197 protein-coding genes, 1 tRNA gene, 1 pseudogene and 1 riboswitch (2 of these 200 running past the window's edge) are annotated in these 230,686 nt (G+C 62.1%); of the genes and pseudogenes, 103 read left to right on the top strand and 96 right to left on the bottom strand.

Annotated elements, in window-relative coordinates; genetic code table 11:
• Positions 1 to 494: the 3' portion of a tetratricopeptide repeat protein gene (locus PY254_RS16355; RefSeq protein WP_281013113.1), read on the top strand. It extends 367 nt beyond the left edge of the window; the window shows 494 of its 861 coding nt (coding positions 368-861); its start codon lies beyond the left edge, outside the window; it ends in the stop codon at positions 492 to 494.
• A 204-nt stretch (positions 495 to 698) separates the two neighbouring features.
• On the opposite strand, the gene PY254_RS16360 is transcribed toward PY254_RS16355, so the two are convergent.
• The 8 genes from PY254_RS16360 to PY254_RS16395 form a co-directional block, all read right to left on the bottom strand.
• Positions 699 to 2,006, bottom strand: a complete 1,308-nt coding sequence (locus PY254_RS16360; RefSeq protein WP_281015254.1) for a DUF58 domain-containing protein — start codon at positions 2,004 to 2,006, stop codon at positions 699 to 701.
• On the bottom strand, positions 2,006 to 3,010 hold the full coding sequence (locus PY254_RS16365; RefSeq protein ID WP_281013114.1) for an AAA family ATPase: 1,005 nt from the start codon (positions 3,008 to 3,010) through the stop codon (positions 2,006 to 2,008). Before PY254_RS16365 ends, PY254_RS16360 begins: the two co-directional genes overlap by 1 nt.
• Positions 3,007 to 4,137: a DUF4350 domain-containing protein gene (locus PY254_RS16370; RefSeq protein ID WP_281013115.1), complete on the bottom strand. Its 1,131-nt coding sequence runs from the start codon at positions 4,135 to 4,137 to the stop codon at positions 3,007 to 3,009. The genes PY254_RS16365 and PY254_RS16370 overlap by 4 nt, the downstream gene beginning before the upstream one ends.
• Positions 4,134 to 5,654 (bottom strand): DUF4129 domain-containing protein, encoded by a 1,521-nt coding sequence (locus PY254_RS16375; protein WP_281013116.1) that lies wholly within the window; start codon positions 5,652 to 5,654, stop codon positions 4,134 to 4,136. Before PY254_RS16375 ends, PY254_RS16370 begins: the two co-directional genes overlap by 4 nt.
• Positions 5,644 to 6,621 (bottom strand): stage II sporulation protein M, encoded by a 978-nt coding sequence (locus PY254_RS16380; protein ID WP_281013117.1) that lies wholly within the window; start codon positions 6,619 to 6,621, stop codon positions 5,644 to 5,646. Before PY254_RS16380 ends, PY254_RS16375 begins: the two co-directional genes overlap by 11 nt.
• Positions 6,618 to 7,298, bottom strand: coding sequence for an RDD family protein (locus PY254_RS16385; RefSeq protein WP_281013118.1), 681 nt, complete (start codon positions 7,296 to 7,298; stop codon positions 6,618 to 6,620). The genes PY254_RS16380 and PY254_RS16385 overlap by 4 nt, the downstream gene beginning before the upstream one ends.
• A complete protein-coding gene (locus PY254_RS16390) occupies positions 7,298 to 7,816 on the bottom strand; it encodes an RDD family protein (protein WP_281013119.1) in 519 nt (172 codons plus the stop codon). Before PY254_RS16390 ends, PY254_RS16385 begins: the two co-directional genes overlap by 1 nt.
• Positions 7,817 to 7,904: 88 nt before the next feature.
• Positions 7,905 to 8,372: an SET domain-containing protein gene (locus tag PY254_RS16395; RefSeq protein WP_281013120.1), complete on the bottom strand. Its 468-nt coding sequence runs from the start codon at positions 8,370 to 8,372 to the stop codon at positions 7,905 to 7,907.
• A 224-nt stretch (positions 8,373 to 8,596) separates the two neighbouring features.
• Between PY254_RS16395 and PY254_RS16400 the strand changes: the two genes are divergently transcribed.
• Together PY254_RS16400 and PY254_RS16405 are read left to right on the top strand one after the other, a co-directional pair.
• Positions 8,597 to 9,073 (top strand): hypothetical protein, encoded by a 477-nt coding sequence (locus PY254_RS16400; RefSeq protein ID WP_281013121.1) that lies wholly within the window; start codon positions 8,597 to 8,599, stop codon positions 9,071 to 9,073.
• Positions 9,074 to 9,098: 25 nt separating this feature from the next.
• Positions 9,099 to 10,889: an acyl-CoA dehydrogenase C-terminal domain-containing protein gene (locus PY254_RS16405; protein ID WP_281013122.1), complete on the top strand. Its 1,791-nt coding sequence runs from the start codon at positions 9,099 to 9,101 to the stop codon at positions 10,887 to 10,889.
• A 129-nt stretch (positions 10,890 to 11,018) separates the two neighbouring features.
• Here the strand turns inward: PY254_RS16405 and PY254_RS16410 are convergent, their stop codons facing one another.
• Complete coding sequence (locus PY254_RS16410; protein WP_281013123.1) at positions 11,019 to 11,249, bottom strand: hypothetical protein; 231 nt, start codon at positions 11,247 to 11,249, stop codon at positions 11,019 to 11,021.
• A gap of 106 nt (positions 11,250 to 11,355) precedes the next feature.
• On the opposite strand from PY254_RS16410, the gene PY254_RS16415 reads away from it, so the two are divergent.
• Both PY254_RS16415 and PY254_RS16420 read left to right on the top strand, forming a co-directional pair.
• Positions 11,356 to 13,317, top strand: coding sequence for a CocE/NonD family hydrolase (locus tag PY254_RS16415; RefSeq protein WP_281013124.1), 1,962 nt, complete (start codon positions 11,356 to 11,358; stop codon positions 13,315 to 13,317).
• A 300-nt stretch (positions 13,318 to 13,617) separates the two neighbouring features.
• Positions 13,618 to 14,628, top strand: coding sequence for an Lnb N-terminal periplasmic domain-containing protein (locus PY254_RS16420; RefSeq protein WP_281013125.1), 1,011 nt, complete (start codon positions 13,618 to 13,620; stop codon positions 14,626 to 14,628).
• Here the strand turns inward: PY254_RS16420 and PY254_RS16425 are convergent.
• Positions 14,625 to 16,064: an RNB domain-containing ribonuclease gene (locus PY254_RS16425; protein WP_281013126.1), complete on the bottom strand. Its 1,440-nt coding sequence runs from the start codon at positions 16,062 to 16,064 to the stop codon at positions 14,625 to 14,627. The genes PY254_RS16420 and PY254_RS16425 overlap by 4 nt on opposite strands.
• Positions 16,065 to 16,223: 159 nt before the next feature.
• Here PY254_RS16425 and PY254_RS16430 point away from each other — a divergent pair, with 159 nt between their 5' ends.
• Entirely contained in the window at positions 16,224 to 16,700 is a 477-nt protein-coding gene (locus PY254_RS16430; protein WP_281013127.1) for a GNAT family N-acetyltransferase, read from the top strand.
• Positions 16,701 to 16,763: 63 nt separating this feature from the next.
• Here PY254_RS16430 and PY254_RS16435 read toward each other — a convergent pair whose 3' ends face one another.
• Positions 16,764 to 17,546: a SapC family protein gene (locus tag PY254_RS16435; RefSeq protein WP_281013128.1), complete on the bottom strand. Its 783-nt coding sequence runs from the start codon at positions 17,544 to 17,546 to the stop codon at positions 16,764 to 16,766.
• Between the two features lie 240 nt (positions 17,547 to 17,786).
• Here PY254_RS16435 and PY254_RS16440 point away from each other — a divergent pair, with 240 nt between their 5' ends.
• A complete protein-coding gene (locus PY254_RS16440; protein ID WP_281013130.1) occupies positions 17,787 to 18,392 on the top strand; it encodes an HNH endonuclease in 606 nt (201 codons plus the stop codon).
• A gap of 4 nt (positions 18,393 to 18,396) precedes the next feature.
• On the opposite strand, the gene PY254_RS16445 is transcribed toward PY254_RS16440, so the two are convergent.
• Complete coding sequence (locus tag PY254_RS16445) at positions 18,397 to 18,906, bottom strand: low affinity iron permease family protein (RefSeq protein ID WP_281015255.1); 510 nt, start codon at positions 18,904 to 18,906, stop codon at positions 18,397 to 18,399.
• Positions 18,907 to 19,044: 138 nt separating this feature from the next.
• Here PY254_RS16445 and dxs point away from each other — a divergent pair, with 138 nt between their 5' ends.
• From dxs to PY254_RS16460, 3 genes are all read left to right on the top strand, one after another.
• Complete coding sequence (gene dxs, locus PY254_RS16450) at positions 19,045 to 20,937, top strand: 1-deoxy-D-xylulose-5-phosphate synthase (RefSeq protein ID WP_281013131.1); 1,893 nt, start codon at positions 19,045 to 19,047, stop codon at positions 20,935 to 20,937.
• A gap of 139 nt (positions 20,938 to 21,076) precedes the next feature.
• A complete protein-coding gene (locus PY254_RS16455; protein ID WP_281013132.1) occupies positions 21,077 to 22,411 on the top strand; it encodes an RES family NAD+ phosphorylase in 1,335 nt (444 codons plus the stop codon).
• Positions 22,408 to 22,881 (top strand): hypothetical protein, encoded by a 474-nt coding sequence (locus tag PY254_RS16460; protein WP_281013133.1) that lies wholly within the window; start codon positions 22,408 to 22,410, stop codon positions 22,879 to 22,881. Before PY254_RS16455 ends, PY254_RS16460 begins: the two co-directional genes overlap by 4 nt.
• Positions 22,882 to 23,198: 317 nt before the next feature.
• On the opposite strand, the gene PY254_RS16465 is transcribed toward PY254_RS16460, so the two are convergent.
• Positions 23,199 to 24,179, bottom strand: a complete 981-nt coding sequence (locus PY254_RS16465; protein ID WP_281013134.1) for an IS5 family transposase — start codon at positions 24,177 to 24,179, stop codon at positions 23,199 to 23,201.
• A gap of 82 nt (positions 24,180 to 24,261) precedes the next feature.
• On the opposite strand from PY254_RS16465, the gene PY254_RS16470 reads away from it, so the two are divergent.
• The 6 genes from PY254_RS16470 (at position 24,262) to PY254_RS16495 (ending at position 26,641) form a co-directional block, all read left to right on the top strand.
• Complete coding sequence (locus PY254_RS16470) at positions 24,262 to 24,516, top strand: hypothetical protein (protein ID WP_281013135.1); 255 nt, start codon at positions 24,262 to 24,264, stop codon at positions 24,514 to 24,516.
• Positions 24,517 to 24,630: 114 nt separating this feature from the next.
• Positions 24,631 to 25,038, top strand: a complete 408-nt coding sequence (locus PY254_RS16475) for a hypothetical protein (protein WP_281013136.1) — start codon at positions 24,631 to 24,633, stop codon at positions 25,036 to 25,038.
• A gap of 18 nt (positions 25,039 to 25,056) precedes the next feature.
• Positions 25,057 to 25,563 carry a hypothetical protein gene (locus tag PY254_RS16480; RefSeq protein ID WP_281013137.1) on the top strand — a complete coding sequence of 169 codons (507 nt, stop codon included), beginning with the start codon at positions 25,057 to 25,059 and terminating at the stop codon, positions 25,561 to 25,563.
• Positions 25,560 to 25,898 (top strand): hypothetical protein, encoded by a 339-nt coding sequence (locus tag PY254_RS16485; RefSeq protein WP_281013138.1) that lies wholly within the window; start codon positions 25,560 to 25,562, stop codon positions 25,896 to 25,898. The genes PY254_RS16480 and PY254_RS16485 overlap by 4 nt, the downstream gene beginning before the upstream one ends.
• 10 nt (positions 25,899 to 25,908) lie before the next feature.
• Positions 25,909 to 26,214 (top strand): immunity protein Tsi6 family protein, encoded by a 306-nt coding sequence (locus PY254_RS16490; protein ID WP_281013139.1) that lies wholly within the window; start codon positions 25,909 to 25,911, stop codon positions 26,212 to 26,214.
• A complete protein-coding gene (locus PY254_RS16495; protein WP_281013140.1) occupies positions 26,201 to 26,641 on the top strand; it encodes a hypothetical protein in 441 nt (146 codons plus the stop codon). The genes PY254_RS16490 and PY254_RS16495 overlap by 14 nt, the downstream gene beginning before the upstream one ends.
• A 393-nt stretch (positions 26,642 to 27,034) precedes the next feature.
• Here PY254_RS16495 and PY254_RS16500 read toward each other — a convergent pair whose 3' ends face one another.
• The 5 genes from PY254_RS16500 to PY254_RS16520 form a co-directional block, all read right to left on the bottom strand.
• Complete coding sequence (locus tag PY254_RS16500) at positions 27,035 to 28,189, bottom strand: hypothetical protein (protein WP_281013141.1); 1,155 nt, start codon at positions 28,187 to 28,189, stop codon at positions 27,035 to 27,037.
• Complete coding sequence (locus PY254_RS16505; RefSeq protein ID WP_281013142.1) at positions 28,186 to 29,316, bottom strand: carboxylate-amine ligase; 1,131 nt, start codon at positions 29,314 to 29,316, stop codon at positions 28,186 to 28,188. The genes PY254_RS16500 and PY254_RS16505 overlap by 4 nt, the downstream gene beginning before the upstream one ends.
• Before the next feature lie 117 nt (positions 29,317 to 29,433).
• Positions 29,434 to 30,255 (bottom strand): peptide chain release factor N(5)-glutamine methyltransferase, encoded by an 822-nt coding sequence (gene prmC / locus PY254_RS16510; RefSeq protein ID WP_281013143.1) that lies wholly within the window; start codon positions 30,253 to 30,255, stop codon positions 29,434 to 29,436.
• On the bottom strand, positions 30,248 to 34,393 hold the full coding sequence (locus tag PY254_RS16515) for a hypothetical protein (RefSeq protein WP_281013144.1): 4,146 nt from the start codon (positions 34,391 to 34,393) through the stop codon (positions 30,248 to 30,250). Before PY254_RS16515 ends, prmC begins: the two co-directional genes overlap by 8 nt.
• A gap of 412 nt (positions 34,394 to 34,805) precedes the next feature.
• Positions 34,806 to 35,798: a hypothetical protein gene (locus PY254_RS16520; protein WP_281013145.1), complete on the bottom strand. Its 993-nt coding sequence runs from the start codon at positions 35,796 to 35,798 to the stop codon at positions 34,806 to 34,808.
• A gap of 222 nt (positions 35,799 to 36,020) precedes the next feature.
• Here PY254_RS16520 and PY254_RS16525 point away from each other — a divergent pair, with 222 nt between their 5' ends.
• Positions 36,021 to 36,494, top strand: a complete 474-nt coding sequence (locus PY254_RS16525) for a hypothetical protein (RefSeq protein ID WP_281013146.1) — start codon at positions 36,021 to 36,023, stop codon at positions 36,492 to 36,494.
• A gap of 50 nt (positions 36,495 to 36,544) precedes the next feature.
• On the opposite strand, the gene PY254_RS16530 is transcribed toward PY254_RS16525, so the two are convergent.
• Positions 36,545 to 39,247 (bottom strand): M1 family metallopeptidase, encoded by a 2,703-nt coding sequence (locus PY254_RS16530; protein WP_281013147.1) that lies wholly within the window; start codon positions 39,245 to 39,247, stop codon positions 36,545 to 36,547.
• A gap of 317 nt (positions 39,248 to 39,564) precedes the next feature.
• Between PY254_RS16530 and PY254_RS16535 the strand changes: the two genes are divergently transcribed.
• Both PY254_RS16535 and PY254_RS16540 read left to right on the top strand, forming a co-directional pair.
• A complete protein-coding gene (locus tag PY254_RS16535; protein WP_281013148.1) occupies positions 39,565 to 40,518 on the top strand; it encodes a LysR substrate-binding domain-containing protein in 954 nt (317 codons plus the stop codon).
• Between the two features lie 85 nt (positions 40,519 to 40,603).
• Positions 40,604 to 41,203, top strand: coding sequence for a hypothetical protein (locus tag PY254_RS16540; protein ID WP_281015257.1), 600 nt, complete (start codon positions 40,604 to 40,606; stop codon positions 41,201 to 41,203).
• Between the two features lie 4 nt (positions 41,204 to 41,207).
• Here the strand turns inward: PY254_RS16540 and PY254_RS16545 are convergent, their stop codons facing one another.
• Positions 41,208 to 41,726, bottom strand: coding sequence for an adenine phosphoribosyltransferase (locus PY254_RS16545; RefSeq protein WP_281013149.1), 519 nt, complete (start codon positions 41,724 to 41,726; stop codon positions 41,208 to 41,210).
• A 35-nt stretch (positions 41,727 to 41,761) separates the two neighbouring features.
• Positions 41,762 to 42,031, bottom strand: coding sequence for a putative signal transducing protein (locus PY254_RS16550; protein WP_281013150.1), 270 nt, complete (start codon positions 42,029 to 42,031; stop codon positions 41,762 to 41,764).
• A 113-nt stretch (positions 42,032 to 42,144) separates the two neighbouring features.
• Here PY254_RS16550 and PY254_RS16555 point away from each other — a divergent pair, with 113 nt between their 5' ends.
• Genes PY254_RS16555 through PY254_RS16565 form a run of 3 tightly spaced genes read left to right on the top strand, consistent with a single transcriptional unit; the run spans position 42,145 to position 45,190 of the window.
• Positions 42,145 to 43,905 (top strand): glutamine--tRNA ligase/YqeY domain fusion protein, encoded by a 1,761-nt coding sequence (locus PY254_RS16555; protein ID WP_281013151.1) that lies wholly within the window; start codon positions 42,145 to 42,147, stop codon positions 43,903 to 43,905.
• Between the two features lie 11 nt (positions 43,906 to 43,916).
• The gene (locus PY254_RS16560; RefSeq protein ID WP_281013152.1) at positions 43,917 to 44,477 is read left to right on the top strand and encodes a nucleoside deaminase; all 561 of its coding nucleotides are present in this window, start codon (positions 43,917 to 43,919) and stop codon (positions 44,475 to 44,477) included.
• Positions 44,474 to 45,190, top strand: a complete 717-nt coding sequence (locus tag PY254_RS16565; RefSeq protein WP_281013153.1) for a TVP38/TMEM64 family protein — start codon at positions 44,474 to 44,476, stop codon at positions 45,188 to 45,190. The genes PY254_RS16560 and PY254_RS16565 overlap by 4 nt, the downstream gene beginning before the upstream one ends.
• A 99-nt stretch (positions 45,191 to 45,289) precedes the next feature.
• On the opposite strand, the gene PY254_RS16570 is transcribed toward PY254_RS16565, so the two are convergent.
• The 18 genes from PY254_RS16570 to PY254_RS16655 form a co-directional block, all read right to left on the bottom strand.
• Positions 45,290 to 45,365, bottom strand: a tRNA-Lys gene (locus PY254_RS16570).
• A gap of 62 nt (positions 45,366 to 45,427) precedes the next feature.
• On the bottom strand, positions 45,428 to 46,114 hold the full coding sequence (queC, locus tag PY254_RS16575) for a 7-cyano-7-deazaguanine synthase QueC (protein ID WP_281013155.1): 687 nt from the start codon (positions 46,112 to 46,114) through the stop codon (positions 45,428 to 45,430).
• Between the two features lie 158 nt (positions 46,115 to 46,272).
• On the bottom strand, positions 46,273 to 46,965 hold the full coding sequence (queE, locus tag PY254_RS16580; protein ID WP_281013156.1) for a 7-carboxy-7-deazaguanine synthase QueE: 693 nt from the start codon (positions 46,963 to 46,965) through the stop codon (positions 46,273 to 46,275).
• A 10-nt stretch (positions 46,966 to 46,975) separates the two neighbouring features.
• Positions 46,976 to 47,848, bottom strand: coding sequence for a tol-pal system protein YbgF (ybgF, locus tag PY254_RS16585; RefSeq protein WP_281013157.1), 873 nt, complete (start codon positions 47,846 to 47,848; stop codon positions 46,976 to 46,978).
• The gene (gene pal / locus PY254_RS16590) at positions 47,848 to 48,354 is read right to left on the bottom strand and encodes a peptidoglycan-associated lipoprotein Pal (RefSeq protein ID WP_281013158.1); all 507 of its coding nucleotides are present in this window, start codon (positions 48,352 to 48,354) and stop codon (positions 47,848 to 47,850) included. Before pal ends, ybgF begins: the two co-directional genes overlap by 1 nt.
• Positions 48,355 to 48,603: 249 nt before the next feature.
• Entirely contained in the window at positions 48,604 to 49,935 is a 1,332-nt protein-coding gene (tolB, locus tag PY254_RS16595; protein WP_281013159.1) for a Tol-Pal system beta propeller repeat protein TolB, read from the bottom strand.
• Positions 49,932 to 50,876 (bottom strand): cell envelope integrity protein TolA, encoded by a 945-nt coding sequence (tolA, locus tag PY254_RS16600; protein ID WP_281013160.1) that lies wholly within the window; start codon positions 50,874 to 50,876, stop codon positions 49,932 to 49,934. The genes tolB and tolA overlap by 4 nt, the downstream gene beginning before the upstream one ends.
• Positions 50,863 to 51,315, bottom strand: a complete 453-nt coding sequence (tolR, locus tag PY254_RS16605; protein WP_281013161.1) for a protein TolR — start codon at positions 51,313 to 51,315, stop codon at positions 50,863 to 50,865. Before tolR ends, tolA begins: the two co-directional genes overlap by 14 nt.
• 13 nt (positions 51,316 to 51,328) lie before the next feature.
• Positions 51,329 to 52,015, bottom strand: coding sequence for a protein TolQ (tolQ, locus tag PY254_RS16610; protein WP_281013162.1), 687 nt, complete (start codon positions 52,013 to 52,015; stop codon positions 51,329 to 51,331).
• A gap of 48 nt (positions 52,016 to 52,063) precedes the next feature.
• Positions 52,064 to 52,486 carry a tol-pal system-associated acyl-CoA thioesterase gene (ybgC, locus tag PY254_RS16615; protein WP_281013163.1) on the bottom strand — a complete coding sequence of 141 codons (423 nt, stop codon included), beginning with the start codon at positions 52,484 to 52,486 and terminating at the stop codon, positions 52,064 to 52,066.
• Positions 52,479 to 53,528: a Holliday junction branch migration DNA helicase RuvB gene (gene ruvB, locus PY254_RS16620; protein WP_281013164.1), complete on the bottom strand. Its 1,050-nt coding sequence runs from the start codon at positions 53,526 to 53,528 to the stop codon at positions 52,479 to 52,481. Before ruvB ends, ybgC begins: the two co-directional genes overlap by 8 nt.
• A gap of 213 nt (positions 53,529 to 53,741) precedes the next feature.
• On the bottom strand, positions 53,742 to 55,673 hold the full coding sequence (locus PY254_RS16625) for a potassium transporter Kup (protein WP_281013165.1): 1,932 nt from the start codon (positions 55,671 to 55,673) through the stop codon (positions 53,742 to 53,744).
• A gap of 15 nt (positions 55,674 to 55,688) precedes the next feature.
• On the bottom strand, positions 55,689 to 56,285 hold the full coding sequence (gene ruvA / locus PY254_RS16630; protein ID WP_281013166.1) for a Holliday junction branch migration protein RuvA: 597 nt from the start codon (positions 56,283 to 56,285) through the stop codon (positions 55,689 to 55,691).
• On the bottom strand, positions 56,282 to 56,803 hold the full coding sequence (gene ruvC / locus PY254_RS16635; protein ID WP_281013167.1) for a crossover junction endodeoxyribonuclease RuvC: 522 nt from the start codon (positions 56,801 to 56,803) through the stop codon (positions 56,282 to 56,284). The genes ruvA and ruvC overlap by 4 nt, the downstream gene beginning before the upstream one ends.
• Before the next feature lie 35 nt (positions 56,804 to 56,838).
• The gene (locus PY254_RS16640) at positions 56,839 to 57,573 is read right to left on the bottom strand and encodes a YebC/PmpR family DNA-binding transcriptional regulator (protein ID WP_281013168.1); all 735 of its coding nucleotides are present in this window, start codon (positions 57,571 to 57,573) and stop codon (positions 56,839 to 56,841) included.
• 84 nt (positions 57,574 to 57,657) lie between these two features.
• Positions 57,658 to 58,302 carry an esterase/lipase family protein gene (locus PY254_RS16645; protein ID WP_281013169.1) on the bottom strand — a complete coding sequence of 215 codons (645 nt, stop codon included), beginning with the start codon at positions 58,300 to 58,302 and terminating at the stop codon, positions 57,658 to 57,660.
• A 118-nt stretch (positions 58,303 to 58,420) separates the two neighbouring features.
• The gene (aspS, locus tag PY254_RS16650) at positions 58,421 to 60,190 is read right to left on the bottom strand and encodes an aspartate--tRNA ligase (protein WP_281013171.1); all 1,770 of its coding nucleotides are present in this window, start codon (positions 60,188 to 60,190) and stop codon (positions 58,421 to 58,423) included.
• Positions 60,191 to 60,369: 179 nt separating this feature from the next.
• On the bottom strand, positions 60,370 to 60,696 hold the full coding sequence (locus tag PY254_RS16655; RefSeq protein WP_281013172.1) for an FmdB family zinc ribbon protein: 327 nt from the start codon (positions 60,694 to 60,696) through the stop codon (positions 60,370 to 60,372).
• Between the two features lie 310 nt (positions 60,697 to 61,006).
• Here PY254_RS16655 and PY254_RS16660 point away from each other — a divergent pair, with 310 nt between their 5' ends.
• The gene (locus PY254_RS16660; protein WP_281013173.1) at positions 61,007 to 63,448 is read left to right on the top strand and encodes a TonB-dependent receptor plug domain-containing protein; all 2,442 of its coding nucleotides are present in this window, start codon (positions 61,007 to 61,009) and stop codon (positions 63,446 to 63,448) included.
• A gap of 366 nt (positions 63,449 to 63,814) precedes the next feature.
• The gene (locus tag PY254_RS16665) at positions 63,815 to 64,546 is read left to right on the top strand and encodes a CsgG/HfaB family protein (protein WP_281013174.1); all 732 of its coding nucleotides are present in this window, start codon (positions 63,815 to 63,817) and stop codon (positions 64,544 to 64,546) included.
• A gap of 72 nt (positions 64,547 to 64,618) precedes the next feature.
• Here the strand turns inward: PY254_RS16665 and clpB are convergent, their stop codons facing one another.
• The 3 genes from clpB to rluD all read right to left on the bottom strand — a co-directional run bounded on the left by clpB (position 64,619) and on the right by rluD (position 69,140).
• A complete protein-coding gene (gene clpB / locus PY254_RS16670) occupies positions 64,619 to 67,216 on the bottom strand; it encodes an ATP-dependent chaperone ClpB (RefSeq protein WP_281013175.1) in 2,598 nt (865 codons plus the stop codon).
• Between the two features lie 125 nt (positions 67,217 to 67,341).
• A complete protein-coding gene (pgeF, locus tag PY254_RS16675; protein ID WP_281013176.1) occupies positions 67,342 to 68,097 on the bottom strand; it encodes a peptidoglycan editing factor PgeF in 756 nt (251 codons plus the stop codon).
• A 68-nt stretch (positions 68,098 to 68,165) separates the two neighbouring features.
• Positions 68,166 to 69,140, bottom strand: coding sequence for a 23S rRNA pseudouridine(1911/1915/1917) synthase RluD (rluD, locus tag PY254_RS16680; protein WP_281013177.1), 975 nt, complete (start codon positions 69,138 to 69,140; stop codon positions 68,166 to 68,168).
• 104 nt (positions 69,141 to 69,244) lie between these two features.
• Here rluD and PY254_RS16685 point away from each other — a divergent pair, with 104 nt between their 5' ends.
• Positions 69,245 to 70,075, top strand: a complete 831-nt coding sequence (locus PY254_RS16685) for an outer membrane protein assembly factor BamD (protein WP_281013178.1) — start codon at positions 69,245 to 69,247, stop codon at positions 70,073 to 70,075.
• 170 nt (positions 70,076 to 70,245) lie between these two features.
• Here the strand turns inward: PY254_RS16685 and PY254_RS16690 are convergent, their stop codons facing one another.
• The 3 genes from PY254_RS16690 to sucC form a co-directional block, all read right to left on the bottom strand.
• Complete coding sequence (locus tag PY254_RS16690) at positions 70,246 to 71,877, bottom strand: NAD+ synthase (protein WP_281013179.1); 1,632 nt, start codon at positions 71,875 to 71,877, stop codon at positions 70,246 to 70,248.
• A gap of 87 nt (positions 71,878 to 71,964) precedes the next feature.
• Positions 71,965 to 72,837 (bottom strand): succinate--CoA ligase subunit alpha, encoded by an 873-nt coding sequence (gene sucD / locus PY254_RS16695; RefSeq protein ID WP_281013180.1) that lies wholly within the window; start codon positions 72,835 to 72,837, stop codon positions 71,965 to 71,967.
• Positions 72,838 to 72,848: 11 nt separating this feature from the next.
• Complete coding sequence (gene sucC, locus PY254_RS16700; RefSeq protein WP_281013181.1) at positions 72,849 to 74,138, bottom strand: ADP-forming succinate--CoA ligase subunit beta; 1,290 nt, start codon at positions 74,136 to 74,138, stop codon at positions 72,849 to 72,851.
• A 173-nt stretch (positions 74,139 to 74,311) separates the two neighbouring features.
• On the opposite strand from sucC, the gene PY254_RS16705 reads away from it, so the two are divergent.
• Positions 74,312 to 75,961 carry a sensor histidine kinase gene (locus PY254_RS16705; protein ID WP_281013182.1) on the top strand — a complete coding sequence of 550 codons (1,650 nt, stop codon included), beginning with the start codon at positions 74,312 to 74,314 and terminating at the stop codon, positions 75,959 to 75,961.
• Positions 75,962 to 76,018: 57 nt separating this feature from the next.
• Positions 76,019 to 77,419 carry a sigma-54-dependent transcriptional regulator gene (locus PY254_RS16710; protein ID WP_281013183.1) on the top strand — a complete coding sequence of 467 codons (1,401 nt, stop codon included), beginning with the start codon at positions 76,019 to 76,021 and terminating at the stop codon, positions 77,417 to 77,419.
• Between the two features lie 24 nt (positions 77,420 to 77,443).
• On the opposite strand, the gene PY254_RS16715 is transcribed toward PY254_RS16710, so the two are convergent.
• The 4 genes from PY254_RS16715 to PY254_RS16730 all read right to left on the bottom strand — a co-directional run bounded on the left by PY254_RS16715 (position 77,444) and on the right by PY254_RS16730 (position 81,464).
• Positions 77,444 to 78,985 carry a response regulator gene (locus PY254_RS16715; protein WP_281013184.1) on the bottom strand — a complete coding sequence of 514 codons (1,542 nt, stop codon included), beginning with the start codon at positions 78,983 to 78,985 and terminating at the stop codon, positions 77,444 to 77,446.
• A gap of 108 nt (positions 78,986 to 79,093) precedes the next feature.
• Positions 79,094 to 79,540: a response regulator gene (locus PY254_RS16720; RefSeq protein WP_281013185.1), complete on the bottom strand. Its 447-nt coding sequence runs from the start codon at positions 79,538 to 79,540 to the stop codon at positions 79,094 to 79,096.
• Positions 79,537 to 81,330 (bottom strand): sensor histidine kinase, encoded by a 1,794-nt coding sequence (locus PY254_RS16725; RefSeq protein ID WP_281013186.1) that lies wholly within the window; start codon positions 81,328 to 81,330, stop codon positions 79,537 to 79,539. Before PY254_RS16725 ends, PY254_RS16720 begins: the two co-directional genes overlap by 4 nt.
• Entirely contained in the window at positions 81,327 to 81,464 is a 138-nt protein-coding gene (locus PY254_RS16730; protein WP_281013187.1) for a hypothetical protein, read from the bottom strand. Before PY254_RS16730 ends, PY254_RS16725 begins: the two co-directional genes overlap by 4 nt.
• A gap of 650 nt (positions 81,465 to 82,114) precedes the next feature.
• On the opposite strand from PY254_RS16730, the gene PY254_RS16735 reads away from it, so the two are divergent.
• The 13 genes from PY254_RS16735 to PY254_RS16795 all read left to right on the top strand — a co-directional run bounded on the left by PY254_RS16735 (position 82,115) and on the right by PY254_RS16795 (position 93,777).
• Positions 82,115 to 83,170, top strand: coding sequence for a LacI family DNA-binding transcriptional regulator (locus PY254_RS16735; protein ID WP_281013188.1), 1,056 nt, complete (start codon positions 82,115 to 82,117; stop codon positions 83,168 to 83,170).
• 25 nt (positions 83,171 to 83,195) lie between these two features.
• Positions 83,196 to 84,527, top strand: a complete 1,332-nt coding sequence (locus tag PY254_RS16740; RefSeq protein ID WP_281013189.1) for a sugar MFS transporter — start codon at positions 83,196 to 83,198, stop codon at positions 84,525 to 84,527.
• Positions 84,528 to 84,548: 21 nt separating this feature from the next.
• Positions 84,549 to 84,950: a PfkB family carbohydrate kinase gene (locus tag PY254_RS16745; RefSeq protein WP_281013190.1), complete on the top strand. Its 402-nt coding sequence runs from the start codon at positions 84,549 to 84,551 to the stop codon at positions 84,948 to 84,950.
• 73 nt (positions 84,951 to 85,023) lie between these two features.
• Positions 85,024 to 85,422 carry a hypothetical protein gene (locus PY254_RS16750; protein ID WP_281013191.1) on the top strand — a complete coding sequence of 133 codons (399 nt, stop codon included), beginning with the start codon at positions 85,024 to 85,026 and terminating at the stop codon, positions 85,420 to 85,422.
• Positions 85,423 to 85,470: 48 nt separating this feature from the next.
• Positions 85,471 to 85,698 carry an AGE family epimerase/isomerase gene (locus PY254_RS16755; protein ID WP_281015258.1) on the top strand — a complete coding sequence of 76 codons (228 nt, stop codon included), beginning with the start codon at positions 85,471 to 85,473 and terminating at the stop codon, positions 85,696 to 85,698.
• Between the two features lie 82 nt (positions 85,699 to 85,780).
• Positions 85,781 to 87,751: a M1 family metallopeptidase gene (locus PY254_RS16760; RefSeq protein WP_281013192.1), complete on the top strand. Its 1,971-nt coding sequence runs from the start codon at positions 85,781 to 85,783 to the stop codon at positions 87,749 to 87,751.
• 398 nt (positions 87,752 to 88,149) lie between these two features.
• Complete coding sequence (locus PY254_RS16765; RefSeq protein WP_281013193.1) at positions 88,150 to 88,623, top strand: PA2171 family ribosome-binding persister protein; 474 nt, start codon at positions 88,150 to 88,152, stop codon at positions 88,621 to 88,623.
• A 160-nt stretch (positions 88,624 to 88,783) separates the two neighbouring features.
• Positions 88,784 to 89,548, top strand: a complete 765-nt coding sequence (locus tag PY254_RS16770; protein ID WP_281013194.1) for a DUF72 domain-containing protein — start codon at positions 88,784 to 88,786, stop codon at positions 89,546 to 89,548.
• A gap of 60 nt (positions 89,549 to 89,608) precedes the next feature.
• A complete protein-coding gene (locus PY254_RS16775) occupies positions 89,609 to 90,352 on the top strand; it encodes a DNA-formamidopyrimidine glycosylase family protein (RefSeq protein WP_281013195.1) in 744 nt (247 codons plus the stop codon).
• Positions 90,352 to 91,314 carry a cation diffusion facilitator family transporter gene (locus tag PY254_RS16780; protein ID WP_281013196.1) on the top strand — a complete coding sequence of 321 codons (963 nt, stop codon included), beginning with the start codon at positions 90,352 to 90,354 and terminating at the stop codon, positions 91,312 to 91,314. Before PY254_RS16775 ends, PY254_RS16780 begins: the two co-directional genes overlap by 1 nt.
• 49 nt (positions 91,315 to 91,363) lie before the next feature.
• Positions 91,364 to 91,951 (top strand): alpha-ketoglutarate-dependent dioxygenase AlkB, encoded by a 588-nt coding sequence (locus PY254_RS16785; protein WP_281013197.1) that lies wholly within the window; start codon positions 91,364 to 91,366, stop codon positions 91,949 to 91,951.
• A gap of 88 nt (positions 91,952 to 92,039) precedes the next feature.
• A complete protein-coding gene (locus PY254_RS16790) occupies positions 92,040 to 93,416 on the top strand; it encodes a cation:proton antiporter (protein WP_281013198.1) in 1,377 nt (458 codons plus the stop codon).
• Positions 93,417 to 93,486: 70 nt separating this feature from the next.
• On the top strand, positions 93,487 to 93,777 hold the full coding sequence (locus tag PY254_RS16795; RefSeq protein WP_281013199.1) for a hypothetical protein: 291 nt from the start codon (positions 93,487 to 93,489) through the stop codon (positions 93,775 to 93,777).
• 966 nt (positions 93,778 to 94,743) lie between these two features.
• On the opposite strand, the gene PY254_RS16800 is transcribed toward PY254_RS16795, so the two are convergent.
• Together PY254_RS16800 and PY254_RS16805 are read right to left on the bottom strand one after the other, a co-directional pair.
• Complete coding sequence (locus PY254_RS16800; protein ID WP_281013200.1) at positions 94,744 to 95,403, bottom strand: Ku family protein; 660 nt, start codon at positions 95,401 to 95,403, stop codon at positions 94,744 to 94,746.
• 200 nt (positions 95,404 to 95,603) lie between these two features.
• Complete coding sequence (locus PY254_RS16805) at positions 95,604 to 95,981, bottom strand: response regulator (RefSeq protein ID WP_281013201.1); 378 nt, start codon at positions 95,979 to 95,981, stop codon at positions 95,604 to 95,606.
• A gap of 102 nt (positions 95,982 to 96,083) precedes the next feature.
• Here PY254_RS16805 and PY254_RS16810 point away from each other — a divergent pair, with 102 nt between their 5' ends.
• Positions 96,084 to 97,391 (top strand): PAS domain-containing hybrid sensor histidine kinase/response regulator family protein, encoded by a 1,308-nt coding sequence (locus PY254_RS16810; protein WP_281013202.1) that lies wholly within the window; start codon positions 96,084 to 96,086, stop codon positions 97,389 to 97,391.
• Positions 97,392 to 97,520: 129 nt separating this feature from the next.
• Here PY254_RS16810 and ssb read toward each other — a convergent pair whose 3' ends face one another.
• The 3 genes from ssb to PY254_RS16825 all read right to left on the bottom strand — a co-directional run bounded on the left by ssb (position 97,521) and on the right by PY254_RS16825 (position 100,565).
• On the bottom strand, positions 97,521 to 98,057 hold the full coding sequence (gene ssb / locus PY254_RS16815) for a single-stranded DNA-binding protein (RefSeq protein WP_281013203.1): 537 nt from the start codon (positions 98,055 to 98,057) through the stop codon (positions 97,521 to 97,523).
• 163 nt (positions 98,058 to 98,220) lie between these two features.
• Positions 98,221 to 99,198, bottom strand: a complete 978-nt coding sequence (locus tag PY254_RS16820; protein ID WP_281013204.1) for a DedA family protein/thiosulfate sulfurtransferase GlpE — start codon at positions 99,196 to 99,198, stop codon at positions 98,221 to 98,223.
• Between the two features lie 164 nt (positions 99,199 to 99,362).
• Positions 99,363 to 100,565, bottom strand: coding sequence for an MFS transporter (locus PY254_RS16825; protein ID WP_281013205.1), 1,203 nt, complete (start codon positions 100,563 to 100,565; stop codon positions 99,363 to 99,365).
• 131 nt (positions 100,566 to 100,696) lie between these two features.
• On the opposite strand from PY254_RS16825, the gene PY254_RS16830 reads away from it, so the two are divergent.
• The 5 genes from PY254_RS16830 (at position 100,697) to PY254_RS16850 (ending at position 104,988) form a co-directional block, all read left to right on the top strand.
• Complete coding sequence (locus PY254_RS16830) at positions 100,697 to 101,698, top strand: polyprenyl synthetase family protein (RefSeq protein ID WP_281013206.1); 1,002 nt, start codon at positions 100,697 to 100,699, stop codon at positions 101,696 to 101,698.
• Between the two features lie 174 nt (positions 101,699 to 101,872).
• Positions 101,873 to 102,493, top strand: a complete 621-nt coding sequence (locus tag PY254_RS16835) for a YceI family protein (protein WP_281013207.1) — start codon at positions 101,873 to 101,875, stop codon at positions 102,491 to 102,493.
• Positions 102,490 to 103,041, top strand: coding sequence for a cytochrome b (locus PY254_RS16840; protein WP_281013208.1), 552 nt, complete (start codon positions 102,490 to 102,492; stop codon positions 103,039 to 103,041). The genes PY254_RS16835 and PY254_RS16840 overlap by 4 nt, the downstream gene beginning before the upstream one ends.
• Before the next feature lie 27 nt (positions 103,042 to 103,068).
• On the top strand, positions 103,069 to 103,614 hold the full coding sequence (locus tag PY254_RS16845) for a YceI family protein (protein WP_281013209.1): 546 nt from the start codon (positions 103,069 to 103,071) through the stop codon (positions 103,612 to 103,614).
• A 9-nt stretch (positions 103,615 to 103,623) separates the two neighbouring features.
• The gene (locus PY254_RS16850; RefSeq protein WP_281013210.1) at positions 103,624 to 104,988 is read left to right on the top strand and encodes a GTP-binding protein; all 1,365 of its coding nucleotides are present in this window, start codon (positions 103,624 to 103,626) and stop codon (positions 104,986 to 104,988) included.
• A gap of 104 nt (positions 104,989 to 105,092) precedes the next feature.
• Here the strand turns inward: PY254_RS16850 and PY254_RS16855 are convergent, their stop codons facing one another.
• Positions 105,093 to 105,329 carry a glutaredoxin family protein gene (locus PY254_RS16855; protein ID WP_281013211.1) on the bottom strand — a complete coding sequence of 79 codons (237 nt, stop codon included), beginning with the start codon at positions 105,327 to 105,329 and terminating at the stop codon, positions 105,093 to 105,095.
• A 65-nt stretch (positions 105,330 to 105,394) separates the two neighbouring features.
• Between PY254_RS16855 and PY254_RS16860 the strand changes: the two genes are divergently transcribed.
• The 3 genes from PY254_RS16860 to PY254_RS16870 all read left to right on the top strand — a co-directional run bounded on the left by PY254_RS16860 (position 105,395) and on the right by PY254_RS16870 (position 108,914).
• Entirely contained in the window at positions 105,395 to 106,777 is a 1,383-nt protein-coding gene (locus PY254_RS16860; protein WP_281013212.1) for an L-serine ammonia-lyase, read from the top strand.
• 121 nt (positions 106,778 to 106,898) lie between these two features.
• Complete coding sequence (locus PY254_RS16865) at positions 106,899 to 107,627, top strand: hypothetical protein (RefSeq protein WP_281013213.1); 729 nt, start codon at positions 106,899 to 106,901, stop codon at positions 107,625 to 107,627.
• Between the two features lie 156 nt (positions 107,628 to 107,783).
• On the top strand, positions 107,784 to 108,914 hold the full coding sequence (locus PY254_RS16870; protein ID WP_281013214.1) for a helix-turn-helix domain-containing protein: 1,131 nt from the start codon (positions 107,784 to 107,786) through the stop codon (positions 108,912 to 108,914).
• Here the strand turns inward: PY254_RS16870 and PY254_RS16875 are convergent.
• On the bottom strand, positions 108,909 to 109,157 hold the full coding sequence (locus tag PY254_RS16875) for a hypothetical protein (protein WP_281013215.1): 249 nt from the start codon (positions 109,155 to 109,157) through the stop codon (positions 108,909 to 108,911). The two genes, PY254_RS16870 and PY254_RS16875, sit on opposite strands and share 6 nt — an antisense overlap.
• A gap of 174 nt (positions 109,158 to 109,331) precedes the next feature.
• On the opposite strand from PY254_RS16875, the gene PY254_RS16880 reads away from it, so the two are divergent.
• The 4 genes from PY254_RS16880 (at position 109,332) to PY254_RS16895 (ending at position 113,868) form a co-directional block, all read left to right on the top strand.
• Positions 109,332 to 110,501, top strand: a complete 1,170-nt coding sequence (locus PY254_RS16880) for a S41 family peptidase (protein ID WP_281013216.1) — start codon at positions 109,332 to 109,334, stop codon at positions 110,499 to 110,501.
• 297 nt (positions 110,502 to 110,798) lie between these two features.
• Positions 110,799 to 112,463, top strand: a complete 1,665-nt coding sequence (locus tag PY254_RS16885) for an APC family permease (protein WP_281013217.1) — start codon at positions 110,799 to 110,801, stop codon at positions 112,461 to 112,463.
• A gap of 133 nt (positions 112,464 to 112,596) precedes the next feature.
• Entirely contained in the window at positions 112,597 to 113,193 is a 597-nt protein-coding gene (locus PY254_RS16890; RefSeq protein WP_281013218.1) for an HAD family hydrolase, read from the top strand.
• A 78-nt stretch (positions 113,194 to 113,271) separates the two neighbouring features.
• Positions 113,272 to 113,868, top strand: a complete 597-nt coding sequence (locus PY254_RS16895; protein ID WP_281015259.1) for a YceI family protein — start codon at positions 113,272 to 113,274, stop codon at positions 113,866 to 113,868.
• 6 nt (positions 113,869 to 113,874) lie between these two features.
• Here PY254_RS16895 and PY254_RS16900 read toward each other — a convergent pair whose 3' ends face one another.
• From PY254_RS16900 to PY254_RS16910, 3 genes are all read right to left on the bottom strand, one after another.
• Complete coding sequence (locus PY254_RS16900) at positions 113,875 to 114,957, bottom strand: homoserine dehydrogenase family protein (RefSeq protein ID WP_281013219.1); 1,083 nt, start codon at positions 114,955 to 114,957, stop codon at positions 113,875 to 113,877.
• Positions 114,954 to 116,141, bottom strand: coding sequence for a cystathionine gamma-synthase (metB, locus tag PY254_RS16905; RefSeq protein WP_281013220.1), 1,188 nt, complete (start codon positions 116,139 to 116,141; stop codon positions 114,954 to 114,956). Before metB ends, PY254_RS16900 begins: the two co-directional genes overlap by 4 nt.
• Positions 116,142 to 116,281: 140 nt before the next feature.
• Positions 116,282 to 117,319 carry a homoserine O-succinyltransferase MetX gene (locus PY254_RS16910; RefSeq protein WP_281013221.1) on the bottom strand — a complete coding sequence of 346 codons (1,038 nt, stop codon included), beginning with the start codon at positions 117,317 to 117,319 and terminating at the stop codon, positions 116,282 to 116,284.
• An 86-nt stretch (positions 117,320 to 117,405) separates the two neighbouring features.
• Positions 117,406 to 117,521: riboswitch (SAM riboswitch) on the bottom strand.
• Between the two features lie 329 nt (positions 117,522 to 117,850).
• On the opposite strand from PY254_RS16910, the gene PY254_RS16915 reads away from it, so the two are divergent.
• The 14 genes from PY254_RS16915 (at position 117,851) to PY254_RS16980 (ending at position 137,147) form a co-directional block, all read left to right on the top strand.
• Positions 117,851 to 118,585 carry a 2OG-Fe dioxygenase family protein gene (locus PY254_RS16915; RefSeq protein ID WP_281013222.1) on the top strand — a complete coding sequence of 245 codons (735 nt, stop codon included), beginning with the start codon at positions 117,851 to 117,853 and terminating at the stop codon, positions 118,583 to 118,585.
• A 90-nt stretch (positions 118,586 to 118,675) separates the two neighbouring features.
• Positions 118,676 to 119,038, top strand: a complete 363-nt coding sequence (locus tag PY254_RS16920) for a DUF1304 domain-containing protein (protein WP_281013223.1) — start codon at positions 118,676 to 118,678, stop codon at positions 119,036 to 119,038.
• A gap of 13 nt (positions 119,039 to 119,051) precedes the next feature.
• On the top strand, positions 119,052 to 119,714 hold the full coding sequence (locus PY254_RS16925) for a M24 family metallopeptidase (RefSeq protein WP_281013224.1): 663 nt from the start codon (positions 119,052 to 119,054) through the stop codon (positions 119,712 to 119,714).
• A gap of 121 nt (positions 119,715 to 119,835) precedes the next feature.
• Positions 119,836 to 121,965: an elongation factor G gene (gene fusA, locus PY254_RS16930; RefSeq protein WP_281013225.1), complete on the top strand. Its 2,130-nt coding sequence runs from the start codon at positions 119,836 to 119,838 to the stop codon at positions 121,963 to 121,965.
• A 423-nt stretch (positions 121,966 to 122,388) separates the two neighbouring features.
• Positions 122,389 to 123,441 carry a DMT family transporter gene (locus tag PY254_RS16935; protein WP_281013226.1) on the top strand — a complete coding sequence of 351 codons (1,053 nt, stop codon included), beginning with the start codon at positions 122,389 to 122,391 and terminating at the stop codon, positions 123,439 to 123,441.
• Between the two features lie 51 nt (positions 123,442 to 123,492).
• Positions 123,493 to 123,885, top strand: a complete 393-nt coding sequence (locus PY254_RS16940) for a hypothetical protein (RefSeq protein ID WP_281013227.1) — start codon at positions 123,493 to 123,495, stop codon at positions 123,883 to 123,885.
• A gap of 66 nt (positions 123,886 to 123,951) precedes the next feature.
• Entirely contained in the window at positions 123,952 to 125,196 is a 1,245-nt protein-coding gene (locus PY254_RS16945; RefSeq protein ID WP_281013228.1) for a TolC family protein, read from the top strand.
• A complete protein-coding gene (locus PY254_RS16950; protein WP_281013229.1) occupies positions 125,193 to 126,440 on the top strand; it encodes an efflux RND transporter periplasmic adaptor subunit in 1,248 nt (415 codons plus the stop codon). The genes PY254_RS16945 and PY254_RS16950 overlap by 4 nt, the downstream gene beginning before the upstream one ends.
• Before the next feature lie 11 nt (positions 126,441 to 126,451).
• Positions 126,452 to 129,619: an efflux RND transporter permease subunit gene (locus PY254_RS16955; protein WP_281013230.1), complete on the top strand. Its 3,168-nt coding sequence runs from the start codon at positions 126,452 to 126,454 to the stop codon at positions 129,617 to 129,619.
• A gap of 645 nt (positions 129,620 to 130,264) precedes the next feature.
• Entirely contained in the window at positions 130,265 to 132,142 is a 1,878-nt protein-coding gene (locus tag PY254_RS16960) for a potassium transporter Kup (protein WP_281013231.1), read from the top strand.
• A gap of 54 nt (positions 132,143 to 132,196) precedes the next feature.
• A complete protein-coding gene (locus PY254_RS16965) occupies positions 132,197 to 133,642 on the top strand; it encodes a sensor histidine kinase (RefSeq protein ID WP_281013233.1) in 1,446 nt (481 codons plus the stop codon).
• Positions 133,639 to 134,361 carry a response regulator gene (locus PY254_RS16970; RefSeq protein WP_281013234.1) on the top strand — a complete coding sequence of 241 codons (723 nt, stop codon included), beginning with the start codon at positions 133,639 to 133,641 and terminating at the stop codon, positions 134,359 to 134,361. Before PY254_RS16965 ends, PY254_RS16970 begins: the two co-directional genes overlap by 4 nt.
• 359 nt (positions 134,362 to 134,720) lie before the next feature.
• Positions 134,721 to 135,617, top strand: a complete 897-nt coding sequence (locus tag PY254_RS16975; RefSeq protein WP_281013235.1) for a class I SAM-dependent methyltransferase — start codon at positions 134,721 to 134,723, stop codon at positions 135,615 to 135,617.
• 141 nt (positions 135,618 to 135,758) lie between these two features.
• Entirely contained in the window at positions 135,759 to 137,147 is a 1,389-nt protein-coding gene (locus tag PY254_RS16980) for a M20/M25/M40 family metallo-hydrolase (RefSeq protein WP_281013236.1), read from the top strand.
• Between the two features lie 121 nt (positions 137,148 to 137,268).
• Here the strand turns inward: PY254_RS16980 and PY254_RS16985 are convergent, their stop codons facing one another.
• Positions 137,269 to 137,802, bottom strand: coding sequence for a hypothetical protein (locus tag PY254_RS16985; protein ID WP_281013237.1), 534 nt, complete (start codon positions 137,800 to 137,802; stop codon positions 137,269 to 137,271).
• Between the two features lie 174 nt (positions 137,803 to 137,976).
• Positions 137,977 to 138,543: a manganese efflux pump MntP gene (locus PY254_RS16990; protein WP_281013238.1), complete on the bottom strand. Its 567-nt coding sequence runs from the start codon at positions 138,541 to 138,543 to the stop codon at positions 137,977 to 137,979.
• Between the two features lie 118 nt (positions 138,544 to 138,661).
• Between PY254_RS16990 and PY254_RS16995 the strand changes: the two genes are divergently transcribed.
• The 4 genes from PY254_RS16995 (at position 138,662) to PY254_RS17010 (ending at position 146,171) form a co-directional block, all read left to right on the top strand.
• Positions 138,662 to 140,263 (top strand): peptide chain release factor 3, encoded by a 1,602-nt coding sequence (locus PY254_RS16995; protein ID WP_281013239.1) that lies wholly within the window; start codon positions 138,662 to 138,664, stop codon positions 140,261 to 140,263.
• 88 nt (positions 140,264 to 140,351) lie between these two features.
• Complete coding sequence (locus PY254_RS17000) at positions 140,352 to 141,248, top strand: CPBP family intramembrane glutamic endopeptidase (protein ID WP_281013240.1); 897 nt, start codon at positions 140,352 to 140,354, stop codon at positions 141,246 to 141,248.
• 174 nt (positions 141,249 to 141,422) lie between these two features.
• Entirely contained in the window at positions 141,423 to 145,064 is a 3,642-nt protein-coding gene (locus tag PY254_RS17005; RefSeq protein ID WP_281013242.1) for a response regulator, read from the top strand.
• A gap of 111 nt (positions 145,065 to 145,175) precedes the next feature.
• Positions 145,176 to 146,171: a diguanylate cyclase domain-containing protein gene (locus PY254_RS17010; RefSeq protein ID WP_281013243.1), complete on the top strand. Its 996-nt coding sequence runs from the start codon at positions 145,176 to 145,178 to the stop codon at positions 146,169 to 146,171.
• Between the two features lie 45 nt (positions 146,172 to 146,216).
• On the opposite strand, the gene PY254_RS17015 is transcribed toward PY254_RS17010, so the two are convergent.
• Both PY254_RS17015 and PY254_RS17020 read right to left on the bottom strand, forming a co-directional pair.
• A complete protein-coding gene (locus tag PY254_RS17015) occupies positions 146,217 to 148,676 on the bottom strand; it encodes an acyl-CoA dehydrogenase (protein ID WP_281013244.1) in 2,460 nt (819 codons plus the stop codon).
• 9 nt (positions 148,677 to 148,685) lie between these two features.
• Positions 148,686 to 149,591, bottom strand: a complete 906-nt coding sequence (locus PY254_RS17020) for an alpha/beta fold hydrolase (protein ID WP_281013245.1) — start codon at positions 149,589 to 149,591, stop codon at positions 148,686 to 148,688.
• A 139-nt stretch (positions 149,592 to 149,730) separates the two neighbouring features.
• Between PY254_RS17020 and PY254_RS17025 the strand changes: the two genes are divergently transcribed.
• The 5 genes and pseudogenes from PY254_RS17025 to PY254_RS17045 all read left to right on the top strand — a co-directional run bounded on the left by PY254_RS17025 (position 149,731) and on the right by PY254_RS17045 (position 154,240).
• Positions 149,731 to 150,309 (top strand): TetR/AcrR family transcriptional regulator, encoded by a 579-nt coding sequence (locus PY254_RS17025; protein ID WP_281013246.1) that lies wholly within the window; start codon positions 149,731 to 149,733, stop codon positions 150,307 to 150,309.
• 119 nt (positions 150,310 to 150,428) lie between these two features.
• A pseudogene (locus tag PY254_RS17030) lies at positions 150,429 to 152,219 on the top strand (phosphoenolpyruvate carboxykinase (GTP)); the annotation flags it as partial.
• A 115-nt stretch (positions 152,220 to 152,334) separates the two neighbouring features.
• Positions 152,335 to 152,880: an RNA polymerase sigma factor gene (locus PY254_RS17035; protein WP_281013247.1), complete on the top strand. Its 546-nt coding sequence runs from the start codon at positions 152,335 to 152,337 to the stop codon at positions 152,878 to 152,880.
• Positions 152,877 to 153,320 carry a hypothetical protein gene (locus PY254_RS17040; RefSeq protein WP_281013248.1) on the top strand — a complete coding sequence of 148 codons (444 nt, stop codon included), beginning with the start codon at positions 152,877 to 152,879 and terminating at the stop codon, positions 153,318 to 153,320. The genes PY254_RS17035 and PY254_RS17040 overlap by 4 nt, the downstream gene beginning before the upstream one ends.
• A gap of 17 nt (positions 153,321 to 153,337) precedes the next feature.
• Positions 153,338 to 154,240 carry a DUF4097 family beta strand repeat-containing protein gene (locus tag PY254_RS17045; protein WP_281013249.1) on the top strand — a complete coding sequence of 301 codons (903 nt, stop codon included), beginning with the start codon at positions 153,338 to 153,340 and terminating at the stop codon, positions 154,238 to 154,240.
• 105 nt (positions 154,241 to 154,345) lie between these two features.
• Here PY254_RS17045 and PY254_RS17050 read toward each other — a convergent pair whose 3' ends face one another.
• The gene (locus PY254_RS17050; protein WP_281013250.1) at positions 154,346 to 155,257 is read right to left on the bottom strand and encodes a hypothetical protein; all 912 of its coding nucleotides are present in this window, start codon (positions 155,255 to 155,257) and stop codon (positions 154,346 to 154,348) included.
• Between the two features lie 236 nt (positions 155,258 to 155,493).
• On the opposite strand from PY254_RS17050, the gene PY254_RS17055 reads away from it, so the two are divergent.
• Positions 155,494 to 158,394, top strand: a complete 2,901-nt coding sequence (locus PY254_RS17055; RefSeq protein WP_281013251.1) for a bifunctional diguanylate cyclase/phosphodiesterase — start codon at positions 155,494 to 155,496, stop codon at positions 158,392 to 158,394.
• Between the two features lie 6 nt (positions 158,395 to 158,400).
• On the opposite strand, the gene PY254_RS17060 is transcribed toward PY254_RS17055, so the two are convergent.
• The gene (locus PY254_RS17060) at positions 158,401 to 159,300 is read right to left on the bottom strand and encodes an Hsp33 family molecular chaperone HslO (protein WP_281013252.1); all 900 of its coding nucleotides are present in this window, start codon (positions 159,298 to 159,300) and stop codon (positions 158,401 to 158,403) included.
• 80 nt (positions 159,301 to 159,380) lie between these two features.
• Between PY254_RS17060 and mtgA the strand changes: the two genes are divergently transcribed.
• Complete coding sequence (mtgA, locus tag PY254_RS17065; RefSeq protein ID WP_281013253.1) at positions 159,381 to 160,130, top strand: monofunctional biosynthetic peptidoglycan transglycosylase; 750 nt, start codon at positions 159,381 to 159,383, stop codon at positions 160,128 to 160,130.
• Positions 160,131 to 160,243: 113 nt separating this feature from the next.
• The gene (locus PY254_RS17070) at positions 160,244 to 160,672 is read left to right on the top strand and encodes a CBS domain-containing protein (protein WP_281013254.1); all 429 of its coding nucleotides are present in this window, start codon (positions 160,244 to 160,246) and stop codon (positions 160,670 to 160,672) included.
• A 50-nt stretch (positions 160,673 to 160,722) separates the two neighbouring features.
• Here PY254_RS17070 and PY254_RS17075 read toward each other — a convergent pair whose 3' ends face one another.
• Positions 160,723 to 161,988, bottom strand: coding sequence for an NTP/NDP exchange transporter (locus PY254_RS17075; RefSeq protein WP_281015260.1), 1,266 nt, complete (start codon positions 161,986 to 161,988; stop codon positions 160,723 to 160,725).
• A 116-nt stretch (positions 161,989 to 162,104) separates the two neighbouring features.
• Here PY254_RS17075 and PY254_RS17080 point away from each other — a divergent pair, with 116 nt between their 5' ends.
• The gene (locus PY254_RS17080) at positions 162,105 to 163,715 is read left to right on the top strand and encodes a GMC family oxidoreductase (protein WP_281013255.1); all 1,611 of its coding nucleotides are present in this window, start codon (positions 162,105 to 162,107) and stop codon (positions 163,713 to 163,715) included.
• A 4-nt stretch (positions 163,716 to 163,719) separates the two neighbouring features.
• On the opposite strand, the gene PY254_RS17085 is transcribed toward PY254_RS17080, so the two are convergent.
• Both PY254_RS17085 and PY254_RS17090 read right to left on the bottom strand, forming a co-directional pair.
• Complete coding sequence (locus tag PY254_RS17085; protein ID WP_281013256.1) at positions 163,720 to 165,657, bottom strand: M48 family metallopeptidase; 1,938 nt, start codon at positions 165,655 to 165,657, stop codon at positions 163,720 to 163,722.
• A gap of 49 nt (positions 165,658 to 165,706) precedes the next feature.
• A complete protein-coding gene (locus tag PY254_RS17090; RefSeq protein ID WP_281013257.1) occupies positions 165,707 to 166,294 on the bottom strand; it encodes a LemA family protein in 588 nt (195 codons plus the stop codon).
• 55 nt (positions 166,295 to 166,349) lie between these two features.
• Here PY254_RS17090 and PY254_RS17095 point away from each other — a divergent pair, with 55 nt between their 5' ends.
• Positions 166,350 to 167,663, top strand: coding sequence for a serine hydrolase domain-containing protein (locus PY254_RS17095; RefSeq protein ID WP_281013258.1), 1,314 nt, complete (start codon positions 166,350 to 166,352; stop codon positions 167,661 to 167,663).
• Positions 167,664 to 167,731: 68 nt separating this feature from the next.
• On the opposite strand, the gene PY254_RS17100 is transcribed toward PY254_RS17095, so the two are convergent.
• Together PY254_RS17100 and metJ are read right to left on the bottom strand one after the other, a co-directional pair.
• Complete coding sequence (locus PY254_RS17100) at positions 167,732 to 168,757, bottom strand: energy transducer TonB (RefSeq protein ID WP_281013259.1); 1,026 nt, start codon at positions 168,755 to 168,757, stop codon at positions 167,732 to 167,734.
• Between the two features lie 341 nt (positions 168,758 to 169,098).
• The gene (gene metJ / locus PY254_RS17105; RefSeq protein ID WP_345781818.1) at positions 169,099 to 169,734 is read right to left on the bottom strand and encodes a met regulon transcriptional regulator MetJ; all 636 of its coding nucleotides are present in this window, start codon (positions 169,732 to 169,734) and stop codon (positions 169,099 to 169,101) included.
• A 223-nt stretch (positions 169,735 to 169,957) separates the two neighbouring features.
• On the opposite strand from metJ, the gene PY254_RS17110 reads away from it, so the two are divergent.
• Positions 169,958 to 170,272, top strand: coding sequence for a hypothetical protein (locus PY254_RS17110; protein WP_281013260.1), 315 nt, complete (start codon positions 169,958 to 169,960; stop codon positions 170,270 to 170,272).
• A gap of 127 nt (positions 170,273 to 170,399) precedes the next feature.
• Here PY254_RS17110 and gcvH read toward each other — a convergent pair whose 3' ends face one another.
• From gcvH to PY254_RS17135, 5 genes are all read right to left on the bottom strand, one after another.
• Complete coding sequence (gene gcvH, locus PY254_RS17115; RefSeq protein WP_281013261.1) at positions 170,400 to 170,795, bottom strand: glycine cleavage system protein GcvH; 396 nt, start codon at positions 170,793 to 170,795, stop codon at positions 170,400 to 170,402.
• A 100-nt stretch (positions 170,796 to 170,895) separates the two neighbouring features.
• Positions 170,896 to 171,996, bottom strand: a complete 1,101-nt coding sequence (gene gcvT, locus PY254_RS17120; RefSeq protein ID WP_281013262.1) for a glycine cleavage system aminomethyltransferase GcvT — start codon at positions 171,994 to 171,996, stop codon at positions 170,896 to 170,898.
• An 82-nt stretch (positions 171,997 to 172,078) separates the two neighbouring features.
• Positions 172,079 to 173,926 carry a sulfate adenylyltransferase subunit CysN gene (gene cysN, locus PY254_RS17125; RefSeq protein WP_281013263.1) on the bottom strand — a complete coding sequence of 616 codons (1,848 nt, stop codon included), beginning with the start codon at positions 173,924 to 173,926 and terminating at the stop codon, positions 172,079 to 172,081.
• Positions 173,926 to 174,843, bottom strand: coding sequence for a sulfate adenylyltransferase subunit CysD (gene cysD, locus PY254_RS17130; RefSeq protein ID WP_281013264.1), 918 nt, complete (start codon positions 174,841 to 174,843; stop codon positions 173,926 to 173,928). Before cysD ends, cysN begins: the two co-directional genes overlap by 1 nt.
• A 174-nt stretch (positions 174,844 to 175,017) precedes the next feature.
• Positions 175,018 to 176,415, bottom strand: coding sequence for an amidase (locus tag PY254_RS17135; RefSeq protein WP_281013265.1), 1,398 nt, complete (start codon positions 176,413 to 176,415; stop codon positions 175,018 to 175,020).
• 170 nt (positions 176,416 to 176,585) lie between these two features.
• Between PY254_RS17135 and PY254_RS17140 the strand changes: the two genes are divergently transcribed.
• On the top strand, positions 176,586 to 178,196 hold the full coding sequence (locus PY254_RS17140; RefSeq protein WP_281013266.1) for an electron transfer flavoprotein-ubiquinone oxidoreductase: 1,611 nt from the start codon (positions 176,586 to 176,588) through the stop codon (positions 178,194 to 178,196).
• 13 nt (positions 178,197 to 178,209) lie between these two features.
• On the opposite strand, the gene PY254_RS17145 is transcribed toward PY254_RS17140, so the two are convergent.
• Positions 178,210 to 179,142: a glycosyltransferase family 2 protein gene (locus tag PY254_RS17145; RefSeq protein ID WP_281013267.1), complete on the bottom strand. Its 933-nt coding sequence runs from the start codon at positions 179,140 to 179,142 to the stop codon at positions 178,210 to 178,212.
• A complete protein-coding gene (locus PY254_RS17150; protein WP_281015262.1) occupies positions 179,135 to 180,121 on the bottom strand; it encodes a glycosyltransferase family 2 protein in 987 nt (328 codons plus the stop codon). Before PY254_RS17150 ends, PY254_RS17145 begins: the two co-directional genes overlap by 8 nt.
• A gap of 299 nt (positions 180,122 to 180,420) precedes the next feature.
• Here PY254_RS17150 and PY254_RS17155 point away from each other — a divergent pair, with 299 nt between their 5' ends.
• The 11 genes from PY254_RS17155 (at position 180,421) to PY254_RS17205 (ending at position 191,822) form a co-directional block, all read left to right on the top strand.
• Positions 180,421 to 181,167: an electron transfer flavoprotein subunit beta/FixA family protein gene (locus tag PY254_RS17155; RefSeq protein WP_281013268.1), complete on the top strand. Its 747-nt coding sequence runs from the start codon at positions 180,421 to 180,423 to the stop codon at positions 181,165 to 181,167.
• Between the two features lie 117 nt (positions 181,168 to 181,284).
• Positions 181,285 to 182,229: an electron transfer flavoprotein subunit alpha/FixB family protein gene (locus tag PY254_RS17160; protein WP_281013269.1), complete on the top strand. Its 945-nt coding sequence runs from the start codon at positions 181,285 to 181,287 to the stop codon at positions 182,227 to 182,229.
• 61 nt (positions 182,230 to 182,290) lie between these two features.
• A complete protein-coding gene (locus PY254_RS17165; RefSeq protein WP_281013270.1) occupies positions 182,291 to 183,694 on the top strand; it encodes a UDP-glucose dehydrogenase family protein in 1,404 nt (467 codons plus the stop codon).
• A gap of 465 nt (positions 183,695 to 184,159) precedes the next feature.
• Positions 184,160 to 185,392 carry a glycosyltransferase gene (locus PY254_RS17170; protein WP_281013271.1) on the top strand — a complete coding sequence of 411 codons (1,233 nt, stop codon included), beginning with the start codon at positions 184,160 to 184,162 and terminating at the stop codon, positions 185,390 to 185,392.
• 28 nt (positions 185,393 to 185,420) lie between these two features.
• Positions 185,421 to 185,786, top strand: a complete 366-nt coding sequence (locus tag PY254_RS17175; protein WP_281013272.1) for a sugar 3,4-ketoisomerase — start codon at positions 185,421 to 185,423, stop codon at positions 185,784 to 185,786.
• Complete coding sequence (locus tag PY254_RS17180) at positions 185,783 to 186,874, top strand: DegT/DnrJ/EryC1/StrS family aminotransferase (protein WP_281013273.1); 1,092 nt, start codon at positions 185,783 to 185,785, stop codon at positions 186,872 to 186,874. The genes PY254_RS17175 and PY254_RS17180 overlap by 4 nt, the downstream gene beginning before the upstream one ends.
• A 1-nt stretch (position 186,875) precedes the next feature.
• Positions 186,876 to 187,556, top strand: coding sequence for a class I SAM-dependent methyltransferase (locus PY254_RS17185; protein WP_281013274.1), 681 nt, complete (start codon positions 186,876 to 186,878; stop codon positions 187,554 to 187,556).
• Positions 187,553 to 188,521 (top strand): lysylphosphatidylglycerol synthase domain-containing protein, encoded by a 969-nt coding sequence (locus tag PY254_RS17190; RefSeq protein WP_281013275.1) that lies wholly within the window; start codon positions 187,553 to 187,555, stop codon positions 188,519 to 188,521. Before PY254_RS17185 ends, PY254_RS17190 begins: the two co-directional genes overlap by 4 nt.
• Before the next feature lie 326 nt (positions 188,522 to 188,847).
• Positions 188,848 to 189,801 (top strand): glycosyltransferase family 2 protein, encoded by a 954-nt coding sequence (locus PY254_RS17195; protein WP_281013276.1) that lies wholly within the window; start codon positions 188,848 to 188,850, stop codon positions 189,799 to 189,801.
• Between the two features lie 282 nt (positions 189,802 to 190,083).
• Entirely contained in the window at positions 190,084 to 190,662 is a 579-nt protein-coding gene (locus PY254_RS17200; RefSeq protein ID WP_281013277.1) for a COG1361 family protein, read from the top strand.
• 221 nt (positions 190,663 to 190,883) lie between these two features.
• On the top strand, positions 190,884 to 191,822 hold the full coding sequence (locus tag PY254_RS17205; protein ID WP_281013278.1) for a class I SAM-dependent methyltransferase: 939 nt from the start codon (positions 190,884 to 190,886) through the stop codon (positions 191,820 to 191,822).
• Between the two features lie 65 nt (positions 191,823 to 191,887).
• On the opposite strand, the gene PY254_RS17210 is transcribed toward PY254_RS17205, so the two are convergent.
• The 10 genes from PY254_RS17210 to PY254_RS17255 form a co-directional block, all read right to left on the bottom strand.
• The gene (locus PY254_RS17210; RefSeq protein WP_281013279.1) at positions 191,888 to 193,228 is read right to left on the bottom strand and encodes a phosphohexomutase domain-containing protein; all 1,341 of its coding nucleotides are present in this window, start codon (positions 193,226 to 193,228) and stop codon (positions 191,888 to 191,890) included.
• 10 nt (positions 193,229 to 193,238) lie between these two features.
• Positions 193,239 to 195,815 carry a hypothetical protein gene (locus PY254_RS17215; RefSeq protein ID WP_281013280.1) on the bottom strand — a complete coding sequence of 859 codons (2,577 nt, stop codon included), beginning with the start codon at positions 195,813 to 195,815 and terminating at the stop codon, positions 193,239 to 193,241.
• 78 nt (positions 195,816 to 195,893) lie between these two features.
• Positions 195,894 to 196,766: an NAD-dependent epimerase/dehydratase family protein gene (locus PY254_RS17220; protein ID WP_281013281.1), complete on the bottom strand. Its 873-nt coding sequence runs from the start codon at positions 196,764 to 196,766 to the stop codon at positions 195,894 to 195,896.
• Positions 196,767 to 196,788: 22 nt separating this feature from the next.
• Complete coding sequence (gene gmd / locus PY254_RS17225) at positions 196,789 to 197,823, bottom strand: GDP-mannose 4,6-dehydratase (protein ID WP_281013282.1); 1,035 nt, start codon at positions 197,821 to 197,823, stop codon at positions 196,789 to 196,791.
• Positions 197,824 to 197,896: 73 nt separating this feature from the next.
• Positions 197,897 to 201,346, bottom strand: a complete 3,450-nt coding sequence (locus PY254_RS17230; RefSeq protein ID WP_281013283.1) for a glycosyltransferase family 4 protein — start codon at positions 201,344 to 201,346, stop codon at positions 197,897 to 197,899.
• 4 nt (positions 201,347 to 201,350) lie between these two features.
• Positions 201,351 to 203,387: an FkbM family methyltransferase gene (locus PY254_RS17235; RefSeq protein ID WP_281013284.1), complete on the bottom strand. Its 2,037-nt coding sequence runs from the start codon at positions 203,385 to 203,387 to the stop codon at positions 201,351 to 201,353.
• Positions 203,384 to 204,610: an ABC transporter ATP-binding protein gene (locus PY254_RS17240; protein ID WP_281013285.1), complete on the bottom strand. Its 1,227-nt coding sequence runs from the start codon at positions 204,608 to 204,610 to the stop codon at positions 203,384 to 203,386. Before PY254_RS17240 ends, PY254_RS17235 begins: the two co-directional genes overlap by 4 nt.
• Positions 204,607 to 205,401 (bottom strand): ABC transporter permease, encoded by a 795-nt coding sequence (locus tag PY254_RS17245; protein WP_281013286.1) that lies wholly within the window; start codon positions 205,399 to 205,401, stop codon positions 204,607 to 204,609. The genes PY254_RS17240 and PY254_RS17245 overlap by 4 nt, the downstream gene beginning before the upstream one ends.
• 13 nt (positions 205,402 to 205,414) lie before the next feature.
• Positions 205,415 to 206,812, bottom strand: a complete 1,398-nt coding sequence (locus PY254_RS17250; RefSeq protein WP_345781819.1) for a glycosyltransferase family 4 protein — start codon at positions 206,810 to 206,812, stop codon at positions 205,415 to 205,417.
• 74 nt (positions 206,813 to 206,886) lie between these two features.
• Positions 206,887 to 208,056, bottom strand: a complete 1,170-nt coding sequence (locus tag PY254_RS17255) for a cystathionine gamma-synthase (protein ID WP_281013287.1) — start codon at positions 208,054 to 208,056, stop codon at positions 206,887 to 206,889.
• Between the two features lie 272 nt (positions 208,057 to 208,328).
• Between PY254_RS17255 and rfbB the strand changes: the two genes are divergently transcribed.
• Genes rfbB through PY254_RS17280 form a run of 5 tightly spaced genes read left to right on the top strand, consistent with a single transcriptional unit; the run spans position 208,329 to position 213,203 of the window.
• Positions 208,329 to 209,399 (top strand): dTDP-glucose 4,6-dehydratase, encoded by a 1,071-nt coding sequence (rfbB, locus tag PY254_RS17260; protein ID WP_281013288.1) that lies wholly within the window; start codon positions 208,329 to 208,331, stop codon positions 209,397 to 209,399.
• Positions 209,396 to 210,286, top strand: coding sequence for a glucose-1-phosphate thymidylyltransferase RfbA (gene rfbA / locus PY254_RS17265; RefSeq protein ID WP_281013289.1), 891 nt, complete (start codon positions 209,396 to 209,398; stop codon positions 210,284 to 210,286). Before rfbB ends, rfbA begins: the two co-directional genes overlap by 4 nt.
• Positions 210,283 to 210,843, top strand: a complete 561-nt coding sequence (gene rfbC, locus PY254_RS17270) for a dTDP-4-dehydrorhamnose 3,5-epimerase (protein WP_281013290.1) — start codon at positions 210,283 to 210,285, stop codon at positions 210,841 to 210,843. Before rfbA ends, rfbC begins: the two co-directional genes overlap by 4 nt.
• Entirely contained in the window at positions 210,840 to 211,772 is a 933-nt protein-coding gene (gene rfbD, locus PY254_RS17275; RefSeq protein ID WP_281013291.1) for a dTDP-4-dehydrorhamnose reductase, read from the top strand. Before rfbC ends, rfbD begins: the two co-directional genes overlap by 4 nt.
• 18 nt (positions 211,773 to 211,790) lie before the next feature.
• On the top strand, positions 211,791 to 213,203 hold the full coding sequence (locus PY254_RS17280) for a mannose-1-phosphate guanylyltransferase/mannose-6-phosphate isomerase (protein ID WP_281013292.1): 1,413 nt from the start codon (positions 211,791 to 211,793) through the stop codon (positions 213,201 to 213,203).
• Between the two features lie 95 nt (positions 213,204 to 213,298).
• Here PY254_RS17280 and PY254_RS17285 read toward each other — a convergent pair whose 3' ends face one another.
• The 3 genes from PY254_RS17285 to PY254_RS17295 are packed head-to-tail and all read right to left on the bottom strand — an operon-like array spanning position 213,299 to position 217,793.
• Entirely contained in the window at positions 213,299 to 215,353 is a 2,055-nt protein-coding gene (locus PY254_RS17285) for an oxidoreductase (RefSeq protein ID WP_281013293.1), read from the bottom strand.
• Positions 215,354 to 215,358: 5 nt separating this feature from the next.
• Positions 215,359 to 216,672, bottom strand: a complete 1,314-nt coding sequence (locus PY254_RS17290; RefSeq protein ID WP_281013294.1) for an amino acid permease — start codon at positions 216,670 to 216,672, stop codon at positions 215,359 to 215,361.
• Between the two features lie 50 nt (positions 216,673 to 216,722).
• Positions 216,723 to 217,793 carry an aromatic ring-hydroxylating oxygenase subunit alpha gene (locus PY254_RS17295; RefSeq protein ID WP_281013295.1) on the bottom strand — a complete coding sequence of 357 codons (1,071 nt, stop codon included), beginning with the start codon at positions 217,791 to 217,793 and terminating at the stop codon, positions 216,723 to 216,725.
• Between the two features lie 294 nt (positions 217,794 to 218,087).
• Here PY254_RS17295 and PY254_RS17300 point away from each other — a divergent pair, with 294 nt between their 5' ends.
• Both PY254_RS17300 and PY254_RS17305 read left to right on the top strand, forming a co-directional pair.
• Entirely contained in the window at positions 218,088 to 220,106 is a 2,019-nt protein-coding gene (locus PY254_RS17300) for a tetratricopeptide repeat-containing sulfotransferase family protein (protein ID WP_281013296.1), read from the top strand.
• Between the two features lie 49 nt (positions 220,107 to 220,155).
• Positions 220,156 to 222,690, top strand: coding sequence for a TonB-dependent receptor (locus PY254_RS17305; RefSeq protein ID WP_281013297.1), 2,535 nt, complete (start codon positions 220,156 to 220,158; stop codon positions 222,688 to 222,690).
• An 89-nt stretch (positions 222,691 to 222,779) separates the two neighbouring features.
• On the opposite strand, the gene glmS is transcribed toward PY254_RS17305, so the two are convergent.
• The 5 genes from glmS to PY254_RS17330 form a co-directional block, all read right to left on the bottom strand.
• A complete protein-coding gene (glmS, locus tag PY254_RS17310) occupies positions 222,780 to 224,609 on the bottom strand; it encodes a glutamine--fructose-6-phosphate transaminase (isomerizing) (protein WP_281013298.1) in 1,830 nt (609 codons plus the stop codon).
• Positions 224,610 to 224,722: 113 nt separating this feature from the next.
• Positions 224,723 to 226,093: a pyridoxal-phosphate dependent enzyme gene (locus PY254_RS17315; RefSeq protein ID WP_281013299.1), complete on the bottom strand. Its 1,371-nt coding sequence runs from the start codon at positions 226,091 to 226,093 to the stop codon at positions 224,723 to 224,725.
• A 213-nt stretch (positions 226,094 to 226,306) separates the two neighbouring features.
• The gene (locus PY254_RS17320; RefSeq protein WP_281013300.1) at positions 226,307 to 226,534 is read right to left on the bottom strand and encodes an HP1242/YdcH family protein; all 228 of its coding nucleotides are present in this window, start codon (positions 226,532 to 226,534) and stop codon (positions 226,307 to 226,309) included.
• Positions 226,535 to 226,873: 339 nt separating this feature from the next.
• Positions 226,874 to 227,515, bottom strand: coding sequence for a hypothetical protein (locus PY254_RS17325; RefSeq protein WP_281013301.1), 642 nt, complete (start codon positions 227,513 to 227,515; stop codon positions 226,874 to 226,876).
• Complete coding sequence (locus PY254_RS17330; protein WP_281013302.1) at positions 227,512 to 227,970, bottom strand: DUF4398 domain-containing protein; 459 nt, start codon at positions 227,968 to 227,970, stop codon at positions 227,512 to 227,514. Before PY254_RS17330 ends, PY254_RS17325 begins: the two co-directional genes overlap by 4 nt.
• Positions 227,971 to 228,171: 201 nt before the next feature.
• Here PY254_RS17330 and PY254_RS17335 point away from each other — a divergent pair, with 201 nt between their 5' ends.
• Positions 228,172 to 229,284 carry a PilT/PilU family type 4a pilus ATPase gene (locus PY254_RS17335; RefSeq protein ID WP_281013303.1) on the top strand — a complete coding sequence of 371 codons (1,113 nt, stop codon included), beginning with the start codon at positions 228,172 to 228,174 and terminating at the stop codon, positions 229,282 to 229,284.
• 70 nt (positions 229,285 to 229,354) lie between these two features.
• On the opposite strand, the gene maiA is transcribed toward PY254_RS17335, so the two are convergent.
• Complete coding sequence (maiA, locus tag PY254_RS17340) at positions 229,355 to 230,023, bottom strand: maleylacetoacetate isomerase (RefSeq protein WP_281013304.1); 669 nt, start codon at positions 230,021 to 230,023, stop codon at positions 229,355 to 229,357.
• Between the two features lie 170 nt (positions 230,024 to 230,193).
• On the opposite strand from maiA, the gene PY254_RS17345 reads away from it, so the two are divergent.
• Positions 230,194 to 230,686, top strand: the start of a protein-coding gene (locus PY254_RS17345) for a phosphoglycerate kinase (protein ID WP_281013305.1). The gene runs 692 nt beyond the window's last position; 493 of the gene's 1,185 nt are visible here — the first part of the coding sequence; its start codon is at positions 230,194 to 230,196; its stop codon lies beyond the right edge, outside the window.

Here is a 230,686-nt window from a genome sequence, read left to right on the forward strand (position 1 = left end):
GCAAGGACCCGGCAATCGCCTGTGCGTGGATTACCCTGGCCGCTGAGCGCGGCTACCCGACTTACGTCACGGCTCGCAACAAGATTTGCGCGGCGCTGAATCCTGCGCAGCACGATCTGGCCGAGACCACGCTGAAAACATTGCGCCCTGAATACGGCGACGTGGTGGCCAAACAGCGCATGAAGCTGGCCTTGACCACCGCGCGAAACGCACTGACTGGCTCACACCTGGGACACGACTCTGGCGTGCTGACCATGGCTTCGGACTCCAGCCCGGTCAATTGCGGCGGCTACACGCTCTACCTGGGCGGCGTCGAAGTGCCACGGCGTGGCTGCGGTCGCTACGACCCGAACCTGCTGCAGCCGAAAAATTATTTTTCCGCGCGCGATGCGCAGTGGTTTGGCACCGTGACGGTCGGCGCGTTGAGCACCCCGGTCATGCCGGAAAACCCGAATACCCCGGCCAGCAATGTCCCTCATCGAGGCAAGGATTGATTCGACACCGCGTGCGGGGGGTGCAGCGTCTGCTTTCGGCACAGTGAAGTTCGCCACGGCAGCCGCAGGGCGCCTGTCCGCGATGACGGCACCCCGCGTACGCTGCGAAAAAATCAGTGCGTTGTCAGCGAGATTCAGGATACCTGCGTTGCCTTGCATGCACAGGCAGTGACGCCACACAGGGCCACTGCTTGCGCCACATCGCTACAAGCGATTGCCGCGCTTGATCGCCAGATAGCGCTCGATCAAGGCACCCGACAGTTCACTGCAACTCACATCAAGCAGGTTGACGCCTTCGCGCCGAAGCGCTTCGTGCGTGCGCTCGCGCTCGGCCAGGTAATGCATGGCCGCCGCACTGCGGATGCTGCCTTCCAGTTCCACGCCGGGCTCGCTGGCGGCACGATCCAGCGCCAGTTCGCGCAGGCTCACCAGCATCACCAAATGACGCTTGGACAGCATGCTGACTGCCGCGCGCAACTCCACGTCGTCTTCATCACGCACGTTGGTAATCAGTACCACCAGCGCGCGCCGCTGCTGATGCGCCTGCAGCGCGCTGGCGGCGGCCAGGTAATCGGTGGCTTGCGGCATCGCCTGCAAGTCGTAGCCGGCGCCGAGCAGCATGTCCATGCCGAGACTGCCTTGTTGCGGCGGCAGCCAGCGCTGCTGCTGACCGGTACAGGCCAGCATGCCAACTGCGTCACCCTGGCGCAGCGCAATGCTGGCCAGTGCCAGCGAGGCATTCAACACATGATCGAAGTGCACCAACTGGTCGTCCTGCGCCAGCATGCGCCGGCCGCAGTCCAGCATCAGCACCACTTGCTGATTGCGCTCGTCGCGATACTCGCGCGAGATCAACCGGCCGCTGCGCGCGGTGGCCTTCCAGTCGATCTTGCGCAAGCTGTCGCCGACGCGGTAATCGCGCAACTCCTGAAATTCGGTGCCTTCACCGCGACGCCGTTGCAGGCGTGCACCCACGCTGCGCGAGGCGAGTTCCACGCTAAGTCCGGCCAACTCGGCCAGCGCGGCAAAGTTCGGGTAAATGCGCACGGTCGATACACCGCCGATGACGCGGCGCGTGGTCCATGTGCGCCAGGGCGAGTGCAACTGCACGTGGCAACCATTGAAGCTGAATTGGCCACGCGCATCGGGAATGACGCTGTAGTCGAGCAGCAGATCCGTGCCCGGCGGCAGACGCACGTCACGCGGCATGCCATGCACAACCCAGCCACCCGGGTGCATGTCATGCAGGCGCAAACTCTGCGTGCGTCGACCGTTGCCTTGCAGTCGCAGATTCACGGTGGCCGGCGGACCCAGCGGCATCACCTGCGCAACTTCGCGTTGCAGTTCGGGCGACGGCATGCGGCGCAGTCGCCACGCATCGACAAGCGCGACCAACGCAATCACCGCGCCGGCAGCCAGCCACGTGGACAGCGGCAAACGGTCGAGACTGGTCAATACGCCGAGCACGGTCCAGCCCAGCAGCAACCACAGCAGTAGCGGTGCGGGTCGCATCATTGGCGCGGCGCAGGCACCTTGTGCAACAACGCGGCAAGCACGTCGTCCGGTCGCTGGCGTTCGATCAGTGCTTCGGGCGCCAACAGCAGGCGATGACGCAATGCCGGCAGCGCCACCGCGCGCACATCATCCGGGGTGACAAAGTCGCGGCCGTCGATGGCAGCCTGTGCGCGCGCCAATCGCGCCAGCGCCAGGCCGCCACGCGGGCCGGCACCGCCAATCACGCCGGGCCATTCGCGTGTAGTGCGCGCGATGCGCACAGCGTAATCGGTGACCGCCTCGTCCATGCGAATGGCTGCTACCGCCTTCTGCACGGCCAGCAGCTGGGCCTGGCTCATCACCGGCTTGACTTGCGACACATCGAGATCGGCGGCGATCTTGCCGTTGACCACGCTGGCCACCATGCGCCGCTCATCCTCAAGGCTGGGATAACCGATCACCACCTTGATCAGGAAACGATCCAGCTGCGCTTCCGGCAACGGGTAGGTGCCTTCCTGTTCGATCGGGTTTTGCGTGGCCACCACCATGAACGGTTCGGGCAAGGCGAAGCGGCGGCCTTCAATGGTCACCTGCCCTTCCTGCATCGATTCCAGCAACGCCGCCTGGGTCTTCGCCGGCGCGCGGTTGATCTCATCGGCCAGCAACAGGTTCGCGAATACCGGACCGCGACGGATCTGGAAGCGCTCGGCCTTCGGATCGTAGATGGCGTGGCCGGTGACGTCGGCCGGCATCAGATCGGGCGTGAATTGCACGCGGCCAAAACTGCAGCCGACCGACCCGGCCAGCGCGCGCACCAGCAGCGTCTTGCCCAGGCCCGGCACGCCCTCGATCAGCACATGGCCGGCTGCCAGCAGCGCCAGCAACACCTGATCGAATACTTCGGTCTGGCCGATGAAGGCGCGGGTCACCTGACTGCGCAAGGCGCGCGTGTGCTCGCCCAGTTCGGCGATCGACAGCGGGGCCGGCGGTGTCGCCGGGGCAGCAAGGGTTTCGGTGGTCATGGGCGGCTCCTGAGTCGGGCCAGGGTGATGATGGAAGTGCGGAACGCATGCGCGTTCGCCGGAGACTGGAACGCTTGCGCGATGTGCGCGGGATCGAGTGCACTGCGTTCGGCCAGACGCGCGTAAAGCGCATCGCCGTTGAGCATGGCGCAGGCCGGATCGCGGCGGCGCAGACGCGCCAGCACGGTGTCGCTGGCCAGCCGATGCAGGCTGCGCCCGCCGTCGCGGCGATAGAAAAATTCGCCAGCGGCCTGCACGTGTTCGAGCAGCGCCCGTCGATGCAGCGTCGGCGCCGGCATCAACGGACCCAGCCGTGCGCTGCGCATCGCCATCCACGCGGCCAGCAGCACGGCTAGCGCCAACAGCGCCGGCCACGCAGTCAGGCCCAGGAATTTCAGGAAGGACGGGCCATCCAGCGCGTAGATCAGATAAATCGTGCCGCGCCCGCGATTGGGCTGCAGTAAACGCCACGCAAACTGCTGCGCCGCCGGCAACTTCAACTGGTTACGCACCAGCGGCGAAAAATCAGCCAACAGACTGACCGTGCCTTTGCCCAGTCGGGTCCGTGCGAACAGGTAACCCTGCTTCGCGTCACCGATGGAGGCATCGACTGCCGCGTCTGCTGCGCCGACAAGCCGGAAGCGCAAACCGCACACGCCCGCCCCCGGTTCATCGTCTTTGACACGCGCCGAGTGAGCCTGCGTCACCAGCGTGCTGCAGCCGAATTCGGCCGGGTGCGGGTCGAGCAGGCCCAAGGCATCGAACAACGGCGTGTGCAAGCTCACCGCGGCGCCGGGCGACAGCAGCAGGTGGCCGCCATCACGCACCCATGCCGCCAGGCGCTTTGCGTTGTCGACATCGACGCGGCTGGCGTCGTCACCCAGCAGCAAGGTGTCGTCGGTGGTCAGTCGAAGATGCGACGGTGCCAGCGAAGTCAGCGACTTCACCGAAAGGTTCTGCCGCAACAGCATTTGCTGCAGGGCGAAGAAGCGGTTGTAACGCGCCTCGCCATGCGAAGGCTGGCTTTCGGTCACGTCCTTGCGTTCGAAGGTGGCGAAGAAGCCGATCACCAGCACCAGGGCGACGCCGAGCAAGACCAGGCCCACGGTAAGCGTTCGGCGATTCATGCGATCGCCCCCGGCTGTGCCGGCCAGCCTTGCAGCAATTGTTCGATGGTGGCGTCATCCGGATAACGCCCGGCATACGCGGCAAACTGCCATGTACGCACGATGGCTATCACGCGTTGCGCGCGTACCGTGTCGGCCATGCCGTCCGCGCGACGCAGCCAGTCCGCCTCGGTGGCGTCTTTCGACGGCGGTAGTTGCAACAGTTGCGTGGTGTGTTCCACGCACCCGCGGTAAAGCAGGGCCAGCGCTTCGCGCCGATGCTGCGATTGCCACAATGCGCGGGTGGCTTGGGCCAGATCATCCGGCAAGGGCAATTCGTCCGACTCGCTCGGCAGCAGGCTGGACGATGACGCCACCGCCGGCGCTTCCGGCTCACCCAGCCAGCGGCCACGCCAACGCCAGGCAAACCAGCCAAGGGTGACCAGCACGCCTGCCAGCAACAGCCACAACAAGCCCTTGAAGATCGCCGAAAGCCACAGCCCCAGGGCGGGGAACTGCGGACTGGTCTGCTGCGGCCCGGATTTCCACGGGTGCTTGAGTTGCCAGCTGCGCACGGTGTGCTCGCCACCAAAGCGGGGATCGCGATAGACCGGCGCTGCGCTATCGGCAAAGCGCTGCTCGCTCGCGGACGCTGGCGCGCCAAATATTTTGTCGACGCTGCTGGTGACGACTTTTCCGGTCGGAGGCGCTGGCGTCTGCGCATGCAGCGCAGGCAACAGGCCTGCACACAACAGCACCACGCCAAGCAGCTTGCCCAGTGCCTCGATGCGGGTTCGCATACGACGGAAGGCCAGATCAATATCCCAGGCTTCCAGCTGGGTACGGCGATTGAGATACAACGCAAAACCGCAGGCCACGTAGAGCGGCTCGATCGCACTCATCGCCAGATACGCCACACCTGCACCCAACACGATCCAGAGCGGACGAATACCCGGCATGTCGCCACGTATCACTTGCGCCAGCGACTCCGGCTGCCATTCGTGCGGAATCAGCAGCAGCGCGAACAGCCAGAAGCTGAGAAACACGACCAACTCGAACTGCAGGCAGCCGTAGGTCAGCAGGCTGACGTCGCCAACGATGCGTCGGCGCAACACTTTCCAGCGTGCCGAACGTTGCTGGCGTGTGGCGCCCTCAAGCAGATCCAGCGGCAGGCGCAACGCGCGGTTGCTGTCGATGCGCAGCCAGGTCAAACCGGCGATGGTGCTGCGCCAACTCCACTGCGCCTGGCCGCGCAGGGTTTCGCGCCACCGCGGCGGACGATCAAATACGGCACGCGACAATACGTACAGCGGCACCCGGTCGAACAGCGGCTTCAACCACCACACCAACACCCAGCCCAGCCACGGCAGATCCAGCAGCAGGCCGACCGCATTGCACAACACAAACACCGGCAGGGTGAAGGCAAACCATGCCGACCACACCGCGCGGGCATTCGCGCGCAGCATGGCGGCGCCCAGATCGATCGCTTCGCGGGTCACCCGCGGGCGCAGCACCACGCTGATCCGTTCAAGCTCCATGCTTGACCGCCCTGCCGCCGCGCCACAACCAGCCGAGCACCAGCACCCACAGCAAGGCGGCACTGCCGAACTTCACCACGTCGGGCAAGGCGGCGATCGATGACCAATACGCTTCGACAAAAGCCGCCATTACCAGCATGGCGAACGCACCCAACGCCAGTTGCGCGCCGACCCAGCCGGCTGCCACCAGTGCCGGCCCGCGCCGCTGGCGACCCGGTGCCAGCAGGGTCAGACCAAGCTTCAGGCCGGCGCCACCGGCGATCACCAGTGCAGTCAGTTCGAGCGCCGAATGCGCTGCCACAAAGCGCCAGAACGGGCCGCCGTAGCCGATCGCGGTGAGGTGCCCGGCAACGCCGCCGATCAACAGGCCGTTGGCGCCCAGGACGTAAATGGCGCCAACGCCGAACACCAACCCGGAAGCAAACGTGCGAAACGCGATGCTGACGTTGTTCATCACGTAGTAGCCGAACATCTGCAGGTCGGTGCCGCTGCTGCGGCCGATGTGCGTATTGGCCGGGTCGTACATCTTTTCGAACTGGGCCAGTTGCGCACTGCTGAAAACCGTATGCGCAAACTCCGGCCGCAGCTGCATGACGACCAGGGTGACCAGCGCCGGCACATAGAACAGCACGCTCGCCGCCAGCATGCAGCGCCATTGCGCGCGCACCAGCCGCGGGAAGCCCGCCACCAGAAACGCAATAACACGGTGCCAGCGCGGCGCCGGCGGTTGATACAGCACCTGATGGCCTTGTTGTACGAGTCGCTGCAGACGCTCGGTGACTTCATGGCTGTAACCGCGGCCACGCGCCAGCGCCAGGTGGTGGCAAACGCGCCGGTAGGACGCCGGAAAATCCAGCGCCTGGTCCTGCTGCAACAATCGTTTGGCCTGCCTGTCCAGCGCCTTCAGCCACGCCTCCAGACTGTCCCACTCGCGACGGTGCAAGGCGACAAAGCGTTCCTGCTTCATGCCCGACCCAACAACCAGTTGGCATGCCCGACCAGTTGGCGGATGGCAGCGGTATCGCGCTGCCCGGTCAACGGTGTCAGCAAGTTGGCCAGCTCTTCCTGGCGTTGCGCGGTGAGCTGCCCGGCGCGTTCGGCAAACTCGATCAGCGCAGCCTGTTCATCGCTGGCCAGCACCAGTGGCAGCGGCAGCGCTGCCAGTGCGGGAATCTCCTGACCGGCAGGGAGATCCGCCGCATGGATCACCATGGTGCCCGCAACGATATCGCCAAGACGGCGGGCATACGGGTCCATCAGCGTGCAGGCCAGACCCACGCCATAAACGCCGGGCAATGCGTCGACCACGCGCAGCAGGTTGCGTACCACCGACGGCAGCCAGGTGACCGGCGTACCGTCCGCATTGACGACGCGCAAACCAAGCGCGCGCTTGCCCAGTGTCTGTCCGCCCAGCCACACCTCGCAAACCACCGAGTAGCCCCACAGCAAGGCAAACATAAGCAGCAGGGCCAGCCCCTTGCCGCCCTGGCCAAACAAGCCCAGCGGAATCATCGCCATGATCAGGAAGGCAAAGCGCAGCAGCAGATCGATCATCCATGCCTGCGCGCGCGGCAAGGCGCCCGCGGCACGCAGGCGCAGACAGACGCCTTCCGGCGTCTCGATCTCGCGCACGGTGTCAATCATCAAGCGTCGACGACGATGGTGTCAGCGAAAATATCGTGCAGGCAGCGCTTGTCCTTGCCGAAGATCAGCAAGGCATCAACCAGACCGGTGAACTTGCCCACGAAGGGAATCATGCCCAGACCCATCATCGGCAAAACCCGCAGCAGGATGTAGCGCGACAAACCGATCCGGCTGCCGTCGGCGCGCACCACCGCGATGTCCAGCGCGCGCTTGCCGATGGTTTGGCCCGTGCGATGCAACATCACGCAATTCACCACGATGATGGTGACCATCAGCGCAAGGCCCAGCAGCATCAGCGCAAACATGGGGCCGGCCGGCTTGGTGCCATGCCTGACATCCAGAAACATGTAGCCGGCCCACGCCACCGGCGCCAGCCAGATCAGGCTGAGCAGTCCATCCAGCAAGGCCGCACCCAGACGCTTGGCACGTCCAGCCTTGCGGTTTTCCAGGTCATAAGCGTCCCACGCGCGCACATCATCGACCACGGCTTGCGGTGCCGCATACGGATTATTTTCCATCGAGTCCTTCCCCCTGTTGCTGTCCCTGACTTGCCCACCAATGTGGTGGGCAACGTTTGCAAGTATAAAAGCGAAATTCCGCGATTGCCTACCGCTTCGGCTTGAGCAAGGTGCCGCTGCACTTGGGCGAACCGCACAGGCATTTCCACAGCTTTTTCAGGCGCGCGGTGTACGGCACATCAAGCACGATGCCGTAGTCGTAGGTGAGTTCTTCGCCGGGCTTGATGTTGCGGATGGCCTCGATCACCACCTTGTCGCGACGCGGATTGCCGCTGGCACTTTCCTCGACCAGTGCGCGGCAGTTCGGCGCACAGCTGTGGTTGATCCACCGCGCAGCGTTGCCTTTCTGGTTCGCATCAATGATGTAGTCATCGTTGAGCGTGAACAAGAACGTGTGGCCGGTCTCGCCGCCATCGCCGTACAAATCATCCGCCTCGTCGTGGCTGAGCAACTTGCCCTTGTACTCGATCAGTTCCTCACCCTTGCTGATCGGCGCGGTGGCGAAGACGCCGTTGCCGTGGATGGGCGAGCGGCGGGCAACAAAACGTCGTGACATGCGATGGAACCCTGCAATGGAAACAAGCCGTCGATGATGCCTGTTTGCGGATGCGCGCGAAACCGTTTGCTGGCCGCGTGCGTACAAGCCGCTGGAAATCCTCCACGCAGCCGTTCTACCCGAAGCGTGGCCGGGTTCTGATGGCAAGGTTTTTTCGGCACTGGCCTGTTACCCCCCAAACGCGGTTAGAATCAACTTTCAAACGATCGTTTGGAGACTCTGCAATGCGTCTGCTTCGCTGGATCATCCCCGTCCTGCTGCTCGGCCTGGCTGCCTGCGGCCCGACCAAGAAGAGCGTGTTCCCGCCCGCGGTGAACATCCAGCAACTGGTGGTGCTGCCGAACGGCCAGTGGCAACTGACGATGCGTATCCAGAACAACAGTTACGCCAGCATGAAGTTCACCGCGCTGGATGGCCAGTTGCAGATCGCCGAACTGGTGCCGGTACGGTTGCACAAGAACTTCGAGCTCGACATCCCGGAACTGGCCGGGGATGTCGTTCGCATCGACGTGCTGCCCACCACCCCGATGCGCCAGGCGCTGCAGGCCATTGCCGACAAGGGCAGCGCCGGCTCCCTGGCGTATCACGTCAGCGGCAGCGCCACCGCCAAACCAGAGCAGGAAAGCAAGCCACGCTCGTTCGACTTCAACGGCAATGACTGGATCTCCGCTGTGCCGGGCATTGCCAACACGTATCGCTGATCACCCATTCAACGAAGGAATAACCATGACCGCTTACAAGGCTCCCCTCGACGACCTGCGCTTCGCCCTGTTCGATGTGCTTGACGCGGAACCCACGCTGACCTCGTTGAAAGGTGGCGAAGCCCATACCCGCGACCTGTTCGATGCCGTGCTGGAAGAAGCCGGCCGCCTCAGCGAGCAGTTGCTGGCACCCACCAACTGGCCGGCTGATCTGGAAGGCTGCAAGTACGACAAGGCCACCCAGACGGTGACCACGCCGAAGTCGTTCAAGGAGGCGTTCAAGGCCTTCGCTGAAGGCGGCTGGACCGGCCTGACCAATCCCGAAGCTTACGGCGGCCAGGCGCTTCCCGGCGTGCTCGGTACCGCGACCACCGAAATTTTCCAGTCCGGCAACCTGGCCTGGAGCCTGTATCCGTTGCTGTCTGAAGGCGCCACCCACGCGATGGAAATGCATGGCGAGGAATGGCAACGCGAGCGCTACATGAAGCCGATCGTGGAAGGTCGCTGGACCGGCACCATGTGCCTGACCGAACCGCAGGCCGGCTCCGACCTGGGCCTGCTGAAAACGCGTGCCGAGCCAGCCGCGGCCGATGCGGACGGTCATGCCGTGTACAAGCTCAGCGGCACCAAGATCTTCATCAGCGCGGGCGAACACGATCTCACCGAAAACATTGTTCACCTGGTGTTGGCTCGCCTGCCCGACGCCCCGGAAGGCAGTCGCGGCATCTCCATGTTCATCGTGCCGAAGTTCAAGTTGAATGCCGACGGCACGCCGGGTCAGCGCAACACCGTCGCCGCAGGTGCGATCGAACACAAGATGGGCATCCACGCCTGCTCCACCTGCGTGATGAACTTCGACGGCGCCGAAGGCTATCTGATCGGCAAGCCGCACAAGGGACTGGCCGCAATGTTCACCATGATGAATGCCGCGCGGCTTTCGGTCGGCGTGCAGGGTCTGGCGCTGGCCGAGCGCGCGCTGCAGAACAGCCTCAACTATGCGCGCGAACGCCTGCAATCACGTTCGCTGTCAGGCGCGAAGTTCCCCGACAAGCCGGCCGACAACCTGCTGGTGCAACCGGATGTGCGGCGCATGCTGCTGACCCAGCGCGCCTTCGTCGAAGGCTCGCGTGCACTGGTGCTGTATACCGCGTTGCAAACCGACATCGAGCATCGCGCGACCGACGAAGCGGCACGCCAGAAGGCCGGCGAGCTGGTCGCCTTCCTGATCCCGATCGCCAAAGGCCTGGTCACCGAACTGGCGCAGGAATGCACCAAGGAGGCCTTGCAGATCTACGGCGGCCACGGCTACATCGCCGAGAACGGGATGGAGCAGTTTGTCCGCGACGCCCGCATCATCACCTTGTACGAAGGCACCACCGGCATTCAGGCGGCCGACTTGCTAGGCCGCAAGATTCTCCAGCTGCAGGGCGTGGGCGCGAAGCACTTCCTGCAGGAGATCAGCGCGTTCTGTCAGCAGCACAGCACCAACGCCGCTGTGCGCCATCTGATCGGCCCGCTGGCTGTCGCCACCAAGGAATGGAGCGACCTCACCGTGAGCCTCGCCCAGCGCGTGCAAGCCAACCCGGAAGAACTGGGCGCCGCCGCTACCGATTACCTGTACTACTCCGGCTACGTCACGCTCGCCTACCTGTGGGCACGCAGCGTGGTTGCCGCCGAAGCCGGTTCGCAGTCCGCCGCGTTCAAGCAGGCCAAGCGCGACACTGCCGCGTTCTACTTCGCCCGCCTACTGCCGCGCACGCTGATGCACAAGGCGGCGATCGATGCTGGCGTGCAGAGCTTGCCCGACATCGCCTGATCCCAGGCCGTCAGGCGGGAACGACAAAAGCCCGGCATGGTTGCCGGGCTTTTGTTTGTCTGGTGGCTTTCTCAGCAGGGGCCGGATGTGCCCAATCGGGTCAACTTTTGCTCTGAAGCGCCACGGTGCTCAGAAGCTGACGCAGTTAGCGCCCAACATGCGCTCGTACTGACTGATCCAGTTGTCATGAAATTCTGCAAGTTGCAGCAACTCGCGGGCCAGCGCCTCCTGTGCGGCGGCAATGCCGCAAGGGGCCGGCGACGCCACCGGCGTCAGCTTGGCGACGCGCCGCATGGGCGCTTCCACGAGGGCGGCATCGCTCTCGAGCAGATAATTGATGTCGTAGGCATGTTCGCTCATGCCTGTACTCAAGCAATAGGCTTGCCAAACAACCCCGCTCCCCGTTTCCACAAAACCGGTCTACTCTCGTGGTGTTGCAAGTACGGCCAACCGAAGGGGATTCAGCATGAACTCGAACCGATTCACCGCAGGTATCCGACCTGCGTTGCTTGCCTTGTTGCTCGGGGCAACCGGCCTGTTGCAGGCCACTGACGTGCCGCCAGCCCACTATCCGAACTATCCGAGCGAAACCCCGGCGAAGTTCACCCCTACCACCGCCAGCTTCGATTACGAACGGCGCGACGTGATGGTGCCGATGCGCGACGGGGTCAAGCTGCATACGGTCATCCTGATCCCCAAGGGCGCCCATCACGCGGGCATTCTGTTCACCCGCACGCCGTACGACGCGAATGCGCTGACTCGCGTCAGCATGAGCGGCCAGCTGGAAGTAGCACTGGCCGGCTATGACAACGTCGCCGACATCATCGTCGAGGACGGCTACATCCGCGTGGTGCAGGACGTGCGTGGCAAGTACGGCTCCGAAGGCGATTACGTGATGAATCGGCCGCCGCACGGCCCGCTGAATCCCACCCCGGTCGACGATGCCACCGACACCTATGACAGCATCGACTGGCTGGTGAAGAACATTCCCGAGACCAACGGCAAGGTCGCCACGCTGGGCATTTCCTATGACGGCTTCGAGCCGCTGATGGCGCTGATCCATCCGCATCCGGCACTGAAAGTGTCGGTGCCGATGAATCCGATGGTCGACGGCTGGATGGGTGACGACTGGTTCCACAACGGGGCCTTTCGCCAGCAGAACCTGGCCTATATCTACGAGCAGACCGCCAGCCGCGACAACTCGATCAAATGGTGGACCAACTTCCACGACGAGTACGACCTGTTCATGCACTACGGCTCGGCCGGCGCACTGGCCGATGCCTATGGCATGCGCCAGCTCGGCTTCTGGAACAAGCTGCTGGCGCACCCGGCCTACGACAGCTTCTGGAGCGATCAGGCAGTCGACAAGCTGCTCGCCAAAGAACCGTTGACCGTTCCGGTGATGCTGGTGCACAGCCTGTGGGACCAGGAAGACAGCTACGGCGCGCAGGCCGTCTACCGTGCGATCAAGCCGAAGGACACCAGCGGCAACATGGTCAAGCTGGTGATGGGACCGTGGAACCACGGCCAGGAAATCGGGGAAGGCAGTTCGCTGGGCGCACTCCGTTTCGGCAGCGACACCGCGAAATACTTCCGCGAGAAAATCCTGCGTCCGTACCTGGCGCAATACCTGAAGGACGGCGCACCGAAAGCCGATATCGCCGCCGTCACCGCCTACCAGACCGGCAGCAACCAATGGCAGCGTCTGGATCGCTGGCCACTCGCCTGCAGCGAAGGCTGCCCGACCAAGAGCCGCGCGCTGTATTTGGAAGCCGACAACAAGCTCGGCTTCAACGCTCCTGCCAGCGGCTCCGGCTACGACGAATATGTTTCCGATCCGGCCCATCCGGTACCGTTCCGCGCCCGGCCGATTCAGCCGATCGGCTACGGCACCTTCACATGGCCGCAGTGGCTGGTCGATGACCAGCGCGAAGCGTCCGGTCGCACCGACGTTGTCAGCTACGTCAGCGACGTGCTCACCGCGCCGCTGACCATCAGCGGCGTACCGGAAATGCACCTGGTTGCATCAACCAGCGGCACCGACAGCGACTGGGTGGTCAAGCTGATCGACGTCTATCCCGATCAGGTCGCCTATCAACCCGAAATGGGCGGCTATCAACTCGCCATCGGCATGGACATTTTCCGCGGGCGTTATCGCGAGGGTTTCACCGCGGCCAAGCCGATCGCCGCCAACCAGGCGTTGCCCTATCACTTCGCGCTGCCGTCGGCCAACCATGTATTTCTGCCCGGTCACCGCATCATGGTGCAGGTGCAATCAAGCTGGTTCCCGCTGTATGACCGCAATCCGCAGACCTTCGTACCGAACATCTTGCTGGCCAAGCCGGCGGACTACGTGAAAGCGACCCAGCGTATTTATCACGCAGCGAATGAAGCCAGCTTCATCGCCTTGCCGGTCGCAGGCGGCTGAGCGATACCAGGTATCGCAAGGTTCCCACCTGCTGCCCCAGGCAGCGGCCATCAGTGACTCGTGTGATCCCGCGCACGCAGATCATGCGAGTCACTGTTCCATGCAAGCCGCAGCGCTGCGTCAAAAAGCCATACAAGGCAGCGAGGTTTCAGAGGACACGCAGAAACGCCGGCGACGGAGGCACTCCACGAAGAGACGCTGTAGCAGGCGCACCCGTGCCTGAAAGATCAGGCAACGCCCGATTGCCTTGCCTCGCTCAAAGTCCCACGCTGGCCAGATGACTCCTGTCCCACACGTACGATGAGCAAGCACGCCAGCATGATTGGCCAGATGATCCTGATCGGGCTGGCCGGCATGGTGACGCTGTGCTCGGGTGCGTGGGGTGCGCTGGCGCTGTGGTACCAGTTGCCTGGCGGCAAGGTCGTGAAGAATCTCGGCAGCGTAAGTTGGTCGCTGCTGGTCATCGCACTCGTCGGCATCGCGATCTACCGGCACAGCTGGCTACCGCTGGGCATCTACCTGCTGCTCTACGCGTTGCTACTGCTTTGGTGGGGCCGCATTGCACCTACCAACCGGCGTGATTGGGCCGATGATGTTTCGCGGCCACTCACTGGTCGGGTCGAGGGCAACCAGATCGTTCTCGACAATGTGCGCAACTTCACCTGGCGCAGCAACGTCGACTACGACGCCCACTGGGAAACCCGCCGCTACGACCTCGACCACATCGCCAGCGCCGACGCGGTGTTGTCGTACTGGAGCAGCAAGGCGATTGCCCACGCGATGATCTCGTTCGGCTTCGACGACGGCAGCCATGTGGTTTTCTCGGTGGAAATTCGTCGGAAACGCGATCAGCAATACTCGCCGATCGGCGGCTTCTTCAAGCAGTTCGAGACCACCCTGGTGGCCGCCGACGAGAACGACATCATTCGGGTGCGCACCAATGTGCGCGGCGAGGATGACTACCTGTATCCGTTGCGCATGCAGCTGCCTGCAATGCGCGCGCTGTTCCTGTCGTACGTGCGTGCGGCCAACCAGTTGGCGGCAACACCGGCGTTCTACAACACGATTAGCTCCAACTGCACCACCCTCGTCTATCACATGGCCCGCCAGATCGAGCCGGGCATGCGCTGGGATATCCGCCTGCTGCTCACCGGCTACCTGCCGGAGTACCTGCACAAACTGGGCGCCGTGGACCGCAGCGTGCCACTGGCCCTGCTGCGCAAACGCTGCCGGATCACCGAACAGGCCAGACGTACGCAGCCGACTGAAAACTTCTCGCAGGCGATCCGCCAACCGCCGCCAGCGAGCTAGCCGACCCACTCGAAGCGAACCAGCCGACGCGACGGATCGGCCTCGACCAGCCTCACCGTGACGTCCGCACCCAGCGGCAACGCCGTGCTGGAGGAAACGCTGGCATCGATCGCCGGATCACGCACGATCACCGTGCCCTTGTGTGGATCGTCGTGGGACACTTCGACGATCGCAGCGGCAAACACCTCACCCACGCGCGGCGCCAGCACCACCGCCTCGGCCAGGTTGAGTACGGCACTTTCGTACTGACCGGAACGGTGACTGGATGCCTGCATGGTGACCGGCAAGCCCGGCAACGCGGCCAGCGCCCAATCCGGCACCGCTTGTTTCGCGCACAGCGCCACGCAGACCTCGCCTGAGTAGCGGTCGACCAACCGACGCAGCGGTGCGGTGGCATGGGTGTATTGCGCGGCCAGCGCCGAATGCATCGACTGTTCCGGCACGGCGCCGTTGAACGCCGCATAACCCGCCCCGCGCAGCACGCTGGTGCAGGCCGTAAGCATCGCCACGTGCAGGTCTTTGGACGGGTCCAGCGAGCGGATGAAACCGGGATAATCCAGTTCGGCTGGCCAGACAATGCCCAGCGCCCGCGCGGTGACACGCAACCGTTCGATCGCGTGCGGGTCGGGTGGCGGCAGCGTGCGCAAGATGCCGACCTTCGCCTGCACCATCAGATACGCCGCCGCCATGCCGGTGAGCAACGAGATCTGTTCGTTCCAGTCCTCCAGCGGCAAGCGCGCGCGGAACGCCAGCTTCCACTGACCGTCCAGCACGCTGACCTCCTGTTCCGGCAGCGGCAGGCTCACGCCACCGCGGGCGAACTCGCGCTTGCGCCGCAGCTCGCCGATCTCGCGCAATACCGCAAACATCGGATCGGCGGTGCCCGCATCGATCAGCTTCTGCACGCCTTCGTAGTCGAGCTTTGCACGACTGCGCACCTTGGCACGCCGGACGTCGACGGCAATGCCTTCGCCGGTGGCGTCCAGCTCGATCGTCCACAACAGCGCCGGACGCAGCTGATCGGGCAGCAGCGAGGCGGCGTTTTCGGAGAGCACTTTGGGATGCAACGGAATTTTCGTCTCGGCGCCATACAGCGTCTCGCCACGGCGGTGCGCTTCAAGGTCGACCGGATCGCCCGCGCTGACAAACGCAGCGACGTCGGCGATGGCGTAGTAAACGCGATAGCCGCCCTCCGTGCGTTCCACGTACATCGCCTGATCCAGATCCATCGAACTGGCTGGATCGATCGTCACGAGCGCGATTTCGCTGCGATCCAGCTCCGGCCAACGGGGGTTCGCCGCCGCCGCTGCGGCAGCCGCCTCGACCTCCGCTGGAAATGCCGACGGCAGTTTCAGGTCGTTCTGGATATCAAGCATGCCCTGCGCAAGCGCCGCGTTGGCATCGGGCTGTACAAGAATGCGACGGGTAGTCGACATGAAAAATTTCCCTGTTTGGCTGAACTTCGATGGGACACAGGCTACCGCCAGATTGGCGACAGCGCGGTGTTGCCAAGATATACCCACGCCACACGGGACTACCATGAGCGCGTTGCAAGGTGTAGAAACGGCGGAGTCCGTTCTGCGTGATCGAAACCGATGACCGACTCAAGCTGGCTGCTCCGTCTGGCCGAAGAAGAAGACGATGACTTCATCATCGAACAGATACCGCGATTCGTGAATTTCACGCTGCCGCCCTGGCGACGGCGGCACGAATGCATTGAGGGTATCCGCGACGATCTGCTGCGGCATCTGGAAGATCAGCCACCCAACAGTTATTTGTTCGTGGCAGAAGGCGTGAACGGTGAACGCGCCGGTTTCATCCACCTGCAACGCACCACCGATTTCTTCACCGGGCACAGCAATTGCCACATCTCGGACATCGCCGTTGCGCCGTCGCACGAGGGGCAAGGCGTGGGCAAAGCCTTGCTGGCGCACGCCGAGGCATGGGCAAGCGAGCATCACTGCCAGCTGGTGACGCTGGCCGTGTTTCCAGGCAACGAACGGGCACGCGCGTTGTACGAATCGGCAGGCTATGCCACCGACCTGTTGCGGCTGGCCAAGCCGGTGCGCTGAATGCGCACGCAAAGAAGCCGCCCGAGGGCGGCTTCTTGCTGTTTCCCAACCTGATCGAAACGCTCAGTTGGTGGACTTGCTACCGGCTTCCTCGGCCTGCTCGCGCACATCGAGACGATGGGCAAGACGGTCGATATTGGTCAGAGACAGCAGGTGTGCATAGACCCAACCGAGCACGCCTTCGCGCAGGAACTCGTGGGTGGTCTTCTCGTCCAGCGCACGCAGCTTCTCCTCGTTGACCACGAACAGACCATTGAGGTTGATCGACTTGCCCTGTGCGCCGTCCTTGCCCGGCTTCTGCAACTGCACGTTACGCGGCTCAAGCAGGTCGTGCTTGCGCAGCTGCTCCATGAACCAGCGCGTGCGCGCCACGTTCTGCTGGAAGTCGCCGAGGAAACCCACGGCGTTGGTCAGCATTTCGGTGTCGGTACCGTCTTCCTTGAACAGACGCTCGCCTTCAGTGGTGTTGAAACCCTCGTACTTCTCGTCGAGGAACACGGTGAAGTCGTCGCCTTCCTGACCGGCCGGCTTTTCGGCCAGCACAAACGGGTAACGCCGAACGAACGCAGGGATATAGGCATTTTCCGCCCACTGGCCTTCGGCATTCACATACAGGTTTTCATTCTGGCGCAGGCCAAGCAAAGCCACGGGGCCCGCATCGTCCATGCTGTTGCCGGCAAACACGATCAGCAGATCGCGTGCGGCAATGCCGAATTCCACGCCGGTCAGCGGCACAGAGTGAGCGTTCATCGCGAACTTCACGTTCGGCACGCCCTTCATGCGCAGGTCTTTGTGTTCGGTACGGTTCAGCGGTACCGGATTCTCGTAGAAAAGGACTTCAGCCACGTTGTTCACCTCTGCCCTCGCCGTGCCGGGTCACACCAAGCGCCCCTACCAAACCCGGCGTCGGGTCTCTGTTGACTGGTGATCATAACAGCGCCACGGCGGCGCGGCGACTGCCCTCCGGAGCCATCCAAAACACGGCAAGCATGCGAATTGAAACGAATTTGTTCTATGCTGACCAAAGACAAGCACCATGCATTGCCTGAACGATCTTTCGACGCCCCTGGCTGAAGGATGATTTACATGCTGATGGAAGTGCCAAGTTGCGCCGATATCAACGCGACCCGCGTACTGTCGCTGGACGCGGCCGGCCGCATCCTCGACTGGATCAGCTGGCAGGAAGCGGTTTGTCTTTATGTTCGCAACGCCGTGGCCTGGACGCTGGGCGACCCCTGTCTTACCGTGCACGGCGGCCACAATCGCTTGCTCGGCGTACAAAGCCAGCTGCAACTGCATCCGATCATTGCCAGCACCGGCCGCTGCCGTGAACACGCCATTGATCCCGCACCGGCGTTGACCAACACCGCGCTGTTCGCCCGCGATCGGCACCTTTGCCTGTACTGCGGCGAGCACTTCAGCCGCGCCGACCTTACCCGCGACCACGTCATGCCGATTTCAAAACACGGTCAGGACGAATGGGAGAACGTGGTCAGCGCCTGCCTCGCCTGCAACCTGAAGAAGAGCAACCGCACGCCGCAGCAGGCCAACATGCCGCTGTTGGCCGTACCGTACCGGCCAAGCTGGGTCGAGCACCTGATCCTGTCCAACCGCAATATCCTGGCCGACCAGATGGAGTTCCTGGTCAGCCGGCTACCGCGCGACCGGCGCGCGTTAGCGGAAGTGATGTGACTTTTCAGTCGGAACGCGGCTCGTTTTTGCGATCGTCACGGCTTTTCTGGAGTTGGCGATCAATCTCGTCCACTTCCTTGCACGCCTCTTCGGCTTCCTGTTTCTTTTCGCTCCTCACCCTGGCTGGCTGGTTATCGTTTTTCGCCTGCCGCGCGCGTTGATCCGCCAATTTGCGATAGTTGTCGCGGATCCGCTCCAGTGTTTCCTCATCAACGTCCTCGATGTCGAGCAGACTATTGTGAGCTGCCGTGGCACGAATCAATTCGTCGAGCTTGATTTGCAACGCGGCGCTGTCGCGGTTCTGGCTGTTCTGGATAAGAAACACCATCAAAAACGTGATAATCGTGGTACCCGTATTTATCACCAACTGCCAGGTATCACCAAAGTCGAACAGCGGCCCGGTGGCTGCCCAGATCACGACGATCAGAGCGGCAGCGAGAAAGGTGAAAGGACGCCCGGAGTAACGGGCGGTAGCTTCGGCGAATCGGCGAAAAGACTGTGATAACGACGCCATGAGTTGAGATCCTGTGGAAAAACCGACGCCAGCATGGGGCGCAATTTGTGTGCCGGATGTGCAGACACGCACGCTGTATTGGCGAATGTTCACAAGCCCGCCCTTGCTCCGCCCCTTCTCTGGGCCAACAATACGCAGATGAACGATCTTTCCCACTACCCCCATCTGGCTGTCATCGAGGCGCCCGCCGACCTGCGCCGCCTGCCGGATGACCAGCTGCCTGCTGTTGCCGACGAACTGCGCCAGTACCTGATCGAAGCGGTTGCCAGTTCCGGCGGGCACTTCGGTGCCGGCCTGGGCGTGGTGGAGCTGACCGTGGCCTTGCACCACGTGTTCGACACCCCGAAAGACCGCCTGGTCTGGGACGTCGGCCACCAGTGTTACCCGCACAAGATCCTCACCGGTCGTCGCGACCGCATCACCACGATCAAGAAAAAGGACGGCCTCGCCCCGTTCCCGCGGCGTGAGGAAAGCGAATTCGACACCTTCGGCGTCGGCCATTCGTCGACCTCGATTTCGGCCGCCCTGGGCATGGCAATCGCCGCCCAGCACGCGGGCGACCATCGCAAGGTGGTGGCGGTGATCGGTGACGGCGCGATGACCGCCGGCATGGCGTTCGAGGCACTGAACCACGGCGGCGATGTCGAGCCGGACATGCTGGTGGTGTTCAACGACAACGGCATGTCGATCAGCGAAAACGTTGGCGCGATGACCAAGATGATGGCGCGCGCGATGGCCAGCCGCCGGCTCAACCAGCTGCGCGAGCGAGCCAAGCGGGCGATCCCGAAGCAGTCGTTCATCGGTCGCTTCTTCAAGCGCTGGGAAGAACATGCCAAGGGTATGTTCGTGCCATCGACGCTGTTCGAGGAACTGGGCTTCCACTACACCGGCCCGATCGACGGCCACAACATTCCACAGCTGTTGCAGGCGCTGCGCACGGTCAAGGACCTGCCCGGCCCGCAACTGCTGCACGTGATCACCACCAAGGGCAAGGGTTACGCCCCGGCCGAAGAAGCGCAGATCGAATACCACGCGGTAGCTCCGTTCGATCCGCAAGCCGGTCTGGTGAAGAAGAAGGCACCCGCCAAGCCGACCTATACCGATATCTTCGGCAACTGGCTGTGCGATCAGGCCGCCGCCGACCCACGCCTGCTGGCGATCACCCCGGCGATGCGCGAAGGCTCCGGCCTGGTGCGTTTCTCCAAGGAATATCCCAAGCGCTACTTCGACGTGGCGATTGCCGAACAGCATGCAGTGACGCTCGCTGCCGGGATGGCCTGCGAAGGCGCCAAGCCGGTGGTGGCGATCTACTCGACCTTCCTGCAGCGCGCCTACGATCAGGCCATCCACGACGTCGCGCTGCAAAACTTGGACGTGACTTTCGCGATCGACCGCGCCGGCGTGGTCGGCCCCGATGGTGCCACGCATTCGGGCAGCTTCGATCTCTCATTTCTGCGCTGCCTGCCGAACTTCGTCATCATGGCACCCGCCAACGAGAACGAGTGCCGCGCGATGCTTTGCACCGGCTTCCAGCACAACGGCCCCGCGGCCATCCGCTACCCGCGTGGTACCGGCCCGGGTATCGCCATCAGCGAGCAGCTCGAGACCCTTCCGATCGGCAAAGCCGACCTGCGCCGTCGTGGTCACGGCCTCGCCCTGCTCAGCTTCGGCGCGATGCTGCCCGCCGCCAGCACGATCGCCGCCGAACTCGATGCCACCCTGGTCAACATGCGCTTCGTGAAGCCGCTCGATGAGGCGATGATCGTGGAGCTGGCAAAAACCCACGACGCGTTCGTCACCCTCGAAGACAACGCCATCGCTGGCGGCGCCGGCTCCGCCGTGGCCGAGTGCCTTGCTGCGCATGGCATCACCCTGCCGATCCTGCACCTGGGCCTGCCTGACCACTATCTGGAACACGGCAGCCGCGAGGAAGTGCTGACGATGGCCGGCCTCGACCTGCCCGGCATTCGTCACGAAATCCATGCGCGGTTTCCGCATTTGTGCGCTGTGCACGTAGCCAGCGCCGGCTGACGCAACACCGGGTGCATTACCGAACGTGATCGGGCGCACATCACTGTCGATCACGGGCGTCAGCGTACAAAGAGTGGGGCAGGACGGACCTTCGTTGCGCTAAGCTCTTCCAACACGCGAAATCTCCACGGAAGGAGTGATGATGACCTTGACGGCATCGATGCAGGACTCATGGCATCAGCTGGAGTGCTGGGCAGGCCGACACGCCGCCAGTGCTCGCGGCGAGGCGAAACTGGTATCGGCCCGCGCCGAATGCCTGCAGCAGGCCATCCAGCTTTCCGAGGGCCTCGCGGTTTACCGCATCCTGCGCGACTTCCACGAACTCGACCTCAACGAAGTCGTCAACGACATCGTCGCCGTGCTGCGCCAGTGCCTCATCGTGATGCTGACCACTACCGGCGGCGGCGCCCTCATCGGCGGCATTGCCGGCGGCGTCTTCGGGGTTGGCGTCGGTGCAATCCCGGGCGTCGCGATCGGTGCCGGGGCCGGCGCCCAGATGGGCGAATGGATACTCATCTTCATGGGACTGAAGGCGCTCAGCGAATACATCGTCAAGGACATGCCCGACATCGCCCGCCGCTACTGGGACGGCATTCGCATGGCCGCATCCGCCGCCACCCGCCCACAACTACCCCAGCAACCCGTCATCATCGACCGTTTCACTCTGCAGATCGCCGCCGACACCTTGGCTCGCGCCCACGTCTCCCTGTTCGTCCTGCTGCTGATGGGCATCCTCGCCTATCTGGCCAAAGGCCGCGGCAACATGGGCGAACTGGCCGCCAGTGTCCGCGGCAGCAAGATGGGGCCGAAGTTTGCGGACTGGATGGCGCGGAATGAGGGGAAGCTGAAGGCAGACAATCGATTGCGGCCCGCTGTAAAAGCAGACAACGCGCGTGAGTTTCCGACCATGGGAAGCGGGTCGGGCACCAATGGCAGTCCTAAACGCAGATACCCTAGAGCAGCATCAAGCGAAGCAAAGATACCCCCCCAACTCCTACCTGGAGAAAGTAAGGTCAGCGCCCCCTCCGCGACTGATCACCCTATTGCTGCCGAAGCCTTCCACGTTACGAGCAATCCCAGAGCCACTCAGGGCGTGCTCGACGGGATCGACCCGGCTTTTTTGAACCCCAATAGTAGATTCGGCGCTGCGTTCTATTTGGCAGAAGATCCTGAAACTGCAATGTCAGAACTCGCCTTTCATGGCGCACAACCATCCACAGCCATCCGATTTAGCATGAATCGTAATACAGCCAACGTCTTGGACCTGACTGATACGAACATTTCCAGCGCATGGAGCTACGCGGGTGGCCCGATTACTGCGCAAACGCAAGCAATTGGACGCGACGCCATCAATAATGGATTTAATGTTATCCGCTTCTATTCGGAACGATCGCCCGGAGCGGTGAACTACGCGGTCCTAGACGACTTCGAAGAAATCCTGACACCAACCGCAGTCTCCCCGGCAAAGCCATGAAACTCCAAATCTTCGTTTACCAATGCGAACCTTACGGGCACGCGTTCCAAGCACCAGAACTGCCCCTCCATGGATACGGAGAATTCCTTCTTCGCACCGGATCAGCAGCGACGATGTCGTATTTGGATGCGCTAGCTGACCCCACCTACAAGGAAGTAGACGCACTCTTGGCCCGGCGATCCGGCATGCGCGAAATGAAAGCGACAAAACGCGCCGAGATTTTACGAAACATCTACGGTCAAGTGGCCTGTGATCCGGACGGAGACGGCACGCCTTTCCGGATTGGCCAGCACCCACGCTGCCCGGTCTGTTCGTCATCCGTGATGCGCGCATGGCAAGAAGCTGTCCCCACCCAGTTCGTCGAACTCGACATTCCCGCCGTGACTCATGCGTTGTGGACTTCGCTATCCGATGATCAGAAAGTCTCACGTATCAATCAGTTTTTGCCGGAACTGCAAAGCGCTACCTGACATGCAAAACCAATGAGCACGCTTATCTAGGTCAAAGCCGCAGACCTTGGCATTGAAGCCGCGCTGATTCAGCACATCGAAATGCATGGCCTCGTCTACTTCACATGGGCAAGCTCCCTGACGGTGGGTGCACAATGCGGGGAGTGCAACACCATCGTGTGGACGGCCCCTAGGGATGCTCTGATCAATTAAGTTCAAAATGGCCGTCCAGACGGCCGTGCTAAAAATATGGATTGACTACGACCAAAAGGCAGATTGTGAGGCATATCGCCGCCATCGCCGTGCTGGGTTACCTCCAATCGCCTCGATTTCCCGCCTCACAGGCGCACCTCCCCTGCGGACGCTAGCAACGTTCGTCGCACCATCCACAGATTGGATAGCGCGAACAGCGTGAGTATCTGAGCGGTGTTCTTGAGCAAGCCCTTGAAGCGCACCTTCTGATAGCCGAACTGCCGCTTCACCACCCGGAACGGATGCTCCACCTTGGCTCGAACCGCGGCCTTCATGTGCTCGGTGTGCTTGACCGCATCCTTCAAATCGCCCTCGGGCATCGCCTTCACGCTGCCGCGTTTGGCCGCGATATGCCACGTGCGGCCGCGCTTGGGTGCCCGTTTCTCGGCGCCTTGGTAGCCGGCATCGGCATGCACCGTCTTCTCTTGGCCGTGCAGCAACTTGTCCACTTCCGTTACGTCGCCCACGTTGGCAGGTGTCGTGGTTACCGTATGCACCAGCCCCGATTCCACGTCCACCCCGATGTGCGCTTTCATGCCGAAGTACCACTGCTGGCCCTTCTTCGTCTGGCGCATGTCCGGGTCACGCTGTTTGTCCGCATTCTTGGTCGAGGACGGCGCCTGAATGATCGTGGCATCCACGATCGTGCCCTGGCGTAGCAACAGGCCCTGGCCGCTCAGGTGCGCATTGACCGCTTCGAAGATCTTCACCGCCAGGCCGTGCTGCTCCATGAAGCGACGGAACTTCAGAATCGTCGACTCGTCCGGAATCGCGTCCTCGTTTAGCTCCAGCCCGGCAAACCGGCGCATGGACTCGATCTCGTACAACGCATCTTCCATCGCTGGATCGCTCAGTGCGTACCACTGCTGCATGAAGTGGATCCGCAGCATCGTCGATGCCGCCATCGGCGGGCGACCGCGACGACCGGAGGTCGGATAGCTCGGTTCGATCAGCGCCAGCAGGTCGGCCCACGGCACGACTTTGTCCATCTCACCCAGAAACCGCTCACGACGTGTCGGCTTCTTCTTGACTTCAAAACTCAACGAGGCGAACGAACGCTGCTTCATCGGCGATGGGCTTCCTGGGGACTGCTGGCTATGATGCCGCAGACGGGGAATAAATCAGAGCATCCCTAGGTAGGAGCCGGTTTTGAGTGAAGCGAAGCCTGAAGACGTCCCCAACCACGGCCTTGGTTGTCAGGCCTACCAAGAGAAAAGCCTGCGAAGATTTCCTGCGAAACTTCCACCACGCCCCCAATGTGGTGCGGCCCATGAAAACCACTTCATCAATAACGTTCGTTGGTGCAGGGTTGCCGATGGCACCGAACTTCCAGAAGGAACTTCACCTGAGCAATTGATCGCGCAGGGCGCCAACTTCATGCTGGTCTGGATTTGCGTGCATTGAAACCGCAAGGCTGCGGGGCGCAAGCTTCAAGGATGAATCACAGAAAAATTTCAAACTGCTTTGCAATACAGCGATTGAATCAACAGCGACAAGCGCCCTCTCGGAAATAGCTTCATGCATGGAAAGTGGGTCAAACTGGACAAGGCAAATGCTTGGCGCTTCCGTGAGGTGGACACCTGTCGACTGCTACGCGAAGCCAGGCACGTATGTCATCTCATCGAGCGGGGTGTGCCGCCTAATGATACGTTCGGTATCCACGACGAGCTGCTGCCGTTGCTTGTGCGCGTCATCGCCGGCGACCAGGGTCTGCCGCTCGATAGCCAATTTGAACCCGGTGCCCTGCGCTGGGCCACGCATGAGGGCACTTTGCCCGACAGCTATCGCGAGTTCCTGCGCGCACAGGCAAACTTCTTTGTTACGGCGACAGGGTCTCACCGCGAAGAACCTGTCGAAGAGTGGATCGACGGTGAACGTCATGCATGGATGGAGTTCGAGGATGCCGATGATGGAGAACCCAGCTGATCCCGCCAGCATCAACGCATGAACATGATCAAGAACTTTGTCTTCATTCTGCACAACGGCATCCGGACCCCGCCAGGTGTGTTCCTCACTGACGTGCCGTTGCTTCAGCAGATCAACGATCCTGACTTTCATCCGAAGACGTATGAGTGGGAGAGCGACGGGAAGATTTTTACGCGACCTATCGATGGTTGCGAAACATTGACGGCCCATCTTCTTCCAGATGGAAGCCGTATCGCCGTCCTCCAGAACGAGAACACCTACGGCCCCGACAATGTGGCGATTCTGGATGCCACGAATGGGCTATGTCAGCGCATCACAAACCCTTACCGGAACTCCCGCTTCTTCGTGGCTGGCGACAGGTTCTGGTTTGACTCGATCAGCATCAACCAGGGTGAGATCATCTTGCATATTCAAGTGCACCGCGAACTACCCGGAAAGCCATATGACTTCACGCCGTCCTATATGGCCACCTATAAGCCTGCACTCCTGAAACTGATACAACTGGAATGGAGGCCGCAGACTTGACGATGTCACTCGATGATGAGAGCCGCGTCGACAAGGCCGCTATGGATTTGATTGAATCTGCCGCGATTCTTCGTGCCACGATCATTGCAATGGAAGAAGGCAGTGCATTGGCAGAGCTGTCCGAAGGATGGGGCCATGCCCGCCAGGTCGTGGACATGAGAGCGACACTGTCCGCATCCGCCCAAGAGCGCATCGAATCGGAGTTGCCATCGCTGCGATACTGGACTGCACCAGCAACGCCACACAGTCCGGCAACACACGGCTTCATCTGCGATATCGACAAGACAGGAATCTCATTTCCTGATTGTCTGTCACCGGGCAGTGCAACGACATGAAAACTGGTCCATGATCGACCGCGACGCAGTTTTGGCCTCAGTCAGATATGCGCGGAGCTTGCTTGCGGATCGCATGCACAGCAATCCCGGATATGAAATCTATATCCATGCCAACGAGCAACTGACGCGCATGCTGCTGGAACTTGAGCTTCCGAGCATGCCCTTGGCCGCAGAGCGCGAATGGGTTGATCTAGGCCTTATGGCAGTCAAGGAACTCAATGACATCGACCGCGAGTTCGCGAGCGCACTCATGGACGCTGACTACGACTTCAAGCATGCCGACCAGCAGATAGAAGATAGCCATGACGAAGTTTGAGGAAGTCTCGCGCTCACTACACCGTTGCCTTGGATTCCTGAGTCGCTGGGGATACACGCCGTGCACGGATGAAGTAGGCCACTCAGCCCTTCATGGCCATCAGTTGGTCGTTCAGTACCAGTCGACCGTAGCCGATAGGGAATTGCGTATCCATTTTTCACTGGCGACGACGACTCATGCGGAATGCTTCTCCGTGTTTGTCGGTACACGCGACGGGCAAGCGTTCTTCGTGAACGACTATCTGGCTCAACGCAGCGGCTGTGACGCCGCGCCGCCCTTGGTCAACTCGACGCCCGAGCAGACTACCTCCGCATTCTGTTGCGCGGTCGCTACATGCCTGCAGCGGGAATTCGAAACGAGATTGGCTGATCTCTTGCAGGGCAGCACGTGGAACTTTGCCCCATTCGATTGGGTGTCCTACAAATAAGTGTGATGCCCAACGGCGTAGTCGCGGCGCTCGACCTTGCCCGCCATCTGGCGACACTGGCCTGTCAGAACCTGACGATCGACCTGCGTTGCGTGCGTCTGGATTTACGACGGCTTCCTCGCGAATGGAGACACCCATCTCCCACCAAGCCGACAGGAAGCAGCATGTCGAAAGACTGACCAGCCCGAATGCCGGCTGCAGTATCTCAATCAACAAGTGGTAGTCAGGGTCCTTCGGACAATGTACTTATGGCCATCACGCGATGCGCTCACATACGCGCAATAGCCCCGAACAAAGCGCACGGCAATCCCCCTCGCCCAGGAAGATTGCCACGCGTGCATTACGCAGCACACGCCGCGCAGCAAACCTGCGCGGCGTGCTTCGCTGGTGACGTCAGCCGTTGCCTTGCTCGAAATACAGCATCGTCATGCCTTCACCGGGAACAGTCTTCCGCCCGGTGAGCGTAGCGATGCCGTCGGTCGACAGGCGCAAGATCCACGCCATCACCCACGGTGGCCCGTTGCCATCGAGCCCAAGCATGCAGCGCAATTCGCCATACAACGGTTGGCCGGTATCAGCGTGGTGTCCGATCGGTCGCTGACGAAAGCGTCGTTGCACGATCCAGCGTCGTGGTCGCGGCAGCTCCATCAGCTCGGCCGTGGTTGGCGCCAGCAGCAGGCCGCTACCGGAATGGCCGTCAGCCGCCTTGGCTACCCAGCGTTCGGGTTCGGGCCAGCCACGTGCGTCATCCGCACAGTCTTCGACCCAGTGACAAGCCTCGTGTGCCTGCAGCGCCTGCCCGGCAAGACTGCCCTTGGATATTCGCTCGTACCATGCCGGATGACTGTGCCAGGTCATCTGGTCGGCAGCCATCAAGGTTGCCTCGGCACGCAGGCGGTCAATGGGCGCCAGATCAGACAGGATCAGCCGGTTCCACACATGCCGGTATTCACGCGCACTGCCCGGATGACGCAACCGGCGGTTTGCGGAAAGTAGGTCACGCCAGTCGTGCACATCCACTTGCCACCAATGCCTTGCTGCATTCAGATCAGGCCAGGTCGAGCGTTCGCGCGGACGATCCTCGACCAGCACGGTGTCTGCATGCGACGCCACCCATGGACGTAGTTGCTCTACCCAGTTGCTGCCGTGTGGCAACGGGTCGTGCGGCAACCAGTTCGGTGGGAGCCGGTGGATCTGGCGCTGCGCAAGATGCAAGGTGTGGAACGTGGGCAACATCGAGGTAAACGCCTGAATTTCCACCCACGCCAGATCGAATGGCTGGCTGGCACTTTCCACAAAGGCCATGTCCAGCGCCAGCACATCGGCAGGAATCTTCGGCCAGCTACCTCCACGATGGCGCAGCTGCGGCTGGAGCCCTGCCAGCAGGCTGGTCAGCTTGAGCTGCAAGGCCTGCCGCAATGCCTCGTTGCCAACCGCGTAGTGATCGGAGAGTTGCTGCAACGGAAGGTGTGGCGCCCCGGTGTGGGCCAGCGACTGAGCCAAGGCACTACCCAGCGAATGCAGTTGCAATGACGGCACGGCGTTCATCGCCAGCCTCCCGCTTGCGGCAACGCAGGCAGACAGTCCGCGCTGGATTCCATCATCCAGCGCAAGGTGGTCGGCCAATCAGCATCGCTGGCGGCGCGTGCACGCAACCGATCGGCAAAGCTGCCCTCGTCCAGCGCATCAGCAAGCTCGCGTGCCCAGTAGTTGCATTCGGCGGCGTGGGCAGACTGCGGTGCCAGACGGGCCCACCAGCGCGCGAATCGCGTCGGCGTATCGCAGGCTTCGTCGCGATCCCAGTCGATCCACTGCGCACGCAACCCGTGGCGTCTGGCCCGCCACTTGTTCTCGTCAATGCACGCGCGTGACCACACGGCACCGGCGCGGCCGTTCTGAAGGTCCTGCAGAATCGCTTGAGTCTCCCACGCGAGCAAGGTGGCGATCAAACCGATACGTCGTAACTGCGGATGCGTATCCATGATGCGCACTTCCAGCGTGCCGTAGCGATGATGCAGGCGCAGGTCCTGCCATAACGCCTGCTCCGGCCCGATGCAACCAACACCGCGCAGCCGCTGCACATGCTCCGTGTAAGCGTCGTCGCTGTCCCATGCATCGGGCGTCCCCATGCGCGGATAGCGATCCAGCAAACTGTGTCGCCATGACTGCAGTCCGGTATCGTTGCCGTCAAGAAATGGCGAGCTGGCCGACAGCGCCAACACTTCCGGCAATACGTGCCGCAAGCGATTCATCACCGCCATGCGCGGCGCACCCACCGGCAAACCCAGATGCAGATGCATGCCGAAGCTGAAGGCACTGCGGGCGACGTCCTGGTACTCCTGCACCAGCGCGGCGTAGTGCGGAAAAGCCGCACCCAGATGCATCGGCTGTGCTTGCCACTTTGCCGTGGGATGCAGACCGGCCACGATGATCGACTGTCCCTGCGCTGCCGCTCGACGCCGCGCCTGCATGCGTAGCGCATCCAGCGCCGACAGCAGATCCGGAACGCTGCGGCAGACCCGGGTTTTCAACTCGATCACGCAGCGGTGGATCTCCCGATCCAGTTCGCCCTCGGGCAAGGCAAGCTGCACCGCATCCCGCGTAAGATCGTGCGCCACCAACTCGCCACGACTGTCAACAATCTGTACTTCTTCTTCAATACCAAGCGTAAGCATGAACCCTCTCCTTCCGTTGTAGGAGGGGCCATGAAACACTGGCGTGGTCGCAGCGTACGAGGATGGCTTCGCAGGGCCATCAACCGACAACGACAAATGCGAACTACTGCCGCTTGCTCAGCGGCAAGCACCGCTGACGCGGTCGCGTGACTCCAGATCTTGTGCGGTGAAAACCTGCGCATAACCGGCTTGTTCGAGCAGCGCACGAACCGACGCCCCCTGGTCCCAGCCATGCTCGAACAGCAACCAGCCAGCGGGGCGAAGATGGCTGCATGCGGCGGCGATGATGCGACGGATATCGTCCAGGCCGTCCGCGCCCGAAGCCAGCGCACTGGCTGGCTCAAAGCGCAAATCCCCTAGCTCCAGGTGCGGATCATCCGCTTCGATATACGGCGGGTTGGACGCAATCAGATCGAACTGCCGGCCAGCCAGCGGCACCAGCCAGTCACCGTGCAGGAAGCTCACGTTGCCGATGCGGTGTCGCTGCGCATTGCGTTGGGCCACCGCCAATGCAGCCGCACTGGCGTCCGTGGCAACCACCTTTGCCAGCGGACGCTCGCGAGCGATAGCCAGTGCGATCGCTCCACTGCCCGTACCCAGATCGACCACGTCACAGAGGGCATCAAGCGGCAACCGCTGCAGCGCAAGTTCGACCAGCAGCTCGGTTTCCGGGCGCGGGATCAGGGTCGCTGGCGTGACTTCCAGATCCAGCGTCCAGAAGCCACGGCGACCGATGATGTAAGCGACCGGCTCGCCGGCGGCGCGACGCGCGACCAGCGAAGCAAAGGCCGTCTGGACGTCCATCGAAAGCTCGTCGCTGGCATGCGTGAACAGCCAGCTTCGCGGCTGCTGCAAAACATACAGCAACAGCAGCTCGGCATCCACGCGTTCGCCGAGCTGTTCGGTGGCTGCAACCAGCGCACCACGCACATCAGGCATGTGGCGGCTCCGGATTGGAGGGCGGCAATTGCGGCGGTGTCACGCCCACCTTCGGCACCGGCTTGCGCCAGTAGCCGCCATGCGTCCACGACTGGAACGCCCATTGCAGCCAGCCGATCAGTGCATTGGCCAACCACAACGCCCACGCCAGCATCGCCAGTTTGTAGTACCACAGCGAAACACTGAGCACGCCGCAGCTGGGCAGCAAGCCGGTGCTCTGATCAGCAAACCAGCGCAGGCTGGATGCCATGGAGCCATTGCCGGCGACATGCATGTCCGGCAACCCGAGCAAGCCCGTCGGCACGGCTCCGATCAGCACCAACAAGGCCAACACGGTGAGTGCGGCCAGCCCGGCTTGTTGCAGATTGAAGAGCGTCACACTGCCCTGTTCCGCTGGCAGACGGCGCGCGCGTAAACCCAGCAGGATCAGCCAGAACACCACCAGCGCATAGGCACTCCAGGCAAACGCGGAGAAACCCAGGCCGAGCAGCAGCCAATGTCGGAACCGCAGCGGCGTGGGCGCGAAGCGACCGAGCAACCAGGCAGCGAGCAACAACACCACCAGCTGCGACCAGTACAGCACGGCCGGGCCGGTCGTCGGTCCCCACGTCCACAGCACCCAGCGATCCTGCGGCAACTGCAGGTCGAGATCGATGTTCGCCACCGGAGCGTGCAGCGCGAATATTGGCGTGCGCGTTTGCCACGTGATGCCATGCGGTTCCCGCAGATGCACGGTGTAGACATGCGCAGCGGGCAGCAGCGGCAGACTGAGTTTGCCGTCGCGTATCGCCAGGTTGATCGCCTCGCCGTCGCGGTCCGCACCCAGCAACTCGGCACCGGCGGGAAGATCGATTACGTGTTCGCCACCACGGGTACTACGCGCACGCAACGTCAGCGTGGTTTCGCTGGCGCGCTCGCCGACGGCGCTGGTCATCTGCACACCATCGAAGGCCAGACTGTCGCCGGCGATCGCCTGCGGTTGAGTGAAGGCCATTTGCAAGGTTTCACCGGGCAACGGCTGATACAGCAAGCCATCGTCGTTGGCACTCGTCGGCACACCCTTCGCATCCACATGCCACATCGACGCGGCCTGAATCTGCCACACCTCGGCACGATCACCCAGTGATGGCGCGTTGAGTGCCAGCTGGGCGACGTGATCCAGCCGACTTGTCCAGGTGACCGCTGCGCTGTTGGCATTGAAGGTGATGTTGATGCGGCCATCCTTGACCAGTACATCCTCGCCCAACGGATGCTCCCCGGGCAGCAGCGGCAGGCTGATGCTGAAACCACCATCGCGCGGAGCGATACGCTCAACCTTGTTCAGTACGGTCCAGTCCAGACCCAGTTGCAGGGTTCGGGTCAGCCGCACGTAGGGCGGAAAATTCTGCACCACGGCGAGGCTGTTGTTGTCATTGCTGGCACGCACGCGGTGCAGCGCAATGCTGTCGCCCAGCGACCGACCGTCATCGACGCCACTCAGCGACCAGCCCGCTGCGTTGAAGTTGATGCGTAGCGGACGAAGCCCAAAACTCAGGCTTGCCGTGTCCGTGCTGCCGAGGCGGTAACGCAAGGCAATCTTGTGCACGCCTCGGTCCAGCCGCACCAGCAACTGCTCGCCACGCCGTGCAAGTGCTGGATTGGCATGGCCATCCACGGCGACATCGATAAGCTGCAGCGTGTCGTCCGCCTGCGGCATCGGCACCGCCACCGGAACACCGACATGGGCTTCCAGATCTACCGCAAGCACATCCCCGGTTACCTGCAGTTGCGCCTCAGCCAGCTCGGCACAAGCGGGCACGCACTTGGGCATCTCGGTGAGCCGGTTGCGCAACTGTCCGAGAAGTTGTGGGTCCGGCAAGCTCTGCGCCTGCGCACCATGCGGCAGCAGCAGCGCGAGCAACAACGCCGTGCCCGCCACACTTTTACTGCCACGCAAGTTTCGCCAGTGCATGCGTGCTGTCGGCAACAGCATCGACGCCAGACGAGCGAGCAGGACGGCAAGCAAGCCAACCATGACCAGGCGAAGCAGGCGTACCAGCCATGCGGGCGCAATCAGCAAGCGCGTGGCCTGCTCCGTAACGACCGGACCGGACCAACCCAGCTGATAGTTGTTGCCCTGATCCCACGACGGCATGCCGGCACCGGCCTGAACCACGTTGCGCGTATCGACGTCACGGCGAACATCGGCAGCTTTGCCACCGAGATTCTGCACCGCCGAAACAGATGCCGTGAGGCCACCCAGGATGGCGCCGGAGTCATCACGGGATGACATGGCCGGCGCGGCAGTCACGCTATCGAGCATCGGTGCGGGCGGAGCAGGTGGCGCCGGTGGTGGGGCTGGCATTCCTTCCTGCTCTTTCTGCAACACAGGCTCATTGAAGTTCGCTTGTACCACGCGCTCGTGGCTGCCGTTTTCGAGTTGCGGATGCAAGGCGTATTGCAGCTCAGCCGCTGCAAATGGCAAGGTCCACAGCACCGCCAGCGCAAAGCCGGCCAGCGCGCCGAAGCGTGCCGCGCTGCGCAACCGGCCATCAGGCAACGCCCGCAGCAGCAACCCAAGTGCCAACGCGGTGGCCACGGTCCACAGCGGCACGCCGCTCTCGTGCTTGGCGAGGGCAAGAAATCCTGCCGCCAACAGTGCCCACGGCCATCCCAGCAAACGACCCGCCAGCAGCGCAATCACGGCGACCACGAACAGGTCGAGCAGATTCCATTGCGCCACCCACGAGTCGGGTGAGTGGTCCGCGCCGATCGCACCGAGCAAACGGTAGCCGAATGGCAAGTGCAAGGTCGCGTCGATGCTTTCCAGCGGCACCTGCCAGCCCGCACTGGGAAGGCTGCCGGCATGCGTGGGCAGACTCAGCCCGGCACTGAGATTGATGTTTTGTTCGCGCACTTCGACGCCACTACGGCCCTGCCCGCCCTTGCTGATCAGCAAGGGTTGCCCATCCTGGCTGACCCGCTGCAATTGCCACGGCGAGGCAACGTCCAGCCGTTGGCGATGACGCAATTCGCCGGTGAGGTGGTCGGCAACACTGAGTCCACCGCCATCAAAATTCAGCCACAGCTGGCGCTGCAAATGCAATTGGTCACCCTTGCCACCTTCATCGCCACGCGTGCCCTGCTCGATCGCCAGCCCGGCGTGGTCATCCAGCGCGAATGCGGGCAGCTGACTCCACACGGCGGGCACGCCCGCTTGCGCCGCATCGGTGGCGTTGCCTTCGACGCGCGTGCTGCGCAATGAGGCATCGTCGTCGTAGCTCCACACTTCCTGCCGCGGCCACGGCGCCGCCGGCAGTTTCAACGCCACCCTGGACAGTGGCGCGATGCTGCGTGCGGCCAGCGTGATCGTCCATTGCCCCGGACGCAGTTGCACACGCAACTGCCCGTCGTTATCCAGTCGGGCCGGCAGTTCGCCGGCCAATGACGTAGCAACAAAACCTTCAGGCAACACCGGGCCAAGTACCTGCTCGCGTGCGCTGCCGGTGACGTTGAACTGCAACTGGGTCTGCAAGGTTGCCGGCAAGCCATCTTGCAAGCGGCGATAGACACGCAGCGACAACGCATCGGCGGCGCGCTGCGCGGCGGCAGCTTCACCCAGGGTCAGTTGCTCGCCATTGCGCTCGATCCGCGTCACTGCCGCGCCGTCCACCATCAGCGTGACCAGACCGATTGCCGCCGGCACGCGCAGGCGCGCGGGGCGCGCGGTCCACGGCAGGTCGCCGCTCAATTCGTAGTCGCCCGGGTTCAGCCACAACATCGGTTGACCATTGCGTTGCAGCACCGTAGCCAGCTGCTTGTTCGCCATGACTTGCTGTGGCCAGTTCCTCGCATCACCGGGCAACGCCACCCAGCCGGCGGCATCCACGTGCACATCGAGAGCGAAGCGGGCGCCATCCTTGCCGGCATCGAGGGTCAAGCGACCCGGCCACGCACATTGCCAACTGCCAGACCCAGGCGCCTGGTTGGCCAGGAACGGACAGTCGTGCTGCGGCATGTCGTGCAGCACCCAGCCCTGCCAATCGCGCAATGCCGGTGGAATGTCCTGTGCAGGCAGGGGCGCTGCCAACAACAGCCACAACCCGACCAAGCCCACCAAGCCCACCAAGCCTGACCACTTCGGCAATCGACCACGCATGCGCTTTCTCCCTGTGTGCCCACTGGCCGGCACAGTGTAGGTGGAACACGGCAGGCTCACATCGACGCCCACCAATCATGGCCGCCACGCCGACCCCACGCAGCAGCCTTCACCCAGGTAGAACGCAGCAGCAAGCGCAACGGGGTTGATCGCCAGCGTACAAGTGATGCGACCCAGTGGCACACGGAGGAAGCAGCGGCGACGAATGGGATCGACGAACCACCGGCATCCAACCTGTTCGGGTAACTTCGATGACGGCGCTGGCCGAGGTGCCATGGCGCAACGGGATGCAACACGGGCCACCTGCTGATCGCCAGCCGAAGCGTATCCATGCCAGCCAACGCAGCTTGGCTAAGCTAACGTGAGCCGGCACAGCCGCTTTGCGCGGGTGCGCGCGCGCTTTCTGCAGTGATCAGTCGGAGAATGCCAGCACGCACTCGTCCGCGCCGTAGCTGCGGCAGCACACCGGGAAAATCGACAGCCTGGCTGGCGCCGTGAGCGGAGCCAGCAAGCCATCGAGGAAGCCACTGAAGAAGCTGCAGCCCGAGTGACCACCTTCGCTGCACAGCGGGCTGGCCAGGATGTGCAGCTGCGTGCCTTGCAGGTCGACCTCCACCAGTGCCCGCAATGCCGGCGCGGCGATGCGCTCAAGCGCATCGTGCAACGACAGCCTGCTATCCAGCGAGTACTCCCGTGCATACAGCCAACTGCCGGCACGCTGACCGGCCAGCGTCAGCGATGCGTCGCGTGCGCCTTCAGCCACCGTGCCCTGCAGCGCCAGCAGTTTCGGCATGATCTTCGGATAGTCATGTTCCAGCGACTGCAGCATTTGACCGACTGCCGCCTCATCGGGGCCGAGCGCCACCACGTCGACGAACGGAGCAACGTCCTCCAGTGCAGCGGGCGCCGCTGCGGGTGCTCGCGACGTGGGCAGGATGAATTCGAAGTCCGGTTCCGGCGGGGCCGCCGGCACCGTCTGCAGTGCCTCGCGCGGTAGCGGTTTTGCCCTGACCGGTGCGGTGACGAAAGGTTCGAGCACGACGGAAGTTGCCGGTGCTGCAACCGGTGCCGGCTTGCTCGGGGCAGGTTCCGGTGGCGGCAGCGGGGCGGGTGGTGGCAAGTAGGTTGCCCGCTTTACCGTCGCCCCGAAATGCGGCTTCACCTCGCCTTCGACAAACGGCGAGATGTGGAAGCTGACGAGCCGATCGTAGTTCTCCAGCAAGGCCTCCAGCGCACGCTGCTTGCGCGCGGGCCCGCGCACCACCATGGTCAGCAGCATGCCGTGCGGGTCTTGCAGCAGACGCTGGCTGCGCAATGTAAAGCCACTGGCAAGAACGAAACGACCCACTTCAATGAGCAGGCCCTCCCGACTTTGCGAGAGGCCCTGAATTTCCAGCTCGATCATCAAGCCCCCTGTAGGCGATGCCGATGGAACATGGTGTAAAACGATGCCGCAGATGAAACCTTGCTGCAACCCGGAATAGCAAAAAATCGCCCGGCAATTTTATCGTTAAACCGTCAGCCAGCGTGTGAACAGAAGCGGGCCACTGCACTGCACACGCTCATCCGCGCGTATCCTCACACGCGCCGACGCCTGTCGGCCTTTCTTCCCCACTGCAGGATCACCATGGCTGCGCCCACACCGTTTCCCCACGCAAGCTTCCTGCACCAACTGGAACTGTTCCTGGCAGATGGCATCCAGCCGACGTCGTGGTCATCCGCCCTGAGCGGCATGCTGCTGACTCAGTCGCAACCGTCGTCGGCGGCGCGCCAACTGCTGCCGTTGCTGCTTGCACGCAAGGCGGTACTGCAGGCGGCGTTCCACACCGCGCGCGTCGCCGATGAACTGCGTCGCTATCAGAAGTTCGTCAAACCCGACCGGCCGTCACCCCATATCGTGCAGTTACGCCAGCAGCAGGCGGCGGCGCGGCAGGCCTCCAGTCAATCGCGACAAGCGCTGATCAAGGCGGCAGCGGCTTTCGTGCGCGAGGCGGGGATCGAAACGCCAGCACGCCTCGGGCTGGATGCCTTCATCAACCGATGGATGGAGTTGCAGCTACCGAAAGACCTTGCTGCGTCCAGCGGAAGCGTCGACGGATAAAATTTGCCGCCGGCACGATAACGTGCCGGCGGCATTCGGCGTAGCGACAATCAGCGCAGGATGCTTGCCGAATCCTGCTTCGCCTGCAACGCGCTGCACAGACGAATGCTTTCGCTGGTCTGAGCCAGGCCGCGGGCAATGCCGGCGGCATCGTCGGCGCGGTCCTTGAAAAACGCCTGCAGGCGATCGCCTTCGGCCGGACTGCAACCGCCCGCTCCGGCCAGTCCCGGCAAGCGACCACCGGCGAAGCTGCCAGTGCGACCCAGGATCTGCGCGTAGTGCGCGGTGAACCAGGTCCACATCGCATCACGCTCGGCGACGGTATCGCGACCGCCCATTAACAGCATGCCCATTTCGCCCACCTTGACTGGCTTGGTCAGGGCAAAGTCGCGCACCTGTTCGGTCAGCGCGGGATCGTCCACGTTGGACAAACCGCCCAGAATGCCGTTGCGCAGCGACGGATCGCTGGTCTTGGGCAGTTCGGCGATCAGTGCATCGACCGCACTCTTGCCGTGTTCCTGCACCGCCACACCAAGCGCTTCGCCGAGCAGGTCTGGATCGGCAGCGCCCAGGTCCAAACTTCCATCAGACTTCGGTTTCAGCGCCGCCTCACCCTGCTTGAGCAGCGCTGCGCGGACTTCAGGCACCTTGTAGTCGAAGGCCAAGGCACTGGCGAGGGTGCTGCGCATCAAGGCTGCATCCTCGGTTTCGCCGGCCTTGCGCTGGTAGCCAAGCTGTTCGAGTTGCGGCAGGTAAGCCGCCTTGACCCAGTCAGCCACGCGCGCACGCTGCGCGTCCGTGCTGGCCACATAGCGATAGATCCAGTCCAGCTGACCCAGCGGCGCCGTAGCTACTTCGCGAATCTTCGAGGAGGTCAGCGGGCGCAGCGCCATCATCACGTCACCGGCATCGAGGTCGCCATGACGGAAGCTGGCACCCACCGCATCGGCGTAGGCCAATTGCTCGGCGTCGCTGAGCTTGCCGATCTGCTTGACCAGGCTGGCCAGCGCACTCTTGTCGAGACTGAAGCGGTAGTAGCCACTGGCGTTCGCATTCGGCATCACCCAGGTCGGCGTGCTGGCGTCGGCCAGGGTCATCGATCCACTCGCCTTGTCGAGCATGTCGCAAGCGACCTTGCTGGACGGCGCTCCCGCTTTGCCGCTGGCGGTGGTGCCGTAGCGCACGCAGACCGGCACGCCCCAGATGCGCTGCGCGTCCCCGCTGCTGCCAACCGGCAGGTAGCGGCTCTGGCTGAGCTGCAGCACGGTCTTGCCGTCCTTCTGCTCCAGTTTGGTGGCCACGTAGGGCACGCCCGACTGATTGAGGAAACTCTTGAACGCCTCTTTGAACGGGTCACCCTTGTCTGCAGCGGTGGCGATGGAATTGACCAGATCGATGGCCGTGGCATTGCCGAACTTGTGCTGCTGGATATACGCGCGCATGCCTTTCTGGAAGGTCTTCTCGCCCACATAGCTCTCGAACATGCCGAGTACGCTGGCACCCTTCTGATAGGTGATGCCGTCGAACGCGGTCATGATGTCGCCGTTGCCGGTGATCGGCTGACGGATACTGCGTGCGCTGACCAGGCTGTCGTTGTTCATCGCGCCCTGCGCGCCACGCACGCGATCCAGATCGGCGCGGTATTCCGGGTGCACTTCCATGGTGACTTTCTGCTGCATCCAGGTCGCGAACGCTTCGTTCAACCAGATGTCGTTCCACCATTCGGTGGTCACCGTGTCGCCGGTCCACTGATGCGCCAGTTCGTGCGCGTTGACGTTGAACGAACCCTGCACGTTGCGCGCCGGGGAATCCTTGTCGATCAGCAGCAGCCAGTCACGGAACGTCACCAGCCCGGCGTTTTCCATCGCACCAGCGGAGAAGTCCGGCGCGGCCAGCAGGTCAAGCTTGTCGAACGGGTAGCCGAAGCCGTAGTAGTTCTCCAGCGCGTGAATGATGCTCGGCGTTTCGCCCAGCACGTGTTCCATGCGATGGCCTTCACCCTTGGCTGCGATGCCGCGCAATTTCAGCGGCGTGCTGCGGTACGCGTCGGGCGAGATGTCCGGGCCAGCAACGATGTCCCACGGACCGACCGCGAACGCCACCAGATAGGTCGGCAGCGGCAGCGTCTGCGCGAAGGTCACGGTCTTCCAGCCTTTGCCCGCTGGCGCCTGCTTTACCTGCTGCGTGTTGGCCACCACGTTTTCGCTGTTCGGCACGGTGATGCTGATGTCGAACGGGGTCTTGAAGCCGGGTTCGTCGAAGCTCGGGAACGCGAAGCGTGCGCTGATCGGCTCCATCTGCGTCATCGCGTACGGCTGGCCTTTCGCGGTGACCTTGTACAGGCCCTGCAACTGCGCGTTCAGCGGCGCGGTGTATTCAAGCCTCACGGTGAGGTCTTGTGGCTGCAGCGTGCTGCCAAAGTCCACCCGCACCACGCCAGCCTTGGGGTCCACGCTGACGTACTTGCCCACATGCAGCTTGCCGGCGGCGTCGGTGATGCTCACCTTCGACACTTTCAGTTCCGCGCCGTCCAGCCACAAATGGTCGGACGCCTGGCTCAGCTTCACCCTGATCGTGGTGGTGCCGGAGAAATCCTGCTGTGCAGGGTCAACCTTGAATGCCAACTGGTACGACTGCGGCACGGCCCAGCCCGGCAATCGGCCCTGCGGTGCCTGTTCAGCCGTGGCGGCAAACGCCGCGCCACAACAGGTGGCGAGCGCAGTGAGCATGAGGGGGCGAATGAGTCGACGCATGGCGGGCTGCTCAGGTTGGGGGAATTCCCCAAGCTAGAGCGGGCATGACGTATGACCCAGTGCCATAAGGCATGGCCGGGGCACGGGCGAACCCCTTGCCGCCACGTCGGCACCGACATAAAAAAAACCGGCGATGAAGGTGACTTCATCGCCGGTCGGGGAAGCCCGCGCGCCTGCGGGGAGAGGGAGGGAACTCCGACGCGCGGGGTTGACGCAAGAAAAGTGAGTAAAGCTTAGCCGCTACATTTGCATTGCTCCAATTGATTGTTACCATCTCAAATCATAGTTTTTGTCTATTGCCACATCGGAACACCGCCATGAATCTGCGTGATCTTCAATACCTGGTCGCCTTGGCCGAACATCGCCACTTTGGTCACGCAGCGAACGCCTGTTTTGTCAGCCAGCCCACCCTGTCGACACAGATCAAAAAGCTGGAAGACGAACTCGGCGTGCCGCTGGTCGAGCGCACGCCACGCAAGGTGCTGCTGACCGAGGTCGGTCGCGACATTGCCGCCCGCGCGCGCAGTGTGCTCAACGAAATTGAGCAGATTCGCGGCGTGGCCCGGCGCACGCTCGATCCCGAATCCGGCACGGTGCGGCTGGGCATCTTCCCGACGCTTGGCCCATATCTACTGCCGCATGTGTTGCCGCTGGTGCGCAAGGCATTCCCGCGACTGGAGTTGCTGCTGGTCGAGGAAAAAAGCGAGACCGTGCTGCGCCTGTTGCACGAAGGCAAGCTGGACGCCGGCATCCTCGCGCTGCCGTTGCACGAAGACAGCCTGCATCATGAATTTCTGTTCGAAGAACCCTTTCTGCTGGCCGTGTCCGAAGCGCACCCGCTGGCGCACAAGCAGAGCCAGTTGAAGTTGTCTGATCTGTCCAACCAGAACCTGCTGTTGCTGGAAGACGGTCATTGCCTGCGCGATCAGGCGCTGGAGGTCTGCCACCTGGCCGGCGCGGGCGAACATTCGGGCTTTCGCGCCACCAGCCTGGAGACCTTGCGCCAGATGGTGGCGGCGAACGTCGGCATCACGCTGCTGCCAGTGACCGCCGTGAAGCCACCGGTAGCCGCGGTGGAGAACTTGCACCTGATCGAATTCAAGGGCACACCGCCAAGTCGGCGCATTGCGATGGTCTGGCGCAAGAGTTCGGCGATGCATGCTTTCCTGAAACGTCTTGCCGAGGTACTTCGCGAACTGCCCCCCGACGTACTCGATGCGCATACTGCCGCTACGCCGATGGCATCAGCGAAGAAGTCAGCCAAGCGCTGACCATGCGCATGCTGGACAGCACCATGAGGCGCGCTGATCATCAACAACAGCCCCAGTTTCGCTGCCCCGGAGAGCCAACGTGACGATGCGCAAACTGCTGATCGCTGCCGCGCTGTTGCTGACGCTGGTGTTGGTCTTTTCGCATCGGCAACACAGCGCCGTGCAGACCGGTCCAGGGGTGCTCGCCGCAGACGTTCCCGAACAGGTCAACCTGAGCCATGGCTCGCTGCTGCAACGGGGCGACGTCACCCTGACCACACGCGCCCATTTCGACATCACCGCGCGCGTGCTTTCGCGCAAGGACTATTCAAGTTCCAGCTATGGCGACGTGGTACCCGTTGACCTTGCGATGGGCTGGGGACGCATGTCCGACAGTGACGTGCTGGCAAGCATCGACATCAGCCAGTCCGGTCGTTTCTATTATTGGCACGTCAAGGATTTCCCGATACCGCGCCGCGAAATCGAAACCTCAAGCGCCAACATGCACATGATTCCCGCCGATGACAATGTGAAGCGCCAACTGGAAGATGTGCGCCAGGGACAGGTCGTGCACATCGAGGGCTTCCTGGTCGACGCGACGCGTCCCGACGGCTGGCACTGGAACACATCGATGACCCGCGACGACACCGGTGGCGGCGCCTGCGAACTGATTTATGTGGAAGGTGTCACCATCGTGCCGAACTGAGCTGTCAGTAGCGCAACAGGCTTTGCAACGGCGTTTCGGAAGGCCAGCGATCACGCCCTCCCAGGCCGACCAATTCGATCACCACACTGGCTCCCAGCAACTCGGCCTCCAGTTGCTTGACCAACGCCCGCGCCGCGCCGAGGGTGCCGCCGGTAGCCAGCACATCATCGACCAGCAGCACACGCTCGCCCGCACGGATGGCATCGCGCTGAATCTCCAGCCGATCCACACCGTATTCAAGTTGATAGTCCGCCGCGATCACCGGTGGCGGCAACTTGCCAGGCTTGCGCAACGGCACGAAGCCGGCATGAAGTTTCTGCGCCAGCGCGGCGCCAAAAATGAAACCGCGCGCCTCGATGCCACACACGGCCTGCACGCCTTGGCCCTGCCAGGGCTCTGCCAAGGCGTCGATGCAGCGGGCAAAGCCGGTTGCATCGGCCAGCAACGGAGTCACGTCGCGGAACACCACGCCGGCACGCGGAAAATCGGCGACAGCGCGGATCAACGCAGCGAGTTCATGCATACAGCGACCTCAGCAAGCCATACCGAACCGATGGATCAGCATGGCACCGGCTCGCCAGGCAACTCGTCGTCCCGCATCACCTGGCGCGCTTCGGCCAGCTGCGCCTCGAGCTCGGCCACGATGGCATGGGCGTCGACCAAGGCCGCCTCCGGCACCATCACCGCGATGTAGTCCATCGCCGGCAGTTGGCCGATCGCGCCGGTCAGGTACTCACCGGCAATGAACGCCGGGATGCCACCAGCCTCCAACGCATCCTTGACCAGATGGGCATCAAACAGGTTTTCAGCGCGATAAGCGGTATGCATGGCTTGCACGCTAACCCGCATGGCAGCGCGGGGCAAGTCGGCCCGGCCTGCTCCCGATGCCGGTGACAAGGTAAACTTGCGTGTTTCCACCCTTCTGCATGAGCCACCGTCCGATGTCGAACGATCAGCCAGCCGCCGCACCCGCCCAGCCGCCGGCCACGGTGCCCCAGGATTTCATCCGGCAGATCGTGCGTGACGACCTCGCCTCGGGCAAGCACACGGCGATCCACACCCGGTTCCCGCCCGAGCCAAACGGCTACCTGCACATCGGTCACGCCAAGGCGATCTGCCTGAGCTTCGGCATCGCAAGGGAATTCGGCGGCTGGTGCAACCTGCGCCTGGACGACACCAATCCGGGCAAGGAAAACCCCGAGTTCGCCGAGGGTATCAAGGACGACGTGCGCTGGCTCGGCTTCGAATGGCACGAGCTGCGCCATGCCTCGGATTATTTCGAAGTGTTCTATCGTTCCGCCTGCAAGTTGATCAGCGATGGCGTGGCCTACGTTGACGATCTCGACGCCGAACAGATGCGCGCCTATCGCGGCACGCTGACCGAAGCCGGTCGCCACTCGCCATATCGCGAGCGCTCGGTGGAGGAGAATCTCGACCTGTTCGCGCGCATGCGCGCCGGCGAGTTCGCCGATGGCAGCAAGACGCTGCGCGCGAAGATCGACATGAGCGCGGGCAATATCAACATGCGCGACCCGGCGATCTACCGGGTGCGCAAGATCGCCCACCAGAACACCGGCGATGCCTGGCCGATCTATCCGATGTACGACTACGCGCATTGCCTTTCCGATGCGCTGGAAGGCATCACCCATTCGCTGTGCACGCTGGAGTTCGAGGACCACCGGCCGCTGTATGACTGGTTCGTCGACAAGGTCGACCTGCCGAACCATCCGGAACTGTGGCAGTCGCTGCTCGACGCCGGGCTGCCCACGCAGCCGGCCAAGCCGCGCCAGATCGAATTCTCGCGCTTGAACCTCAGCTATTGCATCACCAGCAAGCGCAAGCTGGCCCAGCTGGTCAGCGAAAACTACGTGGACGGCTGGGACGACCCGCGCATGAACACGCTGCGCGGACTGCGGCGACGTGGCTTTACGCCCGCCGGATTGCGCCTGTTGATCGAGCGTCTGGGCGTGAGCAAGCAGAACAGCGTGATCGACTACGCCGTGCTGGAAGGCTGCATCCGCGAAGACCTGGATGCCACCGCCGCGCGGCGCATGGCGGTGCTCGATCCGCTCAAGCTGGTGCTGACCAACCTGCCTGAAGATCACGACGAAACGCTGAGCTTCCCCAATCACCCGAAAGACGAAAGCTTTGGCACGCGCGACGTACCGTTCGCTCGCGAAGTGTGGATCGAGCGCGACGATTTCGCCGAAGTGCCGCCAAAAGGCTTCCATCGCCTGAAACCCGAGGGCGAAGTACGCTTGCGCGGCGTCGGCATCGTGAAGTGCACCGACATCATCAAGGATGCCGACGGCAACGTGACCGAGCTGCACGCCACGCTTGATCCGGAAACCCGTCACGGTTTGCCCGGCGCCGATCGCAAGGTGAAGGGCACGATCCATTGGGTCAGCGCAAAACATGCGATAGCCACCGAAGTGCGCCTCTACGATCGTCAGTTCAGCGTGCCCGCGCCGGACCACGAGGAAGACGGCAAAACTTGGCTCGACTATATCAACCCCGATGCGAAGCGCGTGGTGCGGGCGTGGCTGGAGCCAGCCGCCGCGCACGTCGAACCCGAGCAGCGTTTCCAGTTCGAGCGGCTGGGCTACTTCGTCGCCGACCGCGTCGACCATCGCGCCGAAGCCCCGGTTTTCAACCGCACCGTGACCTTGCGTGACGTGTGGGCCAAGGCCGCCGGCCAGTAACGGAGGACACCATGCTGCCCCTGCAAATTCATTTGACCCTGCCGCCGTGGATCGGTGACGTGGCCGATACCAACAAGCGTTACCAGAGCGACGAGGAACGCGTCGGCCTGGCCGTCGAGTTGTCGAAGCAGAACGTGGAACGTGGTGGTGGCGGACCTTTCGGTGCGGCCGTGTTCAACAGCCACAGTGGGCGGCTGGTCGCCGTGGGCGTCAATCGCGTGGTGCCACAGAGCTGTTCGGTGGCGCATGCGGAAATGATGGTCATCATGATCGCGCAGCAACGGCTGAGCCGGCATCGCTTGAACGAGGACGGCGGCCATTACGTATTGGCGACCAGTTCGCAGCCCTGCTGCCAGTGCTATGGCGCCAGCGTGTGGGCGGGCATTGATGAATTGCTGATCGGCGCCCGCGCAGAGGATGTCGAGGAATTGACCGATTTCGACGAAGGCCCGCTGCCGGCAGACTGGATCGGCGAACTCAACCGCCGCAACATCGTCGTGCGCCGTGACATCCTGCGCGACCAGGCCCGCGAAGTACTCGCCACCTACGGCGCCAGTGGCACATCGTATTGAGTCGTTGGCGCGCCACGTTACCGCTGGCGCTGCTGGTGCTTGCCGGCATCGTGCTGTTTGCTTCCGGTTCCTTGGACCAGCTCACTCCGCACCAGCTGCTGGCTAACCAGGCCAGTCTGCACGCGCAGATCGGCGAGCATCCGTGGTTGAGTCGACTCGCGTTCATGGGCCTGCTGACACTCACCGTGGCTACCGGCATCCCCGGCACCTTCATGGTGATCATGGCGGGCGGCTTTGCCTTCGGCGTCTTCGATGCCACGCTGTACTCGTCGATCGGCCTGACCTTGGGATCGCTGATCCTGTTTCTCGCCAGTCGCTACGCATTCGGTCCCGGAAGCCGCCAACCGCCGGCCCTCGTGGCGCGACTTCACCACGGCTTCGAGAAACACCCGATCAGCTACACGCTCTTCCTGCGTTTCATTCCGGTAGTCCCGTTTGGGGCTGTCACCGTCGCACTCGCCTGGCTGCGCTGTCCGCTGTGGCTGTTTCTCGGCGCCAGCTGGTTGGGTGGCACCGTCTCGCTGATCTTCGAAACCTCGATCGGCGCCGGCCTGGATGATGCCATGAGCCAGAGCGACAGCATCGGCCTGGGCCTGCTGATGCATCGCGAGATTCTGCTGCCACTGGGAGCGATTGCCCTGCTCGCCCTGCTGCCGTTGTTGATCGAGCGCATCACGCGGCGATGGCGGCAACGGCATGGCCATGACCACTAAAGCGCCGCCACAGCCTTGATCGCATGGCGACGACGCGTGGCCACCGGTGGGAGCATCAGCGCACGACAAAAAAAAGCGCCCTTGCGGGCGCCTTGAAACTGGTGGGTCGTCCGGGATTCGAACCCGGGACCAATGGATTAAAAGTCCAGTGCTCTACCAACTGAGCTAACGACCCGTCTTTTCAAAACTCAAGCCGCCCATTTTACGGACTGTGCGGCAACCGCACAAGCAAGCCGATCACCGATAGCGCGTAGGATCAACCAAACCCGCCTCGCGGAAACCCTGCGCGCGCAGGCGGCAGGCATCGCAATGGCCACAGGCCCGCCCATCGTCGTCTGCTTTATAGCAACTGACCGTGGCGGAAAAGTCCACGCCCAGACGCTGCCCTTCACGCGCAATATCTGCCTTGCTCATGCGCATCAACGGCGCATGCACGCGGATGCCGGCACCTTCCACACCCGCCTTGGTGGCCAGGTTGGCCAGTTGCTCGAACGCCTCAATGAAGGCCGGGCGGCAATCCGGGTAGCCGGAATAATCAACCGCGTTGACGCCGCACCAGATGTCACTGGAACCCAGCACCTCGGCCCAGCCCAGTGCAATCGACAGCATGATCGTGTTACGCGCCGGCACGTAGGTGACCGGAATGGCGTTGCTGTCCGCCGTATCGAGCGGCACGTCGATGTCGGCGGTGAGTGCCGAGCCGCCGATACTGCGCAGGTCGATGCTTACCGTCTTGTGTTCAGCCGCGCCCAGCATCCTGGACACCCGGTCAGAAGCCGCCAGCTCGGAATGATGGCGCTGCCCATACGACACGCTCAGCGCGTGCACCTGATAGCCCTGCTCACGCGCGAGCGCGATGACCACGGCCGAGTCCATACCACCGGAAACCAGCACAACGGCTTTGCGCAAAGGAATTTGAGACATGAAGTATTTCCACTGAAGAGTGACCGGTCACCGGCCGCAAACGCCACCGACAACACAGGCCGGCGCGTATCAAACAGAAGTGAGTGGAAAGAAGCGAGAAACAAGCGGAGGCAGCGTGCCGTTACTTGTTGCTCATTTCGCCCCACGCACTGCTCGCCTCATTTTCCGGCAGCGTCATCCCACAGCAGCTTGTGCAGCTGCAGCTGAAACCGCACGTCCAGCTTGTCGGCGATGATCCACTCCGCTAGTGCACGCGGCTCGACCGCCCCATGCACTGGCGAGAACAACACCATGCAACGATCCGCCAGCTTGTGCTCAGCTAGCCTGGCGCAGGCCCATTCGTAATCTTCGCGACTGGCGATGACGATCTTGATCTGGTCATGCGGCAGCAGGTGATCGAGGTTCGACCACAGGTTGCGCTTGCTCTCGCCCGAACCGGGCGCCTTCAGATCCATCACCTTGCGCACGCGCGGATCGACCGCCGCAACATCCAGCGCACCGGAGGTTTCCAGCGACACCTCATAGCCGGCATCGCACAAGCGCTGCAGCAGGATCAGGCAGCGCTTCTGTGCCAGCGGCTCACCGCCGGTTACGCAGACATGTCGCGCACCATGGGTAGCGACTTCGGCGATGATCTCGTCGATGTCGTGCCAGTTGCCGCCATAGAAGGAGTATTCGGTATCGCACCAGACGCATCGCAATGGGCAGCCGGTGAGCCGAACGAATACCGTGCGCCAACCGATTGCATCGGCCTCGCCCTGAATCGAGTGGAAGATCTCGGTGATGCGGAGCCGCTCGGCGGAGGTCGCAGCAGGCGTTGCGGGCGCCTGTTGCCCGTCATTGCCGCTCATCAACGAACGCTCAGTTGCCCGACTGCAGCTGCAGGCGCTGCAGACGTTCCTTGGCCAGACTTGCCGCCTTGGAACCCGGGTACTTGCTGGTCACCTGGGTAAGCGTGGCCTTGGCTTCGGCATTCTTGTTCAACTCAAGCTGGCTGTAGCCCACTTTGAGTAACGCGTCAGGCGCCTTGTCGCTTTGCGGAAATTGGCTGAGCAACTGCTGGAACGATTCCAGCGCCACCGAATAATTGGTGGTGGCGTAATACGACTCGCCCAGCCAATACCAGGCGTTCGGCGCCAACGCATGCGTTGGGTATTGCTGGATGAAACTGCGGAACTCGCGTGACGCTTCCACGTAATTGCCGCTGCGGATCGACTTGAATGCCACATCGTACGCAGCCTGGGCCGCGGCGGGATCGGCTGCCGCAGCAGTGTTGCCCGGAGCAGTCGGTGCCTTGGTCGCCGCCGAATTGCTGGCGGCGGCAGGAACCGGCGTGCTGGTAGCCACTGGCGGTGGATTGACAGCTTGCGCGGCCTGCGGAGCGGCGTTACCGGCCGAGGCACCAGCGCCACCCGACTCGATACGGCCCAGACGGGCGTCGAGGTCGGTGTATTGGGCCTTGTTCTTGTCTTCTAGTGTCTGCAGCTGGTGCTGCAGCTCCTCGACTTGTCCCTGCAACTGCTGCACTTGTGCCTGCAACTGCTGCATCTGATTGACCATGCCGGTACCGGTCTGGTCCTTGTTCTGTGCCTGCTGTTCCAGCCGCGCGACACGATCGGCGAGGCTCAATCGGGAATCCTGCGCAAATGCCGGGAACGCGAACAGCACGGCGGACGCAATCGCGACCGCCGTGCCGATCCTGGCTGCAAAGCTCTTAGCCAGTCGCTTCATCATTACTGCGCCGTGTAGACGATCTCGACGCGACGATTCTTGCTCCAGCAATCCTCGTTGTGCTCACGGCAAACCGGCTTTTCCTTGCCGTAGCTGATCACTTCCACCTGGCTGGCCTGGCCACCGTTGGCCTGCAGCGCGCTGGACACAGCATTGCCACGACGCTCGCCGAGGCCCAAGTTGTACTCGCGGGTGCCGCGCTCGTCGGTGTTGCCTTCCAGACGCATGTGCGACATCGGGCGATCCTGCAGGTACTTGGCGTGGCACGCCATGATCTGCTGGAATTCCGGCTTGATTTCGGTCTTGTCGAAATCGAAGTACACGACGCGCTGACGCAGGCAGGCATCGGTATCGAGATCGGCAGGGGTGTACTTGCCGTCAGAGACGGGCGCCTGCACGGGAGCGGTCTGCTCCGGCATCGGCTGCGGCTTGACTTCCTGCTTCTTGGAGCAAGCGGCCGCGCCTACGCAAAGCAGGGCAACCAGGGCGACGCGAACGGTCTTATTCATGGTGATGTTCCTTAACGAGTTGAGTTCCGACAAACAATGAGAATGGCATTACGGGGCAACGAACGCCGGTTGACCGGCTGTTATTTTCACACTTGAAAGATCGATGTCGCGTGACGCTGCGTCATCGCCCTCACTGGCTTTCGACGCGAAAAGCGCCGTCACCGGAAACCGAAACGCGCCTTGCAGGCGCTGTTCGGGCCCAATCCTTGGGCATGAGACTGCCGCACTTGCGTGCAGCAGCCTCAGAAATCATCGTTGCCGATACGGCCCCCAGGAAGGTTCGCGCACATCGCCGTCAGAAAGTAGGAGGCGCTGGCGAACCTGACCATCGGCCGAAACTGCATACAACACGCCGCGACGTCCTTCGGTAGCGGCATAGAGCAACATGCTGGCATTCGGGGCAAAACTCGGGGACTCATCGATCGGGCCCGGCGAGATAGGTCGCACCTGGTCACCCAAGCTGCGATCCATGATGACGATACGATACACGTTCCCATTGCCCTGCACCATCGCGATCTGCTTGCCGTCGTAGCTGACCGACGCATTCGCGTTGTTCTGGCCTTGGAAGGTGATCCGCTGTGGCGTTCCGCCGCTGGCTGCAACCTGATAGATCTGTGGTCGACCGGAGCGATCGGAGGTGAAATAGATGCTCTGGCCGTCGGCGGACCAGACTGGCTCGGTGTCGATCGACAGGCTGTTGGTCAGGCGGGTTTCCTGACGCGTGGCCAGGTCCAGCACGAACAATTCGAGATTGCCGACGTAGGACAAGGCCACGGCCAGCTTCTTGCCATCCGGCGACCACGCGGGCGCGCCATTGATGCCGCGTGGATGCGACTCGACCAACTGGCGCGAGCCGGTGGTGATGTCCTGCACGTAGATGTTCGAATTGCCGCTTTCGAACGAAACGTAGGCCAGCTTCTTGCCATCCGGCGACCACGCCGGCGACAGCAGCGATTCGCGCGAACGAGCCACCACCTGTGGATTGAAGCCGTCCGAATCGGCCACGATCAGCGAATAGGTCGTGTTGTTGCCTAATCCAACAGCCGTGATGTAGGCAATACGAGTCCAGAACGCACCGCGAACTCCGGTGATTTTTTCGTAGATCAGGTCCGCGATCTGGTGCGCCACGCTACGCAGATCACCGGCGGGTGCCGGCGGCATCTGCTGATGCAACAGACTCTGCTGCTTGTTGACGTCCCACAGCTCGTACTCGACCTGGACCATGCCGTTGCCGGCGTCCTTGATGTTGCCGACCACGATGTAATCCTGCTTCAGCAGGCGCCAGGTCGGGAACTTGATGTCGGCGCCCCTGGACGGGAACTCCACGATGTCGCTTTTGGCCATCGAGCGGAACTTGCCGGAGCGGTTGAAATCATTGCGCATCACGTCGGCAACATCGGTCGACAACGGCATGCCGCCGGCCTGGGCAAACGGCACCACCACGATCGGCGTGGCGGTCTTGACGCCACCGACGATGTCGACATTCAGCGACTGGGCGGCAGCGGGACCTGCAAACAAGGCCACGGCGGCCAGCAGCATGAGGGCGAAGCTGGAGCTGAATTTGCGCATGGGCTTGATCATTGCGGCCTGAATGTGAAAGTGAGGTTGCGCTGGAACACGCTTTCAAAACCCTTGTACGGCAAGGTCTTGGTACGCAACACCGCGTTTTCTACCGACCGTCGGCCTGCGTCGTCGTACGGACAACTGGAGTCAACGGTCGCGCTCATCACGTCGCCACCAGGCGATTGCACGATATGAACCTGACACGGAAGTGCCGCTATGTTATCCGGCCTTAACCAGTTGGGTGTGACCGCATTCTGAATGGCTGCCGCGTATTCATCCGCAAGATTGCTGTTCTGGCTGTTGTTGCCGGTCTGGCGCTGGTCCGCCGGAGGCTGGTCCGGCAGACCATCGTCCTTGGCATTTTTCAGGTCTTCCATCTGTTGCTTGGCTTGTTTCGCCTTGTTATCCAGTTGCTTGGTCTGGGCCGAGGCCGCGTCCATCTTGGCGAACAAGGCGTCGATCTTCTTCTTTTCCTCGGCTTTCTTCTTGGCTGCCTGGGCATCCAGCTCAGACTGACGCTGACGTTGCTTCTCTTCCTGCAACTGCTTGGCGTCTTCCGCCTTCTTGGCCGCATCCTCGACCACGCGCTCCTGATCCTTGATGTCAACCTGCTTGGGCGGCGGCGGCAACTCGCTTACCGGCGGCGTCACCGGCGGTGGCGGGGTTGGCGGCGTCACGGTCGGCGGTGGCGGCGTGGAGTTGGGTACGGGCTTGGCCTTCACCGCCTTCGGCGGCGGGCTGCCGGTGCGTCCGATGAGGGTCGCCTCGATGATCGGCCCCTGCAGTTCCAGCGGTTTGGCACAGGTAATCGGGTTCATCCACGCTGGCAGATGCAGCGCGTTGAAGAAATTCTCGTAGCTCGAACACGGCAGCACGGCGAGGAACAGAAACCCCACGATACCGACATGAAGGATGGCGGAAAGTACGACCGCCTTCGGCGTCGCCTTACTTTCGTCCATTGGACGTGCTCTTGCCCTGCACCGGCTGGGCCATCAGGCCGACCTTGGACACACCCGCCTGCTGCAGCTCAGCCAGCACTTCGACCACGCCACCGTAATGACCCTGATCGTCGCCAGCCACCAGCACATTGACGTCCGGATTGGTGCGCACGAACGTGCCAACCTTGGCTTGCAGCGCGGCCGCGTCGAGCAGTTCCTTTTCCGCACCCGGCAGGGTCAGGAACAGCTGACCATCCTGCTTGACGCTGACAATGACCGGGTCCTTCTTCTGCTGCAGCGACTTGGCGTCTGCTTGCGGCAGGTTCACGTCCACGTTGGATTTCATCATGGGCGTGGTGACCATGAAGATGATCAACAGCACCAGCATCACGTCGATGTAGGGCACCACGTTGATTTCGGATTTGAGCTTGTAGCGCTTCTGGCGCCCGGACTTGCGCATGGCTGTTCTCCGCTCAGGCGACGTCGTCGGACTGGATCTGTCGCTGCAGCACGGAGGAGAATTCTTCCTGGAATACGTCGTAGCGCGAGGCGATCCGTTCGACCTTGGTGGCGTAGCGGTTGTAAGCCCATTGCGCCGGGATCGCTGCGAACAGACCCATCGCGGTGGCGATCAGTGCTTCGGAAATGTGCGGTGCAACCACGGCGATGGTGACGTCCTTCATCTCGCCCAAGCCCTGGAACGCACCCATGATTCCCCACACGGTACCGAACAGACCGACGTACGGGCTGATCGAACCGACGTTGGCGAGGAACTCCAGATTACGTTCGAGCGAGCCGATCTCGCGTGTGCCGGCGACCTGCATGGCGCGCTCGGAACCTTCGATCACGCTGCGCGTATCGTGGGTCTTGCGCTGGCGCTGGCGGGCGAATTCGCGAAAGCCCGACTCGAAGATGTTCTCGATACCGCCGGTGCCGCCCTGACGGTTGCTGACCTCGCGAAACAACTGGGCCAGATCACCGCCTGACCAGAAGCGCTCCTCGAACTCCTCGGCATTCTCCACCGCGGCCTTCGTCTGCGCATATTTGCGCACGATGATGACCCACGACATGAAGGAGAACGCCAGCAATACCAGCAGCACCAGCTTCACCGGCAGGCTCGAATCCGCGATCAGCGAGAAAATGTTCAGTCCACCGTTCATTGCTTGCAGGTACTCCGCCGGTTCGGCTTGGTTGTTCTTGAGGTGCGATTACAAAATTAGGTCGGACGGAATCAGATCAGGCGGAATCGGTGCCGGTCGCATGCGTTGAAGGTCGACGCAAGCCACCCGCACACTCGCTCGGATCAGGCAACTGCCGTCCGCTTTCGTGATCGTCTGGGCAAACAGGATACTGGCAGCGCGGCGTTCTTTGACGTCGACCGTTACCAGCAGTTCATCATCCAGCAGGGCTGGCTTGAGAAAGTCGATGTGCATGTCGCGCACCATGAAGGCCAGACCCGTCGCCTGTTTGTACGCCATCTGGTCCACGCCAAGCGCGCGCATCCACTCACTGCGGGCGCGCTCCATGAAGCGCAGGTAGCCGGCGTGATAGACCACGCCGCCGGCATCGGTGTCTTCCCAGTAGACCCGGACCTTCCAGCTGAAGGGCAGCTTCGCGGCCGGCTCAGACATCAGTGGCACCCGCATCGAACAGGTCGGCCGCCTGTGCCTGGCGCGGTGGCGGCGTCAGCCCCAGGTGCCGCCAGCCCTTGGCGCTGACCATGCGGCCACGGGCTGTGCGCACCAGATAACCCTGCTGGATCAGATACGGCTCGACCACGTCTTCCAGCGTGCCGCGGTCTTCGCTCAGCGCAGCAGCCAGCGACTCGACGCCCACCGGGCCGCCGTCGAAATTCTCGATGATCAAGCTGAGCAGGCGCCGGTCCAGCTCGTCGAAACCCTGCGGATCGATCTTCAACATGTCCAGCGCGGCCTGCGCGACGGCCAGCGTGATCTCGCCGTCGGCACGCACTTCGGCGTAGTCACGTACGCGCCGTAACAGGCGGTTCGCAATACGCGGCGTACCGCGCGAGCGGCGGGCGATTTCCTGCGCGCCTTCCGGCGCACACGCGATGTTGAGGATCTTCGCCGCGCGGCGCACGATCGCGGTGAGCTCGTCGGTGGTATAGAACTCCAGTCGCTGCACGATGCCGAAGCGGTCACGCAGCGGCGCGGTGAGCATGCCGGCGCGAGTGGTCGCACCGATCAGGGTAAACGGTGGCAAGTCGAGCTTGATCGAGCGGGCGGCCGGGCCTTCGCCGATCATGATGTCGATCTGGAAGTCTTCCATCGCCGGATACAGCACTTCCTCGACCACCGGCGACAGCCGATGGATCTCGTCGACGAACAACACGTCGTTTGCCTCGAGATTAGTCAGCAGTGCGGCCAGATCACCGGCTCGTTCCAGCACCGGGCCGGAGGTGGAGCGCAGGTTGACGCCCAACTCGTTCGCAATCACATGGCTCAACGTGGTCTTGCCCAGACCCGGCGGCCCGAAGATCAGCACGTGATCCAGTGCGCCACCGCGCTTCTTCGCCGCCTCGATATAGATCGACAACTGCTCGCGCACGGCTTGCTGACCGAGATACTCGGCCAGGCGCTTCGGGCGGATGGTGGCTTCCAGCGCCTCGTCGTCGAGCTGGGCGGCGGCGGTGATGATGCGGGCTTCGGTCATGCGGGGATTATGGCGGTTTGTGCTCGTGCGTGGGGCAGAGATCAAAGGCAGGAGCCGTCATATCCATCAACCAAAGAAGTGCTTTCCGGCACTTCTTTGACTCGCCATGGTGGGGCTGCGCCCGACCATGGCTCCACGGACCCATTGCCTACGCGATAAGCCGGCGTGCGATCCATCCGTGGATCGCGGTGGAGATCTGATTCGCTGCGCGAATCAGATCTCCACCTGCGCGCCCAGCTCGATCAGCCGGTTGCCGGGAATCTGGAAGAACGCGGTGGCCGGCAAGGCATTGCGCGACATGAAAGCGAACAATTTGTCGCGCCACAACGCCATACCCGGACGCCGCGCCGCGGCCACGATGCTCTCACGGGACAGGAAGAACGTGGTATCCATCATGTCGAAGGCGAGGCCTGCCCGCGAACACGCGGACAATGCCTGCGGAATGTTCGGGTCCTCGGCGAAGCCGAAGTGCAATTCAAGCGCGTAAAAGTCGTCGCTTCCAGGTGACAGCGCAGTGAGCTGCATGCGCTCGTCCGCCTCAGCCACCGGCGTTTCCAGAATGCCTACGTTGAGCAGCACGTTGCGCTCGTGCAGCACCTTGTTGTGTTTCAGGTTGTGCAGCAACGCGTGCGGCACGGCGTTGAGATTGGCGGTAAGAAACACCGCCGTACCCGGCACCCGCAACGGCGGATGCGCTGCCATGTTCTCGATGAACGGCGTCAGCGCCAGACCACCTTGCTTGATCTCGCGCACCACCAGCTCGCGGCCGCGGCGCCAGGTGGTCATCACGGCGAACATCAGCAAGCCCAGCACCAGCGGGAACCAGCCACCCTGCAGGATCTTCAGCGTGTTGGCGCCGAAGTAGCTGAGGTCGATGGTCAGCAGTGCCAGACCTAGCACGATCACCAGCACACGACTCCACTGCCACATGCGCCGAGCCACGATCATCACCAGAATCGTATCGATCGCCATGGTGCCGGTCACCGCAATGCCGTAGGCACCGGCCAGCGCGTTGGACGACTGGAAACCGACCACGGTGGCGATCACCGCCACCATCAGCAGGCGATTTACCCACGGCAGGAAGATCTGCCCGATCGCCTCGCGCGAGGTATGCACCACTTCCATGCGCGGCAGGAAGCCCAACTGAATCGCCTGACGGGTCACCGTGAACGCACCGGAGATCACTGCCTGCGAAGCAATCACGGTGGACAGCGTGGCCAGTCCAATCATCGGATACAGCGCCCAGTCCGGCACCGAGTGATAGAACGGGTTGGCGATGGCCTCCGGATGCACCAGCAGCAAGCCGCCCTGGCCGTAATAGTTGAGCAGCAGTGCCGGCATCACGAAGAAAAACCAGGCAGCGCGGATCGGCACGCGGCCAAAGTGACCCATATCGGTGTACAGCGCTTCGGCACCGGTCACGCACAACACCACCGAACCCAGTGCCAGGATCGAGGTTTTGCCGTGAGTCATGAAGAACTGCACTGCATGCCACGGGTTCAGCGCATGCAACACGCCTGGCGCCTGGATGATATTCCACACGCCAATGGCACCCAGCGCCAGGAACCACAGCACCATCACCGGACCGAAAATTGCGCCGACTTTCGCGGTGCCGTGGCGCTGCAACCAGAACAGGCCCAACAGCACCGTCACCGTGATCGGCACCACCCAGTGCGACAGCGCCGGCGCTGCCACCTGCAAACCTTCGACTGCCGACAGCACCGAGATTGACGGCGTGATGACGCCGTCGCCAAAGAACAGCGCCGCACCCAACAATGCCATGAACATCACCGCACGACGCATCGCCACCGACTTGCCGCTGGCGCGCTGGGCCAGCGTCATCAAGGCCATGATGCCGCCCTCCCCACGGTTGTCTGCACGCATGACCAGACTGACGTATTTCACCGCCACCACCATGATCAGTGACCAGGTGATCAGCGACAGGATGCCCAGCACCGTGCTCGGCTGCGGATGCAAACCGTGTTCGGGCAGAAAAGTCTCGTGCATGGTGTACAGCGGGCTGGTGCCGATATCACCGAACACCACGCCAATCGCCCCGAGAATCAGCGCCGACTTGGCGCCATGCACATGGGCGGTATCGCCATTGGCCGATGGCTGGCCTGTATTGTCAGTTGCTGTATTCATTGAAATCCTGGCGAACTAGCTGCCCAGAGCGGCGCGCAGCGCCTTGCGGATGATGGCTTCGGCCGTATCGCCGTCTGCCGCTACTTTCTGTACCAGGCGACTGACTTCGACGGGCTTGTAGCCCAGTTGTTGCAATGCCACGGCGGCTTCGCCCGATGCGTCGAGCGGCGCACCTGCACGTTGTGGCGAAATGCCAGGCACACCGGCCATGCCGTCGAGCCGGTCGCGCAATTCCACCACGATGCGCTCCGCGGTCTTCTTGCCAATGCCGGGGATCTTGGTCAACGCCACCACGTCACCGGCCAGGACCAGCCGCGCGAAGTGATCGGTCGAGACACCCGACAAAACGGCCAGCGCGATTTTTCCGCCGATCCCGCTGACCTTGAGCAGGTTGCGGAACAGGCTGCGCTCGGCCTCGTGCAGGAAGCCGTATAGCGTGACGCCATCTTCCTTCACTGCATGATGGATCAACAAGATGACTTCCTTGCCCAGGCCAGGCAAGTCGTAAATGGTCGACATCGGCGCCTCGACCTCGTAGCCGATGCCGCCCACTTCGACCAGCAGCGATGGTGGCTGTTTGCCGATCAACGTACCGCGCAGACGTCCAATCACCGGCGCCGCCTCCACGCCGTGCGCGGAATGCCGACGCGAACCAGGCTGGCGCGGGTGTGCGCATGGGTGACGGCAATCGCCAACGCGTCAGCGGCATCGGCCTGCAGCGGACCCTTCAGGCCCAGCAGAATGCCGATCATGTGCTGCACCTGGGCCTTGTCGCCGCGACCACTGCCGACCACGGACTGCTTTACTTCGGTTGCCGCGTATTCGTGCACCACGATCCCCTGACTGACCACTGCGCAAATGGCGGCGCCGCGCGCCTGGCCCAGCTTCAATGCCGAATCGGGATTGCGCGCCATGAATACACGCTCGATCCCGCACTCGGCCGGCTGGTGCGTGGCGATGATGTCACACAGTTCGTCAAAGATGCGTTTGAGGCGCAACGGGAACGTGGCCTCACCCGCCACGACCAGCGCGCCATGGAAAACGTGGACCAACTTGCCCGTGTCATCCACATCGATGATGCCCACGCCGGTGCGTTGGCTGCCCGGGTCGATACCGATGATGCGTGTCATGACTGCAGATAAAACGAAGGCGCGCAGCCTTCGATTTATCCGGCAACCTCGGTCGGCAGCAAGGCGTTGTGCGAAACCTCGCTGACGTCGTCCAGCGAATCCAGCTTCTCAAGCAGGTCCATCAGCTGTTCCAGCGCTTCTTCCGGCACTTCGACGCGATTGTTGGGACGCATCACCACGCCGGCGTGCAAGGCGCTCAAACCGGCGTCGATCAAGGCCTGCTGCACGGCTTCGAAATTCTCCGGAGCGCACAGCACGGTGCTTTCGCCATGCTCGTTGACCACGTCATCGGCGCCGGCTTCCAGCGCCGCTTCCAGCACTTTCTCCTCGGCCGCCGCATCACCACCGGTAGCAAACGCCAACTCGCCGCAACGAGTGAACTGGAACGCCACCGAACCAGAGGTGCCCAGGTTGCCGCCGTGCTTGGCCAGCGCATAGCGCACGTCGGCCACGGTACGGGTGGGATTGTCGGTGAAGCTTTCAATGATCAACGCGGTACCGGCCGGGCCGTAGCCCTCGTAGCGCAGCTCCTGCATGTCGGCGCCGCCGTCGACGCCCGAGCCGCGCTTGACCGCGCGATCGATGGTGTCGCGGGTCATGTTCGCCGACAAGGCCTTGTCGATCGCTGCGCGCAGCCGCGGGTTGCCGCCAGGGTCTGCCACTCCGGCGCGGGTCGCGACGGTGATTTCGCGGATCAGCTTGGTGAACACCTTGGCGCGTTTGGCGTCTTCGGCGTTCTTGCGACCTTCGATGGACGGACCTCTACCCATGACAATTCCTGCATGACGGCGGTTGGACAAGCGGTGAATTTTACCTGAATTCGGCGTTTGTGCCGGATTGCCAGGTGCGGCGTCTCAACGCGGGGTAGGCGTGAAATGCCCGCTATGCAGGAACTCGGCGGCCAACCGCGCCACTTCGGGCGAGAACAGCAGGCCGGTGTGATTGGTTTCAACCACGCAATGATCGGCAAGTCCTGGCAGGCGGGTTTCATCGACCGCCACCGTGCCATCGTTGTCACCGTCGAAGTTGCCCAGCATGGCGCCCAGCCCCAGCGAAGTACGGCCGGCGATCATGCCCACCTCGCGCGAACCATCCCAGCGTTCAAGCCCCTGCTCCAGCAGTTCGCGGTTGTGTCCCAGCAACACCTCACCGCCGCGTCCCCAGGCGGCGAAACTGCGTGCCGCCGCGCTGCCACGCAGCGGTGAGCCGAGACAGACGATGCGACCAGACGGCAAGCTGGTCGCGTCATGGCAGGCGCGCAAGGCCAGCAGACCGCCCAGGCTGTGACCCACCAGATGCACAGCCTCGGCATCTGCCTCACCAAGCAACCCGGCCATGCGGCCGTGCAGCCGATCCAGAATGCGCTGCTCGGTGCCAGCCACGCTGAGATAGTCGAATCGATGCACGCGGAAGCCAGCTTCCATCAGCCGCCGATGCAGCATGGACAACGCGAAACCACGCATCCACAGGCCGTGCAGCAGGATCACATGGTCAGACATACGAGAACCCGATCCAGAGCGACGCGGAGAATACCGCGGCGGCGTTGAAATGCATTGACGGTGATACTACGGCGATCGCAGGCAGTTGACCGATCGGTCAGAGAAAATAGGCGAGCGATCAGCTGCGGGCCACTTCGCCAACGACCTGCACGTGCAACTCCTTCAATTGCGGTGCGCCAATCGGCGACGGCGCGTCGGTCATCAAGTCTTGTGCGCTGGTGGTCTTGGGGAACGCGATCACGTCGCGGATCGATTCAGTTCCCGCCATCAATGCGGCAATACGATCAATGCCGAAAGCCAGCCCACCATGCGGCGGCGCGCCGAATTTCAGTGCCTTGAGCAGGAAGCCAAATTTCGCTTCCGCCTCGGCAGCACCGATGCCGAGCAGCTCGAACACCGCGCTCTGCATGTCCGGCCGATGGATACGGATCGAACCGCCGCCGATCTCGTTGCCGTTCAAGACCATGTCATAGCCGCGGCTGACGGCGGTGGCGGCATGGCTCTTCAGGTCGGCGATATCGTCGATCTTCGGCGCCGTGAACGGATGGTGCAGGGCCACGTAGCGTTGATCTTCGGCATCGTATTCGAACATCGGGAAGTCGGTGACCCACAGCGGCTTCCAGCTGTCTTCAACGAGGCCGCGGTCCTTGGCCACCTTCAGGCGCACCGCGCCCATGAAGTCGGTGACGGTTTTCCATGCGCCCGCGCCAAACAGAACGATGTCGCCCGTTTGTGCGCCGACCGCTTTCAGCACGCCTTCCAGCGCCGCGTCGTCGAGGAACTTCGCCACCGGCGAACTGATCCCGTCGCGACCCTTGCCCAGATCCTCGACCTTCAGCCAGGCCAGACCCTTCGCGCCGTAGCGCGAGGCGTACTCGGTCAACACGTCGATGTCCTTGCGTGACAACGCACTGCCACCGGGCACGCGCAAAGCAGCAACGCGACCGGCCGGATCGTTGGCCGGTTCGGCAAATACCTTGAACTCGATGTGCTTGAGCGCATCGGCCACGTCGACCAGCTCCAGCGCGATGCGCAAGTCCGGTTTGTCCGAACCGAACCGACGCATCGCCTCGGCCCAGGTCATCCGTGGGAACGCGGCATCCAGCTCCACACCCTGCACTTCGCGGAACACGTGGCGGATCAACTCCTCCACGAAATCCTGCACATCTTTTTCCTCGACGAAGGCGAACTCGAGGTCGAGCTGAGTGAATTCGGGCTGACGATCCGCGCGCAGATCTTCGTCACGGAAGCAGCGAGCGATCTGATAGTAGCGATCGAAGCCGGCCATCATCAGGATCTGCTTGAACAGCTGCGGCGACTGCGGCAGTGCGTAGAACTGGCCCGGGTGCACGCGACTGGGCACCAGGTAATCGCGGGCGCCTTCCGGCGTGGCCTTGGTCAGGATCGGCGTTTCGATATCCTGGAAACCGCGATCGTCCAGATAACGACGCAGCGTCTGCACCAGCTTGATCCGCTTGCGCATCATCGCCTGCATTTCCGGGCGGCGCAGATCGAGGTAGCGATAGGTCATCCGCATGTCTTCGTTCGGGTTCTCATGCAACGCGAACGGTAGGTCCTTCGCGGCGTTGAGAATCTCCACGGTCTCGGCCAGCAACTCGACCGTGCCGGTCTTCAGCTTGTCATTGACTGCGATACGCTGACGCACGCTACCTGTGACACGCAGGCAGTACTCGTTGCCGATTTCGTTGGCGACCGCAAAGCCCTCAGCGTTGTCGCGCTCGATCACCACCTGCGCCAGACCTTCATGGTCACGCAGGTCGACAAACGCGACATGCGCCTGCAGACGAATCTTGTTGACCCACCCGCACAGGGTGACGGATTGGCCGATCAGCGACTCATCAATGAGGCCGCAAAAATGCGTGCGCATGCGTTGGAACTCCGGCGTCGCCACGGCGGCGACTTCAGGCTGGGGAAAAGACCGCCAAGTTTACCACCGCCATGAGCCCTCGCGAGCCGCCAGCATGCCATTGCGGGTGACCCGAAGCCATTCTCACGCTGTTATCAGCCATCCCATCCAGCAGAATGAGGCCCACGGCAACCAGCCGCTCAGTCGCTGCTGCCGGCTGAGCCACTGGCGGCGGGCCCCGGACTGGCTGTAGCCGCCGGCGCCGGCGCGGCGGCGGCCGGCGCGGCGGCAGTGGATTTGGCTTCCGCCCCACCACCGTCCACCAGGTTGCGCTTCTTGTCGCCTTCCTTCTTGAAATCCGTCTCGTACCAGCCGCTGCCAGCCAGCCGGAACGATGGTGCACTGACCCGGCGACGCAGGCTGGCCGTAGCGCACGCAGGGCAGACCTCGGGGTCGGCATCGGACAACCGCTGCAAGTGGTCGAAGCGGTGACCGCATTGGCTGCATTCAAATTCGTATATGGGCATGAAGACTCCGCAAGATCGTGCAGGCACACGGGCCGGCAACTCACCATTATCGTTGCGGATCGGCGAATTTCAACGTACCAAGGGTGACATGGTCATGCGGACCAAGCAGTAGTAGCCTGCAAAGGATCGACAGTGACTGACTCCCTCGTCCGGGGCACCGCGTGCGATATCACATCCCCACGGCAGTTCACATGCAAACTATTGCATATGCATATGGACGTCTATACGCCCATATAACTATTGACGAGAGACCGACAGGCCTCTAGTCTTTGGTTGCTGCAACGCAACATTCGATCATTCGGAGAGTCCCATGACCAAGCGTTTTCACCCGATCCTTTCGGCGAGCCTTCCGGCAGCCATTCTGCTGGCCCTAGCCGGCAACGTCGCCGCGCAGGAAGCCCAGACGGCGACGCCCGCCAAGGCACGCGACCTCAGCGCAGTGATTGTCACCGGCACGCGCGCCGATAACCGCACGGAGAGCAGCTCGCTGACCCCGATCGATGTGGTATCGGCCAAGGTTCTGCAGCAAACCGGCACCAGCGAGTTGTCCACGGCGCTGGCGCGCATCATCCCTTCACTGACCTTCCCGCGCCCCTCGGCAGCAGACACGGCTGATTCGCAGCGGCCCGCGCAGCTGCGCGGCCTGTCGCCGGACCAGGTACTGGTATTGGTTGACGGCAAGCGCTGGCACCCGGGCGCCATCATCGTGACCAACGGCGTGCTAGGTCGCGGCTCACAAGCGGTGGATCTCAACACCATTCCGATGTCGGCCATTGACCATATCGAAGTGCTGCGTGACGGCGCATCGGCTCAGTACGGTTCCGACGCCATCGCTGGCGTGATCAACGTGGTGCTGAAAAAGGGCGCGACCGGCGGCGGCGTCGAACTGAGTGGCGGCCAGTACTCCGCCGGCGACGGCCAGATCTGGCAGGGCTCGGCCAATTTCGGCATCCCGCTGAATAACGACAAGGGCTGGCTGCGCTTCAGCCTGCAGGAAGGTAACCAGAACATCACCAACCGCGCCGGTGTGGATCGTCGACGGCCGCAGGACGGCGTGCGCCAGCGCTTCGGCGACCCGGCGGTACGCGACCACAATTTGTTCCTCAACAGCCAATACGATCTTTCGCCGGACGTGCAGCTGTATGCGTTCGGCCATTATGGCAATCGCAAGAGCACATCAACGGCGTTCTTCCGCAGCGTAGACAACGGCAATTCGGCACCGACCATCTATCCCGATGGTTACCTGCCGTTGGAGAACGCCGACTCAACCGATCAGTCGATGGTGCTGGGTCTGCGCGGCAAGACCGGCAGTGGCTGGCGCTGGGACATCAGCGGCAACTACGGCCAGAACCGGGTTTCCTACGCCACCCAGAACAGCGTGAACCGGGCATTGTTGAATGACACCGGCGTCAGCCCGACCCGTTTCCACGACGGCATTCTCAAAGCCAGCCAGCAATCGTTCGACATCGACATTGCCAAGGAGCTTTCGGTCGGCTGGCTGCCGAACCCAGTCACCCTGGCGTTCGGCACGGAATACTTGCGCCAGAGCTACGCCATCGCGGCAGGCGATCCGGCTTCGTACTACGTGGGCACATCCGGCGTATCCGGCGGTGCCCAGGGCTTCGGCGGCTTCCAGCCTGCGGACGCGGGAACCCACGCCAGGCACAACGTTTCCGAATACCTGAGCCTGGAAACCAACCTCACCGACCGCCTCGGCACCTCGCTGGCCGTACGCCACGAAGACTATTCGGACTTCGGCACCACCACGTCCGGCTCGCTGGCCGGTCGTTTCGACTTCACCGATCGGTTTGCGCTGCGCGCAAGTGCGTCCACCGGGTTCCGCGCACCGTCGCTGGCGCAGCAGTTCTATGCCTACACGCAGTCGCTTTACTTCGGTCCGGGCAATGCGCCCGGCGGAGTGCCGGGAATCTACAACGCGGGCCTGGTCAGTGCCACCAGCCCAGTGGGCTTGTTGCTGGGCGGACAACCATTGAAGCCCGAGAAGTCGCGCAACTACACGGTCGGCATGGTGTGGAATCCAATCGACCCGCTCAACGTCAGCATCGACGTTTATCAGATCACGCTGAGTGACCGCATCACTCTCTCCAGCAACCTGAAAATCAACGACGCTGCCATTCAGACCTACCTGGCGAACAACGGCATCACCAACACCAACTACAGCAGCGTCGCCTATTTCACCAATGCGGTGAACACCCGCACGCGCGGCGTCGACCTGGTCACCAGCTACCTGTTCGACCTGGGCAACTCCGGCACGCTGCAGACCACGCTGAGCTACAACTACAACAAGAACAAGGTCATCGACGTCAAGGCGAACCCGGCGGTGCTGGATTCGCTGGGCTTGAACCTCAAGCGCATCGACCGGCGCGACCAATATGGCCTGCTGGCCGACACCACACCGCGCAGCAAGCTGATCCTCAACGGGCTCTACAGCGCAGGCAATTGGAGCACCACCGGCACGCTGACCCGTTATGACAAATTTACCGCCTACAACTCCGGCAACCCGGCGCTTGACCAGACTTACGGCAGCAAATGGCTGTTCGACCTGGCGGTGAACTACAACGTCAACCGCTGGACCTTCAGCGTGGGGGCCGATAACGTCTTCAACGCCTACCCGGACAAGGCATCTGCCGCGCTGAACAACGACAACAACGGCACGTTCCCCTACTCGGTGTTTTCGCCATTCGGCTTCAACGGATCGTACATCTACGGCAAGGTGGCCTACCGCTGGTAGGCTTTGCCACCATGAAACGACAGAGCCCCGGCCCACACCGGGGCTCTGTCGTTTTGGCCACTGACGGATTTCCCTGACAGGGGTCGTCGCCCCTACCTACAGCCGGCCGGCCACCCGCTCTGGATAATTGCCCCGCACGGCGCGGCGACCCGGAAAGCGTCGCACCCGTTCACAGGCCACTTGACAAGGCGAATCCCGCGCGACCAGCATCCGGCGTGATCGCGTCATGGCCAACCATCGGCGACACCTGCCTACCGGAATCATGGGGAACCGGGAACGCTGCCTGAAGTCGCGCAGGCTCCGCGTTAGCGGCAGCCGTTGCCACCGTTCGAAACAGCATTACGCCACTTATCTGGAGGGGACTTCATGAAACTCGGAAACCGTACAAGCCTGCTCGGCGCAGCGCTGGCACTTGCATTGACAATCGGCGGTGCCGCGTTGGCCCGCGAAGCGCCCACCATGACCGTCGCCGTGATCGACTTCACCAACCAGACCAGTTCCGCCAACTGGTGGAATGGCGACGTCGGCAACCAGCTTGCCGACGTGCTCAGCAATGAACTGAGCGCCACCGGTGACTTCAAGGTCGTCGAACGGCAGAAAATCGATGCCGTGCTGGCCGAACAGGATCTGGCTGCCTCCTCGCGCATGCGGCCCGGCAGCACGCCGCACACAGGCAACGTCACCGGCGCCCAGTATCTGGTCACTGGCAGCGTCGCGGCCTACACCGAAGACACTTCCAACACAGGCGGCGGAGTCAACATCGCCGGCTTCCGTGTCGGTGGCGGCAAGTCCGAGGCGTATATCGCAATCGACCTGCGTGTGATCGATGCGGAGACTTCCGAGGTGGTGTATTCGCGCACCGTCGAAGGCCACAGCTCCAGCGGTGGCGTCAACCTGCGCGGCTTCGTCAGCGGCGTGGGCGGTGATTTCGCGCACAACAAAAAGACCCCGGCCAGCAAGGCGGTACGCGCTGCGCTGATCGAGGCGAGCGACTATCTGGATTGCGTGATGGTCAAACGGGATGGTTGCGAAGCCAACTACCAAAAGAAGGAACAGCATCGCCGCGACAACGACAAGAAGGTGCTCGACCTCGACTGATGTCGCACATCGTCTGACGCAAGAGGCCATCCGACAGCGGATGGCCTCTTGCGTTTGCGAGGTGCGAGAAGCTCAGGCCTTGTCGAACGCCAGCTGTCCACCGGCGATGGACACCCTGACCGTATCGCCCGCCTGGAAGCGCCCTTCCAGAAGCTGCCTGGCCAGCGGATTCTCCAGCTGTTGCTGGATCGCCCGTTTCAGCGGTCGCGCACCGTAGACCGGGTCGAAACCGACATTGCCCAGCAACGTCAGCGCATCGTCACTTACTTCGAGTTTCAACTGGCGCTCAGCCAGCCGCTTCTCGAGGTACGCCAGCTGGATGCGGGCAATAGCGCGGATCTGTGCCTTGTCCAGCGGTCGGAACACGACCAGTTCGTCCAGCCGATTGATGAATTCGGGCCGGAAGTGCGCCTGCACCACGCCCATCACCGAGGCCTTCATCTGGGTGTATTGCTCTTCCTCATCGCGGCCCTCGCTGTTCTCGGCCGCATCCTGGATCATCTGCGAACCTAGATTCGAGGTCATCACGATCACGGTGTTGCGAAAGTCGACCGTGCGCCCCTGACCATCGGTGAGACGGCCATCGTCGAGCACCTGCAGCAGGATGTTGAACACGTCCGGGTGCGCCTTTTCCACCTCGTCCAGCAGGATCACGCTGTAGGGACGACGGCGTACCGCTTCGGTCAGGTAGCCGCCCTCCTCGTAGCCCACGTAACCCGGCGGTGCACCGACCAGTCGGCTCACCGAGTGCTTCTCCATGAACTCGCTCATGTCGATGCGCACCATCGCGTCGGTCGTATCGAACATGAACTCGGCCAGCGCCTTGCACAGCTCGGTCTTGCCCACGCCGGTGGGACCGAGGAACAGGAACGAACCGTTCGGGCGGTTCGGATCGGACAAGCCGGCGCGTGAGCGACGAATCGCATCGGATACCGCATGCACCGCCTCGTCCTGGCCAACCACCCGTTGATGCAGCGCGTCCTCCATCTTCAGCAGCTTGTCGCGTTCGCCCTCAAGCATCTTGCTGACCGGAATGCCGGTCCAGCGCGCGACCACTTCGGCAATTTCCTCGGCGGTAACGCGGGTCTGCACCAGTTTGAAATCCTGCGTCTCGGCCGCCTGTGCCGCTGCCAACTGCTTTTCCAGCGCCGGCAATTTGCCATACTGGATCTCGCTCATTCGGGCGTAATCCTGCGTGCGCTGGGCGGCCTCCAGCTCCTGGTGCGCCTGTTCGATCTGTTCCTTGACCCGGGTGGTGCCTTGCAACGCGGCCTTCTCGGATTTCCAGATTTCGTTGAGGTCGGAAAACTCACGCTCCAGCTTGTCGATATCGGATTCCAGATCAGCCAGGCGCTGCTTCGATTCGCTGTCTTTTTCCTTCTTCAGCATCTCGCGCTGAATCTTCAGCTGAATCAGCCGGCGCTCAAGACGATCCAGTTCTTCCGGCTTGGAATCGATTTCCATGCGGATGCGCGAGGCGGCCTCGTCCATCAGGTCGATGGCCTTGTCCGGCAGCTGGCGGTCGGCGATATAGCGGTTTGACAGCGTGGCCGCAGCGACGATGGCGGGGTCGGTGATTTCCACCCCATGGTGCAGCGCGTAACGCTCCTTCAGCCCGCGCAGGATCGCAATGGTGTCTTCCACCGTTGGCTCACCCACGAAAACTTTCTGGAAACGGCGCTCCAGCGCAGCGTCCTTCTCGATGTATTTGCGGTACTCGTCCAGCGTGGTAGCGCCGATGCAATGCAGCTCGCCACGGGCCAGTGCGGGTTTGAGCATGTTGCCCGCATCCATCGCGCCTTCACCCTTGCCGGCGCCGACCATCGTGTGCAGCTCGTCGATGAACAAGATCACCCGACCTTCCTGCTTGGACAGGTCACTCAGCACGGCTTTCAGCCGCTCCTCGAATTCACCACGAAATTTCGCACCGGCAATCAGCGCGCCCATGTCCAGCGCCAGCACGCGACGGTCGCGCAAACCTTCGGGTACTTCGCCCTTGATGATGCGTTGGGCCAAGCCTTCGACAATCGCGGTCTTGCCCACGCCAGGCTCACCGATCAACACCGGATTGTTCTTGGTACGCCGCTGCAGCACCTGGATGGTGCGGCGAATTTCCTCATCGCGACCGATCACCGGATCAAGCTTGTTGCGCTCGGCGCGCTCAGTCAGGTCGATGCAGTATTTCTCCAGCGCCTGGCGCTGCTCCTCGGCATTTTCGCTCTGCACTTTCTCACCGCCACGCAGCTTTTCAATCGCCGCTTCAAGGTTCGGTTTATTTGCACCGGCCGCCTTCAATGCCGCGCCCAGTTCACCCTTGTCATCCAGCGCCGCCAGCACAAACAACTCGCTGGCAATGAACTGATCGCCGCGCTGCTGTGCCAGTTTGTCGGTAAGGTTGAGCAGGCGGTTCAGATCATTGCCAAGATTGATATTGCCTTCCTGCCCGCTGACCTTGGGCAGCGCATCCAGCAGGCTGGCGACGCGCTGACGCAGCGCCGGCACATTCACGTGTGCCTGGGTCAGCAAGGGCGCGGTCGAGCCGCCTTGCTGATCGAGTAGCGCCATCATCACATGCACGGGTTCAAGCATGTTGTTATCGCGACCCACGGCCAGCGATTGCGCGTCGGCCAGCGCCTGCTGGAAACGCGAAGTAAGTTTGTCCATCCGCATCGAATGATCCTCGCAGGAGGTAGAGAAGCGGGCGGAGATGTCCGCCACTGCCAGCTAGATGCGGCTGCGCGGTCGATGATTCAAGCAAGAAAGCCCGATGACGAAACGTCGCATCCCCGCCTGGGTCAGCCGTTGTCCAACCAGATCAGGCTGGCGAAACGGCCACTGCGAGTGCCTTCGCGGCGATAGGAATAAAAGCGGGTATCGGTATGCGTATCGAAGCCACCACCATGGATTCGCGCAACGCCGGCGGCAACAAGCCGCTGTCGGGCCAGCCCGGCCAGGTCGCACAGCCAGTGCCCCGGGCGCGTCCCCACGAAGCATCCCGCCGCCGCTGCATCATGCGCCACGAAGGCCGCACGCACCTCTGTGCCCACCTCGTACGACGCGCCTCCGATGCACGGCCCCAGCCATGCCAGCACGCGCGATGGCGCGGTGATCATCTGGGCCAACGTCGCTTCCAGCACACCACCGGCCAGGCCACGCCAGCCGGCGTGCGCCGCTCCGATCTCGCCGCCATCTTCGCTGCAGAACAGCACCGGCAGGCAATCGGCAGTGAGGATCGAGAGCACCGTGCCCGGAAGATGTGAAACCGCTGCATCTGCCTGCGGCTCATTCGGACTGGGCAGCGGGCCAAGCTCGGCGACCTCGCTGCCATGTACCTGGTGCAGCCAGCGCGGCTCCGCCGGCAGCCGCAACGACTGCAGCAAGGCACCGCGATTGGCGATCACCGCGTCTACCGCATCACCGCTGCGCAGGCCCAGATTGAATCGGTCAAACGGCGCCGCCGAAACCCCGGGACCAAGCCGTGTGGTGATCGCCGCGTGCACCTGCGCGGGCGCAGGCCAGTCGGGAAAAATCCAGCTTTCGCTTTCGGTCATGGGGCCGGCGTCGGACATCGTCAGCCACAGAGCATCGCACACTCGTGACCACCGACGCCTACCGTGCCTCAGTAATGGTCCGTCCCGTGTTCTGCCAGGTCCGCACGCAGGGCTTCGATCAGTTCGCGTTGATCCGCCGGACGCTCGGCTTCGAACGACAGTGCCTCACCGGTCGCCGGATGCACGAACGCCAACTTCTCCGCATGCAACGCCTGCCGCCGAAATCCGCGCAAGGTGCCGGCCAGGGCTTCACTCGCGCCCCGAGGCAGTTTCAAGCCGCCGCCGTAAAGCGGGTCACCGATCAGTGCATGACCGATGTGGGTCAGATGTACGCGAATCTGGTGGGTGCGACCGGTTTCCAACTGACACTGCAGCAAGCTGTGGGCACGGAAGCGCTCGCGCAGGCGGTAGTGGGTGACCGCCCGCTTGCCGTCCTCCTCGTCACGCACGGCTTGGCGCAGACGATCGCCCATGCTGCGTCCAATCGGCTCGTCGACCGTGCCGCCAGCCACCATGGTGCCGAGCACCACGGCCTCGTATTGACGCTCCACCTCGTGACGAGACAGCAGATCGACCAACCCGGTGTAGGTCGGCAGCGTTTTGGCCACCACCATCAGGCCGGAAGTGTCCTTGTCCAGCCGATGCACGATGCCCGCGCGGGGCAGCTCGGCCAGCTTCGGATCGTGGTGCAGCAGCCCGTTGAGCAGGGTGCCCACCGGGTTACCGGCGCCGGGATGCACCACGAGTCCGGCCGGCTTGTTCAGCACCAGCAGGTGCTCGTCTTCGTAAACGATGACCAGATCCATCGCCTCGGGCGCGCTGGATACCTCGTTTTCCAGCTCCACCTCCAGCTTGATGTGCTCGCCGCCACGCAGCAACTGCCGCGCCGCAACCTTGGCACCGTCCAGGGTCACCGCACCGGACTTGATCCAGCCGCTGAGCCGCGAACGCGAGTAGTCGGGGAACATCTCGGCCAACGACTGGTCGAACCTGCGTCCTGCTGCGGTCAGCGGGACCTGTGCCTCGTGCCGGATCGTGGTCATGCCGGCATCCGCGGGCGGTGGTCGGTTTCGGCTATCATGCCTGTTCGCTCAAACATCTGAATTCCTTCTTTATGCGCCCAACAATCGACTCGCCGAAGCTGCCGATGTCCAAAATAACTGTCATGAAAGTGCTGTTGCTGCTGGTGGCTGCGGTATCGATGAGTGCCTGCGCGATGTTCAAGTCGAAAGACAGCATCGACACCATGCCACTGCAAGCGCTCTACAACCACGCGCATACCTCACTGGAAAACGCCGACTACGCTGCCGCCACCAAGGCTTATCAGCGTCTGATTGCCCGTTTCCCGTCGGGCGAATACAACGAACAGGCCCAGCTTGACCTGGCCTATTCGCAGTACAAGGACAACGAGCCCGATGATGCCTTGTCCACCGTGAACCGCTTCATCAAGACCTTCCCGGCCAACAAACATGTTGATTATGCCTATTACCTGCGCGGGCTGATCAATTTTGATCGCACCGGCAGCGTGATCGAGCGGCTGATTCCCGGTTCGGACAAGGATACCCGTCGCGACCAGGGCTACAACCTGCAGTCGTTCGACGACTTCTCCGAACTGTCACGTCGCTTCCCGGACAGCGCCTACACCGCCGACGCTCGCCAGCGGATGATCTATCTGCGTAACGTGCTGGCGCAGTACGAGATCAACGTGGCCGAGTTCTACCTGCGCAACAAGGCCTTCATTGCCGCCGCAGATCGTTCGCAGTACGTGATCGAGCACTACCAGCAGTCGCCACAGACCGGCGATGCGCTGGCGATCCTGACCCGCAGCTACCTGGCACTTGATCAAAAGAATCTGGCTGACCAGAGCCGTCAGGTGTTGGCACTGAATTATCCGAACCATCCGTATCTCACCGATGCGAAGTGGCCGCATCCGCCATCGACAGTGCGCAAGATGGTGCCGTTCTCGGGCCATCATTAAGCGAGTCGGGTGAAGTGCTGATAGAAAAGGCCGGCATGATTGCCGGCCTTTTTTGTGGGAGTTTCACGGACAGGGAGTCTTACGCGCCGCTTTTTCATCACATCACCGTAGCCGGCGAAGAGCCGGCGGGCCGCGCCGACCCTATGACACGTCGCAGGCTCTGGACAACTTCAGTGCCAGCCCGAGGTAATCGGATAACGGCGTTCGCGACCGAATGCGCGCGTGGTGACACGCGGTCCCGGCGCAGATTGTCGGCGCTTGAACTCATTCAACAACACCAGCCGCACGACCCGACGCACGGTTTCGGTGGCAAAGCCCTGCGCCACGATTTCCGCCTGCGACTGCTCGCCTTCGATGAAGTGTTCGAGGATCGCGTCCAGTTCGTCGTAGGGCGGCAGCGAGTCCTGGTCAACCTGGTTATCGCGCAGCTCGGCGGAAGGCGGCCGATCGATCACCGCCGACGGAATCATCTCGCCGTCACCGATTGCCGCCGACTGCGCATTGCGCCAGCGTGACAAGCGATACACCACGCTCTTGTAGACATCCTTCAGCGGCGCATACGCACCGCACATGTCGCCATACAAGGTGGCGTAGCCCACCGCCATCTCGCTCTTGTTGCCGGTGGCCAGCAACAGGCGACCGTGCTTGTTGCTGAGCGCCATCAGCATCACCCCGCGGGTGCGCGACTGCAGGTTTTCCTCGGTGGTGTCGGCGGGCTTGCCGGCAAACGCCGGCGTCAACGCGTCGACAAAGGACTGATAGGTCGCCTCGATGTCGATCACGTGATAGTCCACGCCCAATTGTTCGGCTTGCGCACGGGCACCATCCAGCGACAATTGCGAGGTGTACCGCGTGGGCATCATCACGGCAGTGACGCGATCGGCACCCAGCGCATCGACGGCCAAGGCCAGCGTCAACGCCGAATCGATGCCGCCGGACAGCCCCAGCAGCACACCGCCAAAACGGTTCTTGTCGATGTAGTCCCGGGTGCCACGCACCAGTGCGGCATACAACGTCGCCTCCAGTGATGGCTCACTGCGAACCGGCCATGCCTGGGCCGCGAGCGTGCGCGTTGCCGGATCGAACTCGGCCCACAACAAGGTATCGACGAAAGCAGGAGCGACAGCAACGATGCTGCCGTCACCATCAACCAGGATGGAACTGCCGTCGTAAACCACTTCATCCTGACCACCAACCAGGTTCAGGTAGACAATCGCGCAACCGGTTTCGCGCGCCCGCGCCTGCAGCTCAGCTTCACGTTCCGCCTGTTTGCGCTCATCCCAGGGCGAGGCGTTGATCACCAGCAACAACTCGGCGCCGGCGGCTGCAGCCTGTGCCGCCGGCTCCGCGCGCCAGACATCCTCGCAAATCAGCAGGCCAATGGTGACACCGTCGATCACCGTGGTGACCGTTGCATGACCGGGCCTAAAGTAGCGCTTGTCGTCGAATACCCCATAGTTTGGCAGCGCCTGTTTGTGTGCGGTGCATTCCACCCGACCGTCCCGCAGCAGGCTGGCGGCGTTGAAAACCTCGCCCTCGCTGTGTGGATGGCCAACCAGTGCGGCGATGCCTTGCGTCGCCGCCGCCAGCGTCGCCAGTTCGCTGGCGCAGGCGGCCAGAAAGCTCGGCCGCAGCAGCAGGTCTTCCGGCGGATAGCCGCTCAAGGTCAGCTCGGGAAAGGCCACCAGCGCGGCGCCACCGTCACGCGCCTGCGCGATCAAGTCGCCGACCCTGGCAGCATTCGCTGCCACCGCACCGACCGCAAAATCGTATTGGGCCAGCGCCAAACGCAGCTTTGCCATGAACCAGAACTCCAGAAATGACGAAGGCCGCGACGAATCGCGGCCTTCGTATTTTACGGTACCAGCGTGCCGACTTGCGTCAGCGAATTACTTCATCAGCTTGGCGAGGGCCTTGCCCAGATCGGCCGGCGACTTCACCGTGGTGACGCCCGCCTTCTCCAGCGCAGCGAACTTCGCCGCCGCCGTGCCCTTGCCGCCGGAGATGATCGCACCGGCATGGCCCATGCGCTTGCCGGCCGGAGCCGAAGCACCGGCGATGAACGACACCACCGGCTTGGTCACGTATTCGCCGATGAATTCGGCCGCGTCTTCCTCGGCCGAACCACCGATCTCGCCAACCATGATGATGCCTTCGGTCTGCGGATCGTCCTGGAACAGCTTCAGGCAGTCGATGAAGTTCAGGCCGTTGATCGGATCGCCGCCGATACCGATCACCGTGCTCTGGCCGAGGCCTTCGTTGGTGGTCTGGAACACGGCCTCATAGGTCAGCGTGCCGGAGCGCGAAACCACGCCGACCTTGCCCTTCTGGTGGATGTGACCGGGCATGATGCCGATCTTGCATTCGCCGGGGGTGATGATGCCCGGGCAGTTCGGCCCGATCAGCACGATTTCCGGATGCTGCATCAGCACGTTCTTCACGCGCAGCATGTCGAGCACCGGAATGCCTTCGGTGATCGCCACGATGACCTTGATGCCGGCATCGATCGCTTCGAGGATCGAGTCGGCCGCGAACGGCGGCGGCACGAAGATGACGGACGCATCGGCGCCGGTTTCCAGCACGGCTTCATCGACCGAGTTGAACACGGGCAGGCCGATGTGCTCGGAACCGCCCTTGCCCGGCGTCACGCCGCCGACGATCAGGGTGCCGTAATCGAGGCACTGCTGTGCATGGAAGGTGCCCTGCTGGCCGGTGAAACCCTGCACCAACACCTTGGTGTTCTTGTTGACCAAAACGCTCATTCGATTACTCCTCAGGCCTTCGCGGCAGCCACGGCTTTCTGGGCCGCGTCGTTGAGATCATCCGCCGGCGTGATCGCCAGACCGGAATTGGCCAGCAGTTCGCGGCCCTGATCGACATTGGTGCCCTGCAGGCGCACCACCACGGGAATGGTCAGGCCCACTTCCTTGACCGCGGCGATGATGCCCTCGGCGATCATGTCGCAACGCACGATGCCGCCAAAGATGTTGACCAGGATGCAGTTGACCTTGTCCGAGGAGGTGATCAGCTTGAACGCCTCGGTCACCCGCTCCTTGGTCGCGCCACCGCCCACGTCGAGGAAGTTGGCCGGCTCACCGCCCGCCAGCTTGATCACGTCCATGGTGGCCATCGCCAGGCCGGCACCGTTGACCATGCAGCCGATATTGCCGTCCATCGTCACGTAGTTGAGATTGCTCTGCTGCGCGGCGGCTTCGGCCGCGTCTTCCTGGCTGAGGTCGCGCATGGCGGCCAGATCCGGGTGACGGTATTCGGCGTTGTCGTCGGAATTGACCTTGCCATCCAGCGCGGCGAGGTTGCCGTCTTCCAGCACGGCCAGCGGATTCAGCTCGACCAGCGCCAGATCCTTCTCGTTGAACAGCTTGTACAAGCCCAGCATGATCTTGGTCAGCTGATTGACCTGCTTGCCATTGAGGTCCATGGCAAAGCCGAGCTGACGGCACTGGTACGGCTGCAGGCCTTCGACGAAGTCGACCACGATGGTGTGGATGTCTTCGGGCGTATCCTTGGCGACCTGCTCGATGTCCACGCCGCCGTGCTTGGAAGCGATGAACGAAACCGCTTTGGAATCGCGGTCGACCAGGATCGACAGATACAGCTCACGGGCGATGTCGGTGGCATCGGTCACCAGCACCAGGTTGACCGGCAGCGCGCGGCCGGCGGACTGGTAGGTTTCCATGTTGGTGCCGAGCATGGCCTTGGCCGCCGCACGCACGTCGTCGAAGCTGCGGCAGAACTTGACGCCGCCGGACTTGCCGCGACCGCCGGCATGGATCTGCGCCTTGACCATCCACTGCGTGCCACCGAGTGCCTTGGCGGCATCGACAGCGGCATCGGGGGAGTTGGCAACCTTGCCCGGCGGAACGGCGATGCCGTACTGCGCGAACAGTTCTTTGGCCTGGTATTCGTGGAAATTCATTCGATACCTCGAGCGAACGGAAAAACGATGGCGGCCGCACGCGTTGAACCATGCGTGGGTCAGGGAGGTCGGACGGCGGAGAAGAGCGCTGCTGAAAGCAGTGCCCCAGCCAGATGAAACCGGCATACCGCGCCATGCGGCCGCCTATTTTCGCGGAAGCGGGCGCCGATGGAAAGGGCCGACCGCCGAAAACGTCCACACGGGCCGTTCCCATGCGCTTTCGCGAGCATCCTCCATGGGGTCACAGCGCGCAGTGGCCCGTCTATACTGACCCGGAACCGCCAGGGAGTAGTCCACACGTGACCAGTACCACCCCCTTCGTCGCCGCACCTGTGAACACGCCGACGATTCGTCACGAGCTGTCCTTTCTGAACGGGTTCCGGGTGGTCCAGGCGCTGGTCTACGCCGGCCTGGCCTTCAGCCCGCCTGGCTTGCGCTGGCCATCGCTGGCCGAGCCGGATCTTGCCCATGGCATGGTCGGGCTTTATGTCGCGTTTGCCCTGGTCATGTTGCTGCTCAACCGGCGCAGCATGCCGCACGCCCTCGGCGTGGTGGCCGCCGCGCTGGTGGTGGACATTGGCGCAGCCGTGCTCGCCATCGCGGTCATGCATGACGCGCGCATCGGGATCGCCATGATGCTGGCGGTCAATCTCAGCGCAGGCGCGCTGATTCTGCCGCTGCGGTTGTCCAGTTTCTTTGCCGCGCTGGCCACGCTGGGCATCCTGGCGCATACCCTGCTGGGTGCCAAGTCGACTGACCCTGCCGACCGGGACCTGCTGGAAGCCGGTCTGTTTGGCCTGGCGTATTTCGCCACCACCACCTTGTGCAACGTGTTGGGTCGGCAATTACGCGCCACCGAGGCACTGGCCGAACAGCGCAGCACCGATCTGGCCAATCTGGCCCAGGTCAACGAACTGATCATTCGCCGCATGAAGACCGGCGTGCTGTTGGTGGACGATGCCAACCGCATCCACCAGATCAACGAATCGGCATGGATGCTGATGGGCAACCCCGGCGCCGACCAGCGCGACCTGGGCCAGCTGGCGCCGGAACTGTCGCGCCGGCTGTATCACTGGATGACCTCGGGCAAGCTGGACGAAACCGCCACCCAGCTCGCCGACGGCGTGCCCGAGGTGGTACCGCGCTTCACCCGGCTGGCGCCGAACGACGATTCGCACGTGCTGATCTTTCTGGACGACACTTCGCTGCTGTCGCGCCGCGCCGAGGAGCTCACGCTGACCTCGCTTGGCCGCCTGTCCGCCTCGATCGCCCACGAAATTCGCAATCCGCTGGCGGCAATCCGCTACTCGGCGCAGCTGCTCGCCGAATCCAAAAGCATGGACGCGACTGACCAACGCATGGTCGAGATCATCAACAACCACGGCATCCGACTGAACGAAATCATCGAGAACATCCTGCAGTTGTCGCGGCGCGAGCGCTCCCGGCCAGAGACACTGGATCTGGGCGACTGGGCCCAGGGCTTCGTCGAGGAATACGTGCAAGGCAATGATCTGGGCGCCGATTCGCTGCGCGCGATCTCCAGCAGCACCGTACAAGTCGCTGCCGTGGCCGACCCACAACAGTTGCAGCAAGTGGTCTGGAATCTGGTGCAGAACGCGCTGCGTTACGGCCGTCTGCCGGGCGAACCGGCACGGGTGATGTTGGTGACCCGGCTGGGCGAGCACGGCGTGCCGATCATGGAAGTGATCGACCGCGGCCCCGGCATCGCACCGAAAGTGGCCGCACAGATCTTCGAACCGTTCTACACCACCCACGAATACGGCACCGGGCTGGGGCTTTATCTGGCCCGGCAAATGAGTGATGCCAACCAGGCTGCGCTGGAATATGTACGCGTAGCCGGCGGTGGCAGCTGTTTCCGACTCATACTGACGCCACCGGCCCGCAGCCCCGCAGAAACCGGCGATGCCGCACAAGGTGCCACGCGTTGACCTTTTGACTCTGCCTAGTAACCTTCCATTGATTGCCTTGGGAAACACGGACCCCTCATGACAGCTCAGACCGTCCTGGTCATTGACGACGAACGCGACATCCGTGAACTGCTGACCATCACGTTGGGGCGAATGGATTTGCAGGTCGACGCCGTAGGTACGGTCGGCGATGCTCGCCGCGCCCTGGCCGAGCGCACGTACGACCTGTGCTTCACCGACATGCGGCTACCTGACGGCAACGGCCAGGAGGTGATCGAGCTGATCGCCGCTGAGCATCCGGACACGCCGGTGGCGATGATTACTGCCTACGGCAACGTCGATGCGGCAGTGAATGCGCTGAAAGCCGGCGCCTTCGACTTCGTCTCCAAGCCGGTCGACATACAGATGCTGCGCGGGCTGGTTCGCACTGCCTTGCGCCTGGCCGAGGAAAAGCGCAATGGTGGCGGTGCCGCGACCCACGGTGATACCGGTAATCGTCTGATTGGTGATTCGGCGGCGATGCAACAGGTACGCGCCACCATCGGCAAGCTGGCCCGCAACCAGGCACCGGTTTATATCGCCGGCGAATCCGGCGTGGGCAAGGAACTGGTGGCCCGCTTGATCCACGAGCAAGGCCCGCGAGCGAGCGGCCCGTTCGTGCCGGTCAACTGTGGCGCGATTCCCTCCGAGCTGATGGAAAGCGAATTCTTCGGCCATCGCAAAGGCAGCTTCACCGGCGCCGGTGCGGACAAGGAAGGCCTGTTCCAGGCGGCGCAGGGTGGCACGCTGTTTCTCGACGAGGTGGCCGAACTGCCGCTGCACATGCAGGTGAAACTGCTGCGCGCGATCCAGGAAAAGGCCGTGCGTCCGATCGGTGGCCGCGACGAAGTTCCGGTGGACGTGCGCATCCTGTCCGCCACGCACAAGAATCTCGGCCAGCTGGTCGAGCAAGGCCAGTTCCGCCAGGACTTGTTCTACCGCATCAACGTGATCGAACTGCGCGTGCCACCGTTGCGCGAACGTCGCGGTGACGTGCCGCAATTGTCTACCTTCATCCTCAAGGCACTGGCCGGCAAGAGCGGCGAAGGCATCGGGCAGCTGGCGCCAGCCGCACGCGATGCGCTGGAAGCCTACGATTTCCCCGGCAACGTGCGCGAGCTGGAAAACGTGCTCGAGCGCGCCATGGCCATGTGCGACGGCAACACGATCGATGCCGCCGACCTGATGCTGCCGCAGCGCGGCGCACGCCTCGGCAGTACCGATGCACCGGCGGCCAGTGCAGCCGCCGCCAACGCTGCCCCGCCGCCCACCGCCGCCGCTTCCGATGGTGGTCTTGATGACTACATCAGCAACCTGGAGCGCACCGCGATCGTCAAGGCGCTGGAAGAATCCCGCTACAACAAGACCGCGGCCGCCCGCAAACTCGGCATCACTTTCCGCGCGTTGCGCTACAAGTTAAAGAAGCTCGGCATCGACTGAGCACGCCGCGGCTAATTGGCGAGGTCAGTCGCCGTTGGCCGCCGTGTGCTTCAGTGCCATGCGCGCGGCACGCAGCAATTGCTGGGTGGTAACCGGCTTTTCAATCACGTGCAGGTTGTCCAGTGGTGGCAACTCATGCAGGTCTGGCACCGCACCGGCACGCGCCAGCAGTAGCACGCCGCCGCGGTAGCCATGCTCGATCAGCGCCGCCAGTGTGCGCACGCCAGTGAGCAGGTTCATGTCCGCATCCAGCACCACCATGTCCGGCAATCCGGCGGCCTCGATCCATTGCAGGGCAGCGGTACCGCTCTGACTGGCGTGTGCCTGGTAGCCGTAGGCATCCAGTGTGTCGGACAACAGCGACAGCTGACCGGCTTCCTCGACCACTACCAGCACATGTTCCGCTGAACCTTCGAGATCTTCCTCCGCGCCCAGCTGAGCATCGTCCGCAACCAGCTCGTCCAGCGGGATATACAGGTCAAATCGCGTGCCGCGACCCGGTGCACTGTCGACTCGCATGACCCCGCCATGGCTGCCGACGATGCGTTTGCATGACAGCAGGCCCAGACCGGTACCGGCTTCCTTGGTGGTGAAGAACGGCTCAAACATGCGCTCCAGCACGGCCTGATCCATGCCCGGACCCTCGTCGATCACGCTGATGCACAGATAGCGTCCCAGCCGTGGCTTTTCTTCGGGCAAAAAGAAGTCTTCCTCCAGTTCGGTCTGCGTGGTCTCGATGTGCAATTTGCCACCATCGGGCATCGCCTGGATCGCATTCAGGCACAAGTTGAGCAGGCATTGCTGCAACTCGGTGTGGTTGCCTTCGAACGACAACTCCGGGTCGTCGATGACCAGCTGCATCTGCACATTGCGCGGCACGCTGCCTTGCATAAGCAGGTCGAACGCGCTGAACAACTTGCCCAGTTTGACCTGCTCTGCGCGACGAGCGCCGCGGGCAAACGACAGCATCGAATGCACCATCTCCAGACCGCGCCGACCGCAATCACGGACCAGTTTGCCCAGCCGCTCCAGCCGCGGATCGTCCTTGTAATCCTGCAAGCTGTCGCCGGCCAACAATAACGGCTGCAACAGGTTGCGCAAGTCATGACTGAGCCCGCCAGCAAGCATCGCCAGGCTCTCGAAGCGCTGCGCACGGATCAGCTCGGCCTCGGCGCGGCGACTGGCCCGATGCGCCGCGGCTTCGTCCAGCGCACGCCGCACCGCGCTGGCCAGTCGCGCCGGATTCTGCTTCAGGATGTAGTCGGTGGCGCCGTTGCGCAGGGCCTCGATGGCCGCATCCTCGCCCAGCGTGGCGGAAACAAAAATGAACGGAAGATCGTCGTCGCGCTCGCGCAGCAGCTCCAGCGCCCGCTGCCCGGAAAAGCCCGGCATGCTGAGGTCAGACAGCACGATATCCGGCGAAAAATCTTCCAGCGCCGACAGATAACGCGCCTCGTCATCGACCAGTTGCACCTGGTAATCGATGTTGTCCGCATCCAGTTCAGACAACACCAGCTCGGCGTCGAGCTGGCTGTCTTCGACCTGCAATATGCGGATGGTCGGCATGGTTCGATGCTGCCGGTTTGGCATGGCGTCCTCGTTACTTCCCTGACGTTGACACAGACATGGGCACGGCGGCGGCGCGGCAGGCGCAGCCGTCATGCACTGGTTGAATCACTCGTGTTCCGGCGCCTGATTGAGCACCGCCCAGAACTGCCCCAGCGTGCGTACCGCATCGAAGAACTGGTCGACATCGACCGGCTTGATGACGTACGCATTAGCACCCAGATCCCAGCTTCGCGCAAGATCACTTTCCTCGCGGGACGAGGAAAGGATCACCACCGGAATGCGCCGCATGCGTTCGTCGTCGCGCATTTGGGTCAGCACGTCCAGTCCATTCATCCGCGGCATCTTGATGTCCAGCAGCACCACCGCCGGATTGCCGGGCTCGCGATGGGCCCAGGCGCCTCGCATGTAGAGATAGTCCAGGCATTCGACACCGTCTTCCACATGCACCACCGGATTGGCCAGGTGAGCTTCGCCAAGTGCATCCAGTGCCATCTCGGCATCGGCCATGCTGTCTTCCACCAGCAGGATGGTTCGCAGCTCTTTCTTGTTCATGTCTTGCTCTCGATGATGGCCCCGGCGGCGTCAGTGGCCGGCAGCGAAAAATGAAAATGGGCGCCCTTTTCGGGCTCGGCCTCGGCCCAGACACGGCCGCCGTGACGGGTTACGATGCGACGCACATTGGCCAGCCCGATGCCATTGCCCGGGAATTCGGACGCACGGTGCAAGCGCTGGAATACACCAAACAATTTGTCCGCATACTGCATGTCGAAGCCGGCGCCGTTGTCGCTCACGGTGAACTCGTAATCGCCATGGCGCCCCTGCTTCGCACTCACATCGATGCGCGCGACTTCGCACTGGCCGGTGTACTTCACCGCATTGCCCAGCAGGTTCTGCCACACCGTGCGCAGCATGTTCTCGTCGCCGATCACCATGGGTAGCGCCGCGACGGTCCACACGATGCGCCGCTCTTCCAGGCCCGCCTCGGCCAGTGGGCGAGCCTCGTCCACCAACGACTGCATGTCCACAGCCTGCAGCCGCAAGGCACCACGACCAAGTCGCGAGAACACCAACAGGTCGTCGATCAGCAAGGCCATCCGCTGTGCCGAACCGCCGATCACCTCGAGATAGTGCGCGGCCTTCTCGTCAACGCGCTCGCCCAGATGCTGCTCGAGTTTCCGCGCGAACCCGGAGATGTGGCGCAGCGGCGCACGCAGGTCGTGCGATACCGAATAGCTGAATGCCTCCAGCTCGCGATTGACGTCGGAAATCTGGCTGACCTTGCCTTCAAGTTGGCGATTGAGCTCGTTCACCTGCTTCTCGGCCAGCGCACGCGTGGTGACGTCACTGACCGTCAGCAGCAAGGTGGGCACCTCGCTGTCCTGCTGCTGCAAACGCCGCGCATTGACTACCACGTTACGTTCCAAACCGTCCGCGGTGCGCTGGGTCATGTCGTAATCCCACAGCTCGCGGTCACGCAACAGCACGTCATTCAGACGCTGCAGCAGCACGCTGTCACTCCACGCACCGTCGCCGATTTCCGCCAGCGACACGGCCGACTGGGTCGGGTCCAGCCCATACAATTCACCGAAGGCATTGTTGACCAGCAAGGTACGCAGGTTCACGTCGAACAAGGCAATCGGCTCACGCACGGCCTGCAAAATCATCCGCGAACGCTGCACCGCGCGGCCCTCGCGGGTCTCCGCCCGTTGCCGTTCGCCGATCTGTCGTTCCGACATCAACACGATGACTGCGAGCAGGATCAGCTGGGCGAGTGCGGTTAGGGCAAGCACGATGCGCCCGTTCGACGCCTTTTCGCGAGCAGCCGCTGCGCGCGCCTTCAGCAAGACATCCTCGTTCGTCACGATCGTGGCAATTTCGACACTGATCGGAAACAGCTCGGCGGCGTCGTTCAGTGAGCGCGTGGCTCCCGCAAAGTCTCCCTTGGCCAGACGGTCCTGTGCCTGTTTCATCAGGGTAATGCGACCGCTCAATGCGTTTTCCAGCGCGCCAATGTGCATCTGCTGGTCCGGATTGTCGCGAGTCATTCCGCGCAGTTGCTGAACCAGTGCCGGCCCCTGCTGTTCGGCACGGTGAGCCCGCTGCCGGGTCGCGTCGGTGGCGTCTCCGGCCAGCATCCGATAACTGGCGCTTTCGCTGTCACGCGCCAGGTAAGCCAAATGATAAGTGACGGCTTTGATCTCGCTGGAATGGGCAACCCACGCGGTTGCGCGCTGCGTTTCCTGGATGCTGGTGCGGGTCACCACATAAGGCAGCGCCACGATGAACAGCACCGCCAGCAAAAGACCGGCAGTACGCCAGCGCGGGGCTCCATTGATTTTCATTCAACCAGCAACCTCAAACGCTCAAACGGGGAGGGATCACTTCCCATTCTGCCACGTTTTTTGACGCCTTCAATGACACGCAAGTCATTTAAAGTCTTCACATTTTCACGAGGTTCGCTGGTGTAGCTGTCCACGTGGATCGGGCGTGGCCCGCAGGGCGGACTGAAGTCCACCACCAGCCACGAGCTGACGGTGACGCAGCCACGGCGGCCCCGGTACCCGTCCGGTCGCGGCTACCGCACGGCGATGGTACGTCGCGTCATTCAGAGGCGCATCGGCGATAGTGATGCTGCATCCGCCAGCCAGCTGAAGGATCGCGGGCTGCACAAACGGTCGGTCAATGGCATACACGTCCCTGACCGGCGTGACCGTATAGAAACCCATTCGCGTCGATCACTTCCGGCAGGCCCTGCGGCACTTACCAGGGATACTGCCAGGCGTTGTCTTCGGTGAGGTTGCTGCCGTGGCCGGGTTCGTCGGGCTAGGAGGTTCATGAAAGCCGCCATGGGCCAGTCGTAAACGCCGTTGATGTTGGCGGCGGTCACCGGCACCGCTGGTTGACATACAGACTCAGCTCGGGGTGAAGGTAGAAACCGCGAGATCGCATCGGGGTGCGTCGTCAGGCAGGGGCTCGTCATCGCAGCGAAGCCACCAAAAAATTAGATCGTGCTAAATTTACCCGAAAGCATCGAAATGAGGCTCTCTTTGGTGCGATACACGGTCGATCAGCTTGCGCGGGGCCGCTCTCAATCAGTTATATTTAGATCGTTCCAAATCGGGCTGAATGATGGACACCGCCTCACCGATCCGCCGCAAGATCACCCTCATCGACATCGCCGCCGGCTGCGGTGTATCGCGCGCCACGGTGTCGCTGGTGTTGCGCAACAGCCCGCTGGTGAACAAGAACACCCGAGCGCGCGTCGAGGAGGAATTGCGCAAGCAAGGCTATGTCTACAATCGTGCGGCGGCCAATCTCCGCCGGCAGACCTCGTCGAGTATCGCACTGGTACTGAACGACCTGGCCAATCCGTTCTTCGCCGAGTTCGCGGCCGGCGTCGACGAAACCATCGGCGAAGGCGGCTTTGTCACCCTGCTGGGCTGTACCAACGAATCGCCGCAGCGCGAGCAGGCGGTGCTCGAATCTCTGATCGAGCACGGACCTGCCGGGATCATCCTGTCACCGGCAGAAGGCAGCAACGCGGCGCAGGTGCTTGGCGCGATTGGCAGACAGACGCCGCTGCTGCTGTTCAATCGCGAAGGGCGCGGTGACCTGCCCGAATATGCGCACTGGGATGTGCTGGCGCTGGACAACCGCCACGGCGCACAACTGGCCACCGAGCACCTGATCGCTCAAGGCCACTGGCGGATCGCCTTTTTCGGCGGCCATCACGACTCCAGTTCCTGTCAGCAACGCCACCAGGGTTACGTGGATGCCATGCGCGCGGCAGATTTCCCGGTCGCGGCCCACTGGCGTGTCGAATGCGCGCCGACGCGCGCAGATGCGGCGGCCGCTACCGCCAGCCTGTTTGCCGCCGAGCCTGCGCCCACCGCTGTGGTCTGCTACAACGACGCGGTGGCGATGGGATTGATGCTCGGACTGAACCGGCTCGGACTGCGGCCAGGCCATGACATCGCACTGACCGGCTTTGACGACCTTGCAGAAGCCGCCGTGTGTACGCCAACGCTGACCACGCTCGCTACTTCACCGCGAGCACGTGGCCGCCAGGCGGCTGAAATGCTGTTGCAACGACTACGTGACCCGGCGACCGAAACACGCCGTACCATCGCAACGGTGCAACTGGTGATTCGAGCCAGCAGTTGCCCGCCGCCCGCCATCTGACTGCGCTGCTCTGAGGAAAACACCCATGGCTTTCGCTACCCCGACCAACGCCGCTGCGAGCCATTCCGGCGGAGCACCACAGCGCTACACCTACTACCCGACAGCGCTGGCCGTACTCACCACGATTTTCTTCATGTGGGGCTTCCTGACCTGCCTCAACGACATCCTGATTCCGCATCTGAAGGCAAGCTTCCAGCTCAGTTATGCGCAGGTGATGCTGGTTCAGTTCACGTTTTTCGGCACCTATTTCCTGATGGGCATGCCGGCCGGCTGGCTGGTGGCCAAGCTGGGTTACAAGAAAGGCATTGTCGCCGGACTGGCCATTGCAGGCCTGGGTGCGCTTGGCTTCTGGCCAGCGGCCGCCCTGCATCTGTACCCGCCGTTCCTCGGCGCGCTGTTCGTATTGGCCAGCGGAATTACCATCTTGCAGGTTGCCGCCAATCCGTACGTGGCCTTGCTTGGCCCGGAGTCGACCAGTTCCAGCCGACTCACCCTCGCCCAGGCGCTGAATTCGGCGGGAACCACGCTGGCGCCCTATTTCGGCGGCGTATTCATCCTCGCCAATGTGGTGAAGAGTCCGGCCGAGGTAGCGGCGCTGCCGGCGACCGAGCATCTCGCCTACCAGGCACAGCAGGCGCAGGCGGTGCAGGGGCCGTATATCTGGCTGGCGATTGCGCTGTTCGTGCTGGCGATCGTGGTCTGGCTGTTCCGCCTGCCGACGCTCACCGAAACGACCAGCGACGGCGATCACGACAAGCATGGCTTCATCGAAGTGCTGCGCCATCCGCACTTGCTCTTTGGCGTGCTCGGCATTTTCTTTTACGTCGGCGCCGAAGTATCGATCGGCAGCTTCATGGTCAACTACCTGTCGATGCCCGACATCGGCCATCTCACCGAACAGCAGGCCGCCAATTACGTATCGTTCTACTGGGGCGGCGCGATGTTCGGTCGATTCATTGGTTCGGCGCTGATGGCCCGTATTTCGCCACGAAAGCTGCTCAGCACTTTTGCCGGAATCAACATGCTGCTGGTACTGACCACCATGCTCAGCACGGGCAACGTGGCCATGGTCAGCATCATCGCCATCGGCCTGTTCAACTCGATCATGTTCCCCACCATCTTCGCGCTGGCCATCGAGCGGCTAGGGTCGATGACCAGCAAGGCATCCAGCCTGCTGATCATGGCTATCGTCGGCGGCGCGATCATTCCCCAGATTCAGGGGCTGGTGGCCGATCAGATCGGTTTGCAGCACGCGTTCTTCCTGCCCCTGCTGTGCTACCTCTATATCGCGTTCTATGGCCTGCGTGGCTCGCGCATCTGCAGCCTGCCGGCAACAGATACCGCAACCGGCGTCTGAGATGGCCGTCCATCCGATTCTGTGTTTCGGCGAGGCGCTGATCGACCTGCACGCAGAAGGTGTCGATGCCCACGGCTTTGCCACCCGCTTCGTGCCGTTCGCCGGGGGCGCACCGGCGAACGTGGCGGCGCGCCACTGCGCTGGTCTCACCCCGATGCCGAGGGTGAACTGCCATGCTATGCAGTCAACGTGGTTGATTCCACCGCCGCCGGCGATGCTTTTGTCGGCGGCCTGCTGTGTTGCCTCGCGGAACTGGAAGCCGCTGCCGACCGTATCGAGCACCTGATCGCAGAACTGCCGCGCCTGCACGCGATGCTGCGTTTTGCCGCCGCCTGCGGTGCACTCACGGTGACCCGCCGCGGCTCATTCGCCGCGATGCCAACCAGCGATGAGGTGCCGGCCTTCATGGCACAGCAGGCATGAGTGACCCTCCGGACATTCGCAGCGCCGAGTTTCTGCGCAGGCAGATCGCGCAGAGGATGGCATTCCATCATCCGTGCGCTATCAATCCGCAAGTTCGCTCTTCCACAATTTCAAGGATGACGGCGCGATCTTTGATCGTTGCCATCGGCATCAGGACAGCAGCGACCGCTTCGTCTTGAACCATACGATGGTGGCGATCGAGTTAGCCGACGACGCGACGCTGCGCGACGAATACCTCGCCACTGCCTGCGCTAGTTGCACGAACTCCACCGAGATCCGCGCCGCGGCGGTTCGGCCTGAACTAGGCGTGGCGACCCGAAGCAGCTGTCCCGCCCCTGCGCTACCCGCCGGGCAACCAGAACAACCCGGCCAAACTACTGGTGCTGAGGGAACCGCTGCCGCGCGTGCGCGGTCTGCGACACGACTGTCCACCGCCCGGCACCTGATCGACCCAACGCTGGCACGCGCGTAGGGCAGCGAGTATGGCGGCATCGGCTACGGCTTCGCGCCGGACGGAAGCATCGGCGACGTCGGCAAATACTTCTGCATGCAGGCCACGACAGCAGCCGCCGCTGCCCTGCTTCACGCCCGCACGTGCTCGCCCACCCATGACGATTGGTACGTGAAGCTGGGGGCGTATGCGTGGCAGCATCCGGTGGATCACCGACATGGCGGCTGGTATCGCATACTCACCCGCGACAACCGCAAGGTCGACGACGAAAAGAGTCCGGCCGGCAAGACCGATTAGCATGCCATGGGCGCGCATCACGAAGTACTCGCCCTACTCCGCGACGGTGCTCAACCGTAAGTTCTTTACCCCAAGGCCTCGCATGAACAAGTTCACGCTTTCTTTCGCCGCTACGCTGGTCGCGCTGGCCACCGCTCCCGGCTTCGCTGCCGAGACCGCTGCAGTCGCATTCAATCCGGCGCAGATATTCGCCCCGTACAGCTATCCGCAACCTGCCAACGCTTATCGCTCGGCCAGCGGCAAACCCGGGCCGATGTACTGGCAGAATCGCGCTGACTACACGATCACCGCCACGCTCGATCCGACCACGCGCCTGCTCAGCGGCAGCGAGGTGATCAGCTACACCAACCACAGCCCCGACGCACTCGACGTACTGTGGCTGCAGCTGGATCAAAACCGCTACCGCAAGGACGCACGCGGCGCGTTCACCGGCAAGTTCCCCACGGAATTTACCGACGGCTACACGATCGCCTCGATCGAGCTGGAGGACGCCAATGGACACAAGACGCCGGTGAAGTGGACCGTCTCTGACACCCGCATGCAGGTGCAATTACCCACGCCGCTGAAATCAAGGGACGGCCAGTTGCGTCTGCATGTCAGCTGGAGCTTCACCGTCCCCGGCGAGTTCGGCGGGCGCATGGACGTCAACCCCAGCAAGAACGGCGAAATGTTCGAGATCGCCCAGTGGTATCCCCGCATGGCCGTGTATGACGACATGCGCGGATGGGACACCGCGCCGTATCTCAACAGCGAGTTCTACCTCGAATACGGTGACTTCACCTATGCGATCACCGTGCCGTGGGACATGATCGTGGCCGGCTCCGGCGAACTGCTGAACCCGCAAGACGTGCTGACCAAGACCGAGCAACAGCGACTGGAACAGGCACGTCACAGCGACAAGACGGTGATGATCCGCAGCGCCGCAGAAGTCAACCAGCCGTCCAGCCGTCCAAGACAAAGCGGCACGCTGACCTGGCGCTTCGCAATGCACAACACCCGTGACGTCGCCTTCGGTGCCTCAAAAGCGTTCGTGTGGGACGCCGCCCGCATCAACCTGCCCGAGGGCAAGACCGCGCTGGCGATGTCGGTTTACCCAGCCGAAAGCGGCGGCGATGGCGCCTGGGGTCGTGCCACCGAATTCCTGAAAGCCTCCACCGAATACTTCTCGAAACAGTGGTATCCCTACCCCTGGCCGGTGGCGATCAACGAAGCGGGCACGGCCGGCGGCATGGAGTACCCGGGGATCACCTTCGACCACAAGCTGGCCAAGGGCAAGAACCTGCACATGGTGATCGCGCACGAAATCGGCCATATCTGGTTTCCGATGATCGTGGGCAGCAATGAACGCCGTGATGCATGGATGGACGAAGGCTTCAACACTTTCATCGACGTCTACGAGGACGACGCGTTCAACCACGGCGAGTACGCGCCCAAGCGAGACGGCGAATACGCGCCCGGCGGTGGCAACCCGGCCGACGAGATCGCCAAGGTCATGCAGGATCAGGATGCCCCGCCGCTGCTGATCGGCGCCGATATGGTGCAAGAGAAGTACCGCCATCCGATCACCTACTTCAAGGGTGCGTTCGGCATGGTGCTGCTGCGTGAGCAGATCATTGGCCCGGAACGTTTTGATCCGGCCTTCCGCCGCTACATCGCCACCTGGGCGTACAAACACCCGAGTCCGTCGGACTTCTTCCGTTTCATGGAAAGCGAAACCGGCGAAGACCTGGGCTGGTTCTGGCGCGGCTGGTACGAGCACAACTGGCAGCTCGACCTGGCCGTGCCAAGTGCCACCTACACCGACGGTGATTACCGCAAGGGCGTCGACGTCACCGTAGCCAACCTCGACCAACTGGTACTGCCAGCCACGCTGGAGCTGATCTACGACGACGGCAGCAAACAGGACGTGCGCGTGCCGGTCGAAACCTGGCAGCAGCACCGCAGCTACGTCGTGCACGTCGACGGCACCCGCAAGCTGAAGTCCGCCACGCTGGACCCTGCTCACGCGCTGCCCGACCGCGACCGCAGCAACAACAGCCTTGTCATGCATTGATCACCTGCTGGGCGGGAGCACCAGCACAAGGGCGGTAGTCTTCTGACTACCGCCTTTTTTGCTTGATGGCCACAACCCGGCACACTGACTCCGCGCGTCGCTACGTGGCGCTGCCTTGCCGTATTCAATTCACCTTGCATCGCTCCGCATGTTTACCCACCTCATATGATCAGGCTTAACGCAGCTTGGCGCGCCAAGTCGCGATATGCGTTGCCTGCGCCCGCCATTAGTGAGCGGCTGGCTCTCAACCTGAGCAACACGCAACGATGCCCGGGATTTGTGTTCCCCGCGGACGACAAATCGCACGACCCGATTGCCTCACGCCAATCAACCATTTTTTGCACCTGTGATTCACGGCCGCGCTCGCAAGATCAGGTTCCCCTGAACCGGAGTTCCCCATGGACGCGATAACCCTGCTCAAAAATGACCACGACGTGGTGGAAAAGCTGCTCACCGAACTGGCGGCCACCACCCCCCGCGCGGTCAAGAAGCGCGCCGAATTGCTGGACAAGATACGCGTGGAGCTGAAGGCTCACACCACCATTGAAGAGGAGATCTTCTATCCGGCGTTCAAGGCAAAGGGTGACGCGTCCGATGACGAAAAATTGTATTTCGAGGCGCTGGAGGAACATCGCGCTGCCGGTGACTTGGTGTTGCCCGACCTGCTCAAGACCGCGGTAGACAGTGAACAATTCTCCGGTCGCGCCAAGGTGCTTATGGAACTGGTGAAACACCACGCCGATGACGAGGAAAAAGAAATGTTCCCCCGCTGCAAAAAATTGCTCGGCAAGGACGAACTCGCCTCATTGGGCGAGCAGATGGCCAAGCGCAAGGCCGAGCTGGTGAAAGAGCTCAAAACCGCCAAGGCGTGAGCAAATCCGATCGCTGTTGCAAGATGTGCATCGCGCGACCGGAAGTCTAAGCCTGACCTGCGGCCGCCGCCCACCGCGCCTTCGTTTTGGGGGGCGTGGCGTGCGGCGGGTGGCCGCTGCGGCGCGCGTGTTCGGGCCTCCGTCACCGCAGGAAGATTCCATGACGCGTCGTAGCACCGACCAGGACACCCTGTTCATCGGTTGCGCCGGTTGGTCACTAGCTAGCGCGCAGGCACCGCGCTTTCGAGGCCAGGGCAGCCACCTGGAGCGCTACGCACAGCACTTCCAAGCGGTTGAGATCAATTCGTCGTTCTACCGCCCGCATCGGGCGACAACCTGGCGACGCTGGGCGGACAGCGTGCCGGCGGAGTTTCGCTTTGCGGTAAAGATGCCACGCGCCATCAGTCATGAGGCGCGCCTGCTGCAAGCTGAGCCGATGCTGCAAGACTTCATCGACCAAGTCAGCGAACTGGGGCCCAAGCTGGGCTGCCTGTTGTTGCAGTTGCCGCCCAGTCTGGCCTATCAAGCGGAGGTCGTATTGCCGTTTTTTGATTTGCTGGCCTGCATGTATTCGGGGCCGGTGGCGTGCGAGCCGCGGCACCTGTCGTGGTTCCAGCCCGCAGTGAGTCGTGCCTTGCGCGCACACGGAGTGGCGAGGGTTGCTGCCGACCCCGCACGAATTCCTCGCGCGGCTGTGCCGGCGGGCGATCACCGTCTGCAGTACTTCCGTCTGCACGGTGCGCCACGAATCTATTGTGACGCCTACAACGGGCCCGCGTTGCAGGGGATTGCGCGGCGACTGCTGCGTTCCCAGCCAGCCGGTGCGCAGCGCTGGTGCATCTTCGATAACACGGCGCAAGGGCACGCGCTGGAGAATGCGTTGGATCTGATCGCCTGTCTCGACGACCCAGCGGGTGCCGGCTGATTTCACTTTTCGTGCTCTTTCCACGTTGCACAGTAGTGCCCCCCAAGCCCGGAAACACCGATGCCGGAAGGCCCCTCCATCGTCATCCTGCGCGAACAGGCCTCTGCGTTTGCCGGACGAGTCATCCGACGCGCTTCCGGCAACGCGAAAATCGACATGCAACGCCTCCTCGGCCGCCGAGTAGACGCGCTGCGCAGCTTCGGCAAGCAGTTTCTCATCGAGCTCGGCGGCGAACTGACCGTGCGTGTTCACTTGCTGATGTTCGGCAGTTACCGCATCAATGAAGAACGGGATAGCGGCCTGCGGCTGAACCTCGGCTTCGACGAGGGTGAGTTGAATTTCTACAACGGCTCGGTACGCCTGCTCGAAGGCCATCTGGATGCCTTGTTTGACTGGCCTAGCGACGTGATGTCGGATCAATGGAATGCAAAACTGGCACGGGCCAAGCTTCGCGCCACGCCGCACACTCTGGTCTGCGATGCGCTGCTGGACCAGGCCATCTTTGCCGGCGTGGGCAACATCATCAAGAACGAGGTGCTGTTCCGCATTCGCCTCCACCCACTCTCCACGATCGGCGCGCTTTCGGAGTGGAAGTTGCGTCAACTCGTGGTACAGGCTCGTGTGTACGCGTTCGAATTCCTGGCCTGGAAGCGCGCGTTCGTATTGGCCAAACACTGGCAGGTGTACAACCGCGGGCGCTGCCCGCGTCATGATCTTCCGCTGAAACGCGCACACCTCGGCAAGACCAACCGCCGCAGCTTTTTCTGCCCGCTGTGCCAGAAGCTGTACAAGGATACCGACTGATGCCCACCTCCAGCTCGCATAAAGTGGTTTACGTAGCGTTGGCCGGCAACCTGGTGATCGCGGTGGCGAAGTTCGTCGCGGCCGGGCTCAGCGGAAGTTCCGCCATGCTGAGCGAAGGCGTGCATTCGCTGGTCGACACGGTCAACGAACTGCTGTTGCTGTACGGGCTGCACCGCGCGCGCATGCCGCCCGATCGCACCCATCCGTTTGGCCATGGCCGCGAGCTCTATTTCTGGAGCTTCATCGTTGCGCTGCTGGTGTTGTCCATGGGCGCGGGCGTCTCGTTTTACGAGGGGGTAATGCACGTTCGTCGACCGGAGGCGATCTCGCGACCGCTGATGAACTATCTGGTGCTGGCGATATCGTTCGTATTTGAAGGCACCTCGTGGTACGTGGCGTTGCGCGAGTTCCGCGCCCGCAAAGGACGCCTGGGCTACTTTGAGGCCTTCCGCCTGAGCAAGGACCCCACGACGTTCACTGTCTTGCTGGAGGACAGCGCGGCGCTGCTCGGCTTGTTGGTAGCGCTGGCAGGTTTGCTCGGCGCGCAATGCTTCAATATGCCGGTGCTGGACGGGGTGGCGTCGATCGGTATCTCTTGCGTGCTGGCCGTGTCGGCCATGTTGCTCGCGCGCGAAACCAAGGGACTGTTGATTGGTGAAACTGCCCACCCGGTGGTCAGCGAGTCGATCCTTGCGATTGCCAATGGGGATGCGGGCGTGCGCTGTGCCAACGGCGTCCTGACGGTGCAGATGGGCCCCAGCCAGGTGGTCGCCGCGCTCAGCGCGGAGTTTGAGGACGCATTGACGACACCGCAGATCGAGGCCTGCATCCATCGCATCGAGGCGCAAGCCAAGCGCACCCACCCGGAGATTCTCTCGCTGTTCGTCAAGCCGCAAACCGCCGAAACCTGGCAGGCGCGGCGTGAGGCCCTTACCCGAAACCCCGATGAACTCGCGTCATGAGCCGGGTCTGGGGTGCGCATTCCGATGCCAGCCTCCGCGGGTCGCACCGTTGAGCCAACTGAATCTGTTCGGCAACGGCGAGCAGCGGCTGCTCGACGATGCCAGTGGGGTAATCCAGCTGATCCCCGGACTCGTCGACCACCCCACCGCGGCGGTGTGGTTCGAGCAACTGCAACGGGACATCGCCTGGAAAGGCGGCAGCCGGCTGATGTACGACCGCGAGGTCGAGGTTCCGCGGTTGCGCGCGCACTGGCGGCTGGATGATCCGGTGCTTCCGTCTGTTGTGCATCAGGCCCTGAAGGCAGTGTCGGCCGTGACCGATGCGCCGTTCGACAGCGTCGGCTTCAATCTGTATCGCAATCAGCATGACAGCGTGGCGCCACACAACGACAACCTCGCCGAGCTCGAGCGCGGACAGCCGATTGCCCTGCTCTCGCTGGGTGCCACGCGCCGCATGGTGATTCGTGCGAAGCAGCCGCCACGTCACGTGCTGAAGGTCGATCTGGAAACCGGCAGCCTGCTGCTGATGAACTGGACCAGCCAACGCCATTACGACCACGCCATCCCCAAACAGCGCACGCCGGTGGAACCACGCATCAGCCTGGCGTTTCGCGTGCGCGGCAATCACCTTGCGTGATTCGTGTTGGCCGCAGCGGCGGGCGTGATTGTCACCAATTTCATCACCGGGTCGCCATGATCTTTCAGCCTTCGGAACGGCCGAACCCATGGACTTTCTTGGTTGGACCGCATCAATCGGGTTTCTGTTGCTGCTGATGTCATTGGCGTCGGGGTGGATTCGCCATCTGCCGATCACCACATTCAGCCTCTATCTGGCAGCAGGCATCGTCGCGGGACCGTGGTGCCTGAAGTGGCTGAACATCAACTATTCCGCGCATGCGCTGGACATCGCCAGGGTGACCGAAATGGCGCTGGTGGTTTCGTTGTTCATGACCGGGCTGAAGCTGCGCATGCGCTGGTCCGATCCGGCATGGCGCATCGCCCTGCGACTGGCTCTGCCCGCGATGATGCTGACCGTGGCCGGCGTGTGCGTGGCGGTCCACTGGATATTTACACTTCCGTGGCCGCTGGCCCTGCTGATCGGCGCCATTCTCTCGCCGACCGATCCGGTCCTGGCCAGCATGGTCGCCGTGGACGGCGCCACCGACCACGATCGCCTGCGCGTGGCGTTGTCCGGCGAGGCCGGGCTGAACGACGGCACCGGCCTGCCATTCGTGCTACTCGCGTTGCTCATGCTAGGCGGCTCGGTCTCTGTGGGTAGCGTCGGCCATTGGCTGGGCGCCGACTTCGCCTGGCCACTCATCGGCGGCCTCGGCATCGGGTTCATGCTTGGCTGGGGCATCGGATGGGTCGGCGTGTGCATGAAAACGGCCAGCGCGGACGTAGCCCGGAGCGACTTTCTGGCGCTGGCGCTGATGGCATTGTCCTACGCCACGGCAACGACGGTTTTGGCGTCCGGGTTTCTGGCCGCCTTCGCCGCCGGACTGGGCCTGCGCCATGTGGAGCTCTACGTGGCCAAGCGCCATTCGCGTTCGGAGCCTGCTGATGGCGACCTCGCCATCGCAAACACCCCGCCCGCTGAAGCATTGGTCAACCCGCATGTCCGCAGTGCGGAAGAGGCCCGGCAGCCACTGGCGTCGATGGGCATGGTGATGTCCGACGCGCTCTCTTTCGGCGATACGCTCGAGCGGCTGATCGCCGCTGCGCTGGTGTTCCTGCTTGGCGTCGAATTTGCCGACTATTGGCAGCCCCAAGCGGTCGTGGCCGTACTGATACTGTTTGTGGTGGTGCGGCCGCTGGCGATCTGGCTGTGCACCATCGGTTCGCACATGCCGACTTCACGGCGTCTGCTGATCGGCTGGGTCGGCATTCGTGGCTTCGGCAGCCTGAACTACCTGGCCTACGCAGCCACGCATGGGCTTGACCCGAGTCAAACGACGCTGGTCGCGAAATTCGTCGTCACCACCGTGGTGCTGAGCATCATCCTGCACGGCATCACCACGCCTCCGTTGATGGCGTGGCGACAAGCCAGAATGCATGCGCAAACCCAGTCGAGCGCCGCCAACAACACCATGACGCCGTAACGGTAAAGGCGTTGATCCCGTACCAGAACCGCTGCAAAGCGCCAGCGCACGGAAGCAAAGCATCATCGCCATGGTCATCAACCAGATCGCGCGTGAACATCACTCCGCCTTTGCATTCCCCGCGGTTAAATCAAGCCGCCACCACGCAAGCGAACAGATTCGTCATGCGCGCGCGGCAGAAGGTCGCCCGATACAAGGGACGAAAGGCGAAACCTCTGCCCCATCCAGTCGTTCGATGTCCGCCATGACCGTTCTGCCCGCGCGGTCATTTTGCCAGCCGCACCGCTTCATGGAGATATGCAATGAACCTCGCCAACAACGCTCGCTGTGCACACCCGGCATGTACTTGCGCCGTACCTGAAGGCGACGCCTATTGCAGCGAAAGCTGCCGCAAACGGGTTGAAACGCCTACGTCAGATCAGGCGCCGGGCTGCCCATGCGGCCATTCGGAATGCAAGGAAGTTCGGATCGATGGGAAATAGCAAACTTTCGCGGCGATGAACTCAGCTCGAGTCAACCCAGGCGACCCTGTCCTGCCACTCGAAAGTCTCAGCGGATAGCAGCCCAGACAAGTTCACGCCGAGCGCGACACGCATATCCGGTACCTCGCCCAATGCTGCTTCCGGGTTTCCGGTTCCGGCGCTGGATGGTGGGTTGAAGTACTCGTACTCCAACGCGCTCCGCATGCGGGCGGAGCAGTCGTACACGATGGAAGCTCGCTGCTGCATCCGCTCACGCATCCAGGCTGCCATCGGGGAGTGCCGCATGCAACCCGCCTCAGCATGGATTTGGCGGGCCGGCGCACAGCTTGCGGAGCGATACCGCGGAACCATCCGTCGTTTACCCTTTTGGCGACGCTCCGCACAACCAGCGAGCCGGACTCCCTGTGCTGATCGAACGTGCTGACGCACAGCCGCTCAATGCGCCTGGCGTCGCGCAGATGGTCGGTTGCGATGAGCGGACCGCGATCCAGATCGACGCATTCGAAGAAGCGCCGGTGCAATGCACAAAAAGCGACCCATGGGAGCGCGGGAGTCGCCGACCTTCAAAAGATCCTCTTAGCGACAAGGCGGCACGTAGACGAACGAACCGTCCTGACTGACAAAGCGGAGATGGCGCGTTGCATCGTCTGGGGACAAGTGTGTGCTTCTCGTCCGTCCTTCTCGCACGTTCGCCCAACGTTCCAATTCGACGTCACCGGCTTGCAACAGTCTCGGCGCATCGCCTTCCACTCTGCTCTGGCACGCCAGATGGCACTTGTCGCCATGTGGCAGCGCTGCGCGCCGAGGTTCACTTTCCACACCAAGCATTCGCTTCGAATCGTTGCTCAAGTAGCGTCCGATGGAGAATGGCCAGTATCTACGTGGCCGACGAGCCCAGCGAGATCATCGGCATGTCCGACGCGAAGATGATCCGCGTCGCGCTCCGCTACCTCTTCGATGCTGCCATCTCGAAACCTTTTTGAGTGGAACTCGGCCGCCCTAACTCTTTGTTGTTCCGTGAGCTGTGCTTCACCACTCAAGGTGTCGCGGCTGTTCTCCGTATGCGCCGCGCCGGCTTGGGGAAGATCAGTGTTACCCATGTCCTTTTCTCCAATGGGGAGCTTGTCAGTGTTCGAACTATTCTCCTGCAGCCGTCGCCAAACCGTGTAGGGTGGTTGATAGAAGGTTTCGGTACACAAACGGCCCCGCATGAGGTGCCGCGACATGGGATCAACCACCCTGGTGTTGGCGATCTCCGGCATGTCATCGTCTTCGCTTGCGATCGATACGATGCCTTTCGATTTCATCCGATTCTCGACGGCCTGGCGCAGGCCATCACAGCATTCGTCATGATGGGCTGCCGTATTCCAGGCATCGCTCATCGACTCGACGAGTCGTTCGGCCATCTGGATTTCCCTGGGCGACATCCGATAGTCCGTCGCGTTACCGCCGGGGCTAATGTAGTCGTTGGGGCCGACCCGTTCCTGCGGATAGTCAGGCAGCATCGACGTCAATGCATTCCGGCTTGGCTGGAGGCATTACCAAGAAACGCTACCCGCGTGTGCAGATCGTCACGCGCGCGATGCAGACATGGCCAGCACGCTTGAGTGTCTCGCGCAGTGGCGACGGCGTGATCAAGCGCAACAAGGAGGGCGGCAGTCCGGTGACTGCCGCCTTTTTCATTGACCCACGTTCCACTGCGACCTCAGGCGGCAGTCGGCCACGGCAAACTGTCAAGGGCAGCAAGCAGCATGCGGCGATCGTAGGGCTTGCGCAGGAACGTCACGCCGTCTGGAAAGTCCTCGAAACTGCTGCGTGGATCGGCCGAAACCAGCACGATGGATATCGTTCGTGTGTTCTGCACCCTTTTCGCCAGTTCAATGCCATCGATCCCGCCAGGCATGTGAATGTCACTCAACAAAAGACCTACGCTGGCATCCTCCTGAAAGATGCGCAGGGCGCTGGTGCCATCACCCGCGGTAATCACCCGATAGCCTTCAGCCTCCAGCACCATGGCCGTCACCTCGCGAGCGCTGCGATCATTTTCGGCCAGCAAAATGGTCTTGTTCTGAGTGAAGGTCATGAGCGTTCTCGGGCAGCCGATCGGTCGACCTTGGCCTGTCTTGTGTAAACACGCGGTGAGGCTGCGTTGGTCTATGCTCGGCGCTTGGCAGGGGGAATCCGAATGAGCGGTCTGGAGCGGTATCGACAGCTAGTCGGGTTCTCGGCCGACGGCATCCACGAACTCGACCTGAGCGGTCGCATCACCCGCATCAACGCCAGCGGCTGCGCCGCGTTGTGCATCCCCGACCCTGCCGCGGCACTCGGACAGCCGCTGGTTTCATTCTGGCCAGAAGCAGCCCATGAAGAAATCGAGGCGGCGCTGGCTAGCGCCCGCGCTGGACAATCCGTGCAGTTCACCCAGATGCTGGCAGGGACCAAGGGCATGCCGGTCTGGTGGCTGGTCAGCGTGCACCCATATCTGGATGCGGCCAGTCAGGTCGACGGTATGGCGGTGATCAGCCACGACATCACCGAAGCGGTCCAGGCGAAGCTGGCGTTGGACCGGGCCATCGTTGGCCTGCACAGCCGGCTCAGTCTCAGCGAGTCCGCCGGTGAAACCAGCACCGCCCGCAACGAGATGCTGGATCGCCAACTGGCACGGGCACGGTTATCCCATCGGCAGGGGGCGGGACGCGAAGAGTCGCTAAAACTGCAACTTGGTCTTGCCAGTGCAGCGCAGGCCGTCGCCGAACACGCCTCGCAGCAAGCGCAGAAGAACGAGGCGATCGGTCAGCTGGTGGCTGGCTTGTCGCATGACTTCGCCAACATGCTGCAGATTGCCATCGTCGCACTCAGCAGCATCCAGGACGATCAAACCAACCTCAACGACAGTCAGCGCCGCCTGCTGGGATATGCCACGGACGGCGTGCATCACGCCGCGTTGCTGGCACAACGGCTGCTGGGGTTCGCACGCGCGCATCGCTATACGCCGGAGCCAATCGAGCTGGCCGTTATCGTACGTGACATCGAAAGCTTCGCACGGCACAGCCTGGGTGCGGGCATGGACTTCCAGGTCGAGCCAGCCACGACCGAATGGCTCACCATGTGTGACCGTCACGCGGTCGAGCAGGCCTTCATCAATCTATGCATCAACGCCCGCGACGCCTGTGGTGGCCGGGGTGTGATCAAAGTGCAGCTGGGCGAACTGATAGTGAGTGCCGAGCTGGGCAGCAGCTTGCGACCGGCTGGCCACTACGTCACCCTGGCCGTTACCGACAGCGGCAGTGGTATGGACGAAAGTGTGCGTGAGCGATTGTTCGAGCCGTATTTCACGACCAAACCGGAAGGCAACGGCACCGGCCTGGGTCTGGCCCAGGTATACGGCGCGGTGCGTCAGGCTGGCGGTTTCGTGGACGTCGAATCCGCGCCCGGCGCCGGCGCCACCATGACGATGGCGTTCCCGCAACTGAAACTGCCTGCTGCTGACTGAGGGCTCATACACGCCGTGGTGGCGCTCGCAGCGTTGCGATCAATGCGTACCAGGTGAGCAGACAAGAAAAAGCCCCGCAAGAACGGGGCTTCCTCTCATCTTTTCTCACCACTATGCATTAGGTGTTGTCTAGAACGGAATTTCGTCGTCTGCAAAGCCACTGTCGGCCGGGGCCGGGGCCTGGCGTGACTCGTTGCCGTAGTTGTCGCCACCGCGCGACTGCGACTGACCGCCACCATAGTTGCCGCCACTCTGGCGCTGACCACCACCGCTCTGCGGACGCTCGCGCTGATAGCCACCGCCGCCACCGCCACCGCTCGCGCCACCTTCATTGCTGCCCAGCATCTGCATCTCGCTGGCAATGATGTCGGTGAAATACTTTTCTACGCCGTCCTTGCCGGTGAACTTGTCCGTGCGGATCGAACCTTCGATGTAGACCTGACGACCTTTCTTCAGGTACTCGGCGGCGATCTCGCCCAAGCGACCGAAAATCTTGATCCGGTGCCACTCGGTGCGCTCCTGCTTCTCGCCGGACTGTTTGTCGGTCCAGGACTCGGAGGTGGCCAGACTGAAGCTGCAAATGCTGGTGCCGCTGCCGGTGCTGCGCAGTTCCGGGTCGGAACCCAGGTTGCCGACCAGGATGACTTTGTTGACGCCACGTGCCATGGATGTGTCCTCGGTTGAGCCGGCCGCAAATTAGGGATGGGTTGCGCCCGGAGGGGTGAAGCTGGCTGGCTATGATACCTGCGCCGCGGCCCGAATCCAGCGCCCGACCACCCGAACAACGGTACGCGATCACCCGCACCATCCGTCAGCGCCGTGCGCCAAATCAGGCCGGCAAATCAACCGCTTGCGGACTGGAATCGGCCAACGGCAATCGATCGAACCTGTAGCCGGCGGCATCCCAAGCCTCCAGTCCACCCAGCAGTGGGCGTACCCGCCGGTAGCCCTGGGCTATCAGCACCTTGGCCACGCGGGCCGCGGATATCTCGTTTGGGCAATTGCAGTAGACCACCAGCTCGTGGTCGAACGGAATGTCGTGCACGGCACGGTCGATGCCGCGTTCGCCGAGCAGCAAGGCACCGGGCAGTATCCGGTTGTCCAGCAGGCGGGAGCCCGGGGCGCGCACATCGAGCACCAACGGTGCGGCCTCCGACTGCAGCGCATGATGCAGTTCGTCCACCGAAATGCGCGCCATGCGCAGCGCACGCAGCAACTGCCGGCGTTGCCACCATCGGGCAAACACGTAAAGCGCCAGCAACAGCAGCATGGCCTGCAGCGCCAGCGCCCCGGCATTGGCAATGGCTGCCAGCAAGTCGTCGATCTGCGCAGCAAACACGTAGCCCAGCCCGACGGCTGCGGCTGCCCACAGCAACGAGCCCAGCCCATCGAACAGCAGAAAGGTGGGAAACGACAGGCCCATCGCGCCAGTCAATGGCGGCGCCACGGTAGCCAGCCCCGGCACGAACTTGGCGATCAACAGCACCTGCCCACGCCAGCGCTGGAAGTGCAGCTCCGAACGCTCCACGCACGAGTCCGGCGACAGCGAGACCCGACACAGCAAACGCATCACCCCGCCGCCATAACGCCGCCCTGCCGCGAACCACAGCGCGTCGCTGATCAGCGACGCGCCCACCGCAACCAGCAACACGGCCATGGCAGTGGCCTGCCCACCGGCCACCAAGGCCCCGGCCACGACCAAGGTTGGAACGGCCGGAACCGGCACGCCAAGCTGGGTGACCAGCACATTGAGAAACACCAGCAGCACGCCGTACTGGGCCATCAGCGCGATGATTTCATGAGCCATTGAAAGCGTACTCGATGCAGCGAAGCCGCCGTGGCCCCATCATTGGGTCGCCCATCAGCGATTGCAAACCGAGAACCGCACCGCGGGGACCACCCCCCGGCACTGCAACAGACCACGAGTGCCAGCGGCGACCCATTCCCGCCGGCACAAGAGCTTCGGATGCCCTACGCGGGCTGGGCTTCGCCGGCCACCTGGCGACCAATCCGGCGCGCGCCGATGATCACCAGCGGCAGCCACAGCACGGTGAACGCCGCCGCGCAGACAAACACGCCATCCGGGCCGAGACGACCCAGTGCGATGCCGCCCATGGTGCCGCCGACGAAGGCGCCGATGAACTGGCTGGTTGAATACGCGCCCATTGCCGCCCCACGCAAGTGTTCCGGCGCCAGCCGGGATACCAGACTGGGCAAGGCCGCTTCCAGCAAGTTGAACGCGGAAAAGAACACCGCCGCGGCCACGCCGAAAGCCGCAATATGACTGCCGGAAAAAGCAAACCCAAGCAGGGCCAGCCCGATCGCCACCACGCAGACCATCACGATGCGCAGGCTCTGCGCGATTTCGCGCATATGGTGCAGGCTCGCACCCATCACGAAAGCAGCCACCGTCATCACCGGCAGGTACAGCTCCCAGTGCCGGCTAACCGGCAGGTGCAAGGTATTGGCCAGCAACAGCGGCAAGCCGACGAAGCTGGCTGTAAGCAACGCATGAAGGAAAAAGACCGAACCGTTCAGGACCATCATGCGGCCATCGCGCAACATCGTCAGCACGGCACCGAAGCCCGCCGCAGCCGGTGCACGCGCCCGTTGCGGCGTGGGCACGATCAGCCACAGCAAGGTCAGCGATACCAACGCCAGGATCGACGTGGCGCCGAACAGACCCGGCAAGCCGGCAACCGCTTCGAGCGGCGGCCCCAGAATCAGCGCCAGCAGGAAGGCCAGGCCGATCGATACGCCGATGATGCCCATGACCTTGCCGCGGTTTTCGTCGGCCGTAAGGTCGGCTGCCAGTGCGATGCCGGCACCAGCCACCGCACCCATGCCCTGCACCGCGCGGCCAATCACGATACCGGTGAGCGTGTGCGACATGGCCGCGATCAATCCACCGATGGCAAACAGAATCAGCCCAATGGTGATCGCCGGCTTGCGACCGATGCGGTCCGACAGCAGCCCCAGCGGAATCTGCAGCAGCACCTGACCGATACCGTAAACACCGAGTGCAAGGCCGATCAGAAACCCGGTCGCATCCGGCATCGTCTTCGCGTACAGCGAGAACACCGGCATGATCAGGAACAAGCCAAACAGGCGCAGGCTGATCACGCAGGCCAGGGTCAGCGCGCTGCGCAGTTCGAGGCTGGAGAGTTTGCTCACGGGAAGTCGTGCATCAAAAAAGTCATGTCGGGCATTATAGGGGGAGCCTCTGGAAAACGTTTGTGGCGACATGTCGCGGCGCAAGTTCCTGCACCCCGTATAATCACGTTCTACGCCGCTGTGATGCCTCCATGAATTCGATGCCCGCCGACGCTCCCCGATCCGCCGACTTCGCCCAGGTGCGCGACCTTGCCGCCAGCGACATGCAGAAGGTCGATGCGCTGATCCGCCAGCGGTTGTCCTCGGACGTGGTGCTGATCAACCAGATCGCCGACCACATCATCGCCTCCGGTGGCAAACGCCTGCGCCCGATGCTGCACGTGCTGGCCGCCGGTGCCGCCGGTTACCACGGTGAACATCACACCAAGCTCGCCGCGATCATCGAGTTCATCCACACCTCGACCTTGTTGCACGACGACGTGGTCGACGAATCCGACCTGCGCCGTGGCCGCAAGACCGCCAACGCGCTGTGGGGCAACGCCGCCAGCGTGCTGGTCGGCGACTTCCTCTATTCGCGCTCGTTCCAGCTGATGGTGGAACTGGATGACATGCGCATCATGCGCATTCTCGCCGACACCACCAACACCATCGCCGAAGGTGAAGTGTTGCAGTTGTTGAACATCGGCAATGCCGATGTCAGCGAGGCGGCATATCTGGCGGTGATCGAACGCAAGACCGCGGTGCTGTTCGCTGCCGCCACGGAGCTTGGAGGCATTCTCGGCGGACTGCCGGAAGACCAGATCAGCGCATTGCGACGTTACGGCATGGAACTGGGTTACGCGTTCCAGATTGCCGACGACCTGCTCGACTACACCAGCGACGCCGGCACCCTGGGCAAGAACATCGGCGACGACCTTGCCGAAGGCAAACCGACCCTGCCGCTGATCTACGCGCTGGAGAAAGCCAGCGCCGAACAGGCGCAGTCGCTACGTCATGCGATCGAACACGGCGGGCTGGATTCGCTCGACCGCATCATCGCCTCGATCAGCGAATCGGGTGCGCTGCAACGCACCCGCGACCGCGCGCTGCAACATGCCAGCGCGGCCCGCGAAGCGCTGGCCGCGCTGGCGCCATCGGCCCATCGCGATGCCCTCGCCGCATTGGCTGACTATTCGGTACAACGCACGTTCTGAACGGCGGCGCGGCCATACGGGCACAGCAGCGCGTGCTGTGCGCGATGCTTGTGGTCGATCAGGCGTCGGAACCTTGCGCGCAAGGTCGGCTCCTGCAACGCGTTCCGCTCCGGAAACCGATCGTTCACGGATCAGCGCTGGCGGGCCCGCCACCAATCGGCCAGACTGCGCTTTATGTCCTATCCACGATCAATCCGCTGGCTGTGGTGTGTCGCTGCAACCTTGCTGCCGCTGGTCTCTGCGCAGGCAGCTGAAAGCAATTGGCGCTACGACACCGTGCACAGCCAGATCGTTTTCAGCATCAGCCATAACGGCTATTCGCGCCCGTTCGGCAGGCTGCACATCGCGCGCGGCTGGTTGCGCTTCGATCCCAACGACTGGAGCCACGCGGCGACCGCGCTGGACATCGACCTCGCCAGCGTCGACATGGGTGACGCAGACTGGAATGCCGCCGTGTGCAAACCGTCGCTGCTCGACTGCGCGAATCAGCGTTACGCGCATTTCGTCAGTACCGGTGTCGAACGCAAAGGCGAGCAACACGGCGTGCTGCACGGCCAACTCACCCTGCACGGCATCACGCGGCCACTCGACCTGCCATTTACCTTCAATCGTGCCGCGCGAACCATTTTCGAGCTGCATGAAGTAGCCGGCTTCTCGGCCACCGCTGCGCTTGACCGTAACGACTTCGGCATCACCGCCTTCAGCAACTCGATTGGCACACAGGTGAGCGTATGGCTGGAGCTGGAAGCGATTCAAGACAACCAGGCCGTTCCAACGACGAAGGAGCATCCATGACTTTGCGCAGCAATGACCGCCAGTGGGGCACGGTCAGCAAATCGTTTCACTGGATCATCGCGCTGGCCATTCTCGGCAACGGCCTGTTCGGCCTGCTGATGGATCTGGCCAGCTCGCCAATGCAGAAGATCAACTGGCTGGCGCTGCACAAGTCGATCGGACTGACCGTGCTGGCGCTGGCGCTGTTGCGCATGCTCTGGCGCCTATCCGAGCGACGACCCATCGAAGAGCCCGCACCGCGTTGGCAACAACTGGTCGCGCATGCGGTGCATGGTTTGCTCTACGTATTGATCGTGGCGATTCCGCTCAGCGGCTGGTGGTTCAACTCGGTCACCGGCAAACCGCTGCAATGGTTCAAGCAATTCAACCTGCCCGCGCTGGCGGCGAAGAACGACGAGCTGCGCCACTTCGCCCACGGCGTGCATGAATACCTGTTCTGGACGCTGATCGTGCTGCTGGTGGCGCATGTGGGTGCCGCACTGAAACACCATGTGTTCGACAACGACAACGTGTTGCGTCGGATGCTGCCGTTTGGCCGTCCGCGCTGACATCACAATGATTCAAGGAAATCGCTCATGAAACGCCTCGCCATGCTGCTCGCACTCGCGCTGCCATGCGCCGCTGCGGCCACCGACTACACCTTGCAGCCAGCCTCGAGCACGCTCGGTTTCAGCAACACCTTCCAGGGTGAAACCTTCAACGGCAGGTTCGGCCAGTGGACCGCTGCGATCAGCTACGACGCAGCCAACCTGGCCAGCTCGAAGTTCGATGTCACAGTGAATCTGGCCAGCGTCAAGACTGGCGACAAAGATCGCGACAGCGCTCTGCCCGGTGCGGATTTCTTCAACGTGGCTAACTTTCCCGAAGCGCACTTCGTCACCACCGGCTTTCGACAGGCCAGCGGCAAGGTGATCGCCGACGGCCAGCTCAGCCTGCACGGGGTGACGAAACCGGTGAGCCTCGAGGTGACGTTCAAGCCACAAGCCGGCGGCGCCACGCTGGACGTCAGCGGCACGGTGAAACGGCTGGACTTCGGCATCGGTACGGGCGACTACGCCGATACCTCGGTGATTGGCGGCGACGTGAAGGTCACCGCGCATCTGCAGTTGACCGCGAAGTAAGCGACCACGATGGCGAAGGACAGCCTGTGGCGACGCCTGCGCGGACGGCTCAGCGCTGAGCGAGGCGATCGCCCCGGTACGCCGTTGCCGCGGGTAGCCAGCGGCACATCACAGGTCGCCGATAGCCTGCGCGCCTTGCTGGACGACCCTGGCATTCCCGCTTCCGTGCGCGGCGAACTGGCCGCCGATTTCAGCCGCATCGAAGGCATGCTGGACAAGCTGCAGCGCGGTGAACTGCACGTAGCCGTGTTTGGCCGCGTGTCCACCGGCAAGTCCGCGCTGGGCAACGCCTTGCTGGGCCGCGAAGCGTTCACCGTCGGCGTTCTGCACGGCACTACCACGACCGCCGACCAGGCCATGCTGGACGAAGCTCAACACGACGGCTTGGTGCTGATCGACACGCCCGGCATCAACGAACTCGACGGCGAAGCGCGCGAGCGACTGGCGTTCGAAGTGGCCGAGGTCAGCGACCTGGTGATCTTCGTCTGCGATGGCGACCTCACCCGCGAAGAACTCGATGCGCTGAAGAATCTCGCCGCCACCCAGCGCCCGCTGTTGCTGGCGCTGAACAAGGCCGATCGCTACGGTCGCGATGAACTGGACAACCTGCTCCAGCATCTGCGCCTGCGTGTCGCCGGACTGATCCGCGCCGAAGATGTGCTGGCGGTGGCTGCCCATCCCACCGCGCAACGTCTGGTCGAAGTGGATGCACACGGCCTCGAACACCGGCGTGAACAGGCTCGCACACCCGATGTCGCCGCGCTGCGCGAACGCTTGCTGGCGATCGCCGCGCGCGAAGGCAAGACGCTATCGGCGATCAATGCCGGGCTGTACGCCGGCCGCCTCACCGATCAGGTCAGTGCGCGTATTGCGCAAACGCGACAAGCGGTCGCAGCAAAACTGATCCACAACTACTGCATCGCCAAAGGTGTGGCGGTCGCGCTGAACCCGATTCCGGTCGCCGACCTGCTCGCTGCCGCCGGACTGGACGCCGCAATGGTGGTGCAACTGTCGCGCGTCTACGGTCTGCCGCTGACTCGCGCCGAATCGGGCCGGCTGGTCGCGGTGATCTCGGCACAACTGGCCGCCTTGATGGGCGCGATCTGGGGTATGCAACTGGTCGCATCGGCACTCAAAGGCATCAGTGCTGGCTTGTCAGTGGTGGTCACCGCTGCCGCCCAAGGCGCACTGGGCTGGTACGCCACCGTATTGATTGGCCGCGCCGCCGAACGCTATCTGGTCGGCGGCAAATCCTGGGGCGAAGTCGGCGCCAAGCGCGCCGTCGCTGACATCGTCGCTGGACTGGATCGCGACTCGATCTTGCGCGAGGCGCGCGAGGAAACTCTCAAGCGGCTGAAATCGCGCCCGCGCTGATCGCCGCAAAAGGCCACGCCACGGTCCGCGCAGGGCGAGCACTGCCCGCCGCTCTTGCCCGCCAAGGTCGCAACAAACCGAAAAGCCGGCGGGCAGTGCCCGCCCTACAGCGGCAACCCAAGGAACGCGCGCACCGCCGCGGCATCAAACGGCCAATCCAGCTCACGGCCGTCGCGCACGTCGCGCAGCACCGGCACGCGAGTGCCGTAAAGCTGCTCCAGCGCAGCCGAGTCATCCACCCACAGGCTGTCGAAATCCGGCGCACGCGCCTCGGCCATCACGGCCAGGGCGAGGTCGCACAAATGGCAGTAGTCGCGCTGGTACAGGATCAGGTTGGACATGCGGCTGCGAATGGCTGGGGACGCCGCGTAGAATAACCGGTCACCCTCACCCAAGCAGCGCACCCATGGCCGTCAGCGTATTCGACCTGTTCAAGATCGGCATCGGACCTTCGTCCTCGCACACCGTTGGTCCGATGCGTGCCGCCGCGCGTTTTGCCGAACGCTGGCTGGACGAGAAAGGTGTGCTCGACCGCGTCACCCGTGTACGCGCCGAGCTGTATGGCTCGCTGGCGATGACCGGCCGCGGCCATGGCACCGACAAGGCCGTGCTGCTCGGCTTCGAAGGCCAGCACCCGGACACCGTCGATCCCGATCAGATCCCCGCCACGCTGGAACGCATCCGCGGCACCGAGCGGCTGCGCCTGCTCGGCCGGCACGACATCGCGTTCAATGAAAAGGCTGATCTGGTTTTCAACAAGCGCCAGAAGCTTCCGTTCCACACCAACGGCATGCGCTTCTCCGCCTATGACGCTGACGGCAACGAACTGGCCAGCCGCGACTACTACTCGGTCGGCGGCGGCTTCGTGGTCAACACCGATGAGGCAGCGGAAGACCGCATCGTCGCCGACACCACTGCGCAGCCTTATCCGTTCAGCAGCGGCGATGAAATGCTGGCGCTGTGCAAACAGCACAAGCTGACCATCGCGCAGTTGATGATGGCCAACGAAAGCGTGTGGCGGCCGGAGGCGGAAACCCGTGCCGGCCTGCTGACCATCTGGAAGGCGATGGCCGATTGCGTGAGCCGCGGCCTGCGCTCACCCGGCACCTTGCCGGGCGGATTGAAGGTGACTCGCCGCGCGCCCGCGATGCTGGACGACTTGCGCAACCAGCCCGAAGCCGCTTTGAAAGACCCCCTGACCATCCTCGACTGGGTGAACCTGTACGCGCTCGCCGTCAATGAAGAAAACGCCGCCGGTGGCCGCGTGGTCACTGCGCCAACCAACGGCGCCGCCGGCATCGTGCCTGCGGTCGGTCACTACTACCTGCGTTTCTGTCCGAAAGCCGACGACGAAGGCATCATCGAATACCTGCTCACCGCCGCCGCCATCGGCATCCTGTACAAGGAAAACGCGTCGATCTCAGGCGCCGAAGTGGGTTGCCAGGGCGAAGTCGGCGTGGCCTGCTCGATGGCCGCCGGCGGCCTCACCGCCGCACTCGGCGGCAACGTCATGCAAGTGGAAAACGCCGCCGAAATCGGCATGGAGCACAACCTCGGCCTCACCTGCGATCCGATCGGCGGGCTGGTGCAGATCCCCTGCATCGAACGCAACGCGATGGGTTCGGTCAAGGCGATCAACGCCAGCCGCATGGCACTGAAAAGCGACGGCAAGCACCGCGTCTCGCTGGACAAGGTGATCAAGACCATGCGCGATACCGGGCGCGACATGAAGGACAAGTACAAGGAAACCAGTCGCGGCGGTTTGGCGGTGAACGTCATCGAATGCTGAGGCAGCGACAAAGGTGACGTACGTCATATCGATACGATGACCACGGCCACTGCGATCGCTTGAGCCATGGATTCAACATGGCAGCAGATGCCGTCACTTCGACGGTTGCGAGACTGCCTCCATGTTCTCATCGCTGCTCCACGGGCTTCCCTATCAGATCGACGTGTGGCTGCATGTCGCCGCCGGCAGCATCGCGCTAGCGACATTCTGGACCGCCGCGGCCGTCCGCAAGGGCGGCCAACTTCACCGCAACGCGGGCAAGCTGTTCATGCTGGCGATGTGCGGAATCCTCGCCACCGGAGTCATGCTGGTGCTGCGCCGTTTCGCCGACGGAAACCCGATCGCCGGCACCTATCTGGGCTATCTGTTCTTCATCACCGGCCAGGCCTGCTGGCTGGCCTGGCGCGCCGTGCAGGACAAGGCGGACTGGCGCGTCATGGTCGCGCGCCCGGCGTGGCGCATGTGGATGTGGTCATCGCTGCTGGCAGGTATCGCCACGTTTGCGCTGGGCATGCAGACGGGCAACCCTGTGTTGCTCGGCTTCTCGCTGATCGGTCCTGCCCTGTTTGTCCGCATGTGGCGCTTCGCCCGTCGCGGACCGACCCGCAGCAACTGGCACGTAATCCTGCACTACCAGAGCATCCTCGGCGCCGGCATCGCCGCCCACGTTGCGTTCCTCGGCGTCGGCATGGCACACGTCTGGCCGCTGCTTGCCAAGGTGTGGCCCTCACTGCCACCAGCTCTGATCTACGCGTTCCCGTGGTACGCCCCCATCGCGATGGCCGTCGTTGCAGTGTTCGTGCTCAATCGACGCCATGGAAGCAAGGGGCGCACGCTGGCACGTGCGTGATCGGCGCGGAGCGGTGCTGCTACCGCGAAGGAGCAGGCCATCGGCGCAGTCCATGCATCTGGCGGCAGCATCCACGTCAAGGTGAAGAGGCCGAGTCGGGACCGTGAGCCACGGTGTGATCAGGCGATCTGATGCTGCTTGCGCTAAATTGCCAAGATGATCCGATTCGGCCCCTGGAGCACGCTGCTGGCGATTGGCGTTGCCTTCGGGCTGGCGGTCGCGCTGCTGCTTGCCTGCACTCGTACGAACACGGTAGCCAACCGGCTGCTGGCGGCGCTGCTGCTGGTTTTCGTGCTGAAACTGATGCCTTATGTGTTGGGTTTTGCGGGCTACTACGACGCCTATCCCTGGCTGTCGTTCGCACCGTTTGATCTGGGTCTGTCGATCGGCCCCCTGCTCTACCTGCACGTGCGCCGGTTGACGGCGTCCAGATTGCCTCCGGGCTGGAAGTGGCATCTGCTGCCCGGTGCATTGCAACTAGCCTATTACGCGACGCTGTTCGTGCAGCCGCTGGCGACGAAAAATCGCTGGAACGCCGCCGTACATGCCCGCTGGATCGATCCACTCGAAGCCTTGCTCGAACTGCTGTCGTTCGCCATCTATCTGTGGCTGACGCTGCGCACCTATCGCGCGTATCAACGCTGGCTCGACGCACACCTGAGCAATCGTGAAGAGTTCCGCATCGTATGGCTGCGCAACGTGCTGCTGGCCTTCCTGCTGGTCTGGCCGGTATGGGCCGTCTACGAAGCCTTGAGCTACAGCATCGACTTCAACTATTTCCAGCGCTTCCCGCTTTACGTGTTTCTCACTCTGCTGGTTTTCTATCTAGGGCTGGAAGGTTGGCGGCATGCCACTACCGTTTATCCGCTGGCAGGGACACCCTTGCCGTCCATCCCGGAGTCGGCACCACGCGCAGAGCCAGCAGGGCGTGACTGGGAGGCGCAAGGCCGGCAATGGCTGAGCCGGACCGAGCAGGCCGGTTGGTGGCGCGACCCGGACCTGAGCCTGGAACGACTGGCGCGCCACCTCGGCACCAACACCGCCTATCTGTCACGTGCGCTCAACGAGGGTCTGGGGCTGAGCTTCCATGCCCTGATAAACCAGTTGCGCGTCGACGAAGTCTGTCGCCGACTGGCGAGCGACGAAGTGGATGACGATCTGTTGGCTATCGCGTTCGCCGCGGGATTCAACTCGAAGACCAGCTTCAATCGGACCTTCAAGGCGCAGACCGGAAAAACACCGACCCAGTTTCGTGAATCGGCGGTCCGGACACGTACCGAATCATAAAGAACGGCGTGATTTCAAGGTTGGAACGACGACGAGCCAGGAGGCGGGCACGCTGGCGACACACCCATCCCTGGAAGCACCATGTTCCGTATCGTCCATCTTGTACTTGCCGTCTGTCTTGCGCTCGGCCCCATGGCAGGCGCGGGAGCGGCTGAACCAACGATTGCGACCACGCAGACCTTGACGGCAAAACAGGCCCAGCGCGAACTGAAAATCCTCAAACGCGCCCTGAGCGACCTGCATCCCGGCCTCTACCGCTACCAGACCCCGCAACAATTCGAAGCGGAATTCGCCCGTGCCGAAAGCGAAGTCACCGACGGCAGCGACACGCTGAAGATGTACCTGATCGCCTCACGGATCGCCGCGGCAGTACGCTGTGGCCACACCTGGACCAATCCGCTGAACCAGGGTCAGGCGGTGCAGGATGCACTGGCGTCGCTGCCAGCATTACCCCTGCACGTGCGCCTGCTCGAAGGCCGGCTGCTGGTGACGGCCAGCGCCGAACTGAAAGTCCCCGTCAACGCCGAACTGCTGAGCATCGACGGGCGCACTCCCGTCGTGTTGGCAAATGAATTCATGCCGTACCTGCGCGCGGATGGCAACAGTGATGGCAAGCGCTTGAGCCAGATCGACAGCAATGTCGACGGCGGCGCCATGGACCGGCTGCTGCCACTGCTGCATCCGCCGGCAACCGCCGGTTACGTACTGCGCTTCCGTCCTCACGACCGACACACCGGCAAGGTGATCGGTCAGGGGATCGATGAGGTCACCGTCGCCGGCATGCCGGTGGTCGAACGTGAAAACAGACTCATGGCGGCAGGGGTGACGCCGGAAAACACCCGCTGGCGATTCGCGATTGAAGGCGACACGGCCACGATGACGCTGCCGACGTTCGCGTTCTGGCAAAGCGATTTCGACTGGCGGAGTTTCCTGCAGCGCAGTTTCGACACGCTCGCGGCACGCAGGATCGACAAACTGATCCTCGATCTGCGGCAAAACGAAGGCGGCGACGACGCCATCGGCAACGCGCTGCAGTCCCATCTGCTGACGACGACCTTCGTCGTGCCGGCGAAACGTGTGGAATCTGCCTATGAGCGCGCGCCCTATGATCTCGCCCGGTTCATGGACACGTGGGACTTTTCGTTCTTCGACCGAACCGGACAGGTGGTGCGCGGTGAGGGCCGAAACTGGCTCTTGCGCAAGCAGCCCGCCGACGAGCGCATCGAGCCCGTTGCACGGCCGTATCGCGGCCGTGTCGTCTTGCTTGTCGGCCCTCGCATGAGTTCGGCCGGCTTCCTGATCGCGCGCAATCTGAAAGCCAGTGGCAGCGCAACGCTGATCGGACAAGCCACCGGCGGCAATCTTCGCGGGCTGAATGGGGGCGAGCTCGCATGGCTGGTGCTGCCCAGCTCCGGCGTCAGCGTCGACATACCGCTGATCGGCAGTTTCTCCAGGTCCGCGCAGCCAAATCGCGGCGTACTGCCCGACATTGCCGTGCGCACACGGCTGGAAGACGCAGCGGCGGGTATCGATCCCGATATCGTCGCGGCAAAGCGTTGGCTCGCCCGGAACGGAGCCCGACCATAGGATAGAACCTCAAGTCGTGAAGGTGGCTCGGCTGCCGCAGGCGCAGGAAAGCCCACGCTCCAACGCCGTGTCACAGAGGGACAACGCGTAACCCGCGGGCGGCTATGGAAGCAGCCTGATCGGGAACCTTCAGTCCCATCTCCAGTGGAGCCTCCTGCGTTCGAAGTCCACGCTCTGGCGCAACCGGAGCAGGCCGGCAAAGCAGCGCCCATGACCACCGACAGGTGACATCCCCCGTCCAATTCTGCAACCATCGACCTCTTTACGGCGTGCTTCACGCCGACACGGGAACCCTGCATGACCCAAGAACGCGCGATTCGCCGCGACGTCGGCCCGTTCGCCCTGATGCTTACTGGCCTGGGCTCCATCATCGGCTCAGGCTGGTTGTTCGGCGCCTGGCGTGCCGCGCAAATTGCCGGCCCCGGCGCGATCTGGGCGTGGGTGCTGGGCGCGGCAATCATCATGACGATTGCACTGACCTATGCCGAGCTGGGCGCAATGTTTCCGGAATCCGGCGGCATGGTGCGTTACGGGCATTACTCACACGGTTCGCTGGTCGGCTTCATTGCGGCGTGGGCAAACTGGATCGCGATTGTCTCGGTGATTTCGGTCGAGGCCGAGGCGTCGGCGCAGTACATGTCGTCGTGGAAGTGGGGTTGGGCGAAGGACCTGTATCACAAGGTGCCCGGCGGCCATGGCGAGCTGAGCACCAATGGCCTGCTGATCGCCGCCGCGCTGGTCATCATGTATTTCCTGTTCAACTTCTGGAGCGTGAAGCTGTTCGCGCGTTCGAATACCGCGATCACGTTGTTCAAGCTGATCATCCCCGCGCTCACCGCGGTGTTGCTGATGATGACCGGCTTCCACCCGGAGAACTTCAGCGTCGGTATCCACGGCGAGCTGCACAAGACGGACTTCCCGTCGATCCTTACCGCCGTGGCGATTGCCGGCATCGTATTCAGCTTCAATGGTTTTCAGAGCCCGGTGAATCTGGCCGGCGAAGCACGCAACCCGGGCAAGAGCATCCCGTTCGCGATCGTCTGCTCGATTGCACTGGCTACCGTGGTCTATGTGCTGCTGCAGGTGTCGTTCATCGGCGCGGTGCCGCGCGAGATGCTGGCGAATGTTGGCTGGCACGGTATCGATTTCAGCTCGCCGTTCGCCGACCTGGCGATCATCCTCGGCCTGCAGTGGCTGGCGACCCTGCTGTTCATCGATGCGGTGATCAGCCCCAGCGGCACCGGCATGACCTACACCGCCACCACCGCGCGCATGCTGTACGGCATGGAGCGCAACGGCACGCTGCCGAAAATTCTTGGCAGCGTGCATCCGAAGTGGGGCGTGCCACGCCCGGCGATGTGGGTGAACCTGGGCGTGTCGTTCCTGTTCCTGTTCTTCTTCCGCGGCTGGGGTTCGCTGGCGGCGGTGATTTCGGTGGCGACGATCATTTCCTACCTCACCGGACCGGTCAGCGTGATGACGCTGCGACGCACCGCACCGGAACTCAATCGTCCGTTCCGGCTGGCCGGTCTGCCGATCCTGGCCGGGGTCGCCTTCATCATGTCGACCGAGCTGCTGTACTGGGCGAAGTGGCCGCTGACCGGCGAGATCATCTTGCTGATGGTGGTCGCGCTGCCGGTGTATTTCTACTACCAGGCGAAGAGCGGCTGGCACGATTTCGGACGGCAGATGAAGGGTGCGTGGTGGCTGGTCTGCTATCTGCCAACGCTGGCGATCGTGTCGTGGGCCGGCAGCACCACGTTCGGTGGCAAGGGTTATTTGTCGTATGGCTGGGACTTGTTGCTGGTAGCCGTCATCGGTCTGGTGTTCTACCTGTGGGGCGTGAAGTCGGGCTGGCGCACGCCGTCGGTGGAAGCGGCACAGCTGGAAGCGCACGACGATCCGAGTGCGCCGCTGGTGCCGCCGGATGAGCAGACCGCCGAGCGCATAACCGGGCACTGAGCATTCCCTTCGCGCACCCATCAGGCGCGCGGCTTGTAACCGCGCGCCTTTTGTTTGAGGACGGTGCGAAACCACATCGATCCAGTCGGCTGTCATACCTGTCGATCCCCTGCGTTCCGCCTACGAGCCCGGCATGAATCGGCCATCCTTTCTACTGTTTGACCTCGGTGGCGTTCTCGTCGACAACGCCGGCTTCGCGCGACTCAGTCAGCTTGTTCCGGTGCCGATGGCGCCGGATGCGCTCAAGCAGAAGTGGCTGACTTCGCCAGCCGTCAGGCTGTTTGAACTGGGCCAAAGCTCACCGGAAGCGTTCGCCACACATTTTCTCGCGGAATGGCATATCGAGCATTCAGCCGAAGCGTTTCTGGTTGAATTCACCCGCTGGCCCAAGGGTGCCTACCCCGGCGCGACGGCATTGTTGACTCAGCTTCGACAGACCTGCCGCATTGGATGCCTGAGCAACTCGAACGCGCTGCACTGGACCCACTTCGAGGGATTGCTGAGTCACTTCGACATCGCGTTGTCATCCCACCTGCTGGGTGCCATCAAGCCGGATCGCGCCTGTTTCACGCGTGCCTTGCAGGAGTGCGGCGTCGAGGCCCGCAGCGTGGCTTTCTTCGATGACACCCTGACCAACGTGGAAGCGGCCCGCGATCTCGGCATGACCGCCTTTCATGTGAATGGGCTTGATGGCGTCAGGCTGGCTCTGAAAGCGTGTGGATTGATGTAAGCGCCAAACCGCCGACTATCATGGGCGGAAAGACGTCCATCCCGCGCCCTTCACCACCTTACGAGGGAATCGCCCATGGTGCCCCGAACCCGCGGCACGATCATCGCCTTCGGCCTCAGCACCTTTCTGTCAGTCACCGCCGTGCATGCCACCACGGTCACGTACAACATCGACCCGGACCATACTTACCCCAGTTTCGAAGCCGATCACCTCGGCGGCCTGTCGGTGTGGCGCGGCAAGTTCAACCGCAGCAGCGGCACGGTGACGCTGGACAAGCTGGCTGGCACCGGCACGGTGAACGTCGTGGTCGACATGCACAGCGCCGACTTCGGTCAGGATCAACTCAACGACGTGGCACAGGGCAAGGACCTGTTCGAGTCCGCGAAGTACCCGCAGGCCACCTATCAAGGCCAGCTCGCCGGCTTTGTCGACAACAAGCCGACGCGGGTGGACGGCACGCTCACCCTGCACGGCGTCAGCCAGCCACTGGTGCTGAAGATCAACAGCTTCAAGTGCATGCCGCATCCGTTACTGAAACGCGAGGTTTGTGGCGCAGATGCGCTGGCCACGTTCCAGCGCGATGCCTTTGGCATGGATGCGGGCAAGTCCTATGGATTCAACATGACGGTGACACTGCGCATCCAGGTCGAAGCGATTGCCGTACCCGCTGCCTGAACTGGGTCAGCCCAGCGCCAACACATCGCCCAACAAGGCCTGCGCGGTGACCTCCGGCCCCGCACCCGGACCCTGGATCACCAGCGGCTGACTGTTGTATCGGGTGGTGGTGAGTGCGAACTGGTTGTCGGTGCCATGGAGTCGCGCCGCGGGATGCGAGAACGGCACTTCAGTCAGACCCACGCGCGCCTGACCACGCTGGTTCAGGCGGGCAAGGAAACGCAACACACAGCCGCGTGAACTGGCCGCGGCGTAGCGTGCCGCGATGTCCGCATCCAGCTCGTCCAGGCGCGCCAGGAACGCTTCGGTATCCAGTGCACACAAGGCAGCTGGCACCAGTCCTTCGATCTGCACTTCATCAGTGCCCAGCGCATAACCCGCATTGCGCGCGATGATCAGCAGCTTGCGCGCGACATCTTCACCGGACAGGTCCGAACGCGGGTCCGGTTCGGTGTAACCAAGCTGGCGCGCCTCGCGCAGCAACTCCGAGAATGGGCGGCTGCCATCGTACTGATTGAACAGCCATGACAGCGAACCGGAGAACACGCCTTCCAGTGTCAGCAATGCATCGCCGCAACGGCGCAAGCGACGCAAGGTCGACAGCACCGGCAAGCCGGCGCCCACCGTGGCCGAGTCGCCATAACGACCGCCACCGGCCAACGCCGCCTGCAGCGCACGCCAGCCGGACAACTCGCCACCGGCCAACGCCTTGTTGGCGGTAACTACGTGATAGCCCTGCGCCAGCCACTCGGCGTGACGCGAGGCCAGCGCCGCATTGGCGGTGGCGTCGATGATCACCTTGACCGGTGCACCACTGGCATCCAGCGCAGCCAGCAGACTGGCGTTGTCGCGCGGGGCGCCATGCTGATCGAGCTGCTCGCGCAGGTTGCGCTGGGCCAATCGCGCCGGTTCGGTCTGCTGGCGGCGCGAATTCGCCGCCCCAACCAGTCGCAGCGTGCTGGCCGCGGAGGTATTCAGCAGCTTGAGCAGCGCACCACCAACCACGCCGGTGCCAAGCAGCACAATCGCGATCGCGGGTGCTGATCCGCTATGCGTTACTGCAACCGCCTCCGCCAGCACCGCGCTCATGCAGGAACTCGACGTTTGGACGTCTTTACGGCAATTGCGCGTTCCAGCGCTGCGTCAAGGTCACGCAACAGGTCGTCGCCATCCTCGATGCCGACCGACAGCCGCAACAAGCTGTCGGAAATGCCGGCCGTACGGCGCGCCTCAGGCGCCATCGAGGCGTGGGTCATGGTAGCCGGGTGCGCGATCAGGCTCTCGACGCCGCCTAGCGACTCGGCCAGCGAGAAGTGTTGCAGGCCATCGACGAAGGCCTGCACCTGGTCGACGTCGCCATCCAGCTCGAAGCTGAGCATGGCGCCGAAGCCTTGCTGCTGACGTGCAGCCAGCACGTGGCCGGTGTGGCTGGACAGACCCGGGTAGTAGACCTTGCGCACCGCCGCATGCGCGTCCAGCTGCCCGGCAATTCGCGTGGCATTCTCCTGGTGCTGGCGCAGCCGTACATTCAATGTACGCAAGCCACGCAAGGTGAGGTAACTATCGAACGGAGCGCCGGTGAGGCCATTGCAGTTGGCCCACCACTTCAGCTGTTCGGCTATGGCAGGTTCGCGTGCGATCACCGCGCCGCCGACCACGTCGCTGTGGCCGTTGATGTACTTGGTGGTCGAGTGCACCACCACGTCGGCGCCCAGCAACAACGGCTGCTGCAAGGCGGGCGACAGGAAGGTGTTGTCCACCACCAGCAGCGCACCGACCGCATGGGCGGCCTGCGCCACGTGGCGGATGTCGGTGATCCGCAGCAGCGGATTGGACGGCGTTTCCACCCAGACCAGCGCCGGCTTGCGCGCCAGACCGGCAGCCAGCAACACCGGATCGGTGAGGTCGGCAAACTCGACCTGGAAGCGACCTTTCTTCGCCCACGCGTCGAGCAGGCGCCAGGTGCCGCCATAGCAATCGTGCGCGGCCAGCACGGTGGCACCGGCCGGCACCAGCTCCAGTGCCAGCGCCACAGCCGACATGCCACTCGAGGTGACCACCGCGCCGACGCCTTGCTCCAGGTCGGCCAACGCATCTCCGAGCAAATCGCGGGTCGGGTTGCCGCTGCGCGAGTAGTCGTAGGCACGCTTGCGACCAAAGCCGTCGAAGCTGTAATTGGTCGACAGATGCAGTGCTGGCACCACGGCGCCATGCTGGGTGTCGCTCTCGATGCCGGCGCGAACGGCGCGGGTGGAGGGGGCGGAATCGGTCATCTCAATCTCCGGGTGTTTCGTCAATCGGTGAAGGTAGATTCTTTCGTAGGGCGGGCAGTGCCCGCCGGGTTCTTGCCCGTAAAACTTCGCCAGCAGTGGCGGGCAGTGCCCGCCCTACGCGACTGGATAGTGTCGCGAGCCTAGGCCAGCGCTTCGCGCAACAGCGGCGCAAGCTGCTCGGGCTCTTTCAGGAAGGCGTCGTGACCGTACGGCGACTCCACCACTTCCAGCGTGGCCGGGCCGCGTAGTCGACGCTGCAATTCGCACAGGTCGGCCAGCGGCACCAACCTGTCGGACGGAAAACCGATCAACGTGGTCGGCGTCGGTACCTGCTCGGGCGCCACGTCATGCAGGTCGATCGATTCGGACAGGGCGAGGAAGCGGTCCGCGTCGAAGCGCTCGACGAAGCGGCGCCCCTGATGCACCAGGTAATCCTCGACCGGGAAGTGGAAGCGGTCCTCACGAAATTCCGGCGCACCGGCAAAGCGGCGGCCAAATTCAGCGCTGCCGCGGTAGGTGGTGATTGCCAGTTGCCGCGACAGCGCCAGCGCTTCGTCGACATTGCCACTGGCCTGGCCCAGCCGCACGATGCCGCGCTGGACACTGCGCTGAGCAGTACTGAGCGGGTGCGCGCGGTGTGCGCCAGCCAGCAACACCAGTCGTTCAACCTGCAAGGGGTGCCGCGATGCAAACGCCAGGCCCACCATGGCGCCATAAGACGAACCGACGAAGGCATACGCCCGTGTGATGCGCAGCTCGGCCAGCAACACGACCAGCGCATCGGCCTGGTCTTCGCTGGAGATCGAGCCAGTGCCCAGCTGCGCCGGGGTCAGCCAGTCAATCGCCAGCACCCGGCAATGCCGCAGATCGATGGCGGCACCCTCGCCCACCAGTTCGTGCCACCAGCCCGATACCGCCTCGCCAGCCAGCGCGGTGACATCGCGGTCGGCCGAAATGCCGCCCTGCACGATCACCGTGGGCGCACCGGCCGCACCGTGCCACGCATAGCTCACATCCACCTCGCGCAAGCCGTTGCCGTACTTGGGGCTGAGCTGCAACCGCCGGGTGCCGCGCTGGGCGGTCAACCGGGCACGCGGCTCGGCAAATGGCGCAGGCACCGCACGCGTCGCGTCGGTACAGCCAGGGTCGCTACAGCGGGCTTCGGGCAGAAAGGTCATCTCACGCTCTCCGTTAGGCATCGCCCTGCGAGCTACCGAAGAGGTCATGACCCATGGAACGACGGCCATTGCCGCGAACCGGATCACGCCCATCTACCGGTGGATGCCGAGGCATCCCCGCAGGAGTTGGCACCGTGGCGGAAACGTTCCGCAGGTTGCCCCGGCTTCAATGGGCCTGTCCCTCAGCCGGTCTCGATGAGTGAAGCGGATGATGCAGCCTGCCACTGACTGTGTCAATAGACGTCTAAACGCCTAGACGTATAAACGTCATGACATCTTCAAGACGGATATTGACGACGTAAAGTGGCGCATGAAGGACGCCACGCCTGGACAGGCAGGCAACTCAAACAAGCCCGCCCGGCCACCCACATGCATCGCCAGACTGCTGCAATTCCACGACCGCAGAAGCATGGATCGAGGCTCGCCTAGTCCGAAGGGACAATGTTTCCGGGCTGCCGCCACCGTAACAACAGCTGAGCGAACCTGTGCAAACCCGTCGCCGGAGTACCGGCGTCCTGCTAACGTATGCCGATGACTCCCCACCCTGATACGTCCGCGTTGCACACCCGGCTGCAGCGGGACGGCTTTGCCTTTGCCACTGCCGAAACCATGCGTAGTTTGCTGCCCGTCGAGGCGCTCACCGACTGGCCCGCCTTCGTCGCCAGCTGGAATGATCTGGCGCCGGACAGCTACCTTGCGGCCAGTGGTCGCCACCGCCGACGGCGGCACGCGACCTTTTCTGCCGAAACCATCGGCGGCGTGCGCGCCGAGGCGCACCAGCCGCATTACCAAAGCCTCAAGTACAACCCGTTGCAGGGCGATATCCTGCGCTGGTTCGAACCGGTGCAGCCGGACATCGTGGAAGGCGCCAGCCTGCGGCGCATCCTCGCGTTCTGCCATGCATGCTTTGGCGCACTGGCACCGGAGGTCGCACGCTGGCATGTGGAGGTGCATCAGTTCCGCATCGAGGCGCGTGCCGACGAAGCCGGTGAACCCACCCCGGAAGGCGTGCATCGCGACGGCGTTGATTACGTGCTGGTGTTGCTGATCGATCGCGAGAACATTGAACGCGGCACCACCACCATCCACACCGCAGACCGCAGCGAGATCGGTCATTTCACGCTGACCCACCCGCTGGACGCCGCACTGGTCGACGACCACCGTGTTTTCCACGGCGTGACGGCCGTGACGCCACTCGATCCGGCCCTTCCCGCTCACCGCGACGTGCTGGTAGTGACATTTCGGCGCCAGGCCGAGCCGGCCTGAGGTAACCCGGTGGTAGCTGGATTGCGTACACCTGCGCCGGCTGCAACACTTGATCGGCTGCACCCTCTCGCCAGCCAACGGGAACGCGCCATGTCCGTCGTCGCCAACATCGTGATCGCCCTGATTGCCCTGCTGCACCTGTGGTTTCTGGTGCTGGAGATGTTCCTGTGGACGCGCCCGGCCGGCCGCCGCGCCTTCGGCACCACGGCGGAATTCGCCGCACAGTCGAAAACGCTGGCCGCGAATCAAGGTCTGTACAACGGCTTTCTCGCCGCCGGCCTGGCCTGGGGACTGTGGCTTGGCAACGGCGGCGCCGGCTTCAGCGTGAAGCTGTTCTTCCTGACTTGCGTGTTGATCGCCGGCATTTACGGTGGCCTCACCGCCGCACGCAAGATCCTGCTGATCCAGGCACTGCCGGCACTGGTCGCACTAATCCTCATCCACCTCGTCTGACGGCATTTCACCCATGCCTTCCCTGCCCCGCGAAGCGGTTGGCCAGCGTTACGACCCCGCCTTGATGCAGCACGCCCGCGAACGCAGCTGGGCCGCGTTGCACGGCATCCGCGAGCGCATGCATCCGGGAATCAGCGAGGCCGAGGCGAAGGTCGAGGCGATGGAAGTCTTTCGCGAACTCGGCTACCAGCGCCTGTGGCATCCGGTGCTGGTGCGCATCGGCGCCAACACCACCAAGGCCTACCGGCAGGCGTCCGACCCCACGGTCCGGCTGGGCGAAAACGACTGCTACTTCATCGACCTTGGGCTGGTGTTCGACGGCCATGAGGGCGATGTGGGTGACACCTTCGTGATTGGCAACGCGCCGCAACAGCAAGCCTGCGCCGAAGCAGCACGCACACTGTTCCACGAGGTGGCCGACACCTGGCGCCGGCAAGGCCTGAGTGGCCGGGCGCTGTACGCCTTCGCCGAGCAACGTGCCGCCGCCATGGGTTGGCGCTTCAACCACGCGACCAAGGGCCACCGTGTAGGTGACTTTCCGCACTCGATCCACAAGGGTGGCGACCTCTCCAGTCTTTCCGCATCACCGTCACAGAACCTGTGGATACTGGAGATCCAGATCGCGCATCCCAGCGAACCGTTCGGTGCGTTCTACGAGGACCTGCTGTCAGCGTAGTGGCGTGCCACCAGCAAACGACTGGCATCCAGTCATGTTCCATTGAAAAGCCTTGCAGCAAGCGGCATATGAGCCGTGCGTTCCTGACACATCATCGCGCCATCCTTATGGAGTTCCGCCCGTGGCCCGCAACAAACCCCTGAACCTGTATCGCAACATCGGCATCATCGCGCACATCGACGCGGGCAAGACCACGACCACGGAGCGCGTGCTGTACTACACCGGCAAGAAGCACCAGATCGTCGACGTGCATGACACCAAGGAAGGCAAGGGTTCAACCACCACCGACTACATGGAACAGGAGCGCAAGCGCGGCATCACGATCCAGTCGGCGGCAGTCTCTGCGGTGTGGAAAGGTCACCAGATCAATGTCATCGATACGCCGGGACACGTCGACTTCACCATCGAAGTGAATCGCTCACTGCGCGTACTCGACGGCGCCGTGGTGGTGTTCGATGGCGTTGCCGGCGTGGAGCCGCAAACCGAAACCAACTGGCGGCTGGCTGATCAGTACAAGGTGCCGCGGATCTGCTACGTCAACAAGATGGATCGCATCGGTGCGAATTTCGCACATTGCGTGAAGGGCATCCGCGAGCGCCTCGGCGCCAACGCACTGCTGTGCCAGGTGCCGCTGGGCAGCAGCGACGAGTTCGTCGGCATGGCCGACCTGGTCGCTGGCGTGGGCTACATCTGGGCCTCCGACGACAAGGACAGCGTGTGGGAAAGCGTGCCGCTGGACCAGCTGAAGGATCGCCTCAAGTTCGACTCGAACGCCGACAACGACTGGGTAGCCAACCTGCCCAAGCTACGCTCCGACTTGCTGGAAAGCGCGCTGGCGCTGGACGACGACGCGTTCGAACGGCTGCTCAACACCGGCGAGTTTGATCCGGAACTGCTCAAGCACTGCATCCGTCGCGGCACCGTCACCGGCGAACTGGTGCCCGTGCTGTGTGGCTCGTCGTACAAGAACAAGGGCGTGCAGCAGTTGCTGGATGCGGTAGTCGATTACCTGCCCTACCCGGGCGAGAACGGCGGCATCGCGATGGTCGACGAAGACGGCAACGTCATCGGCGAGCAGGCGGTGACCGACGACGCGCCCGCGCGCGCGCTGGCGTTCAAGGTGATCAACGACCAGTTCGGCACGTTGACCTTCTGCCGCGTCTATTCCGGCGTGATCAAGAAAGGCGACACCTTGCAGAACGTCACCCGCGGCAAGAAAGAACGCGTGGGCCGCATCGTCGAAGTGCAGGCCGATGACACCAAGGAAATCGACGAGGTGCGCGCCGGTGACATCTGCGCCTTCGTCTCGATGAAGGACACCGAGACCGGCGACTCGCTGAGCGACCCGGCGCACCCGGCGCTGCTCGAGCGCATGCGCTTCCCCGATCCGGTGATCAGCGTGTCGGTCGAGCCGAAGAGCCGCAACGACGTCGACAAGCTGTCCACCGCGCTCTACAAGATGGTCAAGGCCGACCCGTCGCTGCGCATGGAAGTGGACCAGGAAACCGGCCAGACCGTGCTCAAGGGCATGGGTGAGCTGCATCTGGAAATCACCATCGACCGCATGCGCACCGAGCTCGGTGTGGAAGCGAACATGGGCAAGCCCAAGGTCAGCTTCCGCGAAGCGTTCGGCCAGACGGTCGAACATGTCTATACCCACAAGAAGCAATCCGGTGGCTCGGGCCAGTTCGCCGAGGTCAAGATGATCTTCACTCCGGGCGAGCCAGGCAGCGGCGTGGTGTTCTCCGACGAAGTGGTCGGTGGCCGCGTACCACGCGAATACATACCAGCGGTGGAGCACGCGGTGAAGGTCGAGTCGCGTCAGGGCCAGGTGGCCGGCTACGAAGTGGTCGATTTCAAGGCCAGCCTGGTCGATGGCAAATACCATGACGTCGACTCCTCCGCCCTGGCGTTCGAAATTGCCAGCCGCCAGTGTTTCCGCGAAGCCATGAAGCTCAGCAAGCCGAAGCTGCTGGAGCCGATCATGAGTCTGGAAGTGGTCACCGAAGCGGCCTACCTCGGCGACGTGATCGGCGACATCAACCGCCGTCGCGGCACCATCACCGATCAAGGCCAGAAAGGCACCTCGGCGTTCGTGCAGGGCTTCGTGCCGCTGTCGGAAATGTTCGGCTATATCAACTTCCTGCGCTCCGCCACCAGCGGCCGTGGCAACTTCTCGATGATCTTCGATCACTACCAGGAAGTGCCCGCCAGCATGGTCGAGAAGCTGATGGAGAAAGAGTCGAAATAAGTCGTCATGTCGCTCTGACACGACGCTTGCCTCAGCCTCGTACACGAAAGCCCGGGATGTATTTCCGGGCTTTCGCGTTGGTGTCCACCGCTGCAGATGACCGGCGGCCGCGTAACGGCTGCCAACCGGATGGGGCAAACCGACACACCATTGAAGCCGATGGCAGCAAGCAACCCACCCACTCCAGCGAAGCGCCTTCGTCGACCCATGACTGCGGGCGACCAACGGCCTGAAAAAACTGCGAGGGCAAGACGAGCACGAGCGATGGTGCTCTGCATCGGTGTGTCGAAAACAGACCCGTAGCCAGGTAGCACGCGCGCTCACGGCTGCGCGACACACACGGCTACCGGTACGGTTTTTTCAATGTTGGGCAAAGCCAGTGAAAGGGATGGCAGCTTGCACCATCCACGCTAGACTTTGGGCATGCCCCGCCCCTCCTTCTCACCGGCCATTGCCGCCGCCATCGCTGCCGCGCTGTTGTTTGGCGCCAGTACGCCGATTGCCAAACAGTTGCTGCTCGACACGTCGCCGGTTTTGCTGGCCGGCTTGCTGTATCTGGGCAGCGGTGTCGGCCTGGGCCTGATCCGCACCGCGCGAGATCGTGGCTGGCAGGCGCCGGCGATGACCGCGAAAGAGTGGTTGTGGCTGCTGCTGGCGATCGGCTTCGGCGGCGTACTCGGGCCAGTAGCTTTGCTGCTAGGTCTGACGCTGACCTCGGCCGCATCCGCATCGCTGTTGCTTAACCTGGAAGCGGTACTGACCGCCCTGCTGGCATGGCTGGTCTTTCGTGAAAACGCCGACCGCCGCATTGTGCTGGGCATGGCGCTGATTGTCGCCGGCGCGGTGGTCTTGGTCGTACCCGGCACGACGCATGGCGCAAGCATGGGTTGGGGCGCCGTACTGGTCGCCGGTGCCTGCCTTTGCTGGGCACTGGACAACAACTTCACCCGCAAGGTCTCAGCGTCGGACGCGTTGTTCATCGCCGGCTTGAAGGGGCTGGTGGCAGGGGTCGTCAACGTGGCAATCGCGCTGATGCTCGGCGCACGCTGGCCCGCCCTGCCGTTTGTCGGCATCGCCATGACGGTCGGCCTGTTGGGCTATGGCATCAGTCTGGTGCTGTTCGTGCTGGCGCTGCGGGGCTTGGGTTCGGCACGCACGGGCGCGTATTTCTCGACCGCCCCGTTCATGGGCGCAGCTATCGCGATCCTTGCGTTCGGCGATCACGCCTCACCCATGTTCTGGCTGGCGACCGCATTGATGGGCGCAGGCGTATGGCTGCACCTGACCGAACGCCATGAGCACCTGCATACCCATGCACCGATGACGCATAGCCACCGCCACGTGCACGACGAGCACCACCAGCACGCGCATGATGGCGACGGCAGCGAACCGCATACGCACGAGCACACCCACACGCCGTTGACGCATAGCCATCCGCACTATCCAGACATCCACCACCAGCACGACCACCCTTGATGCCCGTTCGCAATATTGCGTTTCCGGCTTGAGTTGGGCAGTCTCCCCCGCATGCCTTTTCTGCGTATCCTCCGCCACCAGCAACAGCGCCACGGCGCAGTCATGCGTTGGGCCATGGCGTGGGTGCTGCTGAGCGTCATTGCGGCGGGGATGCCGCGATGGATCGTGCATGCCCACACGGCAGAGCACGCCGCCCTTTCGGTGGTGGCGTTTGACGCTCACACGCTGGATATTCAGGATAGTGATGCCAGCGACGCTACGGAGCCCACCCCGGGCAGCACGCATCTGCACGGCCATTTCATCGGCACATTTTCTTCCCTGCTGCCATCGGCGTTGATGAGTGTTGCGGTAAACGTGCTGCGATCACAGCGCTGCCCGCCGGGACAAATTTCCTCGCCCTGCGAGGTCCACCTCGCCACGCTGCACCGTCCTCCCATCGCCTGAACCAACGTTTTCAACGGCCGTATCGCGGTCGGTAATCGTTGCTTCATGGTTCGATGGGAGAATTGCGTGCCTTCTTTACGCTGTATCGGTTTCCTGCTGCTGGCAGGAAGCTTTGCAACGCCCGTGGCCTATGGCCAGGCGTTATCACTGTCGCAGGCGGTACAACGCAGCCTGACGACGAATGCCGCCCTGCGTGCGGCCAATCAAACGATTATCGGCACCGAGCGTCGCGCTGAGCTGACCGGCCTGGCGCCGGCGTGGACGGTCGGCGCCGACATCGAGAATGCCGGCGGTACCGGGCCGTATGCAGGCCTGCAGGGCAGCGAGACCACGCTGCGACTCGGGCGTGTGATTGAGCTGGGCGGCAAGCTTGATGCGCGTCGAGCGGTCGGCGCTGCCGAGGTTGCTCGATCCCGGCTGGGGCTCGACCAGACGCGCCTGACGCTGGCCACCGAAACGACCATGCGCTTTGTCGAAGTGCTGGCCGACCAGGCGCGGATCGAGGTCGCCGCCCGGGACCTGGCGCTGGCACGCGAACTGACCGCCACGGTGGCTCACTGGGTCACCGTCGGCCGCAGCCCCGAGTCGGATCTGGCGCTGATGCAGATCCGGCAGGAACAGGCGGACATCGAAGTCGAACATGCCGAGCATGAGCTGGCCGCGGCGCGGGTGTCGCTGGCCGCGCTGTGGGGCGCCGAGGAAGCTGATTTTGCCGCGGCCAGCGGTGACCTGTTTACGCTGCCGGCGGTACCGGCCTTCGAGCAATTCGTCGCCCGGCTGGCGGACAATCCTGCCCAGCGTGCGCTGGTCCTCGATGCGCGTACCTCGCAGGCGCGCGAGCGCTTGGCGTCAGCGATGTCTCGGCCGGATATCACGGCGCACGTCGGCGTTCGGCGTATGGGTATCTCCCATGACACCGCGCTGATTGCCGGGGTCACGATTCCGCTGGGCAGCGCGCGCCGATCTGCGCTCAGCGCGGCGCAGGCCCAGGCGGAAACGAACGCGTTGCAGGCGCAGGCCGAGGCTTCTGCCACGGAGCGGCGTCAACAGTTGTTCACGGTGTATCAAGAGCTGCTGCATGCACGTACGGCGTTCGAAGCGCATCGCGACCGAATGATTCCCAAGGCGGAATCGGCGCTGGCACTCACCCGCAAGGGCTTCGCTGCCGGCCGCTTCAGCTTTGTCTCGCTGGCGCAAGCGCAACGCACCCTGCTTGATCTTCGTACCGCGCAGATCGACGCCGCACTGCGCTATCACACCCTGCTGGCCGAGATTGAACGGATGACGGCCACCACCGGAGTTACCCCATGAAGCCTCTCATCACCCTGCGCACGTTTGGCGTGCTGCTGCTTTTGCTCAGCCTGACCGCGTGCGGCAAGCGCACGTCTGACCCAGCGTCCGCTTCCGAACAGGCGTCCGCAGCCGCCGACTTCGAGCGTGGCCCGCACAATGGTCGCCTGCTGCGCGACGGCGCTTTTGCGCTGGAAGTGACCGTCTACGAGACCGGCGTGCCGCCGCAGTTCCGCCTCTATGCGTATCAGAACGACAGGCCGTTGCCGGCGCAGGCGGTGCAGACTTCTGTAGAAGTCACGCGGCTGGACGGTGAGGTCAATCGCTTTGCATTTCGTGCCGAGAAAGACGCACTGATCGCCACCAGCAGCGTGGTCGAACCGCACTCGTTCGACGTCACCGTCAGCGCCACCCACGCCGGCAAAACGCATCATTGGACTTACGCCTCGTACGAAGGTCGGGTGGTGATTCCCGCGGCCACGGCAACCGCTTCGGGCATCAAAGTCGCCAAGGCCGGGCCGGCCACGATCCGCGACACGCTGCCGCTGATGGGACAAGTGGCGATGGATCGCAGCCGCTTTGCACAGGTGCGCGCGCGCTTCCCCGGCATCGTGCGCAGCGTGCCGGTGAACCTCGGCGATCACGTCAAACGCGGGCAGACGCTGGCGACGGTCGAGGGCAACGACAGCATGCGCGCGTACGCGGTCGCGTCACCGCTGGATGGTGTCGTACTCGCGCGAAACACCCATGCCGGCGATGTCGCGGGAGATACGCCGTTGTTCGAAATCGCCGATCTCTCCTCGGTCTGGGTGGAGCTGCATGCCGTTGGCAGCGCCGCCGATCGCCTGAAACCCGGGCAACCGGTGCGGGTGCGTTCGGCCTCGGGCGGTGAAGCCGTGCAGACCACGATCGATGCGCTGGTTCCGGTGAGCAACGCGGGGCTGAGTGTGGTGGCGCGGGCGCGTCTGGCCAACCCCAACGCAGCGTGGCGACCGGGCATGCCGGTGGTCGGCGAAGTGACGGTGGCCGAGCGGCGGGTGCCGCTGGCGGTGGCGATTTCCGGCCTGCAGCGCTTTCGCGACTTCCCCGTGGTGTTTGCCCAGGTCGGCGAAACCTACGAGGTGCGCATGCTGGAGTTGGGCGCGCGCGATGGCCAGTCGGTGGAAGTGCTCGATGGGCTCAAACCCGGCACGACTTACGTGACCGAGCAAAGCTTCCTGATCCGCGCGGACATCGAAAAGTCCGGCGCCAGCCACGACCACTAGAGGACAACGCCATGCTCGAACGACTGGTTCGCGCCGCGATTGCCCATCGCGGTCTGGTACTGATTCTGGCCTTCGCGCTGGGGGCGCTGGGCATCTGGAACTACGGCCGGCTACCGATTGATGCGGTGCCTGACATCACCAATGTGCAGGTGCAGGTCAACATCGAGGCCGCCGGCTACTCGCCGCTCGAAGCGGAGCAGCGCCTGAGTTATCCGGTGGAAACCGCGCTGGCGGGGCTGCCTCGGCTGGAGTCCACCCGCTCGATCGCGCGCTACGGCCTGTCGCAAGTGACCGCCGTGTTCGAAGACGGCACCGACATTTATTTCGCCCGCCAGCAGGTCTCCGAACGACTCAAGGAAGCCGGCAGTCAGTTGCCCACAGGCATCCAACCCGCGTTGGGCCCGGTGGCGACCGGGCTGGGCGAAATCTTCATGTACACGGTCGAGGCCAAGTCGGACGCGCGCCGCGCCGATGGCCAGCCGTGGTCGCCGACCGACCTGCGCTCGCTGCAGGATTGGGTGATCCGGCCGCAGTTGCGCAATCTCGCTGGGGTCACCGAGGTGAACACGGTGGGCGGCTATGTGCGCCAATTCCACGTCACCCCCGACACCACCAAACTGGCCGCTTATCACCTGACGCTCAGCGATGTTCAGGCGGCGATCGAGCGCAACAACGCCAATATCGGCGCCGGTTACATCGAGCGTTTTGGCGAGCAATACCTGATTCGCGTGCCGGGTCAGATCACCGGCATGGAAGGCTTGCGCAACACCGTGATCGCGCGTCGTGAAGGCGTCACCCTGCGCGTGCAGGACGTGGCCACGGTGGCCGAAGGTTCGGAACTTCGCACCGGCGCCGCCACCGAGAACGGCCAGGAAGCGGTACTCGGCACCGTCTTCATGCTGATCGGTGAAAACAGTCGCGTGGTGGCCCAGCGCGTCGGCACCAAGCTGGCGGAGATCAACAAGCAGTTGCCGAAGGGTGTCATGGCGCGAACGGTCTACGATCGCACGCAACTGGTGGATCGGGCGATCGACACGGTGCAAAAGAACCTGGTCGAAGGTGCGCTGCTGGTGATCGCGGTGCTGTTTCTGCTACTGGGAAATCTGCGCGCCGCGTTGATTACGGCAGCCGTGATTCCGTTGACCATGCTGATGACGATCACCGGCATGGTGAACCGGAATATCTCCGGCAACCTGATGAGCCTGGGTGCGCTGGACTTCGGCTTGATCGTGGACGGGGCGGTGATCATCGTGGAGAACTGCCTGCGTCGACTTGGCGAAGCGCAGCATCGCCTTGGCCGCCTGCTCAATCGCAAGGAACGCTTCGACCTCACCGCCAGCGCCACGGCCGAGGTGATCAAGCCGAGCCTGTTCGGCATGCTGATCATCGCGGTGGTGTACGTGCCAATCTTCAGCCTGTCGGGGGTGGAGGGAAAGATGTTTCATCCGATGGCCTTCACCGTGGTGATCGCCTTGGGTGCGGCGATGGTGCTGTCGCTGACCTTCGTGCCAGCAGCGGTCGCGCTGTTCGTCACCGGCCGGGTGGCCGAGGAGGAAAACCGCGTCATGCGCGGGCTGCGGCGTGTCTACTCGCCGCTGCTGAGCCGGGTCATGGCGTGGCGGGTGGCAGTAGTAGTTGCCGCAGCCATTCTGGTGGTGGCGGCGGGGCTGCTGGTGCCGCGCCTGGGCAGCGAGTTCATTCCCGACCTCGACGAAGGCGACATCGCGCTACACGCGCTGCGCATTCCCGGTACCAGCCTGACGCAGGCCATCGGCATGCAGCAGCACCTGGAAGCGCGCATCAAGCAGTTTCCCGAGGTTGAACGGGTGTTCGCCAAGATTGGTACCGCCGAGGTGGCAACCGATCCGATGCCGCCCTCGGTCGCCGACACCTTCATCATGATGAAGGAGCGCAAGGACTGGCCGGATCCACGCAAGCCCAAGGCGGAGCTGATCCGCGAATTGGACACCGCGGTGCGCGCCATCCCGGGCAACAACTATGAGTTCACGCAGCCGGTGCAGATGCGCATGAACGAGCTGATCGCCGGCGTGCGCGCCGAGGTGGCGATCAAGGTGTTCGGCGATGACATGGAGCAACTGAATACGCTGGGCGAGCAGGTCGAGCGCATCACCGAAAGGATTGCCGGTGCGGCCGACGTCAAACTCGAACAAACCACCGGACTGCCGATGTTGACCATCGAAGGCGATCGCGAGGCGCTGGCGCGATACGGCTTGTCGATGGCCGACCTGCAGGACACCGTGGGCATCGCCATGGGCGGACGAGCGGCCGGCAGGATATTCGAGGGCGATCGACGCATCGATATCGTGGTGCGCCTGCCCGAGACGCAGCGCACCGACCTGGAAGGCCTGACCGCGCTGCCGATCCCGTTGCCCACACCCGCCATGGCCACGGGCGAGCGAACCACGGCGCCACCGTCGACCGTTCCGTTGGGCGAGGTCGCGCACATCGCGGTGGCACCGGGCCCCAACCAGATCAGCCGTGAAAGCGGCAAGCGGCGGGTGGTGATCACCGCCAACGTGCGCGGTCGTGACCTGGGCTCATTCGTGCAGGATGTACAGAGCGCCGTTGCGGCGGAAGTGACGCTGCCTGAAGGCTACTGGGTCGACTATGGCGGCACCTTCCAGCAACTGATTTCCGCCAGTCAGCGTCTGCAAATCGTGGTGCCGGTGGCGCTGCTGGCGATCCTCGGACTGCTGTTTCTGGCGTTTGGCTCGGGCAAGGACGCGCTGGTGGTCTTCAGCGGCGTGCCGTTGGCGTTGACCGGAGGCGTGGCCGCACTGTGGCTGCGCGATATTCCGCTGTCGATTACCGCCGGCGTGGGCTTCATCGCGCTGTCCGGCGTGGCGGTACTCAACGGCGTGGTGCTGGTGTCCTTCATCCGTCAGCTGCGCGACGAAGGTCGCGAGCTGGATCAGGCGATCGTCGAAGGCGCGCTGACCCGGCTGCGGCCGGTGCTGATGACGGCACTGGTTGCCTCGCTCGGCTTCATCCCGATGGCGCTGAACGTGGGCACCGGCGCCGAAGTACAGCGGCCGCTGGCGACCGTGGTGATCGGCGGCATCCTCTCGTCGACCTTGCTCACGCTGCTGGTGCTGCCGGCGCTCTACCGACTGGCTCACCGTTCGTCGGCGCGCAGGCGAGGAGTGGCGCGGCAATAACGAAGTTCGCACCGTGTCGGCAGGCCAGTGACGGCTGCCGACACGACGTTTGCAGCGACGGTACATCGCCGGCAGCAAAATCCCGGACGTAAAAACCTCAAGCTCGTGCAGGCCGTCGCAGGCTGGCTGGACGTTGAAGGCTTCAACGTCCGGTAGGGAGAGAGTCGCGTGATGCGGTGATCGGGAGCCCTTGGCGCCGCGCTCGGTCAGTCGACTCTATCGGTCATCGTTACTGGCCAGTCTGCTCGGCTCAGGTCGCAAAGACCTCAGGCACGAATCCGAAAACGGTCCGCGTGCTGGCGACCCTGAAACGATGCTGCGACGGTGGCGGAAAGGGCTGGCGTTTGCCGCCACTTGGTGCCTGGGCGTCATGGCGGCAACGCGGGGCTGGTCCAGGACCACTCGGTCGACCGCCACGCGACGGCGACACCCTACCCGATGGCAGCACTGGCACATTTTTTTACGACAATTTTATGCCGCGCCGCCATGCTGCTACGCCGCCATTACGGCGTGATACCCAGAATGCGCAGCTGATTCATTCCCGGTATGCGCCATGTTCTTCAACACACCCTTCTCCGGCGCAGTCGCGCTGGCGATGCACCTTGCCATGTCGGCGGGCGCATCCACCATCTCAGGCCTGCCGCGATGAATACGGACAGGCCATCACCACGACTGGCGGCGCTGGCACTCGGTGCCGTGGGCGTGGTCTACGGCGACATCGGTACCAGCCCGCTGTATACGCTCAAGGAAGTGTTCGGTGAGCACGGCGTGCCGGCGACGCCAGCCAATGTGCTGGGTGCGCTGAGCCTGGTGTTCTGGTCGCTGATCATCGTGGTGTCGATCAAATACGTGCTTTTCATCATGCGGGCGGACAACCGCGGCGAAGGCGGCATCATGGCCTTGCTGGCGCTGGCCCAGCGCAGCGCGCGCAAGGCGCCGCACCTGCGCATGAGCCTGATCGTGCTTGGCCTGTTTGGCGCGGCGCTGTTTTATGGTGACGGGGTGATCACACCGGCCATGTCGGTGCTGTCGGCGGTGGAGGGCTTGAAGGTGGCCACACCTGCGCTTGAGCGCTGGGTGGTGCCGATCACGATCGGCGTGGTCATCGCACTGTTCTGGCTGCAGAAACACGGCACGCAACGCATCGGCGCGGTATTCGGCCCGGTCTGCGTGATCTGGTTTCTCGGCATCGCCGGACTGGGTGTGCTGGGTATCGCACGTCACCCGGAAGTCCTGTGGGCGCTCAGCCCCAGCTATGGCGTCAACTTCTTCCTGCGCAATCGCGCCGAAGCGTTCTTTGCGCTGGGCGCGGTGGTGCTCGCCGTTACCGGCACCGAGGCGCTGTATGCGGACATGGGGCACTTCGGCAAGCGGCCGATTCAGCTGGCGTGGTTCAATTTCGTGTTGCCGGCGCTGGTGCTGAACTACTTCGGTCAGGGTGCGCTGATTCTGCACGATCCCGCTGCCGTGGCCAACCCGTTCTATCACCTGGTGCCACGCGTCATGCTCTACCCGATGATCGCACTGGCTACGGCCGCTGCAGTGATCGCATCGCAGGCGGTGATCTCCGGCGCGTTCTCGATGACTCGCGAAGCGATGCAACTGGGCTACATGCCGCGCATGCGGGTGGAGCACACGTCACACGACGTGGCCGGGCAGATCTACGTGCCGTGGATCAACTGGTTGCTGTTGATCCTGATTCTGGGGGCGGTGCTCGGCTTCCGCTCGTCGGACAACCTTGGCGCGGCGTATGGCATCGCCGTCACCGGCACGATGGTGAGCACCACCTTGCTCGCGCTGGTGGTGGCGCGTTACCAGTGGGGCTGGCGCTTGCCCGCCGTAATTGCCACCGGTGCCTGCCTGCTCACCGTGGACCTCGCCTTCTTCAGCGCCAACCTGATCAAGGTGGAACACGGCGGCTGGTTTCCGCTGGCGCTGGGCTTGTGCGTGTTCGTGGTGATGACCACCTGGCGCCGCGGGCGCGAACTGGTGGTACGCGAAATCCAGCAAAGCGGGCTGGCGTTGGCACCGTTCATTCGTAACCTGGCGGATTTCCCGCTGGTACGCGTGGCGGGTACGGCGGTTTTCCTTACCGCCAATGCCGACGCGATCCCCAGCTCGCTGCTGCACAACCTCAAGCACAACAAGGTGCTGCACGAACGCAACGTACTGCTGACGGTGGAGACGCTGGACACCCCGCAGGCCGAACCTTCTGAGCGACTGGAGTGGACCGATCTGGGCGAAGGCTTCACCCGGCTGCGCCTGCGCTTCGGTTTCAGCGAGGACCCGAACGTACCGTTGCGGCTGGCGCAATGCGGTGCAGGCGGCCTGCCGTTCGACATGATGGATACCACCTTCTTCCTGTCGCGCGAGACCGTGGTCGCCGGGCGGCATGCCCACGGCATGGCGGCGTGGCGTGACCGTCTGTTCGCCTTCATGGCGCACAATGCGCTGTCCGCGACGGCGTTCTTCCAGATTCCTGGCAATCGACGCATCGAGCTGGGCTCGGAAGTGGAGATATGAAACAAACTGAGCGTTGCCATCTGCCACCAGCCCAACGACCGGAGCCTTCACCGCATGGGTGAGCAGGTACCGTACCGCATGCACGGATCTCCCGTGGCCGACTATCTGTTTGCCACGGCAGTCACGCTGACCGCCTTCGCGGTCGCCTTCATCGCCGACCGCTACCTGTCAATCGCCAACCTGTCACTGATCCTGTTGACCGCGGTTCTCGCAGTCGCGGTACGAAAGCGCATGGCAGTAGCCGTCTATACGGCCGTACTGTGTTTCCTCGGCGACAATTTCTTTTTCACCCGACCCCGGCATACGCTGGCGATTGCCAACGCCGACGACGTGCTGGCGATTGTGCTGTTCCTGATCGTCGCGCTGGTTTGCAGCCGCATGGCGACTCGGCTTTCCAGCCAGGTCGCTTCGCTGCGGATTGCGCAGTTGCGCGCGCGCACGCTGTTGCAGCTGGGCAAACAGCTGGCAGCCGCTGCCGACGCAGCCGCGATTCGCGAGATTGGCGCACTCGCGCTGACCAGAGCGGCCGGCGTAACGGTGTCCATGCGAACGGTCGAACCAGCTTCAGCTGACTCCGCCAGCTCGCTTGAGCCGAGCAGCGATCGCGACGACCAGTGGGTCATCCCGTTGATCATCGGCACCCACGACCACGGCGAGATGGTGTTCGAACGGGCAAGTTCGATCGAACCGGATACCGATCGGCGCGAGCTGGCGCTGGCGATGACCCAGGACATCGCGCTGGCGCTGGAGCGCACCCGGCTGGCGGAGGAACTGGAACAAGCCCGCGTGCAGGGCGAAACCGAACGCCTGCGCAATGCGCTGCTCTCATCCGTCTCGCACGACCTGCGTTCGCCGCTGGCATCGATGATCGGTGCTGCCGACACGCTGGCGATGTATCAGGCACAACTGCCGCACGACGAACAGCAACAACTGCTGCAGGCGATTCTGCACGAGGGGCAGCGGCTGGACCGCTATATCCAGAACCTGCTGGACATGACCCGGCTCGGCCACGGCACCTTGAAGCTGCACCGCGACTGGGTCGATGCCACTGAAGTGGTGGTGGCTGCGACCGACCGGCTGCGCCGCTTCTTCCCCGAGCTGATCCTGCAGACCGAGCTTCCGCACGACACCGTGCTGCTCTACGTGCATCCCGCACTGATCGAGCAAGCACTGTTCAACGTGCTGGAAAACGCCGCCCATTTTTCGCCACCCGACGGAGCCGTGCGAGTCACGGTGAACGTGGTAGGCGAACAACTGCTGATCGAGGTGATTGATCACGGCCCGGGTATTCCGCCGGACGAACGTGCGCGCATCTTCGACATGTTCTACTCGGTCTCGCGCGGCGACCGCGGCAACAAGGGCACCGGGCTGGGCCTGTCGATCTGCCGCGGCATGATTGGCGCCCACGGCGGCAGCGTGGAAGCCTTGCCGGGCGAGGATGGCGGCACCATCATCCGCATCACGTTGCCGTTGCCACCACCACCGGAGACGAGCGCTTGAACAACTCCGCACCACGCGTGCTGGTGATCGACGACGAGATGCAGATTCGTCGCTTCCTCGATATCGGGCTGCGCGCCGAGGGCTACCACGTGCTGCAGGCCGCCAACGCCGCCGAAGGTCTTGCGCTGGCCGCCACGCAATCGCCGGACCTGGTCATCCTCGATCTCGGCCTGCCCGATCGCGAAGGCCACGAAGTACTTGCCGAGCTGCGCCAGTGGAGCACGGTGCCGGTGTTGATGCTGTCCGTGCGCAGCGCCGAGAGCGAAAAGGTGCGCGCGCTGGACAACGGCGCCAATGATTACGTGACCAAGCCGTTCGGCATGCAGGAGCTGATGGCGCGTCTGCGTGCACTGCTGCGCCACCATCCGGTCACCGGTCTCGCCGATGTGCCGCCGCTATACGACGACGGCCATCTGCTGATCGACCTGGTGCGCCGCGAAGTCCGCCTCGATGGGAACGAGGTCGCCCTGACCCGCAAGGAATACGCCGTGCTCGCCTTGCTGCTTCGCCACGCAGGCCGGGTGGTCAGTCAGCAACAACTGCTGCGCGAGGTATGGGGCGCGACGCATGTGCAGGACACGCACTATTTGCGCATCGTGATGGGCCGCTTGCGCCAGAAACTGGCCGACGATCCCGGCGCACCACGCTGGCTGAAGACGGAGCCAGGCGTGGGGTACCGCTTTCTCGATCCCCCGGATGGAAGCGTTTTGCCTGAATGAGGGCATTTCCGGATTGGCTGATCAGAGCTGCTCGCTGCGCCAAAGCTCTCCCGATACAGCGACCATGACAGGAACGCGATATTCAGCGCACGGGTAATGGTCATCTCGCCCGACCGTCATTCCAGCGATCAGCGCCCGGACATCGCCGACTGCGACAGGCAAACGCGCTTGAGCAAGTCGCCGCTTCCGGCGTCCTGCTAGAGCCCACGCTTGGCCACTCGTGGCCGCGCCAACTTCAGCATGAGCGTCGATCATTCCGAGGAAGTCTGCGCCGTCATTTGCCAAGCTGCGGTCAGCTCGTCAAAGTAGCCGCGAACCAAGCTCACGCTTGCGCCTCATCCACATTGAGCAAAGGGCTTATGACGTTGACCCGCCAACATCGACTGTATGCCCTGTGGATGCGCGAGGGCCTCGGCGGCATCGTTCGGCAGCTGTTGCGACGTCCTTCGCTGCGACAGCGTTTTGTTACCCGCTATGCATCCAGAGAGGCTCCAGGCCTGGAGATCGGGCCCAGCTTCAATCCGCTGGCACGCAAGGCCGATGGCTATAACGTCGACATCCTGGATCACGCCGATGCTCCGGCGCTGCGCGCGAAGTACCGGGACGCCGGGGTCAACCTCGGCAACATCGAGGACGTGGACTTTGTGTGGCAAGGCGAACCGCTGTCCGAAACGCTCGGCCGGCGTGGCTGGTATGACTGGATCATTGCCAGTCACGTCATCGAACACACACCGGATCTGGTGGCGTTTCTGGTCGAATGTCAAACCCTGCTAAGCGAAGCAGGCCGGTTGATCCTGGTCGTGCCGGACATGCGCTACTGCTTCGATCACTTCCAGAGTCGGAGCTCCACCGGCGATGTGCTGGACGCCCATCATCAGGGCCGAACCCTGCCCTCACCCGGGCGGGTGTTCGATCATCACGCCAACGCTGTCAGCAAGGGTTGGCAGCGTGTGCTCGCGTGGCATCGCGGCGCACCGGGGCCGCTGCGGCGCATGCACGACATGGAAGGGGTTGTTGGCGCCTGGCGCCATGCTCAGGACGGCAAGGAATACATCGACGTACACAACTGGCACTTCACGCCCGAGAGCTTCCGCCTGGTGATCGACGATTTGCGCGAGCTGGGCCTGCTTGAATTGGGCATCATCGATGGCCCGACAGGCGCGGGCGGCGAGTTCTGCGTGTGTTTGCAGCGCACGGCCGGGAAGCGCCATGACCGGATGGTCAGCTTGCAAGCGATCGCCAAGGCAGCGCGCTGAGCGCTGCCGTTCTCGAACGTCGCCCAGCCCGCAGCCTCTCTTCGACGTTGAAAGAATCTCTCCACACGCGCTAGCGACACTATCCGCGCACGGCAATTCGTGGCTACTCTGAGCGATCCGCCATTGCCTGGGAGAGATCGGATGTCCATGCGTCACGCTGTGCTGGCTAGCTGTCTCGCCCTCGCCATCGGCCATGCACCACCCGCCGCAAGCGAAACCACCGCGCAACTGCTGCCAGAAACCATGGACATGCTGCGTCATGCCATCGCCACGCAAACGGTGGAAGGCCAGGATCAGGTGCCTGCATTCGCGCAATACCTCGCCGACAAGCTTGAATCGGCGGGCTTTGCCAAGTCGGATATCGAGATCATCCCGGTCGGCCACACCGCCGCGCTGGTCGCGCATTACCGCGGCAGCGGCAAGGGCAAACCGATCCTGCTGTCAGCGCATATGGACGTGGTCGCCGCCAACTCGAAAGACTGGACTCGCGACCCGTTCAAGCTGATCGAGGAGAACGGCTATATCTACGGTCGCGGCACCGCCGACATGAAGACCGATGCGATCGCGCTGGTGGCCACCATGATGCGTTTCAAGCGCGAAGGTTTCGTGCCCGGCCATGAAATGATCCTGGTGTTTTCCGGGGACGAAGAAACCGAGATGGCTTCGACCCGCGTGCTGGCCGCACGCTATCACGACGCCGAATTTCTGCTCAACGCGGACGCTGGCGGCGGCACCTATGACGACCAGCTGAAACCGGTGGTCTACGAAATCCAGGCCGCCGAGAAGACCTACGCAGACTTCCTGCTCACCGTCACCTCGCCCGGCGGCCACTCCAGCGAACCGACGCCGGATAACGCGATCTACCGGCTGGCGACGGCACTCGATCATGTGGCGGGCTACGCGTTTCCGGTGCAGCACAGCGATATCACGCTCGCCTCGCTGAAAGCCGTCGGCGAACACAGCAGCGGCCCGCTTGCCCGGGCGATGCTGAAGTTCAGCGCCAACCCGAACGACGCTGGCGCCGCCGCCGTCATCTCCGCCGATCCCGCCTATGTCGGCCAGCTACGCACCACCTGCGTGGCAACCATGCTCGATGGTGGCCACGCGCTCAACGCGCTGCCGCAGCGCGCCACCGCCAACATCAACTGCCGCATCTTCCCCGGCGTCAGCATCGACTCGATCGAGGCCACGCTGACCAAGGTGGTGGCGGACCCGACCGTGAAGATCACCGTGCAGCCGCCCCCGCCGGTGCAAAGCCCGCCCTCACCGCTGCGCGCCGACATCGTCGCCGCCGTCACCGCCACCGTGCACGAGCGCTATCCCGGGGTGGACGTGGTGCCCGGCATGTCCGCCGGCGCATCCGACAGCCTGTACTTCCGCAATGCCGGCGTTCCCAGCTACGGCGTGTCACCCAACTTTGGCAAACCCGGCGACAGCTTCGCGCACGGCCTCAACGAGAAGCTGCTGGCGTCGGAAGTGCCGGCGGCGCTGGATTTCTGGCACAGCTTGCTGACGAAGCTGGCGAAGTAGGTGTACGCGGGGTGAGCCTCTCGATAGATCCACTCGAGCATTCAAGTTGGCCACGACCTTCCAGAAGGAAAGCAACCGATGCAACAGATGAGCCTGACTCATTTGCCAACTGAGGACGCGCTCAACCCTCCTTCTTCGACTGACATGGAAATAATTTCCCACCGTGAACTTTGCTGTATTGAATACGAGCGGGATCGAAGGAATCCAAATTTTGCCATACGGCCTTTATCCCTATGCGAATTGAGGGATCGTAGTACAGCTGCGTCACGCCCCGCCGACCTTCATAGATGAAAGCTACCAGACCACCATATGTCGTACTCATAAGTACACGGTAAGGATTATGCGGCGTAGGGGCCATGAACACTGAATGCACTTCCTTAGTGTGCCAATCATATGGATAGGACTGGTCGCACGCCAACGGAGCAATGATGGCGAACGAGGAACCAAATTTCACACAGCTCATACTGGCGGTAGAACAATTCTTCGCCGGATAGTGTCTTCCTGAGATAGTGACGTCATTCGCAGTGATGACAATTTCATCACCATATCCATTCTTGAAAACATGACCGTCGGCACTCCCGCCTGTCTGACCAGAGCAGCCAAAACTTGCGACAGAGAAGATTGCATAAACTGCAGCGTAGCTGAATCTATTCATGCCACCCTCCAACTCCCATTTGACTCAACCATTCCAAGCGAGCGGAGTTGATTACGTTATCAACCCAAAGGCTCACGATACCTGCTGGCTTTTCACCAGCGGGTTTGCGCGAGCCTAGCCTGACAGGACTTGAGTCACTCGGACTCGGCTGCATTCCCGAACGGCCCATCGCTCTCACACCGACAAATGCTCGTAAAGAATCGCCGCCCCCACGCCAATCAGGATCACCCCGCCGATCATCTCGGCCCGCTTCCCAACCATCGCCCCCAGCGCCCGGCCCAGCATCACCCCCAACGTAACCATGCTGAACGTGCAAAGCCCGATCACGGCGGAAACTACGACAATCGGCGTATCGACGAAGGCCAGACCCACGCCGACCGCCAGTGCGTCGATGCTGGTGGACAGTCCGGTGAGTGCGAGAGCCACGAAGCCGTGCTTCTTCGCCTCGTCGACCGGCTCGTCCGACTCTGGCTTCAGACCGTTCCAGATCATGTGCAGGCCGAGCACCAGCAGCAGGCCGAACGCAATCCAGTGGTCCCAGGCTTCGATGTAACGCGAAGCGCCCTTGCCCAGCAGCCAGCCGACGACTGGCGTGATCGCCTCGATGACGCCGAAAATCAAGCCCACGCGCAGCGCCTGACTCAACCGGGGTCGGGTCATCGCCGCGCCCTTGCCGATCGCTGCAGCGAACGCGTCGGTGGACATGGCGAAGCCGAGCAGCAGGATGGAGATGGGATTCATGCGCTTACCTTTGCGGCCGAGCTGGCGCAACGGGCACAAAGGCTAGCATGGCACCGGAGCGGGCCCCAACCCATTCCACGCTACAATTATCGGTTCGCGTCCCCACTGATTTGCCTTCATGTCCAGCCATCTCCAGGAAACCCGTCGCCGTCGCACTTTCGCCATCGTCAGCCATCCTGACGCGGGCAAGACGACGCTGACCGAAAAGCTGCTGTTGTTTGGTGGTGCGATCCAGATGGCCGGCTCGGTGAAGAGCCGCAAGACGTCGCGCAGTGCCACCTCGGACTGGATGGCGCTGGAAAAGGAGCGCGGCATTTCGGTGACTTCGTCGGTGATGCAGTTCCCGTACGACGGCAAGATCGTCAACCTGCTCGACACGCCGGGACATGCAGACTTCTCCGAGGACACTTATCGCGTGCTGACCGCGGTCGACTCGGCGCTGATGGTGATCGACTGCGCCAAGGGCGTGGAGGAACGCACGATCAAGCTGATGGAAGTCTGCCGGCTGCGCGACACGCCAATCATGACCTTCATCAACAAGCTCGACCGCGAGGGTCGCTCGCCCATCGAACTGCTGGACGAAGTGGAGTCGGTGCTGGGCATCGCCTGCGCCCCGCTGACCTGGCCGATCGGCATGGGCAAGCGACTCAAGGGCGTGTATCACCTGGCGTTGGACGAGGTACACATCTTTGAGGCCGGCAAGAATTTCACGCGGCAGGACTCGACCATCTTCAAGGGTCTCGATGCACCCGGTTTGCTGGAGCGCATTGGCGAGGAAGCCATGCGCGAACTGCGCGAGGAACTGGAGCTGGTGCAGGGCGCCGCGCCGTCGTTCGACATCGACGCCTACCTCGCCGGCAAGCAGACGCCGGTGTTCTTTGGCTCGGCGGTGAACAGCTTTGGCGTGCAGCTGCTGCTGGACTTCTTCGTCAAGCATGCGCCGTCGCCGCAACCGCGCGACACCACCACCCGCGAGATCCAGCCGGAGGAAGAAAAGCTTTCCGGCTTCGTGTTCAAGATCCAGGCCAACATGGACCCGGCGCATCGCGACCGCGTGGCCTTCATGCGCGTCTGCTCGGGTACCTACAACGCTGGCATGAAAATGATGCAGACGCGCACCGGCAAGGAAGTGCGCATCGCCAATGCGCTGACCTTCATGGCCAGCGACCGCGAGATCGTCGAGACGGCTTATCCCGGCGACGTGATCGGCCTGCACAACCACGGCACCATCACCATCGGCGACACCTTCACCGAAGGTGAGTTGGTGCGCTTCACCGGCATTCCGAACTTCGCGCCCGAACTGTTCCGCCGCGCCCGTCTGCGCGATCCGCTGAAGATGAAGGCGCTGCAAAAAGGCCTGGCGCAACTGTCCGAGGAAGGCGCGACGCAGTTCTTCCGTCCGCTGATGTCGAACGACCTGATCCTGGGCGCGGTAGGCGTGCTGCAGTTCGAAGTGGTCGCCTACCGGCTGAAGGACGAATACAACGTGGACGCCAGCTTCGAGCCGGTCACCGTCAGCACCGCGCGCTGGGTGCATTGCGACGACGACAAGAAGATGGACGAGTTCCGCGAGAAGAACGCGATGAACCTGGCCATCGATGGTGCTGGCGAACTGGTCTACATCGCGCCGACCCGGGTCAACCTGCAATTGGCGCAGGAGCGCTGGCCGCAGGTACGTTTTGCCAACACGCGTGAGCATGCGGCTTCGGTCGACGTTTAAGCACGGCGCAGCGGCATGACAACGATCACTGGGCAGCGCGGCCAATGACCGCTAACCTGCGGTGAATCACCCAGGGGAAATCCAGCACATGTCGCAGCCTTCCGTAGCTTTTGCCGCGCCCACCGACGTGCCTGCATGGAAACGCTGGTTGCTGTATTCGGCCGGGGCGCGCATCGCAATCTTCATTGCGCTATTCGTTGCGCTGAGCTTTGTCATGGGTGGGGCGCTGCACCTGCTTGGCTGGGGCAAGGCATCGCCACCGCTGCAACAAGCCGTCGCGCAGTTTGTGGCTCGTGCATTGATTCCGCTGTTTGCCTACTTGATCCTGGTGAAATGGCTGGAGCGCCGTCGCATCACCGAGCTGGCGCCAGTCACGCTGATCCCGCAGGGGTTGCTGGGCATCGCGTTTGGATTGGTTCTTTTCAGCACCGTCGTTGGGGTCTTGTACCTGCTCGGCAGCTACCACGTGACCGGCAGCAACCCGAATGCGCCTTGGCTGCCAGCCTTGCTGGTGGTGGGATTGGGCGCTGGCATCGGCGAGGAAATCATGTTCCGCGGCGTGTTGTTTCGCATGGTCGAAGAAGGTCTGGGCACGTGGGTGGCGCTGCTGATTTCGGCGTTGTTCTTTGGCGCCGTGCATCTGGGTAACCCCGGTGCCACGCTGTGGAGTTCGGCGGCCATCGCGATCGAGGCTGGCCTGCTGTTCGGCATGCTGTATCACGTGACCCGCTCGCTGCCGCTGTGCATGGGTCTGCATGCGGCGTGGAACTTCGCCCAGGGCACCATCTACGGCATTCCGGTTTCCGGTACCGATGCGGAGGGCTGGCTGGTTTCAACCCGTAGCGGACCGGACTGGCTGAGCGGCGGCGTGTTCGGTGCAGAAGCTTCGGTAATTGCGCTGGCACTGTGCTCGCTGTGCACGGTGGGGCTGATCGTCATTGCGCTGCGCCGGGGCACCATCGTTCCGTTCCGCCGGCAGCGCTGAGCGACAGCCACCACGCGCTGACCCTGCGACCTTTACCGCCAGCCCCGCACCGCCAGCAGCTGGCCACGGCTGAACTACTCGCCCTGGGCGGACTTCGGTTTCTTCGACACAGCGGTTACCCTGCCGGTACGGTCGCCAACCGGCGTCCGACTCTCGCTGGCATCGGATACCGTCATGGCCCCCACCGACACCTTAAAACCTGCCACCCGCGACAGGACGAGTTCGTGGCTGGCCGACCAGCCCCTGCAACGCAAGGTGATGTTGGCCATCGGCCTGTTGCTGGGGCTGTTCCTGACTGCCAATCTGGTCATCCTTAGCTCTTTGCAGACGCAGGAAAATACCCGGCACTGGGCCAGCCATACCTATCGGGTGTTGTTGCAGATCAGCAGCGTGCGCCGGGCGGCACAGACCAGCCAGGTTGCCGCGCGTGGTTTTGTGTTGACGGGATCCGCCGCCGAACTCAATACATTTAGGACGTCCGCGCATGATATGGATCTGCGCATTGCCGAATTGCGCCCGCTGCTGGTCGACAACCCGCTGCAGCAGATCCGAACGGATAGCGTGGCATCGCTGGCCACGAGCTGGCAGCACGAGATTATCGAACGGGCCGTGCTGCCATTGCAGCAATGGAATCCGAACGATCCCAAAGCCGATTGGCAGCGGCAGCAGATCCAGAAGAATTTTCTGACGCAGCGCACGGCCCGCATCGAAGACTTGTCGGCGGTGCTGGACCAGATGGTTGTGGAGGAAAACCGTCTGCTGGCCGAGCGCAACCATGCACTCGATACCAACCTGAGCCGAACCAAGGCGATCAACGCGTTGACCATCCTGCTGGGCATTCTGCTCGGCATCTTCGTCATCCGACTCACCTCGTCGCTGGTCATCCGACCCCTGCGCCGACTCACCGACCAGATGACGCGGCTGTCCAACCACGATCACGACTTCGAAATACGCCAACCGAATCGCCGCGACGAAGTCGGCGAGATCGCGCGGGCGCTGCGGGTGTTCAAGCAGATGTCGCTGGACACCGAGGGACGCACATGGATCCGCGCCAACGTGTCGGATATTGCCCAGACCTTGCTGCAAACCTCATCCCACAAGGAATTTGCACAAGGACTGATCAGCGAACTGGTGCCGCTGTGCAATGCCGGCATTGGCCTGTTCTATGCCTACGACAAGGAGCGCCAACGGCTGGACCTGTTGGGCAGCTACGGACTGCGCCTGAGCAATCGTTCGGCTGAACAGTACATGCCGGGCGAAGGCCTGGTCGGCCAGTGTGCAACGGAGCGCAAGCCGATCATCTTGACTGATGTGCCAGCCGACTACCTGCACATCGATTCCGGTTCCGGTGAGGCCACGCCACGGCATGTCGCGATCCTGCCATTGCTCTATCGCGACGCGCTGATCGGTGTGCTGGAGCTGGCCAGCTTTGCGCCGCTGACCGCGCTGCAACAGTCACTGCTGGACGAGTTGCTGCCGATCGTGGCGCTGGCCATGGAAAACCTCAACCAGGCGGTGCATACCCAGGACTTGTTGATCCAGACACGCGAGCAGGCCGACGAACTGCGTGTATCCGAGCTGGTCATGCGCCAACAAAAGGAGGTGTTGCACGAAAGCAACGAGACGCTGATGGCGAAGACAGCCGAACTGGAGGAGCAGTCAAAGCGCCTGATGGCCAGCAAGGAGGAACTTCGTTCATCCAATGAGGAGCTGCGCGAGAAGACTGAAAGCCTGAACCGGCACAAGCATGTCATGGAGGACCTGCAGCGCGAAACCGAGGAAAAGGCCAGCGAACTGGCGCGCGCCAGCCAGTACAAGTCAGAGTTCCTCGCCAACATGTCGCACGAATTGCGTACCCCGCTGAACAGCCTGCTGATTCTGTCGCGCAGTCTTGCGGACAACGAAACCGGCAACCTCGATGAGGAACAGATCGAATCGGCGCAGATCATCCACGATGCCGGCAACAGCTTGCTGAACCTGATCAACGACATCCTGGATCTGTCCAAGGTCGAAGCGGGCAAGATGGAGCTGATGATCGAGGAGCTCGTACTCACGGAACTGGGCAAACGCCTGCAACGGAACTTCGTGCACGTTGCCCACAACAAGCGACTGGCGTTCAACCTGTCCATCGAGCCCGGACTACCCGCCACGCTGGCCACCGACGGCAACCGGGTGGAACAGATCACCAACAACCTGCTCAGCAACGCATTCAAGTTCACTGTCGCCGGATCAGTGAGCTTGCACATCGGCCGCGCACCGGCTGAGCTGAACATTCCCGCGGCGCTGGGTGAGCAGCCACTCATTGCGATCAGCGTCACCGACACTGGCATCGGTATTCCACAGGACAAGCTGGAGCGCGTCTTCAACGCGTTCGAGCAGGTTGATGCAGGCACCAGCCGTCAGTTCGGTGGAACCGGACTGGGTCTGACTATTTCACGTCGCATGGCGCAACTGCTCGGCGGTGACGTGGTACTTCAAAGTGAAGCCGGTCGGGGCAGCCGCTTCATCCTGCTGTTACCGGAAACACCGCCCGCCATATCTTCCGCGATGGACGAGGAAGACGATGCCGCCAGCGTGCTGAGCCTGCCGCGTGTGCCGACATCACTGCGCGCCGCAAGCATCGAAGACGATCGCAACACGCTGCAGCCGGGTCAGGTCATTATTCTCGTCGTCGAAGATGACCCAGCCTTCGTGCGCATTCTGATCGACATGATCCATCGCAAAGGCTATCGCGCGCTCGCGGCGACGGACGGTGAAAGCGGCTTGCGGCTGGCGCACCAATATCACCCCGCTGGCATTTTGCTGGATATCGCGCTGCCCGTGATGGATGGCTGGACCGTGCTGGATCGACTCAAGGCCGACCCGGCCACCCGCGGCATTCCAGTACATTTTGTGTCGGTCAGTGACTCGCGCAGTCGCGGCATGAAGCGAGGCGCGATCGGTTTCCTGACCAAGCCGGTGAGCCGTGAATCCATTGGCACCGCGCTGGATCGGTTGTTGCGCTTCGGCGAAGGCAAGCAACGGCGACTGCTGGTGGTGGAAGACGATGCCAGTTCGCGCAAGGCCATTCGCATGGCCTTGCGCGCCCACCATGTCGAGGTGGACGAGGCCAACTGTGCCGAAGACGCGCTGCCAAAGATCATCAGCCAGGAATACGACTGCGTGGTGCTGGACCTTGGCTTGCCCGGCATGTCAGGGCTGCAATTGATGGAACACCTGTCGGTGACCATGGAAACCATCCCGCCGGTAGTGGTGTATTCCGCCCGTGATCTCGACGCCGGGGAAGAAGCCAAGCTGCGCAAATATGCCGAGGCGATCGTGCACAAGGGCGCACGCTCAAGCGAGCGCCTGCTGCACGAAGTGGCTGCGTTCCTGCAGGACGTGCACAAACCGGCGGCGGTACCGGGCAGCGGCCGAGCATCACAGATTTCGCTGACTGGCCAGCGCGCACTGCTGGTGGACGATGACATGCGCAACCTGTTCGCCCTGTCCAAGGTGCTGCGTAGCTGGGGCATGCAGGTAAGCATGGCGCAAGACGGCTACAAGGCACTCAAGGCGCTGGACGACGAAGCGCGCCCCGCCGTCGTGCTGATGGATATCATGATGCCGGGGATGGACGGTTACGCGACGATCAAGGCGATTCGCCAACGCGCCGAGTTCGCCAGCTTGCCGATCATCGCGGTAACCGCCAAGGCGATGGCCGGCGACCGGGAGAAATGCATCGAGATGGGTGCCAATGACTACCTGTCCAAACCCATCAACATCGACAAGCTCGCCGCCGTCATTCGCACCTGGTTGCCTAAAGTGGAGTCCTGAAATTTCCAGCGGCAATGCGCGGCCAAGCACGCCGGGCTTCACGCCAGCAGAGGCGCTTATCAGCTAGGGTAGCTGGCCAAAACAGCAACTGGGCGAAGGGTGGCGAGGCGGATGACAGCAAAAATTCTCATCGTTGACGACACGCCGGCCAACCTCGTGGCAATGCGCCGTCTGCTGGCGCGTAGCGGCGCGGAGCTGATCGAGGCCAGCAGCGGCAACCAGGCGCTGGCGTTATGCCTGGATCACCAATTCGCCCTGATCCTGCTCGATGTCAACATGCCTGACATGGATGGCTTCGAGGTCGCCAGCCTGCTTGGCGAAGCCGAGCACTTCAACGAGACGCCGATCATCTTCGTCACGGCCGCCTATGTTGACGACATGAACCGGCTCAAGGGCTATCACTCCGGCGCCGTCGACTACATCGCCAAGCCGATCAACGACGTGATCCTGCAGGCCAAGGTTCGTGTATTCCTGGAACTGCACTCGGCGCGCATGAAGCTGAGTGAAGCCATGAGCGAACTGGCAGAGCGCAACGAAGCCCTGAAACGCGAGATTGCCGAACGCAAGCTGGTGGAAGAAATGGTGCGTCATCAGGCCAGCCACGATGCGCTGACCGGCCTGCCCAATCGCGTGCTGTTCTACGACCGCCTGCACGGTGCAATCCAGCGCGCCAATCGTCACCAGAACCGCTTTGCACTGGCCTACATCGACATCGACGGCTTCAAGGGCGTCAACGACAACCACGGTCATGCCACCGGTGACGCGCTGCTGCAGGAAATTTCCAAGCGTCTGACCCAGCAGCTGCGCGGCAACGATACCGTGGCGCGACTGGGCGGCGATGAGTTCGCGTTGATCCTCGAAGAAATCGACGACCCGCAAGTAGCCCTGCGCTTGTGCCAGACCCTCTGCGAAACCCTCGCCGAACCCTGCCATCTACGCGTCAACGGCGAGCTGATCGAGGTGCACGTCAGCGGCAGCATCGGTATCGCCGCGTATGCACCGAGCGGACTTGGCGATGCCGATGAGCAGCTGATTCACGCGGCAGATCGCGCCATGTACGAAGCCAAACGCGACGGCAAGAATCGCTGCGTGCTGGCGACCCAATGAAACGGATGCCGCCACCGGGAAGCGGTGGCGGCATGATCGAAGCGATTAGTCCCCGGCGGAGTTGACCGGACGAATCTTGAACGCACGCAATTCGTCGGTATCGAAATCGTCCACCGAGATGAACTCGAACACGCCCTCGCGCACCCGGCGCAACAAGTCAGCCTCGGCCTCCGAGATCAGCCCAGCCTGCTGGGCTTCGACGAGCTGCTCCAGATAGTCGTGCGACTTGAACTGGCCGGACTTCAGCGCCTTGCCGAACTTGCGATCCACCGGCTCGGCCGCGATCACGTCGGGCAACAGCGCCTTCATGCGACCGATCGTGTTGTTTGGCGTGGGCGTGGTGTAAACCCATTCGGTGAGACGATCGAGCGCTTCGTTCGGTGCCGTGAGCAGCGCGGCAACCCGACGCCCCAGGCGATCCGACGGCGGCACTTCGCGACGGCCCAGCGGAAACACCAGCGCGCGCAACAACCACGCCACCGGGCGCACCGGAAAGTTGCGAATGGCACCATCCAGCGCGTTCTGGATCAGCCACATGCACTGGTGGAAACCCCAGGCCAGGAACGGTCGATCCGCCTCCGGCCGGCCATTGTCTTCGTATTGCTTGAGCATGCTGCTGGCGATGTACAGATAGCTCAGCACGTCACCCAGGCGCGCAGACAACTTTTCCTTGAACTTCAACTTGCCGCCAAGCACGCCCATGAACACATCGGCACACAACGCCAGCGCGGCCGAGTAGCGATCCAGCTTGCGGTAGTAGCGACGCGTATAGGCGTCACCCGCGGTTTCACCGATGCTGGCACCGCTCAGGCCCATGGCCAGGCTGCGCACCGCATTGGAGATGCCGAAGCCGATATGGTTGAACAGCAAGCGATCGAAAACTTTCAACTGCTCGTCGCGATCCGTGATCGACAGTGCCTGCATTTCCTTCAGTACATACGGATGGCAGCGAATGGCGCCCTGACCGAAGATCATCAGGCTGCGCGTCATGATGTTCGCGCCTTCCACGGTAATCGCGATCGGCACCGCCGACCAGCCACGCCCGGCGTAGTTGCTTGGCCCGAGTTGCACCGCCTTGCCGCCGTGCACATCCATGGTATCGCTGGCGATCTGTCGCGCCCATTCAGTGGCGTGGTACTTGGCGATGGCGGACGGCACCGCGGGCTTCTCGCCGCGATCAACGGCGGCCGCTGTCGCACGCGACAACGCCGCGGTGGCGTAGGTCAGGCCGCCAATGCGCGCCAACGCTTCCTCGACGCCTTCGAAACGGGCAACCGCCAGACCGAACTGCTTTCGCATGCGGGCATACGCACCGGTGGCCAGCGCGGAGGCGCGCATACCGCCAGTGGCATTGGACGGCAGCGAGATCGCGCGCCCCACCGACAGGCATTCGACCAGCATGCGCCAGCCGTGACCGGCCATGTGCGGGCCACCGATCAGCACCGACAGCGGCGCGAAAATATCTTTCCCGCGCACCGGCCCATTCTGGAACGGCACGTTCAACGGGAAGTGGCGACGACCGATCTCCAGCCCCGGTGTCGAGCGCGGCAACAGCGCGAGGGTGATGCCGAGGTCTTCCTTGTCACCGAGCAGATGCTGCGGATCGAACATGCGGAAGGCCAGACCGACCACCGTGGCGACCGGTGCCAGCGTGATGTAGCGCTTGTCGAAGTTGAGCCTGATGCCCAGCGTCTCCACGCCATCCACGATCTGCTTGCAAACAATACCGGTGTCGGGAATCGAGGTGGCGTCCGAACCGGCATACGGTCCGGTCAGCGCGAAGCAGGGAATTTCCTCGCCCACGGCCAGCCGCGGCAAGTAGTGATTCTTCTGTTCGTCGCTGCCGTAATGCAGCAGTAGTTCGGCGGGTCCGAGCGAGTTCGGCACGGCCACCGTCGAGGCCACTGTCGCCGACATGCTGTTGAGTTTCTGCAGCACCGCCGAATGCGCCAGCGCGGAGAACTGCAGGCCGCCGTACTGCTTGGGAATGATCATGCCGAAGAAGCGGTTCTTCTTGATGAACTCCCACACGTTCGGTGGCAAGTCGGCCAGCTCGTGGGTGATCTGCCAGTCATCGATCATCGCGCAAAGTTGTTCGACCGGGCCGTCCATGAAGGCCTGCTCTTCCACACTCAACTCGGGCTTCGGCTGCTTGAGCAGCTCGTGCCAGTCCGGCTTGCCGGAAAACAGCTCGCCTTCGAAGCCGACCGTGCCAGCCTCCAGCGCGGTCTGCTCGGTCTCCGACAACTTCGGCGTGACCTTGGCGAACATTTTCAGCAAGGGCGCGCTGATCTGGCTGCGACGGAAGTCCACCAGCAGCAGCGGCACCGCAATCAGCAGTTCGATGATCAACAGGATCGCCATGGTCCACGGCGCATGAGCCAGCAACCCCACCACCAGCGTGGCGATGATGGTGACGAGCGCCCAGGTACGCAGGCTGGTGCGGTGGTAGGCGCAGGCGCCGGTGGCAATCAACGCCGCCAGCAAGGTCAGTAGCACGGACATCTCAACACCTCATTGCGATGAAACGCCGCCGGCAGTCGGCCGGTCGACGGGGAGTGAATCCAGACTCTGCACGAAGCGCACGACTTCGCGTGTGAAAGCATCATTCGCGTCACCAGCCACCATGTGGGTGGCGTGCGGCAGCTCGATATGTATGGCATGCGGCACCAGCTGCAGAAATTCGTCGACGGTGGCGCGCGACACGACATCGCTGCGTGCACCGGACAGCAGCAGCACGGGCACGTCGATCTTCGTCGCTGCCGCCTGCAGGCGCGGCTGGTAGCGCTCGCTTTCCTGCACCAGGTCGCCGGCCAGCAAGGCAGGGTCCCAGTGCCAGCGCAGTCGGCCATCAATGCCTTCGCGCAGCAACGGGCGCAATTGCTGCTCGCTCTTGCGTTCGCGTCGTTGCGGCAGATAGGCGGCGATCTGCTCGGCCGCGTCGGCATAACTGTCGAAGCCGTCCGGATGCGCCTGCATGAAAGCGAGGATGCGTTCTACCCCGGCGGTTTCCCAGCGTGGCGTGATGTCGACCAGCACCAGCGCACGAAACGGCGCGGGATGTGTTTCCCCGGCCAGCACCATGCCGAGCAGACCGCCCATCGAAGCACCCACCAGAATCGGCAGTTGCGGCTGGGCGGCGGCGACGCGGCGCAGGTCGTCGGCGAACTGATCCATGTGGTAGCCGCCAGCACCGACCAGCCGATCACTCTCGCCATGACCACGGCTGTCGAACGTCACGCAACGGCAGCCGGCATCCGCCAATGCTGACGCCGCGCCATTCCAGGCGTGGCGGGTCTGGCCGAAGCCGTGCGCGAACAACAAGCCGGGGGCACCGTGGGCGTGACGCGTCTCCATCGCCAGCGTCAGATCGGCGACTTCGAAACGAGTGCAGGTGGCGGGGAATGGATGAACGACCATACGTAGGAGTATGGATTGCTCCGACGAACCTCGTCAACCTCGCCGCCTGTACCGGCAGCATCGCCGCTGGCGCTTGTATCCGCCCGACCCACGACAGTGCATGCATTACAAATGCATGCTGTCTGGCTACCATACGGACATGAATGTAAGCAGCAAGCCAGAACGCACCCGGCTATCGGCCGAAGATTGGGAACTCGCCGCCCTGCAGCTGATCGCCGAACAGGGCGTGGGCGCGTTGGCCGTTGAAGCACTGGCCCGCCAGCTCGGCGTGACCAAGGGCAGCTTCTATTGGCATTTCCGCACTCGCGAAGCCTTGTTGCTTGCGGCGCTGGAGCGCTGGGAGCAGTACGGCGAGCGCGAAGTGCTTGGCCAGATCGAGCAGATCAGCGATCCGCGCGAACGCCTGCCCGAGCTGTTCCGTCGAGTGGCCCACGAGTTGCAGCCGCATCGGGTCTATGCCGCGCTGTTGAAGGCACTGGATCATCCACAGGTGGTGCCGGTGATTGCCCGGGTATCGCAGCGACGCATGGAATTCCTCACCACCGCGTATCGCGAGTCCGGCCTGCCGCCGCCGCAAGCATTGAACCGGGCACGGCTGACGTATGCCGCCTATGTCGGTTTCCTGCAGCTCAACTTCACGCTGGGGCTGCCACGGTTGAATCTGGAAGAGTTCGACGCCTATGTCGAACACATGATCGCGGTGCTGATTCCAGCTTGAGACAGCGCCCCCGCAAACCCTTGAACGGCGCCATTCGGCGCCGTTTTTTGTTGCGTCAAACCTTGCAATACCAGTGATCGCAAACTACCGTTTCCGATCACTTTTTCAAAAAACATCACGAGGACACGATGACCAGCAAGCTGGAAGCGCTCGCGCAGTGGGTCGATGAAGTTGCCGCCCTTACCCGCCCTGCAAGCATTCATTGGTGCGACGGCTCGGATGCCGAATATCAGTCCCTGGTACAGCAGATGCTGGCCGACGGCACACTGATCGAATTGAACCAGCTGACTCATCCAGGCTGCTACCTGCATCGCTCGCATCCCACCGACGTGGCCCGCGTCGAGCATCTCACCCTGGTCTGCCATCCGAACCGGGACGACGCCGGTCCGAACAATCACTGGATGGACCCGGCCGAGGCGCACGCCAAGATCGATGCGCTGTTTGACGGCTGCATGGCCGGGCGAACCATGTACGTGATCCCGTACTGCATGGGCCCGATCGACTCACCGCTGTCGCGCTGCGGCGTTGAAATTACCGACAGCCCGTACGTCGTCGCCAACATGAAGATCATGACCCGCATGGGCGCCGCCGCGCAGGCGCGGATCGAACACGAAGGCAGCTTCGTAAAGGGCCTGCACTCCAAGGGTGAGCTCGACCCCGAGCGGCGCTGGATCATGCATTTCCCGGCCGAGTTGTCGATCAAGTCCTACGGCTCGGGTTACGGCGGCAATGCGCTGCTCGGCAAGAAATGCCATGCGCTGCGCATCGCCAGCAACCAGGCGCGCACGGAAGGCTGGCTGGCCGAGCACATGCTGATCGTCGGCATCGAAAACCCGCAGGGTGAAAAGCATTACATCGCCGCGGCCTTCCCGTCGGCCTGCGGCAAGACCAACCTGGCGATGCTGATTCCGCCGGAAGCCTATCGTCAGGACGGCTGGAAAGTCTGGACGGTTGGCGACGACATCTGCTGGATGCGCCCCGGTGCAGATGGACGTCTCTATGCGATCAACCCGGAGGCCGGCTTCTTCGGCGTGGCACCGGGCACCAGTAACAACACCAACCCGAACGCGCTGAAGAGCATCTCGCACGACACCATTTTCACCAACGTCGCCGTCACCGCCGATAACCAGCCGTGGTGGGAAGGCCTGCCCGGCACACCGGTCACCGATTGGCAGGGGCGTCCGTACGACCCGGCCAACGGCCCGGCGGCGCATCCCAATTCGCGCTTCACGGTCAGCGCGCAGCAGTGCCCCACCTGGTCGGAAATGGCCGAGGCCGCGCAGGGCGTGCCGATCAGCGCCATCGTGTTCGGTGGCCGTCGCCCTTCGCTGTTGCCGCTGGTGATGGAAGCGCGTGACTGGACTCATGGCGTGCTGATGGGCGCCGCGATGGGTTCGGAAACCACGGCGGCGGCCACCGGCGCGGTCGGCGTGCTGCGCCGTGACTCGATGGCGATGAAACCGTTCTGCGGCTATCACTACGGTGACTATTTCGCCCACTGGCTGTCGTTCGATCAGCCCGCCGCGAAGCTGCCCAAGGTCTTCCACGTCAACTGGTTCCGCAAGGGCGCAGACGGCAAATTCCTGTGGCCGGGCTTCGGCGAAAACCTGCGCGTGCTGGAATGGATGATCAACCGCGCCGACGGTCGCGTCAGCGGCGAACAGACGCCCATCGGTATCCTGCCAGCGGAAGGCGAGTTGAATCTGGCCGGCCTCAAGCTGGATCGCGCCCAACTGGATGAACTGCTGCAAGTCGACAACGCCGGCTGGCAGACCGAACTGACCGCCATCGGCGACTACCTCGCCAGCTTTGCGCCGCGCCTGCCCGAACGCCTGCAGCGGGAACAGCAACGCGTCGCCAAGGCACTGGTCGACGCCGAACAGCCGGCACGCAGCGCCGCAGCCTCCTGAGTACCGCCCATCGCGGGTCGCCAGCACGGCGACCCGCGATGCTTCAAACCCTTTCGCACGACGGCGCATCCAAGCTGGCAAGATGATCGCCACCTGCCCCGCCACCGGAAACTCCATGTCGCCTGCGTCAGCGGGAAACCTCGACAGCGACGACGTGCGCGCCGCCGCAGCCGGCGACCGGCAAGCGTTTCAGCGGTTGTATCACCTGCACAGTGGCCGCGTGCATGGCGCAGTCTTTCGACTGGCGGGTTACGACCATGCCCGCGCCGAAGACCTGACCCAGGAAGCCTTCGTGCGCGCCTGGCAGAAGCTGCCCGGATTTCGCCATGAAAGCGCCTTCGGCACTTGGCTGTACCGACTCGCGGTCAACGTGGCACTGATGGATATCCGTGCCCGTGGCGCCGACCCGGTGAGCATGCTGGACGACGAGCAGATGCCGGACATCGGTGCGATGCCCTTTTGCGCCGCCGAACGCGAGGAACTGGCACACGCCATCAGCATGCTGCCGCCGCGCGCCCGCGCCGTGCTGGTCTTGCATGACATTGAAGGCTGGAAGCACGAAGAGATCAGCCTTGAACTGGGCATGGCGGTCGGCACTTCGAAAGCACAGTTGCATCGCGCACGCGGTTTGCTGCGCAAGGTATTGGGAGAAGCGGCATGAATGAATTTGAATGGCGTCTGCAGATGCGCCGCCTACGCCAGCCAGTTGCTCCGCCACGGGATCTCTGGCACGCGATCGACGCGGCACTCGATCAGCCGAAAAGCCGTGACGTAGCGGCAGGCGACCGGCATCGGCGAGCCCGGCGGCGCTGGCTGGCCGGTGCAGGCGTGGCTGCCTCGTTGCTGCTGGCTCTGGGTGTCGGCTGGCATGTCATGCGCGGCCCGTCACCCCTGACATCGAGCAGCATTGCCGCCAACACAGGGCCGTGGAAGCCGGCCGACCCCCGCTTCAGTGGTGCCGCGATCGAGCTGGATGCGGCGCGCATGGAACTCTTGCTGGCACTTCAACAAGCACCGGATTCTGCGGCCCTGCAACGACTGCTGGGCCGCACCGAGCAACAGCAAAAGCAACTTCGCCAACTGGCCAGTCAGCCCGGCTGAGATCTGAAGGAATACGCATGAAAATCACCCGCTATCTTCCGCTCCTGCTATGCCTATGCATCAGCCAGGCCCTCGCCGACACACCGATCCAGTTGCGTCACGACGCCAGTGCCACCGCCCGAATCAGCATCAGCAATGTCGCCGGCTCGGTGAACGTGATCGCCTGGGACCGCAATGAAGTGCAGGTCAGCGGCCGCCTTGGTGACGGCACCAAGCCATTGGCGATCACCGGCAGCAACGACCACCTGGAGATCAAGGTCGAGGCGCAAGGCAGCTCGCACTGGCTCAATTGGGGCAGCAATAGCCGGATGGGCCCCACCACACTGGAGTTGCATGTACCCAAGGCCGCCTCGCTTGAGGTCGACGTGGTCAGCGCGCCGCTGGTGATTGACGGCATGGACGGCGGTGCCATCGAGGTCAACACGGTCAGTGGCAGGGCGCGCATCAATGCCCGCACACCGTCGCTCTCGGTGGATAGCGTGAGCGGCGGGATCGAGCAGGCCGGACAGGCGGACAAGGCTAACCTGCAAAGTGTAAGCGGCGACATCCTCGCTCCCGCACTGGGCAGTCAGGTCGAGCTGCAGACTGTTTCCGGCCGCATCCAGGCCAGTGGTGGGCCGTGGCAGAAACTCACGCTGAGCACTGTCTCGGGCAATGTGCAGTTGAACGGCGGATTGACCGCTGGCGGCAGCATCGATGTCGACAGCATGAGCGGCGATGTGCAGCTTCAACTACCGGCCAACAGCAATGCCCGCCTGCATGCAAGCAGCTTCAGCGGCAATCTGCACAGCGATTTCGGTACGCCCACCGAACCCGAGCACGGGCCCGGCAGCTCGCTCGACACGCAGCTGGGCAAGGGCCAGGGCAAGATCGGCATCGAGACCTTCAGCGGCGACCTGCGTATACGCAAGCAGGACTGAAGACGCGCCGGGACGGCGAATTGCGTCCAACCCGCCCAAACAAAAACGCCGTCGCACAAGCGACGGCGTTTTTATTGTTTCGATGCGCGTGGCGCTGGCTGTCGCTCAGAGATCCTGGTGGTACTGCACGTACGGCGTACGCGACTGATCCGGCTCCGGCCCTGCGGGCGTATTGACCGCCGTGCCGGAAGACCACAGGTTCTGCGCGCCGACACTCAGCGAGCCGCTCCAAGGCAGACGCCAGGTCACGCCAAGATCGATGCTGTTCCAGCGGCGATCTGCATTGAGATCACCGGGAATGGCCATCTGCGGCTGCATGGTGCGACCGGTCAGCACGCCGCTCAGCGGACCGTGATCGACACCGAAACTCAATGCTTTTTGATCCAGCGTATCGACGCCCAGCAGATTGCCTGGCAGCAGATGGATACGGCCCACGCTGGCGCCGAGGTCAATGCCGGTCTTGCCGTCCAGCGCCAGTCGCCCACTCGCGTTGAGCTGCGCACTGCTGTCGAAACTGGTCAGGCCGTTCACCCCTGGCGTCGCGCCCGGAAGCACGCGCGGCAAGACGTTGCGGGCATTCGGCGTGGTGCTGGTGCCCACGCTGACACCCACGCTGTAACGACCTGTCGCATAGGTGGCGCCCACTTCACTGCCGTGCACGCGCTGACCCGAATGGGCCCACGAGAGCTCACTGACTTCAGCGTGTGCTTGCAGGCGCGGGCCCAAGCCATATTGCACGCCCGTGCTGGTCAAACTGGAGCCATCGACCACGCGCAAGGCAAGCGGCTCGTGCCGGCCCATCGCTTCGGCAGCACTGCTGCGGTCAGTCATCAGCGAGAAAAGATGACCGTCAGCGCTACGCCACAGCGGAGTCAGCGTACCCGTGCCGGAACTGGCCTGTGGTGCTGCAGGCTGTGCCAGCAAGCTTTCCGTCATTTGCTGATCGCCACCCACAGACTGGCCGGCCGCACCAAGCGGCAACGCACACAGCAGCAGGAGGGGAAAGAGGCGACGCATGGCGAGGAACCGGTTGCTCACTGCACGAGGGTGGGATGGGCGTTGAGTGTATCCGGTTTTACGTTTTACTAACACCCTGAAAAGCAGCGCTCGCGCACAAAAATGCTCTTCGGCAAGTTCGACCAGCGTCCAACAACAAAGTTTCAACGGTTCCGCTGGCTAGGATGCAGGCTTACACGATATAAAGGCGTGTCATACCGGTCCAGCCTGACCGTTCCGGAAACAGCCTTAGCACGATGAGCGCCACTCCAACGATCCGTTACTCGTCGTCACCTGTGGTGGCGCGGGATGTTGCGACCCTTCACACGGCGGTAGAACGCCTGTTCGAAGCGATCGACGCCGCGAGCGTGATGGAACTGTGCGAGCAGATCCTGACCAACTTCGGGGTTCAGGGCCGCCTTCACTGGCGGCGGCAGGAGCCCAGCCCGGCCGCGCTGACCCATCAACTGGATCTTGCCGAAGATCCGCAAGCCTCGCGCGCGTTGACCCTGGAGTGGACCGACCAGCCACCTTCCGAAGTCATGCGCGAGCAGTTGCAGTGGCTGGGTCGACTGGCTGACATCCGCCTGCGCCATCTTGCCGAGACCAGTCGTTTGTACGAGGCCATTTCGCGTCTGGCCCTGGCCGAGCGACTGCAGCGTGCGCTTTACGCCATCGCCGAACAGGCCGGCTCCGAACACGACATGCCCGAGATGATGCGGGCGCTGCATGCCATCGTCAGCAGCCTGATGTATGCGGAAAATTTCTACATCGTGCTGTACGACGCCGCGACAGACACCGTACGTTTTCCGTACTACGTCGACATCGTCGATACCGATCCACCGCCGCCAGACCAGAGTCTGCCGCTGAGCGAAATGCTGTACAGCCTGACCTGGAGTCTTTTGCAGGAAGGCCGGGCGCTGATGGGCTCCATCGACGAGTTGAAGCAACAGTTGGGTGAGCGTTACAGGCCACTCGGCCCCAGTTGCGAGCATTGGCTGGGCGCACCGCTGTTGCGTGCCGGACATGTGGTGGGCGGTATCGTGATGCAGAGCTACCGTGCCGACACGCACTACTCGCAGCACGATCTCGAACTGCTCAATTACGTGGCCCAGCACGTGCAGACGGCGATTGAACGTCGCGAAGCACATATCGAGTTGGCGCGACGCGTTACGGACCGCACGGCGGCACTGCGCGAGGCCAACCGCGTGCTGCGCCAGCAGGTACTCCAACGGCAGCATGGCGAACGCTTGCAGGCTGCGCTGTTCCGCATCGCCGAACTGGCGAATAGCGCAGAGAGCCTGGACGAATTCTACGCATCGACGCACGAAGTCATCGGCGGCCTGCTGTACGCGCGCAATCTCTACATCGCACTGGTGGACGAGGAAAGCGGGCACCTCACCTTCCCCTACTCGGTGGACGACGTGGACAAGGCGCGCCCACCGCGTGCGCATGGCCGCGGCGCTACCGAATACGTGCTGCGCCATGGCAAGCCGCTACTCGCCGGTCCGCCGGAGATCGAACGGCTCAGCGCACTGGGCGAGATCAGTCACTTCGGTGCAAGGTCCGTGTGCTGGCTCGGCGTTCCGCTGATCTGGGACGGCAAGGCAACCGGCGTGATCGCACTGCAAAGCTATGCGCCGGAACACACTTACAACGAACGCGACCAGGAACTGCTGACCTTCGTCAGCTACCACATCGCCAACGCGCTGCAACGCAAGCAGGCAGCCACCTCGCTGAAGCAGGCCTACTCCGGACTGGAGCGCCGCGTCACCGAACGCACCCGCGCACTGGCGCTGGCCAACCGCGACCTGCGCGAGCAGATCGCCGAGCGCGAGCGGGTCGAGCGACGACTCAAGTACGAAACGCTGCACGACTCGCTGACCGGGCTGCCGAATCGCACCCTGCTGCTGCAGCGTCTGGAACATGCGATGCAGCGTTACGCCGCCAATTCGACCGAACAGTTCGCCGTGCTGTTCATCGACCTTGATCGCTTCAAGGTGATCAATGATTCGGTCGGCCATCTGGTCGGTGACGACTTGTTGTTCCAGGTCGGAGGTCGCATTCGTGCCTGCCTGAAAACACGCGACGTGGTGGCCCGTCTTGGCGGCGATGAATTTGCCGTGTTGCTGGAAGGCATTGCGGAAAACGCCCGGCCCATGCAAATCGCCGAACGCATCATCCGCGAGCTGGAAGTTCCCTTCCGACTGGGCACCAAGGAAATTTTCACCTCGGCGTCGATCGGCATCGCGCTCGCCAATCCGCAATATCGCCAGCCAGAAGAACTGCTGCGCGACGCCGATGCGGCGATGTACAACGCGAAGGACGGTGGACGTCATCGTGCAGCCATGTTCGACGACCGCCTGCGCCGCGAGGCACTGTCGCTGCTGGACATGGAAAGCGACCTGCGCCATGCGATCAGCCGCAACGAGTTCGAGCCGTTCTACCAGCCGATCGTGGAACTGTCGAACGGACGGATCATCGGTTTTGAGGCGCTGCTGCGCTGGCACCACCCCAAGCGCGGCCTGTTGCTGCCGGGTGACTTCCTGCTGGTCGCCGACGAATGCGGCTGCACCGAAGCGATCGACTGGCTGATTTTCGAGCAGGCATGCACTCAAGCGGTGCGCCTGATCGGCACCGAAGGTTTCATCACCATCAACGTATCCGGCCGGCATTTCCGCTCGGCCGACCTTGATCTCCGTTTGCTGGCCTTGTTCGACCAGTACGCCGTGCCCACGCGCTGCATTCGCATTGAGGTCACCGAACACGCGTTGCTGGAGAACCCCACCCAGGTCAAGCAGATCCTGCAGAACCTGCAAAGCCAGGGCGTCGGCATTGCGCTGGACGATTTCGGTACCGGCTATTCGTCGCTCAGCTACCTGCACCAGTACCCATTCGAGTCACTGAAGATCGACCGTTCGTTCATCATCGAACTGCCACCCGATGAATCCGAAACCCAGGGGCTGGCGATGGTGCGCGCCATTCAGGTGCTGGCCGACTCGCTGCGCTTGAAGGTGATTGCCGAAGGCATCGAGGAAGAGTCGCAACGGCAGGCGCTGTTGCGCATTGGCTGCCGCTACGGCCAGGGCTTCCTGTTTTCCCAGGCACAACCGGCCAGCCACTGGATCAAGGCAGACCATCCGGTGCTGCTGGCCTAAGCCACCTTATTGCGCTGTATCCGGTGCTGCGGGTGCCGCACCGTCACTGAGCAAGTGTTCGGCATCAATGCGATCGAAGTGGTAACGCTGCGCGCAGAATTCGCAGATCACTTCAATCTCGTTGTCGCGAGCCTGCAAGGCTGCTTCCACTTCGTCACGACCCAGCGAACGCAGCATCGCCCCGACCCGCTGGCGGCTGCAGCTGCAACCAAAGGCCAGTGCGCGCGGCTCGAATAGCCGCACCGTTTCCTCGTGATACAGGCGATAGAGCAATGCCTCCGGCGGGCTGGCCAGCAACTCATCCACGCCCAGCGTGGCAGTGAGGTGGACAACACGATCCCAGGCATCCTCGTCGTGCACGGCATCAATGCCACCCTCACCGGGCATCTTCTGCAACATCAAACCGACCGCATGCTCACCATCAGCGGCCAGCAGGATACGCGCCGGCAATTGCTCGGACTGGATAAAATAGTCTTCCAGCGAGGCGGCCAGCCCGGCGTGTTGCAGCTCGACCAGCCCCTGATAGCGCTGGCCGCGTTCCACGTTGCCGATGGTGATGGCCATGATCGCATCGGGCAGTGCCTCCAGCTCCAGCGGCGTCGGCAGGGGTGCATTCCAGCGTGCCAGACCGCGCAGTTGTGACTGGTCATTGCACTCGGCAAACAACAACCGCAACGCACCCGTGCTTTTCAACTCGAGCGACAACGCACCATCAAGCTTGATGTTGCCGGTCAACAGCGCGCTGGCGGCCAGCGCCTCGCCAAGCAACGCATGCAGCGGCGCCGGATACTCCGCGCGACTGGCAACCTCACGCCACGCCGGCCCCAGCCGGACCAGGGTTCCGCGCACACCAGCGCGCTCCAGCAGGAACCGATGCAGCACGTCTTGGGTAGGCAGCTTTTCCACAGTCGATGATTCCGTTTCAGTCCAGTGGCATCAGATGGGGTCACAACGACGACACTACAACGGCCCTTATACTGCCACCCATGCGCCCCTTGTTCAGTCTTCCCCTGCTGCGTCGCCTGCTACGTTCCTTCGCGATCCTGCTGCTCGGGTGGCTGGCGCTCAGCTGGCTGCTGGTGCTGATCCTGCGTTTCGTGCCGCCATGGACCTCGGCGGTCATGCTGGAACGGCAGTTGGGCGCGTGGGTGCACGGCGAAAAGGACTTCCACTTGCAGCAGCATTGGGTGCCGTGGGAGCAGATTTCCAGCTGGGTACCGCTGGCCATGGTGGCTGGCGAAGACCAGAAGTTTCCATATCACCATGGCTTCGACATCGACTCGATCCAGAACGCACTCGACGCCGCAGACGAAGGCAAACGCCTGCGCGGTGCCAGCACGCTTAGCCAGCAGACCGCAAAGAATCTTTTTCTGTGGAATGGCCGCAGCTTCGTACGCAAGGGGCTGGAAGCCTATTTCACCGTGCTGATCGAACTGACCTGGCCCAAGCAGCGGATTCTTGAGGTGTACATGAATATCGCCGAGCTGGGCAACGGCATCTACGGCGTTGGCGCTGCCAGCGACGCCTACTTCCACGTCCCCCCGGCACGACTGGGGCCGGCTCAAGCCGCACGGCTGGCGGCAGTGTTGCCCAGCCCGCGACGCATGCACGTGGATCGTCCCAGCGCGTATGTGCAGCGCCGCACCAACTGGATCGAACAACAGATGGTCCAATTGGGCGGACCCGGCTACATCGAGGGTCGCGCTCCGGCAAAACCGCCCGGCACCCACCACTGATTCGCAGCCCGTACCGACCAACCTCGCTTCACAACTTCACTACACGCCGCTGCCAAGGCGGCGCTAGACTCGGAAGCAGACGGCCCGCCCGTGGCCGAACGGGAGACCCGCACATGAGTCAGGTCAAACATCTGCTGCAAGGCAAGGGCAATGCGATTTACAGCGTTGCACCGGAAACTCCCGTGCTGGAGGCCATCAAGCACATGGCCGAACATCGCGTCGGCGCATTGCTGGTGATGCGCGGCGAACAGTTGGTCGGGGTAATGTCCGAACGCGACTATGCACGCAAGGTGATCCTGCAGGGTCGCTCTTCATCGCAAACCGCCGTGTCCGACATCATGAGTGGCACCCCGGTGACGGTCGGGCCGGAAACCGACGTGTTTGATTGCATGCGCCTGTGCACCGACAGCCGCATCCGCCACCTGCCGGTGGTCGAGGGTGACAAGGTGGTCGGCATGATCTCGATTGGCGATCTGGTCAAGGCGGTGATCGACGCGCAAGCCGAACAGATCGAGCATCTGGAGCGCTACATCACCAGCTGACGAAGCGTCGGATCGTTGCGACGCGCGTCCTTGGCCCGGCACCGCGCGCGTCAGCTGTTGCTGACGGGCGATGGTTTCACCGCCGTGTGCTCGTCGGGCGCAAGGTCCGGCGACCAGCCCGCCCGTCGAGCGACGACCGCGGCCAATGCCGCGACGCCGGCGCCAGCCAGTGCCAGCCCGCCGACGCCCCAGCCGAGCATGCGTAACCAGCTCACCGCGCTAGTCACCACCAAGTCGCCGAAACGCCACACCGCGGTCTCAACGAAATTCTTGCCCTTGTAGCGCGTCTCGCGCGGCACCCGCGTGTACAGCGCATCCACTGCCGGCTTGGTCATGCCATAGGCGAAGCCGCGCGTGATCACCAGCATCACCGCCAGCAGCAGCGGCACGGTGTATCCGAAGAGCGAGACCATGCCGCTGCCGATCAGCGCCACCCCCGCCAGCAGGATCAGATTGACCAGCGAGGGCAGCACCAGCCCCCAGCCGGCACCGCGGCGCACCAGCAGCCACGGCGTCAGGCTGAGCTGCAGGACTGCGCCGAGCAAATTGGTAGCCAGATCCAGGTTGTTGTAGAACGCCGTGCGCGCCACGGCATCAGCAAAATGCGCTTTGGCATAATCGGCGACCAGCGCATAGGCCAACGTGCCAATGCCGTCGCCGAACAACATCAGCAACGCCATGTATCGCAGGAACGGCTGTGACCACAGCTGCTTGACGCCGGCCCACAACGAACCACCGATGACCTCGTCAGCCTGACTGTCGGGCCGCTGATCATGACCTGCCGACAAACGCAGCAGCAGCAACAGCGACGCGACCAGCGACAGCGCCGAGACCATCAACAAGGGCGCCACGCCGATCACGTGCACCAGCAGCTTGGTCACCAATGGACCAAATATCGCACCCGCCATGCCACCGAGCGCAATCAGCGAAAACACCCGACGCGCCTGACCGCTGCTGAAGATGTCGGCCATGAAGCTCCAGAACAGCGACACCACAAACAGGTTGAATACGCTGACCCAGACAAAGAACACGACGCCGAGCTCGCGCGCGCCGATACGATCCTGCGCCATGAACGCAGGCACGAAGGCGAGCAGACAGACAATGAAAAAGCTGTAGCTCCAGCCCAGCAATTGTCGCCGTGGAAAGCGCGACACCAGTGCGCCAAACAGCGGCGTCATCAACAGCATGACGGCGAACACGGCACCGTAGAACAGTGGCAGCGACTGCGAACCCACGGCGCCACTGAGCTGGTCTCGCACCGGCCGGATGATGTAATACGAAGTCATCACGAAGAAGAACGCCAGTGCGGAAAGCATTGGCGCTGCAGCTTGTGCCACGACGGTTCGACGGTACAGACTCACTTGGCACTTCCAGCGTGGGGCGCGGCAAGCCTAGCACGCAGCCAGATTCGCACTTCGAGGACTACCGATTGATGAACCGCTATGACTACATCATTGTGGGTGCTGGCTCGGCCGGCTGCGTGCTGGCCAATCGACTCAGCGCCAATCCGGCCACCCGCGTACTGCTGCTGGAAGCCGGCCCAACCGACTGGAATCCACTGATCCACATGCCAGCCGGCATTGCCCGACTGGCCAACATTCAAAGCACCAACTGGAACTACCACACGGAACCGGAGCCGGCGCTCAACCAGCGCCGACTGTGGTGGCCGCGCGGCAAGACACTGGGTGGCTCCAGCTCGATCAATGCGATGTGTTACATCCGCGGCGTTGCCGACGACTACGACCGCTGGGCCGCAGCCACCAACGACCCGCGATGGTCATGGAACCACGTGCTGCCGTACTTCCTGCGCAGCGAAGACAACAGCCGGGGCGCCAGCGCTCTGCATGGTACCGGCGGCGAACTTGGCGTGTCCGACCTGCGTTACGTCAACGTGTTGTCGCAGGTATTGATCGATGCGGCGAGCAGCGCGGGACACCCACGCAACGACGACTTCAACGGCAGCGCCCAACCCGGCTTCGGCCTGTATCAGGTGACCCAGCGCAACGGCGCGCGCTGCTCGACCGCAGCAGGCTTTCTGAAACCCGCGCGCGGACGAACCAACCTGCCTGTGCGCACCAAGGTGCTCGTTGAACGGGTGCTGCTCGAGCAGGGTCGCGCCATCGGCGTGCAACTGCGACGTGGACGCCACGACAGCGAAAGGATTGAAGCGGGCGAAGTGATCCTCGCAGCCGGCGCCATCAACACGCCGCAGCTGTTGATGCTCTCTGGGCTCGGCCCCGCCGACCATCTGCGTGAGCACGGTATTTCGGTGGAAGCGGATCTACAAGGCGTTGGCGAAAACCTGCAGGATCATCTGGACATCTGCACGCTTGACGGCAACCCGGGCAAGCTCAGCTACGACCACCTCAACGAACTATCCGCCGGCCTGCGCTGGTGGCGTCACCGCGATGGCCCGGGCAGTTCCAATGTCGCCGAGGCGGGCGGCTTCATGCGCAGCCGCATGGCTGCCGACCAGCGTTGCGACCTGCAATTCCATTTCGTGCCGGCACTACTGGATGATCACGGCCGCCACCGCCTGCCCGGCTACGGTTACACCCTGCACGCCTGCTATCTGCACCCGCGCAGCCGTGGCCAACTGCGTCTGCACTCCGCCAACCCCGCGCAACCGATCGCGATCCACGCAAATTATCTGAGCGATGCGGAAGGCCATGACCTGAAAATGATGATCGAAGCTGCGCGCGTGTCACGCGATATCTTCGATCAGCCCGCGTTTGCGCCCCATCGGGGTGCGCCCGTGTTTCCCGAGCAGCGACTCTCCACGGATGCCGAGTACACCGCCTTCATCCGGCGCAAGGCGGAGACCGTTTATCACCCGGTTGGCAGCTGCCGCATGGGTCATGACGATCACGCCGTGGTCGATAGTGAGTTGCGTGTGCGTGGCATCGAGGGGCTGCGCGTGGTCGATGCCTCGGTGATGCCAAACCTGCCCAGCGGCAATACCAATGCGCCGACCATCATGATTGCCGAGCGGGCAAGCGCGCTGATGCTGGGCGAGGATCTGAGAGGGGACGGAGGGAGTTAAGTTGCTACTTAACTCCCTCCGACCCCAGCTCACCAGCAGACGTCGGCGGTACCGCGCAATGCAGGCTGGCGCAGATCACCCGCAACAACTCGGCTTCCTCCACACTGACCTGACCATCGGCCCGAATAGCCAGCAGCAGGCTCTGGATCACCAGCTCCTTGGCGATCGGCAGCAAGCCGTCCAGATCGTCCAGCGCACGCTCGAACGGCGGCTGCCAGGCGGCTGGTGGCGGGACCCAATTCATCGCCTCACCTGGAAAGGCATTCTGCATCGCGACCAGCCAGGCACGGCGCGCGTTCGCCTCATCCGAACAGCCCCCTGCCGCAACGATGGCGCAAACCAGCGTCACGCTGGCCCGGCATGCCGGCAACTTCTTCACGCCATCGACCGGTGCCCGACGCGGCTGTTGTGCTTCAAGCAACTGCAGACGCACCAGACGGGCAAGACAGTACTCGTTGAGATCGACCTTGCCATCGGCATTGACCACCGCATCCAGCGTGGCCAGCAGCACCTGCTGACGCCCCGTCGGCAATTGCTTCAATGCAGGGAAGGCCAGCGAGACCAGCGGCAGACGCGCCATGGGTGCCAGCGCCCTCAGTTCACCGGTGAAACTCTGTACCGCTTGCTGCACGTCGTCACCAAACGCATCGGCAATGATCCGTCGCTGCGACGGCATCGGCTGCGCAGCCGATGCCGCCAGCGCCAGCACCACGGCAAGCGCGGACTCGGGTTGCTGCACGGCCTGCTTCAAACTCTCCGGCATCGACTGGTGCACCGCCGCGGCGCGCTGGAATTGCGCCGTGTTTGCCACGCCCCCGGCAGCCATGGCGCCTGTCAGCACGGCTGGCAACACCGATGGCACGACCATGCCGGGAATAGCGCCACCGCGCATCGGTGCGGGAGCTGCAGGTGGACTGGTTACCGGCTGCATCGCGGCACGCTGCATGGCCACCCCAAGCCGAACCAGTTCCTCTTCGCGAAAACCCGGCTCCAGCGCGCGGATGCGATCGATCAGCGGCGGATGGGTTGCGAACAGTGCGTTGAACTTGCCGGCCTCGCCGAACAGCATGTGCGCCACTTCCTGCTTGTTCGCCACTTGCAGTCGGGACCCTTCACTGAGCACCGCGATTTTCTTCAGTGCACCGGCGATGCCATCCGTCTGGCGGGTGAACTGCACCGCCGACGCATCGGCCAGCGATTCGCGTGAACGCGATACGGCCGCCTGGATCAATCGCGCAAAGAAATAGCCGATGTAACCAACCACGATCAGCGCCAAGCCAATCAACGCCACGTTGCCGCCACCGCGCCGACTGTCACGGCCGCCACCAAACCAGATCACCCTGCGCCCCACAATCGCCAGCACCAGAATGCCGAACAGCAAGCCCATCAGGCGGATATTGAGTCGCATGTCGCCATTCAACACATGGCTGAATTCGTGGGCGATCACGCCCTGCAGTTCGTCGCGACTGAGTTGGTCAAGGCAACCCTGGGTCACGCACACCGCCGCATCCGACGCCGAATAGCCAGCAGCAAACGCGTTGATGCCTGACTCTTCCTGCATCAAATAGATGTCCGGCACCGGCACGCCAGCGGCGATAGCGACTTCCTCGATCACGTTGCGCAACTGACGCAACTGGGGGTCCCGGGTATCGGTAGGCACCAACACGGCGCCCACGCTCTCGGCCACGGTCTTGCCACCGCCGGACAGGCTCATGATGCGGAACATCGAACTCAGGCCGATGCCGGCGACAATCGCCGCGCTGCTGCCGAACAGCAACGGCAGGTTGGACGCTACCGGTTCGCCGTCGACGGAATGGTGGCCCATGGTGAACCACACCACGAAGTCGATCGCCGCCACGATGGCAACCACCGCCAGCGCAAACAACGCCACCAGCCTGCGGCTGCTGCCGCGGACGCGGGCCTGTTGGGCAAAGAAGTCCATGGAAGTTCCCGGACGGGCGTCGTGGCCTCAGGCCACGACGCCACGACGATCAGCTGAAGGAGACCTTCGGCACGTCACGCACGGCAGGATCTTCGATCTTGAGCGGCTCGGCAGCGACGAAACTGAAACTGTTGGCCACGAACGAGGCGGGAAAAACCTCACGCTTGTTGTTGTAGGTCAGCACGGAATCGTTGTACGCCTGCCGCGCGAAGGCCACCCGGTTCTCGGTCGAAGTGAGCTCCTCGGACAGCTGCATCATGGTCTGATTTGCCTTCAGATCCGGATAAGCCTCCTGCAGCGCGAACAAATGACCCAAAGTTTGTGTCAAAGCATTTTCACTACTGGCCAGCTGTTGCATCGCGGAGGGATCACCGGGGTTGGCCTTGGCACTTGCCAACCCGCTGACGGCGGAGTTGCGCGCCTGCACCACCGCTTCGAGGGTGCCACGTTCGTGAGCGAGGTAGCCCTTGGCCGTCTCGACCAGATTCGGAATCAGGTCATGGCGGCGGGTAAGTTGCACATCAATCTGCGCGAAAGCGTTCTTGTAGCCATTCCTCGAAGTGACCAGTCCGTTGTAGATCGCCACGAAGTACAAGACAATCAGAATGATAATCGTCAGAAAAATGATCAAACCCATAGCCGAACTCCCTACTCTAAGGCGCATCCCCACGCCGGAATCACGTCAGAATACCATGCAGTTTCAGAAGATCTCCCTGCTGATCGCGGCCGCCCTCGGGCTGGCGTTTTCGCCGTTGTACGCGGCCGCGTCAGCATCCACCACCGCGACAGAACCTGCCAACGTCAGTGTGGCCTCCACGCCACAGAAACTGCCGGCAGAGCGGGTCAAGCAAACGCTGGCAGACTACCAACGCTGGTTGAATCGCATCGCGCAACGAAAGGCGGTGGCCGGTCTGGCAACCGCCGTGGTGATCGACGGCAAGGTGGTCTATGAGGGCACAGTCGGTTATGCGAACGCGGCGACCCAGGAAGCGGTGACCCCGCATACCGTATTTCGCCTGGCCTCGCTGTCGAAAGCTTTCGCCACCGCCATCACCGGCCTGCTGGTCGACGACGGCAAGCTGGCCTGGGATACCAAGCTGCTCGACGTGCTGCCGTACTTCAAGCTGAAAGACATGCACGCCGCCGCGCAGGCAACCGTGGGCGACATCCTGGGACAACGGCTCGGGCTACCGCGAAACACCTATGACAACATGCTCGAAGGAGACACTCCCTACGAGGAACTGGTGCGCAAGCTCGACGAAGTCGACCTGGTTTGCGGCGTCGGTGAATGCTACGGCTACCAGAACGTGGCTTTCAGCATGATTGGCGACGTCGTGCTCGCGCGCACCGGTGACTTCTTCTATCACCAGGTCGACAAGCGCATCTTCTATCCGCTGGGCATGACCACGGCAAGCTACGGCCGCGCAGCACTGGAATCCAGCAAGAGCTGGGCACGCCCGCATCGAGCCACCAGTCGCGGATGGATTCCATTCGATCCCAGCGAAACGTACTACCGCGTCGCGCCCGCCGCCGGCGTCAACGCCAGCATTCGCGACATGGAGAAATGGCTGATTGCACAAATGGGCGGCCGCCAGGACGTGTTGCCCACGTCACTGCTGGACACTTTGCACGCGCCCGGTGTCCCCACCCCCAGCGAGCTGCGCGCGACACCCTGGCGCCGCGCGCGACTGACCGACGCACACTACGCGCTGGGCTGGCGCGTTTATGAGTACGCTGGCGAAACCCTGATCTATCATGCCGGCGCCGTGGCCGGCTATCGCACCATGATCGGCTTCTTTCCGAAGTACCGTGCTGGCGTTGTCACGTTGTGGAATTCGACCGGCCCCACGCCCAGCGGCTTGATGCCGATGGTGTTTGACGACCTGCTCGGTCTGCCGCATGTCGACTGGGCCGACATCGAGGGCACCAAATCCGCTGCAGCGCCGGCCAAGACCAAACCAAGGCACAAGCCTCGCGTGCGCAACCGGCCAACGCGCAAACATTGAATCCGGTCCGCCCAAAAGAAAGCGGCGCATGCAGAACATGCGCCGCCCATTCACCGATCATCCAAGGATCAGAGTTTGAACTCGATCCGCTGCTGCTTCACGGTGGAGATCGCCTCGCCATTACGCGTTGCCGGGGTGAAACGGTAACGCTCGACCGCGTCCATCGCCGCACGATCAAAAACGTGACGCGGCTGTGAGTCGACGACTTTCACTTCACTGGTCTTGCCGTCGGGGTCGACAGTGAAAGAAACCACCACCCAACCTTCCTGACGCGTACGCATCGCTGCCGTCGGGTACCGTGCAGGCACCGACTTCACCAGCACCGCCGCCGTCGTCGCCGCCGGTGCAGCAGCCTTGCTCGCGCCAGCCGAATCAGCTGCCGATGCCGGACCGGCAGCCGGAGCCTGGGCAGTTTTTGCGGGCGCCGCCTGCGCGCGCGCCTGCTCGGCTGCCAGCGCCTTTTGCTGCTCGGCCAACTGATCAGCGGCAGACTTTTCCGCCGCGGCCTTCTGCGCCGCTAGCTGTGCCGCCTTTTCCTGATCCAGCGCCTGCTGCTGCTGCTTGTCCAGCGTCTTGCGCTGGGCATCCAGCTTGGAACGCAGGATGGTCAGAGTGAAGTTTGCCGGATCAGCCTTCGCCAGCAGGTCGATCTCGCGCTGCGCTTCATTGAAGTCGCGCGAGTTGATCGCCTGCTCCGCCGAATTTGCAGCGAACGGAAAGGTCTCGCGCAACGCATCCGACGCGACCTTGTTACCGGGGTCCTTTTCCAGCACGCGCAGATAGAACTCGAACGCGTTGTTGCCGGTCGGTGCCAGGTAGCGCTGCTCGTTCATGGCGGTGCGCGCCTCGGACAGCAGCTCGTTCGTATCCATCGCCGCCACATTGGCGGGTGGCGGCGCCGACCGCGTGACCGTGGCAACTGGCGTGGACGGATGACCGCCCGCGTCGGCCATCACCAGTTCCTGATGAGGCTTGATGATAAGGAACCAGGCCGCCGCGGCAAGCAAGGCGAAAATGGCAATGACGGCAAAGACAATAGGCCGAATGGCCCCGCGCGCATGCCGGCGCGTATCAAGTATGTATCGGGTATCCATGGTCTCTCGCTGAGTGTCGACAGATACCCGCGCTTTTTCCCCCTGTACACCCAGGAGCGGCGAATCCCCCGGATTCACCGCGGCGCGGATGTGCAGAAGGTAACTCCTATGGCACAGCACAGCAAATGTCCGGTGATTGGCGGACCCACGGAAGGTCGGGGCGCCAGCAAATACGGCACCCGCATCAGGCGGATGCCAGCCAGCAGGTTGCGAATTTGCAACCCCGGAAACGAAGCGTCCCGGCCAGGCCGGGACGAATCTTTCGAAGTGCTCTCCCTGCGCTGGGCACCGCAGGGAGAGAAGTCGATTACTTGTCTTATTGTGGGGTATCGCTGGTGAACTTACTTTTTCGCTTTGGCGGTCTTGGTGGCTTTGACCACCTTGGCCGGTGCAGCTTTCTTGGCGGCAGCCTTTTTCGGCGCAGCCTTCTTCGCAACTTTCTTCACGGCAGCCTTTTTGGCAGCAGCCGGCTTCTTCGCAGCAACCTTCTTGGCGGCCGGCTTCTTGGCGGCAACCTTCTTCGCTGCCGGCTTCTTGGCAGCAACCTTCTTCGCTGCCGGCTTCTTGGCAGCAACTTTCTTGGCGGCGGCCGGCTTCTTGGCGGCAACCTTTTTCACAGCAGGTTTCTTGGCGGCGGCCTTCTTGGCGGCCGGTTTCTTTGCAGCGGGTTTCTTGGCAGTGGCCATGGTTCGTCTTAGCTCCTCATCAGTTGGCAGTGGTTGCCCAGTAAAAGCGTGCAGGAACGCTTCGACCAACACGTCACTGTTGGTAGCGTGCCGAAGATTGTTCACTTGACGATGCGTGCGCAAATCAGAAAGCCGCCGCAATACATGCAGCGGAATCGAGACAGTGATCTTGCGTACTGCATTCGCCTTTTCACCGTGTTCGACGTACGGCTTGATGAATTTGGTTGTCGCCATAAAACGCATTCCCCGTGATCTGTTGCGAAAGCTATCCCTGAAGATTTCTGCTGTCAATTGATTTCAGTCATTAAATTGATCCGCCCGAGCCCTCCGGAAAACGTCAAAAGCCCCGTCTGACAAGGCTCACGGCCCCTGCCAGGGTTTTTCAAATAGACGTCCATACTTCCATATGGTTTTTATGAAAAAAACACAAAACGCCCGGAAACCATTGCTGCACAACACTTTCGGCACATGTTGCCATCGTCGATGAGGAAAACAGCACAGACCAGGCGCAGCAATGCAAGCCATTACAAAGCGAGCAAATGAACGCCGCCGCTACATGAACAAATGGCTACCGAAATCATTTTTCGTGACAGCCCGAAATGGGTCAGAGAAACGCCACCCGGAACCGCTGACCCTTGCCGAACCAAAATGCGGAGGGTGCGGACAGCGTCCATCGAAGCGGATGCCGTGGCGATCGATGGCCATCAACTTTGGCAACGACGACGCAGAAAAATTCTCTTTCGAAGAGGCCAGTCGATTCGTCGTAGTGGCCAACAAGCTCACCTTGTCGGCGCAACCCGATCAGGTCGAAAGACGCGGCCGCATGTAACCGTCCTGGCGACCTCTCGGTGGATCATTGCGACAGTTTCTGCGACGTCTTTCCCGGGAATTAGCTGACCAGAAACAGCACCGGCCGCAGATTGCGGCCGGCACGGCAACACTCGATGATGAAGAACTCAGTGGTCGTCGTTCTCGGCCAGCTCTTCGTACTCGTTGGCGTCAAGCAACTCGTCGAGCTCGGCGCGGTCACTCGGGCGCACCAGGAAGATCCAGCCTTCACCGAAGGCATCTTCGTTGATCGTTTCGGGCTTGTCGTTGAGCAGTTCGTTGACTTCGACGATTTCCCCGGAGATCGGCGAATAGATATCCGAGGCTGCCTTCACCGACTCCACCACGGCCACACCGGTACCGGCCTTCACGGCAGCGCCGACTTCGGGCAACTCCACGTACACCAGGTCACCAAGCTGACCTTGCGCGTGGTCGGAGATGCCCACCCGAACCAGGCCGTCGTCTTCGACACGGGCCCACTCGTGGGACTTGAGAAATTTCAGATCGCCGGGAATCTCGCTCATGATCGATGTCCACTTATTGGGGTTGGGTTACAGGCGGTGATTCTAGCCATATCCGCCGCAGGGAAAAATGTGCCACTGACAAACAGAGTGAAGGAACAGTTCAGATCCCTTCACACGGCTTGCCGTCACGAACGAACGGATACTTCACCAGGCGCACCGGCACTTCGCGCCCGCGGATGTCGACCCGCACCTCGCCGGGCGCACCGGCTGGAATGCGCGCGAACGCCACGGCCTTGTTCAGTGTCGGGGCGAAGCTGCCGGAAAGGATCTCGCCCTCGCCGTTCGCCGTGAGCACCTTCTGGCCGTGGCGCAACACGCCCTTGTCGTCCAGCACCAGACCAACCATCACGCGTGGCACGCCGGCCGCCTTCTGCTGTTCCAGTGCAACACGACCAATGAAATCACGCCCTTCGTCCAGCGCAATGGTCCAGCCCAGGTTGGCTTCCCACGGCGAGACCGTCTCGTCCATGTCCTGTCCATAGAGGTTCATGCCCGCTTCGAGCCGCAGCGTATCGCGTGCACCAAGGCCGGCAGGCGCGACACCCGCAGCGGCCAGCGCTTCCCACAGGGCAACCGCGTGCTCGGCAGGAACGATGATTTCAAAACCGTCCTCACCGGTATAGCCGGTGCGCGCCACAAACAGCGGCATGCCGTGCGGGCCCTGTGCGGCAGCAGCGGCAAACTTGCCCAGCTTCTCGATGCGCGAACGGTCGACCTCGTGCAGCAGCTCCAGCACCTTGGCACGCGCGGCCGGACCCTGCACCGCGATCATGGCGAACTCGGGGCGCTCCTTCACCTGCACCTCGAACGCCTGCGCCTGACGCTCGATCCAGGCGAGGTCCTTGGCACGGGTGCCCGCATTGACCACCAGGCGGAAAAATTCCTCGCCCAGGTAATAGACGATCAGGTCGTCGATCACGCCGCCACGTTCGTCGAGCATGCAGGAGTACAGCGCCTTGCCATGCACCTTCAACTTGTCGACGCTGTTGGCCAACAGGTGCCGAAGGAAGTCACGGGTTCGCGCGCCGTGCAGGTCGACGACGGTCATGTGCGATACGTCGAACATGCCGGCGCCGTTGCGTACGGCGTGGTGTTCCTCGATCTGCGACCCGTAATTGATCGGCATGTCCCAGCCGCCGAAATCGACCATGCGCGCACCGAGCGCACGATGGGTGTCATTGAGTACGGTCTTCTCGGTCATCGCAGCGCTGCCTTGCGGGTTGGGTAATGCAGCATTATCCCCGCCGGCATCGACCAATCCAAGCCATGCGTTGTCGCAGTGCTCAGCTCAGCCCGGGCAGGCGCGCAATAACCTGTTCGGCCAGAGCCTCACTACGCTGGCCATCGACCGACAAATGAATCTCGGCCGCCTCCGGCCTTTCATAAGGTGCATCGATGCCGGTGAAGTTGCGGATCGTGCCCGCACGAGCTTTGCGATACAGGCCCTTGGGGTCACGCCGCTCGCATTCCTCCAGCGACGCATCAACGAACACCTCGATGAACTCACCCGGCTCGAACAAGTCGCGGGCGGTACGGCGTTCGCCTCGATAGGGCGAGATCGCGCTGACCAGCACGATCAGCCCCGCATCGACCATCAAATGCGCCACCTCGGCGATGCGCCGGATGTTTTCGACGCGATCCTCCGGAGTAAAGCCCAGGTCCTTGTTGATGCCGTGGCGCACATTGTCGCCATCCAGCAGATAGGTGTGGCAGCCCAATGCGTGCAGGCGGCGTTCGACCAGATTGGCGATCGTCGACTTGCCGGCACCCGACAAACCCGTGAACCACAGGCATAGCGGTTGCTGGCCCTTGCTTGAAGCGCGCACGAGCTTGTCGATATCAACCTGTTGCCAATGCACGTTGGACGAACGACCGAGCGCGAAGTCCAGCATGCCGCAGGCCACGGTGGCATTACTCTGGCGATCCACCAGAATGAACCCGCCCAGCGTGCGGTTTTCGGCATACGCCTCGAACGCCATCTCGTCATCCAGCCCCAGGGTGCAGCAACCCACCTCGTTCAACTCCAGCTGCCGTGCCGCCAACCTGGCCTGACTGTTGACGTCGACCTTGTACTTGATCGACATCACCCGCGCGTTGACGGTGCGCGTGCCGAGCTTCAACCAATACGTGCGATTCGGCAGCAGCGGCGCATCACCGACCCACAACAGGTGGCAGCCGAATTGATCGGCCACGGGCGCGGGATGTGCAGCGTCGGCGATCACGTCACCACGACTGACATCGATCTCGCGGTCCAGGCACAGCGTTACTGCCTGACCGTCGGTCGCCTGCGGCAGGTCGCCATCGGCAGTGACGATGCGGGCGATCCTTGCGCGCTGGCCACTGGGCTGCACGATGATCTCGTCGTCGCAGGCCACACGGCCACCACAGATCGTGCCGGCATAGCCGCGGAAGGTATGGTCAGGGCGATTCACCCACTGCACCGGCATGCGGAATTCGGTCGCGCGGAAGCGTGCGACATCGGCCGCCTCCAGCACCTCGAGCAGACTGCCGCCGTCGTACCACGGCATGCGTGTCGAACGGGAGCCCACGTTATCGCCGGTCAGCGCCACCACCGGCAGGCAATGCACCTGGTCAATGCCAAGGTCATGCGCCAGTTCGCGATACTCCGTGGCAATCGTTTCGAAGGTGGCCTGGTCGAAATCGACCAGATCCATCTTGTTCACGGCCAGCACCAATTGGCGAATACCCAGCAGCGAACATATATAGGTGTGCCGGCGGGTCTGCGTCAGCACCCCCTTGCGCGCATCGATCAACACCACCGCCAGCTCGGCATTGGAGGCGCCAGTGGCCATGTTGCGGGTGTACTGCTCATGGCCGGGGCAGTCGGCCACGATGAAGCTGCGGCGTGCGGTGTGGAAGTAGCGATAGGCCACATCGATGGTGATGCCCTGCGCACGCTCCGCTTCCAGCCCGTCGGTGAGCAAGGCGAAATCGAGCACATTGCTGGCGGCGCCATGCTGACGGCGACTATCCCGTTCCAGCGCAGCCAATTGATCGTCCGGCAGCATGCCGGCGTCGTACAGCAGGCGACCGAGCAGGCTGCTCTTGCCGTCGTCCACACTGCCACAGGTGATGAACCGGAGCAGTCCCGGCGCGCTCGATACGGTCATCAGAAATACCCTTCCTGCTTCTTGCGTTCCATCGAGGCCGATGGGTCCTGATCGATCACCCGCCCCTGCCGCTCGGAGCTGCGCGACAACACCATCTCCTCGATGATCTTCGCCAGCGTATCGGCCGAAGATTCCACCGCGCCGGTCAGCGGGTAGCACCCCAGTGTGCGGAAGCGAACCTGGCGCATCTGCACCGATTCGCCCTCGCGCAATACAAAACGATCATCGTCGACCATGATCAAGGCGCCGTCGCGTTCCACCACCGGGCGGGGTTTGGCGAAATACAGCGGCACCACCTCGATGCCCTCCCGCTCGATGTAACGCCACACATCCATCTCGGTCCAGTTGGACAACGGAAACACCCGCACGCTTTCGCCCTTGCGGATATGCGTATTGAAGGTATGCCAGAACTCAGCTCGCTGGTTGCGCGGGTCCCAGCGGTGTTGCGCATTGCGGAACGAAAACACGCGCTCTTTCGCGCGCGATTTTTCCTCGTCGCGCCGCGCGCCGCCGATCGCCGCATCAAAACCGTGTTCATCCAGTGCCTGCTTCAGCGACTGAGTCTTCATCACGTCGGTGTGCACGGTGGCACCGTGGGTCAGTGGCGAAATGCCCTGACGTACGCCGTCCTGGTTGATGTGCACCAGCAGGTCCACCTTGCCTTCCGCTGCAACACGATCACGAAATTCGATCATCTCGCGGAACTTCCACGTCGTATCGACGTGCAGCAACGGCAACGGCGGCCGTCCCGGATGGAACGCCTTGCGCAACAGGTGCAGCAGGACGGTGGAGTCCTTGCCGATCGAATACAGCATCACCGGATGCCGGAATGACGCCTGTACTTCACGCAGGATGTGGATGCTTTCAGCCTCGAGTTCGTCGAGGTGTGAGGGCAGCACCGCCGGGCTTTTACTCATGAGAATAAACCGTGGATGGCTTGAGCGCGGACACGCCCATGCGCGCCGATATTCGAGCCATGTTACGCGAGTGCCGGTGCCGCTCCAAAATAACCTTGGCGTTTCTACCCCTGCGTGCAGGGCATATGCCGTTCACCGGTATCGCGGCCGCAACTTGCCCGACGTTACGGGCTGTCAGGCCATCACTGGATACAGCGGATCGGCATCTAGAGTGGCCGAACACACCGCTGCCAGTTCCAGCAGCCGCAGGTCAGACCCACGCGCGCCCACCAGCTGCATGCCCACCGGCATGCCGTTTGGCAACATGCCCATCGGCAAGCTCACCGCCGGACAACCCGCCAGGCTGGCAAAGCTGGTGAGGTCAGCCTGCGAATCGGGCACTGGACCGTCCAGCGGGAACGCGCCCTGCGGGGTGGTCGGCAACACCAGCACGTCGACCTGCGAAAACAGCCGGCGCATCTTCAACGTGGCAGCGTCCAGCACGCGATCCGCCACGGCGTAGTCCGCCGCACTCTTGCTGCCGGCATAGCCAAGCATCTGACGGAAACGATCCGAAACCGGCCGCTCGGCATTTGCCAGGTCGGCGGCAAAGGTGCCAAGCATTTCTGCTTCCATCAACAGCAAGCCGGCGCGTCGCGTGCGCGCAAAATCCCAGTCCGCGAAATCCACCGTACGACGATCGCCCAGTGCATGTGGAAGCTTCGCCAGCGCAGCTTCGAATACGTCGATCACATCCTGCTGCACGCCCACCGCCGCAAGATCGGGCAACAGGCCCGTACGCAGGTGGCCCGGCTCCCAGTCCGGTACGTCAAACGCGACACGGCGGCGGCGTGAGCGTGCGTCATCCGCGTCGTAACCAGCCAGCACCTGCAGCAGCACGGTGAGGTCTTCCGCACTGCGTGCAAGCAGACCGACCGCATCCAGCCGACGTGCAGCGGGCACCAGCCCACGCGCGGAAATTTCGCCATGCGTCGGCTTCAGTGCATAGACACCGCAATAGCTCGCCGGAATGCGGATCGAACCCAAACTATCCGAACCGACCGCCGCCACGGCCAGACCCGCAGCGACTGCTGCAGCCGCGCCACCGGACGAACCGCCCGCGGTGTAACCGTGACGGTGCGGATTATGGGTAGCGCCGAAATGCGGGTTGTCGGTGGTCGCGCCCAGTGCGCCCTCGTCCATATTGGTCTTGCCCAGCAACAACGCACCGGACGCACGCAAGCGCGCCACCACGTGCGCATCGTCGTGCACCGGCTTGCCGCGAGCCGGCAGCCCGACCCGCGTGGGCCAGCCGGCAATATCGAAGTTGTCCTTCACCGCCAGCGGGATGCCGTCCAGCCGTCCGATCACCCCGTCACGCCGGCGCCGATCGGCCAGCTCAGCCTGATCCTGCAACAAGCCCGAACGATGATCCACATAGGCGTGCAACTGCGGATCGAGTCGCTCGATCGCCTGCTGGTAAACCTCGGCCAGCGCCTGGGGTTGCACGCGCCCGGTTGCCAGCCAGTGCAGCAATTGACATAGCGAAGCACGACGCAGGTCGAGATCGGCGATCGGCGGCATTGAATTCATGAAGACTCCCTTGATCTTGGGTTCGATTATCGCCGCCCTACGTGAAGCGAATGCAAGTCGTGTCGCAACACGCATTGCCGCATTGCGGCAAAAACGCCAGAATGCTGGTTAGATCCGTACCCTGACGCACGGCCATCGACCGTGTCCAACGCAGCCTGCTGGAGTCCGCCATGAGCGAACGCGAAACCATGGAATACGACGTCGTTGTGGTCGGCGGCGGCCCGGCCGGACTGTCGTTCGCGATCCGACTCAAGCAACTCAACGCCGAGATCAGTGTGTGCGTGATCGAGAAGGCCTCGACCATCGGCGCGCAAATCCTCTCTGGCGCGGTGATCGAACCGCAGCCGCTGGATGCGCTGCTGCCCGGCTGGCGCAACAACCCGCCGCCGATCTGCGTACCGGCTGGCGAGGACGAGTTCTGGCTGCTCAGCAAGACCGGTGGACGCAAGATGATGGTGCCGCCGGGCATGAAGAACCACGGCAACTTCATCGTCTCGCTGGGCGCGATGTGCGCCTGGCTGGCACCGCAGGCCGAAGCATTGGGCGTGGATGTATTCCCCGGCTTCGCCGCCGCCGACAACATCTACAACGAAGACGGCTCGGTTGCTGGCGTGCGTATCGGCGACATGGGCGTGGCGAAGGATGGCACGCACAAACCCGGCTATACCGAAGGCATCGACATCAAGGCCAAGGTCACCGTGCTTGCCGAAGGTGCGCGCGGCAGCCTCACCAAAAAGCTGATCAAACGCTTCAAGCTCGATGCCAACAGCGACCCGCAGGGCTACTCGATCGGCATCAAGGAACTGTGGCAACTGCCACCGGGCCGGGTCACCCCGGGCAAGATCGTGCACAGCTTCGGCTGGCCGGCCGACACGCATACTTACGGCGGCAGCTTCATGTATCACCTGGACGGTGATCGTCTCGCGCTCGGCTACGTCAGCGGGCTCGACTATACCGATCCCAAATACCAGCCATGGGAAGCCTTCCAGCAGTGGAAGAACCACCCGATGAACGTGCCGATGCTCGAAGGCGGCACGATCCTTTCCGCTGGCGCGCGCGTGATCGTCACCGGCGGCTACCAGTCACTACCCAAATGCGAAATGCCCGGTGCGCTGCTGATCGGCGACACCGCCGGCCTGCTCAACGTGCCCAAGGTCAAGGGCACGCACCAGGCGATCAAGAGCGGCATGATGGCCGCCGAGCATCTGGTCGCGAACGGACTCAACCCGGCCGGCTTCGATGCCAAGCTGCGCAGCTCGGATGTCATGGCCGAGCTGAAGAAAGTGCGCAACATCAAGCCGGCTTTCAAGAAAGGCTTGTGGTTCGGCATGCTCAATGCGGCATGGGAAACTGTCACCGCGGGCCTCTCGCCGTGGACGCTGAAGAACAAGGCCGACTGGTCCAGTCTGCACAAGCTTGGCGAATACGAAGAGCCGGAACGCGATTACGTGACGCGCACACTGCCGCCGCGCGATCGTCTGGCCGGCGTCTACTTCGCCGCCACCGAGCACGACGAGGACCAGCCAATCCACCTGCATGTTGCCGACACAAATATCTGTGCCACGACGTGTGTCGAGGAATACGACAATCCCTGCACCCGCTTCTGCCCCGCCAGCGTTTATGAAATGGTCGAAGACACCAGCATGCCGCACGGCAAGCGCCTGCAGATCAACGCGGCCAACTGCGTGCACTGCAAGACCTGCGACATCAAGGACCCCTACGAAATCATCACCTGGGTTACGCCGGAAGGCGGTTCGGGGCCGAACTACCAGAACTTGTAGGCGCCAACACCGGTCAATCTAAAAGATCGACCGGTGCCTCACCCTGGCGGCCACGCACTCCATCGAAGAGCCCACGCAGCATGCAGCGCAAGTTGCGCCAGCGCGGCCCGATCAGCACGCCGAACAGCAGCAGCTTGACCAGTACACGCGGCAGATCTTGTGCGATCCACCGTCCCGGTGTGTGCGGCAATTGATACAACCGCACACGATTACGCATCATGTAGTAAAGCCGCGACGGTCCATGCACCACCACCTGACCGAGGCCGCACGGCAACGCGCGCCGGGCATCACCCAGGCGATGATGCATCGTTGCCGCGCAGACGCCATGCAGTGAATAGCCCTGCGCGCGTGCGCGAAAACCCCACTCCAGGTCGACGTTGTCGATAAACAGCCCGGCATCCATCGGCCCGATCTGGTCGAGGACGATCATGGGAATGAGCATGCCGGAACTGATCAGGAAGTCACAGGCCACGGTCGGCGCTGAACCATCACACCAGAGCTTTCGATTTAACGGAAAGCCGACCCGCACAAACGGCGCATCGCGATCTTCGCGCACGTCATGGAAGCGCGGCCCGACCGCAGCCACCCTGCCGCTCACGGACAGCGTCGCCAGCGCCAACTGCAATGCGGCGACCATGCCCTCGCCCGGCTCGCTGTCCTGGTCGAGCAGCAATACCTGCTGATAACCGTGCTCGCGTGCCCAGCCGATGCCGATATTCTGTGCAGAAGCCAGCCCCACGTTGTCAGTCTGTGCCAGTAGCGCACCGCCGGCACCATGCAGAGTGGCCGCCAAAGTCGACTGCCACTCGCCACGACTGCCATTATCGACCAAGACCACCGCACCAACTTGCGCTGCCACGGCCGTGATCATTTTCCAAAGGGCGATTGGATCAGGGTGATAGCTCACCACCACGGCGCACACGTCCTGCCCGGCATGCTCAGTCATTGCGCAGCAGATCCCGCAGCATTGCGCGCACGCCGGTGCCGTAACGCTTGTAAAAACCCATGCGGGCTTCACGAACGATAGTCGGCACGCGTCGCCAGCGCGCCCGTCGCCCCATCGCTGCGCGCCGCTCAAAATGAACTCGCTTTTGCTCCACCTGGTTTGCCCGATCTACCGCGCCCGCAAAGCCAGCCTGGCGCAGGAACTGCTCAAGCCGCTGCAGGCGGCGCGCCTCTCCCGACAGCTGCTCCCCACGCGGCATCGCCAATTCACGCCATTTCATTGCCAAAGTGCGCTTGCGTGCTCCAACCTGGTTGGCACCGTGCTGGCGATAGTCGATCAGCACATCGTCAATGCAGTCGACCTGCCCTACCGCCGACGCCACAGCGGCGAGCCATTCGTCGTGAATCCATTCCGGCGCCACAGGTAGAGCCAAGTCGACCAATTCGCACCGGATCGCTGCTGTCGCGCCAGTCACAAAACATCGTCGTAACACCACGTCGAAGGCCGCTCCGACATGGATCGCCTGCTTTTCCCGTGCAGTCAACGACAAGGCTTCGAACATGGAAAAGTTCAGCGATGCTCCCTGGGCATCCACCAGCCGCGCATCGCTGTGCAGCAGCAGCAGCCCCGGCTTAGCCTCGAATGCAGCCACCATCCGCGCCAACTTGTCCGGATACCAGACGTCGTCCTGGTCACAGAGAAACAACAGCTCCCCGCTGGCCTGACGCAAGCCAACACTGAAATTTTCGACGTAGCCGAGATTTTGCGAGTTTTGTCGCAGCTGTATGGTCACGCCAGCCTGTTCAGCGTATGCCTTGAACGTAGCAAGCATCTCCATGGTGGCGTCCGTCGAACCATCGTCACCCACGACGATCTCGTCGGGTAGCAACGTCTGTCCCAGCAAGCTGTCCAACTGAGCCTGCAAATACGCGGCGCCGTTGTAGGTACAAATCACGATGGAAGTGCGGGGTCGGGCCATGGTCACTCAATAACCGTGGATATTGAAGCCGCATGCACAAGGATCTTCCACGAACCTCCTCGTCACGAATGTCTGGGTACTGAGCACATCAAACGCCCGCACAAACGGGCCGAGCTGGCCGCCGCAGATCCTGGAAGCGACTCCTCCCATCATAGCTGGGCCATAAGGAACATGGCTCGGAGCTGTTGGCTACCCCTCTGGGCGTGTTCACCACCGTGAATGCCGCAGCTCGGTTAGAATGCTGCGGTGCCTCAATTCAATGCGTCCTTTCGGACACCTAGCTACAGAAGGAAACCTAGATGAAAATTCTGGTCGGCTACAAGCGTGTCGTTGATTACAACGTGCGTATCCAGGTCAAGCCTGACGGCAGTGGCGTGGTGACCGATGGCGTGAAGCTCTCGGCCAACCCGTTCGACGACATCGCACTGGAAGAAGCGCTGCGCCTGCGCGAGAAAGGTATTGCCGAGGAAGTCATCGTGGTCGGCATTGGCCCCGCCGATCTCACCGCGCACCTGCGCAACGGCCTCGCGATGGGCGCGAACCGCGCCATTCACGTCGTGACCGGTGATGCCGTCCAGCCGCTGACCGCTGCGCGTATCTTTCTCAAGCTGATTGAAAAGGAACAGCCGGGGCTGGTGATACTCGGCAAGCAAGCCATCGACGACGACGCCAACCAGACTGGCCAGATGCTCGCCGCGCTGTGGAATCGCCCGCAAGCCACGTTCGCCAGCAAGGTCGAGATCGGCGACCGCAAGGCGACTGTGACGCGCGAGATTGACGCCGGTCTCGAGGTGATCGAAGCCGAACTGCCCGCCGTGATCACCGCTGACCTGCGCCTCAACGAGCCGCGCTTCATCAAGCTACCCGACATCATGAAGGCGAAATCCAAGCCGATCGACGTGATCGAACTGGGTTCGCTCGGCATCGAGTCGCACGATCATCTGAAAACGACCCACTACGAAGCGCCGGCCAAGCGCAGCAAAGGCGTGATGGTCAAGGATGCCGCCGAGCTGGTCGCCGCGCTGAAACAGAAAGGCCTGCTGTAGAGCGCAGCTCCGTAGGGCGGGCACTGCCCGCCACTCCGTAAAGATCCGAAAGGCCGGCGGGCAGTGCCCGTCCTACAGGCATCAAAGCCCCATTCGAGACGAAAGGTTGTCCACATCATGAGCAAGATCCTGGTCATCGCCGAACATCTGGGCGGCAAACTCAACTCCTCCACCGCACGCGCGGTCAGCGCCGCCATCGCCGTCAAGGGCGAAGCGATCGACGTGCTGGTACTGGCCGACAAGGTCGACGCCATCGCCGCCGAAGCCGCGAAGATCGAAGGCGTGAGCCGCGTCCTCACCGTCGCGCGCAGCGAGAACGCCAACGCACTCGCCGCCGTACTGGCGCCGCAGATCGCCAAAGCCGCTTCCGGCTACAGCCACGTCTTCGTACCATCCACCACCTTCGGCAAAGATATCGCCCCGCGCGTCGCCGCGCTGCTCGGCGTGGCCCAGGTCAGTGACGTGATGAGCGTGGAAGCTGCCTACACCTTCAAGCGCCCGATCTACGCCGGCAACGCGATTATCACGGTCGAGGCCGATGCCGCGCACATCGTCTTAGCCACGATCCGCTCGGCCTCCTGGCCAGCCGCAGCAAACGGCAGCAGCACGGCGCCCGTCGAAGCACTGTCCGTCGACGCCACCTTGCCCACGCACACCCGTTTCGTCGAACTGAAGCAGGGCAGCAGCGATCGCCCCGACCTGCAAAGCGCCAGCAAGGTCGTCTCAGGGGGCCGCGGCGTCGGCTCGAAGGAAAACTTCGACATCATCTACAAATTCGCGGACAAGATCGGCGCCGCCGTCGGTGCATCACGTGCCGCCGTGGACGCCGGCTACGTCCCCAGCGAAATGCAGGTCGGCCAGACCGGCAAGATCATCGCACCCGAGCTGTACATGGCCATCGGCATCTCCGGCGCCATCCAGCACCTTACGGGCATCAAGGACGCCGGCACCATCGTAGCCATCAACAAGGACGGTGACGCGCCAATCTTTGAGGTTGCAGATTTCGGGCTGGTGGGTGATTTGTTCAAGCTGATTCCCGAGCTTGAGGCAGCTCTTACTTAAACGCGACTTCAATAGAAGCAGACAGCTTCAACGATTACCGTATCACGGCAGGAAGATAACAATGAAAGTAACCATTTTCGGCACCGGCTATGTCGGCCTGGTCAGCGGAGCCTGCCTCGCGGAAATGGGCAACCATGTAGTCTGCGTGGATGTTGATACACAAAAATTGGCACGACTTGAGAGAGGCGAGATCCCAATCTTCGAGCCCGGGCTGGAGCCACTGGTGCGGGGCAATCGCGCCAATGGCCGCTTGGCATTCACTGAAGAGGCGCAAGCGGCCCTTGCCGGCGCAGAAGTTGTGTTCATCGCCGTCGGCACACCTCCAGACGAGGACGGCAGCGCGGACCTGAGCTACGTGCTGGCCGTGGCGGCAACAATAGGAACGTACATCACGGGCTACACCGTGGTAGTGAACAAGTCGACGGTTCCCGTGGGCACCACTGATCGCGTACGCACAACCATCGCTGAAGTCATGCAGAAGCGAGGAGTCTCGATCGACTTCAACGTCGTTTCCAACCCTGAATTTCTCAAGGAAGGTGACGCGGTCGCCGATTGCATGCGCCCGGACCGGATCGTCATCGGTGCCAGTAGCGCGCAAGCAGTGGCCTTGTTGAAGAACTTGTATGCACCGTTCAACCACAACCACGAGCGCTTGGTGATAATGGACGAGCGCTCCGCCGAATTGACCAAGTACGCTGCCAATGCCATGTTGGCCACCAAAATCAGCTTCATGAACGAATTGGCCAATATCGCCGAGCACGTTGGAGCCGACATTGAACTTGTGCGCCACGGTATCGGCTCAGATCCTCGCATCGGCTACCATTTCATTTATCCTGGCGCGGGCTATGGGGGCTCATGTTTCCCCAAGGACGTGCAGGCGCTGGGTCGAATCGCAAAGTCCAATGGTTACCAAGCATGCTTGTTGGAAGCCGTGGAATTGGTCAATGCCGCACAGAAAAACCGACTCTTCGGCCTGTTGTCGCAGCATTTCGACGGCCAGCTTGCCGGCAAGGTCATCGGCCTGTGGGGACTTTCGTTCAAGCCAAATACCGATGACATGCGCGAGGCTCCCAGTCGACGCCTGATGGAATCTGTATGGGAGGCCGGCGGCAGCGTGCGTGTTTACGATCCCGAAGCGTGCGACGAAGCTCGTCGAATTTATGGAGAACGTGACGACCTGGCGTTGTGTGACGAACAGTACGCAGTGCTCGACGGCGCCGATGCGCTGGTTGTCATAACTGAATGGAAGGCTTTTCGTAGTCCTGATTTTTCCCGCATTCGCGCAGCGCTGAAAACCCCAGTGCTGTTCGATGGACGAAATTTGTACGATCCACAGTCAGTTGAACGTGCAGGAATCGCTTACTACGGCATTGGGCGCGGACGCAGTCTTCGACGAACCGATAGCACGCCGATCCGGCAAACTCGAGACAGCCATCCATCCGGCGAAGTAGATATTCCTGCATGACCACGCAAAAAGGGTGGTTCGATGGATTGGCTCGTGCGGCCCGAACGCACGTTGACATTTAACCACCCTCTTTTGCCACGCTGGGTCACCCATCGCAGAAGTCTGCAAGGTGATGCCCTTCCTGACGCTATCTCTTGCGTTGATCTACTACTGGAAAGCGAGACCACGTCCCTCAATTCGCGGGTGTAGACGACGAGAAGCCTCATTTGGAGTGCCCACTTCATCCAACGGGCGCACCATCCTCAAGCCCCTGTCTGGCGCAACCGCTAGTCCACTAACGTTAGCTCGCCAAGAACCGATCAAACGCAAGCAGGACATCACGATCAAGTTGTACAGCCCCTCAGGGATCGTTGATGGCTTCAGGGTGAGACTAGACTTGACCGTTGGTACAATAGCAAGTTGAGCAACATTCAGAGTTGCGGCCATAGCGCAAGCTTGACGTTCAAGTAGACAGGAAGGGCCTTCGTGGAAAAAGAGCACGTCGTTATCGTCACACACTCGTATCCTCGTTTCGACGGCGACTGGCGCTCGAACTTCATCGAATCGCTGGCCGTCGGGTACAGACAAAACGGCACCAAGGTCACCGTTCTCGTGCCGCTATCCGCGCGATGGAACCGCGCAAAACTGGACAGCAGCGGCATACGAATCATTCCTTACCGGTACATGCCATTCAAATCATGGCATGTACTTGGATACGGCGACTCCTTGAAGGGTGATCTGAAGATGAACCCCCTGCATACCTTGCTGCTGCCGTTTCTGATGATTGCGGGAACGCTAAGCTTGGCCAAGCTATTACTGTCTGAACGCCCATCCTTTCTTCACGCCCACTGGGCGGTTCCGAACAGCTTGATTGCCGTCGCAGCGCGCGCGCTAGCCTTCAGCAAGGTCAAAATCCTTTCCTCATTCCCCGGCTCGGATGTCACGGTCATTCAACAGTCGGGGTTGATCGGAAAGTTCCTCGCCCGCGTCATCGCACGATCCGACTATCTGTCGTGCAACAGCTCCGATCTGAAGGAAGATCTGGTGGCCGCGGGCATACCGGCAGCAAAGGTCGATTACCAAATTTACGGCGTCAACAACCAGACTATGCGTTTCAGCGCAGATGCACGCGAACGCGTGCGCGCGAATCTGGGCATTCGCTCCGACGAGATAGCGCTACTCATGGTTGGGCGCTTCGTCGCCAAAAAGGGGTTTGCCACGGGCATACGGGCCATGCAGCACCTCCGCTCCCGAAGCGAAAAAATCAAGCTGTACATCATCGGTAGTGGTTTGTTGGAAGCGGAATACCGGAAGCTGATGAAAGACGCTGGTGTCGAAGACGTAACAACGCTGCTTGGTGAAGTCCTGCCAAGCGAGCTGAAGGACTACTACTCGGCCTGCGACATTTTCGTCATGCCCTCCGAACGCCTTCCGTCAGACGGCCTCAACGTTGTGGTCGTCGAGGCCATGGCTTGCGCTCGACCCATCGTGGCTTCATCCGTTGGTGGAAATGACCTCGTGGTATCCGCAGGCATCAATGGCTATCTGCACCGACCCAGTGATGCGGAAGATCTGGCGGAAAAGGTATCCTTCCTTGCACCGGACCCCATACTTCGGCAGGCCATGGGTGAACAATCCAGGGTCATGGTCGACGAACACTTCAACTGGAAGGCGATAGCACACCATTATCTGGTTTGTTATCGCAAACTTCTGTCCTGATACGCCCACATCACAGACCGCGCAGCTTATGGCCTACCTGATTGACATTCCGACATTTTCTGACGACCGCGGCAACTTGACCGTTATCGAGAAAATTATCCCGTTTGAAATAAAGCGGGTTTTCTATATATATGGGGTTGACGATTCGGTACGCGGTGGACATCGACATCACAAAACGATTCAGGCCGCATTTTGCATCCGGGGCTCGTGCATCGTGTCAAACCATGACGGACGCGAAGAACAGGACTTTCTGCTGGATACGCCAAGCAAGGGACTTATCATCGAACCCCAAGATTGGCATACCATGCATCACTTCACGAGCGACGCTATCTTCATGGTTTTGGCATCTGAAACGTTTAGTGCTGCAGACTACATTCGAGAAGCATACCCATGATTGAATATGAAAACCTCGCCCTGTCCAATCGATCATTTTTCGAGGAATACCTGAAGAGCTTCGATCAGACGATGCGAGGCGGCTGGTACGTACTTGGAAAGAATGTCGAATCGTTCGAGCGACGTTTTGCCAGCTACTGTGGCGTGGATCACTGCGTCGGTTTAGCTTCAGGGCTGGATGCGCTCGATCTCTCGCTACGGGTATTTGGATTCGAGCCGGGTAGCGAAGTCCTTGTCCCGTCCAACACCTACATAGCGACGATCCTCTCAATTCTGCATTGCGGGCTCGTCCCGGTTCTGGTGGAGCCCGACCCCGCCACTTATAACCTTGATCCAAATCTTGTCGAAGATGCCATTACGTCAAGAACTGTGGCCATCATGGTCGTGCATCTGTACGGAAAGATCTGCCCGATGGACGAGGTCATGACTATCGCCAATGCGCACGGGCTGAAGGTCATCGAAGACTGCGCCCAAGCACATGGCGCCATGCTCAATGGCAAGAAAGCCGGCTCGTTCGGACATTGCAACGCGTTCAGCTTCTATCCCACCAAGAACCTCGGCGCATTGGGCGACGCGGGTGCAATAACCACCGATGACGCCGACCTGGCGCAAGCCATTCGGGTGCTTCGCAACTATGGTTCGAGAATCAAATATTACAATGAGGTCGTGGGCTACAACTCCAGGCTCGACGAAATTCAGGCCGGCTTCCTCAACGTCAAGCTAGGCCACCTCGATTCAATCAACAACCATAAACGCGAACTCGCGGATAGCTACTTCAAAAAACTCGGTGATAGCGTCGTCAAGCCGGTCCGTAACGCCAGCTTCCATGACGTCTTCCACATCTTCAACGTCCGACACCCAAGGCGTGACGATCTGAAGGCGTGGCTCCTGGAGCGGGGTATCAAGACGGATATTCACTACCCACTCGCACCCGCCCGCCAGGCCGCGATGCAGGGCCTGCTGAAAAGCACTGATTTTCCAGTCGCAGACGATATTCATGCGACCACGTTGAGCCTGCCCATCTCTTACTTCCACACCACAACCGACATCGAGACCGTGGCTGCGGCAATAAACGAATTTGGAGCCTGACATGCGCAGTTTTGCCGTAGCGCATGGCCGTAGCTCCAAGGCTGAAAAGATCGAAGCCGTACTTTGCGAAGCACTTGATATAGATAGGGTGCGTGGCTGTACGATTCTCGATATTGGCGCCGGCAGTGGTCATATCGCAGCCCACTTTACCGCCGATAACGTAGTGACTGCGGCTGACGTCGAAGACCAGTTGGTCGTTCGGGACCCGAACCTGCGGTTTGTCCGTCTTGGCGGCGACCGGCTCCCTTCCGACGACGCCCAGTTCGACATCGTTGTACTCAATCATGTCCTCGCTTACGTGCCCGATCAGCTTGCGCTGTTACGAGAGGTCGGACGAGTACTTAAAGCCGACGGCTGCTGCTACGTTGCAAATCCGAACAGGCTTTTCCCGCTCGATCCCCATTCGCACATGCCGTTCGTGCACTACCTTCCACAGACTTGGTACGAAGGGGTCGTCAACCGCGTGAGACACGCCAGCGAGCGCATCCTTCTGCACACCACAGGAGGCATGCGTGATTTATTCATCAAGGCTGACCTCGACTGGACGGATTACACCGTCAATGTTTTACATGATCCTGATCGCTACCACACCAACGCTCCTTTCCGCACTCCCCAGTGGCGTTGGCTCTCCCGGCTCTCGCCGACGAACATTTTTGTGGTAAGAAAGCGGTCCCCTAAATGAAAAACAAACACGCCTTACGGCTAACGGCGTCGATCCTCCTGATGGCGGGAGTCCTGTGGTTTTTCTGGTCGCAAGTTCGACGCCATTGGGATCAGCTAGAACATCTCCACTTGCATTTCTTCTGGCCAGCAATGCTCTTGGCCTTGGTACTGGTGCTGATACATTATGTGATTGCAACCCTTGCTTGGCGGACGGTCATTGTCGGGAAGAGCGGTCAGCCACTAACAATCACCCAAAGCATCGGCCTCTCGAACATATCCCAGTTGACCAAATATGTTCCCGGAAAGGTTTGGTCGTACGCAATTCAGATGCATCTTCTCGCTGCCCACGGCATATCCAAGTCACGGGTGCTGTCAGTCAACGTCATCATGCTTCTGTCATTGACAGGATCGTCGACGGTAATCGGAACTGGATATCTGTGGTTTTCCGGCATGATCCTGCCAAGGCCGCTCTCGGCACTGATTTTTTCTGCGGCACTGACCGCCTATCTATTGTTGGTTTTTGGTGGAACCTGGACCGCTAATTTGCTCGTTCGGCTGATCAATCGCCTTTTTCGTCAACGAATTGATACTTTCGACGCGCCGCTCGCAACCATGATCCGTGCCCACGGACTTAACCTCCTATCCAATCTGCTCTATGGAATTTCGGGTTACTTTGTCGCCATTGGTATCGGCATGCCAAGCGACTTCGCGTTGATAGTGCCGATCTCGGCTGCAATGTTGTTATCCGATACGGTGGGATTCTTCGTTTTTCTGGCGCCGGGCGGCATCGGCGTGCGCGAGAGCGTAATGTACGCAATGCTCAAATCGGCAGTGGATATTCAGACTTGCTTTGTGCTGCCGCTTGCGTTTCGATTAGTCACTACAATCAACGACCTGATTCTTGGTGGCACTGCGGCAGTGCTGTTGAATCACTTTTCCAAGCGCTCGACGCGAAGGTCAGCGGCTGATGATCTCCAGTTGTGACGCCGGAGAATGATTGGCAGCATGTTGAACTCTAGATCTTTATGTATGGCCTAGTCCATCGGATGGCTTCACAAACTGGCAAAGCAGGCATTATCAATGGAACCAAGCTACCGTTGCGATCTTGGAATTCCTCTATCGATGCGACCGAAACAAACGCGTCAAAGTCGTGATACATCCCGGTGCTGGCGTCGGAATGAAAACAGCAAATCGAACGAAACGCGGTGGCGACGGTCGCACGCCATCAACGTGGCGTGCAACGAAAAGTCACATCGTCATCTAGTATCGTTGGGCACCTCGATACACATCAGCCCGCACAAGGCACACATATGAAATTGATCATCCAGATACCCTGCCTCAACGAGTCCGAAACGCTGGCCATCGCCTTGGCCGACTTGCCACGAGAAGTGCCGGGATTCGACACCGTTGAATGGTTGATCATCGATGATGGATCCACCGACAATACTGCGGATGTAGCACGTCGAAATGGCGTTGACCACGTGGTGACCCATCGGGTTAACCGGGGGCTGGCGGTTGGCTTCATGTCAGGGATCGACGCCTGTCTCCGCCTGGGGGCCGATGTGATCGTGAATACTGACGCGGATAACCAATACTGCGGCGCGGACATACCGAAGCTTACCGCGCCCGTACTTGCGCACGAAGCAGACATAGTCATCGGTGCACGTCCCATTGATGAGACAGCGCACTTTTCCTGGATCAAGAAGAAGCTGCAGCGGCTTGGTAGCTGGGCCGTGCGCGTGGCCAGCAAAACCGATGTCGCTGACGCGCCCAGCGGATTTCGCGCCATCAGCCGCGAAGCTGCAATGCGCTTGAACGTATTCAGTGCTTATACCTACACACTGGAAACCATCATCCAGGCTGGCCAGAGCAATCTCACCATCGCCTCTGTACCGATCCGAACCAACGGCGACCTTAGACCATCACGCCTGGTCAAGAGCATCTCCAGCTACGTCAATCGTTCGCTGATGACGATTCTTCGCGTGTTCGTCATCTACCGGCCGCTCGCGCTCTTTTTCTACGTGGGTTCTGTGTTTCTCACAATCGGTCTGCTGGCCGGCATAAGATTCGTGTATTTCTACCTGCATGGCAGTGGCGATGGACACATCCAGTCAGTGGTCCTCGCTTCGCTGTGCGTGACTTTGTCCATGCTGCTGTACATGATGGGGCTGATCGGCGATCTGATTGCCACCAATCGCAAGTTGATGGAAAACATCGATGCTCGCCTCAAGAAGATCGTCTACGACAGCGAAAAGCAGCTGTAGCCGTTCGATTGCCAAATGGTGGTTAGTTCACGCAGCAACCTTCACAGATGCACGATTCGCAATTCTTTTGGTCGATAGAAACCGGCTTTACCTAGGCGAACGGAGCTACTTTTGTGGTCCGTTACGCTACAAGATTGGTTATTGCTCTGGCGTTCTGCTCGCCCCGGCAGCTATCTCGGAGAAGACGATATAGTGCGTATTAAAGATGTCTACGGGTGGACCTGAATCCATCAACTGCGATCCCTGACAACAGCCTTCAGCCGAATACTCCGAGGAACCACCATGACCAACCTTCGCCGAACGCTCACCGTACTTGCGATTGCCTCCGCGCTGATGCTTGCTGGATGCAACTCCGGACAGGGCAACTCCTCCGCAACTCAGCCAGCAACAGCGGTTCCCCAAGCTTCCGCGGCCGCCGGCGACGCGCTCACTCCTGATCAGGTCAATGTGCAGGTGTCATTGCAAGGCAGGCCCAGCCTCTCGGCAGATGGTCAATGGATCAATGTGACTACAAACCTGACCAACAACGGCAAGACAACTCTCACCTCAACGGGTGCCCACGCCGTCAACCTGGGCGCGCGCGCTGCCGACACCGGTAGCGAGATCCTTGACAAAGGTTTCCCACGGGCGCAGATCCCTGATATCGCCCCGGGCAGCCAGGCTTCGGTGAGTATTCGTTTACCCGTCGATCAACTCCTGGGCAAATCAGCGGAGATCCTGCCAGTGCAGGAAGGTATCGCCTGGTTTGACAGATGGGGTACCAAGCCGCTGACCGTGGGTCCCTTCAGCACCTGTGCCAACCCAACAATCGGCAAGGTGTGTGATGCAGAAGGGAAGCCGTTAGTGGCGTCCGCACAGTGATCCGAGAGAGCCAGCGCGGGGACGGGAACCTGACGCGCGTTGAATCTCACGTCGCGGTAAATCCACGTAACGCATACCGGGCCGGCCAGCACCCGCGCAGAAGCCGGTGATACCGGTAATTAGCCACTTGCTCAAGCCGGCACCACCAGTATGTGAATAGGCCAGGTTCCGGGAAACCGTTACATTAGTTGATTACTTCAAGTACACAACTGAGGTGCACCGTGGATTTCTTGAAAAGGATGAAAAGGCGACTTGCCAGAGGCAGCCTGGATCGACTCATCGATCCTCGTCATTTTCAACCACGGCTGCCACTACCTGCCAGATACAGCCGCGAGCAATTGCTCGGCGCTCTTGAGGCATCGAGCATTGATGGCTCCGCACCGGGCGAAATGGCTGCCTACGTTAACGCCGACTTCGAAAGGTTCATCCACACGATGGGCCTCGTTGCGGAGGATACGAACGGGCGCTCGCTCGAAATCGGTGCAAATCCCTACTTCAATACCCTTTTGTTCAGGGCGTTTCGACCCTCATTGAAGATGGATCTGATCAATTACTTCGGCGGAGAAATACATCAGGCGGTGCAACACGTTTCATTCCCCGGATTCGATGGAATCCCGGAAGAGATCGATATGGCCTACTTCAATGCCAACCTGGAGCTGCACACTCTTCCATTCGAGGACGACACGTTTGATGTTGTCCTGTTTTGTGAGGTACTAGAACACCTCACGAATGATCCACTGCATGCCATGATGGAATTGAAGCGCATCCTGAAGCCGGGAGGACAACTGGTCCTGACCACGCCCAACGCGGCGCGGCTGGAAAATGTCTCAGCGTTCATCGAGGGACGGAATATGTATGACCCGTACTCGAAGTACGGCGCCTATGGCCGGCACAACCGGGAATATACGCGCCACGAACTGGTCAGCCTTCTGAAGCACTGCGGCTTCGATGTGCAGACGTCCTACACCGCAAACGTGCATGACGACATTCCACCACGGGCCGAGCATATCGGGTTGATCAATGCAGCCATCGATTCTGTCGTCAACCGCAAACATGATCTTGGCCAGTACCTGTTCACGTCTTCGATCAATGCAAGCCCAGCACAAGCAGAACGGCCATCCTGGCTCTTCCGGAGTTATCCGCCGGAAGAGATGGTTTGATCAGTATGATAGGCGCCACCTGACCGTGGTTGCAGCCAGACTTTGAGTCTCAAGCACCGGGCGTCTCATGCGGTGATCAACGCCCGAAGTTCGGCTGTCCTGGTCTCAAGCAACTCCAAATCGCCGCGGGTTTCGACATTCAGTCGCAACAGCGGCTCGGTATTCGATGAGCGCACATTGAACCGCCACTGCGCAAACTCCAGACTCAGCCCATCGGTGCGATCCTCGACAAGCGACTCGGCTGCATAGTGATCATGTAGTCGCCGCACTACGGTCGCCGCGTCGCTCACCTTGAAATTGATTTCGCCGCTACACGGATATGCGGCGATACGCTGCTCGACCATCTGCGCCAGCGACATGCCGCTGATGCTGACCCGCTCAGCGATAAGCAACCACGGGATCATGCCCGAATCGCAATAGGCGAATTCGCGAAAATAATGGTGCGCACTCATTTCGCCGCCGTACACGGCGTCCTCCGCACGCATGCGCTCCTTGATGAAGGCATGGCCAGTCTTGCACAACACAGGCACCCCGCCAGCGGCCTTCACCAAGTCGATGGTGTTCCAGCTCAACCGCGGATCGTGCACGATTTTGCCACCGGGGTGCTTGCTCAGCAGCTGCGCTGCCAACAGGCCAACCAGGTAGTAGCCTTCGATGAACTGGCCATCGGCATCGAAGAAGAAACAGCGGTCAAAATCACCATCCCAGGCAACCCCAAAATCGGCGCCATGTTTGCGGACGGCCTCCGCCGTGGCTTCGCGATTGTCCGGCAATAGCGGGTTGGGGATCCCGTGAGGAAAACTGCCATCAGGTTCATGATGGATGCGGATGAACTCGAACGGCAGATGCGGCGAAAGCTGGTCGATCACCACACCTGCCCCGCCGTTTCCCGCATTGACCACGATTTTAAGCGGCCGCAAAGCGCTGTGATCGACATAGTCAAGCAGATGACAGATATACGCGGACTTGTCTGCATCCACTCGCAGTGACCCAGCCGCCGCCGCCACAAACTCGCCAGACTCGACGAGAGCCTCGATGTCGCGCAAGCCGGTATCGCCACTGATCGGGCGGGAGCCTTCGCGCACCAGCTTCATACCGTTGTAGTCCATGGGATTGTGGCTGGCGGTCACCATGATGCCGCCGCCTGCGCCACGATGCGCAGTCTGGAAATAGACTTCCTCAGTACCACACAGACCAATGTCGATCACAGAGGCCCCACCATCGTTCAGCCCGCGCGCGACCGCCGACGCCAGCAGCGGGCTGTCCAGTCGCACATCACGCCCGACCACCACTTCCGCCGGCGTGAGGATCTGCGCGAAGGCCCGGCCGATACGGTAAGCAATGTCCTCATTCAATTCATCCGGCACGCGGCCGCGGATGTCGTAGGCTTTGAAACACTTGAGCATGTGTCGGATCTCAATGGCGGTGATGCTTGCCCTGTACAGGGGACTCGATCACCGGCGCCTGCGTGGCGGAGGGCGTCGGGCTGTTCAGGTCGATTGGTGAAATGGTCAAGGCTTCCAGTCTGATACCCAGCACACGCTCGTCACCGTTGATTCCAAGTGCCTTGGGCGTGGTGGCATCGGGAAGGTAAAAATCAATGTGAATCTTGCGCAGGGCGTCGAGATCGGATGCAGGGACATCCAGTTGCAGTTGCGCCCCCCCTTCCGGATAGGTCACCGTCAAATGCGAACTCGCGACGCCATTCATGCTCACTTGCACGCGTTGCTTCGGATACGCCTGCGTGACCAAGCCGACCACCTTGAAGCTGAAACGCAAGTCGTGCTTCACATGCGGCAGCTGTCTCGCGTCGATCGCAATCTCCGCATGCAGACCGTTGCTCCAGACGCCCAGATTTTCCGGCGTACTCCAACCACTCGCCAACCAGTTGTTCCATGCCCCGGGCGCCGCAAAACTTACCTCGTAACCGAGCGGAAAAATCGGCGTTGCCAAGCGGTACAGATACAAATCCATGTCTTCACGCAGAAAGGTCTTGTGCGGAAAAGAATGATTCCATTCATACGCCTTGACCTTGATCCGGGTTCTATTGACGAATTCAAAGCCTGCCGGCGGCTTTGACGACGACGAGACCATGAAGACATCGTCATAACGCGCATTCAGCGCTCCCACATAAGACCAGTCGTCTAGGCTGGCTTGGCTCACCGTGACCGCCGGCAAGCCGAAGATGAATTTGATCGGTGTCTTCAGTTCACTGTCGTTGGGTAGCCCCGGACCCAGCGTATCGAGCAGAACCACGTCGGTGCTACCCACCGGCGCCAGTAACTGGGACAGCGACTGATACAGGCCCTCGCTTTCGTTCTGACCTAGTTGCGCCGCCGTAACACCGGCACTGTAAATCATGGTGATGGCGAGTGTGATGCTCAGCATGCGGCGTACGCTACCTCGGGGCATGCCCGCCCAAACAATAACCGTGAACAGCAACATGTAAGGAACCACTTCACTCAGAACATAACGCGCGTAGTAAGGCCCATATGGCACGACCCACTGCAGCAGCAACACGTAGACTAGGAAGCCGGCCGCGAAAAGGCGCAGAAACTCGTGGCTTGGCTCGCTTTGGCGGCGCAGCGCAAGCCCCAAGAATGCCAGCGGCAGGATCGGCCCCAGATACACAAACAGCGTGGCCAAACTACTGGACTGCAATGCCCCCCAGTGGCTGCCGACAAGCCTCCATACGCTGTCGAGGGTTGGGTCGCCGGCAAAGCGTGAAGTCCACCCGAGCTGATAGATCTTGTAGATCCCCAGCACCAGCCCGGCAGCAACCACCAGACCTACGAGTCGCCTCGTGGGAGACACTACGAACCTTTCGACATCGACGCGCCTGCGGCCTTGTGCAAGCACTACCAGTGTGAGCCACACAACCAATCCGAGCAGCACGATGACGGCCAGCCAGGCCTGCCAGTGGTGAGAAAAGATGGGCTCGAACGACATCCGATAGATGTCACGGGAATACTGGCCCGACCAGTGCAAACCGTAGACCACCGACATGGCATACAGCACACTCACTCCGAGCACCCAGAACTGTATCGCCCGTTGACGCAGGCGGTCGGTATCGACAGTGGCACTGGCTACTGCCAAAGCAACGAAAAACGGGATGTACATGAAGCCGCTGATGCGTACCGCGAACAGGGCACCGAAGCTCAACATCGATAGCAGTAGCCAGCGCCGGTTGTACAGACCATCCGCGGCACGCCAGAACAACGCCAAGTAGGTAAAGCCGATCAGGGAGAAGGCCAGTGTCGGCACTTCAGTTACCGGGAATTTTGAGAAAAAAGCATGCAATGGATTGAGGGCAAGTAGCAACCCAGCGATCAATGCCGCCCGTGGCGAATCAGTCAGCGCTAGCGTCAGCCGATGCATGAACACCACTGATAGCAGCGCGAAAAATGTCAGCGCGTAAACTGCGAACGCCCCACCGAAAATGCCGGAAAAGAGGGCCATCCAGATGGGAAACAGGTGGTAGAACTGAAAACTGAGGCCAATGTCGGCAGGGCCATTGATATACACGCCGCTGACAAAATCACCTCCCTTCAACGGCCCGCTATACGCACGTATATGACGATTTTCGGACAGGTACCGGTCAACATACGGCGTGCCCTGCAGTTTCTCCAAGACAGTGTCCTGGGCATCGATTCCGCCCGTCCGCTCTATATAGTGAGCCATGTTGACGTACACGCCTTCGTCCTGCCCCCCCAGCACGTAGTTGAACGCGGGCAACCGAAAGAACAGACACACGAGCAACAACAAGACCACATGCGTCCATTTGGGCCCACCTCCAGCAGCCACCGCGACTGCCTTCGCACGCCACGCATATAGCCCGGTCAACAGCGTAGCCGCGAGAAGTATCTGCGGCGCTAGAAAATGGCCGGTCAGGGTCGCCAGCAGACCGATTCCGCTGACGGCAAGCACCCCGACCACGGTCAGCTCCAGCACGCGATCCACTCGGGCGTTCATCTCCACGGATTGCATATTCATTTCCCTGCGCTCGTCAGATTCGGCGATCCGGCAATACCGGAGCACGGCCTTGAGAAATCAAGACCGCATGTAGGCACGTCACTGGCCGGTGTACATCCAAGCGAGGGTCTCTCGCATTGGCTTTGTCGGCAGGAACCCGGTCACCGCTCGAAGCCTCCCGTTGAAGCCAACCAACCTCGCGACATCGTTATTTCGCACGAACGCCTGGTTGACCTGAACCTCGATCCGATAGCCCGCAATTTCCGCCATCATCTTCAGTATGTCGGCAAGCGAATGGCCCATGCCGGAACAGATGTTCAATGTGCCACCGAGAGGCAATGCCAGGACGATCGACCCATAGGCCTTGGCTACATCACGCACGTCGGAGAAATCGCGGATCACGTCCGTATTGCCCAGTTCGATTGTCCGCGCGCCGCGCCGAAAGTGACTGACGATCTTGGGGATCAGAAACTGCTCGGATTGGCCCACGCCGGTGTAGTTGAAGGGTCGCGTGATCACGATCGGCAGCCGATCCGCCCACAGCCGCGCCATATACTCCATCGCCAGCTTACTCACCGCATAGTCATTCGCCGGTGCCGGTGGCGTTTCTTCTGTGATCGGCTCGACCTCGGCGTTGCCGTAAACGTTGGCGCTGCTGGCCAGCACCACGATCCGTGGCTTCTTTGCAAGCTGCGCCAGTGCATCGAGAAGATTGCGGGTGCCCACCACATTGACACGGTAGATCTCATCGACGTCGCCATGGGCAACGAACGAGATGGCCGCCAGATGCAGCACTACTTCCGGCTTGATCTCGGCGACAGCCTTCGCAACCGCCTCACGGTCGAGCAGGTTAACGGCTACCGACTCGGACCCCGATGGCTCAGGCCTGTCGCTCAGGCCGACCACGTCATAGCCGGCCGCCTCGAGTTCGGCGGCGACATACCTGCCGGTAAACCCATTGCGACCGGTCAACAGTGCGCGTGGACGGCCCACCTCAGAACGACGCCCCGCGCTCGTTGCGAGCAATGTCGGCAATGACCATCATCTGACACAGCTCCTCCAACGTGGTCTTCGCCTCCCAACCCAGCTTTTCTCGCGCCTTGGAGGCGTCGCCAATCAACAGCTCGACTTCGGTCGGACGGTAGAAACGTGGATTGATGCGCACCAACTCACGCCCGTTGCCTGCGTCGACCCCGCGCTCATCCTCACCGCTACCGCGCCATTCGATCGTGATACCAGCGGCCTTGAACGCCATGCTGACGAAATCGCGTACGGTCTCGGTGCGGTTCGTGGCAAGCACGTAGGTATCCGGCTCGTCGGCCTGCAACATCCGCCACATACCCTCGACGTATTCCTTGGCGTAGCCCCAGTCACGCTTGGCGTCGAGGTTGCCCAACTCGAGTATGTCTAGCTTGCCCAGCTTGATCTTTGCCACCGCGTCGGTGATCTTGCGCGTGACGAATTCACGGCCACGCAACGGCGATTCGTGATTGAACAGGATGCCACTGCTGCCGAATATGTCGTAGGACTCGCGGTAGTTCACCGTCATCCAGTGTGCATAGAGCTTGGCCACTCCGTAAGGACTGCGCGGGTAGAACGGCGTGGTCTCGATCTGCGGCACGGCTTGCACCTTGCCGAACATCTCCGAAGTCGACGCTTGGTAGAACCGAATCTTGCGGTTCACTGTGCGAATCGCCTCGAGCATATGCACGGCGCCAATGCCTGTGATGTGGCCCGTAGTGATCGGCTGGTCGAACGACACACCGACGAAACTCTGAGCAGCAAGGTTGTATACCTCCGACACCTCAGTGCTTTCCAGCAGGCGAATACTTGATCCGAGATCGGTAAGGTCATACTCCATCAACGACAGGTTGGGATGCTGGTCGATGCCGAGCTCCTCAATGCGCCAGAAGTTCACCGAGCTGGTGCGGCGATAGGTACCGTAGACCTGATAGCCCTTCTCCAGCAGCAACTGCGCGAGATAGGCACCGTCCTGCCCGGTAATGCCGGTGATCAAGGCAGTTTTCATGAAAGCTCCTGTTCAATAAAAAAATTCACAGCCTGTTCTTCCTTGCATCTGGAAACGCCAGGCGACAATCGGTTCAGATGACGAGTTCAGATTCAGGGAGCACGCTCACCGAAATAAATGGACGAATCTCGATCTCTCGCACCATCAAGTTGGTTCCTGCACCCACCCCAACACGTATTTCCAGATCGGATACATCCGAGCTCAGCGTCAGCTCGGTCTGAACCAGCAATATTTCAGCATCGGCACTACACGGCGAGAAATCTTGGTGTGCGTGCACTTTTGCTCCCAACGAGCTGCACACATCCATCCACGCATTCTCCCCGTTACCTTTGCCGTATATGTTGATGAGGTAGTGCCCAGCATGCAGCGGTACGTAGGGGCCGTATATTAACAGCCCTGCATCCCCTCTCGTAGCCATGTGCCCACGTGTGAGCTGCCCTATCTGGGACTGAAAGCGATAGTCGAATGCGCCGTAACGGTGCACCGGACCAGGCATCCATTGATGAATCCATGCCTCACGATGCACAACATCGACAAGCTGTGCCGTGGCCTCTCGCCAGGTTTTCCACTGCATCCCATTCGATTGGGGCACCTGCCCCTGTGCATCAAGCTGCAACCACGCATGCAATGCGTCACCAAGGTCTTCAGCGCCGTAGCCCGAAAAGTAATATGCATGCTCACCTGCGATTTCCCGAAAGACTGGCAAGTCACGTGTGATCAACGGCAACCCATGATGTGCTGCCTCGATCAGCGGTAGGCCAAAACCTTCACCTTCCGAGGCCATGATTAGCGCCGACGCACGATGATAGGCCGCAAGCAGCAAATCATCGCCCGCCTTCTCGAACCAGAAGAGCCGCTTACCCAGCTGGGGATGTTCGCGAATACGCAGCAGCAAATCATCGACAAGCCAGCCCGGCCTGCCAATGATCAAGAGATTGGCCTCGGTTCCCTGTGCCCAGAGGCGATCAAATGCCGCCAATGTCTGCGCGTGCCCCTTGCGAGGCTCGATTGTTCCCACCATCAGAAAGGTAGGCTGCTTATCGACTCTGACCAGGCTCACGTCAATGGGGTCGGAGGAGGCGTGTGTGACTTCAGCAACTGCCAGATCAGCGCCAAGGTGAAACCATCCGATACCCAGCGATCGCTGCCGTTCCGGTCGCGCCTGATGTAGCCACGCTTCAAATTCATCCGCGACGGCCCTGGAAATGCATACGATGCCGTCAGCCACTTCGGCCACTGATTCATACCACCGACGGAAGAGCGGCAACAGATGCGGCTCGAAGCAATCCGGCCGCAAGACGGGTAAAAGATCGTAGAGAACGAAATACTGCCGTACCCCACTATTCCTCATCTTGCGAAATACGTTGATATAGGCCGGGATCAAATGAGCGACGAGATCCAACCCCAGATAGACATCGCCTTTGGCAAACTGCACGGGTTCATCCGGCGGAAGGGTCTCGCCCTTGAAATAACGCCGTTGACAATAACTGCGCGCATAGCGAAATACGCCGTCATCCCCCAAGCAAACCGGCTCCACCCGGTAGCCGGATGGCGGGGTCATGATCAGTTCGTCAAGCACATGACGCACTACGCGCTGAATGCCCGTACCAGCATCCCTCACAAACAGATTGGAGATATCAACCAGCCACTGCGAAGAGGCCCCAGGGACAGCTACATTCGCGGCAAGAGCTGCCGCGACCCGCGACCAATCCTGCTCTGTAGCATCGTCCGCTCCTTCGATACCAGCCAGCTTTGTAGCCGTATCACGCAGACCGTCACGCCATGCCAACGTCTCTTGCAGACCCCCATCGGCGAGTGCGCGATCTGGAATGACTTGAATACTTGCTGCTGCGGCAATGCTCTGGAAGTTCACCAGTTCACCCAGCACTTCGGCAGAGAAGCACCGAACGATGGCCTTCTGCACGGCATGGTATCCACCCGCACGATAGAGCATGGACACCACAAGTTCGCGACCTTCAGCATCCCGCGTTAGTGCCCGCAGTGCCGAGCCGAAAGTCAGGTCGCGCAGCACGACGTCCACTGCCCCCGTCGCAGCAAACTTGAGGGTTTCTGCGCAATACGGTTGATCCGCCAACTCGATGACGACCCGGTCAAAGCGGTCGCGTTCGCGAATGAAACGCGCCAGTGAGCGCCTTGTCGAAACTCCCGTGCAGTCCTTGTCTGCGTAGATCACTGCGGAACCGAACTCAGGTCGAACCCCGACCGAAGACGGTGCTGGCAGGAAGGCTGTCTTGAATTGCGCCTGTGGCGCCTCCCATACGCCAGGCGAGGCGCTTGGCTTACGGCGGCTGGCTGCCGCTTCGAAAGCCGCGATAGCGCGGCGGGCAGACTCTTGCCACGAAAATTTCAGGCACTGTTTCCGCCCATGTTCGCGAAGGCTTACGCGAAAACTGTCGTCGGTAAGGGCTTCAATCATCTTTCCTGCAATGGCGCCATCATTGCGGGGATCGAACAATGCATCCTCACGACCAATGACCTCCGGAAGGCTGGAGGTATTGGAGCCGATGACGATGGCTCCGCTCGACATGGCCTCCAACGCAGGTAAGCCGAAGCCTTCCTGCAACGACGGAAAGACGTACAGTGCACAGAGGTTGTAGAGCTTCACCAGATCGCGGTCCGGCACGTAACCGACGAATACCACTTCATCACCGCTCAAACCAAGCGACATCGCCAAGCTTTCCAGCGCTTCACGCTCCGGTGCTGGCGCCCCGCCGACGATCACCAATTGATGCTTGCATCGCAACGCACTCGGCATCAGGGCGAACGCACGAATCAGAGCGTCAATGTTCTTCCGCGCATCGAACCCGCCCGCATACATGATGAATGGTCGCTGGAGACTGTATCGGCACATCAGCTCCTGCCGAAACGACTCAGCACTTTCCAACGGCATGAAGATGTCGTCTGCAGCACCGGAGATGTCGGTCAGACGATCCGCTGGAATTTCCAGCAGCTCACTCGCCTCGTCACAGGAAAACCGAGAGATGCCGAGCAACACATCCGCTCGACGCAAATGCCCCACCTTTTCCATGTACCAGCGCCTGACACGGGGGTCACACAGGTAGGTTTCCTCATGCGCCAGCGGGATCAGATCATAAAGAGTGATTGCCCCAAGATGTGCCTCGTGTCCGGGTATCGTGGCAATCACATCATCGGCAAGTCCCTCGAACAAACTGGCCACGTGGACGACATCCGGTTTCAGTTGCCGCAGTGTCTGCATCCGCAACACTTCGGAAGCCCGCATGCGGAATGCATTGTCTGGGTGAACGCATGCCGTGGGTGTCAGGGCCTCCCAAGTGTGTATTCGCTCCTGCGGCAGAACGCTATCGAACTGCCCGCGCAGGAATTCGACTGACTCACCCATGGCCGCATTGAGCAGAATGGTAATGTCATGTCCACGCGGGTTTGCAGCCATTGCCTTGGCCAGCGCCAGCGAATATCGACCAATGCCACGGCGGCGACTCTCTGGCGATTGGCACGCCTGAAGATCCAATACGATATGCACTCCCCTACTTCCTCCTGGACCGCAATGGATTGTCACTTCGCTGCCGCCTTCTTCTGGCAGCCTGGATTTCTTCGAGTACCTGCGTCGCCAGTCTCGTCATGAGCATCTGCGGCTGCGACGTTTCTGATGGCTCACCCAAACGCTCGGCTGGCGAAGCGCCGAACAAGAACAACCGTGTATAGGTCGTCAATCTGGAATCCGGCCCGGCAATCCGAGTTGCGGAAGTTCGCAACCACGACCAACGTGCCATCAGACGCAGCAGCGGCCTGCATAGATGCGCAGGCCAACGCAGTAGGTGGTAAATACCTCGAAAAATGGTGCTGATTGCCACGTGCACCCCACGCCTCATCCACCGTAAAGGGCGGGTAATGCGCCAGGAAACGCTCCGCTGAATCATCTGGATCAGTCCACGCAGACGACTGACCTCTTGATCGCGAAATGCCACCTCACGATGGAGCCGGCCGATTTCATTCTGCAATACAGGAATTTCGGCAACCCGATTCTCCAGTTCGGTGCGCAGCGAGGTAAGATCCTGCTCATGGTTTGTCAGCTCGATGCTCAACAACGCCATTTGCCTGGAGGCAGAGGCCAAGTCCAGCCGAGCTACCGCCAGCGTCTGTTCCAAGGCAGCGATCACTTGCTCACGGTCAGCCAACGCCCGCTCCTTGCGAGCGTGTTCTGTCTGCAGACATTCGGCATGGTTTCGCCACTGCTCAATTTCAGCTTGCAAATGTGCCGACGCCCGCGCTTCATGCTCCGTCAACACCTCTAGCTGGCGTCGATGCTCGACCAACGCGGCCTCGCGTCGTTCGTTTTCGTCGCGCAGGTATTCTGCATTTAGACGCCATTGCTCACCCTCACTCTTCGCATGCGCTACCGCCTGCGCCTCGCGCTCTGCTGCCTCTTGTAACAGGCGTCGATGCTCGACCAATGCCACCTCGCGCCGTTCGTTTTCGTCGCGCAAGTATTCTGCATTTAGACGCCATTGCTCACTCTCACTCTTCGCATGCGCCGCCGCCTGCGCTTCGCGGTCCGCCGCCTCTTGAAGCAGGCGTCGATGCTCGGCCAATGCCACCTCGCGCCGTTCGTTTTCGTCGCGCAAGTATTCTGCATTTAGACGCCATTGCTCACTCTCGCTCTTCGCATGCGCCAACGCCTGCGCCTCACGCTCTGCCGCCTCTTGTAGCAGGCGTCGATGCTCGACCAATGCCACCTCGCGCCGTTCGTTTTCGTCGCGCAGGTAGTCGGCATCTGTTCGCAACGATTCACATTCGGACTCAAGCTTGATCACATGTTGTGCATTGAAAATCGTCGACAAGTCTCTTTGCGCCACATCCAACTCATTGCGCGCTTTCATCTCTGATGCGCGCACGAAATAGTCAAAGACGTTCGGAGGGTAGGAAAATGCCTCGTCGAGCTCTACATGCTCGTCAGCCACATAAAAACGATTAAGCCCATCCTCGTAGACAAAATGATAACCGCGCCCGGTAAGTAAGGGCTCCCACTCCATATACGCGGGTTTCTGGCTATTCGGCTCAGTGGCCTCCAGTAATATGATCCAAGGGCGCAACTCCTCAAGCGAGAATCCCCGCAACGTTGCAGCCTCACCACCTTCACAATCGATTTTTAGAAAATGAACTTCGGTGACTCGACAAGTTTTGCATATATTGTCCAGGGTCACACATTCCACATCCGACTCACGAATCTGGTGACCTGCCTGCACATGTCGCCTCGCAAATTCAGGATCAGTTGTCGACAATCCGCTATCGATCACTTCAAACAGATGCAGCCTGCCTGGGCGATCGGAGACCGCAAGCTGCAAGTTGATGTCGTGCGGACGATCGACGACAAGTCGCTGGAACCAGTGCGTAACGGGTTCGATGTTGATTCCCCGCCATCCCATTTCGTAGAAGGCTTTTGTCACCGAATCATCAACCGGGTCTTGAGCTCCAACGTCAATGTAAAAACCATGCCGAATCCCACGCAGTGCGCGAGCGACCATTACATCTTCGTAATTCTGGGCATAGGAGACAAAACTCATGAATTCCGTACCTCGATTTGAGGAGGAACCCAAGCTGTCCCGACAAACACCGCACGCGACATATTGGAAACGCTAAAGACCAACGCAAGGTCCCTCCACTCATAGTTATTGACGAGATGGGTTTCCGTACTGACGAGCGCCGTAGAAATCGAATAGCTTCCCTGTCCGAAATTCATTGGGAAGCTGATGCGAAATTCGAAACATTGCCCTGCATGCACGTTATCAAGGACTTGTTTAGTATGATGAGTATTGGTGCCGAATACTGGCTGCCCTAGACGGTCCTTGATCATGTAGCCCAGCACCAATCGTGGAACATCTTGCTGCACAGCTACGCGAACCACCAAGGTAACTGGCTGGCCGACATCAACGAACTCCACGGGCTCACCTGCCTCATTGAGGAGCGAGATATCTTCGACTACAGCCTCACCACTGCCCGAGACGGTCTGAACGCGGCCACTCGCATGTTTGGAAACTTTTATCGTGCTGTTCTCGCGTTCCGCGATCAGCGCATTGTAAAGATCCATGACCTCCGCAGGGTCACCGTCCTTTACGAGCATACCGTTTTCCAGAAGCAGCGCGCGATCGCACAAGTTCTGCACCGCACCACTATCGTGCGAGACAATCAACAGGCTCGTACCCTGCTCGCGGAACTGTCGTATCCGGTTGAAGCACTTGTGCTGAAAATAGGCGTCACCCACGGACAGCGCCTCATCCACAATCAAGAGGTCCGGGCGGAAGGCCGTTGCAATCGCAAACCCCACTCGCATTTGCATGCCGCTTGAGTAGGTGCGTACAGGCTCATCGAAATATTCGCCGATCTCGGCGAATTCCTCGATAGCTGCCATGACACCAACAATGTCTTCCCGGGAAAATCCCATGAGTCCGGCCGTATGGTAGACATTTTCCCTTCCGGTCAAATCAGCGCTAAACCCCATACCAAGCTCAAGGATGGCCGCAACGCGGCCGTTCACAGCAACAGAACCTTCTGTGCCCCTGAGTGTCCCCGTAATCAGTTTGAGCAGTGTGCTCTTGCCTGCACCATTCTGACCAACGATACCGATTGACTCACCGCGTGCGACGTTGAATGAGACTCCACGGAGAACCCAAACTTCTGACTTGACACGTGCACCAAATCCAAACCACGTAGCGAATCGACGCCACTCGGATCCATAATCGCGAAAAGCCTTTCCAAGTCCACGTACTTCAAGCAGTGATTTAATCACAGCACATCCACCATTTCGGGCGCTGCACGCCTGAACAGAATCAATGAAAACAGCAGCAGGATGGCCGCAGTCACCGCAATGATAGCCAACCCGGTAATGTGCGGCGCACGCCCGTAAAGGATGACATCCTGGAATGCGACAACCATGTGCATCATCGGATTGAATTCCAACATGGCGCGCAGCCGGTCCGGAATGATACTTGGCATATAAACGATCGGTGTCAGCCAGAACAACAGCTGCAGCACTACCGCCATGACTTGCGCCACATCTCTTACGAATACGTTGAGCACACCAAGAATCAGGCCGAGAGCAATCGCGAACGCCAGGTTGATACCCATCAGAATGGGTAGCCACAACATCGCCAGGCTCAATGGATGACCTATTAACAGAAATACACCTACTGCCGCCGCCAAGAGCAATATATTATTAACCAACGATGAGCCTGCGATGATAATCGGCAGGCAAACCCGCGGGAATGCCATCTTCTTCATCAGATTGCCATTGTCGACAAATAGGGTCAGTGAGCGCGTCACCACCTCTGCGAACAAGGACCAGGCAATCATGCCAGCCATCAGATAGATCACATATGCATAACGATTGTCGATGCCGGGTAATTTGGCAGCCATGATGCGCGACAGCACAAGGGCGTAGATCGCGACCTGAGCCAAAGGTTGCAGAACCATCCAGAGACCGCCCAACTTGCTGCGCGCGAACCGTGAGCGCAGATCGTTCCTTATTGAAGACACGATAAAGTGACGATAGCTCCATATCGCTAACAGAATCTCTTTCATGAAACACGCTTCCTCATATGGTGACACCTGGTGAAGCGACGCCCGAACTGGTGAGCGCACCCGAACACGACAATGCCTCCACCCGCCTGATTATCCGCTGCGCCGACCTCTGCGGCGAAAGCCTGTCTCGGATATCGCGTGCTGCTTGCGCGCCGACGCTCACCGCGAAGTCAGGATCCTCGACCAAACGACGCATGTAGCTTGCCGCCACGTCTACATCTGGTTCAGCCCAACGTTGACCGGCATGATGCAAGTACTCGCCATCGCCGACCGCCACCAACTGGTAGTCCACCAGGCAGCTGTTAGCTGGCGTCATGAAGTCCATATTTCCCGACCACGCGGTGGCAATTACCGGCTTGCCCATATGCATGCATTCGGCAAGGCCCAAACCGAATCCTTCCGCGCGATGTAGCGAGACGTAGGCATCTGCGCACCGCTGGAGCGCACCCATGTCGCTTCGATCGATAATCTCGTCCCGGACGATGATGCGCCTGTCCGTCCCAGCGACATTCAGCAATGCCCGTAACTTCTCCGGGTGACGATGACCATTGCTCGACTTGATCAACAGCTTGACGTTCGGGTGATCATCGGCGAATGCAAGCCGGAACGCCTCGATCGCAGCCTCCGGATTTTTTCGAGCAACGAAGGAATTGAAGTCGAAACTGTTGAGGAAAATGAAATCACCTTCATCGAGTCCGAAATCGTCTCGAACCAGACCACTATCGGGCGACTGGGTGACCGGCAGTGGGACACTCCACACTGGCTTGTCGGTAACCTTCGCCACCGCGTTACGAATGAAGTCCGTGGACACCATGACTTCGTCGACGTGAAGAAAAGCAGGAAGCCATTCGTCCGGAAACTTCTCCAGCTCCCAAAACCAACATGCAATGGTATATCGATTATCCAGACGCTCCTTGCCAATGCTCGCCATGGCCTGTTCCAGATAATCCGGATTGACAAAGATGAGATTGATCCCGTACGGCGTCTCTCCACGAATATGCGAATCGAGACTGAAGTCGTTCATGCCATGGGGAATGTCGATAGCGATATCGTGAATCGCCACTGGGTAACCTTCTGCCAACAGCGCCCGCGCGTACAGTCGCGCACCCTCGGCCAAGCCGAACTGGCCACGGGCGTATGCAAAAATATTCACGCCCACGCCTTCCGCACCGGCGTTTTCGCAAGATGTCGCTACTGGCTCGCGCAACAGGCTTCCACGTCCCCAGTTCGGCGTTCGCCTGAACTTGAGATGTTGACCGGCACGCGTCGCGAGCACCTCCGACACGCGGTTGCGCAGCGCTACCGGAAAATGGCGATAGATGACCTTGAGCCATGGCTGCCGACGAATCCATGCCGACAGACTCAATAGCCCGATACCAATGGCCATCCTTTGCTTGATCGCGATACTCACCTGATTGCCTCTGATCGTCGTAAGAAACTCTTCGCACCATCCCTTGATGGCACGAGTTGATTTGTTCAGAGCTTCTATTTATCCAGGGCTTTGGTCAGCTCGGCCCGAAGGTCGTCGATATTTTCCACACCCACCGAAAGGCGCACCAGCCCATCACTGATACCCAGGCGTTTGCGATTAGCCGCCGGTACTGAAGCGTGGGTCATGATGGCCGGATGCTCGATCAGGCTCTCGACACCCCCGAGTGATTCAGCCAAGGCAAAGAGCTCACATCGCTCCAGCATGCGCCGCGCCTTCTTCAAGCCCCCCTTGACCTCGATCGTGATGATGCCGCCGAAGCCATGCATCTGACGCTTTGCCAGTGCGTGCTGCGGATGGCTTTTCAGGCCAGGGTAGATCACCCGCTCCACAGCTGGATGCCTTTCCAACCACTTCGCCAACTCCAATGCATTGGCGCAATGCGCCTGCATGCGCAAATGCAGGGTTTTCAGTCCGCGCATGGCCAGGAACGCATCGAAAGGACCAGCCACTGCACCGACCGAGTTCTGCAGGAAGCCCATCTGCTCGGCCAGCGCCTGATTACCGGCCACGACAATGCCGCCGACCATATCGGAATGGCCGTTGATGTACTTGGTCGCCGAATGCAGTACCAGGTCGGCACCGTATTCCAGCGGCCGCTGCAAGATCGGCGAGCAGAACGTGTTGTCCACTACCAAAATCAGTCCATGCTTCCTGGCGAACGCGGCGACCTTGCTCAGGTCGACCAGTTTCAGCATCGGATTGGTCGGCGTCTCGGCCCAGATCATCTTGGTGTTGGGTTTCAGCGCCGCCTTCATCGCCGCCGTATCGTTCAAATCAATAAAGCTGAAATCCAGGCCTGCGGAGCGGCGTCGCACCTTTTCGAACAGACGGTAGGTCCCGCCGTAGAGGTCGTCCATCGCGATCACATGACTACCTGAGTCGAGCAGGTCAAGTACGGTGGCCGCGGCAGCCAGTCCCGAGGCAAACGCGAACCCGGCCACGCCCCCTTCCAGGTCCGCCACACAGCGCTCGTACGCCATACGCGTAGGATTCTGCGTCCGCGAATATTCGTAGCCCTTGTGCACGCCAGGACTCTGCTGCACATAGGTCGAGGTGGCGTAGATCGGTGTCATGATCGCACCGGTGCTCGGGTCGGGATGCTGACCGGCGTGGATCGCACGGGTGCCCATACCCTGTCCGCTGCGTTGCTTGCTGCCTTTCATCGCTCTAGGTCTCCCTGCTCGCAGGGCGAGCAATGTGGATGAGAATCAAGCCGCTGATTGTAGCCGCTGAAAGGCGCTGACTGAGGAAGTTCATGTACATGGCGTTCATCTGAAAATGAGCCCGCTGTGGGCTTTCCAGCGTGACAGGGCTCCGAAGCACGCCGCGAAGTCTGTCCGGGCTTGGTCATTGGGTGTGAAACCGGCATCATTTGCAGGTTACGCGGCACGATCAGACCGGGTCGACCGACCCGACTGGACCTCAAGGACCCCTGATGAACGATTCATCCTCAAGGAGCAAGACTCTGCTGGTAACCGGAGGCGCCGGGTTCATCGGCGCCAACTTCGTGTTGCAGGCAGTCACTGATGGCCTTCGGGTGATCAACCTCGACAAGCTGACCTATGCCGGCAATCCCGATACGCTGAGTTCACTGCAAGGCAATGATCGACACAGTTTTGTGCACGGTGACATCGGCGACCGCATGCTTGTGGCTCGGCTGCTGGCTGAACATCGGCCGGACGCGATCTTGAATTTCGCCGCCGAGTCGCATGTGGATCGTTCGATCGACGGACCGGCCGAATTTGTGCAAACCAACGTGGTTGGCACCTTGGCACTGCTTGAGTGTGCCCGCGACTACTGGCGCAGCCTTGACGGTGGCGCACGCGATGACTTCCGCTTCCTGCATGTTTCGACCGACGAGGTTTACGGCTCACTCGGCGCCGAAGGCAAGTTCACCGAAACTACCCCGTACGCACCGAACTCGCCCTACTCCGCGTCCAAGGCGGCTTCCGATCACCTGGTGCGGGCGTTCCACCATACCTACGGCTTGCCGGTGCTGACCACCAATTGCTCGAACAATTACGGGCCGTACCAGTTCCCCGAAAAGCTTATTCCGCTGGTGATCCAGAAGGCGCTGGCTGGCGAGTCGCTGCCGGTCTACGGTGACGGCTTGAATATCCGCGACTGGCTGTTCGTCGGTGATCACTGCAGTGCGATCCGTTGCGTGCTTGATGCGGGCCGAGTTGGCGAAACTTACAATGTCGGTGGCAGCGCGGAGCGCGAGAATATTGCGGTGGTAAAGACCATCTGCGCCCTGCTCGACGCACGCCGACCGCTGGCCGATGGACGGGCGCGGGAATCACTAATCACCTATGTCAAGGATCGCCCCGGTCACGACCGGCGCTACGCGATTGATTCCAGCAAACTGCAGGGCGAACTGGGCTGGCAACCCACGCATACCTTCGAGACCGGTATCGCGCAGACGGTCGATTGGTATCTCGCCAATCAGACATGGAGTCAGCGCGTGCTGGATGGCAGCTACCGCATGGAGCGCCTCGGCTCATGAGCACGACCCAGAAAGGCATTATTCTCGCCGGCGGCTCCGGCACACGCCTGCACCCAATCACCCGCGCGATCAGCAAGCAGCTGCTGCCGGTGTACGACAAGCCGATGATCTACTACCCACTGGCTACCTTGATGTTGGCCGGCATCCGTGAAGTGCTGGTCATCAACACGCCGCACGAGCAGGCGATGTTCCAGCGCCTTCTGGGCGATGGTTCGCAGTGGGGGCTGGACATTCGCTATGCCGTGCAGCCTTCGCCGGACGGGTTGGCCCAGGCATTCACGATTGGTCGCGAATTCGTCGACGGCAAGCCCAGCTGTCTGGTGCTTGGTGACAACATCTTCTACGGCCATGGCTTTACCGATCGACTCAAGCGCGCCGCTGCACGCGAACGCGGCGCTACCGTGTTCGGCTACTGGGTAAAGGATCCCGAGCGCTACGGCGTGGCCGAGTTCGATACTGCCGGCAAGGTGATCGGGCTGGAAGAAAAGCCTGCCATGCCGAAGTCGCACTACGCGGTCACTGGCCTGTATTTCTACGACGCGCGCGTTTGCGATTACGCCGCGTCGCTTAGGCCGTCACCACGCGGCGAGCTGGAGATTACCGACCTCAACCGTTGCTATCTCGATGACGACTCGTTACATCTGGAGCAGCTTGGCCGTGGCTTCGCCTGGCTGGATACCGGCACGCACGAGTCGCTGATGGAAGCAGGCAATTACATCGAGACCATCGAGAACCGGCAGGGACTGAAAGTGTGTTGCCCGGAAGAGATCGCCCACCTCAATGGCTGGATCAACGACGAGCAGCTGCTGCGCCTGGCCGAACCGCTGGCCAAGACCGCCTACGGACAGTACCTGCAGAACCTGGCGCGCGAGGGCCACCCTCAATGAGGGTGATCAGCACATCACTACCCAGCGTGTTGATCCTCGAACCACAGGTCTTCGGTGATTCCCGCGGCTTTTTCTACGAGAGCTACAACGAACGGACCTTCTGTGGGGCCGGCATCGCAGATCATCGTTTCGTTCAGACGAATGTATCGCGCTCGGCGAAGGGCGTATTGCGCGGCCTGCACTACCAATGGCCGAATCCGCAACGCAAGCTGGTTAACGTATTGGAAGGCGAGGTTTACGACGTGGCGGTGGACATACGTCACGGCTCTCCCACATTTGGACAATCCGTCGGAGTGATCCTTACCGCAGACAACCATCGCCACTTCTGGATACCCGAAGGTTTCGCGCACGGATTCTGCGTGTTGTCCGAATTCGCGACGTTCACCTACCAGTGCACCGCGTTGTATGACCCGAAGGCTGACGCAGGCATTCGCTGGAACGATGCGGCATTGGGTATCGACTGGCCGATCAGCGCTCCTCTGCTGTCAGACAAGGACGGCAAAACCCCGCTATTGCAGGACGTGCCGGCGGAACGGTTGCCGGTCTACACACCGTGAAAATCCTGCTGCTCGGTGCTAACGGTCAACTCGGTCGCACGTTCGTTGAACAGGGTGGCTTGGCCGTGCGCGGTGAGTTGGTCGTCGCCAGCCGCGACGGCACGCTGACGCAAGGCGGCGGCCACGGGGAGATCGCCGACCTGTCGACGCCTGAGTCGCTGCCCATTCTACTGGACCGCGTGAAACCAGCCGTGATCGTCAATACTGCCGCGTATACAGGAGTAGACCGAGCCGAACAGGAAGAGGCACTGGCTACCCGGGTCAATGCCGAAGCAGTCGGCGTGCTCGGCCAGTGGGCAGCGGCACGCGGCGCACTGGTCATCCATTATTCCACTGATTACGTTTTCAACGGCCTGCAGGCAAAGCCTTACGCCGTCGATGCACCCACCGGCCCGCTCGGCGCCTACGGCCGCAGCAAACTGGCTGGCGAGCTGGCTTTGCGCGGTAGCGGAGCTGGTCACCTTATCTTTCGCACCGCCTGGGTGTATGCGGCGCATGGCCACAACTTCCTGCGTACCATCCTGCGTTTGGGCGCCGAGCGCGACGAACTACGCGTTGTTGATGACCAACACGGCGCTCCGACCCATACGATGCTCATCGTTGAGGCGACACTCGCCGCGCTTGATCAGTGGACGCCAGCCGATGCCACGCAACGGCACATACTGGATGGCACATATCATCTGGTCGCCAGCGGCGCCACCACATGGCATGGTTTCGCCAGCGCCATCTTCAAGGAGGCTGTCGAGCTGGGCCTGCTGGCACACCCACCTCACGTTGTCGCGGTCAGCAGTTCCGAGTTTCAAAGCCAGGCAGTGCGCCCGACGTCGTCTTTGTTGGACAATACGAGCTTCCGACAACACTTCAACTTCAGACTGCCTGACTGGCAGCTCGGCCTGCATGACGTCATGCGCAGGCTGGCCACAACCTAGTACTGAAAAGGACCAGTTATGTTGATTCCCCTTATTCTCAGCGGCGGCAGCGGTACTAGGCTTTGGCCCGTCTCGCGCAAGAATCTTCCCAAGCAATTTCTGGCGTTGGCCGGCAAGGGCACGTTATTCCAGCAAGCCATTGCGCGTACCCGCCAACTGCCTGACGTCGCCGCGCCGATTGTGGTGGCCAGCGAGGATCACCGCTTTCTTGCGGCCGATCAGTTGCTGGAAGCAGGCGTCGAACATGCGAGCATCGTGTTGGAGCCACTGGCTCGTAACACGGCGCCGGCGATCGCGTTGGGCGCTCTGCAGGCACTTCAGCGTGATGCCGAGGCTGTGCTGCTGGTGCTGCCGGCTGATCATCTGATTGGCGACACGGCAGCCTTCGTCGAGGCAGTGCAACAGGCGTTGCCGCTGGCAGCCCAGGGCTGGTTGGTCACGTTCGGCATCCGTCCTGATCGCCCGGATACCGGCTTTGGCTACATCCGCCGCGCCGAGGCGATCGACGGTCAAGGGTTTCGGGTCGAACAGTTCGTGGAGAAGCCGAACCAGCCTACCGCCGAGTCCTATCTTGCCGACGGCGGCTACGACTGGAACTCCGGCATGTTCCTGTTCAAGGCTTCGCGCTATCTGGAAGAACTCGCCGCACACGCGCCAGCAATGTTGGCTGCCGTGCGCGTGGCCTACGCTGCCGCCACGGTGGATCTCGACTTCGTGCGTATCGACCGCGATGCGTTCGCCAAGGTACCCGACGATTCGATCGACTACGCGGTGATGGAGAAGACCCAGCGCGCGGCGGTGGTTCCGGTAAGTTGCGCGTGGAGCGACATCGGCTCGTGGTCCGCGCTGTGGCTCACCGGCGACAAGGATGCCGACGGCAATCTGTGCGAAGGCGACACGATGATGGTCGACACGCGCAACTCACTGCTGCGTTCGTACAACCGTCATCTGGTGGCCACGGTGGGCGTGGATGACCTGATCGTGGTGACCACGCCGGACGCGACTCTGGTGGCACATCGCGACGCTGCACAAGACGTGAAGAAGATCGTCGAGCAACTCAAGGCTGCCGGCCGCAGCGAAGCTTCGCTGCATCGCGTGGTGCATCGTCCGTGGGGCAACTATGACTCGCTGGAGGCGGGTGAGCGCTTCCAGGTCAAGCGCATCGTGGTCAAGCCGGGCGCCAGTCTGAGTCTGCAAAAACATCATCATCGCGCCGAACACTGGATCGTGGTGTCCGGCACCGCCGAGGTCACCTGCGACGAGAAGGTGTTCCTGCTGGGCGAAAACCAGAGCACATACATTCCGCTGGGCAGCAAGCACCGCCTGCGCAATCCGGGCAAGGTGCTGCTGGAACTGATCGAAGTGCAGTCCGGCAGTTATCTGGGCGAAGACGACATCGTGCGCTTCGACGACGTTTACGGTCGCGCCTGACGGCTGCTGGCTCTGTAGGAACGCACCCTCTGCGCGATTGTCCTTGCTCTTCGATGGTTACCGAGAGCATCGCGCACAGGGTGCGCTCCTACGCATCAGCCGACGTGGAAATGGCGCTTGAACGCAACGCCGGCAGCAGCGGGCTCTTCCAGTTCACGCGCATAGCGATGCCCCGCATACACTGCGTGTGCGATCAGGCCGGGCGCCTCGGCGTCGCCGATGCTGCGCAGCGACTGCAGGCCGGCAGCGGACCATTCCGACTCGCGCTGCAACAGGTTCTGATACAGCGAATCGTCGGGCAAGCGGGCGGTCACCGTGACGACGGCATCGCAGGCGAGCTCACGGCGTTGATGAGTCCAGACATCTTCGATGGTGAGCGTGCTACCGTCGAAGCCGACGATGTCGTGCGAGACGACCGCATCGATACCAAGTTTGGCCATCCGTTTGCGGATATGCCGGTAGTCGAGCGTGTTCTGACTCCACGGCGCAATGCTGTCGTCGGGCGTGAGATGGGAGACGTCGCAGCCATGCAGGCGCAGTGCTTCGGCGGCAACGCTGCCGTAGTAGAAACCATCGTCATCGAACACCACCACACGTCCTTCAGGAAAGTGGCCGTCCATCAAGTTGTCCAGCGTGAATACATGCGGGTTGTCGGTGAAGCCCGGAATAGCAAAACCGTTGCTGCGACCATAACCGTCGCGACGCCAGTGACAGCCGGTGGCGATCACCACGTGCTCGGCGCCGAAATCGAGCACGTCCTCCGCGGTCATCAGCGAGTCGCGATAGACCGCCACGTTCGGCAGCTTGTCGATCTGACCTACGCGCCAATCGCGCACACGCGCCCATTCGGCCAAGCCTGGCATGCGCGCCTCGCGCGTCACCCGGCCCCCCAGTTCCTTGCGCGCCTCGGCCAGACTCACGTCATAGCCACGCTGGCCCAGCGCACGCGCTGCTTCCAGCCCCGCCGGGCCGGCGCCAACCACCAGCACGCGACTGGCGGTGCGCTTCGGCGCAATGCGCTCCGGGTGCCAACCCTTGCGCCACTCCTCGCCCATGGTCGGGTTTTGCGTGCAGCGGATTGGCGAGATGGTCATGTCGCCGGAAACGCAGATATTGCAGCCGATGCATTCGCGGATGTCGTCGACACGGCCTTCCTCGATCTTCTTGGGTAGGAACGGATCGGCGATGGATGGCCGCGCGCAACCGATCATGTCGAGCACACCACGCTTGAGCTGCGAGACCATCGTGTCCGGCGAGGTGAAACGGCCGACGCCGACCACCGGCTTGCTGGTGGTCTGCTTGACGAAGTCGATGAAGGGCTCCTGCGCGCCTTCGGCAGCGAAGCGCGAGGGCACCGAGTCGTTGTACCAGGCGGCCAGGTTCACATCCCACAGGTCGGGCAACTCGGCCAGCATGCCAACGATATCCTTCGCCTCGGCCAGTTCGACGCCGCCGGGACCAAGCAGTTCCTCGGTGGCGAAACGCAGCGCCAGCGCGCAACGATCACCCACCGCATCCTTCGTGTCCTGCAACACTTCGCGCAACAACCGCACGCGGTTCTCCAGCGAGCCGCCGTACTCGTCGCTGCGCTGGTTACGCCGGCGCTGCAGGAAGTGCATGGCCAGCGACAGGTCGTGCGCAGCGTAGACGTAGATGATGTCCATGCCCGCGCGTTGACCACGGATCGCTGCCTCGCGATGCCAGCGCCGGTACTCGCGAATATCGCGCTTGGTCATCGCCCGCGCCTGCGACGGGTAGCCGTATTTGGACGGCTGATGCGACGGCGCAATCAAGACCTCGCGCGAGTAGAGGTTCGACGCGGTCGGGCCGTTGTGGGTCAGTTCCAGTGCGGCCAGCGCACCGTGCGCGTGCACCTTGTCGCACATCAGCGCCAGCGCGGGAATGTCGCGGTCGTCCCACAGTCGCGCTTCCACATAGGGCGTGAGGTCGCCGCTGGGATGAATCTCGCATTCCTCGGTCGATATGACTGCCCAGCCACCTTCCGCTTTCATTTCGCGCATCGCTGCATGCGCCAGCGGCATTGCGTGACCCATGCCGTTGCAATGTGGCACCTGGAAGAAGCGATTTTTCGCGGTGACCGGGCCGATCTTGAGCGGGGTGAACAGAATGTCGTAACGGGGATCGCGCATCGTGTTCAAACCTCGACAGGTTCGACCGGCTTTCGGCGCAGTCGCATGAAGACATACAGCGGCAGTCCCGCCGCGATCAAGCCCAACGCATACACGAACGGCTTGCCGCCAATGCCAACGAAGGCGAACACCACATAGGCTGTGCCGATGCCTGCCACCAGCAGCACGCTGCGCCCGCTGCAACCCGGCATGCCACGTCGCCACAACACCGCCAGGGCCAACGCACAGCAAAGATACAACGGCAGGTTGGCGGCGGTGACCACCAGGGTGAGGAAGGTGAACGCCGCAACCAGCGAACTGCTGTAGCTCATCCCCACCATCAGCGAGGCCAGCGCGCCGGTGATCAGCAACGCGGCAATCGGTGCGCCATGCCGGTTGCTGCGCGCAAACAGCGGTGGCAGCACACGGTTGTCCGCCATGGTACGGGTCAATTGACCAGCCAGCAGAGTCCAGCCATTCAAGGCGCCAAGTCCGCTGATCACCACGAACAGCGCCAGCCAGCGGCCAAACCCGGCCCGGCCGAAGCTGTCCATCAACAGCGCAAACGGTGCGCTGGCGTTGGCCAGCACGTCCTGTCGCAACAACAGCAACGGTACGGTCGACACGACGACGTAGATCAGCGCCACGACGACAGCACCCGTCATCGTGGCGCGCGGAATCGTGCGGCCCGGGTTGTCCACGCGACTGGCCGGAATACTGGCGGACTCGATGCCAAGCATCGCGAACAGCGCGATAGTCGAGGCCGCCATCACGCCAGCGAAGGTCACCGGCGTGGTCGGCGGATGCGCGACGTAACTTTGCGGCGAGTCCAGCAGCACCCAACCACCGAGTACGGCAATCGCCAGCATCGGCAGCAGCTTCAGCGTGGTGGTGACGATCTGCACGATGCCGCCGGTACGCACCCCGAGCAGGTTGATCAGGGTGAACAGCCACACCAACGTCAGCGCAAACCACACCGACGGAATGGCACTCAGCTCCGGCATCACCACGGTGACGTAGCCCACCACGCCGGTGGCCAGCGCCGCGTTGGTCAGCCACAACGACACCCAGTACGCCCACATCGACATGTATGCCGGCAGTTCGCCGAGGGTCTCGCGGACGTAACCGTAGGGGCCATCGGCACCTGGCAAGGCCGCCGACAAATGCGCGAATACCCGCGCCAGGGTGAGGCAGCCGAACAAGGTGATACCCCAGCCGATCAGCGCGTTGAAGCCATACGGCGCCAATGATGAGGGCAGCAGGAAGATGCCCATGCCGATTACATTGCCCACGACAAGTGCGGTGCAGGTCCAGAAGCCGATCTTGGTGCGATCCCGCATATCGACGTCTACCTGTTCAGTTCCGTGGATGCCGATACAACGTCAGCCATTTACGCGGATTCCCCGGCAGGACCGGCGTACGCCGCACGCAACAGGTTCTGAAAATGCCATACGCCGCCCTCGCGCTTGGGACACAACCGACCCGGCGTATACGCACCCGATGCCAGCCCCCGCTGCACCGCCTCGCAAATGCCGATGTCCTCGTTCTGCACTTCGTCGCTGAAGCTGCGGTCGGCGTCCATGCGCGCCTGCGCCTTGGGGTCTTGCGCGTAGTAGTAATCGAACACGATGCGGCAACGGCCCGGCCCCAGCGGCAGGATGCGGTTGGTCTGCAACCGGCCCGGCATGATGTTGAGCATCACGTTGGGATAGATGAAGTAGTAGAACGCCTGGCCGTCACCGTAGATGTCGGTGCTGTTGCGCAGCGGCGAGGACTGCAGCGAATGCCACGGGAATAGCTCGGTGTCGTAGGCACGATAATCGAGCACCTTCGACAATCCCGGATGCACGTGCGGCAGGTGGTAGCCCTCGAGGAAATTGTCGACGTAGACCTTCCAGTTGCAGTCGATGTCGTAGGTATCGCGGCGCAGGTAACGCATCGCCGACAGGTCGATCGGCGCGATGCGTTCGGCGATCCCGGCATAGACCTCTTCGAACGGCGGCACGGCATCGTCAAGCGCGACGAACACCAGCCCCTGCCACTCGTGCACGCGCAGCGGCGGCAGGCGAATGTCTTCGACATGGAAGTCACAGGCGTCCTGCATCTCCGGTGCGCTGCGCAACTGACCTTCGAGCGTATAGGTCCAGCCATGGTATTTGCAGTGCAGCGCACGCGCGCCCTTTCCGTTGCACAGCGCCAGCGGACCAGCGCGATGGCGGCAGACATTGGGAAAGGCCCGCAGCACGCCATCCTGTCCGCGCACCAGCAGCAGCGGTACACCACCGACCTCATAGATCACATGATCGCCGGGCTCGGCCAGTTGCTCCTGGTGGGCCACCAATTGCCAGCTTCGCGCGAACACCGCACGCTGCTCCATTGCCAGCATCACGTCGCCAGCGTAGTACGGCGCCGGCAAGGCACGCGCACGATTGAGTTCCTCGACCTTCGTGTCATCTGGCATGACGAATTCGCTCCCCCGGTGGAGTGGACGCGCCGGCTGGCTGCGTACATGGTTGGGCAGTGTATGCCCGATTCCACTTCGCGTCTGCGACACCTGTGGCCGCCACGCGGTCAGCTCGTAGACGCGTTATGCGAGGTTGATCATCCCTCCCACTATCTCCGGGCGATGTTCGGATGTAGATTGCGGCGATACCCGTGCGGAGTCGTCGTTGCCGATGTCATGCGCTGAATCCCTGCCGCAGAAAGCGGAATCTCACCCACAGCGGATCGCTGCCATGACTGGCCAGGTTCACTCGTGACGGAAACCGCCGCCACCGGCACGCTGGAGCAGGCGCTGGCGCACGCGGAGCGTCTGCTCGAACACGACGTGGCGCAGGCGATCGAACAACTCGGCGAAATTCTGCAGGTGGCCGGAGGGCATCCAGCTGCGTTGCGCCTGCTTGCCCTGGCCCGATCGGTCGAAGGTGATACTCAGGGTGCGCTGGACATCCTGATTCCGCTGGCACGCACACAGCCGAACTGGGCCTTGCTTCATGTCGACCTTGGCATGTTGCTGGGCCGCAGTGGCCGTGGACAGGAAGCGCTTGATGCACTGCGCCGGGCAGTGACGCTGAAGCCCGAGCTGCCGCAAGCGTGGCGCGCGTTGGCTGATCACCTGATGGCCGCCGGCGAACAGGAGGCGGCAGACGCCGCCTACGCCAGTCACGTGCGCTATTCCACGCATGATCCGCGCCTGCTGGAGGCGGCCATTGCGCTGGCCGAAAACCGCATTCCCACTGCCGAAGCGTTGTTGCGGGAACACCTGAAGCAGGCGCCCACGGACGTGGCAGCGATCCGCATGTTCGCCGAAGTCGCTGCAAGGGTTGGCCGCAACGAAGACGCCCTGCACCTGCTCGAGCGTTGTCTGGAGCTGGCACCCGGGTTCGATGCGGCGCGCCAAAACTATGCGCTGATGTTGTATCGCAGCAACCAGCCGGAACCGGCGCTGGTCCAACTCAAATATCTGCTGGCAACGGAACCGGACCACGCCGCTTATCGAAATCTGATGGCGGTGGTGCTGTGTCGCATTGGCGATTACGAGCCGGCCATACGCATTTATGCGGATTTGCTGCAACGTTATCCAGACCACGCGAAGATATGGATGAGCTACGGTCACGCGCTGAAGACGGCCGGACACGCGGACCGCGCCGTCGACGCGTATCGCCGCAGTCTGCACTTGCAGCCGGGGTTCGGCGAAGCGTGGTGGAGCCTGGCCAATCTGAAGACCTTTCGTTTCAGCGCCGAGGACCTGGCTGTCATGCGGCAGCAACTGACAGGCACGGAGCTCACCGAAGACGACCGTTTGCACCTTGAGTTCGCCATCGGCAAGGCGCTGGAGGACGCGGCCGAATACGCCCCATCGTTCCGCCACTACGCACGTGGCAATGCGATCCGGCGCGGGCAATTGCATTACAGCGCCGACGAAACCAGTGCGCGGGTGCAGCGAACCTGCGCTCACTACAGCCGCGACTTCTTTGCCGCGCGCGCCGGCATGGGCTGCCCTGCACGCGATCCGATTTTCATTGTTGGCCTGCCACGCGCCGGCTCGACCCTGATCGAACAGATCCTGTCCAGCCACAGTCACGTCGAAGGCACCATGGAGCTGCCCGAAGTCGCGTCCATGACACGCAGCTTGCGCCGACAGCCTGGCGCCGGCAGCGCGGCGCCGTACCACGATGCGCTGGCGGCACTCGACGCCGACGCATTGCGTGCTCTCGGTGAGCAGTACCTGGCCCGTACGCGGATCCAGCGCAAGACCGCAGCGCCGCTGTTCATCGACAAGATGCCCAACAACTTCATGCACATCGGCCTGATCCACCTGATGTTGCCGAATGCAAAAATCATCGATGCGCGCAGGCATCCGCTGGCCGGTTGCTTCTCGGCGTTCAAGCAGCACTTCGCGCGCGGGCAGAGCTTCAGTTACGACCTTGCCGATATCGGTCGTTACTACCGCGACTACGTCAAGCTGATGGCACACTTCGATGCTGTGTTGCCTGGCCGTGTCCATCGCGTGTTTTACGAGCGCATGGTCGATGACACCGAGGGCGAGGTGCGGCGGCTGCTCGATCATTGCGGGCTACCGTTCGAGGCATCCTGCCTGCGCTTTTTCGAGAATGCGCGGCCGGTGCGCACGGCAAGCTCGGAACAGGTGCGCCAGCCGATCTACCGGGAGGGGGTGGATCACTGGCAGCACTACGCGCCGTGGCTGGGGCCACTGGAGTCGGCCCTCGGGCCGGTACTGGAAAACTATCCGGACGTGCCGGATCGAGAGTAGTTGCAACTTTTTATCGCGGGATTGTCGTGAACTGGAAAGGGGAGTAACCATGCACGAAAACAGATCCAAACTCAGTACCCGATTGCAGCGGACGCGCTTTGTCCGGGTGCCGCTCGCGGCGGCGATCTGCCTTGCCATGGCCGCGCCGGTGCTCTCCCAGACCAGCGGGCCACCAGCGAACCCGGCCGCCACGCAAACCGCCAAGAAGAAAACCGTAACCCTGACCGAGGTGACGGTGACCGCGCAGAAGCGCACCGAAAACCTGCAGAAGGTACCCATCAGCATCGACGTGCTGGCGGCAGACCAGCTCGAAGCTCTGCATGTCCAGAGTTTCGACGATTACGTGAAGTACCTGCCCAGCGTCACCTTCCAGCAGGGTGGCGGCGGCATCGCCACCGGACCGGGCTTCGCCAGTATTTACATGCGTGGTGTGGCCAGCGGCGGCAACACCAATCACTCGGGCTCGCAACCCAGTGTGGGCGTGTACCTTGATGATCAGCCGGTGACCACGATCCAGGGGCCGCTCGACATCCACATGTACGACATTGCCCGCATCGAAGTGCTGGCTGGCCCGCAGGGCACGTTGTATGGCGCCAGTGCCGAGGCCGGTGCCTTGCGCCTCATCACCAACAAACCTGATCCAAGCGGTTACGCGGCAAGCTACAGCGCGGGCGTGGACTCGGTTGCCAACGGTGGCATCGGTTATACCGCCGAAGGCATGCTCAATCTGCCGATCAACCCGAGCGCAGCGATCCGTCTGGTCGGCTGGCACGAACACGATGCCGGCTATATCGACAACAAGGCTGGCTCGCGAACGTTTCCATCTTCGGGTATCACGATCAGCAATGCGCCCGGCTGTGTACCCAGCGGTGGCAACTCCCCGAGTGCGGCCTTCCAGTGCATCGGACACGCCAAGAACGACTACAACGATGTGAATACCAACGGCGCGCGCGCTGCGCTGAAAGTCGACCTCAACGAGAACTGGTCGATTACCCCGATGCTGATGGGGCAGCAGACGATCTCGCATGGCAATTTCGCCAGCGACCCGGCGATTGGTGACCTGGCGCTTACCCACTTCTACCCCGAACGCGTCAATGACCGCTGGTGGCAAGGCGCGCTGACCGTACAGGGCAAGATCGGCAACTTCGATCTGACCTATGCCTACGCGCATCTCAAGCGCAACCAGGAAGAGCAGACCGACTACAGCGATTACGGATTCTGGTACGACACCATGTACGGCTCCGGCGCGTCGTTCTATGACAACAACGGTGCGCTGGTCAATCCCTCGCAGCACATCACCGACCGGGATCGCTACACCAACAGCAGTCACGAACTGCGCCTGGTCTCGCCGGCAGACGAACGCCTGCGACTGGTCGCTGGCGTGTTCTGGCAGAAGCAGAAACACGACATCTTGCAGGACTACCAGGTGGACGGCTTGGCCAACGCGCTCTCGGTCACTGGCTGGAAGGATACGATCTGGCTGACCCGACAGATGCGCTACGACCGCGACCAGGCACTATTCGGCGAGCTGTCGTGGGACTTCATTCCCGACGTGCTCACCGCCACGGTCGGCGAACGCTACTACCGCACCAGTAACCAACTGTATGGCTACTTCGGCTACGCCGCAGGCTTTTCGTCCAGCCAGGGCGAGGCTGCCTGCACGTCGCCCGAGCCGTTCCTGGGTGCGCCGTGTTCCGACTTCAACAAGAAGGTGAAGGAGAGTGGAAACCTCACCAAGTTCAACCTGACGTGGAATATCACGCCGTCAGCGATGGTCTATCTCACGCGATCCGAGGGCTTTCGTCCAGGCGGCGTCAACCGGCGCGGCACGCTATTGCCGTACCAAGCCGATTTCCTGATCAATGAAGAGCTGGGCTGGAAGACTTCCTGGCTGAACAATCGGGTGTCGTTCAACGGTGCGGTATTCCGTGAGACATGGAACGACTTCCAGTTCCCGATCCTTGGTGCCAACGGTCTGACCGAAATCAAGAACGCGAACTCGGCCAGCATCAAAGGGCTGGAGTCGCAACTGAACTGGCAGGCCACCTACAACCTGCAATTGACGGCAGGCGTCGCGCTGTATCACGCCGTGCTGAGTGCAAATTACTGCGGCTTCACGGATGCAAACGGCCGCCCGATCACCGACTGCCCGGTCAGCCCCGGCAACCCCGGTGGGCCACTGGCGCCGAAGGGTACGCAGCTACCGATCACGCCCAGGTTCAAAGGCAACCTCATCGCGCATTACAGCTTCAACCTGGGTAGCTACGATGCGTTCGTGCAGGCAGCGCTGGTGCATGTCGGCAGCCGTACTACCGACCTGCGGTTGAGCGAGCGGGCACTGCTCGGCAACTTGCCAGCCTACAACTCGCTGGACCTGTCTGCGGGCATGCAAAGAGGCAATATGTCGATCGACGTTTTCGTCAACAATGCGTTCGACAAGCGTGCGGCGCAGTACAAATACACTGAGTGCGGCGTCGATGTTTGTGGCGCCCACGGTGTCGTAACGCAGTATCCGAACGGTCAGGTCTACACCGGCTTCAGTCAGCCGCGCACGATCGGTATCCGCCTCAAGCAAGAGTTCTAGCCGCCGCCACAAACAAAAGGCCCCGGTGCAAACCGGGGCCTTTTCGTTGGAGTGCTTGCGCTGAACCGCAAGGTTACCGCCGTTGAAAACTATTCCACCGTCACTGACTTGGCCAGATTGCGTGGCTGGTCGACGTCGGTGCCGCGCAGCACGGCCACGTGGTAGGCGAGCAGTTGCAGCGGCACGGTGAATACCGCAGGAGCGATGAAGCTGCCGCCTGAATCCACTCGCAACATCGCGCCGTGACCGGCCATGTCATCCATGCCAGCAGCACCATCGGCGAACACGATCAGGCGACCGCCGCGGGCGCGCACTTCCTGCAGGTTGGATTTCAGCTTGTCCAGCAACGGGCCGTTCGGCGCTACCGCCACGATCGGCATGTTCTCGTCGACCAGGGCCAGCGGGCCGTGCTTGAGTTCGCCGGCCGGATAGGCTTCGGCGTGGATATACGAAATTTCCTTGAGCTTGAGCGCGCCTTCCAGTGCCACCGGGTACTGCGCACCACGACCGAGGAACAACGCATGCTGGCGATGGATGAACTCGGCCGCGAGCTCAATGATCGCCGGCTCCAGCTTCAGAGCGTTCTCGATCGCGCGCGGCAGGTGCTGCAACTCGGCGCACAAGGCGGCGTAGCGTTCTTCGGCAAGGCCGTTGCGACGAGACAGCTCCAGGGTCAGCAGCGCCAACCCGGCCAGCTGGGTGGTGAATGCCTTGGTCGAGGCCACGCCGATTTCGGGGCCAGCATGGGTCATCAGCTTCAGGTCGGACTCGCGCACCAGCGAGGACTCAGGCGAGTTGCAGATGACCAGGCTGCCGAGATAACCACGACGACGCGACTCGCGTAGCGCAGCGAGCGTGTCCGCGGTTTCGCCCGATTGCGAGATCGCGACGAACAAGGTGTTCGGTGGCACCACCGCGTCGCGGTAACGGAATTCGCTGGCAACCTCCACACTGACCGGCAGGTGCGCGTATTCCTCGATCCAGTACTTGGCCACCAGCCCGGCGTGATAGCTGGTACCGCAGGCGATGATGTGCACGCCATGAGTGGCTTGCAGCAGCGCATCGCTGTCAATGCCGAAGATATTCGGCAGCACGCCATGTGGGCCGATGCGCGCTTCCAGCGTGTCCGCCACGGCGCGCGGCTGCTCGAAAATTTCCTTCTGCATGTAATGGCGGTATTCACCGCGCTCGACCGCATCCTTTGACAGCTCGCTTTCATGAACCTCGCGCTCCACCGGCGTGCCATCCAGGCCGAACACCTGCACGCTGTCGCGAGTGATCTCAACCACGTCGTCTTCGTCGAGGTACAGCATTTTGTTGGTGACCTGGATCAGCGCCTGCGCGTCCGAACCGAGGAAGTTCTCGCCAATGCCGAGGCCGACCAGCAATGGCGCACCGCGTCGGGCACCCACCACGCGATCAGGTTCGTCGCAGCTGATCACGGCAATGGCATAGGCGCCTTCCAGCTCGCGCACAGTAGCCAGCACGGCTTCGCGCAGGGTCACGCCCGGCACGTAACGACGGTCGATCAACGCGGCCATGACTTCGGTGTCGGTTTCCGAAGTGAATGTGTGGCCAGCAGCCTGCAGCTCGGCGCGCAGGCCGACGTAGTTTTCGATGATGCCGTTGTGCACGAGGGTTATCCGCCCCGCCACATGCGGGTGGGCATTCGCTTCGCTGGGCACGCCATGCGTGGCCCAGCGCGTATGCGCGATGCCGGTGCCACCGAGCAGCGGATCGGCCAGGTACAGCGCCTCCATCTCACGCACTTTGCCCTTGGCGCGCACACGACGGAACGCGCCATGGTTGAGTACGGCCAAGCCGGACGAGTCATACCCGCGATATTCGAGCGCCTTGAGGCCGGCAATCAGCAGCGGCGCGACATCACGTTGGGCAACGGCAGCAACAATTCCACACATGGCCAAACATTCCCTGGGTTGGATACGACGTACATTCGACGCCGTGGCAGACAGTTAGTTTCAGTTACCTGCATTGCCGCAGGCTTTCGCATTGCCGGCGGCAACACGCGGGTTCAATTCACCTTGCGACGCAACCAGTTCAACAGGTCGATGCGGGTAATCAGGCCGAGGAAGTCCTCACCGTCAACCACGATCGCCACATGGCCGCGCTCGAACACCGGCAGCAACGACTCCACCGAGGAACGCACCTCCAGCATGTGCAGGTCGGTGATCATGGCCGTAGACACCGGATCGCGGAACCGGGTTTCATCGGCATGCACGTGCATCAGCACATCGGATTCGTCAACGATGCCCACCAGCTTGCGGCCGTCCATCACCGGCAGCTGCGATACGTCGTACAGCTTCATCCGGTTGTAGGCAGTGATCAGCAACTCGTTGGGACCGACCACCACGGTGTCGCGCTGGGCAAACGGGCGCAGCAGCAGATCGCGCAGATCGCCATGCTTTTCACGCTCGATGAAGCCGTTGTCGAGCATCCAGTAATCGTTGTACAGCTTCGACAGGTACTTGTTGCCGGTGTCGCAGACAAAGCTCACCACACGCTTCGGCACGGTCTGCTCGCGGCAATAGCGCAGCGCGGCGGCCACCAGCGTGCCGGTCGACGAACCGCCCAGCAGACCTTCTCTGGACAGCAGCTCGCGCGCAGTGAGGAAGCTTTCCTTGTCCGGGATGGCATAGGCCTTCTTCACCCGGGTGAAGTCGCTGATCAAGGGCAGGAAATCCTCGCCGATACCTTCGACCATCCAGCTGGCGGATTTCGTCGAGAGCGTGCCTTCGTTGATGTACTGGGTGAGGATCGAGCCCACCGGGTCGGCCAGCACCAGCTCGGTCTGCGGCGAATGCTCGGCGAAATATTTCGACAGGCCGCTGAGCGTGCCGGAAGACCCGCAGCCAACCACCACGGCGTCGACCTTGCCATCCATCTGTTCGAGAATTTCCGGTCCGGTGCTGGCGACGTGCGCGGCCGGATTGTCGGGGTTGCCGAACTGGTTGATGAAATAGGCGCCCGGCGTTTCACGGGCAATCCGTTCGGCCATGTCCTGGTAATACTCGGGATGTCCCTTGGCCACATCGGAACGGGTCAGCACTACTTCGGCGCCCATCGCCTTGAGGTTGAAGATCTTCTCGCGACTCATCTTGTCAGGCACAACCAGAATCAGCCGGTAGCCCTTCTGCTGTGCGACCAGCGCCAGGCCCAGGCCAGTGTTGCCGGCGGTGCCTTCGACCAGGATGTCGCCCGGACGAATACGGCCGTCCTTTTCGGCGCCTTCAATCATCGACAGGCCGATACGGTCCTTGATCGAGCCACCCGGGTTCGCGCTTTCGAGCTTGAGAAACAGTTCGCACACGCCGGTGTCCATCCGCTGGGTGCGGACCATCGGGGTGTGGCCGATCAATTCAAGAACGCTCTGGTGAACCGTCATGGAAACTCCGTCATGGGCGGCGACTTCGGCGCAGCGCCGTTGTCGCGAATTTCCCATGATAACCGAGGCGGCTGAGCCGACGGTTGGTCGTCAGGAACCAGCATCGCCCATGACTGCTCGCGGGCGATGCCTTGGGCGCCGCAAACGCGGCGGCCCCGGCAACCTTCCCGCTAGTGAGGAAGAGTCCGGGGCCGCGTTCGCGAACTACTCAGGTCAGTGGACGAGATGCGCCCGGTCTGCCCACATGCGCTCGAGTTGTGCCTTGGCCAGCAATTTCTGTTTCTTCATGCTGGCCAAAGTCACATCGTCGATGGGCAGCACGCCAATATCGGCGTCGTGCACCTTGCTGTCGAGTTGCTTGTGCTGCTGATAAAGCCGCCGGAATTCGGCGTCAGCCTTCATCAATGCCTCGACATCATCACGCTGCTGGTTTTCAAACATGATCCGACCTCCTCGCGAGTTGACATGCGGATAAGCAGGCTGCCTCCGCAGACGGCGAACCAGAGACGCGCACCCACGATCCGCGCCGGAAAACCGGAAGCGGATGAACCTGGAAAACGTGGGGTACGCGCATGATTCGGGTCAGTGACCCACGAGGCCTGGGTGCCTCGTGGGACTTTGACCCTACTCCGCCGGCGAGGGGGCTGCAAGCCCTGCGGCGGCACTTTCACGAACTGCGAAAAGTTCCGTAATAAGCTGTCAAAACAGTCTTTTACACTTATTCAACGATTGGCTTCTGGTCAAACCCCAAAGCCGCGCTAGCGCGCCGCGAAGACGCCATCAGCGATGTTGTTTCGACGCTTGGGGCGGGGCCTTGGCTGGTTCGTCGGCACTTTCCATCTGTTTGCGCATGGCCTTCGCCGCCTGTGCTGCCAACTCCGCCTGACGCTTGGCAGCACGCGCCACCTTGCTCTGTGCCGCCGCCAGTTTCTTCGCCTGCTCCGCCTCGGCGCGCGCCTGATCAGCAGCCTGCGAATACTCCTGCCCCTGGGCCTGCAAACGCGCCGTTTCCTCCTGGGCCAACTGGTACTGCAGACGCTGGCGCTCCAGCTCGCGGCGGGCCATTTCGGCATCGCGACGACTATTGTCGAGCAGAATCTGGTCGTGCTCGCGATCAAGCTGGGCCAACTTGACCTGAGCGTCCTGCAACTGTGCGGCGGTCTTGGCCAGATCGACCCGGCGCTCGGCCAGGTACAAAGCATGCGGCCGTTCACGCGAACTGGCCTGGGCCAGCCGGTTGATTGCATCGCGGGCGCGGGCTTGCTCGGCCTGGGCATAAACGCCAAGGCTGGGATCAGTGGCCAGCTGGTTGAGGCTGCCGTTCAGGCGCGTGATGTCGATGTCATCCTGCTTGGCGTGCGCCGAACCCAAGGTGGCCAGCGCCAGCACCATGGCGGCAAGAATGTTGATGGAACGCTTCATGGCTGACTTCCCTGGGAGTTTGTCGCGGGTGGCTGCGCCTGCTCGGGAATGGTCTGGAAGCCGCCAGCCGCCGGCGTGGACAACGCCGAGCTTGCCGGTGCCGGCATCTCGCCGGTCGGCTGCTCGTTGCTGACCGGCGGTGCCGCTGCCGGCGCCGCTGCTGGTGCGTTCTGTGGAGCGGACTCAGCAGCCTCGCCCTGAGCGCGCAGCTGGCTGTTTTCCTGCAACTTGCTCTGGATCTTGGCGCGCGCCGCACCCAGCCGAGCCTTGGCTTGGGCCAGCTCCGCATCGGCACGGGACTCTTCGGCCAGGTCCGCTGCATTGGCATATTTGCGCTCGGCCATCGCTGACTGCGCTTGCTGGAACCGGTCCTGGGCGAAGCCCAGATCCACCGGTGCATAATCGGCCGCGCCGGCATCGCGGGCCATCTGCAACTGGGTCTGGGCCATGTTCATGGAGTCATTCGGCGGCGGCACCGAGGCGCAGCCGGCCAGTATCAGGGCCAGAAACAGCGCAACCAGGGCGGCGCGGCGAGACCGGAGAAGTCCGGCCGATGGGGAAAAGATGTACATCACATTCCTCTTGGTGTGTCGCAGCGTATTGTGGGCGGGCATAATCAAGCATTGCAACGCGCATTTCGCAAACAGGGGTCATTCGTGGATATCGGTTACTTCCTCAAGCTTATGGTAGACAAGGGCGCGTCGGACATGTTCCTGTCCACCGGCGCTCCGGTAAATATCAAGGTGGAGGGCAAACTGTATCCCCTGGGCAATACCGGCCTTCCCACCGGCATGGTCAAGAAGATCGCCTATTCGCTGATGGACGAGGGCCAGGTGCCCCAGTTCGAGCGCAATCTGGAACTGAACATGGCGCTGGCGGTGAAGGAAGCCGGCCGTTTCCGCATCAACGTGTTCAAGCAGCGCGGCGAAGTGGGCATGGTGATTCGCGCGATCAAGAGCGAAATCCCCAGCATCGAGCAATTGCAGCTGCCGAAGATTTTCCGTGACCTGATCATGGAGCCACGCGGGCTGATTCTGGTGGTTGGCGCCACCGGCTCGGGCAAGTCGACCACATTGGCAGCGATGCTCGACCATCGCAACACCAATTCTTCCGGTCACATCCTCACCATCGAGGACCCGATCGAATACCTGCACCGGCACAAGAAGTCGATCGTGAACCAGCGCGAGGTGGGCCTGGATACGCACACCTATCACGAGGCGCTGAAGAACGCGATGCGTGAGGCGCCGGACGTCATCATGATCGGCGAGATCCGTGACACCGACACGATGGAAGCGGCGATCGCGTTCTCCGAAACCGGTCATTTGTGCCTGGCCACGCTGCATTCGAACAACGCCGACCAGACGCTGGAACGCATCCTCAATTTCTTCCCCGAATCGGCACACAAGAACGTGCTGATGAATCTGGCGCTGAACCTTCGCGCGGTAATCAGCCAGCGCCTGGTGATCGGCAAGGACGGCCGCCGCATTCCCGCTGCCGAAGTGCTGCTGAACACGCCACTGATCCGCGACATGATCCGTCGTGGCCAGACTCACGAGATCAAGGAAGCGATGGATCGCAGCCTGCAGGAAGGCATGCAGACGTTCGACCAGTCGTTGTACCGGCTGTACAAGGACGGACGCGTGGACTTGGAGGAAGCGCTCAACAAGTCCGATTCGCGCGACGGTCTGGCACTCAAAATCCGCCTCGCCGAAGGCGGCTCCAACGACGAGGAACTGGCCGGCAACGATCCTTACGGCATGGGCTTCTGAAAAAAGAGCGCGGAGGAATGAGAAAAGAGAGGTAGAGCAACTCTCGTTTTTCACTCCTCCACACTCGTTTCTAGCTCTGCGGTGCGTCCGGCTGCGCCTCGGGTGCTGCGCGCTGGAACGGTTCCAGCTCGTTGCAGGCACGATAAATCCGCGCGATCGTCGGGTAGTCGTCCATCGGCAGTTTCCAGCGCAGGGCGTTGTACACCTGCGGCACCAGACAGGCATCGGCCATGCTGGGCGACTCGCCATGGCAGAAACGGCCGGTCGCCGCGCTGTCGGCCAGCTCTTCCTCGATCGCCTTGAAACCGACTTCCATCCAGTGCCGTAACCAGGCTGAACGCTGCTCTTCAGTGGCCGCAAAATCGGCTTCGAGTTGTTGCAGCACCCGCAGATTGCCCAGCGGATGGATGTCGCAGGTTATCGCCATGGCCAGCGCGCGCACCTGGGCGCGACCACGGGCATCGACGGGCAACAGGGCGGTTTCCAGCTCCGGATGCATTTCGTCGAGGTATTCCATGATCGCCAGCGACTGAGTCAGTACGCGATCGCCGTCCAGCAGACAGGGCACCAATTGCTGCGGATTGAGCGCCTTGTACTCCGCCGCATGCTGCTGGCCACCGTCCTGCAGCAGATGCACCGCTCGCGTTTCGTACTCCAGCCCCTTCAGATTCAGCGCAATACGCACGCGATAAGCGGCGCTGGAGCGCCAGTAGCTGTAAAGCACCAGACCGGTGGCCATGAGCAGTCCCCTGTGCACGGTAATGGCAGTCAGGGCACAGTGTGGCCTGCGCGGGCGCTGCCCGCAACGCCCGCGCCGAGTGCCGCGGTTTGCATCAGTCCCGCAGCGGCTGGACAATAGCCGGCTGCCGCCTGCTTGCGGCCCATCCCTACCCGTACTGGAGTCCTGCCGTGTCCGTCATCCGCATGAGCGACCTCGATTTGCGCGACCAGCGTGTGCTGATCCGCGAAGACCTGAATGTGCCGATCGACGATCAGGGCCAGATCACCTCGACCCAGCGACTGGACGCCGCCCTGCCAACCATCCTGGCCGCCCGTGATGCCGGCGCACGCGTGCTGGTCCTGTCGCATCTGGGGCGCCCCAAGGAAGGCCAGTTCGATGCCGCATCGTCGCTGCAGCCGGTGGCGCAGTGGCTGGGCGGTAAACTCGGCAAACCGGTACGGCTGGTGGCTGACTACCTGACCAACGGCGTCGATGTTGCGCCGGGCGAAGTCGTGCTGCTGGAAAACTGCCGCATGAATGTGGGCGAAGGCAAGGACGACGAGGCGCTGGCCAAGCAGTATGCCGCGCTGTGCGACATCTTCGTGATGGACGCGTTCGGCACCGCGCACCGCGCCCAGGCCTCGACCCATGGCGTCATTCGTTTTGCACCGACTGCCGCCG

The organism is Rhodanobacter sp. AS-Z3, assembly GCF_029224025.1.
Classification (GTDB): domain Bacteria; phylum Pseudomonadota; class Gammaproteobacteria; order Xanthomonadales; family Rhodanobacteraceae; genus Rhodanobacter.

Bases quoted from the DNA above. Each gene is read 5' to 3' on its own strand.
- PY254_RS17235 (WP_281013284.1), bottom strand. From the start codon at position 203,387: ATGAGTTTTGTCTCCTATGCCCAGAATTACGAAGATGTAATGGTCGCT.
- PY254_RS16715 (WP_281013184.1), bottom strand. From the start codon at position 78,985: ATGCCGACCATCCGCATATTGCAGGTCGAAGACAGCCAGCTCGACGCC.
- ruvB (WP_281013164.1), bottom strand. From the start codon at position 53,528: ATGACCGAAGCCCGCATCATCACCGCCGCCGCCCAGCTCGACGACGAG.
- ssb (WP_281013203.1), bottom strand. From the start codon at position 98,057: ATGGCACGTGGCGTCAACAAAGTCATCCTGGTCGGCAACCTGGGTTCC.
- PY254_RS16445 (WP_281015255.1), bottom strand. From the start codon at position 18,906: ATGGCGTCGTTATCACAGTCTTTTCGCCGATTCGCCGAAGCTACCGCC.
- PY254_RS16965 (WP_281013233.1), top strand. From the start codon at position 132,197: ATGGGTGAGCAGGTACCGTACCGCATGCACGGATCTCCCGTGGCCGAC.
- PY254_RS17290 (WP_281013294.1), bottom strand. From the start codon at position 216,672: ATGCGGGATCGCACCAAGATCGGCTTCTGGACCTGCACCGCACTTGTC.
- PY254_RS16425 (WP_281013126.1), bottom strand. From the start codon at position 16,064: ATGTCGACTACCCGTCGCATTCTTGTACAGCCCGATGCCAACGCGGCG.
- dxs (WP_281013131.1), top strand. From the start codon at position 19,045: ATGAACGATCTTTCCCACTACCCCCATCTGGCTGTCATCGAGGCGCCC.
- PY254_RS16665 (WP_281013174.1), top strand. From the start codon at position 63,815: ATGAAACTCGGAAACCGTACAAGCCTGCTCGGCGCAGCGCTGGCACTT.
- tolB (WP_281013159.1), bottom strand. From the start codon at position 49,935: ATGATCAAGCCCATGCGCAAATTCAGCTCCAGCTTCGCCCTCATGCTG.
- PY254_RS16900 (WP_281013219.1), bottom strand. From the start codon at position 114,957: ATGAGCGCGGTGCTGGCGGAGGCGGTTGCAGTAACGCATAGCGGATCA.
- PY254_RS17135 (WP_281013265.1), bottom strand. From the start codon at position 176,415: ATGAATTCAATGCCGCCGATCGCCGATCTCGACCTGCGTCGTGCTTCG.
- PY254_RS16790 (WP_281013198.1), top strand. From the start codon at position 92,040: ATGGACTTTCTTGGTTGGACCGCATCAATCGGGTTTCTGTTGCTGCTG.
- PY254_RS16560 (WP_281013152.1), top strand. From the start codon at position 43,917: ATGCTGCCCCTGCAAATTCATTTGACCCTGCCGCCGTGGATCGGTGAC.
- PY254_RS16370 (WP_281013115.1), bottom strand. From the start codon at position 4,137: ATGAATCGCCGAACGCTTACCGTGGGCCTGGTCTTGCTCGGCGTCGCC.
- PY254_RS17040 (WP_281013248.1), top strand. From the start codon at position 152,877: ATGAATGAATTTGAATGGCGTCTGCAGATGCGCCGCCTACGCCAGCCA.
- PY254_RS16545 (WP_281013149.1), bottom strand. From the start codon at position 41,726: ATGCATGAACTCGCTGCGTTGATCCGCGCTGTCGCCGATTTTCCGCGT.
- PY254_RS16640 (WP_281013168.1), bottom strand. From the start codon at position 57,573: ATGGGTAGAGGTCCGTCCATCGAAGGTCGCAAGAACGCCGAAGACGCC.
- PY254_RS17155 (WP_281013268.1), top strand. From the start codon at position 180,421: ATGAAAATTCTGGTCGGCTACAAGCGTGTCGTTGATTACAACGTGCGT.
- PY254_RS16690 (WP_281013179.1), bottom strand. From the start codon at position 71,877: ATGGCAAAGCTGCGTTTGGCGCTGGCCCAATACGATTTTGCGGTCGGT.
- PY254_RS17245 (WP_281013286.1), bottom strand. From the start codon at position 205,401: ATGAAAGAGATTCTGTTAGCGATATGGAGCTATCGTCACTTTATCGTG.
- PY254_RS17175 (WP_281013272.1), top strand. From the start codon at position 185,421: ATGGCCTACCTGATTGACATTCCGACATTTTCTGACGACCGCGGCAAC.
- PY254_RS16380 (WP_281013117.1), bottom strand. From the start codon at position 6,621: ATGAAGCAGGAACGCTTTGTCGCCTTGCACCGTCGCGAGTGGGACAGT.
- PY254_RS16725 (WP_281013186.1), bottom strand. From the start codon at position 81,330: ATGAAAATCAATGGAGCCCCGCGCTGGCGTACTGCCGGTCTTTTGCTG.
- tolA (WP_281013160.1), bottom strand. From the start codon at position 50,876: ATGGACGAAAGTAAGGCGACGCCGAAGGCGGTCGTACTTTCCGCCATC.
- cysD (WP_281013264.1), bottom strand. From the start codon at position 174,843: ATGAGTAAAAGCCCGGCGGTGCTGCCCTCACACCTCGACGAACTCGAG.
- PY254_RS17210 (WP_281013279.1), bottom strand. From the start codon at position 193,228: ATGCTCAAGTGTTTCAAAGCCTACGACATCCGCGGCCGCGTGCCGGAT.
- gcvH (WP_281013261.1), bottom strand. From the start codon at position 170,795: ATGAGCGAGATTCCCGGCGATCTGAAATTTCTCAAGTCCCACGAGTGG.
- ruvC (WP_281013167.1), bottom strand. From the start codon at position 56,803: ATGACACGCATCATCGGTATCGACCCGGGCAGCCAACGCACCGGCGTG.
- PY254_RS16910 (WP_281013221.1), bottom strand. From the start codon at position 117,319: ATGACCTTTCTGCCCGAAGCCCGCTGTAGCGACCCTGGCTGTACCGAC.
- PY254_RS17165 (WP_281013270.1), top strand. From the start codon at position 182,291: ATGAAAGTAACCATTTTCGGCACCGGCTATGTCGGCCTGGTCAGCGGA.
- PY254_RS17035 (WP_281013247.1), top strand. From the start codon at position 152,335: ATGTCGCCTGCGTCAGCGGGAAACCTCGACAGCGACGACGTGCGCGCC.
- PY254_RS17070 (WP_281013254.1), top strand. From the start codon at position 160,244: ATGAGTCAGGTCAAACATCTGCTGCAAGGCAAGGGCAATGCGATTTAC.
- PY254_RS16990 (WP_281013238.1), bottom strand. From the start codon at position 138,543: ATGAATCCCATCTCCATCCTGCTGCTCGGCTTCGCCATGTCCACCGAC.
- PY254_RS17295 (WP_281013295.1), bottom strand. From the start codon at position 217,793: ATGCCAGATGACACGAAGGTCGAGGAACTCAATCGTGCGCGTGCCTTG.
- PY254_RS16840 (WP_281013208.1), top strand. From the start codon at position 102,490: ATGACTTTGCGCAGCAATGACCGCCAGTGGGGCACGGTCAGCAAATCG.
- PY254_RS16720 (WP_281013185.1), bottom strand. From the start codon at position 79,540: ATGAACAAGAAAGAGCTGCGAACCATCCTGCTGGTGGAAGACAGCATG.
- PY254_RS16520 (WP_281013145.1), bottom strand. From the start codon at position 35,798: ATGATCGAGCTGGAAATTCAGGGCCTCTCGCAAAGTCGGGAGGGCCTG.
- PY254_RS17045 (WP_281013249.1), top strand. From the start codon at position 153,338: ATGAAAATCACCCGCTATCTTCCGCTCCTGCTATGCCTATGCATCAGC.
- PY254_RS16780 (WP_281013196.1), top strand. From the start codon at position 90,352: ATGCCCACCTCCAGCTCGCATAAAGTGGTTTACGTAGCGTTGGCCGGC.
- pgeF (WP_281013176.1), bottom strand. From the start codon at position 68,097: ATGACCGAAAGCGAAAGCTGGATTTTTCCCGACTGGCCTGCGCCCGCG.
- PY254_RS16375 (WP_281013116.1), bottom strand. From the start codon at position 5,654: ATGGAGCTTGAACGGATCAGCGTGGTGCTGCGCCCGCGGGTGACCCGC.
- PY254_RS16455 (WP_281013132.1), top strand. From the start codon at position 21,077: ATGATGACCTTGACGGCATCGATGCAGGACTCATGGCATCAGCTGGAG.
- PY254_RS16685 (WP_281013178.1), top strand. From the start codon at position 69,245: ATGTCCAAAATAACTGTCATGAAAGTGCTGTTGCTGCTGGTGGCTGCG.
- PY254_RS16850 (WP_281013210.1), top strand. From the start codon at position 103,624: ATGGCGAAGGACAGCCTGTGGCGACGCCTGCGCGGACGGCTCAGCGCT.
- PY254_RS16950 (WP_281013229.1), top strand. From the start codon at position 125,193: ATGAAGCCTCTCATCACCCTGCGCACGTTTGGCGTGCTGCTGCTTTTG.
- glmS (WP_281013298.1), bottom strand. From the start codon at position 224,609: ATGTGTGGAATTGTTGCTGCCGTTGCCCAACGTGATGTCGCGCCGCTG.
- PY254_RS16480 (WP_281013137.1), top strand. From the start codon at position 25,057: ATGAACATGATCAAGAACTTTGTCTTCATTCTGCACAACGGCATCCGG.
- PY254_RS17180 (WP_281013273.1), top strand. From the start codon at position 185,783: ATGATTGAATATGAAAACCTCGCCCTGTCCAATCGATCATTTTTCGAG.
- PY254_RS16360 (WP_281015254.1), bottom strand. From the start codon at position 2,006: ATGCGACCCGCACCGCTACTGCTGTGGTTGCTGCTGGGCTGGACCGTG.
- metB (WP_281013220.1), bottom strand. From the start codon at position 116,141: ATGACCGATTCCGCCCCCTCCACCCGCGCCGTTCGCGCCGGCATCGAG.
- gmd (WP_281013282.1), bottom strand. From the start codon at position 197,823: ATGAAAACTGCCTTGATCACCGGCATTACCGGGCAGGACGGTGCCTAT.
- PY254_RS17015 (WP_281013244.1), bottom strand. From the start codon at position 148,676: ATGTCCGTGCTACTGACCTTGCTGGCGGCGTTGATTGCCACCGGCGCC.
- PY254_RS16460 (WP_281013133.1), top strand. From the start codon at position 22,408: ATGAAACTCCAAATCTTCGTTTACCAATGCGAACCTTACGGGCACGCG.
- PY254_RS17020 (WP_281013245.1), bottom strand. From the start codon at position 149,591: ATGGTCGTTCATCCATTCCCCGCCACCTGCACTCGTTTCGAAGTCGCC.
- PY254_RS16655 (WP_281013172.1), bottom strand. From the start codon at position 60,696: ATGCCCATATACGAATTTGAATGCAGCCAATGCGGTCACCGCTTCGAC.
- PY254_RS16885 (WP_281013217.1), top strand. From the start codon at position 110,799: ATGACCCAAGAACGCGCGATTCGCCGCGACGTCGGCCCGTTCGCCCTG.
- PY254_RS17005 (WP_281013242.1), top strand. From the start codon at position 141,423: ATGGCCCCCACCGACACCTTAAAACCTGCCACCCGCGACAGGACGAGT.
- gcvT (WP_281013262.1), bottom strand. From the start codon at position 171,996: ATGACCGAGAAGACCGTACTCAATGACACCCATCGTGCGCTCGGTGCG.
- PY254_RS16940 (WP_281013227.1), top strand. From the start codon at position 123,493: ATGCCTTTTCTGCGTATCCTCCGCCACCAGCAACAGCGCCACGGCGCA.
- PY254_RS17285 (WP_281013293.1), bottom strand. From the start codon at position 215,353: ATGCGCGATCCCCGTTACGACATTCTGTTCACCCCGCTCAAGATCGGC.
- PY254_RS16740 (WP_281013189.1), top strand. From the start codon at position 83,196: ATGGCTTTCGCTACCCCGACCAACGCCGCTGCGAGCCATTCCGGCGGA.
- PY254_RS16765 (WP_281013193.1), top strand. From the start codon at position 88,150: ATGGACGCGATAACCCTGCTCAAAAATGACCACGACGTGGTGGAAAAG.
- PY254_RS16555 (WP_281013151.1), top strand. From the start codon at position 42,145: ATGTCGAACGATCAGCCAGCCGCCGCACCCGCCCAGCCGCCGGCCACG.
- PY254_RS16955 (WP_281013230.1), top strand. From the start codon at position 126,452: ATGCTCGAACGACTGGTTCGCGCCGCGATTGCCCATCGCGGTCTGGTA.
- PY254_RS17190 (WP_281013275.1), top strand. From the start codon at position 187,553: ATGAAAAACAAACACGCCTTACGGCTAACGGCGTCGATCCTCCTGATG.
- PY254_RS16995 (WP_281013239.1), top strand. From the start codon at position 138,662: ATGTCCAGCCATCTCCAGGAAACCCGTCGCCGTCGCACTTTCGCCATC.
- PY254_RS16835 (WP_281013207.1), top strand. From the start codon at position 101,873: ATGTCCTATCCACGATCAATCCGCTGGCTGTGGTGTGTCGCTGCAACC.
- PY254_RS17185 (WP_281013274.1), top strand. From the start codon at position 186,876: ATGCGCAGTTTTGCCGTAGCGCATGGCCGTAGCTCCAAGGCTGAAAAG.
- PY254_RS17305 (WP_281013297.1), top strand. From the start codon at position 220,156: ATGCACGAAAACAGATCCAAACTCAGTACCCGATTGCAGCGGACGCGC.
- PY254_RS17200 (WP_281013277.1), top strand. From the start codon at position 190,084: ATGACCAACCTTCGCCGAACGCTCACCGTACTTGCGATTGCCTCCGCG.
- pal (WP_281013158.1), bottom strand. From the start codon at position 48,354: ATGAATAAGACCGTTCGCGTCGCCCTGGTTGCCCTGCTTTGCGTAGGC.
- PY254_RS17100 (WP_281013259.1), bottom strand. From the start codon at position 168,757: ATGGATACCCGATACATACTTGATACGCGCCGGCATGCGCGCGGGGCC.
- PY254_RS16820 (WP_281013204.1), bottom strand. From the start codon at position 99,198: ATGGCTCATGAAATCATCGCGCTGATGGCCCAGTACGGCGTGCTGCTG.
- rfbA (WP_281013289.1), top strand. From the start codon at position 209,396: ATGAGCACGACCCAGAAAGGCATTATTCTCGCCGGCGGCTCCGGCACA.
- PY254_RS16860 (WP_281013212.1), top strand. From the start codon at position 105,395: ATGGCCGTCAGCGTATTCGACCTGTTCAAGATCGGCATCGGACCTTCG.
- PY254_RS16980 (WP_281013236.1), top strand. From the start codon at position 135,759: ATGTCCATGCGTCACGCTGTGCTGGCTAGCTGTCTCGCCCTCGCCATC.
- PY254_RS16385 (WP_281013118.1), bottom strand. From the start codon at position 7,298: ATGATTGACACCGTGCGCGAGATCGAGACGCCGGAAGGCGTCTGTCTG.
- PY254_RS17000 (WP_281013240.1), top strand. From the start codon at position 140,352: ATGTCGCAGCCTTCCGTAGCTTTTGCCGCGCCCACCGACGTGCCTGCA.
- PY254_RS17010 (WP_281013243.1), top strand. From the start codon at position 145,176: ATGACAGCAAAAATTCTCATCGTTGACGACACGCCGGCCAACCTCGTG.
- queE (WP_281013156.1), bottom strand. From the start codon at position 46,965: ATGAGCGGCAATGACGGGCAACAGGCGCCCGCAACGCCTGCTGCGACC.
- PY254_RS16540 (WP_281015257.1), top strand. From the start codon at position 40,604: ATGCGCAAACTGCTGATCGCTGCCGCGCTGTTGCTGACGCTGGTGTTG.
- prmC (WP_281013143.1), bottom strand. From the start codon at position 30,255: ATGCCTGATGTGCGTGGTGCGCTGGTTGCAGCCACCGAACAGCTCGGC.
- PY254_RS17325 (WP_281013301.1), bottom strand. From the start codon at position 227,515: ATGAAGCGTTCCATCAACATTCTTGCCGCCATGGTGCTGGCGCTGGCC.
- sucD (WP_281013180.1), bottom strand. From the start codon at position 72,837: ATGAGCGTTTTGGTCAACAAGAACACCAAGGTGTTGGTGCAGGGTTTC.
- PY254_RS16810 (WP_281013202.1), top strand. From the start codon at position 96,084: ATGAGCGGTCTGGAGCGGTATCGACAGCTAGTCGGGTTCTCGGCCGAC.
- PY254_RS17080 (WP_281013255.1), top strand. From the start codon at position 162,105: ATGAACCGCTATGACTACATCATTGTGGGTGCTGGCTCGGCCGGCTGC.
- PY254_RS17075 (WP_281015260.1), bottom strand. From the start codon at position 161,988: ATGCTTTCCGCACTGGCGTTCTTCTTCGTGATGACTTCGTATTACATC.
- PY254_RS16875 (WP_281013215.1), bottom strand. From the start codon at position 109,157: ATGCAGGTCGCTCAGGGCGCGTTTGAGGATTTTCAGTTCGCGCTGGGC.
- PY254_RS17095 (WP_281013258.1), top strand. From the start codon at position 166,350: ATGCAGTTTCAGAAGATCTCCCTGCTGATCGCGGCCGCCCTCGGGCTG.
- PY254_RS16830 (WP_281013206.1), top strand. From the start codon at position 100,697: ATGAATTCGATGCCCGCCGACGCTCCCCGATCCGCCGACTTCGCCCAG.
- PY254_RS16525 (WP_281013146.1), top strand. From the start codon at position 36,021: ATGGCTGCGCCCACACCGTTTCCCCACGCAAGCTTCCTGCACCAACTG.
- PY254_RS16395 (WP_281013120.1), bottom strand. From the start codon at position 8,372: ATGTCACGACGTTTTGTTGCCCGCCGCTCGCCCATCCACGGCAACGGC.
- PY254_RS16915 (WP_281013222.1), top strand. From the start codon at position 117,851: ATGACTCCCCACCCTGATACGTCCGCGTTGCACACCCGGCTGCAGCGG.
- PY254_RS16625 (WP_281013165.1), bottom strand. From the start codon at position 55,673: ATGAATACAGCAACTGACAATACAGGCCAGCCATCGGCCAATGGCGAT.
- PY254_RS16985 (WP_281013237.1), bottom strand. From the start codon at position 137,802: ATGAATAGATTCAGCTACGCTGCAGTTTATGCAATCTTCTCTGTCGCA.
- PY254_RS16365 (WP_281013114.1), bottom strand. From the start codon at position 3,010: ATGACCACCGAAACCCTTGCTGCCCCGGCGACACCGCCGGCCCCGCTG.
- PY254_RS16710 (WP_281013183.1), top strand. From the start codon at position 76,019: ATGACAGCTCAGACCGTCCTGGTCATTGACGACGAACGCGACATCCGT.
- PY254_RS17055 (WP_281013251.1), top strand. From the start codon at position 155,494: ATGAGCGCCACTCCAACGATCCGTTACTCGTCGTCACCTGTGGTGGCG.
- rluD (WP_281013177.1), bottom strand. From the start codon at position 69,140: ATGACCACGATCCGGCACGAGGCACAGGTCCCGCTGACCGCAGCAGGA.
- ybgC (WP_281013163.1), bottom strand. From the start codon at position 52,486: ATGTCTGAGCCGGCCGCGAAGCTGCCCTTCAGCTGGAAGGTCCGGGTC.
- PY254_RS16490 (WP_281013139.1), top strand. From the start codon at position 25,909: ATGATCGACCGCGACGCAGTTTTGGCCTCAGTCAGATATGCGCGGAGC.
- PY254_RS17255 (WP_281013287.1), bottom strand. From the start codon at position 208,056: ATGAAAGGCAGCAAGCAACGCAGCGGACAGGGTATGGGCACCCGTGCG.
- PY254_RS16960 (WP_281013231.1), top strand. From the start codon at position 130,265: ATGAATACGGACAGGCCATCACCACGACTGGCGGCGCTGGCACTCGGT.
- ybgF (WP_281013157.1), bottom strand. From the start codon at position 47,848: ATGATGAAGCGACTGGCTAAGAGCTTTGCAGCCAGGATCGGCACGGCG.
- PY254_RS17145 (WP_281013267.1), bottom strand. From the start codon at position 179,142: ATGACTGAGCATGCCGGGCAGGACGTGTGCGCCGTGGTGGTGAGCTAT.
- tolR (WP_281013161.1), bottom strand. From the start codon at position 51,315: ATGCGCAAGTCCGGGCGCCAGAAGCGCTACAAGCTCAAATCCGAAATC.
- PY254_RS17160 (WP_281013269.1), top strand. From the start codon at position 181,285: ATGAGCAAGATCCTGGTCATCGCCGAACATCTGGGCGGCAAACTCAAC.
- clpB (WP_281013175.1), bottom strand. From the start codon at position 67,216: ATGCGGATGGACAAACTTACTTCGCGTTTCCAGCAGGCGCTGGCCGAC.
- PY254_RS16475 (WP_281013136.1), top strand. From the start codon at position 24,631: ATGCATGGAAAGTGGGTCAAACTGGACAAGGCAAATGCTTGGCGCTTC.
- PY254_RS16855 (WP_281013211.1), bottom strand. From the start codon at position 105,329: ATGTCCAACCTGATCCTGTACCAGCGCGACTACTGCCATTTGTGCGAC.
- PY254_RS17140 (WP_281013266.1), top strand. From the start codon at position 176,586: ATGAGCGAACGCGAAACCATGGAATACGACGTCGTTGTGGTCGGCGGC.
- rfbB (WP_281013288.1), top strand. From the start codon at position 208,329: ATGAACGATTCATCCTCAAGGAGCAAGACTCTGCTGGTAACCGGAGGC.
- rfbC (WP_281013290.1), top strand. From the start codon at position 210,283: ATGAGGGTGATCAGCACATCACTACCCAGCGTGTTGATCCTCGAACCA.
- queC (WP_281013155.1), bottom strand. From the start codon at position 46,114: ATGTCTCAAATTCCTTTGCGCAAAGCCGTTGTGCTGGTTTCCGGTGGT.
- aspS (WP_281013171.1), bottom strand. From the start codon at position 60,190: ATGCGCACGCATTTTTGCGGCCTCATTGATGAGTCGCTGATCGGCCAA.
- PY254_RS16890 (WP_281013218.1), top strand. From the start codon at position 112,597: ATGAATCGGCCATCCTTTCTACTGTTTGACCTCGGTGGCGTTCTCGTC.
- PY254_RS16550 (WP_281013150.1), bottom strand. From the start codon at position 42,031: ATGCATACCGCTTATCGCGCTGAAAACCTGTTTGATGCCCATCTGGTC.
- PY254_RS16865 (WP_281013213.1), top strand. From the start codon at position 106,899: ATGTTCTCATCGCTGCTCCACGGGCTTCCCTATCAGATCGACGTGTGG.
- PY254_RS16775 (WP_281013195.1), top strand. From the start codon at position 89,609: ATGCCGGAAGGCCCCTCCATCGTCATCCTGCGCGAACAGGCCTCTGCG.
- PY254_RS17320 (WP_281013300.1), bottom strand. From the start codon at position 226,534: ATGTTTGAAAACCAGCAGCGTGATGATGTCGAGGCATTGATGAAGGCT.
- PY254_RS16735 (WP_281013188.1), top strand. From the start codon at position 82,115: ATGATGGACACCGCCTCACCGATCCGCCGCAAGATCACCCTCATCGAC.
- PY254_RS16920 (WP_281013223.1), top strand. From the start codon at position 118,676: ATGTCCGTCGTCGCCAACATCGTGATCGCCCTGATTGCCCTGCTGCAC.
- PY254_RS17050 (WP_281013250.1), bottom strand. From the start codon at position 155,257: ATGCGTCGCCTCTTTCCCCTCCTGCTGCTGTGTGCGTTGCCGCTTGGT.
- PY254_RS17090 (WP_281013257.1), bottom strand. From the start codon at position 166,294: ATGGGTTTGATCATTTTTCTGACGATTATCATTCTGATTGTCTTGTAC.
- PY254_RS16410 (WP_281013123.1), bottom strand. From the start codon at position 11,249: ATGAGCGAACATGCCTACGACATCAATTATCTGCTCGAGAGCGATGCC.
- PY254_RS16440 (WP_281013130.1), top strand. From the start codon at position 17,787: ATGCTGATGGAAGTGCCAAGTTGCGCCGATATCAACGCGACCCGCGTA.
- PY254_RS17215 (WP_281013280.1), bottom strand. From the start codon at position 195,815: ATGAATATGCAATCCGTGGAGATGAACGCCCGAGTGGATCGCGTGCTG.
- PY254_RS16805 (WP_281013201.1), bottom strand. From the start codon at position 95,981: ATGACCTTCACTCAGAACAAGACCATTTTGCTGGCCGAAAATGATCGC.
- PY254_RS16465 (WP_281013134.1), bottom strand. From the start codon at position 24,179: ATGAAGCAGCGTTCGTTCGCCTCGTTGAGTTTTGAAGTCAAGAAGAAG.
- PY254_RS16975 (WP_281013235.1), top strand. From the start codon at position 134,721: ATGACGTTGACCCGCCAACATCGACTGTATGCCCTGTGGATGCGCGAG.
- PY254_RS16405 (WP_281013122.1), top strand. From the start codon at position 9,099: ATGACCGCTTACAAGGCTCCCCTCGACGACCTGCGCTTCGCCCTGTTC.
- PY254_RS16505 (WP_281013142.1), bottom strand. From the start codon at position 29,316: ATGCTTACGCTTGGTATTGAAGAAGAAGTACAGATTGTTGACAGTCGT.
- PY254_RS16795 (WP_281013199.1), top strand. From the start codon at position 93,487: ATGGTCATCAACCAGATCGCGCGTGAACATCACTCCGCCTTTGCATTC.
- PY254_RS16845 (WP_281013209.1), top strand. From the start codon at position 103,069: ATGAAACGCCTCGCCATGCTGCTCGCACTCGCGCTGCCATGCGCCGCT.
- PY254_RS16415 (WP_281013124.1), top strand. From the start codon at position 11,356: ATGAACTCGAACCGATTCACCGCAGGTATCCGACCTGCGTTGCTTGCC.
- PY254_RS16925 (WP_281013224.1), top strand. From the start codon at position 119,052: ATGCCTTCCCTGCCCCGCGAAGCGGTTGGCCAGCGTTACGACCCCGCC.
- PY254_RS17195 (WP_281013276.1), top strand. From the start codon at position 188,848: ATGAAATTGATCATCCAGATACCCTGCCTCAACGAGTCCGAAACGCTG.
- PY254_RS16420 (WP_281013125.1), top strand. From the start codon at position 13,618: ATGAGCAAGCACGCCAGCATGATTGGCCAGATGATCCTGATCGGGCTG.
- PY254_RS16400 (WP_281013121.1), top strand. From the start codon at position 8,597: ATGCGTCTGCTTCGCTGGATCATCCCCGTCCTGCTGCTCGGCCTGGCT.
- PY254_RS17315 (WP_281013299.1), bottom strand. From the start codon at position 226,093: ATGACGGTTCACCAGAGCGTTCTTGAATTGATCGGCCACACCCCGATG.
- PY254_RS17085 (WP_281013256.1), bottom strand. From the start codon at position 165,657: ATGGACTTCTTTGCCCAACAGGCCCGCGTCCGCGGCAGCAGCCGCAGG.
- PY254_RS16770 (WP_281013194.1), top strand. From the start codon at position 88,784: ATGACGCGTCGTAGCACCGACCAGGACACCCTGTTCATCGGTTGCGCC.
- PY254_RS16870 (WP_281013214.1), top strand. From the start codon at position 107,784: ATGATCCGATTCGGCCCCTGGAGCACGCTGCTGGCGATTGGCGTTGCC.
- PY254_RS16800 (WP_281013200.1), bottom strand. From the start codon at position 95,403: ATGCTGCCTGACTATCCGCAGGAACGGGTCGGCCCCAACGACTACATT.
- sucC (WP_281013181.1), bottom strand. From the start codon at position 74,138: ATGCCGGTTTCATCTGGCTGGGGCACTGCTTTCAGCAGCGCTCTTCTC.
- PY254_RS17280 (WP_281013292.1), top strand. From the start codon at position 211,791: ATGTTGATTCCCCTTATTCTCAGCGGCGGCAGCGGTACTAGGCTTTGG.
- PY254_RS17110 (WP_281013260.1), top strand. From the start codon at position 169,958: ATGCAAGCCATTACAAAGCGAGCAAATGAACGCCGCCGCTACATGAAC.
- cysN (WP_281013263.1), bottom strand. From the start codon at position 173,926: ATGACCGTATCGAGCGCGCCGGGACTGCTCCGGTTCATCACCTGTGGC.
- PY254_RS17330 (WP_281013302.1), bottom strand. From the start codon at position 227,970: ATGAACATGGCCCAGACCCAGTTGCAGATGGCCCGCGATGCCGGCGCG.
- PY254_RS16645 (WP_281013169.1), bottom strand. From the start codon at position 58,302: ATGTCTGACCATGTGATCCTGCTGCACGGCCTGTGGATGCGTGGTTTC.
- PY254_RS16515 (WP_281013144.1), bottom strand. From the start codon at position 34,393: ATGCGTGGTCGATTGCCGAAGTGGTCAGGCTTGGTGGGCTTGGTGGGC.
- mtgA (WP_281013253.1), top strand. From the start codon at position 159,381: ATGCGCCCCTTGTTCAGTCTTCCCCTGCTGCGTCGCCTGCTACGTTCC.
- PY254_RS17150 (WP_281015262.1), bottom strand. From the start codon at position 180,121: ATGGCCCGACCCCGCACTTCCATCGTGATTTGTACCTACAACGGCGCC.
- PY254_RS16530 (WP_281013147.1), bottom strand. From the start codon at position 39,247: ATGCGTCGACTCATTCGCCCCCTCATGCTCACTGCGCTCGCCACCTGT.
- PY254_RS16430 (WP_281013127.1), top strand. From the start codon at position 16,224: ATGACCGACTCAAGCTGGCTGCTCCGTCTGGCCGAAGAAGAAGACGAT.
- PY254_RS16935 (WP_281013226.1), top strand. From the start codon at position 122,389: ATGCCCCGCCCCTCCTTCTCACCGGCCATTGCCGCCGCCATCGCTGCC.
- PY254_RS16500 (WP_281013141.1), bottom strand. From the start codon at position 28,189: ATGAACGCCGTGCCGTCATTGCAACTGCATTCGCTGGGTAGTGCCTTG.
- PY254_RS16660 (WP_281013173.1), top strand. From the start codon at position 61,007: ATGACCAAGCGTTTTCACCCGATCCTTTCGGCGAGCCTTCCGGCAGCC.
- PY254_RS17025 (WP_281013246.1), top strand. From the start codon at position 149,731: ATGAATGTAAGCAGCAAGCCAGAACGCACCCGGCTATCGGCCGAAGAT.
- PY254_RS16535 (WP_281013148.1), top strand. From the start codon at position 39,565: ATGAATCTGCGTGATCTTCAATACCTGGTCGCCTTGGCCGAACATCGC.
- PY254_RS16495 (WP_281013140.1), top strand. From the start codon at position 26,201: ATGACGAAGTTTGAGGAAGTCTCGCGCTCACTACACCGTTGCCTTGGA.
- maiA (WP_281013304.1), bottom strand. From the start codon at position 230,023: ATGGCCACCGGTCTGGTGCTTTACAGCTACTGGCGCTCCAGCGCCGCT.
- PY254_RS16760 (WP_281013192.1), top strand. From the start codon at position 85,781: ATGAACAAGTTCACGCTTTCTTTCGCCGCTACGCTGGTCGCGCTGGCC.
- tolQ (WP_281013162.1), bottom strand. From the start codon at position 52,015: ATGAACGGTGGACTGAACATTTTCTCGCTGATCGCGGATTCGAGCCTG.
- PY254_RS16390 (WP_281013119.1), bottom strand. From the start codon at position 7,816: ATGGAAAATAATCCGTATGCGGCACCGCAAGCCGTGGTCGATGATGTG.